Source organism: Acinetobacter proteolyticus, assembly GCF_000367945.1.
Lineage (GTDB): Bacteria > Pseudomonadota > Gammaproteobacteria > Pseudomonadales > Moraxellaceae > Acinetobacter > Acinetobacter proteolyticus.
In genome coordinates this window covers 1,679,134-1,885,354 of sequence record NZ_KB849179.1, presented here as the reverse complement: position 1 = coordinate 1,885,354, position 206,221 = coordinate 1,679,134, and the positions used below count along the sequence as shown (strand labels likewise).

Here is a 206,221-nt window from a genome sequence, read left to right as displayed (position 1 = left end):
TCTCTATCTCTATCTCTATCTCTATCTCTATCTCTATCTCTATCTCTATCTCTATCTCTATCTCTATCTTATTTTTATCGCCATGCATCCATTTTGCATAATCTTTAATCATCTCCCAAACAAATAGATGAGTAGAGCAAAGCCATAGGGTTTTATTAGGAAGCTTTTGATCATGTAGCTCGACAAGGCTATGGCAATGCCAGCTTTGAGATGGGAGAAAGGGGCTGGATATTGTTGAAGAGTTTTACACAGATGAATCAAAATCAAATTCGCATCAACAAATCTCTGATTTAACTCATGTGCAACATATTCAAAAAGGATTGCATTAGTTGGTTCACGCTTTGAAATTGAGAGATGAAAATGGCGTGTAATCGTTCTTAAATAACACTTAATTTTAAAAAAATTAATCCAAAAAGATTATTTTGTCGCTAAATGCGACCTTTTACCTGCAAAATGTCAGCTACAACCTCTTATCTTCAAAAAAAGATTATTTATAGTGAAGGACATGCCAATAATGAAATGTTAGGAGGACATATGTATAAGGCATTTAATTTTATCGCAAGCCTTTGTTTAATTACGGTTGGTCTATCAGCATGTGGAGATAACTCTAATGATGACATGGTAACTATCACGCCACCAGTTGAAACCAGTGATTGTTTTTGGCAGGGGCCCTATGTAAGAGAAAATCCAGCTACGAACTTTGCCTTTCCAGACACTGGCAGTACCTATTGGAGTGCAAAATATACCTTACCAGAAGGGGCTGTACTTAGATTAAAAGGTGATTTCCCTTATGCTCGATATATGTCAATTAATAGTTATAAATCCGATACATCCCCAGCAGATGCGATTAGTGATAGCAGTATTATTCCAGATGCAAACGGAATAAATCCTTTTGTTGATGGCAATGTCAGAAATAACCCAAATCGCTCATATACGTTAAATATTGCTGCGGGTGAGGCTGTACAAGGCCGACCAGCTAATACCATGTATGATTATGCAAAAGATGGCGCTGCAGCAGTATTGTTATATCGTGTGTATGTGCCAAATAAAGGTAAGAATCAACTTGGTGGAGTTAAATTACCAAAAGTAGAACTTACAACAAGACAAGGACAAGTCTTAACAGGACAAGAAGCATGTAAAGCATTAAATAGTGAAAATAAAATACTGAGTATCCCTGTTATTCCAGCAGAGACTTATGCTAAAGCTCGACAAAATAATCCGGCTAAAGAAATTCCTGTGTGGCGGGCAAGTTATACAAGTGCCTTTACACTTCAATGTGAGTTCTATGGAATATGCGATACCAATCCTGTTCGTAGTGTGGCTTACTATGCAAATTTAGACAATCAGTATATATCCACTTTCTTGGATCGTAGTATCAAGCCCATTGTTGTGATTCGAGGAAAAATTCCTAAAGTGCCAAAAACATGGGATGGGGAAGATCTTTTGGATAGTAAGAACGCACAGCTTCGTTACTGGTCAATATGTCAAAATGAATACTACTCACAGAAAGTGACAGATTGTTTATTCGATGAAAATACGTCGATTAATCCTGATGGGAAATACACAATTGTGACTGGTTTAGAGAGTGACCGTCCAAGTAATGCAACAAAAGAGTGTGGTGTTGACTTCTTAAAATGGCCTGAAAATGGAGATGGGTTCTCACTTGCTGAGGGACGTCAAGATAATAAAAATGACGCAAGGATTATTATCCGTAATATGTTGCCTGCAAGCAATTTCCAAAATGCGATTCAAAATACCAAAACTCCTGGTGATGAAAGTGCTGTAATGGGCGAATACTTGCCACAAGCTCGCTACTATACAAAAGCCGAGTTCGAAGCTTTAGGGTGTAATGCTTACCAAAAGTTAAACTTCTAGAGATAGAAGGATATATTACAAGACGGGATTTAAAAATCTCGTCTTGTATTCTTTTGGAGTCATACCAAACCAAGTCTGGAAAGCTTTTAGGAACTGACTTTTAGCTTTATAACCTAGTAGTGTACTCATGTGTTGAGAAGTAAATTGCTGAGTCTTTAGATATTCAATTACTCTTTTTTTTCTTTCTTCCAAAAGAATTTCATTAAAGCTCGTATCTTCATCCTTCAATCTTCTTTGAAGTGTCTTGACACTAAGATTCATGGACATGGCTATATGTTTAATATTAGGCGTAAGCACACCCAGTGTCGTACACAGAATTAAACTGATTTTTTCCTTGTAGGAAACTTCAGGAAACTGATTTTCTATAGAGTTTATAAAAGGGTTGATAAATATGGATACATTCATAGCAGTATAAGCAGTCGCATTGTAAATGAGTTTATTATCCTGTTTTTCAAATAGTGGATATCCTCTAAAGGTTTTGAGATAGATATTTAAATTGACAGGTTGAGGTTTGTGTTGGAACTCAATTTGATGAGGCCAATATTTTTGCAATTTGGCTATAAGTCTCGCTACGCCGAACATGGCGCCTTCAATTTGATGATAACTAAAGATTTCAGGTAAATTGGGCTTAAATATAAGACTGATTTTATCTTGATTTTCTTGCAACTCAATTGAGACAACTTCTGTCAATATTTTGAAATAGTGTACGACTAAACGGATAATAAAAATAAAAGGTAAGCTAATGTTCCTATTCAAAATTGGCCCGAGTGAGATACTCATAATTTTATATAATGGTGACTGTGTAACGTCCCCACTTGCGATAACTTCTAGGCCTAAATTGGGCTCATTGGCTAAAGTGGCCATTTTATTTATTTCATTGCTTACTATCTCTAGTGGAATACGATCACCAGGAAAACTGTCCAGTGAGGCCCATTCTTTTGAAATTGATTCGAATAGCTCATGCTTGCCACTTTTAATTGTCCATAAATAGAATCCTTTTCTATTATTTGAAACGACGTACTTATGAACACTAAATCCTTTTTTCATATTTAGAATATGTATTTGTGAAAGTAATAGATTATCTATTAATCAATACAAAAAACAGATCCCAATAAAAATAATTTAAATTAAATAAAAATAATTTATATCAATGACTTATTTGATTTTAATATTTGGCTTAGCATTCGGGTTGATGAGTAGAGCAGCAACGTTTTATAGGGATGTTTTTTTATCATCATAGTGTGAAAGGACCTACAAAATAAGCTTTAAGTGGAGGTTAGAAATAGGGATGGATTATATTTGAGAATTTTTATAAGGATAAATTCGGCTCTTAATCCAGAGGTATCTTGGCAAAGTCAGTGATTGATGGGTTTTCATAATCTCAACAAAGAAGCAGAGCAACCACTGAAAATGAGAACTTACTAAAATTCTGAATTCCTTTTAAATTCCAGTTTTTCTTAAAAAAATGCTTTTTTCATAATGATTGACCTTTGTATATTTTTTAATTAACATCAATTAGTCCATTTGGATTAATTTCTGAATTTAAGGAAAAAGAGGAAATAAGGGATGATTTTAAAAACAAAAAAATTGAATATACTGCTGTTCACGGTGATGAGTGGCTTTGCCTTATCAGCATGTAATGATAATTCAGATGGTTCGAAAACTGTGGTTGAGAATCCGAAAGCAGAATTAACAGATTGTATGTGGCAAGATTCAGCAACAAGCCAAGATGGAACAGGAGGGGCCAATCCAATGAATTATGCCTTTCCTGACTCTAATGTAACTTATTGGTCAAGTGAGTTTACGGTACCTGAAGGAGCAAAAATCTTAATTGAAGGTGACTATCCATATGCCCGTCATACTTCACTTGTCAGTTATACATCCAAAGGTGAGCGTGTTAACTCTTTGCTAGATGCCCAGATTAAGCCAAATGCTGGATCGGTTAATCCTTTTATTCCGGGTAATAATCGTCTCAGTAAGGATCGTGGATATAAAGCAGAACTGGTTTTAGGTGATCTGCCTGCCACTCCTCAAGAAAATACTTTGTATGCCCCAAAAACAGATACAAATGACGTTGCATTGATTTATCGTATATATGTTCCAAATAAAGGCTTTAATGCCAAAGCAGGGGTGTCATTCCCACGATTTAAGGTGCAGTTAGCCAATGGTGAAACAAAAACAGGATCTGAGGTATGTAACGTCTTAAAGGTCAAGAAAAAAGCCTTGGATAAAGTTTTATCGGTGCCACTTGAAACCTCATTGGCTTTGTACAATAAACAACCTTATGTCGGTTTCCCAGCCCAGCAAGTACCAACATGGTATACGGCGTATAATGGCCCTGCAAATATTAGTTGTATCTATAAATACAAGATTGATCAATGTGAGGGCTTTAAAACTGAGCGCAAGGTAAATCAATGGGCAACACCTGACAATGAATATACCTATTCGGTGATTAGCCGAAAATTAGGTAAGGTTGTTGTACTTAAAGGTAAGCTTCCTCAAATTGCTCCTACTACTAATAATGAACCTATTCTGGCTAAAGGTGATCTGCGCTATCTATCTATTTGTACCAATGAGTTGATCAGCACAGCTACAAACTTCTGTATATATGATGAGCAGATTAAACATAAGGATAAAGATGGGTATTACACCATTGTTGTATCCAGACCAGAAGATCGACCTGCAAATGCAAAAGATGAATGTGGTATTTCTTACCTGCCATTGAGTGAGCGTGGCGATGGCTACACCGGGGCTGATGCTGAAGAGAAGGGTCATACTGATTTAGGCTTCCTTATCATGAGAAACCTTCTACCTTATCCTCACTTTGATCAAGCAATTCAGAATACAAAAGTTTGGGGGGATGAAAAGTCTATTATGGGTGATTATTTACCAGACATAACCTATACTTCAAAAGAAGATGTTGAAGCATTAGGCTGTCAAACTCTAAATTAAACAGTGAGCAAGTTAGAAGCCAGTTATAGGATTGGCTTCTAACTTTAATTTTTTATGTGTTGTAAATATGAACTCAACTAAACTTAAGTTAATTAAAGCAGCTATCCAACTCTATTCTGAAAATAATATCGAGAGTCTGTCTGTACAAAAAATTAATGAAATGGCAAAAGTTTCTAATAAATCTGCACTGTACTATCACTTTAAATCAAAGTCTGGTCTTGTTGAGGCTGCACTTGATCATATTCTTGACTCTTATGTTCATGAAGTTGAATACCTTATTCAACAAATTGATGAGGATACTGTACAAGTTAGCGAGGTTATCGATGCTTTAATGACGCCAATGATTAAAATGCTTTTAGAAGAAAATGGTGTCATGAAATTAAAGTTCTTTTCAAAAGTGATTAGTGCTGGCGATGAAGGACGTATTTGGGTATCCAAAAAGGTAGGACCTGCTTCAATTATTGCTGTAGATCTGATTTGTAAGGCCTTACCACAAGCCAATCCAGACGAAATTTCCTTAAAAATCTTATTCACTTTTAATACGCTTATCAATATTGTCAGTGATGTTGGGATCGAGAATTTCTGGCCGACAAAAATCAAAGATCGCAAAGAAATAGGGAAATATTTGAAGAACTTTATTGAAGGTGGGTTGATCCATAGCTTACATCAAAAATAGATTGCTAAAATTAAGATAATTTAAAGTAAATTAAACCGTCTAAGGAAAATGGACTGATATTGAGTTAAAAGAGAGCTTTGGGTCATTTTCCTTGAGCTATAACTTGTCACAGCCAGTTCATCAATAACTTTAAATAGCACTTATATATGAGCTATTGTCACGCTTACGATTACAACTCACTCTAAGAGGGAAAAGCACTACACAAATTTTAGTACAGTTTAAGGCTCATCACTGTATTGTAATTGCAATGCCTATGCACAATTTTAATATCACTGCAAAATGAAAAGATTATATGGATAATATTTTAATAGCTCGGGAAACTTTTCGATACACTGAAAATGGTTCCATTGGCTTGATGACGGATGACCAAGATCTTTCTATTACAATCCAGTGGGGGCATCTATGTGGAAAATGAACGTTATACTCACCTAGAATTTAGCCAAATGTATTTAAGAGAGATGTTTACTAATATTATGGGTTTTGACAACTTCTATATCGCTAGAGCTCAGGGAACTGCACTTTGTCCAGAAAGTGATGTGTTAACGGAAGGGTTTGAACGTATTGATTCTCAGCTGGTTAATTTCTGCCAATAATCAATAATGATGCCATTACTTCGGCAAAACATATTAACGAGCAAAGCAAAGCGGCAGGTTTTTATCAGAAAGCTTAAGATTATGTATCACGACAGGGGGGGAATGTTCACTTTATGATAGAATTGATATTGTTGAGTAGCTCTATATAGATGAAAGAAGATCAGAGCATAATTGAGGCACCCTCGACTTTCCCCATGTTCAGGATACTCAGAAAGCCAAAGGGACAAGATTGGGTGAATTTGAGTTTTGTAAAAATAAAATTGAAATAAAACAGTTGGTTATTGATTTTATTCAACAGACGCCATTTCCACCAAAATATGATTCTGGATTGTTCTGTCTGGTAAAAAACTCCTTTAATTTCAATATTTAAAGGGGTTTTTGTTTATCTGTTTGTCCACTATGATCTGACTTAATTTTTGCTTTTTAAGGCGCAGAATTGGAAATTTTGCCTTTTAGTATGTATATCTTGAAGAAGGAATAAACCCAAATCCACTAGAATTTGAGTTTATTGACAATACCATCTGATCAATCTGCAGACAGAGTGATATCTAAAGATCATTAAAACAGACTAGAAGGAATCAATCGTAATGAGGTTGTCATAAGGCAATTTTCCAACTCTTGGGTAAGGTTGCGATGCTGATTTTCCCACAGCAATCATTAAACACACTACATGATCTTCAGGTAAGTTAATGAGCTTTGCCATTGCATCAAAGTCAAAACCATCCATAGGGCAACTGTCTAAATCATGTTCTTGAGCAAGTAACATCAATGTTTGAGCAAAAATACCAGCACTACGCATGACTTCGTCACGTTGGGTTTGCGGGCGGTCACGATAATATTGGTCAATTGCGCCAACCATAATATTTTGAACTTCTGGAGAAGCCCCATCCCATACATGCTTTGCATCAACTTCCCAAGTACTGACTTTTGCACATAAAACAATTAATAATGATGATTCTGTAACTTGTGGCTGATCCCAGGCAATTGCTCTTATCTGCTTTCTTAATTCAACATTCTCAACCAACACAGGTCGCCAGTGCTGAAGGTTAAAGGCACTCGGCGCATTTTCCATAACACTGCTTAATAAGTTCTTTTTATCTGTATCCGAGATTTTGAAGTCTGGGTCAAAGCGTTTAATAGCACGGCGTTGTTGAATTGCATCGATTACATTCATACATGATATCCTTGAATCTTTTTTGGAAAAATTATTGGGATTGATAGCGAAGTGCGACTTCGCTTGAGGAAAAATTAGGTAAAAGTTTTAAACGTGAATCTTGATAAGTTTTCCACAATTTTTCATCTTTTAAAACAGGGATTGTTATTGTTTCGCGTTGATCAAAGCCAATCAACGCTGCATCCACAAGTTGATCAACATCCATCATTGGAGGCATTTGACTGATATCTGCACCTGAACGTTCCCATATTGCGGTTTTTGTCGCAGAGGGGAGCACAGCCTGAATATAAACATTGGTTTCTTTGAGTTCCAAGCTGAGGCTTTGACTAAAAAATTCAACAAATGATTTACTTGCACCGTAGACAGTCAGACCAAACTCTGGGGCAAGACCAACCACTGATCCAAGATTAATAATAGCACCCGTGTTTTGAGGGATTAATCTTTGTAGAATTGCGTGAGATAAGCGGACTAACGCTGAGATATTTAAAGAAATCAGTTTCTCAATTTGTTCTAAATCCTGTTCTAAAAACTGACCACTAACGCTAATTCCTGCGTTATTGACCAGTAGATTAATTTGAGGATCAGATTTGAGTCGGTTTTCAATTGATATTACATCTTCATTTTTAGATAAATCGACGGTCATCACTTCAACTTGGACGCCATATTGTTGTTGGATTTTTTGCGCGATTTGTTCTAATCGGCTTTGATCTCTTGCTACTAGAATTAAATCATATCCTCGTTTTGCCAAACGATCTGCATAGACTGCACCAATACCTGAAGAGGCGCCTGTCACCAGTGCTTTAGGATGTATACTCATTATGATATCTCTTTAGATTATGGTTATAATCTAAACCTGTATTTTTTTGATGTCAATCATAATCAATGTATAATTGAATTATTGCTATCCATGTTGAGCATTGCCAATGAAAGTGACCAAGACTCAGGTTAAAGAAAATCGTGAGAAGATTGTGACTAAGGCGACTGAGCTATTTAAAAGCAAAGGTTATGATGGTATTGGAATTGCTGAATTGATGTCCAGCGCAGGTTTCACGCATGGCGGTTTTTATAAGCATTTCAGTTCTAAACTAGACCTGATTCAAATTAGTGTAAAAAATGGTGTTGAACAAGTTTTAAAACAAATTGATGGGCTAAGCTTGAAACAATTTATTCAACTATATGTTTCTAAGCAGCATCGAGATCATGCTGATCAGGGCTGTACTTTGGCCGCTTTATCCTGTGATGCGGCAAGGCAACCTGAGCAAGTCAAACAAGAGTTTGAAAGTGGTATCGAACATTTACTACAATTTATTATGGCTGGACTTGCTAAACATTCTACAGATGAAAATGCTGAGCTCCGGAAAAAAGCGATTGGTATCTTATCTACGTCGGTTGGGGCAGTAATATTGTCTCGGGCATGTCCAGATAATGCGAGTTTGTCAGATGAAATATTGCTAAACTGTGAAGAGGAATTAATAAAATTTATAGCTGAATAATATGAAAAAACTAATATTTGTATGTTTAATGGGGCTTGCGGTAACCAATGCTTTTGCTCATTCAGGTGGTACTGATTCTTCAGGCTGCCATACAAATAGCAAGACAGGGGATCGTCATTGCCACGAATAAAGTAAAAAGGAAGCTTGGCTTCCTTTTTTAATAAACGCTGAAACACCGAGCTTAGGCACCTATATACAAAATCAAGCCACAGAATGCTGAAGCAAAAATCACATACATGACTTTAACTTCAAAATGGAATAAGGCAATGAATGCTGCGATTGCAATGCATGCAGCTTCATAGTTGAAGGGATGATTGAATCCATTCGGCCATAAAACGTGATAGCTGAAGAAAAGTGCGAGATTTAAAATTACACCCACTACAGCAGCAGTGATTGCTGTTAATGGTGCAGTGAATTTTAACTCATTATGAGTTGATTCAATCACTGGAGCGCCAGCGAGAATAAATATGAAAGAAAAAAGGAAGGTAAACCAAGTAACAATGACGGCACCTAATGCACCAGCTAAAAATGTATGATCACTTCCTAATAATGCATGATTGAAGCCACCTAGAAATCCGACAAAGGCAACCACCATAATCAGTGGGCCGGGTGTACTTTCACCTAGTGCTAAACCATCGATCATTTGTGTTGGACTCAACCAACCATAAAAATTTACAGCACCTTGATATACATAAGGTAATACTGCATAAGCTCCACCAAATGTTAACAGTGCAGCTTTGGTAAAGAACCAAGCCATTTGTGTATAGGCATGATCCCATCCCAAGGTAAGAGTTAAACCTATAATGGGTGTAAACCATAAAATTGCACCGATAAATAATATTTTTCCTAAGTGCTTCCAACTAAATATGGCATGTTTTGGGGGTGGGGTATCATCATCGATCAATGCAGGACCAAAATCTTTTTTACCTTGCTGATGTGAACCTCCACCCGTAAAGAAGTCTGGATATTTTTTACTTGCCAAGTATCCAATGATCGCAGCGCTTAAAACGATTAAGGGGAAAGGAAGGTTAAAGAAAAAGATAGCAATGAATGCAAGTGCAGCGATTGCCCATAAGAACTTATTTTTTAATGATCGGCTGCCAATTCGATATGTTGCATGAAAGACAATAGCAACAACAGCAGGTTTGATGCCATAAAAGAGTCCAGCAATGATAGGCACATCACCAAACTTTACATAGACCCATGAGAGTGCGATCAGGATAAATAACGAGGGTAAAACGAATAAGACCCCTGCGACGATACCACCTATAGTCCTGTGCATTAACCAACCGATATAGGTTGCTAATTGTTGTGCTTCAGGTCCAGGCAATAACATGCAGTAGTTGAGAGCATGTAAAAAACGTTTTTCAGAGATCCATCGTTTTTGTTCAACCAGTTCTTGGTGCATGACAGCAATTTGTCCTGCTGGTCCACCAAAACTAATAAACCCCAATTTAAGCCAGAATAGAAATGCTTGCCAAAATGAAACTGACTGTATCTCTTGTTCTGGTTGTATAACAAGTTCTTGTTCCATGATTATTCTCTTGATAGGTTGGCATATAAGCCATCAAAAATGTGATTCGATAATGCAAATAGTTGATCATCATCATTTATCTGACTTCGAATACCTTGAATAACTTTTTCAATACCGATTGCTTCAGGAGGCTCAATTCCCCCTACATCTAGGTAATGAACAATTTCAGCGATTCTCTTTAATGCAGGTGTTTCTAAATTAAAACTATGTAAAAGAACTTCGAAAGTCACCCAGTGATTAATGTGGCTGAACGTTGCTCCATCAAAATCGAATCCTAATGCTGCTTTTGGGCAGTCACTTGGTGTTTCTAACCAAACGAATGTGGGTGAAGTATCAATAAAAGTCTTGATTAGCCATGCAGAGGCTAGACGATCAATCCAAGGTCTTTTACGAGTTGCCCAAGTTCTGTTTTGATAATTACCTTTATCAAGAGTTTGAATATGAGCTTGTATTGCTTGAGGTTCATTCACTTCACCGAGACGTGCAATTGAAAGTTCTAAAGAGGAAAGCTCATTTAAAACTTGTGCTTGAGTTTCATCTGGGTAATAGTCAATTTCTACCAATGCATCGATGCTTTTTCTTAATTTCCGGATTTGCTTAAGCAGCTCTTTCTTTTCATCTTTAGTCTGTCGATCCCTTAACTCAGAGAGTTGTTTATAGAGAGCGTCGTATTCTTCTTTTCGATTGAAGAAAGGAGCTAATTCAAGATTTATAGGTAGCTCTGCATGAAAGATATAAGCAGTTCCTTGTTCTGTAATGACATCATTAGCAATAGGTTCAAACTTTGCATTATGGGAAATAGGGAGCAAATACACACCATCTCTTAGAATTGCTGCACCGCTTGCTTTGAGAGATCGCCACACTCTCATACGAGTGGTTGTATTCTGTGTCGGCAGTGAGGATATGAGTAAGGATATTTTCATGTAATATACTCAACTTATTTGTTTAATATGTTACACATAAAAACTTAAGACATATATATAAAGAATAGATTTCTAATTTTAAAAAATGATTAAGCCAAGTCATTTTTTTGGGTGTTGTGAAAACAACACTGATTTAAAAAATCATGCAATATAAACAATAACTTGATTACTATTTTTATTAAGATTTTGAAAATTATAAATAATTAATTTTTGTATAAAAGCTGCTGAATACAAGTGATATAAAATTGGAAATATCCTGAGAAATACCTATGTCACTTGTTGTTGATAAAAAAGAAAATTCTAAAGAATTTGTAAACAGTACTTTATCTGAAATCTAGGTCACTCAATGTCCAGTCCCCACAGCAACAGGGATCTCGCTAAAACGCGGGACACTGATTGAAAAGTTTGAGCAGTATAGTATTGATGTTGCTGAGACAAGACTACATCATAAAAAGAATGTTGCGGTGTAGCGTGTTAAATTTTATATTCTAAGTGCTAGAATTAAAGAGGGTATGGGTGTTCCCTCTAAAGCTTTATTTATAACTAGCATGATTAACGTAGCCAAATTAGACCTATAAAACCAGCGATTTTTTAAAAATTGTGTCTTGGTCGTATGAGTATGTTGCATTGAATATAAGGAGTTTATACTCACCTTATATTCAATTCATGCTGATTTATGAGTTTGTCTTTCTCTCTTCAATTGCAAATTTCAATAACGAGGCACTGCGATAAAAACCATGTGCGAATTTTCCAAATGGCATGGTAATAAAGAAGGTCATAACCGTGGCTAAATGGAAAATCAGTAAAAGTGCCATGTAAGGCGTATCACGCAATGCCATGAGTGCTAGCCCTGAAGCGCTAACGATAACTAGAAGGAAGATAAAGCCTCGATCTACAGGTTTTTGCTCAAGGTCACCATGTAATGGGTGGCGTTTAAGATTTAAATAGAGCAAACCAGAAGGCCCAATGACTAAGCCAATTCCACCCAAAGTACCTAAAATAACAGGCAAGCTAAAAAAAGCATAAGGTGCATGTAGGTCAAGGAAATAGTGATATAAAGTCGCTACACCTGTGGCAGCAAAACAAAGCATAAAGCCATAAAAAGTTAGGTGATGGAACACACGGCGGATGTGTGTGTAACGGTCATCTTGCTCATTACAGCCTTTGCCATGTCCACCATCTAAATATTTAAGCGTTAATACATTTTGGGTGGCTTGAACTAGGTCGGGTTTCTCAACTTTGCCATGAATAACTTTAGAGGTCTGTCGCCAGAATTTGCTAATTCCGATGCCGAGCAGAACGATCGAAATGGTAAAGGTCGCTCCAAACAGTAGCGCTAGAAAGTTATGTGGGAAAATCGCATAGAAATTACCTTGATAGCCTGCAAACAGGTCAGTGCCTTTGTACCATACCACAGCTAACATGCATAAAAAGAAAATGAGTGTTAACGCCGAGACAAAAGGAATACCTACAGATTTATAAAGTCGACCTAAAGGTTGAGGCGTCGCAAATTCTTGATAAGTTTCTAAACGAACTTGCGCCATCGCTTTTGGAATATTTACACCAAACTCGTGTGGTGGGGCATATTGGCAAGCATGTAAGCAGGCACCACAGTTATGGCACAGATTCGCGAGGTAATGAATGTCGGCTTGATTAAACTCAAGGCGTTTGGTCATAGCTGCAAAAACAGCACAAAATGACTCACAGTAACGACAAGCATTACAAATCTGTAGGGCTCTTTGAACTTCCTGCTCATGGTCAGAGAGCTGTACAACTGGAATGAGGGTTTTAGTACGAGCATTCATGTTCAAATCCTTTTGAAAGTGCATAGTGGGCTGCATTTTTTCCGGCAATGCGTCCAAAGGTTGTGCCGATCGACATGCCAACGCCTGCGGTATAACCCTGTCCGAGTACGTTACCTGCCATCATTTCACCTGCGACAAACAGGTTGCGGCTTGGCTTATTGTTAAAACGTACCGCAGCATCATCTTCGACTTTTAAGCCTAAATAGGTAAAGGTAATGCCGGGTTTAAGCGCATAGGCATAGAAGGGTGGCTGATCGAGAGGAACGGCCCAATGGGTCTTGTTGGGAACAATATTTTCGGTGCTGCAGTCATCTAAAACCGTGTGGTTAAAGGTGCCTTGCACACAGGCTTGATTAAATTCTTCTACGGTGTGGCATAAGGTTTTTGCATCCAGCCCGATTTTTTCAGCTAACTCTTGAATGCTATTTGCTTTTACACCAGCAAATACAGGTGGCATAAAGCGACCAATGGCTTTTGAGTCAATAATGGAATAGGCAATTTGCTGGGGTTGTTTAGCAACAAGACGTCCCCAAATTGCATAACGTTTTGGCCAAAAGTCTTCGCCTTCATCGTAAAAACGTTCGGCTTTGTTGTTGACCACAATCCCCAATGAAACGCAGTCAATACGAGTGCAGATGCCGCCATCATATAACGGTGCTCTTGCATCTACAGCGACGCAATGCGATTGCGATGGGTCACCAATAATATCGGCACCTTGATCTATCATAAATTTGAGTAAGTTGCCTTGATTAAAGCGGGTTCCGCGAATAATGAAATTATCGGCAGGCCATTCGCCGTTTTCATTTTGTCCCCATGCTTCTCTTAACCATTCCAGATTTGACTCAAAACCACCTGCGGCCAGTACACAGCTTTTTGCTTTAAATACACGTCCATCCTCAGCAACTGCGGCTTCAAAATGTCTTTGGTCTAACTTTAGATCTTTAATTTTTGTGTTGTATAAAATCTCAATGCCAAGTTCTTGGGCACTTCGGTAATACGCATTAATGAGGGCTTTACCACCCCCCATAAAAAAGGCATTGGTACGTGCAACGTGTAAAGCACCCGATAGTGGTGGCTGAAAATTCACGCCATGTTTACGCATCCAATCACGACAGGTCGCCGTGCTACGAATCACCAGACGAGCTAAGTGTTCATTGGTTTTGCCAGCGGTGACTTTCAGTAAGTCTTGCCAATATTCTTCTTCGGGGTAGGCATCGACCAATACATCTTGAGGCGCATCATGCATGCAGCGAAGGTTACGAGTGTGCTGTGAGTTACCACCACGCCATTCTTTAGGTGCTGCTTCTATGACAAGCACAGAAGCGCCACTTTCTTTTGCTGTGAGTGCGGCACACAGTGCGGCATTCCCACCCCCAATTACAATCACATCATGCATGGATTTCTCCCTTTCTCAGCTAAGGCTAATGTAGCTTTAAAAGGGAAGATGAAGTGAGAGGCTAAGCTTGAATGGGTATTTAGTAAAAATAAAGACTAAAGGCTTAAGTATTTATGATTTCCGCACCAGGCCAACGTTTTTCATTTATTAGGTTGCTCACACAGGCACGAATCACCACTTTCGTGGCTAAGGCGGCAGGCGAGAGCTCTTCTTCAGAGAGACTAATCAAATAGTTAATGCGTTCAATAGCAGGTTCTACAATGCGCAATAAACATAAGTCTTGCCGTGAGTTTAATGAGGCACCCGCAGGCTGAATGGTCGCCATTTCCAGTTGGCTAATGCTTTGCATTAACAAATGCAGTCCATCAATTTCATAGGCCACTTTAAGTTGATGAATTTTCTGTTCGAGCAACAAGCGCAGTCCATGTCGTTGACTTGGTAAAATCAGGGGGAGTTGTTTAAGCTGTGAATGAATAATGGTCTGAGTGTCGATACAGCTTTCAAGCTGGTACCGACTCAGCACTTCTTTAGGTGAGATTAAAAACATCTGCTCTTTGACTAAAGGCTGTATGGCCCACTGCGGGTCGACATCATCACTAAAGATGATGGCGACATCGAGCTGTCTGGCATTGACCAAGGCTTTGAGGTCACCCGATAAGCCTTCAATCAAACGGACTTTAATGTCGGGGTAACGGTTTCGCATCAGTTTTAAAAAGTGTGTCCCCATAACCGCTGCGACACTTGGCGAAAAACCCACGGTGACATGACCGCTTAAACGCGAAGAGTGTGCAGAATCTACAGCATGGTCCAAGTGTCTCAGTGCCAGTTGCACTTGTTGAAAAAAAGCTAAACCCGCAGGGGTGGGAACCGTACCCAAAGCAGTACGTTGTAACAGGCGAATAGAAAGCTCACTTTCTAATTTTGAGATTTGCTGACTTAATGCAGAAGTTCCAATATCGAGATTTTTTGCAGCTTTACCCAAGCTTCCTGACTCGATCACCGCAATAAAATACTTGAGTTGTTTGAGTTCCACGGCAAATACTACATTGTCCTTTATGGATGAATTCTACACTGCTTTATCGCTATAGATTTTGTTCTATTGAACTGAGTACCCCAAAAAGCGTAAAGGCAACATCAGCTCAAGACGCTGCCTGTTAGCGCTTTTATTGTTTGACCTGCTCAAGACCCTGTTGTTCAATAATTTGTGTGGCTTGTGGTGATTTCACAAATTTAATGAGCTCTTTTGCGACTTTTTCATGTTCAGAGTTTTTACCAATGCCCGCCGCAAACACAGTGACTTTTTGATAAGGCGCAGGAATTGGGCCGACTAAATCAACTTGACCATATTGGCCAGTAAAAGGTTTGATTTCACTGATTTGCTGGAACCCAATATCAAACTGTCCTTCAGCAATACGTTTGGCAACGCGATCACCGACCACTTTTTCTGCTTTACCAGCAATCACTTTGTACTCGACAGGTGGGAAGCTTGGGAAAACATCTTTTTCAAGATGGGTGCCGCTTGCACTTGCTGAATAGCCGATATGCTTAGCATTGAGTAAAACTTTTTCAAATTTTTCAGCAGAGCTAATATCTGGCTTTGGGGCGCCTTTAGGCACAGCCATTCCAATGCTTGAATTGACTAAAGCACGTTGTGAATCTGGGTCTACATACCCCTTTTCTGCGAGCTTATTGAGTTCAGGAGCCGCCAACACCACCACATCAAAACGTTCACCGCGATCGAGTCGATTGGGAATTGCGGTTGGCGACGCACCCATGGATGAACCAGACGAAAGATGTACGGTATGGCCTGTCTGCTTTTCAAATATTGGAATGAGTTTTTCCATAGATGAATAGAAACCGCCTGAGCTAATCACTTCGAGGGTATCTGCGTGAGTAAGCGTTGAGCCTAAGCCTGCACCAGCCAGACAAATGGTCATCAAGATAGGGGACGTTTTCATAGTGCCTCACTTTAAGTACAAACAAGAAAAGTACGGAGATTCATGGGCTGCCGTACCGTTCATTAAAATTTCAGGTTAAGTCGTTGTTTTAAGCGCTAACCTTGGCTGGTTCAGCAATTGAATCCGTATTTTTCTGTTGAGAACCACGGCATAAATACAAGCTTGAGACTAAGCTACATACCGCAGCGAGCATCAGCCAGAACGCAGGGGTACTTGCGTTACCTGTGTTTTCGACTAGGAAGGTACAGGCCATTGGGGTCATGCCACCAAAAATCGCGGCTGCAAGGCTGAATGCCAAAGAGAAGCCAACGGTACGAACACGTTTTGGCATCACTTCGGCAAGTGTTGCGACCATGGTGCCGTTGTACATACCAAAGAAGAACGAGAAGTAAGCAAGCGTAATCAGTAGGTTTGAGAAACTGATGTCACTGACCAACCAGCTCAAAACTGGATAAGTGGTCAAGATGGCAAGGGAAGTAATGCCGACGAGAACTGGACGACGACCAATTTTGTCTGAAAGCAAGCCCCCCATAGGTAACCAGAAGAAATTTGATAATCCCACAAATACGGTAGCTAACAGGCTATCTGTTACCGACATTTCTAAAGTACGTTTTGCATAGACCGTGGTGTAAACGGTAATGAAATAGAACGTGGTTGTGGTCATGGCACTCATCATCATACCTGCCAGTACGATGCGCCAGTTGCTCGCAAGCGTGCTGAAAATTTCTTTTGAAGAGGGATGAGTTTTTTGTGCTTTAAAGTCCTCCGTTTCCTCTAAAGTACGGCGGAATAAGAAGATTAGAGGAATAATCAAGCAACCAATCAGGAATGGAATACGCCAACCCCATTCGCCAACCTGAGCGTGAGTTAAGACGGTATTTAGCCAATAACCCAGTAATGCTGCGAATACAACCGCAATTTGTTGGCTACCAGACTGCCAGCTGGTAATAAATCCACGGTTTTTATCGGTTGCGATTTCAGCCAGATAAATTGATACACCGCCTGATTCCACACCTGCCGAGAAACCTTGTAACAGACGCCCAATGACCACCAAAATTGGTGCAATAATACCAATAGTTTCATAACCTGGTACGAAAGTAATCAGAATGGTGCCAATGGCCATCAGACTTAAAGTCACAATAAGACCTTTACGTCGTCCCACTCTATCGACATAAGCGCCCAAGAAAATAGCGCCAAGAGGTCGCATTAGAAAACCCGCAGCAAACACGGTAAATGTCATCATTAAAGAGACATATTCGTTCTCAGAGTGGAAAAACTTTGCTGCAATATAAGTAGCGTAGAAGCCAAAAAGAAAAAAATCATATTGTTCTAAAAAATTGCCACTGGTTACATTTAATATTTTTTTAAAAGTAGCTGTGCGATTATTTGCGACATCCATTAAAGACCTCCTTGGCCTGACAAAATGGAAACGTTCACAATTTTCAATTTTGGGATATAAATTGATCTACCCCATAGACCCTAATATTAAATGGGTGAGAGATGAGATATTGAACTATCCTTTGTAGAAAATGTGCTGCCTTGTTTCCAGTTCAAACTACACGTCAATATTCTGATAAACAGAAATCTACTTATCATTCGAAAAGAAATGTAATCCTAAAAAGGGAAAAGGAGTGAGAGGGCGAAATTAATGAGGTATTTAATAAAATTAATGACCCTTTATAAAATAATCTCTGAACATGGCCAAATTTGATTTTGGATCAACTCTTTGACACAAGCTTTGATTGCGGCTTTGGCGGCGAGTGCAGCAGGTGATAATTCTTCTTCAGCAAGGCTGACCAAGTAATTGATTCGTTCTACTTCAGGATCAATCAATTTTAGTAATTTTATCTTGTGCTTATACTCTTGTAGGCAGGCGCTTCCAGGACGAATACTTGCGAGGTCAAGGTGAATAAGACTATCCATAAGCAAATGTAAGCCATCAATTTCATAGACGACATTGAGCTGTCCAATCTTGTGCTCAAGGAATTTTCTTAAACTGTGACGCTGACGTGGCAGTACCAATGGAATGTTACCAATTTGTTGGGATTTGATGATGCCGTTAGTAATGCATTCAGAAAGGCCATATTTTTCGAATACTTCTTTACGCGCCATTAAATACATTTGCTCACGTACCAACGGTTGTATTGACCATTGTTTATCAACTTCATTGGTAAAAATTATGGCGATATCAAGTTGGCGCGAATTAATCGACTGAATTAAGTTTCCTGAAAGTGTTTCCACAATTTCCAAACGAATGTCTGGATAACGTTCAGACATTAACTTCATCAAAGGTATACCAATCAAAGCAGTAATAGTCGGTGGAAAACCTAAACTAACATGGCCTGAAAGTCGGGCTGAATGAGCAGCGTCCACAGCAAAGTTTATTTGACGCAAAATAAGTTGAGAGTGCTTTAGAAATGCAAGACCAGCAGGAGTAGGCGTGACCCCAAAGGCATTACGCTGTAATAGGCGAATACTTAATTCCTGTTCGAGCTTACTCATTTGTTGGCTAATTGCAGAAGCACCGACATCAAGTTTCTGAGCTGCTTTACCTATGCTGCCGGCTTCAACCACAGCCAGAAAATACTTTATTTGCTTGATTTCCATTAGAATGTATTCTTTTCTTCCTATGCCTTAGATGGTGCTATAAAGCAAATTAATCAATACAGTAGATGTTATCAGTGTTGCTCGAAAAATGTTGAAGTGGTGTTGAAAATTTTCTACAGACTTTAACCGAAATATTAAGCAGGTTTCGGTTAAATTTTTTTCTTTGAAGTAAAATGAATAGGATAAATTTATTTTAAGACAATAATTTTTAATTTTGTTCTAATAATAGACCTATTGTGAATTTAAATATATTTTTAGCTGTGCAATATATTCATAATGTTTTGGATATATTTAGCTTGCTTTAAATAGTATCAGAGTACAACCTATATATTTATAGGATACTAAGAGCAAACTAGCTTAGCATCAGGTTACTCCTCACCCGCCACATAAACCGGCGACATCTGTCTCGCATCAAGAGGCTGCTTACAACAATCACAAGTTAGGCTTGGGCTGGTCACATGTCCACAGCTTTTATGCAGATAACGCAGCTCAGGAAATTGCTTATTTTCATTCTGCCAGATATTGCCCCACGTACTCATGGTGACAATAATCGGGTACAGCGCTAAACCCTTTTCAGTCAGCTTATATTCATAACGTTTTGGTGCTTCGTGATAAAGCACTTTCTCAAAAATCTTGTGTTCCACCAAACGGTTAATACGCTCAGTGAGCAAATGACGGGTGATGCCCAACTGCTTTTGAAAATCATCAAAACGACGGGTTTTCATAAAAGCATTACGAATAATCAACAGAGTCCAACGGTCGCCAAAAATCGACAAAGTCCGTGCAATTGGACAATTCATTTCACCGAGTTCATGCCATTTCATCGCAATACCATCTATATGTCTTTACAGGAAGCAGGCTGTCATTTTAGGACAACTTGAACGATTAAGATATCCGCTTTATTGACAACTTATCAAGCCAGCTATATTTTTTAATTAAGTTCTTTTTTAGAACTTAATATTTTGAGATCTATTCTTGAGGTGATTTATGTCTGCGTCAGCGTTAAAAGAAAAATCAAAGCAAAAGATACCTGCATCATTTCCAGTCCGCCGTATGGATTATGAATTTCAGGATATGCCCAAATACTGGTGTAATGATGAGCCCAGTTTTACCCATTATTTCACGGGACTGTCCACCCTATTTCCAGAAGGAGAGTCATACTTCGTCCGTTCTGTCAGAGCTTTACGGGACCAAGTCAAAAGCAACCCACAACTGGATCGTGATATTGGCGCATTTATTGGTCAGGAAGCCATGCATTCCAAAGAGCACCATGCTTTTCATGTCAGTGCACAACAATATGGACTAGACCCTGAATCACTGGAAAAAGTCACAGGCATCATCCTTAAAGCGATTGAACGAACTTTTCCAAAAAAGTGGAATCTCTTGGTGACAGTTGGCTTAGAACATTACACCGCGGTACTGGTGGTGGAGATGATGAAAAACGTCAATGAATTAATGACTGATAGCACCATTCGCAATTTATGGTTATGGCACAGTGTCGAAGAAACCGAACACAAGGCAGTTGCTTATGACATGTATGAATATCTCTATGGCAAAGGACTCGATGCTTATATCCCACGGGTTGCGATTTTTAGCTTGAGTTTGGTCCTCATCACAAGCTTCTCAAATGTTTACCAAGTGGTGTTGATGTCCAGAGATAAGCAATTACTGAATTTAAAATCGTGGGCTAAATTTGCAGGCTTTACCGTGCAGGCCTATCGAAAACTGGTACCACAATTTTTCTCTTATTATCGTCGTGACTTTCATCCCAATGATACCGATGAATCTGACATCGTGGCAAAAACCAAAATCAAAATTGATTTGTCTCCAGAGCAGTCGACTTTTGTGCATTAATACATTGTAGAAAAAATCATCTGCACAGATGCATCGCCAAAGGGATAAATATCTGTAAGATAAGTGCAGTGAGCGCCAAGCTGCTCGCTCATCGCCGAGATGAATTTAATAAGAAATGGGTAAATAACAATGAGTACAGTGGTCTTACATCAATGGGAAATTTCACCGTTCTGCAAAAAAGTTGCGCGGATGTTGCAGTTTAAAGGCATTCCATTTGAAACCGTGAATTATAACGGGGTATTGGGGGCCAAAGTCCCAATGCTGAGTAAAGTCGGTAAAGTTCCTGTGTTGGATATCAATGGACAACGTATTCAGGACAGTACTCGCATTGCCCGTTATCTGGATGAAGCATATCCAGATTTGCCACTTTTATATCCTGTAGATCCACTACAAAAAGCTTATGTCGAATTGTGGGAAGACTGGTCTGACGAGTTGTTATATTTCTATGAAGTGTATTTTCGGGTCAGTGATGCCGATGCCTTGAATCATGCGGTAGCGATTAGTGCGGAAGGTCGTCCTAAGCATGAGGTTGTACTAATGAAACCTTTGCTCAAAGCCGCGTTGAATCTGCAAGTGAAGATGCAAGGTACAGGGCGGATGGCAAAGGTTGATATCGAAGCAGAATTTACACGGCACTTAGAACGCATTGAATTGGTATTAGGTCAAACGGGGTGGTTGGTCGGCGAAGCCAAAACCATTGCGGATATTGCAGTCGGTTCTCAACTGTTAGAAGTGGTACGTACCAGTAAAATCTGGGGACCAAAAATTAACAGCTATCCGCATATACAGCATTGGATACAACAATTATGAATCAGGTCAATCAAGATCCGACCCAGCCAACAGGTATTGTGGTGGTGATTGGTGTTGGGGCAGAACAAGGCATTGGTGCAGCGGTGTGTCGCCGTTTTGCCCATGAGCAATTTAAAGTCTATGTGGTGGGGCGAACATCCAATAAAGTTGAAAAGGTGGCTGCAACAATTAATGCCCAAGGTGGGCAGGCTATTGCCTATGCACTGGATGCTGAAAATGAGCAGCAGCTGCAGACCTTGTTTGAGCATTTAAATGACCAGCCAGAAGCATTGGCCGCCGTGATCCATAATGTGGGTGGTAATATTCCTTCGATCTTTTTACAGAGCAGCCTAAAGTTCTTCAGCCAAATGTGGCGTTCGACATTTTTATCTGCGGTATTGGTGGCGCAGCATAGTTTGGCGATTTTTCAAAAACAGCGGCAGGGCACCTTGATTTTTACCGGTGCCAGTGCCTCATTACGCGGGAAACCTTTTTTTGCTGCATTTACGATGGGCAAGTCTGCGTTGAGAAGCTATGCCTTAAATTTGGCAGCGTTGTATCGCCCTCAAAATATCCATGTGGCGCATGTGGTGGTGGATGGCATGGTCGATGGTGATCGTGTCAATAAAGCCTTATGGGGTTTGGGTCGGTTGGCAAGGCTAACCCGTGGCACAGGTGGTTTAAATATTGAGGCAATTGCCGAAAACTATTGGATGCTCTATCAGCAAAATGTTGATTTATGGACGCATGAACTGGATTTACGTCCTTATCAGGAGAAATTCTAAGATGGCTAAGTTGTTACCACAATGGTTTAAATCCAAACAAAAAAACAAGGGCTGTATTGTGATTGTGGGCAATGATGTCCAGCAGCTCAGCCAACTTTTTGTTGGGCAAGTTCATTGCGATGCTATGCCAGTTTATCAACTGCAGCATGATCCGATACAAACACAGCCACAGATCGAAGCTCAAGCGGAAGGGCTGATTGCTGTTCGCCTGAATTTGCTTGATGCTACTGCAGTTAAAAGCGTTATACAGCAGATTCAGAAAGCAGGGCATTTTGTCGATTTATGCATTTTTCAGCCTGACTTTGTGTTGCCTGAAAATAGCCAGCCGTTGTCTGCTGAACAGCTTGAGAACTATTGGCAAAATACGGGCTTAACCGCGGTGAGTATTGCCCAAGCCGTGATTCGGCAGATGCTGTCTAAACAGCATGGGACTTTGATTTTTTTAGGTACTCAGCAGCCCGTCGAATCGGAGCGAGATTTATTTAGTCAAAGCCTATCTGCCAGTATTCGAGCTTTAGCACAGTCCTTAGCCAGAGAGTTCCACCCCAAGGGCATTCATGTAGTCTATTGTGCGCTGTCACATTGGCAAAGTGCCAACCATGCGTTGATGCAATCGCTGCAACAGACCTGTTGGCACTTATATCAACAACCTAAATCGACATGGAGTCAGGAGTTACGCTTAGGATTATAAAATCACGCGTATTCAATCTTTGTGCTGAAATGCATCATGGAGCAAGTGGATGATGTTTGAAATTTCAGTTTCATTAATGGCGGCATACCCAAAACGGATATGAAAATGGTCATTGGATTGCTGACTTTGCTCGGCAAAATGCGCTTCAGCATCAATATGCAATTGATTCAGTAGCTCGGCATATTCAGCACGATAAGGAAATTTAAATTTGACCCATAGCGCCATTCCTCCTAACGGAGGATTGATGTCTACTCGATCGTTAAATACCGCTTGGAATTGGTTCAGGGCAAAGTCACGCCGTTGTTGATAAACCTTGCGCATCTTACGGATATGCCGTTTGATTTCTCCCTGTTGCATCAGTTCCGCCATCGCCAGTTCAGTGATGATATTGCCTTGTTTATCGATTAATAAAATATCCTGATTCATGGCATGGATGATGTCTCGATTGGCGACCACATAACCAATTCTTAGGCTTGGGGCAAAGACCTTGGACAGCGAACCAATATGAATCACCTTTTCCGCATGCGGTAAACTGATCAGCGGTGGAATTGGGCGACTGTCATAATGAAATTCGTGATCATAGTCATCTTCAATAATATAAAAATCAAACGCTTTCGACAGTTCCAATAGCTTTAGGCGTCGATCCATGGCCATGGTCACAGTGCTGGGATATTGATGATGCGGCGTGGTGTAGACTGCAGCCACAGCATGCTTTTCTAATATTTCTTCCAGATGCTGAATATCAAGACCGTGCTGATCCAACCGAACCCGAACGATGTGATAATGATGCGATAAAAAGGTTTCAATCGCAGGTGGGTAAGACCATTGCTCCACCACAATCACCTTGCGGGGTGAGGGGTGTTTGGCCAAGACACGAGCGGCTAAAAAAATCCCCATTTGGCTGCCGCGAACCACACAGATATTGTCGACGCTGGTTTTAATAAAGCGTTCCATCGACAGCATTTGCAGCAATGCCTGACGTAACTCAATACTGCCTTGTGGATCGCCATAACCCATGATTTGAGAACGGGTCACTTGAATCAGGGCATGTCGATAGGCACGGGAGAATAACTCATAAGGGATCAGACGGGTATCTGGAATGCCATCATTTTTGATGGGTACTGGACTGCTTGTACTGGGTAAAGCATCGGGTTCTAGCACCGCTTTGATCTTTTTATGTTTTAACTCAGGCAGGTTCTCCGCCACAAAGGTGCCTTGACGTGGTTTTGAGATGAGCCAGCCTTGTGCTTCTAAATCCTCATAAACCGACTGTACGGTTTTACGGTTAATCCTTAATTCATCGGCAAGCGAGCGCGAGCCAGATAGGCGCGAACCTGAACTGAGCCGTCCAGACAGAATTTCTTCAATAATCTGATTGGCTAGCTTGAGAAAGATGGTTTTTTCTTCTCGATCTTCAAGATGAAGACGAATCTTCCATGGTTGCTGCATGCTGATCTGGACCATATAAGTTTTAAAAACTGGATATTTTAACTCATCCACTGACTTCGTATTCTGCATCTGTCCCATCCACAAATCAACCGTAGCGAGGTGGTCTTATGCAAACCGCATTACTCAGCAAACAGCAATTGATGCAAACTGCGCAGCAGAATATGAATTTGATCCAAGAGGTCAATTACAGTGATCGACAGAAGTTAGCTTTGACCTGTCGTATTTTATTTGATCATGGTCATGATGCAGGCTTGGCAGGGCAAATTACCTGTCGTGCCGAGCAAGAAAATACCTTTATCACGCAACGTTTTGGTTTGGGTTTTGACGAAATTACTGCTGCCAATTTATTGTTGGTGGATCAAGACCTTAAACCTTTAGATCAGCAAGGCATGGCCAATCCAGCCAATCGTTTTCATACTTGGATTTATCAGCAACATCCAGAAGTGAATTGCATTATTCACACTCATCCCACTCATATTGCAGCCTTGTCAATGCTACGTGTGCCACTGGCCATCTCGCAAATGGATACCTGTGCCTTGTATGAGGATTGCTCCTTTGTCGGTGAATGGCCGGGAGTGCCAGTTGGTAATGAAGAAGGCATTTTTATTTCCGAAGCTTTGGGAAAAAATCGGGCGGTGTTGCTGTCTCATCATGGTCAATTGGTGGCCGGCAAGACGATTGAAGAAGCCTGTAATTTGGCACTGCTGATTGAACGTGCTGCACGTTTGCAATTATTAGCCATGTCGGCTGGGCAGATTCAACCGATTCCGCATGAACTGGCAAAAGAAGCGCATGACTGGCTGTCTACCGATAAGCGCAACAAAGTCAATTTTGCCTATTACGCACGTAAGGCGTTGAAAAACCATCAAGATTGTATCGAGGAGTAAACCACATGAAAATTGAAGGCATTATTGCTTATCCCGTTACGCCATTTAAAGCGGACAGCCAACAGCTTGACCTAGAGGCATTGGCAATCAGCCTAAATGCATTGCTTGAATCACAGTGTGATGCGATTGCACCTTTAGGCAGTGCAGGGGAAAGTGCCTATTTAACTTGGCAAGAATGGCAGCAGGTGGCGCAAACCACAATTGCAGTGGTGAATCAGCGTGTTCCCGTAATTGTTGGAATTTCTGAATTGACCACCGCAATGGCGATTCAAAAAGCCAAGAAAGCAGAGGAATTGGGTGCAGATGTGATTATGGTGATTCCAGTCTCTTACTGGAAACTCACTGATCAGGAAATCTATGATTATTATCATCAGATTGCAGCATCGGTAAAGTTACCGATCATGGTCTATAACAATCCTGCCACCAGCGGTATTGATATGTCACCTGAGTTGATCGTGAAAATGTTTAATGAGATCGACAATATTTGTATGGTCAAAGACAGCACTGGTGATATTCAGCGTATGCATAAGTTTCATGCATTGAGCCGAGGAAAGTTGCCATTTTATAACGGTTCCAATCCATTGGCGCTAGAAGCTTTTTGTGCAGGGGCAACAGGTTGGTGTACTGCTGCACCGAATTTACTCGGTGATCTGCCAAAGCAATTATATCAAGCGATTCAACAAGGTGATCTGACAAAAGCGCAGGCGATATTTTATCAGCAATTACCTGTGCTGAGCTTTATTGTCAAAGGTGGCTTACCGAAAACAGTAAAATCGGGACTCAACTTATTGGGCTTCTCGGTTGGTTCGCCAAGATCGCCTTTGCAAGCTGCGACAGGGGCTGAAATTGAGCAGTTAAAAGGCTTGATACACGCGGCTGTAAAATAACTATGTTCAAGTCAGGCCGAGATTGATCGACCTGACTTCAATATATGCTGAGCCGTTTAAATCTGGATTTGACGAAACTGACTGGGGGTAAGCCCACTCCATTTTTTAAAGGCGCGGGCAAAGTTGGCCGGTTGTAGATAGCCTAAGTACAGTGCAATATCCTGTACCTCCATCTCTGGATTGAGCAAAAGCTGTTTGGCTTGTTGGTATCTGACCTCGTCTAATAAGCCCAGATAGGAATAACCTGCTTCATCTAACTTTCGTCTTAAGGTTCTGCTTGAAGTATGTAAGCGCTCGGCAACCGTATCTAAGCTTGGATAGCCTTTTTGTGGCGTGAGCTGTAACTCGGTTTTGACTCTGAGTCCAATATCTTGAATGGTCTCGGAAAAGCGGATTTGTTCAGCTTCACATTGGGTCAAAGCTTGTTGGAAAGCCGTTGGATCTGCCATTTTGGTGGCATGATTGAGCACTGAGCTTGGATAGCGCACTTGATTTTGCGCCTGATTAAAGTGGATCGGGGGAAGTTGCGCTTGAAATCTGGCATGATAGGGTGGTTCAGGCCAATCTACCCGCAGTTCAACATCGGCAAAACGATGATCGGTTAAGCTTCGACCTGTTTGAATAATACCAATCATCAAACATTCATAAAAAAAACGTCTTAAGATGTCTGCCTGTTCAGGGTGCTGACTGACCACGGGATGGGTCTGCTGAATTTCAATAATCGACTGCTGGGCTTGTTCATAACAATCAATACGATAATCTTTGAGCCGCATATTGAAAAACTGAGTGGCTAGGCTAATGGCATGGCCCAAGGTCGGGCTACTCATTAGTGCAAAGCCCATGGCACCATGCGCGGTCAGGCGGAGTTTGAGACCATATTCATATCCAAGCCCACAATCCTGAGCCAAACTCAAACTGACCCATGCCAATTTTGACCACTGAATCGGGGTGATACGGGCATCGACTTGATGCAGAAGTGCAGCCGGGATTTTGCTTTGATGCAATATTTCCGATGCAGAACAGCCTTTTTCGACCATGATTTCTAATAATAAATGCGCATAAGAAATCGGGATCGTCGCTTTGGACAAACCATACGGATCTTTCATTTTTTATTTTATGCTGGCCGAAAATGATTAGCAGTATGTCTGAATTACCGCTCACGCTCAAGTTTTAGCTCTTTGATACTAGGGTTATTCCGTAGATTTGAGGATTGATGATGAGCTTAGCGCCCCCTTTAAAGAATTCCCCCGTTGTGATTACTGGCGCATCGTCTGGTATTGGTGAAGCACTGGCAAAACAATTTGCTGCACTTGGCTATTCTTTGATTTTGGTGGCACGACGAGTCGATAAACTTGAGGCTTTGGCGCTGCATTTAGGTCAAAAATATCAAGTAGAGGTACTGCTACGTCCGTGTGATCTCGCGGATCGTGAGGCAAGAACTCAATTCCGTCAAGAACTCGAGCAACTGGATGTCGCGATTTTATGTAATAACGCAGGCTTTGCCACCTTTGGCCGATTGCAGGACTTAGATGCAGATCGTGAACGTGAACAGACCGAGCTAAATGTGGTGGCGGTGCAGGATCTGACATTGGCGGTATTGCCCAACATGATTCAGAAACGACGGGGTGCCATCCTGATAGTGGGTTCTACTTCGGGTCATCAACCGACGCCCGCCAATGCCACTTATGCGGCAAGCAAAGCCTTTGCCAATTCTTTTGCTGAATCACTGCACAGTGAGCTGAGTGGTACTGGGGTGAGTTGCACCTTATTGGCACCGGGTCCCACCATCACTGGTTTTAATGCAGTGGCAGGAATCAGCAAGATAGATGGAATTGGGGGGCGTTTGGTCTGGGTATCGGCAGAACGGGTCGCCAAAGAAACCATTCAAGGCATGGCCTGCAATCGCCGTATTGTGATTCCAGGTTTAATCGCTCAGGTACAAACGCTGGGGGGACGCTACACCCCGCGCATCATTTTATTACCGATATTAAAGCAGGTCTTTTCGAGGTTAAAAGCATGAGACAGTTGATGAATGACCTACGCACGCCCATAGGTCTCGCCAATTTGGGCAATAAGCTCTATCACAATGCCCAATATTTAACTGCGGTGGTTGAAGTCGATGAGAAGCGAATGGCCCGTTGGCTGCCTACTGGAATGAAGCTGACGAAACCAGCCATAGCCGATTTGTTTTGTGCCTATTTCCCTGAAAATGTGTATACCGGCGCTTATCACGAAGCGGGACTATTTGTACATATTCAGGTCGGCAATAAAACAGGCATCTTTTGTCCGTGGATGATTCTGGATGATGATCGCGCCATGATTATCGGCCGTGAGTTGCTGGGTTATCCCAAAAAAATCGGGGAAATCTGTTGGGACAATGATGGTTCACGCATCATCAGCCAAGCATCGCGCCGCGGTACGCTGCTGATTGAAATGGACGCTAAATTGGGAGAGGTGTTACAGGATGCACCGCCCATTTTAGGTTTGCCGCATCGCAATATCACAGGTGGATTGGGGTTGGGTTTACCTCGAGAAGTGCGATTCACGCCGAAAGAGTATGTTGTTGAAGTGCGTCGTGTGGAGATGGAATTACGCTTTAGGGGAACGGTAAATGATCCTTTGCATGAAATGGGCTTGGGTAAAGTGGTGGATGCGCGCTTACATCGGGTGGATTTATCGGGTGGCTTGATTCCGCCAATTCAGATTCCTCGATTACGCACCCCATTATTTTTACTACGCCAATTTAATCCACGGGTTTTATAGCAGATAAATCCTAGATTGAATTAAAGATTTACTTAGAAAAATGAATAAAACAGATGACATCGATCTATATCGATCAGAGTTTGAGGAACAGTAAAAATGAGACAATCAAATGTGAGCCATTCACCCTTACAACAACCATTAGCTTTGGCATGTGGCATCACGATCCCGAACCGAATTGCAAAATCTGCCATGAGTGAACAATTGGCTGATCGACATGGCTCGCCCACCACAGATTTACAGCAACTCTATGCAGCATGGGCCAGAGGGGGTACAGGTTTGTTAATCACTGGCAATGTCATGGTTGACCATCGTGCCTTTGTTGAGCCACGCAATGTAGTGCTGGAAGATGAACAATTCTTGCAAGCGCATAAACTTTGGGCCCAAGCAGCGCAGGCCAATGGCAGTAAGATTATTATGCAAATTAATCATCCGGGTCGGGTTGCGGTATTACCTTTATTTAAAAAGCCAATTGCACCCGCAGCAGTAGGCTTAGATTTACCCGCAATGAATCTGATTCGTGTCCCACGAGCCATGTCTGAAACAGAAATCTTAGAACAAATCCAGCGGTTTGCCAGCACAGCGGCATTGGCGGTGCAGGCAGGCTTTGACGGGGTACAAGTCCATGCAGCACATGGCTATTTGTTATCCCAATTTTTATCGCCTTTGGCCAATATCCGTACCGATCAATGGGGGGGAAACCCAGAAAATCGTCGTCGAATCTTGATTGAAACGGTTCGAGCTGTGCGTCAGGCCATTGGCAAAAATAAAATCCTCAGTGTCAAACTGAATTCTGCCGATTTTCAGAAAGGGGGGCTGAGTCAGGAGGAGTCACTGCACATTGCTTTGGCATTAGCAGCGGAGGGCATAGATTTATTGGAAGTGTCTGGGGGCAATTATGAATCTCCCGCGCAATTGGGCTATGCTCCTGATCGTCAGGTTCAGCGCGATGCTTATTTTCTGGATTATGCCAGCGCATTGCGCCAACAAAGTCAATTGCCACTGATGTTGACCGGTGGGCTACGCGATGTCGAGGTGATGAATCGATTGGTGAGCAATGGCACGGTGGATGTCGTTGGTTTAGCCCGTCCTTTTGCTTTACAGCCTGATCTAGCCAAACAGCTCTTGGCAGGAAAATCAGTTACAGCATCTGCAAAAATTCCTGCAGTTGGCTATAAGCCTATCGATGCTTATTTGCAATTGGCTTGGCACGCAGCTCAATTCCGCCGTATCAGTAGTGGACAGAAGCCAAAAGCAATCAAAGGGCTGATGAGAACACTTGTGGCATTTGGACCACGGATGGGTTTTAACATTTTGACGCAGGATTAATGCTTAAGGTTTTGTTGATACAAGGAGTTCTTATGAAGGGTTTAATCAAGCAGAGTCATCGCATTATTCCTCGACGGCCCGTATTTGATTTTACAGAAACACCGAGCCATTGGATTTATGATGATCCTTTGGCATCGCAGATCCTCAATGTCATCAACCCGATTACCCCTGCACCTGAACGCTGGTTCTGTCAGACCTTTCGAGATGCATTGCCATTGATTCAAGATGAACAATTAAAAGCAGCGGTCATGGCTTTTATTAAACAGGAAGGGGCGCACAGTCATGGACATACCTTGGGCACGCGACATATTGAGGCCTTGGGGATTGATCTGAGTCAATATAGTCAGCTGATGAACTGGATATTTCATGACATGCTGGGGCAGAAGCCATTTGGTTATGAGCTGCGTCACTCTGCTTTGAAATCGACATGGTTACATACCCGTCTTGCCATGGTGGCCGCTGCGGAACACCTCACCGGGGTATTAGGGCATTGGGTACTCAATGCAGACGGTTTACAGCAAGCGCCTGTCGATGAGGAAATGCTACGCTTGTTGCAATGGCATGGTGCTGAAGAGGTGGAGCATCGTGAAGTCGCCGATGCCATGTTTCGACATTTAAGCAATAACATATTACTACGAACCGCAACGGCTGCTGTTACCTTTCCTTTATTTATTGTATTGGCTTATGTGGCTGTGGAAATCTTGGTCGCAAAAGATTCACAATTACCACAGCGTTTTCGCTTTAAAGATTATTTGCGTGCTGCCCGACAAGATCGCGTGCCTCGGGTGAGTTATGTCTTGACTGCTTGCTTACGCTATTTTAATCCCAAACACAGCCCATTACATGAAGGGTCAACAGAACAGGCACTGGCCTATTTAAATCAAATGCCAACGTTTAAGCTGGCATAAATCACAAGCCCAAGTTGAGTTTTAAGCGATGCCTGCCATCATCATTTGAATTGCAGCATCGCTATATTTTTTTAACAGATCAGCATCTTCAGGTGCAGATAGGAACTTAAATGCACCTGCGATAATCATGCCGACAATGGCATGTCCGGTCATTTCAGTATCCAGATCCGCTTTTAAATAACCGCATTTCACACCATTTTTTAAATAATCTGCGGTGAGTAGCCCCCCGAGGTGCAGCAAGTTATGCACTTGTGCGGTCATTTCTTTATCAATCGAGGTCGCTTCAAGCAAAATCAAACGTACTGCACGTGGATTGTCCTTGGCAAATTCCTGAAATTTACTGGAAATCCGTTCGCATTGGATGCGATAAGCCTCAAGTGTGGATACCGCATCTGGTGCATTTTCATCGGCCAATAAGGCGGTGATTTTGAACATGGTATCGACAATGACTTTATCCAGAATGTCTCTTTTATTCTCAAAATGACGATAGAAAGTACCATGACCAATACCCAGTCTTTTGGCAATGTCAGAGATCGCAGTTTGATGATAACCGCGTTCAGAAAATTCCAAAAAAGCAGCTTCAATAATTTCTGCTTGTAATTGAATACGTTGGCGTTCAGCACGCGAGAGAGTTGTTTGATCATTCATACCAAAAATTTTATCAGAACTTTATCGGAAATACGATAAAACAAAATTAACTAAAATTGACACTTCATTCCGTGAATGACATTATGTTCCGGATTGGTGATTTTTTGACTAGTAAAAGGAATTGAACATGGGAAAAAAATACAGTTTTTTAAACAAAGTGGTGTTGATCACAGGCGGAGGGCGAGGGATTGGTTTAGCCACCGCCGTTGCCTTTAGAAAACTCGGCGCCAAAGTGGCAATTGGCGATATTGATCTGGAGCTGGCTCAGCAAGCCGCAACTAAAGTGCAAGGCTTTGGCGGTTATTTGGATGTGCGCTCACAGAACTCATTTCATGACCTCATTGTGCAGATTGAAAAGCAATGGGGTCCCATCGATATCTTGGTCAATAACGCTGGCATTATGCCAATGGGGGCGATGGTCGAGGAAAGCCAAGCCATCACCGATGCGCAAATTGATATCAATTTGCGTGGGGTGATTCATGGCATGAAAGCGGTATTGCCCAAAATGCTGGCGCGACAAACAGGGGCATATCGTCAATGTCGCTTCTCTGGCAGGTAAATATCCGATTCCCGGTGCCAGTATTTATTGTGCGACCAAATTTGCTGTGGTGGGTTTAACCGCATCGATGCAGCAAGAGCTTAGAGACACGCCGATTGGCTTATCGGCAGTATTACCGTCCAAAGTTTTGACTGAATTGTCATCTGGAACGGGGGACAGTTTACCGATTCCGACGGTAGAACCACAAGATGTGGCGAATGCGATTATTCAAGCCGTCGCGCATAATCTGGCTGAAATTGCGGTGCCGAATTATTTAACCCATACCCCGAAAGCCTATGGATTGGTCCCGCATTGGCTGAATACCGGCTTCCGAAAATTGATCGGAGATGACCGTATTTTAAAAGGCTTGGATCAGAATGATCGTAAAGCATATAGCCAACGTTTAAGCCAATTGGCACAGACAAAATAAGGATTACAACTCATGGCGAAGATCGAAAAATTTCATGTGGTGATTATTGGGGCTGGCTTTGCAGGGATTGGAGCCGCCATCAAACTACAACAAGCGGGTTTCACGGATTTTGTGGTCTTGGAAAAAGCCGATGAAATTGGCGGTGTCTGGCGTGCCAACACCTATCCGGGGTGTGCTTGTGATGTGCCATCGGCGTTATATTCCTATTCTTTTGCACCGAATCCACAATGGAGTCGGGTGTTTGCGCAGCAACAAGAAATTAAGACCTACATACAAAATGTTGCACAGCAATTCGATGTGCAAAAGTATGTACGCTTTGGCTATGAAATGCTGGAAAGTGCTTGGGATGACCAGGCCAAGCATTGGGTAGTGAAAACCAATCAAGGTTTCATCCACGCCCATTTTGCAATTATGGCAGGTGGGCCAATGCATCAACCTGTATTGCCTAGGATTAAAGGTTTAGAGACATTTAAAGGGGCCCAGTTCCACTCGGCAGAATGGAATCATGATTTTGACTTAAACGGAAAAAAAGTTGCCGTTGTCGGTGCAGGCGCGTCTGCAATTCAATTTGTACCTGAGCTTCAAGCTCAAGTGGAGAAACTTACTTTACTGCAGCGTACCCCACAATGGGTATTGCCAAAAATGGATCAAAGCCTGCCGAAACTTGCTCAGGCACTGTTTAAAGTGCTTCCCATCACACAGCGTTTAACACGTTATGGCGTTTATGGCGTATTCGAATCCTTAAATTCCAGTATGCATCATCCAAAACTGGTCAGCCAGATTGAACGCTTAGCAAAATTGAATATTCGTTTAGGGGTGAAAGATCCCGAGCTACGAGCAAAACTTCTGCCTGATTTTACCATTGGCTGCAAACGCGTCTTACAATCGAATCAATGGTATCCGGCATTGGCAAAGCCGAATGTCGAGGTGTTGCGCTGTGGAGTAGAAGAAGTACGTGGCAATACTTTGATTGCCAGTGATGGATCGGAGCACGAAGTCGATGCGATTATTTTTGGCACAGGCTTTGAAGTCAGTAATCCACCGATTGCCAAACAGATCCGCAATAAACATGGCAAAAGCATGGACGAAGTATGGCAAGGCAGTGCCCGAGGCTACCTCGGTACAGTGGTCGAAGGTTGCCCGAATGCCTTTGTCATGTTTGGTCCCAATATTGCAGTCAGCTCTTCGGCATTGATTATCATTGAAGCACAATTGGCATATATCTTGGACATGCTGAAAAAAGTACAGGCACAAGAGATTGAAACCGTTGAAATTCGTGCTGAGGTATTGCAGCAATACAATGATGAAATCCAAGCGGCCTTAAAAAATACGGTCTGGAATACCGGTGGATGCAGCAGCTATTTTATTGATCGCAATGGACGTAATAGTACCTTATGGCCGTGGACGACTTTTGAGATGCGTACTCGCTTGGCACAATGTGATCTTAATGATTACCAGCTTGGTTTTACTGAGTCTGAAACGGATAAAAAAGCCAGTTGAATGATGACTCGGTGATGCCATCAACAGGAGTACATGATGCAGCAAAAGATGATTGAAACAGGCGTGAAACTGGGCTTGCGACTGAGTTTTAAGCTGGCCAGTGGTCTGGCTTTACCTTTTCCGATCTTGCGTGGCGCAATGGAGATTGGATCACGCATTTTTAAAGCCAGAGCTGATGTTTGCATTCAGCAGATTAAATTAAGAGATGCACGGGATCAACGTATTGTTCCTGTCGAAGTGGCAATGCCTACGGGTGTGGTGCAAGGGGTATTGTTGCATTGTCATGGTGGTGCATTTTTTGCCGGTTCATCACGAACCCATCGGGCACTGGCTACCGAATTGGCTGCGCGAGCCAAGGTCAACGTGTATATGCTGGATTATCGACGTGCGCCTGAACATCCTTATCCAGCAGCATTGGAGGATGTGAAGTCGGTCTATCAACATTTACTGAGTGATGGCTGGAAACCTGAGCAAATTATTTTGGGCGGAGATTCTGGTGGATGTGCCTTGGCCTTAGCATTTGCGGTGGAATTAAGAGAGGCAGGGCAGATTTTACCTGCTGGGATGATCATGATCTCACCTTATGTGGATATTACTTTGAGTTCAGCATCGGTATTTAAAAATGCCAAACGAGATCCGATGATTCGCGCCTATGCCTTAAAACGGGGTGGGAATGGATATCGCGGACAATTACGATCCAATGATCCACGTATTTCTCCTATTTTTGCTGATTTGAGCGCTCTTCCACCGCTATTGATTCAAGCAGGCAGTGAAGAGATTTTAGTGGATGATGCGATCAATCTGGCTGAACGTGCCCAACAAGCGGGTGTGCAGGTTCATCTGCATGTCTATGAAAATATGTGGCATAACTTTCAGATGTTTAATCGCTTTGTGCAAAAATCTGAACAGGCATTAGATGAGATTGGTGGCTTTATTCAAGCGACATTGGCTAAGACTTAAGCTTCACGTTCTAGACTTTTTAAACGGTTCATTTTAATTTTTAACATTTACATAAATAGTCGATTGATCTTAAAAATTGGCAGTGATCCAATCATAATAAATAAAACATCGGCTTAATTGGTTTATATGCTGCTCTTTTGGTTCTGGTTCTTTGTAAAGCTCATCTTTGCTTGAATGAGGTTTTAATAACAGCAGCAGCCATTCTTAAAACCCCTGTGATGATTATTGTGTTAAGCCTCCGCCCAATACTTTGTAGAGCTCAATCTGATTATTCAGTCGTGCCTGTTCCAGCAATAACAAGCTTTGCTCAGCAGCATAATGAGAACGTTGCGCATCCAAGACACTTAAGTAGCTATCAATCCCTGCACGAAAGCGCGTATTAGACAGTTTATAGTTCCGATCGGTTGCATCGACTAAGCGCCGTTGTGCGCTAATCCGTTCATCCATATAAGCACGTGTGGCAAGGCTGTCATTGACTTCTCTAAAGGCAGATTGAATGGATTTTTCATAATTCGACAGCGCGATTTGCTGCTCGATTTTTGAAATCTTGAGATTGGCCTGACGGGTGCCCCAGTCAAAGATCGGCAGATCCAGACTCGGGCCAATCGACCAGACCGCATGACCTGATTTAAATAGATCACTGAGTTGAGTCGATGCATAACCTGCTGAACCCGTTAAACGAATGCTGGGAAATAAGGCTGCTTTGGCAACCGCAATATTGGCACCTGCTTCGTGCAATTGATATTCAGCCAGTTTGAGATCAGGGCGATGATTCAGTAAATCACTGCTTAAACCTGTGCTTAAAACTACGTTGGTACTGATGTTTTTAACGGGTTGTTGTGGCAAGAGATCTACTGGAAGCTGTTGCCCCACCAACAGATTAAGTAAATTCTGCGCCTGCAGCACCTGCGTTTGATAGTTGGCCGCATCGTGACGTGCAGTTTCGACCGAGATCTGTGCCTGACGCAGAGGAATTTCACTGTCAGTGCCCGCATCGAAACGTTTTTGATTGAGCTGATAGGCATTCAATTGTGTCGCAAGGGTTTGTTGGGCAAGTTTTAACTGTGCATGGGCAAAGGCATAATCCAACCAAGCTTGGCTGACCTGACTAACCAAACTGATTTGCAGGGCATCACGCGCACTTTGGGTCGCCAGATAGCGATCCAGTGCCGCATCTTTCAGATTGCGAACCCGTCCCCAAAAGTCCAGTTCATAAGCCGTCAAACCGAGGCCGACTTGCAAGCTTGAACTGGGATTGTGGGGATCAAGGGGCGGAGAAACTTGGCGAAGCAGCTCTGCACGGCCAGCAATCATCGGGAACTGATCATTGTTCCTAATCTGATAGTATTGCTGTGCGCGCTGAATATTCAGGCTGGCGCTGCGTAAATCACGGTTATGACTGAGGGCTAGTTCAATCACTTGCACTAAACGTGGATCAGCAAGAAACTGCTGATAGCCTTGGGATGCAATGGAACGGCCTTGAGTCGAATGGTCATAACTGTTCGGAATATCAGCACTGACGATAGGAGGTGGTGGTTTAACATTTTGGCAGCCACTGACTGACAAACTCAAAGCTGCCATGATGAGTCCAGTGCTTATCATCGGCTTGTATGAATGATGCTGGGAGCTTTTGGCGAAGACTAGATCGTTATTCATGCTTGAGACTCCATTGCGTCAATTTTCTGTAGTTCCTGTACACGCGCCGAACTTTGGTTATGTTGACGTGCCAGCAGACTATAAATGGTGGGCAATACAAACAGGGTAAAGAAGGTGCCAATCAACATACCGCACACAATCACCAGCCCAAGACCAAAACGGCTATGTGCGCCCGCACCTGTTGCAAACAGTAGTGGAATAAGACCAAACACCATCGCTGCCGTGGTCATTAGAATCGGACGTAAGCGAATTTGCGCTGCTTTAAGGATGGCGGCCTGTTTATTCAGCCCTTCATGTAGTTGTAACTCATTGGCAAATTCAACCATGAGGATGCCATGTTTGCTAATCAGACCGATCAGAGTGACCAGACCAATTTGGGTATAGATATTGACGGTGGCATAACCGAGTGCCAGAGGAATCAAGGCACCACAAATCGATAGGGGCACAGTAATTAAGATAATGAACGGGTCAACCAGACTTTCATATTGCGCGGCCAAGACCAGATAAATCACCACCAATGCTGCCAAAAATGCAAACAACAGGGTATTGCCTTCCTGCATATACTGACGCGCATCGGCTTGCCAGTCATGGCTGAAACCTGTCGGTAACTCAGCCGTGACTTGTTCAAGGAACGCTAAAGCTTGGCCGAGAGAAACACCAGGCGCAGGAATGGCTTGGAAAGTTGCGGCGTTCTGTTGGTTAAACTGCGTGAGTTTATTTGGCTCGACCTGTTCATTCAGACGGACCACAGTAGACAATGGAATCAATGTTCCCTGATCGGTGCGTACAAATTGCTGGGTCAACGCTTGTGGGGTCAGACGCTGGCTTTTGATACTTTGTGGAATAACATCATAAGCGCGGCCTAACATACTAAAACGATTGACATAGTTTTCACCTACGAGGGTCGCCAGTGCTTCGCCGATGTCCTGCATACGGATACCCAAGCTATTGGCTTTGGCACGATCGACTTCAATTTTCAGCATTGGATTATTGAAATCCAGATCACTGTCTACCACCACAAACAAGCCACTCTCACGGGCTTTTTGTTTGATATTTTCCATGGTTTGATAAATGGTGGCGTAGTCTTGCGCACTACGCAGTACCATTTGTACCGGTAAGCCACCTGTCGAACCGGGCAAAGCTGGATTTTGGAATACAAAAATACTGCTACCTTCTACAGCACCGACCTTGGCTTGTAGTTCCTGCTGTAGATCATCGGCAGAGCGAGTACGTTCGGCCCATGTGGATAAGGTGGTGCCACCAAAACTGGCTGCTGGGCCGTCCGTACCATTAATAATCCAAGTGGTGCTGGTTTCAGGTAGGGTCCAGAACACTTTATCCAGCTCATAGTTAAAGTGTTCGGCATAGTTTAAGTTGGCATGCTGTGGTGCCTTAATCGCAGTCAGCACACTGGCTTGGTCTTCCAGTGGTGCTAATTCTTTTTGTGGGAGTTGATACAGAAAAGGTAGGCTGGCAAAAACAGCAACGGCAAAGACCACGGTAATCCAGCGATGCTGCAAGGAAAATTGCAATAGCTTATGGTAAGCGTGGGTTAAACGTTCAAAAAACCATTCAGCAGCTTTGGCCATTCGGCCTTCTTCCTGCTTGGATTGCAGTAGATAAGAACTCATCACAGGGGATAGGGTAAGGGCAATAATGCCTGAGACCAAAACTGCACCTGCCAAGGTCAGTGCAAACTCCTTAAATAATGAACCCGTTAATCCGCCCATAAGACCAATCGGCGCATAGACCGCAGCAAGGGTAATGGTCATGGCGATTACGGGACCTGCCACTTCGCGCGCGCCCACTAATGCCGCAGCGATGGGTGACAAGCCTTCTTCAATATGCCGGTGTACATTCTCCACCACCACAATGGCATCATCCACCACCAGTCCAATGGCCAGTACCATCGCCAATAAGGTCAGTAAGTTAATACTAAAGCCAAAAATCAGCATCAAGCCTAAAGCACCTAGCATTGACAGTGGAATTGTCACCACAGGAATCAAGACACTACGCAGCGAACCAAGACAGAGATAGATCACAGCAATGACAATGATCAGGGCTTCGATAAAGGTATGTAGTACTTCATCAATCGAAGCATCAATAAAGCGTGCCGTTTCATAAGCCAGATTGGCTTTGACACTGGGTGGTAAGGTTTTCTGTATCTCAGGCAATTTATCCTTGATGCCTTGAACAATCACCAGTGGATTACCTGTTGGCGTGGCCTGTAAACCAATAAAAATTGCGGGTTGTCCGTCCATCAAGGCACTGGTTTCGGTAGATGCTGCACCGAGTTCAACCGTGGCGACATCCTGCAAACGAATCAGGTTCTGCCCATTATTGCGAATGACCAGATTTTTAAAGTCCTGAATATTGGTTAGCTCGGTTGACACATTGACATTGGAAACCACCAATTCACCTTTGATTTGGCCGGGCGCGGCTTGGTAGTTGTTTTGACGAATGGCACTGGCGACATCGGCAGCGGTCACACCCCGACTGGCCAAACGATCTGCATCCAGCCAGATTCGCATCGCAAGGCGTTGGCTACCATAGGTTTGAACTTTTGCCACGCCTTCAATGGTGGATAGCATGGGTTCGACTACCCGCGATAGATAGTCGGTTAGCTCAGGCATAGACAGCTGTTCACTGGAAAAGCCGATATAGGCCACGTCGGTCGATTCGCCCGAGGAGCGTTCAATCACAGGATCAAATGCCTGTTCTGGCAGTTTGTAGCGAACTTGATTGACCTTGGCCATGACTTCGGTCAGGGCTTGCGTGGAGTCTCGGTTGAGTTGCATACGCAAGGTGATGACACTGCGGCCTTGTACTGAGGACGAACTGAGATAATCAATGCCTTCAACCGAAGAGACTGCTTGGGCAATTGGTTGCGTGACAAAACCTTGCATCAGTTCAGCCGATGCACCTGGATATTCGGTACTGATACTGATGGTTGAACTTTCTAATAAGGGATACTGGCGAATTGGCAGTTTATTCAGTGAGAATAGACCCGCTAATAAAATCAGGGCGCTGACCACCAATGCCAGCACAGGGCGTTTCACAAAAAGATCGGTAAATTTCATCTGAGTGTCTCCCTAAAGCTTTGCTTTGGCTTGGGAAGATGAAGCTTGCTCTAGGCTATTCGCCGTTGGCTCGATTTGCACGCCATCACTAAGTCGGACTTGTCCTGAAACCACCACTTGGTCACCAGCTTTAACACCCGATTGTACTTCGACCCAACCTTGATGACGTTCGCCAAGTTCGACCGCAACACGTTGAACTGTCAAAGTATTATGGTCTTTTTTGACCAGAAACACGGTATTGCCATAGGCGGTATAAGTAATTGCCGTTTCAGGAACGACCAGACTGGGTAGATTGGCTTCCTGTATTTCTATTTTTGCGTACATGCCTGGTTTTAACTGTTGATGTTGATTATTGAGCAGTGCCTGTCCGGTCATGGTTCTAGATTTACTCACCATTGGATCAATCGCATTCACCACCGCAGAAAAGCTTTGTTCAGGAAAGGCATCTATTTTTAATTGAACGGCTTGGCCGGTTTTTAAGCGTGCCGCCAGTTGTTCATCCAGTGTGAAATTGGCAAGCAGTTGCTGTGTATCGACCAGATTGGCAATATTGGTGCCTGCTTCAAGATATTGCCCTTGATGCACCTGGCGAATCCCGATCACCCCAGAGAAGGGGGCGCGAATGGATTTCTGATCAATCAGCGCTTGCAGTTGCTGGATTTCAGCACGGGTCATATCTCGGTCGGCCAAGGCTGTATCCAGTTCCGCACGTGAAATCGCATTGCTATCAATCAGTTGTTTGGTGCGGTGATAGGCCATTTCTGCCTGTTTTAACTTGGCTTGTAGCCGCCCTAAATTGCCTTGCTCGACATTGGTTTTTAGTTGAACCAGTAATTGTCCCTTTTTGACGGATTGTCCTGACTGGAAATAAATTTGTTCAATCACGCCTGTGGTTTCCGCAGAGACTTGAACTTGCCGTACTGCTTCCAACTCGCCAATACTGGATAGAATACGCGGTGTGATTTGTTGCTTGACTGTTGTCAGCGCGACTTTTACGGGTGGATAACTGTAGCTAGAAGCATGCTCTGCGGAGCGGGATTTAAAATAAACATAAGCGGCTACAGCAATCACAATTAAAATACTGATAATCAGCAAAATACGCAGTTTGGTTTTCATGCGATCACTCCAACCTCTTGCAGCTGTTGACGAAAATGGCTGGCAATTGCAGTACCGATTAAGCCGCCAATCACCGAAATATGTTCAAGTGCAAAATACAGCGAGATTTGTGCTTGTCCCCCAGACATGTTCCAAAAGGTATGTACCAGTACAATCGTAACCCCTAAAAAAACAGAGAGCAGCGCAGCACCTAACCAAAGGAAGCGATCAAACAAAATACTGTATGCACCCACAAGTAAAACCAGTGCCGAGGCATAATTAAACAGCCATGCAGGCTCTAAACCTGCAGCTCGCATTTCCTGAAAGCCAGTATCGACATCCAGTACTTTGCTGAGGCCTGAGCTAAAAAATAACAGTGCCAGACAACACCGGCCAATGATCCATAACCATTGACTTTCCAAACTTGATTTAATGAAGTACGGCATAGGCGTATTTCCTGAGTAGATTCAGACTGACTGCTGAAAAACATTAAAAATGAATTGCTTAATTGCATTTGATAATGCAGTGCCAAGCAGTCTAAAACCTCAAGTTATATTGAGGTCAATGGGGTGAGCTAGAAAATTAAAGTGCGTAAAAAGGCATTTTCAATAGGATCGTCAGCACAATTCCTGTCGATGCTTCTGCATTTTTTTTATGAGGTTGAGCTTAAGCAAATGGCTTGTTTTTGACTCATGATGTGCGGCTTTAAATTGACAAATTACGTTGCCATAAACTATAAAACCTAAAGTAATCTTGAGATATTGAGTCATGACACTCGAACGAAAAATTGATATCAATCGAATGCTGACGGTTGGGGAAGTGGCCAAACGCAGTGGCGTCGCTGTTTCCACCCTACATTTTTATGAAGCCAAAGGACTGATTAAAAGTATTCGAACCAATGGCAATCAACGTCGTTATCCTTTGGCTGTGCTGCGCTATATCGGCATTATTAAAGTCGCGCAAAAAGTTGGCATTTCATTGGAGGAGATTAAAAAAGCGTTGAGTGTTTACCCGATAGGTAGCAAGTTAACGGCTGAGCAGTGGGCAGAATTATCCACCTGTTGGCGTAAGGACTTGGATGAGCGAATCCAGAAGCTGACTCGTTTAAGAGATGAAATGGACTGGTGCATAGGCTGTGGATGTCTATCTTTGGAACAATGCCGTTTGCGTAATCCAGAAGATATTCTGGCAGAGCAGGGCTCAGGTCCGCGTATTCTAGAGCGCGAGGATGATTCAATAATCGAATTTTAAGTAATTGAAAAATAATAATTATAAATAGTATTTAAGCTTAGCTCCATTTAAGACTTTCAAGCTGCTTTTGTGTTGCGCGTTGTCGTGCTTGAAAAAATGCAAGTACGCTGTTTATGCATATTTGTTGATCTATCAATCAAATGATTAATGACAGCCATCGAAGCTTGAGCCAGTTTGTACCTGAAAGCAAATAAATATTAAGCATTTGTGAATTCTGCATTTATTTTTGTATTGATATTGATAATAATAATGATTCTTATTTAATTAATTGCAGCATTATGAACAATCAGCTTAAACAATCTGCTTTAAATATTGCGATAAAATCGATTCTGATTTTCGGGGCATTTTCACATCACGCTTGGGCGCAAGAACAGGGTGCAAGCGTACTCCCAACCATTAAAGTTGCAGCCGAGGATGAAAAAACTGAAGGTAGCGAAAGCTTTCAAGCGAAATCATCTCGCACATCATCCAAGCTAAAACTGTCCTTAAAAGAAACACCACAATCCGTCAGTGTCATTACGCGTGAACAGATTGAGCAACGTAATCTCAATATTATTGATGATGTACTTGCAGCCACGCCAGGTGTCACGGTCACTAAAAATGATAGTGAACGCTCAAATTATTCTGCACGAGGTTATGCGATTAGCAACCGTCAAATTGATGGCATGCCAATTGGCGAGAATAGCCCACGGGTCGATAGTTTTTTCTTTGACCGTATTGAAGTCGTGAAGGGGGCAACAGGTTTAACAGGATCTACGGGAAATCCATCTGCCACCATTAATATGATTCGGAAACGTCCTGCAAAGGAACTGACAGGCTCGGTTGCCACCTCATTTAGTCGCTGGAATACCATTCGTAATGAAGCTGATGTTTCAATTCCTTTGACGGCTGATGGTAGTGTACGCAGCCGTGTGATGGCCGCACGTCGAGAGGGGGAATCCTATATGGATTATTACTCTCTGGAAACCTTGGCGGCGATGGCGATGGTTGAAGCCGACATCACGGACAAATTAACAGGCAGTATTGGTTTTCAATATCAAGACAACCAACCACGGGGTTCAACGTGGGGAACTGTACCGTACTGGAATCAAGATGGTTCGCTGGCCAATTTACCGCGCAATTTTAGCTTGGCCAATCGCTGGAATACCATTAGCCAAAGTGACAAAACTGTATTTGCTGATTTGACCTATAAATTTGAGAATGACTGGATGATCAAGGCGGCTGCTTCACATTCATTGTCCAAAAGTTTCTGGCTGATGTCTTATGGCGGCTCTGGTTTTCCTAACCAAAATGATGGAACGGGCGTTGGGGTTTGGTCAACAGTATATCCAACATCTGAATCTAAAAAGACCAGCTTAGAGTTGTTCGCCAGTGGGCCGTTTAAATTATTTAATCGTGAGCATGAATTGGTGATTGGTGGAAATGGCTTTGATCGTTCTACAGATAGTCCGGGTGGATTCATTGACGGTATTGCCAGTAATCAATTGACCTGTACAAAAAAAGATAAAAATGGAGTAACCGTCCCATCAAATAATATTGGTGATACCTGTGTGATCAATGATTGGCGTACATGGAATGGTAATGCAACGCCAAAACCAGGCTACACGGTTATTCCTTCGACTAAAGATGCAAAACAACGTAATTATGGTGCATACAGTACCTTAAAGCTAAACCTAACAGATGATCTAAAATTGATTGTCGGGGGACGTTATAGTGATTATTCGGCAACGAATGGTACCAAGAGTGATGTGAAAACCGATGCTTTCACACCTTACTTTGGTACCACTTACGCGATTAATGATATTGTCACTGCCTATGCCAGTTATACCGATATGTTTAATCCAAGTAGCCAAAAAGACCGCAATAACAGTTTCCTAGATCCTGAAACAGGTAAAAGTTATGAGGCGGGTTTAAAAGCCAGTTTATTGGATGATCAACTTTTGGCAACCGCTGCTGCGTTCTGGTCGAAAAAGGAGAATGTTGCAGTTCGTGATGAAGAGGCGATTATAGCGGGTATTAAAACCGATGACGGCGGTGATCCAATGAAAGCTTCGGGTGAGGGGCTGAAAATTGAAGGTTTTGAGCTGGAAGCCATTGGACGGATTACACCGACGTGGAACATTACCGCGGGTTATACCTATGTGAACAGTATTAGTTCAGAAACCGTAAAGGCTTCGACCACGCTTCCTCAGAATCAAGTCAAAATCTATACCAATTTCAAACTCCCTGAACAGCTATGGGAGGGTGCCAATAAATTCAATATTGGTTTTGGTGTGAATTGGCAAAGTGAGGTGGTGAGTAAATCGACCAGTGCACCTAAAAACTCTGATGGCTTTGTACGACAAGATGCTTACTTCTTGGCAAGCGCCAATATGGGCTATACCTTCAACGAGTCATTCAGTGCAAACTTACAAGTGAATAACTTATTTGATGAAAAATACTATCAACAGGTCGGTTTCTATAATGGTGTTTATTGGGGTGAACCACGTAATGTAACTTTATCGCTACGTGCCAAATTCTAAACAGCAGAAAATAAATTTTTAATCGTGAATAAAGGCCTAACCATCAGAATAGGCCTTTATTCTATAGATTTTTTAGATGCTATAGGTGCAAGTTGCAGCAACGCTTATTATAAAGTGAATCAAAGTATTTTAAGTAAAAAACAATCTAACTCAAAAGTATAAATTTAATCGTCCTGATTCGGTAATATAAAGCGAACAAAAAATGTGACGCAAATTGTCATAAATAGACGGTTCTGTATGGACAGTAAAACGATATTTTGAGTAAAATGCGCTAAATTTAAGCAGATAATCTATAAAAAAAGATGGCGAATAATATCTTTCAAGCTTTAGAAAGCTTGGGCCTGACAGCACAAAAACGTGCGATTCACGCCCAATTTTCCAACACATCTTTAAATAACCAAGTTTTCTTACAACGTATTGAGGGTCTGCATCAGCTCAATCATGGTCTTGACCTACAATTACTTTGTCTTTCGACCAATGCAGTCATTCCTTTAAAAAGCTTTATTGGCAGTCAGGTAGCTATTGATATCGTGACCGATAAAGCAGAGTTGACGCGTATCTCAGGGATTATTACCCAAGCTGATATTGGGGCCAGTGATGGTTCGCTGACTATTTACCGTTTAGGTGTACAAGACCCTACCGCCTTGTGGAAGCACCGTCGCAACAGCCGTGTTTTTATGGCGAAATCTGTCGTGGATGTCATCCAGACCATTTTTAAAGAATGGCAGGCTAAAAGTCCGCTATTTGCGGCCAGTTTAAGTCTGGATTTAAGTGGCTTAAGCAAACAATATGACATTCGTCCATTTATTATGCAGGCCAATGAACTTGATTACGACTTTTTAACCCGTTTGATGCGAGCAGAGTCGATTAACTGGTTGATTGATGAAGCACAGCTGAAAGTATCCAGTTCAAGTGAACAGATTCAGCCGCAGAAACTCAGACTCATTGATGACAATAATCAATATAAAGCCCTAGAGCGCCGTCATATCCGCTTTCATCGCAGTAGTGCAACAGAAACACAGGACAGCATCACGGCATTTGTGGCACAGCGTTCTCTGCAACCAAGTGCGGTACATGTACAGCGTTGGCAAGCCGATGCCTTAGAACAAGAAGAAGGGGCAGGCAGTGTTCAGAGTAAACATCAGCATAGCGATCTACATGATAACCAACAGCTTGCTTTAGAACAGGCGTGGCATTTTTCTCCTGCTTGGATTCAGGATTTAAAGGGGGAGGATGGCGCCACCAAATCGGGCAATGCTCAAATTGAAAAAATAAATCAGAACCTGAGCCAGTATTATGATTCACAGGCCAAGCAGTTTATTGCGACATCGACTGTTCGCGATACCCCAGTGGGCTATTGGTTTGAACTGAATGAACATCCTGAAATTGATCAGCATGATGGTGCAGACAAAGAGTTTCTGATCAGCTCAAAAACGTTCTATAACCAAAATAACCTACCTAAAGATTTAACGGATCAAGTCGCAGCTTTGCTTCAACAAAGCAATTGGCAAAGTAGTCCTTTTCAGCATGTGGTTTCTGATGAGCGTCAAGCCAATCAACTGACACTGCAACGACGCAATATTGGTCTGGTTCCTGAGTATAACCCGCTACAACATCGACCTGCGACACATCCACAACGCGCCAAAGTGGTGGGGCCAAGCGGTGACGAAATTTATGTGGATGAATGGGGGCGGATTAAAGTTCGCTTCCTGTTTACCCGAGCAGATGACCACAGTCATGATAGTGGGGCAGGTGCCAATGACAATGATACCGACTCTGCATGGGTGGATGTATTAACGCCGTGGGCAGGTGAAGGCTACGGTGCACGATTCTTGCCGCGGATTGGTGAAATCGTGGTGATTGATTTCTTTGATGGCGATATTGATCGACCTTTTGTGGTTGGGCGGATTCATGAAGCACAGCGTAGTCCGACCAAGTTTGACCATGTGGGCAAGTTGCCTGATACCAAGAAACTGGCAGGCATCAAATCCAAAGAATACCAAGGTGAAGGGTTTAACCAACTGCGTTTTGATGACACCACGGGACAAATCAGTGCGCAACTACAAAGCAGTCATGCCGCCACTCAACTGAATCTAGGTAAACTCAGCCATCCAAAAGATAAAGCTGAAAGCGAAGATCGTGGTGAGGGTTTTGAACTACGGACCGATCAATGGGGTGCAGTGCGTGCAGGCAAAGGTTTACTACTTAGTACCCAAAAGCAGGATCAGGCCCAAGGGGAGCATCTTGATGCCGAACCTGCCAAGCAACAGCTAGAAGGCAATCAAAACAATGCTAAGGCTTTAAGTGAAGTCGCCAAAAATCAGCAAACTGATGAAATTGAGTCTTTAGAACAGTTAAAAGAATTTGCAGAACAGATTGAAGCAAAGATTGCCAAATTTAATAAAGCGTTGTTGTTGCTTCATTCGCCAGCAGGTATTGGTCTAAGCAGCAATGAAGATATTCATGTGTCTGCAGATGGGCAAATCAATCAGATTGCAGGCGATAGTATTAACCTGAGTACGCAAAAAAATCTGATTGGTCATGCTCAAAATCGAATTAGTCTGTTTGCTGCTCAGAATGGGATTAAGCAGGTGGCTGCTAAAGGTAAGTTTGAGGTTCAGGCACAGTCAGATGGACTGGATTTGCTCGCCAAGCAAGGCATCCAGATCATTTCCACTGAAAGTCAAATTCAGATTAGCAGTCCGAAAGAAATTGTGATTACCGCAGGCGGTTCTCAAATCAAGCTGAATGGCTCAGGTATTTTTCCTGTGACGGGTGGCAAGTTTGAGGTGAAGGCGGGGCAGCATTTGTTTATGAGCGGCTCAAGTGTTAGTACTCAATCCAGTTTGCCACCACCACCAAAACGTGGACAAGGGGTACTGGAGTTGCTTCACGATTACAAACATGGCGAGTTTGTGAAACAGGGTGGCTATCAGGTTATTGATTCACTGGGGCAGCAGTTTTCTGGTCAGTTGGATGATAAAGGTTTTGTACGGGTTTCTGGACTGGCAACGGGTGCAGCAAAAGTTGTATTTGAAGATGATAAACGTGATCCGTGGGCGGAATCCAGTGACTTTAAACGCCCGCCAATGTGGCCAAATGAAAATGACCCTGATGCACAAACCTTATTGGGCAAAGCAGAAACAGGTCTAAAAAATGCGGTTAGCAGCGCCAAGAATGCTTTAGGTCAATCCTTTACCAGTCCTTCTTCAGTGTTAAAAACGCTTGAGACTGCAAAGCAGTTGAAGGAGGGTGGAGCAAAGGCTTTATTGCCAATGCTTCAGCAGGGGGTTCAGTCTAACCTGACAGAACAAGCAAATAAGCTATTGGCTGATCAGATCAAGGACAATCCATTGGCACAAAAAGTGATGAAAAATATGGGCAGTCCTTTGGACAGTCTATCCCAGTTCAAAAATCCATTGCGTGCGCAACAGAACATAATGGCAAGCGATAAAAAGACCAAAGATCCGTTCGATCTAACGCGTTTTGATTTTAAAAATTAAGCTTTGAGAATGATGAAAGATGGCGACACCACCTAAGAAGACCAACAATCAGCAAAATAAACAGAGTGTAAGAACCAATACTGGACAAGTTGCGGTTGTGCCTTTAAACAAAATGTATGCTGCTGATGTCAAAGCAGGTATGAATAAAATCAATTCATGGTTGAAGAAGAACACCAAGGACTATGTCGACTTAAATACCATTAAAAGTGTAGCAGGCTCGCTTCCAGTGATTGGTAATGCGATTGCTTTGGTGGATGCCGTTTACGATGTTATTGATATCAGTAAAAAACCAAACCCGGGTTTTGGGGATTGGCTGAATCTTGGTTTAGATGTGATTGGGATTATTCCTGTACCGCCAACCATGGCAACAATGCGCATGAGCTTGAGACCGACTTTGAATCTGGTTCGTCAAAAAGCAGGTGGGGTCATTTCCGATACCATTTTGGTGATTTTAAGTGATCACTTAAATGAACGTATTGCAGGTGAACTCGATCAGTTTGCGGCAAAAGCTCAACCGCTTGTCAAAGATATGATGCAGCACTGTGGAACAAAAATCACCAGCATCAGTAATGATTTTGCCAACGGCATACAAAAAATATTAAATGGTCACGTCTTTAGTTCAGCAGGTAATGTCAAACAAGCACAGAAACAACTTAATAAAGTCAATCTAGATAATTTACAGCGTAATCCGAAAGCTACTTTTAATAATGCTGTAGATGGTTTGACGAACTTATGGAAAGCGAGCGTTAAGGAAAATATTAACACGGTTGCCAAAGGTGTTTCATCGGTTGTGCCAGCCAGTGCGAAACAGCCGATTCAGCTGGTTATTACAGGGATTCGTGGTTTTGGTAAAAAAGCGCCGCAGTTCTTGATGACTTTAGCCGATCCAGGCAAAGCAATGAGTATTGCTTGGTTATTGAATGTCTTATTAAAAGCTGTACAAAAATTCAAATTAAAGAAAAAAGCCACAGCCAATATTACTCAGAAACAGGTTGCTAAAAAAGAGAAGAGTCGACCGAGTGGGGAACTGGAAAAAACCAATCACCAAGCCAAAGCTAAAAACAATCCAAATGAAGTATCATGTCCACTGAATTTAGGTGGTGGAAAGACCAAAACAGGTACTAAAAAACATATTACTTATGCATTGGGAACTGAGTTTTTAACTCATCAGGATGCATATGTGTCTGCGATTGAAAGTTTTATTTTAAATCGAACCTATGCATCGAATTTGTATCAATTAGATCAAGGAGAGTTCGGGGCAAGATGGTTGACCTCTTTTACCACCCGAATTGTGCCGCAAAGTGAATATATTGAGGAAACGGAACAACAGGCTGCATATATCAAACCGTTGGCAGGGCTGGAATATATTGGTCCAGATGCACGCCCTGTCAAATTACCTCAATTAAAAGTGGGCGAAAGCTTTCATAATCAAACAGAAGATTTTTACTATAGTGTGATCTCTGAACATATTCAGATGATTTCCTATCAAAAAGAAGAAAAGCATATTTTTGAAAAGTATCAAGATTATTATCGCTTATCTGCAATTGAATATAAAAATGGGGTGACCTTAGCGGTTCGTTATGACCATCAATCGGGTGATCATTCATTTATTTCGGATGTGTTGATTAAAGAGAAGCAAAAATTATTGGCGCATGTCGCTTTCCAAGTCGATGCACAAGGCCGTATTGACGATGCATGGTTGGTGGAAAATGGGCAATTGCTTCGTCCGCTTGCGAGTTATAACTATAACCATAAGGGCGATTTAATCGAGGCCATTACTGAAAATGGCGCAAGCTATCATTATCAATATGAGCATCACTTATTAAGCCGTTATACCGATCTGACTGGTCGTGGTATTAATCTGGAATATGACGGGATTGAACCCACATCGAAGGCCTTTCACGAATGGGCTGATGATGGCAGCTCTGAGAGCAGACTGGCATGGGATGAAAATATCCGTTTAACCTATGTAACGGATGCCTATGGGGCAGAAACTTGGTATTACTATGATATTGATGGCTATACCTATCGCATCATTTATCCTGATGGATTGGAAGAATGGTTCTTCCGTGATGATTTTGCCCGTGTTACCAAGCATGTTGATCGAGACGCCGTGGTAACTATTTATGAATATGATGAAAGTGGCAATATTGTCAGTGTTACCCAACCTGACGGTTCAAATTTATATTATGCCTATGATGACAAGCGTCAATTAACAGGTATGGTCGATGCTGAGCAAGGGCGTTGGTTTAAGGAATATGATGCTCAGGGCAATATCAGCAAGGAAATCGATCCGCTAAAACGTGTAACAGAATATAGTTACAATGCTTTAGGTTTACTCACTTCGATAAAAGATGCCAAAGGGGGTTCCAAGCAGTTAAAGTATGATGATCAGGGTAATCTGATCAGTTATACCGACTGTTCGGGCAAAACCACCACATGGCAGTATGATGAACGTGGGCGAGTAAAATCAGTTGAAAATGCCTTAAAACAAAAGGTTGAATACTTCTATAGTGACCTAACCACAGAACAACGTGAACCGATCATTCAAGGTTTGCCACTGAATGCTTTTGGTCAGCTTGAAAAAATCAAACATGCCGATGCCACAGAAGAACAGTTTGTCCATGATGCCGAAGGGCGTTTATTGGCGCATGTCGATGCCAAAGGACAACTCACACAATATCAATATGACGCAGCAGGACTGATTTCATCTCGTACGGATGCCTTGAAGCACACGTTGAAATATCAATGGGACAAGCTGAATCGTCTGAAACGTTTGACCAATGAAAATGGGGCAAGCTATGAATTTTTCTATGATGTTGCCAGTCGCCTGATTAAAGAAATTGATTTTGATGGTAAAGAAACCCTGTACAAATATGATGAAACAGATGGTAATTTATCCAGCAGTATTGAGGTGGCCTCTGCATTTGGGCAGGACTTAAAAGATCGGGCTGCACCGAAAGATCGTATTCAACAATTCCTATTTGACAGCATGGGACGACTGGAACAGCGTCAGGCAGGCTATGGCTATACCGAGCAGGAATTAGAACAAAAACAGATTGAAGAATTTGCCTATAACAATAATGGCCAATTGATTCAGGCTAAAAATAATGAGAGCAATCTCCAGTGGTATTACGATGTTGTCGGCAATCTGGTGAGAGAGCATCATCAAGATCATCAAACGCATAAAACTGCGGTGTGGAAACACAGTTATGATGAAATTAATGATCGAATTAAAACCATACGTCCAGACGGGCAACAAGTCGACTGGTTAACCTATGGCAGTGGACATGTTCATGGTTTGGTCCTGAATGGTGAAGATACTGTCAGTTTTGAACGAGACGATTTGCATCGTGAAACTGTTCGCCACTATGCCAACGGGATTAGCCAAGAGCAGCATTATGATGAGCTGGGGCGTTTGACGCAGCAGCGCGTGCTGAATGGACATGAATTTGCATATACATCGCCGCAGCAGGCAATACAGAACAATGCCATTCAAGAAACTGAACAGTTGATTCAGCGTTTATATCAGTACGATAAAACGGGGCAATTGCTCAATATTGCAGATACTCGCCGTGGCAATATTCAGTATAAATACGATCCTGTCGGTCGTTTACTGGAAGCCAATAGTAAGTTGGGTAAAGAAACCTTTAGTTTTGACCCTGCAAGTAACATTATTGACCGAAATCTTCATCAAGAACCGAATGCAGCCCCAACAGCAAATAATGCTCATGGTTATAACCGTTTGGTGAATAATGTTGTTAAAGCATATTTAGATCAGCAATATCAGTACGATGCTTATGGTCAATTGGTGCGCCAAAAGTCATCTAAAGGGGACTTGTACCTTGAGTGGGATGCTTGTGGGCGGTTAATCAAGAGTCGTAATACAGAATACACTGCGGAGTATCGTTATGATGCTTTAGGACGACGTATTCAGAAACGTAGTAAACACCATCATACAGGTGAAGAGCAGAATGTGATTTATGGCTGGGAGGGTGATACTTTGGCATTCGAATCTAATGATCAGATCACCAAGCATTATGTGTATGAGAAGGATAGTTTTGTCCCTCTATTGCAAGCGATCTATCGTGAACCGATTGAGCTTGTACAAACACCCGATTGGACAGATCAGCCTTATCATATTGCCAAAGATCCTTTATGGCGTAAGACCGCCCCAGCAAAATCTTTAAATGATATTTGTTTCTATCATTGTGATCATTTGGGTACACCTCAGGAGATGAGCGATGCTCAAGGTCAAATGGTCTGGAAAGCTGAATATAAGGCGTGGGGTGAGCGTGTATCAGCAAAGTCCGCATCTAACTTTTTTGAAAATTCAGAAATCGTCACCAATAATATCCGCTTCCAAGGGCAATATTTTGATGAAGAAACAGGTTTACATTACAACCGTTATCGATATTATTCGCCTTATGTAGGGCGTTTCATTTCTAAAGATCCGATTGGGTTGTTGGGTGGGTTTAATGTCTATGCTTATGGATTAAATACAACAGGGTGGACTGATCCACTTGGATTGAGTAGTAACTGTCCATTGAATTGCCCTACTGGAACTATAGATCCTTCAAGCGTTCATTTTATGCAAAGTAGTGCTAAGAATCAGACAGGTGATTATACTGTTTTAGGAAATGCTGAATCCCTTAAGAATGGAACGTTAGATGCAAATGTATTGAGAGCTAAAGTATGGAAAGATAATTCAGGTAAAATTTGGACATTAGATCATAGGCGCCTTGCTGCTTTTAAATTGGCGAAGAAATGTATGCCAATTACTTGGGCTTCTGCTCAAGAAGTAGACCAGCAAATGTGGAAAATGTCTACTAAAAACGGTGGGACTTCAATGAAATTAAAATTAGGTAATGGTCAATCTACGGTGGTGAAATAATGAATAAGCTGAATGAAACAGTTGAAAAAATCAATACTAAAGAGGATTTTTTAGAATTTACACAAATATTAATAGAGGACTTTTCATTAAATAAATGGGAGAATAATAATTTAGCAGATTATCTTGAAGGTATTAATAGTTGGGTGGATGATATGGAAGGGTATTTTGAGAATATGAAAGATTTTGATGCGTTAGAAAAAATTAAAAAAAATCAACTTGATTGGAAAATTTTAGCTAAAATTTTATTAGCAGCTACTATGTATGAATAATTAAACTATTATAGATAAGTATTTGGAGTTATCTGTATTTTAATTGTGGGTAACTTTAAATTCTTATTTGTATTGATATTTTTATCTTGTGATTTAATTATTAAAATAGATAATCAAAAAAATAGAGTTATTTGGGAAGTAAATTATCTTTCTAGGGAGGAGTATAAACCTGAAAAGCCAAGTCTAATTTATTTAAAACTCAGAAATCGTCACCAATAATATCCGCTTCCAAGGGCAGTATTTTGATGAAGAAACAGGTTTACATTACAACCGTTATCGATATTATTTGCCTTATGTAGGATGTTTTATCTCTAAAGATCCGATTGGGTTGTTGGGCGGTAATAATATATATCAATATGCTCCTAACCCCATAATTTGGGTCGACCCATTAGGTTTAACAAATAATAATTGTGCGCCTACAGAGCAACAATATCTGTATCGAGGAGTTCATGCGGAACATCCAGAGTTGGAGAATGCTAAAAAAGGTATTGTTAACCCTGGAAAATTAGATGGAACAGCTAGTGCAGATGCACATAATGCTGGTGGTGTACAATCAAATAGCCCATATACTTCTTGGTCAAGATCTAAGGAAGTAGCTGAAGGTTTTGGTAAGAGTAAAGGTGAAGGTGGGGTCTTACTTAGAGTACCAGTTGGCGCTCCGAAAGAAAATGACAAATGGAAATGGGAATACTCACCAGATATCTGGGGAGAACAAGAGGTTTTAATGAAAGGAACTCGAAAAGGTGTTGAGGTGTTTAATTTATGAGTTTAAAAAATGAGATTTATGAATATATTGAAAGCAATAGAATTTTAATGAAAAATATTCCTGAATTTTCGCAAATTAATTTAAATGAAGTCCATTCTTTTGAATATTATGATTTGTTGGATTGTGAATATTTGGAGAATATTTTAATAATGAGGAAGAAGAATTTTGATGAGAAAGAAATTGAATATTTTCATTTGAAAGAGTGTATTAATGATCTCAAGGAGCGGGAGGGTGTAAAAGTAAAATGGATACCAATAAAGTTTAATGAAACTTATGTGGTATTTGTTTTTAATCAAAAAAAAGAGATTTTAACTTTTTTTGGATTTAAGCCATAAGTTTAGACGAATGTAGATAATTTGTTATTGTAATCAAGGTTAGTCAACTATATTGAGATGTTGATTTAGATAATATTATCCTAAAAAGTATACTTTTCGGGAGGGCAGGACGAGAGCTATGCTCGAAGTAGCAAAGTACAAAAGGAGCAATCTAAATATTTTGAAAATAGTGAACTCATTACAAAATATTTTCTTGCAAAGGTAATATTATGATGAGGAAACTGGTCTCCACTACAATCGACATCATTACTATTCGCCTTATATAGGCCGTTTTATCTCTAAAGATCCGATTGGGTTGTTGGGTGGTAACAACGTTTATGCTTACGCGCCGAATCCAGTGGGTTGGATTGATCCATTAGGTTTAGATAAAGAACAAAAAGAAGTAATAACTCCATCTGGGTCGAAAGAAATATATACAAGAAGAAATGCGACAGGTAATGATAAAACATTAACAACTTCAAGGGCAGCTAGAAGAGAAGCAATGCGTTCACAGAATATACCAACGTCACAAACATATCAAAGTCAAATACATAAAGATTCGACCCAATCGGCTTTATCTTTAAAGCAGTCGGGGCGTTTACATGTTGAAGAAATATATAGAGATGGTCAAAAGGTTGGTACAATTGGGGTTCATAAAGATGGACATGAGTTTCATGATGATAAGACATTTGAAAAACCACATTATCATGGTAAAAATGGGGAGCATTTTTCATACGAGAATGGAAACCCTAGAAATACTAATAAATACGTAGGTGGTTGCCCAACATGATTATATCTAACATAGAAAAATCAAGTTTATTTAAAGTCATTTCTGGTGAGGAAATTCAGTCAAAATATTTCTTTTATATAAAGTCTGATAGTGAAAAATATGAAGATTGTTTTTTGTTGTTGCAAGAAATTATTGAAAAATATGGGGCTTTAAGTGTTGTAGGTTTTGGCTTTGAAAATAATATTTATAATAGAAGTAAACTTATTATGAATAAGATTGGTTACTTCGGGCAAAATGATTTTAAAGGTTTTTCCTTGAAAAATAGTTTAAATCTGAGAGGTGATATAGGTGGTAGAAATGTTTATCTGTCTCATTATGTAGGTCCTTTTAGTGATTTGGAAACTTTTTATAAGGTAATTCACAATAAGGATAGAAGAATTTATCTGGAAATTATTGATTTTAAATATGATAGTGAAAGTAAGCTATTACTAAAAGGAAATTATGTTGGGGTTGATTCTTTTTCATGTATAAGATTGTTATTCGGTTTTGATGTAAAAGAAAATCTGTATTTATTTTTTTTAGGTGATAAGGTATTTTTAGATTTGCTAGTTGAAGATTTAAATTTTTGTGTTGAAAATTCCTTTGAAAAAGTTGTTGTAGACCGTATTACTTTTTTGGAAAAAAATACAGATGAAATGTTAGAGATATTAAATGTTTTTAAGGGTGAACTGAATGTTTGATTTTTATTTAATTTTAATTCGTGAGTTTTAAATATAAATACCTTTGAAGGCCGAGTGTAAGGTGGGCAACTCCCGAAGAGATACAAAAAGAAGCAACTTTACGTAGGCTTTCAACAACAGACCCAGGTAAATCTATATGTCCGAATTAACATTCTTACCCATACAAACAAAATTTGGAATTTTATGTTCAAGAACAGATTTTTGGTTAAATAACTTTGTTTTTGATGTGAATGGAAATAGTCTAGAGATTAATATTAACTTTAGTATGGTTAAAAAAAATGAAGATGGGAGTAGTTTTAGAATGTCAGAACCTTTTTTAATAAGGTTTAATAATGTAAATAGTTTTAATTTGATTCAATATGATGATTTTGAAAGAAAATTTTCAAATGTTTCTGGTTCTAATTTTGATCAGTCTAATAGTGATAGTAGTGGATTAAATATATATCTTTTGTGGACATATGATCATTGTTTTGAAGTGCATGCAAAGGGATATTCATTTAAATAGTTTAATTTTATGGCAAGTAAAAATTCAATAATTTTTGATGAAAACCTATATCCAATAGTATGGCGTTTTAACTCTGATGATTGCTCTTTATCAGATAAAGAAAAGAAAGAAATTTTTTTTATAATGAGTGAAGAATCAAAAAAACTTTGGGATTCATTATTTCCTTTTAATAATCTAATGGATATTGGGAGAGATTCTTTTTTCTTAAAAGAAAAAAAGAACTTGATTTTGATGATGAGAATGAGGTTTTAAGTTTTTTCGAAGAAAAGCTAAAAGGGGTTTCATATTTAATATTCTTTTGGGGGAGGTGTAATTGTGCAATTGTTCCATCATATATATTTTTAAAATCATGGAGTGATTTTTTTTACCCTAGTGATGAAAATTGTATTGCCTATTTAGTTAATAAAAGTGAGGTTATTTTTTCTTACGAAGAAACATTCTTTTATGGGAGTATTGTTAATGACTAATAATTGGTTGATGTTGATTAATTGACGTGTTGTATTTTCTGTCGATATGAAGAGTAGAGCTAGTCTAGGTATGGTTAAGTTTTTTATGAAGCTAGAACAAACTGAAACAGCAGATATGGATGTAAAAAGTACAAAGATTTTTATCAAGTTTCAGGTCGTAATCACAGAGATTAAATGATGTCAGCCGAGTTATTTATAAAATTCAATGATAAAGAATGGCTTGAGAAAAACAAGTTAAAAGTAATTGATAAACTTAAAGAATTAAAAAGTTTTTCTGTGTTTGATACGGAAAAGAAAGTAGTTTATTTGAAAGATGAAAGTGGAGATAATAGTTGGGTTTATGATGTTAGATTCTTCTTTCATGAGAATTATATTTTTTTTGAAGTGTCATCACATGGAGAAACTGTAAATTCAGATTTAATTAGTTTTTTTGGCTGGTTACGTAATAATACAACTATTTCTATACAAGATGAGGATGGAGAACTTTCAAGCTGGTGAAATAGGGGGGATGAATAGCTATCCATTTAAGTAGCTTTATTGTTTAGTATATTTTTATGGTGAATAGAATCCGATGATTGTTGAAATAGAAATTCCCTTTTGGCAAGATCCCCAATGTCATGTTTTTACTCAACATTATCGGGGTGATTTAATTACCTATTTTACATGCTGGGATGATAATGCTGAGCTGATAAAAAATAAACTCGGAGTGATTTTTTTTAATGATGTTTTAAGTGTCAAAATTGAAAGTAAAATTAGAAGTTACCTAATAGATGAGCCCGAGTATAGGTCATCTATATATGAGGTTTTAGATTCTAAAGTGATAAGAAAATACTTAAAGAAAAGAGAGAAATGGGAATATTCTAAAGTTAATATTAAAGATTATAGGTGCTTTGTTGTTAACAGTCATGATTATCAAATTGTAATTATAGCAAAACAATATACATTTAAATTAATTTCAGTTGATACGCATACAGAGGTGATATATAAGAAAATTTTAGAGCTAAATTAAAAGTGAATTGGTGGAGTAAAAAAATATAATGCAAGTTAATTATTTTTTATTTTTAAAGTTAAGTCTTTTATTCGGGTTGTTTTCTGAAAATTATACTTTTTATGAAACATAAATAAGGTTTTTTTAAGAGGGGTATAGCTTTAAATTCTAATGTTGATTAGGTGGTGTAAATATTTGTTGGGTTTTTATTATGTGCTTGGAAGTGTTTGATAAGTGAGGGATAGCTTGAAATTATTAAATATTTATGCAGGAAAAACTAGCTCTGGTAATACTAAAGCAGAGGAAGTTCTTGTAGAAGATATAGATGTAAACACTTATAAGCTACTATCTGCCCCAGCTTAGCTCTAAATTTAGCAAAAGGTGATATTTTAAATTTTTTAATAGCGAAGAACCCGTAAAGGTTATACATCGAGGTGGGAATTTTAATATACATATTTATGAGGCGAATTTAACTCTTGAGGATTATGAAGATTTTAAGAATGAACTTTTAGACTATTTAGAAGGAACTATAGATTGTTTGAGTGGGAATAATATGGCTATTACTGTTTCCTCAACTCAAGGTATCCAAAGAATAAATAGTTTTTTTGTAAAATTCAGTGAAATATCAGGTAATAACTAGGCTTTTACTAATATTTATAAAAAATTATGAAGATTTTGATGGTGAAACATTACTGGATTGGTGGGATAAAAAGTGTTAGTTATAAATTTTTAATCAGTGAATTTTTTGAATAATTAGCTTTTTGTAGTTTAATGGTAAGTGATGAGGAGCTGTAACTTAAATTTGATAAACTGGCTTGGAGTATTTTTAAAAATAAATAACTTTATAGTTTTGGATTAATTTTTGATATGAATGTGAATGCTAAAATTTTATTTTGATACTGTTCCAGATTTTATCGATATACCCGATAATTTTAGAAGTAACTCTGGAGTTATTATTATTGGTGAGAAGGATGATTTGTTTAATTTTTTTGATTTAGAAATTAATGAATATTTTTTGAAAGAAAATTTTTTAGTTAATTATTCTGTAAAAATTAGTGATTTTGATTTTTTGGAAAAAATTTTGGATTTTAAAGGTGCTTTTGGTCAAAATAAATTTTTGAATTACAATAAAAGTAAATTTTACAGTGAAAAGTTTTATATTGATAAGAGTCTTTATTATTATGATGTTTCAAAGTATAAAGATTTTTTTGATGAAAACCTAAATTTATTCAGAAGTGGTTTTTCTGGTTTTTGTTTTTTTCAGATAAAATGGTTGGTGATAAGGTTAAATATGTTTTTCCTTTGGATTTTGTAAATAATTATTACGGAAATATATATCTTAATTTCCCTGAGAATTTCTTGGATAATTGTAACCTAGTTAAAAGGGTTGATGATTTTCTAATTAAAAAGGAATATTTGAATGGAACAGGAAAGGTGCTAGGGATTGATTTTTATGCAAAGTATTTGATGGTCGATCGAAATGAGGTGATGGTGGTTAAAAGTTTAAGTTGATTTTTATACAATTTTTTATAAACACGGCTATTTAATTGTCGGTTAATTAAAAAATAAATTCTTTTTTTATTTTAAGGAGGGTTGTAGTGGAGGTCGACGAGAAGGGGATTCTGCATTTAATTGATAAAAATATATGTGAATACAGTGAGCTTCAATATGCAATTTTAAATAGTGATGATAATATTCTTTCTGAAGGTTATTCTATATTTTTGCATAGAATAGGAAAGTATTATGGAAATTCTAAAATATTAGCTAATAGATTAACTTGTGATAATTATCTTTCTCTTTTAAATGATAAAAGTAAAGATGTAAGGTGTTCTATTTTAACCCTTATTAGGGATAGTTTTACATTGTATGATTCTAATGTAAGTTTGATGGAGTGTATTTTAAATATTTCTGTTGATGGTAGTGATGAGGAAAGAGTGATAGTTAATACGATACTAACTAAAGAAGTAGTGAATTTTTATAAAAAAGAAGTTGATCGTATTTTGGTTGGTTTTGTTGAAAACTCTGGAGGTAAATGTTTTCTTGACTACTATACATTTAATTATTTGTATGAGTTGTTGGTTAGATTTGAGAGGAAGGATTTAATAGAGAGACTGCTCATGATAGGGAAGGATAGTAATATAAGTAGTATCAAAGAAGCATGCGAAGAAATAATTGAGAATTTAATAATAAAAAATATATGAAAATGATGTTTTTTAATTTTAAAGGTTTTTATTTATGATTGATTTTTTTGAAATGAATGCTAATAACCTAAAGTTGGTCGTGTTTACAAGCTTTCTAGGTGCTATTGCAAATAATGTAAGAGCAGTAGCATTCGACTTTAATAATGAAACTATATTTATTTATGGCTATTTAGATGTAGAACCCAAAGATGAAGATTATGAAATAATTGATATTGCTGTTACAGAAATAATGGCAGCTTATCCACAGTTTTTAAAACAAAAAATTTCTTTAGAAAAGTCAGAAACGCCAATAGGCAAGTTGCTTTCATATAAAGGTTGGGTTTTTTGCCGATATGAAGAGTAGAACTTTCTTTAAAGGAGGTATTATGTTGGAAGTTAATAAAACCTTAACTTATTCAGGTGATGAAATGGTGGAGGTCTTAAAAGAGATAGAGTATATACTAATTTCACTGCATAAGATGGGGTCCCATTATGCTGAAACCTTACCTGACTCTTATGTTGAGTATGCAAATGAAACTACTAAATTTATAGATGATAATAATATTTGTGAAAGACTATCAGGTATTAGAAAAATTTTGTCTAGCAAATTTGATACTAGTTTAGGAGAAGATGATATGGATGATTTAGAAAGAGCTTGTGAAGATATAGAGTATTGGATTCCGAAGAATGAACTTTAAGATCAAAAAATATATAGAAAGTTATTTGAAAAGTTTGAACGAATACGAAGATATAACGCTTTTTTTTATTTTTTTAATAGAAGTAAAAGATGATAATTTTTTAGATAAAAATGGTTTGTACAATATTCTTTTAGGATTGTCTAAAGAGATAGAGCAAGAATCCATTTTTTATGCAATATTAACAGATACGATGGACTATTTTGTTGGTTTTCATCCAGAATTGTTGGAGGGTAGTGATGAATACTGTTTTGTTAAAAGTTTAAACGCTTAAAAAATTGGTAAGCTATGTTGAAAGGCGAAGCAAGGCTATTGACGATGAGTTTAGGTCAAGCGATTGAAGAAAATTTGGAAAAAAGAAATCAAATCATAAAAAGAATGAATCATGTCTTAACGCTCGATAAAGACTATATTGAGTTTTTGGAGAAGTTTAAAAACAATGAAATTATTCCCGATATTATCATTTGGGGATATGAAGAATCTTTAAAAGAGAATCACCATCTCCAAGAAAAATATCCAAAAATTGCCCAACAGGTGTGGGGGATAGGTTGCACCGGTCAAGGTGACAAGTGGTTCTTAGATCAAGAAGAAAGTCCAACAGTATTGTTTTATGATCACAATCAAGGGGAGTATCAGAGTATTGATCAATTTTTAAGTTTGAATATCAACTTTAAAGATTTTTTGACAATGGCGTTTCACTATCAAGCACTTGAACAAGAACTAGATAAAAATGAAAATTTAAGCAAAGATCAACAAGAAAAATTTACGCAAACAATGAGTATGATATCTAAAGATTTATATGCTTTGTATCCATTCAAATATTTCTAACAGATCATTTTGTTGAGTAGATGCGGATTGAGGAAGGTTGAGATAAAATTTAACTTGCCCAATATAACCGAGAAAATCTACATCCTTGTATATTTTCCCAATTTAAGCTTTATTGCCGTACCAACTCCACTTGGCCAGTATGCCAACCACCACCTAAAGCCCGAATAAGATCTACACTGGCAATCATTCGACTGCCATGAAGCTGAGCAGCCAATTGCTCTTGCTGCAAAATGCTCCGATCAGAGTCAATCACATCCAGATAACTAATGCTGCCTTCACGATAACGCAAATGTGAAAGCTGATTGGCATGTCGGGATGATGCAAGTGCTTGACCTTGTGCCTGAATTTGCTGATCCAGAATACGCTGATCGGACAAACCATTTTCAACTTCACGGAACGCATTCAGCACAGTCTGCCGATAATTGGCGACACTCTGCTCATAGCCTGCACGTGCCTGAGCAACGCCCGCCTTGCGTTGCCCGCCATCAAATAACGGTAAAGACAAAATTGTGCCCGCGACAGGGCCGAGTAAAAAAGTTCGACTCGACCATTTACCTAAATCTCCTAAACTTGCTGATTCATAACCCAGCGCACCTGTGAGATCAAGTTTGGGAAAAAAGGCAGCACGGGCAATACCAATGCGTGCATTATCGGCGGCCATTGCGCGTTCTGCAGCAGCGATATCGGGACGACGTTCAAGCAAGCTCGAAGGTAAACCCGCAGGTAGACGAATCGCAGTAGCAGACAAGGGTTGAATCGCTAAGCTAAATTCGGCAGGCGCTTTACCGAGTAATACTGCCAATGCATGTTCGGTACTGGCGCGATTCCGTGTAATGCTGAGTGCAGTACTTTGGGCAGTCGAGAGTTCCGTTTGCGCACGAGAAACATCCAGATCACTGACGAGACCATTGCGATAACGTGCTTGAATCAAATTTTGATTCTCTGTCAGTAACTTGATGTTTTGCGTATAGATGGCTTGTTCAGCATCGAATTGACGAATCAGAAAGTATGCCTGTGCCACATCTGCTTGCAGTGCTAACAGTGCAGAATGATAAAGTGCTTCCTGTTGCTGCACATCTGCGGTTGCTGCATTGACACTGCTAGCAATCCGTCCAAATAGGTCCAGTTCATAAGAGGCATTGGCTTGTGCCCGCCATAAGGTACGTGCAGATGTGGATGCATCCGAATCAAGTCCTAAAGAAGCGGGTGAGGGCTTCTGACGGGTTGGCCCAAAACCTGCACCAATACTGGGTAAACGTTCAGCTTGTGCAGCAGACCTTAAAGCTCTTGAGGCCTGAATATTGGCTGCTACCGCCTTTAGATTTTGGTTACCCGCAATGGCCTGCTGTTCCAGATCATTCAGTTGCGGATCATTAAAAACCCGCCACCATTCACCGCGAGACTGCGCATCGGCAGGTTGTGCGATGGTCCAGTTGGGATTATCCAGTTTGGCATCCGCTTCCTTGAATTGCAGTGGAATAACCAGGTTGGCAGGCTGATATTCAGGTGCCAATGAGCAGCCTGCAAGCAGCAGGCTTCCCATCAGTGAGGAGAGTATCCAGTGTGGTTTGAATCCTGTCATATTCTGCTCCTTAATGATCGTGTGAACTGTGCAGTGGTGCTTCATGCACAGCTGCCGAATGCAGTTTATGTTTGCTGTTCAGGGTACGAATCAATACATAGAAGGCAGGGGTCAGGAACAAACCAAAGACGGTCACTCCGATCATACCAAAGAACACCGCAACGCCCATGGCATGGCGCATTTCAGCACCAGCACCTGTAGATGTGACCAGTGGAACCACACCCATAATGAAGGCGATTGAAGTCATCAAGATCGGACGCAAACGTAAACGGCTGGCTTCAACCGCAGCATTGAATGCGGTCGCGCCTTGCATTTCCAGTTCTCGAGCAAATTCGACGATCAAGATGGCATTCTTACAGGCCAGCCCGACCAGTACCATCAAGCCGATTTGGGTAAAGATGTTGTTATCACCGCCTGTGAGCCAAACCCCGGTCAGTGCCGCCAAGATACCCATTGGCACAATCAGAATCACGGCTAATGGCAAGGTCAGGCTTTCATATTGCGCCGCCAAGACCAAGAACACCAACAGCACACTGATCGGGAACACCCACAATCCGGCATTACCTGCCAAGATCTTTTGATAGGTCAGATCGGTCCATTCAAATTTTACCCCACGTGGCAAGGTTTCAGCGGCAATACGCTCAACCGCAGCTTCGGCTTGGCTGGATGAATAACCCGGTGCAGGACCACCATTAATATCGGCAGCGGTATAGCCGTTATAGCGCACCACCATTTCTGGGCCATAGGTTTGAGTGACATTGACCAGAGAAGACAGCGGCACCATTTGCCCTGCATTGTTACGGGTTTTAAGCTGTAAAATATCTTCAGGATTGGCACGGAACGGCGCATCGGCTTGGGCACGTACCTGATAGACACGACCAAAACGGTTAAAGTCATTCACGTATTGCGAACCGAGGTAAATCTGCATGGTATTAAATACATCGGTCACGGCAACGCCTTGTTGCTTGGCTTTAACCCGATCCAGATCAACATTCAATTGCGGTACATTGATTTGATAACTGGAGAACATTGGCCCCAATTCAGGTGCAGATTGTGCTGCCTTCATAAAGGATTGCGCTGCGTTGTTTAACTCGGCATAACCCAAAGCACCACGATCTTCCAGCTGGAGTTTAAAGCCGCCCATTGTGCCGAGACCCATCACCGGTGGTGGTGGGAATACTGCAATATAAGCATCTTGAATCGCGGCGTATTTCTGATTTAAAGCACCTGCAATGGCATTGGCAGAAAGATCGGCTGCTTTACGTTCCGCAAATGGTTTTAAGGTGACAAAGACAATCCCTGCGCTAGAGCTGTTGGTAAAGCCATTAATGGATAAGCCAGGGAAGGCCACCGCACTTTCTACACCGGGTTGTTTCAGTGCCGCATCACTCATTTTACGAATCACGGTTTCGGTTCGATCCAGTGAGGCACCATTCGGTAATTGGGCAAAGCTGATCAGGTATTGCTTATCTTGTGCAGGGACAAAGCCACCCGGAACGATATAAGAAATCCCAATGGTCAGACCGAGTAGTACTGCATAGACACCCATCGCTGAGGTTTTATGCGAAATCACCCGACTGACGCCACGACCATATTGATCCGATGCGCGTGAGAATACGCGGTTAAACAGGGCAAAGAAGCGTCCGAAGACACGGTTCATCACGCGGGTCAGGAAGTCAGGTTTGGCATCATGACCTTTGAGTAACATGGCGGCCAAAGCTGGAGACAGGGTGAGTGAGTTGAAGGCCGAAATCACGGTGGAGATGGCAATGGTCATGGCAAATTGTTTATAGAATTGCCCCGTTAATCCTGTCATAAAGGCCAACGGGACGAACACAGCAACCAAGGTTAATGCGATGGCAATAATTGGCCCACTGACTTCGCGCATGGCGCGGTAGGTGGCATCTCTTGGACTGAGTCCTGCTTCAATATTCCGCTCGACATTCTCCACCACCACGATGGCATCATCGACCACGATCCCGATGGCGAGCACCATCCCGAACAGTGACAGGGCATTGATGGAATAACCGAAAGCCAGCATTAAGGCGAAGGTACCAATGATGGAAACAGGTACTGACAGTAACGGAATAATTGAAGCGCGCCATGTTTGTAAGAACAGAATCACCACCACAACCACCAGTGCAATCGCTTCAAGCAGGGTATGAATCACCGCTTTGATACTTGAACGCACGAATTGGGTTGGGTCGTAAACAATGTCGTATTTAATTGAGGCTGGAAAATCTTTGGACAGTTCAGCCATGGTGCTACGTACTTGGTCAGAGACCTGTAAGGCGTTGGCACCCGGTGCTTGGAAAATTGGAATCGCCACGGCCTGTTTATTGTCCAGTAATGAACGCAAGCCATATTGTGAAGCGGCCAGTTCAACGCGGGCCACATCACCGAGTCGCGTCACGGCACCATCTGCTGCCGTTTTTAAAATAATATCGGCAAATTCCTGTTCGGTACTTAAACGCCCTTGTGCATTCACCGAGAGTTGTAAAGGAGAATTATTGGGTGCAGCACCAATCGTTCCTGCGGCAACTTGAATATTCTGTTCACGAATGGCATTGACGATTTCGGTCGCAGTGAGATTGCGTTGAGCCACCTTTTGTGGATCTAACCATACGCGCATGGCGTAATCGCCTGAACCAAATAGACCGACTTCACCCACACCTTGTAGGCGTGCTAAACGGTCTTTGACATTGAGTACGGCATAGTTACGCAAGTAGGTCATGTCATAGCGATTATCGGGTGAGGTCAGATGCACCACCATCGTCAAGGTCGGTGAGCTTTTTAGCGTGGTCACACCGAGACGTTGTACATCTTCTGGCAAACGCGGCAGGGCTTGAGAAACCCGATTCTGGACCAGTTGCTGGGCTTTATCGGGATCAATTCCAAGCTTGAAATTGACGGTAATGGTCAGGTTGCCATCGCTGTTGGCCTGAGACTGCATATACAGCATGTTCTCAACACCGTTGATGGATTCTTCCAACGGAGAAGCAACCGTTTCAGCAATCACTTTAGGGTTGGCACCCGGATATTGGGCACGCACCACCACAGAGGGTGGCACCACTTCTGGATATTCAGAAATCGGCAGTTGGAAAAGGGAGAGTAGACCCGCCAGTAAAATCAGGACGGACAGCACCCCAGCAAAGATCGGACGATCAATAAAAAATTTAGAAATATTCATGCGGATTAACCTTTTGCCGAAGTTGGGGTTTTTTCTGTAGGCTGAGGTTGTTGTGCTGTGTTATCGGCGATGATTTGAGGATTCGGCATAGCGACCAGATGTGGACTCACAGGATCGCCCGGACGAATACGTTGTAAACCATTCACCACGATACGGTCGCCAACTTGCAGACCGCTATTGATGATTTGCAGACCATCTTGTTGTGCGCCGAGTTTTACTTCACGGTATGCAGTTTGATTTTTCGCATCGACCACCACCACAAAACGTTTGTCCTGATCGACACCAATCGCAGTCGGGCTAATCAGAATCGCTGCGCGGGGTTGTCCTCCGCCCAGACGAATGCGGGCATACAGTCCAGGGAGCATCACCCCTTTGGGATTATCGAAAGTGGCACGAACCCGAATGGTGCCTGATGTGGTATTTAAATTATTGTCGATGGAACTGATAAAACCTTCACGGCTAAAACCAGACTCATTGGCGAGACCTAAATAGACAGGAACTTGAGCCGAATTGCGTTGATTGCTGATGTATTTTAGATAAGTCTGTTCATCGACATCGAAAGAAGCATACAGACGCGACACAGAAACCAAACTGGTGAGAACTTGGGCACCATTGCCTGCTGAAACCACGTTACCTACCGTGACTTCGGCACGGGAAATACGCCCACTGACAGGGGCAGTAATACGGGTATATTCCAGATTTAAACGGGCAGTTTCCACTGCGGCTTTGGCTGCTTGCAAGTTGGCATTGGCTGAGCGGGCTTCATTTTCCGCTTGATCAAGCTCTTGATGGGCAATCGCGTTACTTTGGATTAAACGCTGGTTGCGGCCTAAGTTAGCTGAAGAGTATGTCACTTGCGCTTCAGCCGAAGCCAGTTGCGCTTTGGCTCGATTCAGCTCTGCTTCAAATGGGCGAGGGTCAATGGTAAACAGCAGGTCGCCTTTGTTAACCAAGCTGCCATCTTTAAAATGCACGGCAATCAGTTTGCCTGAGACCTGAGGGCGGACATCGACTTGATCGATGGCTTCCAGACGTCCCGAATATTCTTGCCAGTCGGTAATGGTCTGACTGACCACACTGGCCACATCCACGGTCGCAGCAGGAGGTGAGCTGGCTGTTGGAGTGGCTTTGGCATCTGCTTTTTCTTGGAAGAGAATAAAGCTGCCACCCGTTGCAAAAATAGCAACAATGACGGCAGACAGCGTCAGCTGTTTGCGAGAAATTGACATGGGATGCTCCTGGTTATTTGAATCCCTGTTTTCAGACTTTTTGTTGTGGTCTGTATGGGAGAAACAGGTTTATGGAATGAAAGGAGCATAAAAGTTTGTCAATTACGAATAAATATACTAAATTTGATAACACTATTCGTATTTTTATAATAATTGTTGTGTGAAACTGGAAAAATGCAACAATGGGAGTGGGCCTGTGGATCTATTTCATGCAATGAGAGTCTTTAATAAAGTGGTTGAAACCAACAGCTTTAGTCTGGCTGCAGATAGTCTTGGGCTACCGCGCGCTTCGGTGACCACGACCATTCAGGGTTTAGAAAAACATTTACAGGTTCGCCTACTCAATCGCACCACGCGTAAACTGAGCCTAACACCTGATGGTGCAGTGTATTATGACCGCAGCCTGCGAATTTTGGCGGATGTTGAAGATATTGAGGCGTCGTTCCATGACGAGGAACGAGGGCCGCGAGGACGTTTACGGATTGATGTGCCTGTCTCGATTGGTCGTTTGATTTTAATTCCACGATTGAGAGAATTTCATCATCGCTATCCCGATATTGATTTGGTGATCGGTATGAATGATCGGCCAGTGGACTTGGTTGGCGAGGCGGTGGATTGTGCGATTCGAGTGGGAGAGCTACAAGACTCGAGTTTGATTGCCCGCCGTATTGGGACGTTTCAGTGTGCAACAGCAGCATCGGCATGCTATTTAGAAAAATATGGTGAACCGAAGACACTGGAAGATTTACAAAAAAATCATCAAGCCATTCATTTTTTCTCCAGTCGTACAGGACGTAATTTTGACTGGGATTTTGTGGTTGATGACTTAATCCAAAGTGTCAGTGTTAATGGGCAGGTGTCTGTCAATGATGGTGATGCCTATATCGATTTGGCGCTGCAAGGCTTTGGCCTGATTCAAGGTCCCCGCTATATGTTGACCAACCATTTTGAGGCGGGAACTTTAAAGGAAGTGTTACCACAATGGACGCCTGCACCGATGCCAATTTCGGTGGTGTATTTGCAAAGTCGGCATCTATCCCACAAAGTTAGAGTCTTTGTCGACTGGGTGGCTGAACTGTTTGCAGGATGTCCATTATTAGGCGGTAGTGCTTTGCCGTTGGATCAGAAATGTGAGTTTGCCTGTGACCAAAAAACCAATCATGAATATACCATTCGGACTTTGGTGGAGCAGCATAATATTGCTGAGGCACGTGCTTTAAAGACTTAAAGTTCAGTGATGCAGTTACGAATTTAGTCATCACTCAATCTATAAAATTGCGTAAAAAGGAGATCAAAATGCGACGATCTTTTGCATGCGCTTTATCCGAAAAATGATAAAAGATAATCAAAAAAATAAAATATATGGTAAAAAAAACGCTCAACAAAAAGTTGAAATAATATTAAAAATCAAAGGGGAAATATAAGTGAATAAAATTTATAGAATTGTTTGGAATGCAACACATCTTTGCTGGCAAGCCGTGAGTGAGAAGGCCAAAGGTGGCGTTGTTGCAACCCAATCAACAACAAAAATCAAATCTAAAAGCTCAGTTGCTCATAAAGCAAAACTAGCAGCATTGTTTGCAGTGAATGTACTGAGTGCAAGTATTGTTTTTGCAGGACCAACTGGTGGGGTGGTGAGTTCAGGAACAGCAAGCATTTCAACCGCAGGTACCACCACCACGATTAACCAGTCCACCGCAAAAGCTGCAATTGACTGGAGCAGCTTTTCGACTAATAGCAATGAAATTGTGAATTTCGTGCAACCAAATAGCAGCTCGATTACCTTAAACCGCGTCACGGGTACCAGTGCATCCAACTTAAATGGTCAGCTAAATGCCAATGGACAAGTGTTTATTATTAACCCGAATGGGGTGCTATTTGGCAGTACCTCACAGGTCAATACCGCGGGTTTGGTGGCATCAACCTTAAACCTGAGTAATGCTGATTTTAATAACAATCTATTTAATTTTAACAATCCTACCAATAACAAAACCGTTGAGAACCGCGGCAAAATCACTGTACCGACAGGTGGTACGGTTGCTTTAATTGCCCCGACCGTAAAACAGACAGGTACCATTAAAGCACCACAGGGCAATGTCTTATTGGCTGCAGGTGGAGATATCACCCTGAATCTAAATAATGGCAGTTTGCTGGGTTACACCATTAACCAAGGTAAGGCACAGGCCTTGATTAACTCAGGCGGAATGATTCAAGCCGATGGCGGTAAAGTGATCCTTACCGCAAAAGGCATTGATGAATTAAGTAATGCAGTGGTGAATAGTGTTGGGGTGATCCAAGCGCAAACGGTAAATAATGTTCGTGGTGTGATTGAGCTTGGCAGTGATTTAAGCAGTGGTACCGTGAATGTGAGCGGTACCTTAGATGCATCAGCCCCAAATGGTGGTAATGGTGGGCAGATTAAAACTTCTGCGGCAGAAGTACATGTCAGTTCAGGAACCAATATCACGACACAGCGAAATAGTACCAGCAGCTTACCGCCGACCACCAGTGGCTGGGAACTGAAAGCTAAAAATATCGATGTCGATTTCTTTGGTGGTAGTGTCAGCAGTACCACTTTGGGTGATGCTTTAAATAAAGGCAATGTCACTTTGAATGCGATGGGTACAGCAGAAGGTCAAGGCAATATTAATATCAATGACGCAACCAGTTGGAATACCAATACTGCACTGACACTAACCGCAAACAAAGATATTAACTTTAATAGTGATTTGGACTTAAGTGGGGATAAAGCCAAACTTGCCATGAACTATGGGGCAGGTTCAGATTACAACTTAAATAATGGTGCCAAAATTAATATTAGTGGTACGTCATCCAATTTAGTGATCAATGATATATCGTATATTGTGATTAATGAGTTAGGGGTGGAAGGAGATACAAGTAGTAATACCTTACAGGGCATGCAAAATAATCTCACCGGTAATTATGTTCTTGGCAGTAATATTGACGCCTCAGATACCGTAAACTGGGATAATGGTAAGGGGTTCAACCCTATCGGTGATTATATTGAAACAGTAACGATAAACAAAGATCCCAATGCGCCTGGTGGAATGAGCATTTCTCAAGGTGTTATCGATCAACCATTTACTGGAAATTTTCATGGTTTAGGACATTCTGTTACGGGGCTTCATATCAATCGGCCTGATCAGTTACTCCTGACATTGCCGACAGAATTACCTGCAAGTTTTAGCTATCATTCGGTAGGGTTATTTGGTGCCACAACCAATATGATCCGAGATATTGGAACCATCAATGGTTCAATCAAGGGCACCAGTAATGTCGGAGGTCTGATCGGTTTCCAAAAATCGGGAGTGGTTAAAAATGTCTTTAGTTCGAATTCTATAGAGGGATTATCAAAAGTAGGAGGGCTCATTGGTAAGAGTGGTGACAGGAATACCAGTAACCAGCAAACTGCAGCATCAGTTTTAAATTCTTATGCGACTGGAAACATTAAAGTTTCTAATGTTGCACCTTCAGTTAATGGGGCCAATATCGGGGGTCTAATTGGTCAAAGTTTCAGTCTGATCAAAGATAGCTATGCTACCGGTAGTATTGATTCACAAAGTGTCGGTTCATATGGAGTAGGCGGTTTAGTTGGTGAGCAGGTCAATAATGACATTATTCGCAGCTATGCAACAGGAAATATATGGGGCAATGTTGAACATTTGGGAGGACTGGTTGGCTCATTAAGATATGCACAGGGAAATACTAAAATTTATCAAAGTTATGCAACAGGCAATCTGGACGGCAAAGCTCAAGTAGGTGGATTAATTGGATTTGCTGGTCTTGAGGCTTCTTATAATAATCCTAGCCGTGATATAGATTCTATTGCAACCATTGAGCAAAGTTACGCCACGGGTAATGTAAATGCTTATGATAGTACTTATCTAGCCTCCACAGGTGGACTTATTGCTTCTATTAACGGTGCGGTTAAGGTTAAAAACAGCCATGCGACTGGAACTGTGAATGGTACTTCCAAGACGGGGGGGTTGGTTGGTTCAATCAGTAATAGTTTCCCTAGCACGCAGCATAAAACTGAAATTGAAAATAGTTATGCATCGGGTCATGTCACTGGAACCGAGTATACAGGTGGTCTAGTCGGCAATAATTTATCAGAAAGTATTATTAGAGGAAGTTCAGCTCAGGGCCAAGTGAATGGAACAAACTATGTAGGTGGCCTAGTGGGTTTTAATGGGACTGAAATTACCACCAGCTCAGCTACAGGTCTTGTAAACGGTATAAATTATGTTGGAGGACTGGTTGGAAAAAATAGCCAGACAATCAAAGACAGTTATGCGATAGGAGACGTAAAAGGACAAGAGAATGTTGGTGGTCTAGCGGGTTCTAATGAAAAATGGGTTACTGGGGGGGAGATACGTGATACTTATGCGTTAGGAAAAGTTGAAGGCAATAAAAATGTAGGTGGATTGATTGGTTTAAATTTTTCGGGCGAGGTCGCTTCCAGTTATGCCAGTGGAGCAGTCACAGGATATCAATATACTGGAGGTTTGGCTGGAAACATGCAAGGGGGAAGCCTTGTAAATACTTATGCGCTGGGTAATGTAACAGGAGGGTATTCGACTGGTGGATTATTAGGTGGCACAACTTCAAATTATCTAGCAAGTGTTGAGAATAGTTTTTCTTCGGGTTTGGTGAGTGGGACAACCGCTACAGGTGGGCTGATTGGCAATAGTAATGGAATCTCTATTGCTAAAAATAGTTATTGGAATAAAGAGACCTCTGGACAAAGCCAAAGTGCTGGAGGATATGGAAAAACCACGGCTGAACTGCAACAAATCCAGACCTTTGCAGGCTGGGACATTACTGATGTTTCAGATCCAAATTCAACCTCTGTTTGGGTGATTGATGAAAATAATAGTACCCCATGGTTGCGTTATAATCACTAATATTCAAAATTAGAATGCATAGATAAAACAAGAGGTTCCGACCTCTTGTTTTGATTGATCATTATCGAATTCATTTAGAATAACAATAAAGCAGGACGATATTATGATAATGAAAAACGCGATTATTCGGGTTAGAGCTTCTAGTAATATTTTAATGATAGCTGACTTCTAATGGGTTTGAATCTTAAAGTTCACAAAGCAAATGAATATCTTCAGGCTCCAATTGCCATAATTGTTGATCTGGATGGTCTAAAAGTTGAGCGCCGTGCTTTAAATAAAAATCGACGGTTCTTTTGCTCGGTGTAGCTGAAATATACAGAGATTTTGCCCCTAATCTGCTCGCAGATATTTTGGCTGCTTGCATGAGCTTTGTACCAATCCCTTGACCTTGATGATCGGCATCGACATAAAAATAATGCAAAAGTTTAGCATCAGGATAATCTTGAATGATTTGACTTGACACTACAGAGATCCCCAGTAGTTTTTCCTTTGAATCAAAGGCACCAGTAAACTCAGCTTTCTGCTGATATAGCTGTTTTAATTTGGGCGGGTCATCGTGTAGATGGTCATCATCCCATTGCTGTACATCATAGAAACAGTCTTCTAATTGTAAGGACTGTTTTACATAGTTTTGCGTGATGAGTTCACGTCGACTAATCTGTTGCCAGATCAGGTCGATTTCTGCATATTGCAATGGTCTTAAAATAATATTGATATTTTTTCCTCTATCATCTGATGATGATAAATTAAGGGGGAGTAGTGAAGCTACATCTCACTGTTGATTTACATTAGAGACAATCTGTTAATTAAATGCGCTATTTCTCTATCATACATCGAATTATTCTGGTGAGAGTGATAAAAATAAACAGGAAGATTCATTATGTTGATTCGATTTATCTATTCTATTCTTGGTTCCAGTATTGTGCTGATGATCTCAGGTTGTACAACCTCATCTCAATATCCGATTACCGCCAGTTATGGTTCTCAACCGATATTGCCGAAACCGCAGTCGAGTTTAATCCCTACCGTTAATATTGCCCCAGCAAAAGGCTGGCCTAAAGGTAGGATGCCTACGCCTGCACAAGGTTTAAAAGTTCAGCCTTTTGCCCAAGGACTTGATCATCCACGTTGGCTTTATGTGTTACCAAATGGCGATGTGTTAGTGGCTGAAACCGATGCACCTCCTAAGCCAGAGGATACTAAAGGTATCCGTGGAAGGATTATGAAAATGGTGATGCAACGCGCAGGGGCATCATTTCCGAGTGCCAATCGGATACGTTTATTGCGTGATACCAATGGCGATGGGATTGCAGATAAAAATAGCATTTTTTTGGAAAATCTAAATTCGCCCTTTGGTATGGCTTTGGTTGGTAATACGCTTTACGTGGCTAATACGGATGCACTCATGCGTTATCCTTATCAAGAAGGAGCAACGAAAATTACGGCACAGGGCAGCAAAGTTTTGGACCTACCTGCGGGCAGACTCAATCATCATTGGACCAAGAATGTAATTGCAAACCCTGCAGGGACAAAGCTCTACATTACGGTCGGCTCCAATAGTAATGCGGCTGAAAATGGCTTAGATCAAGAAACTGGTCGAGCGCAAATTATGGAGTTTGATATTGTCTCAGGCAAAGCACGGCCTTTTGCGACAGGGCTCAGAAACCCGAATGGCATGGGCTGGCAGCCTCAAGGTGGTCAACTTTGGACAGTGGTGAATGAGCGTGATGAATTAGGCAGTGATTTAGTGCCTGACTATATGACCTCGGTGAAAGATGGCGCATTTTATGGTTGGCCGTATAGTTATTATGGTCAACATCTCGACACACGGGTAAAACCACAAAATCCCGAGATGGTCGCTCGTGCGCTTAAACCTGATTATGCCTTGGGAAATCATACTGCATCTTTAGGTTTGGCTTTTTATGCAACGGAATTAATGCCGCAATATCGAGGTGGTGCATTCATTGGTCAGCATGGTTCATGGAATCGTAAACCGCATAGTGGCTATAAGGTGATTTTTGTACCGTTTAGAAGTGGTCAACCTGCTGGAGAACCACAAGATGTGTTGACGGGCTTTTTAAGTGATAAAGACCAAGCCTATGGCCGACCTGTTGGGGTTGCCATAGATTTTTCAGGTGCGCTATTGGTGGCTGACGATGTTGGGGATGTGATTTGGCGAGTGTCACCGATTGCTCAAACCACCTATGAAAGTCCCATGCAAGTGCCAAAGGGAAGCGGAATACAGTAATCCTGCATTTGCTGATGGATGATGGACCTCAGGTTTATTTTCATTCTTTAAACAGATTGAGAGGGCATGAATGATTTCTTAACTTTTATCAATGGCTTTGATTCAGCTTGACAGTCTTTGAGCAACTACTTGATACTTTACGCCACACTAAAACGACAAGAGATGCAGGGATTGGCGAAGCCATTACATCGAAGAATGATTCCAGAAACTTATGTTCAATTATTATTTGAATATCTGGAAGCACAAGGACATGATCCTGAGCAGATATTGGGTGAAGCTTGGCCTGTACCTGATCCGAATGCATTCGCTGGAGTGGCGATTGAACATTGGGAATCCCTGCTTAATATTGCTAAAAGCTATCTTAATGATCCTTTAATTGGTTTGCATGTCGGGCAAACCATTAGCGCAAGGCATCTCGGAATTTTAGGTGCAGTATTGTCTGCCTGTGACAATTTCTTTTCTGCGATACAGCGCTTCGAGCGCTATCAGCGACTTATTTTTGATGTGGTGCCTGCCCAAATTCAAATATTATCAGACTGTGTTGAGTTGAGCTGGGATATTGAAGAATATCAAGCAGGTGGACTGGTGGATGAAACGGGCCGTACTGTAATGGTGCAGTTTGGCCGTAGTTTGATTCGTGGTAAAGATACCTTACAAGCGGTACATTTTATCCATGAGCAGCCTGCAGACATTACACCTTATGAAGCCTATTTTGGTTGCCCAGTTCTGTTTGAGCAGCCAGTTCCACTGATCCGTTTTGATCTGGAGATGTTAAAGCTGCCTTTAAAAAGCCCTGATGTGGCTTTAGTGGCAATTCTGGATAAACATGCTGATCAGCAACTGGCCAATTTACCTCAGGTTGAAGAAATTGTAGAACTGGTGCGCAAACAAATCGCTTATTTACTTCATCAAGGTGAACCAGATATTGCGCAACTGTCACAGCGACTGTATCTATCACGTCGTACATTACAACGCCGTTTAATTGAAGTCGGCACCAATTTTCGAAAAGAACTAAATCTGGTGCGTTATGAGTTGGCTAAATCCTATCTAAGAGACCCAAGACTGCACGTTATCGACATTGCATTGCTACTCGGTTATTCAGAGCATAGTCCTTTTACCCGCGCATTCAAACAGTGGTCCGGTCAGTCGCCCCAACAATATCGGGACGACTTACAGATTCAGACTATCATTTAATATTTATTCTTTTTTCCGTTCGGACAATTGCATGGTCTGTTCAAGCCCTTTGCGATTGAATCCGATCCACTCAACCAACTGACGCAATAAACCTGGTGCCAATGCAACCAGCTTATTATTCTTTGGAACGATAATCAGGCTTTTGCGTTGTTCAATGCCTGTGACCAAGTCTGCCACAACGGTCTCAATCGGCACGTATTTCCAGATCCCCCTATTGCCATTCCATACCGCTTTACCGGCTGGATTGGCTTGAACCGCATCCATCAGCGGGGTCTGAAAGAACGTTGGATGAAAGCTCCCTACGCCAATCTTGTCAGCTTTTAATTCCAGACGCAGGCTATCACATAAGGCCCAGACCCCAGCTTTGCTTGACGTGTAATGCGTATTTAAAGGCGAATGGACAAATGCAGCCATTGAGGAAATCGCCAATAAATATCCTTGAGTTTGTTTAACGTAAGGAATTGCAGCACGAAACGTGCGGAATACTCCAACCAGATTGATATCAACGGTCCGTTCAAAAGTCTCAGGAGCCATATGTTGCAGAGATTCGGGCGAACCGATGCCCGCATTGGCAATCACCACATCAATTTTACCAAAGTGCTCAACCACATGACGCATGGCCTGCTCCAGACTTGCCAGTGAACGGACATCGACAGACCAGCCTGCGGCTAACTTAGACCCACCTAAGGCATTGGCTTGTTGTTCGGTGAGTTCTGCATTTAAATCGAGCAAGGCGAGTTTTGCACCTTTAAGACTTAAGGCTTTGGCTACGGCGCTTCCTAGACCACCTGTTGAACCTGTGATCACCACAACTTTATCTTTTAAATTATATTTCGCCATTATTATTGCTCCTATCCTAGGGTTGAGTGGGGAACTGGAACGATGCGTTTAAGGAAGTCAATTTGATCCTGAATAACATGTTCAAAGGCGGCACCGAGATAAATGTCGAAATGGCCATAGTCATAGCGTTTAATTTCTTTGTGCGGGGTTCGATTGGCGTGGCGTAAGGTGGCTTTTGACGGCGCAACACTATCATCCTCGCAGACACAGAAAAGAACGGGTGCTTGGATTTTGGGTGTTTGGTGACCGGGGAAATAACGGATAATATCCAGTGCAAAGCGAGCCGCTACATAATTCTTATAATCTGGATCATATTGACTCAATGCTGAGGAGCCCGAATGGGCGTCATGAGCATTCATTAAAGCTGTTTCGCCTGGAGCAGCAGAGAGGGCAACCATGAGGGGAGCATGCCCGAAGGCTGCACCGATACGGTCGCGCAGTGCCAAAGTCGTGAGTTTGAATGAAGTCAGCGGACGCATAACCAGACTAGACGCGAGGCCATCGGTGAAGGGGCATTGCGAAATCACAGCACGGATATTTGGATTGTTGGCTGCTGTGGCGAGTACATGCCCTCCAGAAAAAGAAGAACCCCAAAGAATAATTTTGCTTGGATCGATATTGGATAATTGCTGAGCGAAGTTGATCGCTGCCTGCCAGTCCTCTAGTTGAAGGTCAATATCCAACAATTGTCTAGGATAGCCTTCACTGTCACCAAAATGGCGATAATCAAAAACCAGACAGGCATATCCAGCAGCCACAAAACGTTCAGCAAAGGCGGTCAAACGCATTTTACGTGTGCCACCCAGACCATGTGCCATAACGATAATCGGTGAAGGGATTTGGTTATCAGGACGATATAGATAAGCACTGCATTGGATACCACCTGAATCAAACTGAATATCAAGCGGAAGTGCTGGCGGGTTGATTTTTTTATTCATGACGAATTCCTTGCTTTGGGAATCGTTCTATCTTCAAGAAAAATTGCTGGGTCGGCTTGATCTAAACCGCCATGTTACTTGATATTTTGCGCCAAAATAAAAGGATAATTTTTAAGAACTAAAGAATATAAGGGTGGGTAGACAGTTATGTATTATTTTTGTGACTCAGTATGTGTTTTTATATTAAGGTTGTGATATAAATAGCATTATTAGCGATAGTTGATATCGTAGTCCCATTCTCTTCCCCAAGAGTCTGGGATTTTTTTTGATCTCATAAATAGTTGCTCAATCGATTTTGTATATTTGAAGCGATTCTGATGAAGGAAAATGATGTATTGAGATTTTGAGAAAGGATCTGAAAAAACGTATTTTCCAGACCTGATTTTGAAAAGGGTTAGGTTTATTTCTTTTGTTTAAAACGATATTTGCATTTCAGACAGCGATAGTCCTGAAAAATATTCTTGTCGACCATGATACCCGCTTTTTTCCCAAATATATTGCCAACTACACCACCCGTGATTCCTGCACTAATTGCACCGACAAAAGTGCCTACCGTACCACCGACAATCACACCTAAAGGGCCAGCAACCGTACCAATTGCTGCACCAATGGATGCACCACCTGCAGCACCACCGACTGTGCCCGCAGTCGTACCTGCGGCTGTCAGTAATACACCGCCTGTAGTTCTCAATAATTTGTCATGATTACGGGTTTCAATTTCTGTTGAACCACATTTAGGGCATTCGATAGGTTTTTCCATAAAACGATTTATCCTGTCTTTCTTTATTGAGTGACTAAGTTAATTTTGCTTAATCTGAGCAGCGAGTCTATATCATAGTTGAGGAGAAAATATGTTTTTGATGGGAGTAATCCGAAACATCACTTTACAGTTTTGATTTTAGCGGAATAATGCCTTAAGTATTTATAGTTCATGTAAATCATCTGAGTGTATATCCATTCGCGTTTTGTAGATGTGAAATTAGAGCGCTGACTGTACGATACAGAGAGATATGCAATTGAAATTTTGGAGATTAAAAAAGGAATGATCGTTGCTGAATGAGAGGTCTTGAATCAGCAATAAAGCTCCTGTTGTTACAAGAGCTTTGATGTGGTTTGCTCAATCTTTAAGGTAAAAATGTTTCTTGCAAATAACTCCAGACCATTTTTCCGTTAATTTCTTCAATTAAAGCGCATGAACGTCGAATCAAAATACCTGTATCTTTGGTATGCTTTTCGGTATAGGTCAGAACAATTGCATCTTCTTTTTGCATCAAGATTTGTTCATCATAAATTTCAATCTGGATATCTGGCATTTTGCCTTGATTATTGGCAAATAGACCTTTCACTTGTTCGAGTGAAATACGTTTTCCAGCCGCACCGACCATTTCAAAATGATCTGCAAAATAGTCGATCAGCAGGGCAAGGTCTTGTTCTGCATGTTTGCCACTAAAAATTTTTTCAATCAAGACATGCATGCTATGAATGCTTTCGATTGCGTGTTCTTTGATAAGTGCCATATTCATTTCCATTGAAAATTGAGTATCTCGCTTTATTTTAAACCAAAAATAAATGTAAAATTCAATATAATTTTAAAATAAAGAGAGGATCCGTATTTTTCACGATTTAGGAAACTTTGATGTCATATTTTAAAAAGTTTATCATATCAAATATTTAAATCATAAAAGTGAGTCTTTAATCATTTATCCAAACGTTTAAGTCGCGAAGATCGCAAAAAAGGTATAACTTTATACCTGAAATATTATGGAAAATTCCATGTAAAAATAATAAATATAGAGAAGGATGATTTACCTTATTGAAGACAGCGCAGAAACGGATTCTGGTCACACTGTCTCCAATAAGAAGACGCATTAGAAAAATGGCATGGACAAGGAAGCAAAATGGATACGCAATCTACTGAGCCGAAACAAGCTCAATCAAATCTCTATGCATGGTATGTGGTACTACTGTGCATGTTGGCTTATATCTTTTCATTTATTGATCGGCAAATACTGGCACTGATGATCGAGCCGATTAAAGCTGATCTCGGGCTTTCAGATACGCAATTTAGTTTATTACATGGTTTAGCCTTTTCCCTGTTTTATGCCTTTATGGGCCTACCATTGGCATATCTGGCAGATCGTTTTTCCCGTCCAAAAATTATTGCCATCGGGGTGGTATTTTGGAGTATTGCAACGGCATTTTGTGGTCTGAGTAAGAACTTTGTTCAGCTATTTTTGAGTCGTATGGGGGTGGGTGTCGGTGAGGCCGCTTTGTCTCCAGCAGCCTATTCAATGTTCAGCGATATGTTTAGCAAGGATAAGCTTGGACGCGCTGTTGCGGTGTATTCAATTGGTTCTTTTGTCGGTGGCGGGATCGCTTTTTTGGTCGGTGGCTATGTGATTGGTTTGCTCAAAAATATGGATACCATTATGGTTCCGGTTTTTGGTGCACTTAAGGCATGGCAAGCAGCATTTATTATTGTCGGGTTACCTGGTGTCTTTATTGGTCTATTGGTTTTACTCACTGTGAGAGAACCACAACGTAAAGGTCAGCGTCTAAATGCACAGGGGCAAGTAGAAAAGACCAGTATGAAGGATGCATTCAAGTTTATTAAAAAGCATGGTCGCACCTTCAAATGTCATTATTTAGGTTTTACTTTTTACGCGATGGCGTTGTATTGCCTGATCAGTTGGTCGCCTGCTTTCTATATGCGCAAGTTTGGTCTCACGCCAACTGAAGCAGGCTATATGCTAGGTAGTGTGTTACTGGTGGCGAATATTCTAGGCGTATTTTGTGCGGGTTGGCTTAATGATTGGTTTATTCAAAAGGGCCGTAAAGATGCGCCGATGATTACAGGCGTGATTGGGATTGTAGGCTTAATTATTCCAATCATGATCTTTACTCAAGTGAATGAGTTATGGCTATCAGTGGTTTTTCTCGTACCTGCGATGTTCTTTGCTTCATTCCCGATGCCGATTTCAACGACTGCTATGCAAATGTTGGCACCGAACCAGTTACGCGCACAAATCTCAGCGGTATTCTTGTTGATCAGTAATCTGGTTGCTGTTGGAATTGGCACTACATTGGTGGCTTTGATTACCGATAAGGTGTTTGAAAATCCATTGATGGTCGGTATGTCACTGTCGATTGTGGGTACGATTTCTTGTGTATTGGCCTTTATCTTATTGAAAAAAGGCTGTCAGGCATTTAGTGACAGTATGCAGCAGGAGCATGCATCTTGAGTTGATGTTACACGGACGATGTAAGGCCCATTCATTGTAATGGGCTTTGTGCTTTGCCAGTGCAATCCATCGCAAAGGAGTGAAATGATGCAAACAGGGTTGAAAGTTGATCATCTGCATTATCTGGATGATTTGTTGTTATTTAAATCCGATGATTATCAGACCATTAAAGATCGAATCAGTCACTATCTCTGCCCACATCGTTTTGATGTCGAGACACATCAAGCTTTAAACACTCGATTAAATGGTTTTAGTTTTGGCCGTGGTGCACTGTACGATCTGAAATATAGTGCACCTGTGATGATTAGTATTGAAGATAGTGCTGACTTTTATTTATTTCGAATCACGCTGGAAGGGCAATGTCAGGTGGGAATCGATCAGCAACAAATCGTACAATCTGTGGGGATTATGTCAGTCACTCATCCACATACGCGACAGCAGATCGTCACCAACCAGCATTGTCGTAATATTATTTTAAAACTGGCGCAACAAGATATCGAAACCCAATTGTTTAACATGTTGGGATATCGCAGCCAGCACCCCCTGCATTTTGATCCTTCTTTATCATGTAGTGCTGAAGGGATGGATGCGATCATTGAAACACTGAATTATCTGTGTCATGCCTATTATCATATTAAAAACTGGAGCTTTATTTCAGCCAGTTTTAGCCAGTATTTGATTGAGCTCATTTTACTGAAAATTCCGAATAATTATACTGAACGCTTGAATGCCCAACGGCAACAACTGCTGCCAAGCTATATTAAAAGAGCACAGCAATATATTCAGGAACATGTACAGCAGGCCATTTCACTCGCTGATTTAAGTCAGTATTGCGATGTGTCGGTACGAACTTTGCAAAAGGGCTTTAGCCAGTATTTACAGCAAACTCCAGTGGAATATATTCGTGAGCAACGATTGGAACGGGTACATTTGGCTTTGCAGTCCGCGCAGACAGATGAAACCGTCACCGATATTTTATTGGAGCATGGCATCCAAAGTTTTGGACATTTCTCGACGCTGTATAAAAAGCGCTTCGGCTGTCTGCCTTCACACACCTTAAAAATGAATCCTGTACAACTGGGTGAAACACTGTCGTAAATGGAATAATCTCTGCGCATTTGGATAAGCCCGTTTATGCTGACCGTTCTATGCTGAATGACAAATCAATCAGCAGGAGCGCACATGAAAATTACAGTACTCGGCGGTGGACACGGATGTTATGCAGCAGCGGTGGAAATGGCAGAAAAAGGCCACGAGGTGGTGTTATGGCGTCGTGATCGAGAAGCGTTGCAGCAGCTTGCCGCAATGGGCGAGCTTAAAATCAAAGATTTTCAGGGTGAGCGCGCAGTGAGTGTTGGCTTTGAAAATAGCCAGATTAATCTATCGGATCATTTAGAACATGCCATTCAGCATGCGGAGTTGGTCATTATTCCTTTGCCTGCAACCACGCATCAGGATTTGGCTCAGCAGGCAGCAGCGTTTTTTCAAGCAGGACAAGTGGTGTATTTACCACCAGCGACCTTTGGTAGCTATATCTTTGCCAAAGCCATGCGAGAAGCAGGTAACACCGCTCAAGTGGCATTTGCGGAAACAGGAACCTTACCGTATTTGGTTCGTAAGCATGGGATCAATCAGATTGTGGTCAGTGGTTATGCGACTCGTTTACCGACGGGTGTCTTTCCAAGTGTTTTGTCTGAACAGGCATTTCAAGTTCTCAAACAGGCGTACCCAAGTGTTGAGCCAATTGAAGACAGCTTGAGTGGTGCATTAATGAATGCTGGACCGATTATTCATCCACCGTTGATTTTGATGAACGCAGGGCCACTGGAACATTTTGAGGCTTGGGATATTCATAATGAAGGGACACAACCGTCGATTCGTCGTGTCACCAATCAGTTGGACGCAGAGCGTATGCGTGTACGGGAAGCATTGGGTTATTCTGCACCGCATTTTCCACTGGCAGATCACTACAATAAAGATGGTGAAGGCGATGAATGGATGTATGGACGTGGGGCGCATGGCAAATTAACAGATAGTGGTGACTGGCGTGAGGACATCAACTTACAGACCCATCGTTATATGCTGGAAGATACGCGTCTGGGGCTATCCTTTCTGGTATCAGTGGGACGTTGGGCGGGTGTCGCGACACCTGTAGCGGAAGGACTACTGAATATTGCTTCTGCGGTGACAGGCAAGGATTTGTATCAGAATGGGCGGACTTTTGAGAATCTGGGGCTGGCAAATAAAAGCAAAGCTGAGTTGCAAGCGACTTTGCAGCAAGGAGTCTAGGATGAACCCAATTCAACAGGTTGCCGTACTCGGCGCTGGGCGAATGGGCAAAGCCATTGCAATTGCCTTTGCCTATGCGGGATTAAACGTGGCTTTAATCGATGCCAGACAACGTTCGGAGTCTGAGTTTGCTCAATATCAGACCCAGCTCCAAACCGACTTAAAACAAGAATTGCAGTTGCTGGAAAGTATCCAGTTTATTCAATCTGAACAAACCGTATTTATTCTGGATCAGATTAAGATTTTAAGTCGCACCGCTGCAATCTCGGTCTTAGCACACTGTGATCTTGTTATGGAAGCTGTACCCGAGCTCAGGCTAGCCAAAGAAGATATTTTTACTTGGCTGGATCAATATATTACCCCCACCAGTATTGTCGCTTCGACCACGTCAACCTTTCTGGTCACTGATATTGCGCACATGATTTCTCATCCAGAACGGGTGGTGAATGCACACTGGCTCAATCCTGCCTATCTGATTCCGCTGGTTGAGTTAAGTCGTTCCGAGCAAACTTCAGATGAGGCCGTAAATATCTTGAAAAGCTTCTTGCAGGCAATTGGCAAAGTACCTGTGGTGTGTCATGCCAAAGCAGGCTATATCGTGCCACGGATTCAAGCCTTGGCAATGAACGAAGCGGCACGGATGGTGGAAGAAGGTGTGGCTTCAGCAGAAGATATCGATATCGCGATTCGGACGGGTTTTGGTTTGCGTTTTTCGGTATTGGGTTTATTAGAATTTATTGACTGGGGCGGTGGTGATATTTTGTATTACGCCTCGCAATATTTACAAAAGGAGCTAGGTGAACGCTATCGAACGCCTGAAATTATTGCTGAGAATATGCGACAGCAGCGCAATGGCCTACGTGAGCAGCAGGGTTTTTATGATTATCAGCAGATCGATATTCCGGCCTATAAACAGCAAGTGTTGCAGACCTTTTCAGATCGGATTGCCGCAAATCAGCTTAAACCGCCGTTTAATATTTTAAATCAGTAATCAGCTTGTTCCTCACTTTTGCCCATCTCTGTATAGACATGGGCTTTTGCCGTTGCTTTAGCTTGAGGGCATTAAGTCAAACAGTTTTTTTAATTGACCGTTGAGCTGGTGCAGTTCAGCATCATCAAAGGCATTTAGAATCCCGGAGAGGGTGACCTGACTGATCTGGTTAATTTGTTCAACCATTTCTTTACCCTTATCGGTCAGTTTCACCATTGAAATACGTTCATCTGATTCAGATGAAAAGACTTGCACAATATCATCTTCTACCAGTCGGTAAACGGCTTTGGTTGCCGTGGTCAGCTTGAGGGTAGAGAGGTTGGCAATCTCAGTGATACTGGCTTGTTCGAGCACATTGGTACTTAAAATAATTTTACGACGGGTATTGTCGATTCCTAATTTTTTAATTGATTTTTCAATAAGTTGTGTATATTTACCATTCACCTGCGAGATCCAGAAAAAAGGATAGCTTTGTAAGCTGCTCGGTTCATTGTTGGGTAGAAATTGTTCTAAATGCGTAAGCATAGCCAAGTCATTACTTTTATAAAAATGGACATTCAGCATTATACAAAAATTAGAAACATTTTCTTGATTCTTCGTATCGAAAAATACTTGACAATTACATTACTTTTTCCGATATTTGTATTAAGTATAAAAATACATGGAAAAGTGAATGAATATTGTTGTACAAGAGGTACAAAAAGGTACAGGTGCTTTGAAAGTGATGGTCAAGGATTCCATCGATATTCAAGGCATGCGGACCATGGCAGGCAGTCAAGCGTTAATGCAAAGCCAAGCTGCACCCACCAATGCCGAAGTGGTGGAGCGTATTCTGGCTGCAGATTGTCAAATTACCGCGAAAACCAATCTGCACGAACTGGCGTTTGGCATCACAGGGATTAACCATACCTTTGGTACAGCCATAAATTCGAAATATCCTGAACTGATTCCGGGTGGTTCTTCGAGTGGCTCTGCGGCAGCGATTGCGGCTGGTCTGGCAGATTTCACTTTAGGCACCGATACCGGCGGTTCGATTCGTATGCCTGCAGCATGTTGTGGCGTTTATGGTTTAAAACCGACCTTTGGCCGTGTCAGCCGTGCAGGCGTACATCCAGCAACAAGTTCATTAGATTGTGTTGGTCCTTTTGCAAATTCAGTCGACATGATAGAAAGCGCCATGCAAATCATTGATCCCACTTTTCATCAACCCACTGAATTAACTCAGGCACCGAAACTGGCGTGGCTCAATGTCGCTGCTGATTCAGTCGTCATTGATACGATCCAGCATTATCTGACCCAAGCCAATCTGACAGCATCAGCTGTGACTTTGAAAGGCTTTGAAGCTGCCTTCGATGCGGGCATGCAGATCATTAATTATGAAAACTGGCAGGCTTACGGTGAGTTGACCCAAACAGGCTTGCTCGGTGCAGACGTCAATGGGCGTTTATTGAAAGCCGCCGATACCACCTTGACCCAGGTCAAACAGGCGGAGCAGGTGAGAGCAGATTTTACCGCCGAGCTTGATGCCTTACTGACGCAATACGATGCCTTGATTTTACCGACTTTACCGCAGCTGCCACCTAAGCTGGCTGATGCTGAAAATACCGTGGCTTTTTTAAATCTCACCGCTTTGGTTCGACCATTTAACCTGTCTGGACATCCTGCAATTTCAGTACCGCTGCAAACAGAACAAGGTCAGCCCGTGGGGTTGCAGATCGTGGCAAAACGCAATGCCGATGAATATTTGTGTGCGGTTGCGAAATATATCGTCAACGCTGCGCAATAAATCACAAGGAATAAGGGAATGAATCATTTAGCGACAAGGGAATTTGTAATGGATAGCAATACAACGCAATTAGATGCCTTATGTCAGGAAATTCGTGAACGTGCCTGTAGCGGAGAGTTTGATAATCAGGCCTATGTCAGTCAGGACATTATCGAGAAACTCAAGCAGATTGGCGTTTACCGTGCTTTGGTTCCAAAACGTTTTGGCGGCAATGAATGGTCACCAAAACAGTTTTGTGAATTGATCGAGCAACTCTCCAAAGCCGATGGCTCCGTGGGTTGGGTCGCAAGTTTTGGTATGAGTCCAGCCTATTTGGGCAGTTTGCCAGAAGCAACGCTTGAGCAGTTGTATAAAGACAGTCCTGACATCGTGTTTGCTGGTGGAATTTTCCCACCACAGCCCGCTGAGATAACTGATGAGGGTGTCGTGGTGAGCGGACGCTGGAAGTTTTCCAGTGGCTGTATGGGCGCTGACATTGTTGGTGTCGGCATTTCTCCACAAAAGGACAATGAAGCACAAGGTTTACCGCGAATGGCGGTGATGCCAGCCAATAAAGCACAAATCGATATGACGTGGGATACTGTCGGCCTGAAAGGCACAGGTAGCCATGATCTGGTCGTCAAAGATGTGCTGGTGGCGAAGGAATGGACCTTTGTCCGTGGCGAACCTTCAAAACTTCCTGAACCATTTTTTAAATATCCATCTTTATCTCTAGCCACTCAGGTCTTAACGGTAGTCGGGATTGGTGTAGCAGCTGCAGCGATCGAAGAATTTCAAAAACTTGCGCCAGGCAAGTCTTCAATTACTGGTGGTACTGAAATTGCCAGCCGACCTGTAACCCAATATGAATTTGCCCAAGTCGAAGCAGAATTTAAGGCTGCACGCGTGTGGTTCTACGACACCATGCAGATCGTCTGGAATGAAGTGCTGGCAGGACGTACCCCAAGCGCAGAACAAATTAGTGATATGCGTTTGTCCTGCACCCATGTGGCCCGTGTCTGTGCCCGTGTGACCCGCAAAATCCAGATGCTGGCAGGGATGACCGCCATTTATACCCATAACCCATTTAGCCGCTTTGTCAACGACACCAATGTGGTGACGCAGCATGCCTTTATGGGCGATGCCACTTTGCAAAATGCAGGTTTGGTCAGCTTCGGTATGAAGCCAGCACCCGGTTATTTATAAGCCAGATTTTATCAACTCGTGCGGCAACAAGGATGAATGATATGAATACGCAAGTGGATTTAACGGTTTTGTTACAACGGCTACAACAGCTTGAAGCCCAAAATGCGATTCGTAACTGCATCAATCGTTATATGGAAATTTGTGATGCCTTGAATGCCGATACCGACCTGAATGAATTGATGGATTTATTTGATCAGGACAGCATTTGGGAAGGGATTGGTGAGAAATATGCCCAGTCTTTTGGTCGTTATGCCTCTTGGCAAGCCATTTATGACATGTTCAAAAGCTATACCCAGCAACAGTCGCATTTTGTCATGAATGCGCATTTTGTCAGTTCAGAGCAAATTTATATCGAAGCAGATCAGGCCAATGCCAGCTGGTTGATGTTGCAGACCTCAACTTTCCGTGATGGGCGTAGCCATTTAAATGCCGCCAAACTCACGGTGCAGTTTAAACAGCAACAGGATGGACGTTGGAAGATCAAACATTTTCAGACTGAAAATATTTTCAGTCGCCCCGTATCTCACTGGGACAGCACAGCCACATTGCCAGTGCCGTCTCAGTAACTAATGGATAGACCGAAAAGGATCGTGGATATGAACAGTAATATTATTCCAATGCAGAATATTGAGATGGATTACAGTAGCTTAGTGCAAAGTGATCGTGCCCATACCTCATTGTATAAAGATGAAAAAATCTTTGAAGATGAGATGGAAAAGATTTATTACAGCACCTGGGTCTGGGTGGCACATGCCAGTGAAATCCCAGATGCAGGCAGCTATAAAACCATTAATATTGGTAAGCAACCTGTGGTGGTGGTACGTGATCGTAAGAAGAAAGTGCATGTGTTGCTGAACCGCTGTCGCCATCGTGCTGCAACCGTGTGTGAACATAAAAAAGGCAAAACCAACAGTTTTGTGTGTCCATATCATGGCTGGAGCTATGCGCTAGACGGTTCATTACGTGGCGTGCCTTCTCCTGAAAGCTATGGCGAATGTCTGGATAAATCTGAATTTCCATTAATCAGCCTGCGTGTTGAAGAATACAACGGCATGATTTTCGCCACCTTTAAACAGGATATTGAACCTTTAGAAGATTTCCTTGGCGCTGCGAAAAAATGGATCGACTTATTCATGAAACAAGGCGCAGGTTATCCAATTAAGGTCTTGGGTGAACACCGTTTCCGCTTTCCGGGGAACTGGAAAATTCAGCTGGAAAATACCACCGATGCTTATCATTTCCCATTGGTACACAAGTCATTCCTCAGTTCAGTTGATGAAAAAACTGAAGAACTGTTTAACTTTGAAAATCAGCCGGGCTATGTCGAAGACCTCGGTAATGGTCACAGTGTCATGGTGATGATTCCTGAACTGGTTGATCTGGATGAAGAGTTAATGGAGCGTCCAATTCAGGAACGTTTTGAAGACTTGGCGCAAGCCTTACGTGATGAAGGGCATGAAGAGCTGGAAGTGCGTCGTATTGTGCGTGCGGTGGGTGGTTCTGGTTTCAACTTGAACCTATTCCCGAACATTGCTTGTTCGATGGCGTTCTTCCGCGTGATGCAACCGATTTCCGTCAATGAAACTGAGATTCACCACTCTGTGATTACCATGGATGGCGGTCCACAAATTGCCAACCAATATCGTTTACGTCTGCATGAACATTTCCAGGGTCCATTTGGTTTTGGTACACCCGATGATTCGGAAGCATGGGAGCGTGTACAACATGGTGCCAATGCGGGGAATGATTTATGGATCATGCTGAATCGCGGTCTGCCAGGCGAAGTTAAAACTGAAGATGGCTTAAAGAGCGATGTCAGTGCTGAAACAGGGATGCGCGCTGCCTATCAGCAGTGGAAAAAGATGATGACGGCTTAAGGAGAGCGCCATGAAAATCGATCTAAATTTACTCAATGAAGTGACCGCTTTTATCTGGGCAGAAGCCGATATGCTGGACCATTCTGAACATGATACTTGGCTGGACCTGTGGAATGAAAAAGGCGTCTATATCATCCCGATTGATCCGAAACTGACCGATTATGAAAATAATCTGAACTATGCCTATGACGATCATCACATGCGTAAATTACGCGTTGCTCGTTTGGAAAATGGTGAGGCAATTTCAGCTTCGCCAAAAGCAAATACGGTACGTAGTGTGTCACGTGTTCGTATTCTCAAACATGAAGATGGTGAAATCATTTTGCGTTGCGCACAAAACTTGCGTGAGTTTCGCAAAGAAAATCTCAAACATTATACCGCTGACGTGACTTTTCATCTGGTTCGTGATGCAGAACAAGGTTTTAAGATCAACCGCAAAATTATCAATTTAGTGAACTCGACCGATAGCTTGGCGGGTATCAGCTACATTCTCTAGGAGCAAAAAATGAAACAGGTTGTTTTAGTCACAGGTGCCGCTTCAGGTTTAGGGAATGTCATTGCCGAATATTTTGCAGCGCAAGGGCATCAGGTAATCCTGTCTGCCAGTACCTTGGAGAAGGCTGAACAGGCCAAGGCACGCAGTCCGCATGCAGAGAATCTGTTCCCGTTGAAACTGGATATCTCGGTTGAAGCCGATTTTCATGCCGCCGTACAGTGGATTCAGCAAAAATTCTCGAAGCTGGATGTGTTAATCAACAATGCCACCATGACCAAGGCAACGCCTGTTTTAGACATTAGCGCGGCGGATTTTGACATGATCACGCAAGTGAATCAGCGTGGCACGTTCCAGTCTTGCCAGATCATTGGCAAATATATGGCAGCGCAAGGTTATGGTCGTATCGTCAATATGGCGTCTTTGGCTGGACAAAATGGTGGGACTGCGACGGGTGCACATTATGCCTCTACTAAAGGCGCAATCATTACCCTGACCAAAATCTTTGCCAAAGAGTTTGCCGCCAAAGGGGTGACCGTGAATGCAATTGCCCCTGGACCGATGGAATCACCGATTGTGCATAGCGTGGTCTCTGACGAGAAAATGGCGCAGTTTATTCAAAATATCCCCGTTAAAGCTTTGGGCAGCATGGAATTTATTGCCGAAACCTGTGCGCTATTGGCCAGTCCAAGTGCAGCCTTTGTCACTGGGGCGACATGGGATATTAACGGTGGATTATTTATGCGTTAAGCCTTGGGCAAGATGCATATCAGGGAGAGAAATCATGACGATACTGTATAACGTGGTGGTAAAAAACCGTCATGTCGAAGGTGGGAATGTTGCAGTCATGGAATTTGAATCTGCAAATTCGACCGTATTACCCAAAATTGAAGCGGGTGCACATATTGATGTGCATCTCCCGAATGGCATGGTGCGTCAGTACTCATTGTGTCAAAACCCGAATGATGTCGGTAAGTTTCGACTTGGGATTTTGCGTGATCCAGAATCACGTGGTGGTTCGGTGTCGGCCTTTGATGATTTAAAAGATGGTATGCAGATTCAGGTCAGTGAACCGAAGAACCTGTTTCCTTTAGTGAAATCCAAACATGCTGTGCTGGTGGGTGGCGGTATTGGGATTACCCCACTGATTACCATGGCCTATCAATTGGCACAGGAAGGCAGTTCTTTTGAACTGCATTACTGCGGCGCAAGTCCAGAGCGCTGTGCTTTTGTCGATGAAATTAAACATGGCATCTTGGCGCCTTTCACGACCTTTCATTTTAAATCGGAAGGGGCGAGTCACCGAGAGTTTTTCCAATCCGCTATTCAAGACATTGATCAAGACAGCCATATCTACACCTGTGGACCAAACGGCTTTATGGACTGGGTCATCAATTTAGCCCTGACACAAAACTTTCCTGAACAGCAGATTCATAAGGAATATTTTCAGGTTGAAGTTGAAACAGGTGGTGATGCATTTGAAGTGGTGGCACAGCAAAGTGGCAAGATCATTATGGTCAATGCCGAAGAAACCATTTTGCAGGCCTTGGCACGAGAAGGCATTGAGATTGAAATGTCATGTGAACAAGGCGTTTGCGGGACCTGTATGTGCGATGTGATCGAAGGCGAACCTGATCATCGCGACGTGTATTTTACCGATGAAGAAAAGGCCAGTAATGAGCAGATTTTGGTGTGCTGTTCACGTTCCAAGTCTGCGCGGTTGGTGCTTGATATTTAATTGATTCGAGCAGCAGGCCAGTCTGGTGATTGGCCTCAATAGGATAAAAGATTCAGGAGAGAATAATGAATTCACTAAAATCAATGGATGAAATCACAATAGATCCAATGCAGTTCAGACGTGCTTTGGGCAATTTTGCCACGGGTGTCACCATTGTGACTGCGCAGAATGCTCAAGGCGAAAAGGTGGGTGTCACCGCCAATAGCTTTAATTCAGTGTCGCTAGATCCACCCTTGATTTTATGGAGCATTGATAAGAACTCATCCAGTTTTCCTGTATTTGAGCAAGCGACTCATTTTGCTGTGAATATTTTATCGGGCTCACAGATTGAGTTATCCAATAAATTTTCACGCCGTAATATCGATAAGTATGACGGCACCAGTTATCAGACGGGTTCGGGTCAAGCACCCATTTTAGACCATTGTTCTGCGGTGTTTGAATGTGAACGCCATGAGATTATTGAAGGTGGAGATCACTGGATTATTATTGGTAAAGTGGTACGTTTTCGTGATGAAGGACGTAGTCCGCTGGTGTATCACCAAGGGGCTTATTCGGGCGTGATTCCACATCCGTTATTGCAGTTAAAAGACACCGTTGAAGCTGAAGATATTGGTGAAATGCATCAAGGGCATTTATATAGCAATGTCTGTTATTTGATGAGTCGGGCTTTTAAATTCTATCAAACTGATTATATTCCCAAGCAGCTAGTGACAGGATTCCGCACCAGTGAAGCACGTTTATTATTGGTACTGGGCAGTGGTACTGCGTCGAATAAAGCAGATTTGCCGCGTGATATTGCCATGCCGATGCGTGAAGTGGAGCAGGCAGCGACCATTCTGAAAAAAGATGGTTTACTGATTGAGAGTGATGGCTTTTTCAAACTCACCGAAAAAGGTAAGAAAACTGCGCATTATCTATTTGATATCGCCGATAGCCATCAAAATGAGGTGTTTGAAAAATATTCTGATGAGCAAAAGGAGACCTTTATCACCATGCTGAGAGACTTTGCTGGTGTAGCATAAGCGGAGTGAAGCTGATAAATTGAGTTCCATTTATCAGCTTTGGACCGAGCTGATTCTAATCAAAAAAGAATTCCAAGGATGAGGAATTTTTGGCACACAATTTGTTTATTGATCAAACAGGATTGCATACAAGCCAAAACAGAGCACCAGCGCTAAACAACAACCTTTAGCAATTGTGCAGCACAGGGGAGCGAAGGGATGAACCAATATGTGAGTGATGCACTGTTAACCTGGACGCATCATATCAAGAATGTGTGCGGCAATTTTGAAACAGATTTTGATGGGACACGGAATTTATTTATTGGTGAAGTGCAATGTTTTTTACTGGGTGATACCGAGATTGCCTTTATTAAAAATAATGCCAATAAAATTGTCCGAAAGGCGGATGAAATTGATCGAGTCAATAATCGTTTCTGTTTTTTGATTTTGCAGAATTCGGGCAAGATGTTGCTGCAATATAAAAATGAAACTTTGACCTTAAATGAGGGTGATATTGTCTTGGTCGATCCCGTCGAAACCATTTCGATGTTTCCACAAGGTTTAGTCAGTCAAATTTCAGTGCATCTGTCGCGGGAAAAGTTGCTAAAAGAGCATATTAGTTCTGAATATTTTGGTAAGTTAATCACCCAAAATATGAGTGGTTTTCTGCTTAAGAATATTCTGAAAAATATGTCGCCTGAAAATATCAAACTCTGGTATGCATCGGAAGACGGTAATGCCTTTGAAGATGCGTTGATTGCCTTAATCAAACCGACCATTAATTATAAAAACATCAATAATAATCAGAATCATCTTTTGGAAAAAGCCGAGCGCTATATTATTGAAAATCTGACAAAACCCGATCTTTCCCCTAAATTGATTGCCGCACATATCGGGGTGTCGTTACGGCATCTATATCGATTATTTGTGCAAGAAAATTTATCGATTAATAAATACATACAGATCAAACGACTCGAGAAGGTTAAAACAGATCTGCTGGATAAAAGAAACAAGCAGAGTTCGATCACTCAAATCGCGCTGAAATGGGGCTTTTGGGATGGTGCTCATTTTTCAAAGATCTTCAAAAAAACCTATGGCATCTCTCCGAAAGAATTTAGAGAAACGATGTTGGCTTAAACATTTTAGATGTCATTTTTAGACAAGTTCCGCGTCATTCTTGGACAAGCTAGACCCATGCAACTGTGTTGAAATTAAACCAATAAGGGAAGATTAAAGCGCTTCAATCGACTTGAAATATGACGTTGATTTTAGCTGCTGCACACAGAGCAAAGAGCATTTTAACGATCTGATACAGATCGCTCAGGGATAGATGAAAAAAGGATCAACGTGATGCGTAAACAACGATTATTGAAAGAGATACAAAAAATACTGGCACTTAACTTATCCATCGCTGCTGGCTTGTGGGGTGTTCATACTACCGCTTATGCGCATGGTGAGGCTGCCGAATTGGTACCCCTGTATCAAAACATGAGTGAGCAGGGTGCCAAAGTCGTCAAAGATGATTTCACCAATAGCTATACCATTTCCAAAGGTTCTATTGTGGTCAGAGCCAAACCCAATTCAGATCAGGTCTTGGTGAATGGAAAACCCTTAAAGCTGAGTGTTCCAGTATTAATTAAAGAAGGTAAACCTGTTATTGGGAAAGACTTTTTCAATGAGGTGTTTCAGTCGGGTTTAGATCAAACTTTTAAAGTTGAAAATACCTTTCATCCGCTCAATAGCCTCAATACAGATGAAATCAAAAAGACTTTTGATGTGATTAACCGCTCAAAATATGCCTATAAAAATATGCGTTTTGCCGAGTTGAAGCTGAAAGAGCCAGAAAAGGCCAAAGTCTGGGATTTCTTTATCAACCATAAAGAATATAAAGATGATCGGGTGGCATCGTTCATTTTATTGAAAGGCAATCAGGCGATCGAAGGTGAAGTGAACCTGAATAAGCAACAGGTTAGCAAATGGAATGTATTGAAAGATACGCATGGCATGGTGTTACTGGATAACTTCGAGACCGTACAGCGTGTGATTGAGGCCAGCAAAGAATATCAGGACGCTTTGCGTAAACGTGGCATCACCGATGTGAAGAAAGTGATTACTAATCCATTAACGGTGGGCTATTTTGGTGGCAAAGATGGCTTGGATAAACAGCTAAATGTTTTAAAAGTGGTGTCTTATCTGGATACGGGCGACGGTAACTATTGGGCGCACCCGATTGAAAATCTGGTCGCTGTGGTGGATCTGGATAAAGAAAAAATTATTAAAATCGAAGAAGGGGCGATGATTCCTGTTCCAATGGTAGACCGTCCTTATGCCACCAAGAATACCCAGCCACCAAAAATCAAACCGCTGAATATTAGTGAACCTGAAGGCAAGAACTTTACCATTACAGGACAAACCGTACATTGGGGTAATTGGTGTTTCCATGTCGCGCTCGACTCACGTGTCGGCCTGCAACTTTCAACGGTCACCTATAAGGATAAAGGGGTAAAACGCAAGGTCATGTATGAAGGGAACTTGGGCGGTATGGTAGTTCCGTATGGTGACCCAGATATGGGCTGGTACTTCAAATCTTATCTGGATTCTGGCGAGTATGGCATGGGAACACTCACATCAGCCATTCAACTTGGAACTGATGCACCAGAAAATGCGGTGTTACTGGATGCGGTCATTGCCGACTATAAGGGCCAGCCGCAGATTATTCCCAATGCCATTGCCATTTTTGAACGATATGCAGGACCTGAGTATAAACATCAAGAAATTTTTGGTGATCAGGATGCCAGTGAAGCGCGTCGTGAACTTGTCGTGCGCTGGATTAGTACTGTTGGAAATTATGATTACATGTTTGACTGGGTATTTGCCCAAAATGGCGTGATTGGCATTAATGCGGGTGCGACAGGAATTGAAGCGGTGAAAGGCGTTAAATCACGCACCATGCATGACAGTACCGCTAAAGAAGACACCAAATATGGCACTTTGATTGACCATAATATTGTCGGAACCACGCATCAACACATCTATAACTTCCGCTTAGATCTGGATGTCGATGGAGAAAATAATAGCTTTATGCATATGGACCCTGTGGTGAAGGCCAATGATCGAGGTGGTGTTCGTACCAGTTCGATGCAAATTGACAGTAAAGTGATTAGCAATGAGCAAAATGCGGCTGAAAAATTTGATCCATCCACTATTCGTTTACTCACCAATTTCAATAAGGAAAATAAACTAGGCAATCCTGTTTCTTACCAATTGATTCCGTTTGCGGGCGGAACTCACCCAGTAGCGAAGGGGGCCAATTTTGCCCCAGATGAATGGCTATTTAAACGCCTTAACTTTATGGATAAACAAATTTGGGTGACGCAGTACAATCCAGATGAACGCTATCCAGAAGGGAAATATTCGAATCGTTCAACCCATGATACGGGTTTAGGTCAATTTATTCAGAACAATGAAAATATTGAGAATAAAGACCTTGTGGTGTGGATGACCACAGGAACGACCCATGTGGCACGTGCTGAAGAATGGCCAATCATGCCGACAGAATGGGTTTATACCTTGATCAAACCTTGGAATTTCTTCGACAACACCCCGACGTTGAATTTGGGTGATGAACAGGACCATACCCAGCACGAGCATCACTAACAACGCAGATCAAGTTATATGGGTAATCTACGATTACCCAAAATTGAGCGCTGAGTAGTTCGCTGACAAAAAAGGAATTTTGTATGAAAACTTTACTTTCTCAAGTCGTGAGAGGGACGTTGTTTGTCTCATGTTTTTCAACCGCATATGCAGGTGAGTTTGAAATTAAACCGATTTTTGAAGCTACTTTTGGTGCTTTTAGCAGTGCTAAAGGCTATAGCGGTGAAAACATCGAGGACCAGCGGATCAATTGGCAAGAAGGGCATCTTAAATATGGCGCCAAAGGGCAGCAAACATTTCAAAACCATCAGCTCTATGCCAGTTTAAGTGGGATCAGCTCAGCGACATGGGGAGATGGTGATGCTGGTCAAAATAGTAATGGTCAAGAACGTAAAACTGACGTGAATGAATGGGTCATTGGCTTTAAAGATGGTACCCATAAAGATGAATTGACGACTTACAATTTCAGTATTGGTCGGCAAAATATCATGATCGGTGATGGATTTTTCATTGCGGGTGATGCATTAAATCTGGGTAAAGTACCTGCGGATGGGGCACTGGATCGAGGAGGGGCCTATTATCTGGCAGCACGACGCAGCTTCGATTTTAGCAGTCTGCTGCAATATAAACCGCAACAAGATACAACGCTAAAACTGGCATATTTAAAGTCGAATAACAAAGCACAATTTTCATCAGAACTGTTTGTGACTGATCTGATCTATCAACTCAAAGATAAAGGCATCGGTTTTACTTATTTAAATGTTTTGGACCTTGAAGATGCAGAACACATTTCAGGACGTCAGGACCTTAAGAATTATGCCTTACGCTTGAATTATCAAGTCTTGCCTGAACTGCAACTGAAGTCTGAATGGGTAGTTCAGGATAAACAGGACAGCACGGAAAATGCAGGCTATCTGGGGCTGAATTATAACTTCTTATCTACAAAATATACGCCGTCACTAGGTTATCGTTTCAGCCATTTTTCCGATCAGTATGACCCCATGTTTTACGGCAATACGGTTGGATTTGGAACATGGTTTCAGGGTGAAGTCGCCGGAAACTACGCGGGACCCTTCAATAAAAATGCCGATATTCATCAAGTCTCTTACATGATGAATTTAAAAGAAAATTTTATGCTGGGTGCTTTGGCTTATAAGTTTCAAACCGTAAATAAGTCTTTAGGCAATGTCGATGGGCATGAGCTGGATGTGTTTTCAGTTTGGTTAGTCAATAACAATTTCACCGTTATTCCGCTGATCGGACTGTATCAGCCAAAGCATGATATCCGCAGTGGTGGCACGCAAAATTATGATGACAAAACCAACCTGTATGCACAGTTGATTCTGCAATACATCTATTAAAACAGCTTGTGTTATCGCTGGTAAAACCCAGAGAAATGAATTGAGGATGAGATCAGATGGATAAACGATATGACTATATCATTGTTGGGGCTGGTTCAGCAGGCTGTGTGGTTGCAGCACGTTTATTACAAGCCAATGCAGGACGAGTACTGGTTCTAGAAGCGGGGACGAAAGATAGCAGTCTGTTTCATACCATTCCTGCGACAGTGATCAAAGTCTTTCAACAGAAATCGTGGCCGTATATGACGGTTCCACAACAACACTGTAATCACCGTGAAATGATCCTTGCACAAGGCAAAGTCTTGGGCGGTGGCAGTTCAGTCAATGGTATGGTGTACTGCCGTGGACAGCGTCAGGATTATGATTTATGGGCATCGGAATGGGGATGCAGCAATTGGTCTTACCAAGATGTGCTGCCATTCTTTAAAAAAGCAGAAAAAAATGAAAGCCTTGCTGGCGAATATCATGGACAGGATGGCATTTTACCTGTCAGTGAAAATCGCTATCGTCATCCTTTAACCCTTGCTTGTATTAAAGCAGGTCAGCAAATGGGGATGAACTATGTCAATGATATCAATGGTTGGGACCAGGCCGGTGTTGGGTTTTATCAGACGACAACACAAAAGGGTGAAAGAGCCAGTACCTCAAAAACCTATTTAAAATCAGTTGAGCATCATCCAGATCTCACCGTCATTACCGATGCACTGGTGCATAAAATTGAAACTCAAGGTAATCAAGCAACAGGCGTGACATTCAGCATCGCTGGCAAACCAACCGTGACGGTTGCTGCAGGTCGAGAAGTGATTGTGAGTGCAGGTGCAATTGGTAGCCCAAAAGTTTTATTACTTTCAGGGATTGGTCCAAAACAGCATCTAGATGAACTTGGAATCAAATGCGTTCGTGATTTACCTGTGGGTGAAAATTTTCACGACCATTTGCATACGTCGGTCAATGCAACAGTAACGACTCAAAACAGTTTACTTGGGGAAGATCAGGGCTTAAAAGCGGTGCGGCATTTTTTACAATGGCGTTTTACCCGCTCAGGCCTATTGACCTCAAATATTTTAGAGGGTGGTGGGTTTATCGATACCAATCACAACGGTCGACCAGATGTACAGTTTCATTTTTTACCCGTGCTGGATAATTTTGATAATACCCCTGGTGAAAAAGGCACGGCACAAGCACATGGGCTGACCATTAAAGTTGGTCATATACAGCCAAAAGCTCGAGGAACTTTACGATTAAGCAGTAAAGACCCGAATGCATTACCGATTATTGATCCCAACTATTTAGGTCATCAAGAGGATATTGATGCCAATATTCGTGCGGTGCAGGCTGGACTACGTTTATTACAGCAACCCGCTTTAAAAGCGATTGTAAAAGAGGTCATTGAACCTGCAAATCTCGATCCTGACAATATTGAAGCCATTGATACATGGATGCGGCAGAACATTAAAACGGTTTATCACCCAGCGGGCAGCTGCAAAATGGGCAATTCGGCAAAAGATTCAGTCACAGACCAGACGCTTAAAGTCCATGGTTTCCAAAATTTACGTGTGATTGATTGTTCCATTTGCCCGCAAGTTCCAAGCGGAAATACCAACGCCATTGCGATCATGATTGGTGAACGTGGTGCCGATTTTATTCTCAATCACTGAACTGAATATGGATTGGGTAAGGCCTAAATCAGCAATCTTTCCAAATAGAACAGAGGACAATAAGATGAGTGAAGTACAAATTTTAGCGAGCGTTGAAACTTTTTTACAGCGCCAACATGGTCATTTTATTCATGGCCAACATTTAGAGGTAGACCGTCGTCGAATTGAATTGATTAATCCTGCAACGGAACAGGTTGTTTCAAGTATTGCAGTTGGTAATCAACAGGATGTGGATGCAGCAGTGCATAGTGCCCATGATGCTTTTCTAAATGCGTGGGCCAATACATCGCCCTACGAACGTGGGCAAAAACTGAATAAATTAGCCGATTTGGTCGAGCTGCATGCTGAGGAATTAGCTCAACTTGAAACACTCACCACGGGTAAACTGATTCATCTGGCTCGACATCTGGAAGTCGCACAAACTGCTGTATTTTTAAGATACTTTGCAGGATGGGCCACTAAAATCCATGGTCAAACCATGCAACCCTCTCTTCCATCCATGAATGGCGAAAAATATACTGCCTATAGCATACGTCAACCTGTTGGCGTGGTGGCCGGGATTGTGCCATGGAATTTTTCTTTAATGATCGGATGTTGGAAGATTGGTTCGGCTTTGACTACAGGTTGCACTATTGTACTGAAACCGAGTGAATTTACGACCCTGTCATTATTACGTTTGGCTGAACTTGCAATTGAAGCGGGGATTCCCGCAGGTGTAATCAATGTGGTAACGGGAACAGGGGAAACAGGTCAATATTTAATAAATGCCAATCATATTAAAAAAGTCTCGTTTACGGGTTCGGTTCCTACAGGCATTGCGATTGGTCAACAAGCGATGAAGAATGATCTTACTCGGGTCAGTCTGGAGCTAGGTGGAAAAAATGCCGCAGCCATTTTAGCGGATGCCAATCTGGATGAAATCCTACCAACCTTGTTACAGGCAACCTTCGTCCATCAGGGGCAGGTCTGTGCAGCACCAGAGCGTTTCTTTGTGCATCAGTCCAAATATGATGAGTTTGTAGAAAAGGTAACAGGAGCAATTCAACAGATAAAAATTGGTTCACCTTTAGATGAATCTAGCATGTTTGGACCACTTTCCAATCAACCACACTTTGAAAAGGTCAAGCATTATCTCGATATTGCCAATCAAAATGATCAAGTGATTTGTGGTGGTCAAGTCATTCAGGGAACGGGTTATTTTGTTGAACCAACGCTACTCAAAGTGCAGGGGATTGATGATCCCTTATTTATTGAGGAAACCTTTGGTCCAGTGGTGGATGTTATTCCATTTGAAAGTGATGACGAACTCATTCGGATGATGAATCACTCTCGTTTTGGTTTGACAGCCAGTATTTGGACCAATGATCTTGCTAAAGCATTGCGGCTGATCCCGCAAATTGAAGCAGGCTCAGTTTGGGTCAATATGCATACCTTTCTTGATCCTTCTGTTCCTTTTGGCGGTGTCAAGGCATCAGGACTAGGTCGTGAATTTTCTGATGCATTTATCGAAGATTATACGGAGCTTAAATCAGTGATGATTCGATACTAACTTTATGAAGAACATAAAAAAATGGCCGTTTCAGGCCATTTTTTAATGATTGACTTTATCAGCTAGTCAATCAAAAAGTCCTTTAAAATCTGATTGAAGCTTTCGGCTTGCTCAATATTTGAAATATGCGAAGCCTCTATTTCGACCAGTTTCGACTGTGGTATCTGTTGTTGCATAAATTGACCATCTGCCACTGTGGTGACAGGGTCTTGTGTTCCTGCAATCACCAAAACTGGAATATGGATGTCCTTGAGTTGATCACGGACATCCGCTTTAGCCAAAGCCTCACAACAATTGGCATAACCATTTGCGCTGCCAGCACTTAAGTCGTTACACAGATTATTGACGATTGCAGGATGACTTTGGATAAAGGGATCTGTAAACCAGCGTGAAGCTGCTGTGGTGGCGATTGGAACTAAACCTTGCTTTCGAACCAGTTGGGCACGATCCAGCCATGCTTGTTCCTGTCCAATTTTTGCAGCAGTACTACTCACAACCACCCGCAAAAAACGTTCTGGAGAATGGATCGCTAGCCATTGGCCAGTCAATCCACCCATGGAAATACCACAGAAATTAGCTTTTTCAATCTTTAAATGATCAAGTAGGCGAATCACATCTTCACCGAGTTGTTGCAGGGTATATGGGCCTGTTGGTGTTGAAGATGAACCATGACCGCGTGTGTCATAACAAATCACATAAAAGCGTTCTTTAAAATAATTGAACTGCTTTTGCCACATGCCATAGTTGGTGCCTAAAGAGTTAGAAAACACCAGTGCAGGTGAGTTCGGATTTCCAAAGGTTTGATAATTAATTTGAGCATCGGCGGATTGAAAAGTGGGCATGAGGTCTTCCTTAATTTTGTTCGATACGTTCAATAATCAATGCAATGCCCTGACCAACACCGATACACATCGAACACAGGGCGTACTGACCTTTGATCTGTTCAAGTTGATTCAAGGCTGTTGTCACCAGACGCGCACCAGAGGCACCTAAGGGATGACCCAAGGCAATTGCACCGCCATTCGGATTAACCCGTGCATCATCATCTGCCAAGCCTAAATCACGGGTCACAGCCAAAGCCTGTGCTGCAAAAGCTTCATTCAATTCAATCACATCCATTTGTTCTAGCGTGAGATTGGCCTGTTTCAGCAGTTTCTTGATTGCAGGCGCAGGTGCAAAGCCCATAATCCGTGGTTCAACCCCAACTGTGGTGGCTGCAATGATTTTGGCGCGTGGCTTGAGTTGGTATTTTTCCACGGCTTCGTCCGACGCAATCAACACCGCAGCTGCGCCGTCATTAATTCCAGAAGCGTTACCTGCTGTCACTGTGCCTTCGGCTTTGACCACACCTTTGAGTTTGGTTAAGACTTCCAAAGTGGTTGATGCACGTGGATGCTCATCACGATCCACCACAAGTGCATCACCTTTACGCTGTGGAATGCTAACGGGCACGATTTCATTGGCAAAGAAGCCATTCGCTTGTGCGGTTGCAGTACGTTGTTGGCTGTTAAGTGCAAACTGGTCCTGATCGGCACGGTTAATATTGAACTGTTCCGCCACGTTTTCCGCGGTTTGCGGCATGCTGTCCACGCCATACATTTCTTTCAGCTTAGGATTGATGAAACGCCAGCCCATGGTGGTGTCTTCAATCTTTTGGCTACGGCCAAAGGCGCTGTCGGATTTACCCATCACATAGGGCGCACGGCTCATGCTTTCTACGCCACCTGCAATAATCAAATCAGCTTCATTAGCTTTAATGGCACGTGCTGCTATCGCAATCGCATCCAGTGATGAACCACACAAACGGTTCACTGTGGTGGCTGGCACTTGATAAGGTAAGCCTGCTAATAGTGCTGACATACGTCCCACATTACGGTTGTCTTCACCCGCTTGGTTGGCACAGCCATAGATCACATCATCTACCTGTTGCCAATCCACAGTTGGGTTACGTTGCATCAAGGCCTGAATCGGAATGGCTCCCAAGTCATCAGCACGTACAGGTGCAAGACCGCCTGCATAACGACCAAATGGGGTGCGGATGGCATCGATGATATAAGCGTTTTTCATAGTCTTACATTTCCATTTCTAAATCTGTTGTGAGCACTGCCATATCGTTAAAGTCTTTTTGAGCATTTATCGATAGTTGATTGTCATTACTCCGTTATGAGTGAACACGACGGAGTCTTATCGTCTTAAATCAAATGCCAGTAGCTCATTCTTGTCACTTTTTTAAAAAAGTGACCAAAAACCTTTGTTACTCAGACACAACTTCCTTGTTGTGCTGAGTAACGGGGCGACATCCTTGTCGCCAATCACGATAGCAACTCTCAATTTATATTCGACTATGGGAAAATCTCGATCTGAGACTTTCCCATAAGCATTTCGCGGCGGCGGCATGGATGCCGCCCGTTGGACTGTGGTATATGGATATACCATCAGTCCAACAAAGATTTTTGTTACTTTTCATCTTTGAAAAGTAATATCTCGCCTATACAAAAAGTTTTTGAGCATGACCATAATTTGTGGCAGTGCTGGTTTTATGGATCAGTCGCATCAATCAGTTTTGCACCCGTCAACGCCTGCAACTCGTCAAAGCTCAAACCATCCACTTTCTCAATCACTTTTAAACCTTCAGCAGTCACATCAATCACACACAGGTCGGTATAAATACGATCGACACATTTCAAGCCTGTTGCTGGATATGAAAGAGTTTCAACAATCTTCGGCTCACCTTGCTTGGTGTTGTGATCGGTGGTGATAAACACTTTCTTGGCACCGACAGCGAGATCCATGGCACCGCCTACCGCAGGAATGGCATCTGCTGCACCGGTATGCCAGTTGGCGAGATCACCATTGGCTGCGACTTGGAAAGCACCCAATACTGCGATATCTAAATGCCCACCACGCATCATGGCAAAAGAATCACCATGATGGAAAAAGCTACCACCTGTCAGCATGGTCACATATTCTTTACCTGCATTGATCAACTCAGGATCTTCTTCACCTTTGGCAGGCGGTGGACCGAATGCCAACAAGCCATTTTCAGAATGCAGAAATACATCTTTATCGGCAGGAAGATAATTGGAAATCTTGGTGGGCAGGCCAATGCCTAAATTGACATAAGCGCCATCGGGAATATCTTGCGCCACACGTTCAGCAATCTGATCACGGCTTAGTTTTTGATAGCTCATTATTCTGCTCCTGTGCCATTGGCTGCATCAACAGCGACCACATGCTGTACAAAAATCCCAGGGGTAATGATATGTTCAGGATCAAGCTGACCGAGTTCGACCAGTTCAGAGACTTGAGCAATGGTAATATCCGCGGCCATCGCCATGATCGGGCCGAAGTTACGTGCAGATTTGTTATAGACCAGATTGCCCCAACGGTCGCCTTGATGAGCTTTGATTAAGGCAAAGTCAGCTTTGATGGGGTACTCAAGTACATAGTCTTTACCCTCGATATGACGGGTTTCTTTGCCTTCCGCCAATAAGGTACCAAAGCCTGTTGGTGTAAAGACTGCACCGAGGCCCATGCCTGCGGCTTGAATACGGCAGGCCAGATTACCTTGTGGGACCAATTCCAGTTCGATCTTGCCCGCACGGTACAGTTCATCGAACACCCATGAATCAGACTGACGAGGGAAGGAACAGATGATTTTACGTACCGCACTTGTTTTAAGCAGTTTGGCCAAGCCATAATCGCCATTGCCTGCATTATTATTGACGATGACAAGGTCTTTAATACCAAGTTCGATCAATCCATCAATCAGTTCAGCGGGTTGTCCTGCGGTGCCAAAGCCACCAATCATGATGGTTGCGCCATCCTTGATCTGTGACAGTGCCTCAGTCAATGTGAGCGTACTTTTATCAATCATAAGGCCAACCTTTTATCCATGTTTTCAAATTTCTATACATACGAATTGCTGTATAAGCGGGTATGCATAGAAATTTAAAAACTGTGAGCTAAGGTCTAGCTCACAGTAAATTTGTGGTGTTAAGCACCGACACGACGACGGTCAACTTCAGTGCTTGGCGCACCTGTTTTTTCTGCCACTAATTCAACATTAAAGGTAATGTGTTTGAATGGCTTATTCACACCACGACGAGCAAGTTCAGCTTCATCAGTCACATCAACAGCAGTTGCGACCAATCCCTCACGTGTTGCAAATGCAAAGTCATCCCACAGGTATTGATCACCTTCAATATTGAACTGCGTGGTTAATTTGCGATAACCCGGTGCAGAAACAAAATAATGCACATGAGAAGGGCGGTTACCATGACGGCCGAGCAAGTTCAGCACTGCTTGAGTAGTCCCTTCAGGTGGGCAGCCATAGCCCACAGGCATGGTGGTTTGTGCCACATAGTGACCATTCGCATCAGATAAAATGGTACGGCGTAAGTTAAAGTCAGATTGTGACTTATCAAAGAACGAATAGTTACCGAGGCTGTTGGCATGCCAAACTTCGACTTTAGCACCTTCGATAAGATTACCTTCAGGATCAGTGACAGTTCCTTCGATGAATAAGGTATCGACTTTGTCCGATTCAGAACCATCATCCATACGAGCAAAACCGACAGATTCTGGGGCACCAGCCACATACAGTGGACCTTCAATGGTACGTGGTGTACCACCCGTTATACCTGCTTTGGCATCAGCTTCATCAGCACGTAAATCTAGATAATGTTCAAGACCTAAACCTGCCGCCAATAAGCCGAGTTCATTGGCTTGGCCTGCATCGGTAAAGTATTCCAAACCTTTCCACAGTTCGCTTTGCGAGATGTCTAAATCTTCAATCGCCTGAAAAAGATCACCGAGCAGACGAACTACGATTTGTTGTACACGTGGATTGACTTCACCTGTCGCGGTATCCACATTCATTTTTTTAACCAGTGCATCGATTTCTTGACGGTTCATACATAATCTCCTGAAGTATGATAGTTTTTAGTGGCTCGCGAACTTGCTGTTTTGCTGCTTGCTTGGCTTGCCACATTCCTTGTTCAAATTCTGTTGTGATCTTTAGCTGTCGTCTTCGCGGATAGCTGATGGGTGACGATTCATCGCCATCACTTCAATATTCATGTAGGGATACAATGGCAGACCCTGTAAAATATTGTGCAGTTCTTCATTACTGTCGACATCAAAGATACTGATGTTTGAATATTGTCCAGTGATGCGCCAGATATGACGCCATTTGCCTTGACGCTGTAAATCTTGTGAATAGGCCTTTTCAACAGCTTTAATTTGATTGGCTTGTTCAACTGGCATATCGAGCGGGATATTTACATCCATTCGTACATGAAAAAGCATGGCAACTCCTTGAATTATTGACGACGTAAGTTGTCGATTTTGTCTTCATCCAGTTCAATACCGAGACCTGGGCCAGTTGGAATTTTGAGTTCAAAATTGCCATATTGAAGCGGTGTTTTTAAAATTTCTTCCGTGAGCAACAGTGGACCAAACAGTTCCGTGCCTGCGGCTAAATTGCTAAAAGTAGAGAAGGCATGTGCAGAAGCAATGGTGCCAACTGGACCTTCCAACATGGTGCCACCGTAAAGATCGATCCCTGCCAGATTGGCAATTTTCCCGACTTCACAGGCTTCAATCAGACCACCAGATTGGGCAATTTTCACTGCAAATACTGAGGCGGCATTGCTTTTTGCCAGCTGGTAAGCACTTTGTGGACCAGTTAAAGATTCATCCGCCATAATGGCAATATCAAATTTACGGGTCAGACGTTGCATGGCATCAATATTGTGAATCGCACACGGTTGCTCGATCAGATCGACTCCACCATCTTGAAGCATTTGAATCCCTTTAATCGCATTCAACTCAGACCATGCACGGTTAACGTCAACACGAATCGAAACCTCTGCGCCCAATGCTTGTTTAATCGCCAGTACATGTTCAACATCCTGCTCAACTGGGCGGGAGCCAATCTTGAGCTTGAACACATTGTGGCGTTTTAACGCAACCATTTTTTCTGCTTCAGCAATGTCTTTTTCAGTATCGCCAGAGGCTAATACCCAAAGTACAGGGACACTATCACGTAGGCGTCCACCTAAAACTTCACTGAGCGGTAAACCTAAACGTTGTGCCTGAATATCCAGTAGTGCAGTTTGAATGGCGCATTTGGCAAAACGGTTCCCATTGATGCTATGTTGAATGGTCTGAAGTGTCTGAGCCACATTAAAACTGTCCAAAGTTTTTAACAATGGCGAAAAGTAATGCTCGATATTGGTTTTGACACTTTCAGGACTTTCATCTCCATAACCCAAGCCACCAATGGTCGTTGCTTCACCCCAACCAATCAAACCATCCTCTGTTGTCACTTTAATGAGGACTAAGGTTTGGGTTTGCATGGTTGCAACCGCCATCTTATGCGGGCGGATAGTTGGGATCTCGACAAGTAGGGTTTCTATGGATTTATACATCTTGGGTATTTCTTTCGTCCTGAGCTATTTACATACCCTAAATTAATGTAATATTTAGAACTAGGCTGAATTTGGTATTTTTAGATACTTAAAAGGTATATTAAATGGAATTAAGACATCTTCGTTATTTCGTGACGGTGGTAGAAGAACAGAGCATTACCAAAGCTGCAGAAAAGTTATGCATTGCACAACCGCCGTTAAGCCGTCAGATCCAAAAGCTGGAAGAGGAACTTGGAATCCTGTTGTTTGAACGTGGTTCGCGACCTGTAAAAACCACAGAGGCGGGGCAGTTCTTTTATCAACATGCAGTGCAGATTTTGACCCATACTGCTCAAGCGGCTTCCATGGCAAAACGCATTAGCACAGTGAATAAGATTGTGCGTATTGGCTATGTCAGTTCATTGCTCTATGCTTTATTACCGCAAGTGATTTATTTATTCCGTCAAAATCATCCTGATATTCAGGTGGAGTTGATTGAACATGGCACTAAAGATCAGATCGAAGCGTTAAAGCTGGGTAAAATCGATCTAGGCTTTGGACGTTTAAGAATTAGTGATCCTGCAATTAAACGGATTTTATTGCGCAAAGAAAAACTCAAATTAGCCATTCATAAAAACCATCATTTAACTCGCTTTATCGATCAGGGGATTTATCTGTCCCAGATTATTGATGAACCTATTTTTTCTTATCCCGCGACCCAAAAACCGAATTTTTCCACCTTAATTCAATCGATTTTTACCGACTTGGGTTTGGTGCCTAAAGATATGGTCGAGGTACGTGAAATTCATATGGCGCTTGGTTTGGTGTCATCAGGTGAGGGGATTTGCCTGATTCCAGAAAGTGCCAGTGATATTGGCATGAAAAATCTGGTGTATATCCCCATTCTGGATTTGGAGGCCTATACTCCGATTTCATTGGCGGTGCGTAATATGGATCAGAGTCCATATCTACCGCAGATTTTAGAATGCATTAAGCAAGTATTTGAAGAAGAAGGCATTCCGATCCAACTAGAGGGTGATTAAGCCACTCTAGGCACCAAGTTTATTTATCAGCGGTCATCATGATCGCTTTTATTAATTGTGATGAAAATGACCTAAAACTAGACTTAAAAGGTATAACTATATACTTCATTATCTATGGAAAATTACATTAATAATTCAAATAATAAGGTATGGCCAATATTTACTCAAATATATCTTTCTGAATTTATGTCAGTTTTAAAGGTATCGGCAAGTATGGTCTCAGTTGTGAGAACGGTCTTAACTCTCAGCGTGAATGAATAAGAATTTCAAATACTCAGGAAAGGATTTCCCATGTTAAAACCAGATACGCTGTATAAAGCACAGCGCGTAGCACTGTACACACTCTTTGGCTGTCTAAATATCAATGTGGCTTATGCAGATTTTTTTGAAGACAGTGAAAAAAGCATTTACCTGCGTAATTTTTATTTAGAACGCGATTTTGAAAACACCAATAAAGATCTGGGCAGTTGGTCTCAGGCGATGACAGGACGTTTTGAATCTGGCTATACCGATACACCGATTCAAGTTGGTTTGGATTTGGGGTTTCAATATGCATTGCGTTTAACCGATCGCTATGACGAACGTCTGGATACCGTATTTAAATACGATCAGCACGAAGGTCGGCAGGAGCGTGATTATTTAAAATTAGGCGCGACTTTAAAATTTAAATATCACAATACTGAACTGAAAGTCGGTGAGCTTTTCCCAAAAACACCGGTACTGTTTATTGATGATTCTCGGCAATTGGTCACCACTTATGCAGGTGTAATGCTAGAAAGTAAAGACATCAAAAACTTAAAAGTGTCAGCAGGGCGATTTACCCATGTGAATGCTCGAGATGATGATGAGTATCGAAAATTTACCTTAGGCAACTCGACAGACCCAAACAAAAGAAGTGACGGGCTGAATTTTCTGGGTCTCGATTATAATTTTACTCCTCAGTTGACGGGTTCTTATTGGTTTGGGCAGCTTGAAGATATTTATCAACAACAATATTTGAGTGCGGCCTTTACGGAAACGGTCAACAAAAGCAAGCTTAAAGTGGACGCCCGCTACTTTAACTATAAAGAAGATGGTGATGCTTATTTCGGCGATATTGATGTCCAGTCTATCGGTCTACAAGCCAGTGTGCAAAATGGACCACATACTATTTTGACCGGTCTGCAAAAGCATATGGGTGAGGACAATATTCCCTTATTGAATGGTTATGTGCCACAAGCCTATTTACAGAGTTGGTCTGCAATTGCTTTCTACAAAGCCAAAGAGTTCACTTGGCATGTTTTATATAGTTATGACTTTAAAGAGCAGGGTATCCCTGGGCTAAAACTGACTTTACGTTATTTAAATGGCAGTGAAATCTATCGGGAAGGCTTTAAGGATAATAAAGAAACCGAGAAGAATGTGATCGTCAATTACACCGTACCAGAAGGTAAACTGAAAGGTTTGGGCTTTGAATGGCGACATATCCGAGCTGATATTAAATATGGTGCAGGCAATAACCCCGGCACAGATTTTGTCGAAAATCGAATCATGACGACGTATACACATAAGTTTTAATTGTCGACTCACTACAAGAATTGAACAGCCCATCTTATTCAAATTCTCGAATAAGATGGTTTTCTAATCAGAATCCTTAAATATAAAAAAAACTTTCATTATTTTTAGATTTATCGTGTGAATAATCACAATTTCTTTGTTCAGTAATATTGCGGAGGCAAGAAATTAAGTTTCGGTGTCATCTGAATGACTTTGTGTAAATTTTAGTAGTTAATCAAGCAAATAGCGCTTTGATATGTAGAATAAAAAATAGCCATTTTGTTTATTAAAGAATGACGTTAAATCAAAAATTAATTTAGATATTTCTTATTTCATCTTCATCCCAATCTGAGATAACGGAGCAAATATGATTGTATTATTGATATTGCTTGGCCTATTGATTCAGTTAGTTGTGGTATGGGCTGTTTTTTATTTCGAAGCCAATCGAACGGTTGGCTGTCTTATTTCCATAGTCACCGCCATCCTCTGTAGTGTGTTGATTACACCATGGAGTCTGTTACTGGGCGTGCCGATCATCCTTGCCAGTATTGTTATTCTAATCAAACCTTTACGCGATGCATTGATTAGCAGACCTGCGTTTAAGTTACTTTCCAATGCCATGCCAAGCATGAGTATCACCGAAAGAGAAGCTTTAGAAGCGGGGACCAGTTGGTGGGAAAAAGAACTGTTTATGGGCGCACCGGATTGGCAAAAGTTTGATCAATATCCTTATCCAACCTTATCAACAGAAGAACAGGCATTTTTAGATCATGAAGTACAACAGCTCTGTTCAATGTTAGATGAATGGCAGATTCATCATCAAGAAAAAGATTTGCCGCCAGAGGTCTGGCAATTTATCAAAGACAAAGGCTTCTTAGGTCTGATTATTCCAAAATCATTTGGCGGTAAACAATTTACGCCGTTTGCGCAAAGTCGAATCATGAGCAAGATTGCGTCTCGTTCCTTAACTGCTGCCGTCAGTTGTATGGTGCCGAACTCGCTTGGGCCAGGTGAGTTACTGCTGCACTATGGGACCGAAGAGCAAAAACAACGCTATTTACCCGGATTGGCAAAAGGGACAGAAGTACCTTGTTTTGGTTTGACCAGTCCAGAAGCAGGTTCAGATGCAGGTGCGATTCCTGATACTGGTGTGGTCTGCTATGGACAATACCAAGGCCAAGAGGTACTGGGTTTAAAAATGAACTTCTCCAAGCGCTGGATTACCCTTGCACCGATCGCCACCGTGATTGGTTTGGCGTTTAAGTTATACGATCCAGACGGTTTGCTGGGAGATAAAAACAAAGTGGAATATGGCATTACTTGTGCCTTGATTCCAGCTGATCATGAGGGGATCCATATTGGACCTCGCCATAATCCGGGTGCGCCGTTTATGAATGGTACGGTGGAGGGCAGCGATGTCTTTATTCCGCTAGATTGGATTATTGGCGGGCAGAAAAATGCAGGTAAAGGTTGGCGTATGCTGATGGAATGTCTCGGTGTGGGGCGTGGTATTTCATTACCCGCTTTGGCTACTGCGGCAGGGGAAATGAGCTATCTGTTGGTGGGTGCATTTGCCAGTGTCCGTCAACAATTCAAAATTTCGGTTGGGCATTTTGAAGGCGTACAAGAGGCGACCAGTGATATCGCTAGCGATGCCTATATGTTGGAATCATTCCGTTATTTGGTGACCTGTGGTTTAAACCAAGGCGGAACGCCAGCAGTGATGACCGCCATGGCCAAATACTATGCCACCGAAACCATGCGCAAAGTTGTGAATCATGGCATGGACGTGGTTGGTGGGCGAGCGATTCAATTAGGTCCACGTAACTTCCTTGCACTGACTTATCAATCTATTCCTGTGGCAATTACGGTAGAAGGGGCCAATATTCTGACTCGTTCATTGATGATTTTCGGTCAAGGTTCAATGCGCTGCCATCCTTATTTGTTTGAAGAACTGCAACTGTTGCAATCGGAAGATAAGACTGCAGCTTTTAAGGAATTTTCACCATTATTGTTTAAACATTTAGCCTATACCTTCAATCGTGCAGCCAAAGCGCTTGCATACTCGATTACAGGTGGTTCAGATGATGGCTCTCAACAAGCCGATGATTTTTCAAAAAGCTATTACAGTAAGATCAACCGTTTTAGCGCTGATTTTGCATTAACGGCAGATATGGCGCTTGGGATTTTGGCGGGTGATTTAAAACGTAAAGAAATGCTGTCTGGTCGGTTGGCTGATATCCATGCGAATTTATTTATCGCTACGGCAATTTTGAAATACTATGAGCATGGTCAAAGAACCGAGGCTGAACAGAAACATGCAGAATTAGCCCTCAATAAAGCCTTGTATCAAGTACAAGAAGCATTCTTTACTTTCTATGATAACTTCCCGATGAAACTTGCTGCCTGCATGGTGAAATTGATCTGTTTTCCATTTGGACGTCCAATTGCAGCACCATCGGATCAGTTGAAACAAGAGGTGGCGCAATTGATGATGCAAGAACATGCGTTCCGAGATCAGTTAAAACAGCACGTCTATTACACTACTAATAGCAACGATGTGATGGGGCGTATGGAATCGACCTTCCAAAGCCTATTACAGTTACAACCGTTGTGGAATAAGTTTAAAAAGGCAGAATCGAAAGATCAGTTTAGTGGTCTCACTTTCGAGGAGCATATTGCCAATGCGATTGAAATTGGATTTATCACTGCAGCAGAAGCCGAGTCACTTTCGCAATACAACGCCAAACGTTATGACAGTATGCTGACGGATATCTTTGATGCGCATTTAGACAAGGAACTGCCATTGGATAATCCGCATCTTAAAACTTGATCATTTTTAGCATATTAAAATAAGATAGAGCAGCCCTGAATAGATTGATGATCATGCTGTGATGCATGTAGCAATTATATTTGGGGTTGTTTTCATAACAGTTTCTGTTTTTTGCAGCGATCTGTTATATTTTTTTTGGAAAATTCTGTGTCTTTTTTTATTCTGTATCTTATTGCACTATAACTACATGAATTGAGCAAAGCCAAAGGTGCTGATATGAGTTTTTTGAAAAAAAAGAATAATGCCAGTTTTGTATTCTTCATTATTACTTTGTATGCATTTCTTGGATTCGGTCTAGGCTACATTATCTGGGAATACTTACTATAAACTGAGTCTTCTTGGTTTTGTCGAAGTTGAGTGGAATGAAAAGAGGATATAGGGAATCAAATTATTCCCTATATCACAGTCTGCTTTACTTACTCAGAAATGACACAGCTTCAGTAATTAAGGCAGTCACTTCTTTTGGCTGTGATGCCAATGAAGCATGGCTGGCGTTTAAGGAGATCACTTTTTTGGCGTTTAAACGATCAGACATGACAGCTTGGTTTTCTGGACTGATCATTCGGTCCTGTGTTGAGATTTGATACCAAGAGGGTTTGGTTTTCCACGCTGGGTTGCTAATGTTATCGCCAAAAGTACTGGCTAAAGGTGCTTTTTGAGTGACACCCATGGCAAAACCTTCATCTTGAGTGAGATCCTGACAGAAACTTTCGTGAAATTTATCGACTTTTAACCAGAGATAACCATCACTATCAGGTTCTAGATTCGGTGCGGCAACAGGTAAATGTTGTTGGGTAATTACCCCTGGGCTTTCATTACTGTCTGGTGCAAAGGCGGCAATATAAACCAAACCCACAACATTCGGATGATTCCCTGCTTCGGTAATCACTGCGCCGCCGTAAGAATGACCGACTAACAGCACATCCCCATCAGCTTGGGCAATCATTTTTTGAGTTCGTTCAACGTCATCTGCCAGTGAGGTTAATGGAAGTTCCACGGCACGCAAGGTCTTATAACCTTGATGGGACAATTCATTGATCACTTTGGTCCAATGGGCTGCACCGCCCCAAAAACCGTGTACGAGAATAATGGTCGGTTGAGTACTCATATTTATCTCCTAGCTGAACGCTATTGTATTGAATTTTATAAGCTTAAAAAGGGAAGGTTGACTGTATAAGAATGAGAAAGGAGTTGATCGATTTTTATACTATCGAAATCTTCTGAAAAAGATTATTGGTGATTTGTTCGGCTTGTACAATAACTGAAACGCCAATGTTTTTGCAGAAACACTTTTAAGGACAAATGCGCAAAATGAGTGATGAGCATGTTTTAACAGATATCTTTTTTGATATTTATCGCTTCGCTAATATCTCGGGTGAAATCTATGCTGTTGAACATCTTTCAGCACAAGACAAACTGTGCTTTCCTGCCCGATATGCTTATATCCATATTATTCAGCTGGCGAGCTGTCGATTGAGAATCAAACGAATGCAAGTCGATTTGATTTTGCAGCAAGGCGATATTGTTGTATTGCCTACCAAGTTGGAACATTCGATCGAAGCATGTAAAGGACAGGATTCCGTTGCTGATGTAATTAGCTGTACTTTTCAATTGAATGGTGTTTATGGCGAGGCGATTGCAGAAGGATTGCCGAGTTACATTCATGTACCGTCACACCATAATGCTGAAAAAGTCGCGGAATGGGTACCCATGACAGTTGCTGCAATCAAGCTTGAGCTGGAACACCCAGCACTGGGTAGTCGAGTCATGTTGTCTCGAATCATTGATTTATTGTTGGTCTGGTCGATACGGTTTTGGTTAGCAACGGAGATGATTGAACATCAAAGTTGGATTTCTGCATTACGCGATCCGATGATGAGTAAGGCATTATCATTGATGCATGCACACCCCGCCTATGAATGGGATGTGAATTCGCTTGCCCAACTGACCAAACAATCTCGCTCCAGTTTTTCCAAAAAATTTGTTGAATGGGTTGGCGTACCCCCGATGCTGTATTTAAAAAATTGGCGGATGAAGTTAGCCAGCCAATTGCTCAAAGAAACAGATAAAAATATTGCACAAGTTGCTGAATGCGTCGGCTATTCCTCTCAAGCCGCCTTTAGTCGTGCTTTTGCACAGCGCTTTGGTTGTGCACCTAAAAACTTTAGGGCAACGATGAGTCTGGAAGTATTTTAGAGCATTCAAGCAAAGGTCGTAGTAAGAATTTAAACTGACGCATCATGAAATACATCAGTTCATTGAAATCTAAGCTTGGATTTTATTTGTTCAATGACCATTGAATCGCGGCATCAAACAGTTTCAAGCCGTCCTCAGACAGATTGCTAAAAGTTTCGTTATTGAGAAAAAACATTAGTCGTTTTGCTGGTGCTAGCGACTCATAATCCATAGTTGCACCTTTTTCATAGCCCCAGATTGCGACTTTTTCAGGTTGTCCATAAATGGTTGCAATGATGGTTGCACCTAATCCTGGTTTGCCCCAACTCATTGGCGCCTGTGCTTGATAGACATTATGAGTTCCTGCTGCTAATTGAGCGGATAGAGGATGAGGTGCATTGACCAGCCACAAATAACGTTCTTTCTCCACTTCGCCAAAATCAGTATCAATTCGTTTACCGGTCATCGCTAGATCATCGAGATAATCATTTTCCCATGTCATCAGCGGAATCGGGAGTTGTCGCCAACCTGATTGAAGATTTTTGGATGCCACCGTTGATGAGATAATCACGAGATCGGTGTTTTTTAAACTGTTGGGGGAAACAGATTGATCGAGTAGCTCAACCTGATAGCCCTTGCGTTGCAAGTAATTTTGAATCGCAACATCGGTGGCAAAGGAAGCCCCTTTAAGCTGTGAAATCAGCGCAATTCGGGTTTGGGCATACGCAGACGATGTCCATGTACTAAAGGCAAGGATCATCGTCATGATCGTAAGAATTTTTTTCATATTGATCTCAAAAGCGCAGTAATGAACTTACTGCGCTGATCCTCTATTAGAATTTAAACGTGGCACGTAATACCGCTTGACGAGAATCCCCTTGAGACACCGCCAGATTATTAACGCTGGCCGTATAGTAGGTTTTATCAAAGATATTATTTAAATTAAATTGGAAGTTCACTGCTTGTTTGGCAATCGTGGTGTCATAACTGACAAAGGCATTGGCCAATGCATACTCTGGCAGCTCAAAGCTATTTTCCGAGTCTCCCGCACGTTTACCGACATAATTGCCACTGAGCCCTAAACGTAATTTGCCATGATAAAGTTCGCCATAATTATAGGCCAAGGCTAATGAGGCTGTATCTCGTGCGACATTGCTCAAGCGATTACCTTGCAGACCAAGCTCATCTTCAGTGACTTTGGCATCGGTATAGGCGTAGGTCAGGGTTGCATCAAGTTGATCAGTCAGACGGCCTGTCAGGTCGAGTTCAGCGCCTTTGGAACGGACTGCGCCTGTGGTATGCAGTTCGACTTCATTACTGGATGGATTGGTTACTTTGGCTAAAACATTACGCTTTTTAATATCGTAGAGTGCAAAGTTAGCTTTAATACGCTCATTGAATTCGTATTTGGCACCGACTTCATAAGATTTGGCTTGTTCAGGTTTAACGTGCGCATCAATGACTGCATCGCCGCCTAAAGGTGCGATTGAAGACGAGGGTTTTAGGGATTCGGTATAGCTGCCATAGAAAGACAGTTGATCATTCCATTGATAGACTAAGCCTGCATGTGGAAGCCATGCATCATCCTTTGTATTGGTATTTTCCTTAAATGGTCTGCCACGTCCAGCAGTCTGTTGATAATTCAGGTAACGTCCACCGAGCACGGCAATCCAGTTTTCATTTAAGTGGATGGCATCTTGCATATAAAAACCGTAAGTATGCAATTTATCGGTTTGGTCGCTATCGGATGCAACGATATTTTGAGAAGCTTCAACCGTTCCGAACTTTGGATTTAAGTAATCTAAAGTTGAAGTATCACCACGGACCATATCTGGACGGAAATATTTACGGTATTCGATGTCTGAACCAATTTGCAGATCATGTTTTAAACCCAGTAAATTGACTGAACCATTGAGATAAGCTTGAGCATTGCTGTCCACGCTTTCAGCATTTAGAGTGGCATCGGTACGGCGTGTCACCGTATGGTTGGCCGTATTTAGCTTGGTCACACGGAGTTGATTGGCATCGTAAGTTTCGTAATTATAGCTATAGCCCAGGTGAGCTGACCAGTTATCATTAAGCTGATGATCAACTAAGAGTTGCGCCAAATGAGCTTCACCTTTCATTTGGTTAAAGGCTTCATCTAAGCGTTGATATTTCGAGATTGGTAAGGCTTGCTTGGTCTTTGGATCAAAAATAGTGGAACGATCAAAAGGGACGTCAAAGTCACGATATTGATAACTTAAATTGACTTTGGTTTGACCATTATCCCAACCTAATGAGGGTGCAATTAAAGTCTGTTTGAGATTACCGAAATTACGCCAATAGTCTGCATCGGAATGATCGGCAATAAAACGATAGGCAAAGTTACTGTCGCTGATTGAACCCGTGGTATCCAGACTCGCACCTAGACCATTTTTACCTGCGGCGAAGCTTGAGCCATAAACTGAAAATTCAGTTTTTTGCGTCGTTTCAGGTTTTTTTGTAATGACATTGACCACACCACCTGGGTCCATAATGCCGTAGAGTAAAGACGCAGGCCCTTTTAAAACTTCAACCTGCTCAACCGCAGCATTCATGGTGCGACCTTGCACAATTGGCATGCCATTCACGGTAATCGAGCCATCACGATTATCACCAAAACCCCGTTTCATGACGGTATCTTGAGTACCACCCAACGTATTGCCCTGCGTAATACCACTGACTTGGGTCAGTGCATTGTCCAAGTTTGCTGGCAAATAATCTTTCATATATTGTTTAGACACTACATTTACGGTTTGTGGGCTTTCTAGATTGTTTTGATTGCCGCGTAATGTTGATGCTGTTGGTGCGGCGATATAACTGGAGGATTGCTCAGCTTGCACATTAATGGTTGCGAGTTGTGTGGGGTGTTCTGAGGTCATTTCTGCCCACGACAGCACAGGTATTAAAGATAAAAGGAATGGGCTGCTTTGTTTTAAAATTTCAATAGTAATAAGATTTTTGCGTGGGGAGAAAGCAGACATAAGGATACCAGTGCGATACAGAAAATGAGGTTGATGCAGGAGCGTCATAAACTTATTGGGCTTAAAAGGGCGGTTGAGCATGCAATAAGCGGCTTAAGTATAGTTAAATAGGAATCATTTACAATAATGGCAGAGTTTATAAAAATTAAAGTATTGATAATGCATTTATTATTCTTACTAATGAATGAATGCTATTCATAGTTAAATATTTAAATAAATCATTTTATTCATAGTACTTTGTTCAGTAGGCTAAAACCACGAACACTGTATTTAGAAATATTAGAGATGTCATGGATGAGCATCATTTCAAATTTTATGCGCTGAGCTTATATCGAGTACAACAATGACAAGATTAGATTTTGCAATCATAGACCCGCATATTCATCAGTGGGATCCTTATCACACACCGCATTCAGCAGCCTTATTGGTCAAAGCTTTGGGGAAATATCCGAGGGTGATGGATCGAGTGGTCAGGTTAGTCAAGCCTAAGCCGTTATTGGATAGTTTAGGCTTAACAGAATACGCATTACGTCCTTATTTACCTGAGCATTATCAGGCCGACACTTCGCTATTTTTAGTCGAGAGTGTGGTTCATGTCGAAGCCAACTGGCATCACCACAAAGGCTTGGGTGTGGTTGAAGAAACGGATTGGATTCAGCAATTAGATTTTAAAGCACAAGGTCTAAAATTAGGTGCCATTGTTGCGACAGCTGATCCAAGAGATCGAAAATTTAAGGATATTCTTAAAGCCCATCAGCAGGCGAGCCCACGCTTTCGCGGTATCCGTAAAATGGGGGCTTGGCATCAAGATAAGGGTGTTTACCGTTGGTGTGATCAGCCACATTTATACCAGAACAAGAAATTCCTTACAGGTTTTGAACAACTGGCAAAACTGGATTTATCTTTTGATGCATGGGGCTATTCCACCCAATTAAATGAGATTACTGCCTTAGCTCAACAATTTCCTGAAACGCGTATTGTGGTTGACCATCTGGCGACACCTGTTGGTTTATTTGGAGCCGTAGGCAAGAAAACGGGAATGACACAATCGCAGCGTGATGCCATTTTTAAACAATGGCAACAGGATTTGGCACGACTGGCGGAACAGAAAAATGTCCATGCCAAAATCTCAGGTTTGATGATGCCCGTATTGGGGCATCGCTTTTATCAGCAAGATCGAACGGCAAGTGTAAGTGAGATGGTGAGTTTACTCACGCCAATGATTCAACATGCAATCGCGGTATTTGGTACAGAGCGGATCATGTTTGCATCCAATTTTCCCATGGATAAGCCGAATGCCCGTTTAAATGACCTAATCCACGCCTATATTCAAATGCTGAGTCCTTATGGTGATCAGGCTTTGCATACCATGTTTAGACAAAACGCTGCCAATTTTTATCAACTTCAAATAGAGTCATGATATGAAAAGTTTTAATCAAAAAGTCGCTGCAATTACGGGCGCGGGATCTGGTATTGGGCAACAGCTCGCAATTTTATTGGCACAGCAGGGTGCTGATTTAGCGCTGAGTGATGTCAATCAAAAAGGCTTGGTAGAAACACAGGCATTGCTACAACAGTATCCAGTCAAAGTCACGGTGACTAAACTGGATGTATCTGATCAGCAGGCTGTTCGTGACTGGGCAGAAGACAGCTTTAAGGCACATGGCAAAATCAATCTGATTTTTAATAATGCAGGTGTAGCCCTCGCCAGTACTGTTGAAGGTATGAGTTATGAAGAATTGGAATGGATTTTCAAGATCAACTTCTGGGGCGTGGTCTATGGCACCAAAGAGTTTTTACCTTATCTCAAGCAAAGTGGTGAAGGGCATATTATTAATATTTCCAGTCTGTTTGGCCTAACTGCGCAACCCACTCAAAGTGCCTATAACGCGACGAAATTTGCAGTTCGTGGTTTTACTGAAGCCTTAAGACAAGAATTAAAACTTCAAAATGATGGCGTGAGTTCAACTTGTGTACATCCGGGAGGAATCCGTACCAATATTGCCAATAGCGCACGGATGAGTGACAGTATTCGGAGCCTAGGTATGAATCCAGCTAAGGCCAGTCAGGCATTTAATAAGGTCTTAAAAACACCACCAGAGCAGGCGGCCAAAGTTATTCTAGATGCGGTGAAAGCGGATAAAGCACGGATCTTGATTGGTAATGATGCCAAAGTACTGGATCTGATTCAGCGCATTACCCCAACGCATTATTCACATGCGCTAAGCTTTTTCACTAAGAAGTCCAAGAAAAAGAAAGCTTAAAAACGCGGAATGGTAGCGAAATATTTGAGTTCACCTTCAGTTTGAATCAGGTGGCTTTGTTATTCAAATAGATGAAGGCATTGCTCATTGTTAAACAAGGAGCGTTATAGGGTGAGCAATGCTTTCACATAGATCATATAAAACTGGCGATCATTTGCAATAGAGCGAGCAAAATTGTCCCATCTTGTTAGTTTTAAAGGGTTTAATGGTGGTGTAGAGCGCGATAGAAGAGAAAGAGTTGAATAACTAAAGTCAGATGATGCATGTCATATGATTTTAAAACAGCAAAGATTGACTACTTCGAACCAAGACAATATCTGATCGCCAAGCACAATGTCAGAGAGGAATGCCTATTAAAAAGCAGCTAGAACGATATCACTACAATTCTAAAGTATCCTGAATGCAAAAATAATTCAAAATGTTGCATGAAAGCTTAAAAAACGATCCAAAATAGGGACTACTATTTATTTACTAAATATTGAATCGGTTTACATACAGTTAGATTATTCGGTTTCGAGCTCTGATTAGTGTAAATTATTGCCCATGCCAAAGCGCTTTTTTAAAGTACTTCAGCGAATCCATTTTTTGTACATTCGAGAGAGAGTCTAAAGAGTAAAGTATGTCTGTGAGCCTTAGTAAAATCAAAAAACCTTTATATATTCACTATGCTGGAAACGCTCTTTTAGAACTACCTCTGTTAAATAAAGGCTCTGCTTTTTCTGAAGAAGAACGAGAGAATTTTAACTTACATGGGCTAGTTCCATACAATATCGAGAATATTGAAGAGCAGACGCAACGTTCATATCAGCAGTACCTTTCATTTGATAGTGACTTGAATAAGCATATTTATTTGCGAAATATTCAAGATACCAATGAAACCTTGTTCTATAACTTGTTGAGTCAGCATTTAGATGAAATGCTACCGATTATTTATACTCCAACGGTTGGGGAAGCTTGTCAGCGCTTCTCAGACATCTATCGTCGACATCGCGGTATTTTTATTTCCTATCCAGAGCGTCAGTACATTGATCAAATTATCCATAACGTGAATAAGAAAAACGTTAAGGTGATTGTGATTACCGATGGTGAACGCATTTTGGGTCTGGGCGATCAGGGAATTGGTGGTATGGGTATTCCAATTGGTAAGTTGTCGCTCTATACCGCATGTGGTGGGATTAGTCCTGCGTATACCTTGCCGATTACCATTGATGTCGGCACCAATAACCAAGAATTGCTGGATGACCCAATTTATATGGGTTGGAAACAGCCACGTATTCGTGGTGAGCAATATTATGAATTTGTTGAGCAGATTATTAAGGCAGTGCGCCAGCGTTGGCCAGATGTGCTGATTCAATTTGAAGATTTTGCGCAAACCAATGCCATGCCATTATTGACTCAGTACCGCGATAAAATTTGCTGTTTTAATGATGATATTCAAGGTACGGCAGCAGTCACTGTTGCGACCCTAATTGCTGCCTCAAGAGCACAAGGCAAACAACTGAAAGACCAAACCGTTACCTTTGTGGGTGCAGGTTCAGCAGGATGTGGTATCGCTGAACAGATCGTTAGACAGATGATGGATGAAGGTCTGAGTGACCATGAAGCGCGTTCACGCATCTTTATGGTGGATCGTTTCGGCTTGATGACCGATCAACAACCAAACTTACTCGATTTTCAGCAAAAACTTGCCACGCCAGTCACTGCAATTAGCACTTGGGAATATACAGGTGACAACGTCGCTTTGTTGGACGTGGTCAAGAATGCCAAACCAAGTATCTTGATTGGGGTCTCGGGGCAGGCAGGTTTGTTTAGTGAAGAGGTCATCAAAACCTTAGCTAAATATTATAAGCATCCGATTGTGTTGCCGTTGTCGAACCCGACCTCACAAGTGGAAGCGCAACCGAAAGATATTATTGAATGGACGCAAGGTGCTGCAATTGTGGCAACAGGGAGTCCTTTTGCACCAGTTTATTTCCAAGGCAAGGTGTATAGCATTGCACAGTGCAATAACTCGTATATCTTCCCAGGTATTGGCCTTGGGGTGATTGCATGTGGCGCAACGCATATCAGTGATTCGATGTTGATGGCTGCAAGTACTGCTTTGGCAGATTGTTCACCGCGTTTGAAAAATGCCGCAGCGGATTTATTGCCAAATATCAATGATATTCAACAGGTATCTAAGTTTATTGCCTTTAAAGTGGCAAAAGCTGCTATGGCGGATGGCTTGGCCGTACCGTTGAGTAATGATGTGTTGAAACAAGCGATTGAAGATAATTTCTGGACACCAGAATATCGTAACTATCGCCGTGTCAGTTATTAAGCCATTTAATTTAAAAAGGGACTCTTGATAGAGTCTCTTTTTTTAGGTCTTATAGGTGGAAAGCAAAATACTGGTTTCACTATTGTAAATTCCTGAAATATTTCGGATTCGCTCTAGGGCTTTATCAAAGTTTTCCAAACTATCAGATTGCAACTCAACCAGAATATCCCATTTACCATTGGTGGTATGCAGTCGCTCAACGGCTGATTCTAAGCGTAACTCCCGAATCACGGCCTGCGCTCGTGTGCCTTCGACCATGATATTCATCCATGCCCGAATGATATTTTTTTCAGCATTGGGACGGAAACGCACGGTATAGCCCGTGATGATCCCCGTTGATTCCATATATTCAATTCGTTTCTGCACTGTGGCTCGAGACACGCGTGTTTTCGCTGCCAAGTCGGTAATTGACATCCGTGCATTGTCTTTGAGTAAGCCTAATATAATATGATCGATATTGTTCATTTTGATTCTTTCTATTAGCAAATTGATAAAAAATAATTCATTTTAATCATTATAACGAATTTTGTGAATCAATTTGATTCTTAATAATAATAACAATACAACACCCCAAGCATTTTCACTTCGGCACGAAAGAAGCTGAATGCACATCAGGGAGGATGGGGGTAGGACGCCCTTACACAAAGGGAATCTGTGAATAACAGGGACAATTGATTAATTAAGGAATAGACGATGTCTTTATCATATGCGGCTCAAAATGGCAGTGCTTGGCAAACTTTTCTCACTCAAGTTGATCGTGTGGCACCTTATTTGGATGCTGACCTCAGTAACTTTGTCAATACACTGAAAACGCCAAAACGTACTCTGATTGTCGATGTACCAATCGTGATGGACGATGGTTCAATTCGCCATTTTGAAGGTTACCGTGTACAGCACAATTTATCACGTGGTCCAGGTAAAGGCGGTATCCGCTACCACCAAGATGTTGAACTGAATGAAGTCATGGCTTTATCTGCATGGATGACCATTAAAACTGCAGTATTGAACCTGCCGTTTGGTGGTGCCAAAGGCGGTATTCGCGTCAATCCAAAAGAACTTTCACCGCGTGAATTAGAACGCTTAACTCGTCGTTTCACCAGTGAAATTAGCCCAATCATTGGCCCTCAAATTGACATTCCTGCGCCAGATGTTGGCACCAATGCCAATATTATGGGCTGGATGATGGATACCTATTCAAGTATCAAAGGTCATACCGTAACAGGTGTGGTGACAGGTAAGCCAGTTCATTTAGGTGGTTCACTAGGCCGAGTTCGTGCAACAGGCCGTGGGGTATTCGTAACGGGTATGCAGGTTGCGGAACGTATTAAATTACCAGTCGAAGGCAGTAAAGTGGCGGTACAAGGCTTCGGTAACGTCGGGAATGAAGCCGCTTATTTGTTTAGCCACGCAGGCGCAAAAATCGTTGCCGTACAAGACCATACTGGTACCATTTTCAATGCAGAAGGCTTGGATGTTAAAGCATTGCAAAAGCATGTCGTTGAAACAGGTGGCGTGATGGGCTTTGTTGATTCAACTGTGATCTCAGACGAAGAATTCTGGACGGTTGATATGGACATTCTCATTCCTGCGGCATTGGAAGGCCAGATTACGGTTGAACGTGCACAAAAACTGAAAGCGAAAATCGTACTTGAAGGTGCGAACGGCCCAACTTATCCAGAAGCAGATGATGTATTTGTAAGCCGCGACATTACTGTTGTTCCTGATGTGATCTGTAACGCAGGTGGTGTAACCGTCAGTTATTTTGAATGGGTTCAAGATATGGCGAGCTACTTTTGGAGCGAAGACGAAATCAATGAACGTCTTGATAAGTTGATGATCCAAGCCATTGCTGATGTTTGGAACACGGCAGCACAGAAGGAATGTAGCTTACGTACCGCAGCGTATATTTTGGCATGTGAACGTATTCTGAAAGCGCGTAAAGAACGCGGTATTTTCCCAGGTTAAGTCATTTATAAAATTAAAGTGAAAGGGCTTGTTGAGCATTTAACAAGCCTGAAGATTAAACAGGAAGTGAGTAAATAAAATGAGCGAAGTCGCAATTACACGTAGCAATTTTAATGATTGGATGGTTCCAGTTTTTGCCCCAGCAAATTTCATTTTAGTACGCGGCGAAGGGTCACGTCTTTGGGACCAGAACGATAAAGAATATATTGATTTTGCAGGTGGGATCGCGGTAAATGCCTTGGGTCATGCACATCCTGTTGCAGTCAATGCCTTAACTGAACAAGCGCAAAAGCTGTGGCACATTGGGAATGGTTATACCAACGAGCCAGTATTACGCCTTGCGAAACAATTGGTGGATAGTACTTTTGCGGACAAAGTCTTTTTCTGTAACTCGGGTGCAGAAGCCAACGAAGCTGCATTAAAACTGGCGCGTAAAGTTGGTTTGCTCAGTGGCAATGCAAATAAGAACCAGATTGTTGCATTTAAGAATGCCTTCCACGGTCGTACTTTGTTTACCGTAACGGCAGGTGGTCAGCCAAAATATTCTCAAGACTTTGCACCATTACCGGGTGGCATTGAACATACTGCATTTAATGACCTTGAAGCAGCAAAAGCAGCGATCACTGAAAATACTTGTGCCGTGATTGTTGAACCGATCCAAGGTGAAGGTGGTGTTCTGCCAGCGGACATCGAATTCTTAAAAGGCTTACGTGCACTGTGTGATGAAAAAGGTGCGGTATTGATTTTTGATGAAGTACAAACGGGTGTCGGTCGTACAGGTTCACTGTATGCCTATATGAATACAGGGGTAACACCTGACATTCTCACCACGGCAAAAGCATTGGGTGGTGGTTTCCCGATTGGTGCAATGATTACGACAGATCATTATGCCAACATGTATGCAGTCGGCGATCACGGTACCACTTATGGTGGTAACCCATTGGCTTGTGCAGTTGCTGGCGCGGTGTTTGAATTTATCAATACACCAGAAGTGTTAGATGGCGTTAAACAACGTCATCAATATTTCATCGATGCCTTAAATAAAATCAATGCTGAGTACGGATTGTTCAAAGAAATCCGTGGTCAAGGTTTGTTAATCGGTTGTGTATTGAAAGATGAACATGCTGGCAAAGCGAAGAATATCGTGACTTTAGCGGGTGAAGAAGGGTTATTGGCCTTGGTTGCAGGGGCTGATGTGGTTCGTTTCACACCTTCATTGATCATTCCTCAACACGATATTGATGAAGGTCTAAACCGTTTTGTTCGTGCATTAGCACGCCTCTAAGTCTGCTGTGAGCATCTACCCATGATGATTGTTCGACATGCAGCGCATCGGGACTTAGATGATATTTATCGTTTAGCGCAACGAGCGGGGGAGTCTGGCATTGGCCTGACTTCCTTACCACAAAATAAAGACATCTTGGCTGAACGTATTACACGTACCACTCGCACTTTAGACGGCTTATCCGAAAAGTGCGAGGCAAGTTATCTATTTGTATTGGAAGACACCAGCATTCACAAAATTGTGGGTGTGAGTGCAATTGAAGTTGCGGTCGGGTTGAATGAACCGTTCTACAACTTTCGTGTGGCAAAACAGGTGCATGCCTCTAAAGCCTTAAATGTGTATAAGACTTTAGACACCTTATTTTTAAGTAATGACCATACCGGTTGTAGCGAACTCTGCACCTTGTTCCTTGATCCTGAATATCGTAAAAACCAAAACGGCAAATTTTTATCCAAAGTTCGTTTTCTGTTTATTGCAGCGTTCCGCTCGTTTTTCGAAGAAAGATTGATTGCTGAAATGCGTGGTTTCTCGGATCAAAATGGACAATCGCCGTTTTGGGATTCCTTGGGCTATTTATTCTTCAATATGGATTTTGCAGCCGCAGATTATCTCAGTGGTGTGGGGCAAAAAGCCTTTATTGCAGAGCTAATGCCGAGATTTCCAGTCTATGTGGACTTGCTGAGTTCAGAGGCACGTGAGGTGATTGCAGAAGTACACCCACAGACCCTGCCTGCGGCAAAAGTGTTGATGTCAGAAGGTCTTAAATATCAAGGTTATGTTGATATTTTTGATGCGGGGCCAACACTGGAAGCCAATACTGCTGAGTTACGGGCGGTGAAAGAGAGCCGCTTGCTTAAAGTCAAACTCACTGAGCAAGTCGAAAGTACTGAGACACACTTTTTGGTTGCTAATGACCAATACCAAGATTACGCCGTGTTGTTGATCAATAACAAAGTTGATGAAAGTGAGACTTTGCATTTAACGGCAGCACAAGCACAGGCACTGAATATTGCTGAACACGATCAAGTCCGTGTTTTAGCATTAGAAAAAATGGAGAACAACTAATGTCACAAGGTGCATTATTAATTGATGGTGCTTGGGTTCAAGGACAAGGAACCGTATTTGAAAAAACCAATCCTGTCAGCAATCAGCAAATTTGGGCGGGGCATGAAGCAAGCCCAGCCGATGTTGCACAGGCTTGCGATGCAGCGCGTCAGGCATTTCCTGCATGGGCACGTTTGCCGATAGAAGACCGTATCTCGACAATTGAACGTTTTGCTGGATTATTAGAACAGCATAAAACCCAATTGGCTGAAGTAATTAGCCAAGAAACCAGTAAACCGCTATGGGAAACATTGACTGAAGTACAATCGATGATTGGCAAAGTGGCGATTTCGATTCGTGCTTATCATCAACGTACTGGTTTTAGTGAAACTGAAATGCCTGATGGCGTTGCTTCACTACGTCATCGTCCACATGGTGTTTTGGCTGTATTCGGCCCGTATAACTTCCCAGGTCACTTACCGAATGGTCATATTGTTCCTGCCTTGATTGCAGGCAATACCGTGGTGTTTAAACCAAGTGAACTCACCCCTTGGACGGCTGAAGAAACTGCAAAATTATGGCAGCAAGCAGGTCTACCAAACGGTGTGTTGAATATCGTACAAGGTGGACGCAGCACGGGTGAAGCACTTGCTGCGGCTGAGCAGATTGATGGTTTACTGTTTACGGGCAGTGCCAATACCGGTTATCACTTGCATAAACAAATGGCAGGTGCCCCTGAAAAAATCCTGGCGCTGGAAATGGGCGGCAATAATGCCCTGATCATTGATGAAGCCAGTGATATTGATGCCGTAGTGAATTTAGCGATTCAATCGGCCTTCGTTTCCGCGGGACAACGTTGTACTTGTGCACGCCGTATTATTGTCAAGCAGGGTGCCAATGGTGATGCCTTCATTCAGCGTTTTGTTGAAGTCGCTAAAAACTTAGTGGTTGGTGCTTGGAATGCTGAACCGCAACCCTTTATGGGTGGGGTGATTTCTGCGCATGCAGCAGAACAAATGTTGGTAGCGCAAAGTAAACTGATTGCTTTGGGTGCAAAACCATTGTTAGAAATGACCCGTCCACAAGCCGATAGTTCATTGCTGACCGCAGGTATTTTAGATGTCACTCTGGTGACCGATATTCCTGATGATGAATACTTTGGTCCACTCACCACGATTTATCGCTATAACAGTTTCGATGAAGCCTTGAACATTGCCAATAACACTCGCTTTGGTTTAGCAGTGGGCTTGGTTTCACCTGAGCGTGATTTATTTGATCGTGTACTGATTGAAGCGCGTGCAGGCATTGTGAACTGGAATAAACCATTAACAGGTGCTTCAAGTGCCGCACCATTTGGTGGTGTTGGGGCATCGGGTAATCATCGTGCCAGTGCCTTCTATGCCGCAGACTATAGCGCATGGCCAATGGCTTCACTGGAAAGTGACAGCGTTACTTTACCTTCAAAATTATCACCGGGCATTGTGCTGTAAGTCGGCTCGTATAGGGACACAGGGAGAAAAAAATGTCAGGTTATGAAATTAATTTTGATGGTTTAGTGGGGCCGACCCATCATTATGCGGGTTTATCGTATGGCAATGTCGCATCAACCAAGAACCGTAATAATGCGTCTAATCCTAAGCTAGCGGCAAAGCAAGGCTTAAAGAAAATGAAAGCGCTTGCGGATTTGGGACTCAAGCAGGGGGTATTCGCCCCACAAGAGCGTCCGCATGTGCCAACGCTGCGCCGTTTGGGTTTTACGGGCAGTGATATTGACGTGATTACCCAAGCGATGCGTACTGCACCAGCCTTATTATCATCGTTGAGTTCTGCTTCTTCGATGTGGACAGCCAACTCGTGTACGGTGTCGCCATCGGCAGATAGTGCTGACAAACGTATGCATTTTACCGCTGCAAACTTAAATAATAAGTTCCATCGATCAATTGAGCATCATACGACCACGCGTATTCTTCAAGCGATGTTCAATAATGATGTATATTTCGCGCATCACGAAGCACTGCCTGAAGCTGCTTTGTTTGGTGATGAAGGGGCAGCCAATCATAATCGCCTTGGTGGTGGATATGATCAGGCAGGTGTACAGGTTTTTGTTTATGGTCAGCAACAACTGGGTGGAACGGTAGCACCGCAGAAATTCCCTGCGCGTCAAACTCGCGAGGCAAGTGAAGCGATTGCCCGTTTGCATCGTCTGGATGCGAAACGAACCGTGTTCATTCAGCAGAATCCAGATGTGATTGATCAAGGTGTATTTCATAACGATGTCATCGCTGTCAGCAACCAACAGGTCTTGTTCCATCATCAACAGGCTTTTTTAAATCAGGCCGATGCCTTGAACGAAATTCGTCACAAGATGGCGGCGATCGAGCAAGATTTTATCTCGATTGAAGTTCCTGACAATCGTGTCAGCGTTGAAGATGCGGTGTCGACTTATTTGTTCAATAGTCAGATTTTGACTCGCGCAGATGGCGGCATGAGTATTGTGGTGCCTGAAGAATCACGTCACAACAAGGCAGTATGGAGCTACTTGAATGACATGATTCAAATGGGTACGCCAATTGATGACATTAAGGTATTTGATTTGCGTGAAAGTATGCGTAATGGCGGTGGACCTGCATGTTTGAGATTGCGTGTTGCAGTAAATGAAGCTGAACTAGCTGCTGTGAATCCAAACTTATTCATGAATGATGCACTGTTCAAAACGCTGAATCAGTGGGTAGATCAGCATTATCGTGATGAGTTAACACAAGACGATTTGGCCGATCCTAGTTTATTGATTGAGAGCCGTACAGCGCTAGATGAGTTAACCAAAATTTTAGCTTTAGGTTCGGTTTATCACTTCCAAAGATAAACAGTAAACAACGGCTTTTAAGGATGAAAGTACATGGTTGATCTATTAACGTTGACTTTAGAACAACGAATGCCTGTGCAGATGCAAGGTGAGGCAGCGGGATTTACATGGCAGTGGTTAGGTGAAGGGCTGTTGCAATGTACACCCAAGACAAGCTATGCAAAAACTATCGTACTTTCTGCTGGGATTCATGGCAATGAAACCGCACCGATCGAGCTATTAAACCAGATTATTCATGATCTATTTGCCGAAGGTTTAACGCTTGCAGTACGCGTACTGTTTGTGTTGGGTAACCCAGAGGCCATTCGTCACGGTGTCCGTTATCTTGAAAATGATATGAACCGTATGTTCTGTGGAGCGTATCAAGATTTAGTTCAAGATCAGGAAACCGAGCGGGCGGCTCACTTAGAGCAAGTGACGGCACAATTCTTTGAACAAAGTCAGCCTAAAGCACAACGCTATCATTATGACTTGCATACGGCAATTCGTACGTCGTTACTGCCTGTTTTTGCCTTATTTCCGTATCAAAACACGCCTTATGATGAGTTCCTTATTCAAAGTCTAAAGGCTGCTGATCTGGATGCTTTGGTCTATCACAATGCAGCAGGCAAAACCTTTACCCACTTTACGGCTGAAAAATTTCAGGCAGCGAGTAGTACTTTGGAGTTAGGCAAGGCCAAACCTTTTGGAGCCAATGATTTAGCTCAGTTTGCCAGTACCGACCAGATGCTACGCGCAGTTCTTGCAGATCAAGCATTGCCCGCTCGACAGAAGCACACAATTCGCCAATTCAAGGTAGTGGATTCAATCTTAAAACAAAGTGAAGATTTTCAGCTCAAATTGAGTGCTGACGCACCGAATTTTTCTACTTTTCAGAAAGGCGAGTTGATTGCCACACAACAGGCTGGGGATTATGTCGCGCATGATCAGCAAGTCTGGATTTTATTCCCAAACCCAAAGGTGAAAACAGGGCTTCGGGCGGGACTGATTTTAAAAGAAATTGAATAAGCGGTCGCCGACTTCACAGCTTAACTGTCGGCAAGGCATGGATGAAATGGAGTTTGAATATGGATGTTCAATAGAACAAGACGTGTCAAAGAATATCGTTTAGATATTCGTTTTTATGAATGTAAAACAGCAAGGACAGGTTGTCATAAGAATACAGTTGGAGTGACCGTGTATGAGTAACAATAACCAAAAGACATTCCCATCAGGTGAAGGCCTGAGTGGGCAATATGTACCACAGCAAGATGTAGCCAATTTATCAGGAGTTTCTAGCTCTGAGATTGAAATCGGTAAACCATTGAAACGTGCCATGACTAAACGTCATTTGGTCATGATTTCATTGGGGGGTGCAATTGGAACAGGGCTATTTTTAGGCTCAGGTGATGTCATTTCTCAGGCCGGTCCAGTCGGTGCAATTATCTCTTACTTTTTGGGTGGGATAATTGCCTACATGGTGATGCTGTGTCTAGGCGAGTTGGCTGTGCAGATGCCGGTTTCAGGTTCTTTTGGAGAATATGCCAGAACCTATATCGGACCAGGTACAGGCTATATGATCACATGGTTGTATTGGTTGACGTGGACTGCAACCTTAGGCACTGAATTTACCGCTGCAGCATTATTGATGCAGGAATGGTTTCCATCGATTTCCATGTGGACTTGGACTTTATTGTTTGCGGGTTTGATCTTTAGTTTGAATGTCAGTTCAACACGGTTATTTGCCGAGTCAGAATTCTGGTTATCGTTGGTCAAAGTATTGACCATTATTTGTTTTATTGGTTTAGGACTAGCGGCTATTTTTGGCATGATTTCTTATCATGGGCACGAGTCAGCACCGTTGTTTAGTAAACTCACCGAACATGGTTGGTTCCCAAATGGGATCTTTCCTATTTTTGCAACCATGCTGATTGTGAATTTTGCCTTTTCAGGTACAGAGTTGATTGGGGTCGCGGCAGGTGAAGCAGAAGAACCTGCGAAAACCGTTCCAAAAGCAATCAATGCAGCAATCTGGCGCCTATTGATTTTCTTTGTCGGTACCATTGTGGTGATCTGTGCCTTGCTTCCGTATGAAATGGCAGGTCTTAATTCCAACAGTGTCAGCAATAGCCCATTCGTTACCGTATTTAATTATATTGGTATCCCGTATGCGGAAGACATTATTCGTTTTGTGATTATTACCGCGCTATTATCTGCAGCGAACTCAGGTTTGTTTGCTGCATCACGTATGATGTGGTCATTGTCAGAGAAGAAGCAGTTGCCAAAAGTGTTTTCAAAGTTGACCCGTTCAGGCACACCGATTATTGCCATTATCGTGACCATGTTTGGCGCAATTCCAGGTTTATTGTCAGAACATTTTGCACCTGAAACGATTTTTAAAAATTTATTGGGTGTAGCTGCCTTTACCATGGTAGTGGTGTGGATTTCAATTTGTGTCTCTCAATTTAATTTCCGTAGACAATGGATTAAATCAGGTAAAACGGTGAAAGACCTAAAATTTGCTGCTCCATTATTCCCACTGACTCCGATTTTAGGTGGGGTATTCTGTGTCATTACCTGTATCAGTATGGTGACTGATCCATCGATGCAAGTGGGTTTTGTCTGTTGTGTATTATTTATTATTGCTTGTTATGTGAGCTACAACCTCTTCTATAAAGATAAAGCGATTCAAAATTAAAAAAACAATACACTGGGTGGCTAAGTTGCGGGCGTGTAATGCAACTTAGCCCCCTTTTTTTGGAAAATGGTGTGATTAATTTCCTATATAAATGGACGCTCTTTTCTTTGATTTAGTGGGAGAGCTTTGATTTTTACTGAAAATGATGAGCTAAGGATATTCATCAGCCTTTTAAATTCTGATTTGTTTATATATTGTGTAAGATTGGCAGTGATGCGTTGTGCTGATCAAAAATAACGGTATAACAGAAGCTAATTCGATTATTTAAACGAAACAGAATCTTGGTAATAGGCATGACTATATGGCGAATAAAAATAATCAGCCTTTAGCAATAGCTCAGCAAACCAACCTAAGTGAATTGGCGGGTTGTGAAGAATGTGACGCGATTTACCGTAAGGTCGATTTGGCGTTGGGCGAACGCGCTTATTGTACCTGTTGTGGTGCTGAACTTTATCGCCGCAGCCGTTCGTTTTCATCCCTATTGGCACTGGTTATTACTGCGTTGATTATTTTTGTGATTGCCAATAGTTTTCCCATTGTGATTGTGGAGCTTCAAGGCAATACCTCGCAAACCACCTTGATTGGTGCAGCATGGACTATGTTTCATATTGATCGTGCCTTGGTTGGGGTACTGATTCTGATTACAACTTTTATTGTGCCATTGATTGAATTGCTATTACTCAGCTATGTTCTTGCTTATATCAGTCTCTGGAAACGTAGACCTCCATATTTAATTCCCGCACTGCGGGCATTGTTCCTGTTTCGGACATGGGGAATGGTGGAAGTGTTTTTAATTGGTGTACTGGTGACATTGGTCAAACTGGTTGGCATGGTTACCGTGATCCCAGGCGTTGCTCTCTGGGCCTTTACCTTGCTCAGTGTACTTTTGGTTTATATTGCCTCACTCAAGATTAAAGATCTCTGGAATGAAGTAGATAGGAGTTTGGGATGAAGCAAGGTCAAGGTCAGAACTCCGAAATTTCTTCAATTGTAGAACAGCTTTCAGAGGTTGATCTGCAGGTTAAAAATTATATTCGGGCAAGAGATATTGGGCTCATTCAATGCCATTGTTGTGGATTACTCAACCAAGTTGATGCTCAGGTCGATCCACATGAGCATGCACATTGCTCCCGATGTAAAAGTGCATTGCATTCACGTAAGCCAGAAAGTTTAAATCGTACGTTTGCCTTGGTAGTGGCTGCTGCGATTTTATATATACCAGCCAATGTACTACCCATGACGGTAACAGATTCTTTGTTGGGGCGTCAGCAAGATACCATTATCAGTGGGGTCATTTATTTTTGGCAAAATAGTGATTATCTGGTCGCTGTGGTGATTTTTATGGCCAGTATCTTTATTCCGATTTTGAAATTACTGATTCTGATTTTTTTATTGGTTTCGGTCTATATGCAGTCTTCCTCAAAATGGCATTTTACCCCTGAACAATGTGCGCTGATGTATCGTATTGTTGAGTTTATTGGGCGGTGGTCCATGATCGATGTTTTTGTGGTTGCGTTGCTGACCGCATTGATTCAAATTCAGTCATTGGCCACTATTTTGGCAGGACCTGGCGCAGTCGCTTTTGGCGCCGTTGTGGTATTAACTATGTTTGCATCACTCAGTTTCGACCCCAGAATTATTTGGGACAATTATTTCAAGGCGCAGCGGGTAGATAGTCAGGCATCCAAGCAGTTGAAAGGAAGCGTTGTTCATCCATTGAAAAGTTAAGATGAATTGTCCCGTTTTTGACCAATAAAAGAATGATCACTATGTCAGAAAATACACCCAATAGCCAAAATACTGAAGAGAACTCAACCGAGTTAACTCAGAACGATGCAGTGTTTGCCGAACCCGAGAAAAAGAAAGGGCGTTGGCGACCAGCGTTGATTTGGCTGGTTCCCTTTGTTGCGCTTTTAATCGCGATTTCACTGGCGGCCAAAGCTGTCCTCGATACGGGCCCGACCATTGAAGTTTCTTTTCGTACTGCGGAGGGCTTGGTGGCAGGTAAAACCACTGTGCGTTATAAGCAGGTCGATATTGGTTTGGTTCGCCAGATTGATCTTTCAGATGATCGTTCACATGTTATTGCCAAAATCGAACTACGCAAAGATGCCAGTAATTTTGCAGCCAAAGATTCACGCTTCTGGGTAGTGAGACCCAGAGTAGGAACAGGGGGGATTTCGGGTATCGATACTTTATTGTCTGGGGCCTATATTGAAGTCGATGGTGGAAAGGCCGAGAAAAAGCAAGAGAATTTTACCGGACTGGAAGTGCCACCTGTGGTGTCTTCAGATATTCCCGGTAAGGTTTTTTTCCTCAAAGCACAAGATTTAGGTTCATTAGATATTGGCGCACCGATTTATTATCGTCGGATTAATGTCGGGCAGATTACCGCGTATAAATTAGCAGCAGATGGTAAAAGTGTCGAATTACAAACTTTTATCCAATCGCCCTACGATAAATTCGTGACCACAGATGCCCGTTTTTGGCAGGCCAGTGGGGTCGATGTGACATTAAATGCATCTGGATTTAATCTGGATACCCAATCGCTGGCCAGTATTGTAGCGGGCGGGATTGCTTTTGGTTATCCTGAAAATTCTGCTGGAGCCATCGCACCGGACAACAGCTATTTTACTTTGTCTGATTCCCGCAAAGAGGCAATGAAGGAACCGGATGGTAAGCCACGTCCAATTATTATGTACTTTGATCATTCGCTGCGTGGTTTAACTGCAGGTGCACCAATTGACTTTATGGGCATTGAGATTGGTAATGTCAAATCAATCAATGTCGAGTTTGATCGGTCTTATACCCATTTAAGAATGCGTGTGGATGCAGTGATTTATCCATCACGTTTGGCCCACGGTAAAGAGCTTGATCCAGATGGTGAAATTTTTAAATACTTTATTGAAAAAGGTTGGCGTGCGCAGATGCGGACGGGTAATTTATTAACGGGTCAGAACTATATTGCCTTTGATAAATTTCCAAAAGCCAAAGCTGCATCTTTAATAATGCGTGCAGATGGACGCGCCGAAGTGCCAACCACTGCAACAGAGTTGAGCGGTTTACAGGCGCAAGTTTCTCAAATTGCCGATAAAGTCAGTAAATTCCCACTCGAAGAAATTGGGCAAGATGTCCGTAAGACACTCAATAATATGAATACCACCATTGAGTCGACAGACAAGTTGGTGAAACAGTTGGATGGCAAAGTTGCACCAGGCTTGCAAGCGACACTGAATGATGTACGTAAAACTATGCAATCCAGTGAGTCGATTCTATCCAGTGATGCGCCGATGCAGCAAGATGTCCGTAAAGCTTTACAACAAATGACCCGAGCAGCTGCATCCTTACAATTAATGGCGGATTATATTGAACAACATCCTGAATCATTGATTCGTGGTAAAAAAACAGAGGCAGATAAGAAATGATCAGCAGTACAGTCAAACCGCTATTCAAGGTTTCATCGAAAATCAGTCTCTTGTCCATGGCTTTGTTGTTGGGGGCATGTTCAAGTACACCTACGCCGAATTATTATACTTTGGCAACTAAAGTCTCGCCTTTGGCAAACTCGAAGGTGCGGGTGATTGAGGTTCTGCCTGTGGGTTTACCCGATCGGATCAATCGTGCGCCGATCGTGGTGCAGGATGCAGCAGGTAAATCTCGAATTTTAGAGAACGAACGCTGGACCTCAACGTTGGGTGCGGAGTTAAGAGACAATCTGTCGGCAGGTTTGCAGCAAAAACTTGGTGCGGTCGATCGTTATAATAGTGGTATGGCGGGGGGGAAGGTGTCTTATCGGGTTGCAACCGATTTTTCCCATTTCGATGTCGTCACTGCTGATGCTGCCAAGAAAAATGTAGAGGTCTCAGTGGCTTGGATTATCAAGAGGAATGATCCAAATATCACTTTGGATCAAAATTCAAACCAAAATCAGCAGTTGGCGTGTCGGATGAGCTTTAGCCAACCGATACAAGAGTATAATGATTCAATCCAAAATGTTGTGAGTGCTGCCAGTGCTTCATTGAGCCGAGTTGTTGATGCCATTGCACTGTCGATTGTGGCATCAGACACAAAAACTCAAATCAACATCAATGGGGTGGTTTGTTCATAATTTGACTGAAAAGTGGTCAGATTGATCACTTTTGTTCTGTTCAGGTTTTATTGTTTATTCAGACATCACACTTTAATGTTGTTTTAAGTTGCTCTCTTTAATTTACCAACCAATACGAACACCTCATTTCGTCTTTGGCTAAATCAAAACATTAAAGAGAGCATAAAAATGAATCAATGTGTGATGAGCGCAAAAAATATTATTCGTGGTAAGCCCCACCCAGAATTTTTACAAGATGAGGTCCTCGCTGATATTTTTATTGAAACGGCACAAAAAATTCCTGAAAAAATAGCCCTGATTGAAGCTGAACGAACGTTGAGCTATGGCGAGTTATATCAACAAGCTTTATTAATGGCGAAGCATTTGGCCCTGAAAGGAGTCAAAGCGGGCGATATTATTGGTTTATGGCTACCTCGTGGTATCGAACTATTAAAATCACAATTAGCGATTTGTTTAAGTGGTGCGGCTTGGTTACCATTTGATATGGATACTCCCGCCGATCGAATCGCCGTTTGTCTTGAAGATGCGACGGCAGTGGGGATGATTACCAGTGATGAATGGTATGAACATCTACAAGACGTCCCACAGAGCAAATGGACCAATACTGAATTGCAGCGACCGCTGCATGAGACTGTGGAACTAGCCAAAACCTCACCTGAACAGCCTGCCTATATTATTTATACTTCGGGTTCGACAGGAAAGCCGAAAGGCATTGTGATCACCCAGAAGAATATTTGTCATTTTCTGCGCAGTGAAAACAGTATCTTAGGGATTCAGGAGCAGGACAAGGTCTATCAAGGTTTCTCCGTTGCTTTTGATATGTCCTTTGAAGAAATCTGGTTGTCTTATCTCGTTGGTGCAAGCTTGTGGATTGCACCAAAATCCTTAGTCAGTGATCCCGAGCGACTCTGTCAAACATTGAAACAGCAACAGATAACTGTATTACATGCTGTGCCGACTTTACTTGCCTTATTTCCTGAAGATGTTCCAAATCTACGCATCATTAATCTGGGTGGGGAAATGTGCCCTGATTCATTGGTGGAACGTTGGGCATTACCCCATCATCAAATGTTTAATACCTATGGTCCGACTGAAACCACGGTATCTGCCAGTTTAGAGTTATTACAACAGGGTAAGCCTGTGACCATTGGTAAGCCTTTGCCGAATTATGGCATGTTGGTGATCAATGCAGAAAGAGAATTATTGGCACAAGGTGAAACAGGGGAACTGTGTATCTTTGGCCCCAGTGTAGCTCCAGGCTATCTTGGACGCCCTGATCTGACTGCAGATAAATTTATTGAGAATCCTTGGGCAAATAATGAGGATGAAATCAGCTTGTACCGCACAGGCGACTTGGCCAAAATTGATGAATTTGGTCAGGTGCATTGTTTAGGTCGTGCCGATGATCAAATCAAAATTCGGGGTTTCCGAGTCGAACTCGGTGAAATCGAAGCAGCGCTATGTGATCTGGGGGGAATTGGTACGGCAGCAGTCATTCTAAGAGCTGAAGATGGTATTGATCAGCTGATTGCGTTTATTGCACCTGAGTTGGAGGCAAAACAAGCGATTGAAGTTAAGCAGCTCAGATACCAGCTTAGTCAGCGTTTACCGCCGTATATGGTGCCAAATCGCTTTGAAATTATTGAAGAAGTACCACGGTTGTTGTCTGGGAAAATTGACCGTAAGGCATTGAAGGCTCGCCCATTGACCAGTGTAATTGATCGTAGTGAATCTGACCAGCCACAGAATGAAGCTGAACAGATTTTATTTGAGATTCTAGGTCGTTTATTTCCGAATATCCCAATGAAGTTAGACTCAGATTTCTTTGATGATTTGGGTGGTCATTCGCTCTTGGCCGCCGTCTTAGTCTCAAATCTGCGTGAACATTCAGCATATAGTCATCTCACCATTCAAAGTTTATATCAGGCCAGAAAAGTCGGGGCGATTGCAGCTTTAATGTTAGAACAGCCTGAACCTTCCTTATTTGATCGGCAGATTGGACAAGACAATCCGCGCAATCACAGCTACAAATGGCTGTGTGGGATTGCACAGGCGGTGATGATTCCTGTATTGATCTCGATCAATATTCTGCAATGGTTGGCACCATTCTTTACTTATCACTATTTCACAGGCGGCACACGAGACAGTATTCCTTATGCGATCGCGTTGTCGTTGCTGGTGTATATTAGTGTGATTATTGCCAGTTTTGCAGTTTCAATTACAGTAAAACGTTTACTGATGTTAGGAGTTGGCGCAGGTCGTTACCCATTATGGGGAATGACCTATTTTCGTTGGTGGCTAGCGGATCGGATCAGCAGTATTTCACCTGTATATCTACTCTCTGGTTCAACCTTACTGAATTTATATCTCAAAGCACTTGGGGCGAAGATTGGGCATGATGTCACCATTAGCTCAGTGCATATCCGTATGCCATCTTTGTTAAAGATTGAAGATGGGGTCAGTATTGGTTCCAATGTCAATCTGGAAAATGCCAAGGTTGAGCACGGACACCTAGTATTGGGTTCAATCCAACTCAAACAAGACAGCTATGTGGGATCTTATGCAGTATTGGAAGAAAATACCGTGTTAGAACCGCAAGCGCATGTCAATGCTTTAACCTCAATTGAATATGGGTCGACGGTACCCACAGGTGAAATTTGGGATGGAACACCCGCTAAAAAAATAGGTCACATTAATGAGCTTGAATCATTAGCTGCACGTCCAAAATTATCCTTAGTGCGTAAATTTGCTGAATATGGCTACTATAGTGTCAGTGCTTTAATCATTGCGTGTTTGTTCTTTATTCCGATTTTTCCAAGCTTTTTACTGGTCGATTGGTTAGATGTCAATGTGTTTAATATTGATCCGAATAACCATATTCAAACCGCACTGTATTATTTCATCCTTGCGATTCCTGCCAGTGCCATGATGATCGTCATTACTGCATTAATTTCATCGGCTATCCGTAAAGTGGCATTGCCGCATTTAGAGACGGGCACTTATGCGGTACATGGTGCTACTTATTATCGTAAATGGTTTGCAGCTCAGATTTTAGAAACCAGTTTACAGACTTTACATGGCTTGTTTGCAACCTTATATGCTCCGACATGGTTCCGAATGTTGGGTGCAAAGGTAGGTAAAAACACAGAAATTTCGACGGCTACAGGTGTAATTCCTGAAATGCTGACCTTAGGAGAAGAAAGTTTTATTGCCGATGCGGTAATGCTCGGTGATGAAGAGATTAAAGGCGGCTGGATGTCGTTGAAATCTACTCAAATTGGGAATCGTAGCTTTGTTGGGAATAGTGCCTATATCGCGGATGGTACGGTATTGCCAGATAATGTTTTGATTGGTGTGCAATCGAAAACGCCAGATAACCGAGAAATGTATTCAGGCCAAACTTGGTTCGGTTCTCCGCCATTATTGTTACCTGCACGTGAAGCAGCAGCGCAATATCCAGATCATCTGACCTTTAAACCAAGTATCAAACGCCGTTTCATGCGAGGCTTGATTGAGGGTTTACGTATTGTATTACCGACAGCACTTGCCATTGGTGTGGGGTATATGATTGTGCTCGAAGTGATCGATGTCATTAATGAACATAGTATTGCCTTGGGATTATTGGCTTTAACCTTGGCAGGGCTGTTATATGGCGTCGGCTGTTTTGTCATCGTGACCATATTGAAATGGGTTTTAATTGGACGTTATCAACCACGTTCAGCACCCATGTGGACCATGTTCGTTTGGCTCAGTGAAGGCATTACCAGTCTCTATGAATCTGTTGCGATTCCGAACTTTTTGAATTATTTAAGAGGGACACCGATGTTGCCATTCTTTTTACGCCTATTAGGAGTGAAAATTGGTAAAGATGTCTATCTGGATACGGCTGATATTACTGAATTCGACTGCGTGAAAATAGGTGACCGTGCTGAGTTTAATAGCTTCTCTGGGCCACAAACCCATCTATTTGAAGATCGCATCATGAAAATTGGTCAAGTGAATGTGGGCAGTGATGTGGTGGTGAATTCGCGGAGTATTATTTTATACAATGCCAATGTGGCTGATTATGCGGTATTAGGTCCACTGACCTTGGTGATGAAAGGAGAGAATATTCCTGCAAAATCAGCATGGATTGGTTCACCTGCTGTACCTTGGAAGCGTGTTTAAGTTTTGATAACGGGTCAACAAAGGAAAGGGATAAGAATATGATTTTCTTATCCCTTTTTTTATAAGTCTGTGAAATTTGTTGATTCACTATTTAATTTAATGTGCGGTTGAGGCAGGTTTGGATTTAAAAAACACTAAGCAAACAAGGATAAAAGCCAATAGCACAAAAGAAGCACCGAATCGGCTTAAATCTAGCCCACCGTGATCAAGTGGTTTATCTAAAAAGTCACCTAGCACAGCACCGAGTGGTCTGGTTAAAACAAAAGCTGACCAGAATAAAAATGTTCTGGAGATCTTGGTCCAATAGTAAAGGGCAATCAGAATAAGCAGTAGACTTCCAAAGATCAGAGCTGCTCCTGTATAACCTAAACCTTGGGTATCTGCTGTCCAATCACCAAGCGCTGTTCCTAGGGTTTGAGAGAACATAATGGTGATCCAGTAAAAGGCTTCAGTCTTTGCAGACTGGACACTGTTCACTGCAATATCGCCACAGCTCCAATACCAGATCACAAGCGAGCTAAGCAGTAGGGTGAGTAAAATAATACTCCCCCCGAGATAACCTATACCTAGAGAGCGATCGACATAATCAGCAATGGTGGTTCCCAGTGTTGTGGTTGAGATAATGGTTGCCCAATATAAAAAGGGTTTGTATTCTTTGGCTTTCATTTGCAGTGAAACAAAGCCAATAAAAATAATAGAAAAAATACATGTACTTAAGATATAGCCCAGATTGAGTGACATTGATAAAGCATCACCAGCGGTTTCACCGAGTGTTGTGGCAGCAATTTTTATAATCCAGAATAGCAAGGTCACTTCGGGTACTTTGCTTAATACTTCGGGCAGCTTATTTTTGTTATCCATAATTCACTCCAATTTGAGGGTAGATCAAATTTAGAGTTTTTTTATTAATAGCGACTTAAATTTAAATTGTACTTTTGTTTAGTTTTTTAGAAGCTTTAATTTTATTTTAAGCTGATGTTTTTATATTCTCATCGTTAAATAATCATGGAACGATTGGCGATGTCAATTGAAACTATAGATGTTAGTTTGTTTAATTGGATTAACTCAGCGGCAACGCAAAACCCGATTTTAGATAAAGCTGCCTTATTCGCCTCACATAACTTAATTGCAGTATTATTTGTATTTTTAATTGCCTCATTGTTTTTTAAGGATAAAAAATATCGAGTGCAGTTTATCAAAATGCTTATCACTATCGTTGCTTCATTATTAGTGACACAGTTCATTCATGCGGTCTATTATCACCCAAGACCATTTGATCTGGGTATTGGACATATCCTGACGGGGCATGGTTCATCTTCTTCATTTCCAAGTCAGCATACTTTGACTGTGGCAACCATCGCTTTTTCATATTTACTTTCAGGCTATCGAAAAATAGGCAGTGCAGCATTGTTATTGGCTTTAATTGTAGGTTGGTCAAGGATTTATATTGGTGTTCATTTTCCTTTTGATGTACTGGGATCATTTGTCATTGCTTTTATACTTGTATTAGGAATGACTGTCATATTTAAAGAATTTATATTTAAAGCTAAAAAAACTGTCCCAATATCTGTTGTCGATTAAGGTTTTTAATTTAACTATAGTTAAAATAAACCCTATTTGATATAGATAGGGTTTATTCGGTTTAACTACATTTTAGCTATATTTAAGATTCGTCTGTTCTTGCAGTTAATTGCCCTTCAGCAGTAAGTTGTTCCGCCATTTCCTTAGTTTTTCTTAGACCCGGCATACGGTATTCAGTATGGCCATAATCTTGAATAGATTTCCAACGACCGCCCCAAGTTAGACCAACGGATTCAGCCACTTGCCCATAGAGCTGATAACCACGCATTGCCCAAGGGTCGCGTTCTGAGATGACCACTTTGCCGTTACGTTTAAATGCAACATCGGCAGCTAAACCGAATTGGTGATAGCTTTGATAGCCCTTGGCGCGGGTTGTATTTGGATTCCCTGCAAGCATATTTTGGCGGCTTGGACTACGGTAACCTTCAAGTAAGACCAGCTCATAACCATGTTGTTCTTTCATGATTTTGAAGACCATCAGTAGACGTTGCTTATAGCGAGGATTAATTTTGTCCCATTTTCGATCAACCATGGATACATCAAAACTACCATGAGAATGACTCATTGGAATCTCAATTTGCGATGCATTAATACTTGGATCTGTCGGATGTTGGGCTTGATAGGCTTGTTCAAGACGAGTCGCTTCGACAATAGCATCTTCAATCAAGTTGGCATCGACTTCAGGTGGTGGACTCAGCATTTCACCATTGAGTAGCGTATAAATTTGTGGATCAGTTTCTTTTAAATATTCAGCTTCAATACGTGTGGAATTGATCGGGCGAGTAAACGCAAAAATAAGGATACTGGCAAATAAAAAGAAACCTGCGATTAAAATCCACCATTGTTGTAAGTGCCAATGCGATTGTAATTTTTCTGGCGAGGCTGCTTGATGCATATTCTCTGCGAACTGCATTGCATTGGCGATTTTCTTTTTTCCACTTGGAAGCAATGATTGCAACAACTGCTTGCATTTATAACGCAGCTCATATGACATGAGCAGGGTTAATCCGATTGCGACAGCGACAAAGCAGAAGAAGATGATAAAAATCATTGTTTACTTGAGTTCATTCACAGCAAAAGGCTTTTGTGTCACTTTAATTTGTACAGTTGCTTCGGGTGCTTCCGCTTCAACTTCTGCTGCTTTCGCTGGTGCAGCCTTGGTCGCAGGAGGAGCAGGTTTAGCGACTACTTTATTCGTTGCCGGAGCAGTGATTTCATTTTTGCTATGTGGCACTTTTGCTGGTGTTGCTGTTGCTGGTTTCGCATTTGGTTCGTTTGCAAATGGAGAAACATGCTGTCCGGTTGGAGCGGGTGCAGCAGGTGGTGGTGTCCGTTGGAAAAATTTGTTTAAATCATTGCTCCCAGGCTGAGCAAAATTATTGTCTTCCACGGATTCACTTGTTTCATGATGATTTGGATTAGTGACTTCCACATCATTGCTTTGAGTTGTTGCTTTATTGGCTGTTTGAACCGTCTCAGTTTCTTCAAGCGTTTGTGGCACAGTAGGCGCTAGATTGCTGGAGTCATTTGCAAAGATGAAAAAAAACAGTGCAGCAAAGATTATTCCTGAAAGAAATCCGATCAGTAAATAAATTACAGGAGATAAGGTTTTTTTCTTATTGGTCTGTAATATGCGTAAAGAAGTTGTTCTTTCCTGAGTCATACGTTATCAACTAAGGCAAATGGATGGTGATATGTGCTTCTTCGGCAGGTGCTGAAATCACATTCTGATAAGGGGCTAAAGCACCCTGATTTTGTTTGGAGAGCATGAACTTTAAGCCTGCAAAAGTGAGCGCAGCAAACATGAGCAAGAAAATCAGAATCCAGAAAAAAGGTAATTCGTGATGAATGATGTGTTTGATGTGGTCAGGAATTGCGGCAAAAGGAGAAAATGCTGCTTTTTTCCCTTTGAGATAATCAATTTCATCTCCGACACGAGCCACGAGGTGATTTAAGCTTTCTACCGATTCCAGACGATATTTACCTTGAAAACCGAGCAACAGACAGTAGTGGAAAACCTCAAGCGATGCAAGACGCTCTTTGCCACGACTGCGCAGTTGTTCCAAGATTTCAAAAAAACGATAGCCAGCCAGTTGAGAGCCAAACAGGCTCAATTGCAATGGGCTGATCAGCCATGAATTCTGTAAGTTAAAATAGGCTGCATCCTGTTGTGTCGCAATGGTTTCATCAATCAAGGCACAAAATGCATATTTGGCGTCGTGGATATCGTCAGCAGAAAACTGCAAACGTTTGGCTTGTTGCTCGAAACGGTTCAATAAATCGACGATTTTTTCACGAAAATCAGCTGGATTTGCAGGTATATAGCGGTTGCGAAGTAAAAAAACCAGATAGAACCCATCATGTAATAGGTCAATCAAGTTGGTCGCTTGCGCTTTATTTTGTGGCTGATCAGAAGCAGGTAAACCTGAACCAATTTTTCCATCATCAAATAAAGAGGGGATGCCTGTGGGTTGAGTCATTGTGATTCTCTTAACTATTCATTACAGCAATGAGTTCAATACTAATATCTTGGAAACCAGCGGGTACATAGACACAGATGGTTTCTGACTCAAGCATACGTTGATAGAGTTCATGATGTGGTTCAATTTCAAAATAGCTGACACCAGAGCGTACTGGAATCGCTGTCGGAACTTGCATTAAATGATGGAGTGGAACAGCAGGAAGTGCCGCAATGACACGCTGTTCTACGTCTATCGTACTGCCCACTTTGAAACGTAAAGGTACAATTTGGATGAGTTCATGGGTTTGCATCATGCTGCTGGAAACAGCAATGTAAAGACGCGTATCACGGGTAATTTTGTCTGACTCAAGACTACCCACCCAATAAGATGGTCGCGTTTCTTTCAAGGCGATACTGAAATAACGGCTCGAAATAATGGTATCCAATAAATCTCTTAAGATCAGATCAAGCTGCTGAAAACTGTCTTGTAACTGATGATGTTTATAGTGTGGTAAATGATCTACATCATAAGCCGTAGAGAAGGTGAGTAATGACCCTGTTAAACGCAATAATTCTGAGAACAAGCGTTCTGGGTGAATTAAAGGATATTGGAGTAAGTGATTCAATCCAGCGTAGGCGGTATTTAAGGCATTGATTAACCAGAAGGAAACAATGTCACCTGAACGGAATTCAATTAGTTTTTGTTCATTTTCACGGTTATTGCTTTGAATGGTTTTAATTTTGGCCTTAATGACGTTGAGTGTACGTTTCAGGTTATTAATCAGAGATTCAGACGCTGCAATATGTAAAATCGGTGGGATAAACTTATTGTCTAACTCAAAGTGACCTGAGCTTTGACGTTTAATTTTACCGACTGGAATATATAAGAAGCCATCTAAATGCTGACTTGGCTGAATATGCTGCTCTAACAACTTAAATTCCGCACGACGGCGCAAGAGATTCAGTTCAGCAGGACTAGCATCGGTAAACAGATCATGGGTTTCTGTCAAATAGTTATGATAGCGACTAGACACTGAGCGTGTTTCATCCGCGATATTCTTCTTGTTGGCTTGTAAGATCGGAAGCGCCAGATAAACCGTCATTTCACCTTGTAGATTAAGATCATCCAGCAATAATGGTTCTGGCAATAAATCCTGAGCAGGTGCGTGATAAATCTCACCATCTTGCCAAATGATTTCCACTTCTTGGAGTGCCAGAATATGGGTCGAAAGTTGAACCTCATCAAATTTCAACTTTTGTACGCCATAGGCATGTGGAATCATCGCACGAATCGTATGATTCAAACGTTGTTCATGATAGGTATCTTGGATCTGAAAATGCTGAGGACGTAAAAATAAGCCTTCACCCCAAAGAATCTTTTCTGCTTTAAACATATGTATTTACCAATAATTATTCATATTCATTCTTTGGCTGAACACCAAGGGTGTCCTGTAGCATTTGTAAAGGATGTTCATCCTTAATCACCTGAGTTAACCACTCATGCAGTGGCATTTGGCTCCATTTGATGGTTTTTTGCAACATATAGCTGACAGGACTATGCGGTTCATTTTGCTGAAAATAAGTGGCAATTTCTTGCAGCACACGCATCGCCTGTTCACGGTTTTCAACATGCGATTGAACTTGTGGCTGAAAGGACAACTGATTTTGAGGTGCAGCAGATTGTGTCGTCACGTGTTGTACCATCGGCGTGGTCGATGTTTCGATTTCAGTAATGACCGTTTGAGTGCTTTGATCAAACTGGTCGCTTTTATAAATCTTTTTCAGTGTAATATGAATATTATTTAAGCTAGAGTCGATTGCAGCAAAACTAGGAGAGTCTAAACCAAGCAAATCATCCAGCACTTGTTTCAGCGTTGCCCATTGTTGCAAGATTTCATTGAAATGTTGGTAATTTTGACGCTGAAAGTTTTTATCGGTATTCGATAAGGCTTGTTCAAACTGCTCTAATTCGGTTGGACTACTTGAGCCTTCATAATCATCACTTTGTTTACGACGAATGTTCTCATGATAAAGAAAGTTGTCATAATCAAGTAGATGATAAAAAGGTGAATGGTTAATTAATGACACCTTTTTGATCAGCAAAGGGAGCTGATTAATTAAACCTTGTAATAAGCCAATACGTTGATCTAAATCATCATCTTCTATTTCTGGATGTAAGGTTAACCAATATTGTTCCAAGAGGCGATGACTGAGTTCCAGACTTTTGCTAATGCCTTCAAAGCCATACAGATTTGCCCAAGCTTCAGACAGCCAGGTAAGCAAACGGATATCTTTACTTTTTGATTGCAGTAAATCTATAGACGTGCTGGCGACAAAGTCCCAATCCGCCTGTTTGGGTTCAGTCACCCAATCCCCTTGATCAAGTAATATATCATCTTGGGTTTTTGCTTTTTTAATGGCGTGGAACTCATTTGAAAATGAGTAATCCTCACCGCACGGTGACTGCTCATTAATTGGCGTTAGTAAAGATAAAATATCCATATGCATCACAAATTTAGCTCAATTTTTAAATTTTAAACTTCAGCTTTGGCTTTTTTACTCGAACGTTTCTTGGTTGCTTTTTCGACTGGATCTAATTGATAGGTAATTTCATCGTCTTGGGTATCAATCACAATCAACTTCGGCAATTTGTGCTCAGCTAAAGCGACCAAAATTTCAGTTGCTAAAGCTGGCAAGACGGTAGAGTTGAGGATATTGTCCACATTTCGTGCGCCACTATCCACTTCAGTACAACGGTTTAGGAGTAATTCGATTAAATCATCAGAATACTGAACCTTGGTTGCATATTGTTTTTCAATACGATCAACAATTTTTCCAAGTTTGTGTTTAATGATGCGAATGAGCAACTCATCATGCAGTGGGAAGTAAGGCACGATTCGCATACGTCCAATAAAGGCTGGTTTAAACTGCTTATATAGACTAGGTTTCAAATGCTCAATCAAATCTTCAGCATGTGGCCAGTTTTCTACAGGCTGATTTAAACAGGCCTGCATGATGGCACTTGAACCTGTATTCGACGTCAGCAAAATAGTCGTATTTTTAAAGTCGATCACACGACCTTCACCATCTTCAAGCATCCCTTTATCGAAGACTTGATAGAATAATTCTTGTACATCGCTGTGGGCTTTTTCAACTTCGTCTAACAGGACAACACTGTATGGGTTGCGACGAACGGCCTCAGTGAGAACGCCACCTTGACCATAACCGACATAACCGGGAGGGGCACCTTTTAACGATGAGACCGTATGTGCTTCCTGATATTCAGACATATTGATGGTGATGAGGTGATTTTCGCCGCCATACAGCTCATTGGCTAGGGCAAGAGCCGTTTCAGTCTTACCCACTCCGCTTGGGCCAACCAGCAGGAATACACCTTGTGGTTTGTTCGGATCTTCTAATTTGGCTTTAGAGGTTTTAATGCCTTGAACCAGCTGGGAGAGGGCATAATCTTGCCCCATCACGCGTTCCCCAAGTTTATCTTCAAGACTTAGAATTTGTTTGATTTCATCATTGACCATTTTGCCAACTGGAATACCAGTCCAATCAGAAATAATTTCATTGATGATCTGTGCATTGACACGCTCAAATACTAATGGTGTTTGGCCTTGCAATTGGGCTAAATCGGCTCTTAATGTCGCGATTTGTGCTTTATGGTCTTGTTCTGTTTGTGCATTCAGCGCTTGAATCTGTTTAACCAATGCAAGTTCTTGTTGCCATTTACTTTCGGTTGCTTGAATCTCTTTTTCTAAGCTTGTCAGTTGTTGATTGAGCTCATCTAAACGTTCGTGATGCACAGGGAACTGCTGATGTTCGTTACTGATAATTTGATGTTCTAACTTGAGGTTGTGCTGTTGTGCTTTGAGTTGATCCAGAATGACGGGTTGAGCGTTTTGTGTCAAAGCAACACGTGCCGAAGCGGTATCAAGTACGCTCACTGCCTTGTCTGGGAGTTGACGTCCACTGATATAGCGATGCGATGCTTGAACAGCGGTAATGATGGCTTGATCATCAATCTGTAGGTTAAAGTGACTTTGCATGACGGGAATCATGGCACGTAACATATCGATCGCCACATCTTCGGTCGGTTCTTCAACTTTTACCACCTGAAAACGACGGCTGAGTGCCGCATCTTTTTCAAAGTACTGTTTGTATTCAGCCCAAGTGGTTGCCGCAATGGTTCTTAACTCCCCACGTGCTAAAGCTGGTTTGAGTAAGTTTGCAGCATCATTTTGTCCGGCTTGACCACCAGCGCCAATCATGGTGTGTGCTTCATCAATAAATAAGATAATTGGATGTGCAGAAGCTTGAACTTCTTGAATCACTTGTTTTAAGCGATTTTCGAATTCACCTTTAACACTCGCGCCAGCTTGTAATAAGCCCATGTCTAAGACATGCAGGTGAACATTTTTTAATGCCTCTGGAACAAGACCTTGTGCAATTTTTAAGGCCAAGCCTTCAACAACAGCGGTTTTACCCACACCAGGTTCGCCAGTTAAAATCGGATTGTTTTGGCGACGGCGCATTAAGATATCAAGCATAAGGCGAATTTCAAATTCGCGACCAATAACAGGATCGATGCCGCCTTGTTTGGCTTTTTCAGTGAGATTAATTGTGTATTGATCTAGGGCAGGGGTTTTTGCTGCTGTCACCGTCGATTCGGTAGCTGTTGTTTGTTCCGTGGTTGGACTTGAATCTTCAGCCTGTGGTTGTTCACTGCTTTTCCCGCAAATATCGAGAAACTTGTGTTTCATGGTATCGATCGGGAAGCGTTCAAATAAACTGGATGCCCTAAAAGCAATTTGTTGCAAATCGGGAGCTGTTAATAAAGCAATTAATAAATGACTACTACGGATTATCGGTGTCTGTTCAGCGGAAGCGAGCAACCAAGCCTGCTCAAATAATCGAACAATTGATTTTGCAAAGATGGGGGTACGAGTATTACCTTTAGGCAAAGAGGCAATGGTTTCTTTTAAATCAGTCAGTAAGGCATCTGGAGAGATATTATTTTTTTTTAATAAAATATGTAAATCATTGACTATATTTTGATTTAGTAATTCAACAAATAGATGTTCAATCTCAATTTCATAATTCAATTGGTTAATACAGTAATTTGCAGACTTTTCTAATGCAGTACGAGTAGGAGGTGATAGTTTTGTAATTAAAACCTTTAAGTTACTCATTTATTACTCACAATAATTTTTAAATACCAAGTTCTATTTGCTGAGTTCTAACTTGGTATCGTTGTTTTTGCTAGAAATATTTTTTGAATAAAATCAAAAACTTAACATAACTCTATACGAGTATACAGATTATTCTACAACAAAAAATGTCACTTTTAAACAAAAAATGCACTCGATTAAAGTTTTTTTTTACATGAATGTCTGTCATGAAAATTTAATAATGTTAATAAACGTAACTAGTATTGACTTTGTATGTGTTTTTTTTGTTAAATTCGCGGAAATGATGTAAATGTACAAAAATTGACGAGTAAGAGGGTTTTTTAACAATAATTGTCAGCTCTTCAATTATAAGTTAAATAATGACGAGGCATATTTTGAAAAAAGGTATTGTAATATCAATTCTTTGTATAACAGCAGGTTTAATCGGTAATTCAGCTTATGCTGATGATAAAGAAATAAAACCAATTAAATTAAAAAGTAAATGTCTAAAACAGAATCCGTTGGCAGTAAATCAAACGGATCATGCTTTATTAGATATTTATCAACAAGTTTGTGACAAAGATAATGCTTCGCGTGTAAACGATTTATTGGCTCAGGCAGCGATGCGTATGTATGAATTAAAGCAACCGATGAATGCTTTAAAACTAGCAACGCAGTTACAAGAGCAAAATGTGCGCGGTACGACTTTAACGGATGTTACTTTTTTAGCCAGTGTTCAAATTGCCAATGAAGCATTGCAACACATGCGCTCAAGTGAAATGCGTTATTTGAGTAATGAACTCACTTATCCACCAGCAAAACAGTTGAGTGACAGTATTCGTGTTGCCTTACCTGCTCCAGATACCTCTACGAGCAAGGCGATTACAGATGAGTCAATCAAGAAAGAAATACGAAATACGTCGACCAATAACACAACGCGACGTACAACGAACAGAAAAGTACGTACAACTCAACCAACACGTAGTAATGTAACTCAATCTGTTGCGCCGGTAAAACGTCAAACGGCTGTAACACCAACAGTTAGCAAACAACCAAATACTGTTCAAAAGACAGGTTCGAATCCATTCGATTCGTTGAAATAATAATCAAGGGTGAAAAGTTATGGCAAAGAGAGAAAGCGTACAGAAGAAACTGCAACGCATACGTCCCCCTCGTGTACAACTGACATATGATGTCGAAGTTGGTGATGGTAAAGAGTCAAAAGAACTCCCTTTTGTTGTGGGTGTGATGGGGGATTTCTCCGCTGCATCAGAGCTAGAAAAGACCAAGTTAAAAGATAAAAAATTTATCAATGTCGATTTAGATAATATTGATGAAGTAATGGAATCTTTAGCGCCACGTGCGGCTTTCCAAGTTGAAAATACTTTGACGGAAGAAGGTGGTCGCATGTCAGTGGACCTCACTTTTAACTCAATGGAAGATTTCCGTCCAGAACAAGTGGTTCAACAGGTTGACCCGTTGCGTAAGTTGGTTGCAGCACGTGAACGTTTAACTGATTTACGTAATAAGATTTCAAACAGTGAGCGTTTGGAAGACTTGCTAGATGAAGTGTTGAAAAATACAGATCAGATCCGTCAGTTAAGTGCGGAGGCTGAAAATGAGTAATTTACAAGCAGCTGCAGCAGCGAGTGTTGAAGCAGAATCGGTTAATTTACTGGATTCAATTGTTGAACAAAGCCGCATTGCCCGTAATGATGATGAACATGTTCGTGCAAAAAGCTTAATTGGTGAATTGGCCAAAGAAGTCATGGCAGGAACAATTACGGTTTCTGAAAATATGACCTTGTCGATTGATAAGCGTATTGCTGAAATTGATGCCTTAATTTCGAATCAATTGAGCGAGATTATGCATCATGAGCAATTCCAAACCATCGAATCGACGTGGCGTGGTCTTTACTATTTTTGCCAAGAAACTCCGTCTAACTCGATGATTAAAATTCGTATGTTGAATACGACGAAAAAAGAGTTGGTGAAAGACTTCCAAGGTGCAACAGATTTCGATCAAAGTACCTTGTTTAAAAAGATTTATGAAGAAGAATATGGCTCATTTGGTGGTGCGCCTTATGCAGCGTTGATCGGCGATTTCGAATTTGATCGTACACCGTCAGACATGTATTTATTGGAACAAATTTCTCATGTTGCAGCGGCAGCGCATGCGCCATTTGTTTCGGCAGCAAGCCCAAGCATTCTTGGTCTTGAATCATTCACCGATATTGATCGTCCACGTGATGTTTCAAAAATCTTTGAAACAGCTGAATACGTACAATGGCGTTCTTTCCGTGACAGCGAAGATTCTCGTTATGTCGCATTGACCATGCCTCACGTCTTAGGTCGCCTGCCATATCATCCGAAAGAAGGTACTGCAACTGAAGGGTTTAACTTCGTTGAAGATGTTTCTGGTGAAAACCATGATGATTATTTATGGATGAATGCGGCTTATGCATTCGGTACACGTTTAACCAATGCCTTTGATATGCATGGTTGGTGTGCTGCGATTCGTGGTGTTGAGGGTGGTGGTTTAGTTGAAGGCTTGCCAGTACACACCTTTAAAACCTCAGATGGTGAAGTGGTGTTTAAATGTCCAACTGAAATTGCCATTACAGACCGTCGTGAAAAAGAACTCAGCGACCTAGGCTTTATTCCATTGGTTCACTGCAAAAACACAGATTATGCAGCCTTTTTTGGTGCGCAGTCTGCTCAAAAACCAAAGAAATATGACAGTGATACGGCGAATGCAAACTCTGCACTTTCTAGCCAAATCCAATACATCATGGCGGTATCGCGCATTGCACATTACTTAAAAGCAATGATGCGTGACAAAGTGGGAAGTTTTGCATCTGCAGGCAATGTCGAAGCGTTTTTAAATGAATGGCTTTCGCAATATGTCTTGCTAGATGATGGTGCATCTCAAGAGGCAAAAGCACAATATCCGCTTCGTGAGGCATCTGTAAAAGTTGTAGAAGATCCAGCTCAACCGGGTCACTACAAGTCTGTGGTTTTCTTAAGACCACATTTCCAGCTGGATGAGTTGTCTGTTTCTTTACGACTCGTGACTGAACTACCTCAGTCCTCAAATTAACAATGAGATCAGCTAGATAATAACTTTAAATAAAATAGAGGTAATTTTTAAATGAAAGATATATATGTTGAGTTTCGTGGTAAGTACAAGGTAGACGGAGAATCTCGCGATTCTGAACACAAAGGTTGGCTAGAAGTTAACTCTTGGTCTCATAACATTCGTCAACCTAAATCTGCGACTTCTAGTAGCGTAGGTGGCCATACAGCTGAACGTGTTGAGCACTCAGACATGATCTTCGTTAAAGATTTGGATGCAACTAGTCCTAAACTTTGGGAAGCTTGTTCTGCAGGTTATACATTTGATGAAGTACAGATCGATTACTATCGTGCAAATGGTGATAAGCGCATCAAGTACTTACAAATCAAATTGAAACATGTTCTTGTTTCTAGCGTAACACCGACTGTAAACGAAGAAGGTGTTCCAACAGAAACATTTGGTTTGAAATACGCTGCTGTTGAGTGGACTTATAACCAACAAGACATTAACGGTACTGCGAAAGGTGCTGTTACTAAGAAATGGTCACTTTCTAATAACACAGCTTCATATGCTGCGTAATTAGTATCGTGATTTTCTAATAGAGGTTAATAGTTGCCTATTAGCCTCTATTTTTCCAATATTCTGTTCTTATAAAAATGAATTTAGATCATTTATATCCTTACGGATTCAGATCAACATTATTTGATCGTTTAGTACCAGAGCAAGAAGATTATTTAAGAGGGATGTCGATTCAGCAGTTACGAGAGTCTGTTGCTCGTGATTTGGAAGATTTGTTGAATAGTCGGATCGCACAATTTGATCGAGATATGGATGAATTTCCGCTGGCAAAAAAATCAATTTTGCAGTTTGGAATTATCGATTTCGTAGGCTTATCGACGGCGAATCCATTGGATCGAGATAAAATTTGTCAATCGATTGAGCAGTCTATAGCAGCACATGAGCCGAGATTGAGGCAGATCAAAGTTGAGATGCTATTAGATGGGCATAACATGGGATCGCTGTGTTTAAGTATTCAGGCTTACTTAAATATCCACCCCTTATATGAACCTGTTTTTTTCGATGCTTTACTCAAACCAACAACACAACAATATGTTATTTCTGCCAGAACTTAGTGTGAGCGAACAGTGATAGAGCAACTTTTACCGTATTATGAAAAACAACTACAAGAATTCGGTCAACAATCTCGAGAGTTTGCGCAGAAATATCCGAAGATTGCGCAACGTCTATCGCTCAACCAAGAACAAATTGATGACCCACATATTGAACGTTTAATTCAAGCATTTTCACTGATTGCTGCACGGATTGATAAAAAGTTAGCTGATAGCTATGAGCTGTTTACCCATTCTTTATTTGAGGTGATGTTTCCTCAATATCTACGACATTTCCCAGCATGTACAGTGGTCAGTTTTGAAGATACCAATAAACTTAAACAATTAACTGAAGCACATTTGATTCCGCAAAAAACAGCGCTGAAGTCACGTAGCTTTAAAGGCGTGCAATGCGAGTTTAATACCAGTAATGAGGTTCGATTATTACCGATTGCATTGACCCATTTGGAGTTTCAAACTTCACCTAGCACGCATATGCATTTGAATCAAAATGCGACCTTGAATTTGAAATTTGAAATCTTTAATGATGCTCAACAATGGATTTTGGATGAAAAATTACCGATCTATTTAGATGCGATTTCAAATTTTCCATTGCAAGTTTTGGATAGTATTTTTCGTAAAGATACGGGTTTTGCAATTCGGGTGGGGCCGCGCGTCATTGAGGTCAGTAACCCTTTTGAAGTGATGGGCTTTAGTGAGCAAGAAAGTTTATTGCCGATTGATCAGCATACCCATCATGCCTATCGTTTATTGATGGAATATTTTTGTTTCCCTGAGAAGTTTAATTACTTAAATTTGGATTTGAGTGTCCTTAAGGGATTATTACAGCAGCAGAACAGCTTTGAAATTTTGATTCATCTCAAACTCAATTTGAATGATCAAGCCGTGGTCCGTAATTATTCAGAACTCAATATAGCTAACTTTAAATTATTTACCACACCGGCAATTAATCTGTTTGAAAAGCAGGCCGAGCCGCAAAAGATTTCACATACCCAATTACAATATCCATTGGTCACGGATGCGCATCATCCTGAGTTGTATCAAGTCTATTCTATCCTTGAGATGAATATGGTGCGTGAAAAGACCAATCAAGAGCAAACGCATCTCCCTGTATTGCCTTTTTTTGCAATGAGTCATTATCACAATGATAAGGTTCAATTTTTCTATTCTTTAAATTATCTACCTTCGCAGACGAAAATCATGCAAATGGGGTATTCGATTGTTTCCAAGCATTTGAAACCTTATGAAATCAAATCCGATTTTATTAGTACGCGTTTGCTGTGCTCCAATGGTGATTTGCCGCATGAAGCATTAAGTCAGAGCAATAATATTCTGAATTTAAATGACAGTAGTTTGGCAAGACGTGCCTTGATTTTAAAGCGTCCGACATCACCTTATCATTTTGATAAAAACAGCAATGAGCAATGGCGCATTATTTCGCATCTTTCGTTGAATACCTTGGCATTAATGAAAGGGGATGCATTGAGCCATGTGAAGGAGCTTTTGGCTTTATATAACTTACCGCATTCCAAAGAAAATATTTTATTGATTGACGCATTGAAACAGCTCAACTTCTCAACCACCAATAAATTGATGAATGCAAAACCTTTCCCGATGTTCATTCGTGGAGTTAAGGCTGAGCTCTCGGTGAATAAGAGCGTTTTCCGTGGACATAGTCTCTATATTTTCAGCCAGTTATTAAGCCATATTTTTAATTTAAAGGTTCAAATTAATAGTTTTGTTGATGTGGTCGTCAAAGACAGTCTTAACCAGCAGGAGATATACCAATGCGTGCAGAACGTTGGTGGCAAGACTCTTCTGTAGTCGACCAAGTTTTTAAAAAGTCAGGTTCATTTGAGTTTATTCAATCCACACGCTTGTTGCGCCATTACCCACAGGCCTCTCAAGTACAGGGGTGGTCTGAAGATTTTAAATTTGGCACCTCATTTAGTTTAAGTTTCCCTGCGACTGAAATTGAAGAACTCAGTTATCAAGATCAGCGTGTCCATTTAACCAATTTGGTGGTAGGACTCACGGGGACACAAGGGGCACTGCCTTATACCTATACCAATAAATTAAAACAAAGTAGCCGACAGCAACGATTGGAGATTAAAGAATTTTTAGGTCTGTTCAATCATAAGCTGACAGCCAAATATGTCGATGCCAGCTTGGCCTATAACTTGGCAGTGCGTTATGAGATTGAACAAGACAATCATTATCTGGACATTCTGCATGCCTTAAATGGCTATATTCGCTCTCAGCATCAACAACAAGATCTAGATGAGTATTTTGCCGAATTTTCTGGTTTGATGCAGGGGCAAAACAATACTGCACATGCGTTAAAAACAGTATTGTCATGTGTGTTTAATCAACAGGTTCAGATCCAAGAATTTGTCAAAGAAACCTTTCATCTGGCTGATGAGCAGAAGACCAGCTTAGGTGGTAGCAATCCAAGCCTACTCGGTGTGAATACCTTTTGTGGCGATACGGTTCAGCAAATTGATGGCAAAATCGAGATTCAAATTGGGCCATTATCTCGAGAGCAGTATTTAGCTTTTCTGCCTGAGCAGCCTTTGAATAAAAAGTTAAAACACCTGATCCAGACATGGTGTAGCCCAACATTGTTTATTGATGTACGTTTGATTTTAGATAAACGTGAAATCAATCCAATCTGTTTAAATTCTGGGCATCAGGTAGGTCTGGGCCAAGGGGCATTTTTAATGCCATCCGAACAATTACAACATAACACGGAAACACGTTATGCACTTTTAGGAGCCGCATAATGGTGAAGAAAATTTTAGCCACACTCATCAGTTGCTTTATCTTGGTCGGCTTGGTGGTGGTTTATTATTGGCGTGATATTCAATATCAGCCAGAATCTGCCGATTTAATTAATTATTTCCTGATCTTGCCAGTCGTGATGACCTTGGTATTACTGTCACCTTGGTTAATCTATAAGGCTTATCAACATCATAAAGACAAAAAGCAACACGCTTTACAGGCCGAACAAAACGCAGAGCAGAACACAACTGAGTCACAGCCGATTGTGCTGGAGAGTAAGTGGTTAGAACTGAATCTGTATGCGGCAGGCGCATATAGTGCACTGGGTGAAAATAATTCGATTCTGGATGGAATCAAGCAGTTTACCAGTCCCCAGTTAGATCAGGATCTGGTGAATTTTCATGGCATCCCCATTCTTTCTTATCGCATTGCAGACTTAGACCAACAGGTCCAAAGTGAAGATGATGAGGAATTGCAGTTCTTGTCGGTTCGACAGCAGCGCATCATGGCTTTGATCCATCATCAAATTGAACAGCACACGGAACTTTTGGCTTCGATTTCAGACCACTTAAAGCGGTCTAGTTTGTTTTATGAAAGCCAAAATCTGCATGAATACCGGATGCACCCTGCATGGATTGATCCAGGCTTTTCGGATGATGAAGCGCATGAATCGATTCAGGTGGAACAAGTGTATCGTTTAGATAAATTAAATCTGCACATTTTATTGTCTGAAGATGTAGTGCATACCTGGAATGACTTGAGTAGCAATGAAAGTATTCAGGCCATTTTTTACGATCTTGGCATCATTCCACAAAAATTCCATATCGAATATCACTATCTCAGCGCGGCATCGACTGAGCAACATTTGCTGGAGTTGCTTGAGCGGATTCAAAACCAAGCCCATGAAATTTCATTGATCATTGCGGCAGATTCAGAAATTGATCAAGAAATTATTGATGAAAAATCTTGGGGAGCAAGTGCTTATATCCCTGCAGAATTTGTGAGCAGCAGTTGTCTGGCAAATCCTGCGGTGCAGCTAGAGCAGTTGCAACCTGAAAAGACTTTTAAGTTGGTTAGCAACCAAAATAATATCGATCAAATTTTCAAAGAGCTGGGGATTGATGATTTACCCCAGTATCAGGCTGAAGAACCGTTTGTATTGGTGGTTGAGGATGGTGCTGATGTCAAGGTGGCCAAAAAGTTGGAACAGTTTTTTAAGCAAAGTCCAGTCGAGGCACACCATTATTTGTACTGCAAACCTATTTTTGGACATACCCAGAACGTGGCAAAATTTTTTGGATTAATGTTGGGGGCACATTTTTCTGAGTCACAGGTTGCCTTTGTTTATGGACAAAATTTACAAGCATTTATCCAAGCTGTTCCTGAGATCACACAAGATCAGGAAAGTGTAGCAATTGCTGATTAATTAACTTTATTAAGAATTCGAGAACTCAATGTATATCATTTTAGGTTATCTGTGGCAGTACATCACGAATCCTAAAGCTATTATTGCTTTATCCTTATTCGTGGCACTGATTTCTTCATACTCGTCTATTCCTCGGCATATCTTTTGGGCATTGGCAGCGACCTATGCATTGGGTTTAATCGTCTATGGTATCTATTGGCTGATTCAAAGAAAACGCCATGCTTCACAAGGTGAAGAACTGGCCAATGCGATTGAGAAAGACAGCCAAGCTGAATATGGTCAACCCAAAGACAAAGCAGAGCTACAGTTAATTCAGCAGCAGATGAAAGAATCCATTCAATTGATTCGTAAATCTAAATTGGGTGATAAAAAGGGCAATGCTGCATTATACGAATTACCTTGGTATATGGTGATTGGTAATCCTGCTGCGGGTAAAAGTTCTGCGATCTATAATTCTGGTTTGAAGTTTCCCTTTGAAGAAACACATCAGAAAATGGTTTCAGCGGGTTTAAGTGGAACACGGAACTGTGATTGGTTCTTTTCTACAGAAGGGATTTTACTGGATACCGCAGGCCGTTATTCGGTTTATTCCGAAGATCATTCTGAATGGTTGGGCTTTTTAAATATTCTAAAGAAAAACCGTTCCAAAGCCCCTGTCAATGGTTTGGTCCTGATTGTCAGTATTGCCGAATTGATCAGCCAGAGTCCTGAGAACTCAATAAAATTAGCCAAAAACCTGCGCGCTCGAATTCAAGACTTAACAGAAAAACTCGAGGTCGTGGTTCCTGTTTATCTGGTCTTTTCTAAAATGGACTTGATTGCAGGCTTTACGGAGTTTTTTGATTGCTATGAATCACAAGAATATAATCAGGCGTGGGGTGCAACCTTACCTTATGAGCAGAACTCGTCTCAGAATGCAGTGGAATTATTCGAAAAACATTACAGCATTCTTTATGACGGTTTGAAAAGTGTCAGTACTACGCATTTAAGTCGTCGCCATTCGCAAAATATTTCACCGAGTGTCATGACCTTCCCATTGGAATTTAAAACACTCAAACCCGCGCTAAAAAGTTTTGTCGGCACATTATTTGAAGATAATCCATATCAGTTCCAACCGATTTTCCGTGGTTTCTATTTTACCAGTGCCTTACAAGAAGGTGTGATTGAAAGCCCAATGACCGAGAATATTGCGCAAGAGTTTCAATTGCAGCAAGTTCAAGGCAATGATCAAGACAGCGTAAATGCTTCGCTTGCACCCAACCATGGCTATTTCTTACAAGGTCTTTTCTCTAATGTGATTTTGCGAGATAAAGATCTGGTGAAACAGCACATCAATCCTGCAAAAAAACGTCAGCGCTATATTGGCTTTATTGCAGCATTGGTTGGGGTTTCTTTGGTCTTGGGCGTATGGGTTTGGTCATATCGCAATAATCAGCAATTGATTGCGGATGTACAGGCTGACTTAGATAAAGTGGTGCATCTGGAAAAAACTTCTGGGCAGCAATTATCAACTCAACTCGAAGCCTTATTGATTCTGCAAGAACGCTTGCAACAGCTCGATGAATTTGATGAGCATCGTCCGCTTAAATTCAGCTTTGGTCTCTATCAAGGTAATCAATTACGCGAGAGCTTAAAAGCCGAGTATTTGAAAGGGATCAAGCAAATTGTTCTGACTCCAACACAGCAAAATATTGCGCAATATTTACAGCGTGTTAAAAATAATGAGGCAACTTTAAAAGCCAATCACGTCAATGTCGAAATCAAGCAAGTTGCGAAAACACAGCAGTATTTAGAGCCTTCGGATAGCAATCCACAAGATGCTTATAACGCATTAAAAGCCTATTTGATGATGAGTAACCATGAATATATGGATACCAGTCATTTAAGTGACCAAGTGTCTCGTTTCTGGCGTTCTTGGTTGGATGCCAATCGTGGGCAAATGCCACGTGGTGAAATGATTCAGGATGCAGAGAAGATCCTTTCTTATGCCATGACCTTGGCCAATCAAGACGGCTTCCCTGTACTTGAAACCGATGCACAAGTGGTCGACCAAACCCGTCAAGTTTTATTGTCTGTGATTCGTGGGATGCCAGCACGTGACCGTGTCTATAACGAGATTAAGATGCGTGCTGCGGTACGTTTCCCTGCAGTCACAGTTGGGCAAATTGTAGGTGAACAAAACCGTGCCATTGTCTTGGGTAGTTATGCATTACCGGGCGTGTTCACGCAAAAAGCATGGGATGAGTATGTTGAAAAGGCAATTGATGAAGCTGCGAATAAGCCAACAGATAGCAAAGACTGGGTGCTGAATAGCCGCCAATCAGACGATTTAACTTTCTCAGGTAGCCCAGAACAAATCCGTAAACAATTGGTCGCGCTGTATAAGCAAGAATATGTGATGGAATGGAAAAAATTCCTGAACGGTATTTATTATGCCAAAAATGATCAATTCGCTCAGCAAGTGAAAAGTATTGATGTTTTAGGTGAACCACAAAATTCACCAATTCGTACTTTATTACAACGTATTGCAATTGAAACCAACTGGGATAATCCAATTGTCCAGGCTGAACTTGCCGTTCCTGAAAAAGGCTTTGTCGCTTGGTTTAAACGCAAAGTTTTGAAAAATTCAGATGATAGAGCCGCAGCTCAGGCCATGGACCGTGCACAAGGTGCAATTTCGCAAGAATATCAAATGTTCTATCAATTGGTACGTAAACGTGATGATTTACAAGATAAGTCATTATTTGATGAGTACATGAACAATCTTGCCCAAGTACGTAGCAAGTTCAATGACCTGAAAACAGCAGGTGAGATTGGTCCAAGTGCGATGGCTTTGGTGAAACAAACGATCAATGATCAAACTTCAGTCTTTAATACCACACAGAAATATGTGGATGAAAAGATGATGGTGGGGTTAAAAGACACTGATCAACAGTTATTACAAAAATTGTTGATGACGCCACTGACACAATCTTTTTCTAGCTTGATTGTGCCGACTCAAGATGAATTGAATAAATTGTGGGGTATCCAAGCATATCAACCATTTAAAACCAATTTGAGCCAGAAATATCCATTTAATTCTGGTGTGACCTTACAAGCCACCAGTAATGAAATTGGTCAAATCTTTGGTGAGACGGGTAGCATTGCACGCTTTGTAAAAGAAGCTTTAGATCCATTTGTGATCCGCCGTGGTTATGTCTTGACCTCGAAAACATGGAAAGACTTAGGCATTAGCCTAAATCCACAATTTGTGGTGGCATTCCAGCAATATGTCGCACCGATCAATGGCATGGCGACAGGTAGCCTCGATCAACCTGCAGCTGCACCTGTATCTAATCAATCGAACTTCCAGTTCTACCCATTACCGAATCCACAATACCTGTCGTATACCATTGATATTGATGGTCAACGTATGGTGTTTGAAAACGGAATCCAGCAATGGGTGAACTTCGTATGGCCGAACCAAGGTGCAATACCAGGCGCACGAATTACTGCAGTCGATTTGGAAGGCAAAACCCATACGATTTTTGAAGAGCCGGGTGAATACGGGATTAACCGTTTGATCGATGCAGCACAGCGTAAAGAGCAAAATGGTAGTTTTGAAATGACATGGACCAGCAAAACGGAACCATCTTTAACACTGAAAGTAAACTTCCGCCTCATTAGTGGCAATAGCTCGGGCAGTATTGGCTCTAGCCGTGGTTATGCAGGCTTGCAACTGGTGGATAAAGTGGTGACAGAGAAAGCGGTACGTGTGGTCTCTGCGCAAGCGACACCTGCGGGGGCTGCTGCAACTGTTGCACCAAAGCCACAAACCACTGCACCTGCCCAGTCAGGAGTAACGCCGTAATGTTAGGGATGATCAGGGAACAGCAGGAGGTGCTTGGATGCAACAAGTAAAAACGACAGCTTTGTACTATGGAAAGACACCGGCTCGTGGTGACTTTCTGAAATCCAAAGGGCAATACGCATTAATTCAAGTGCTAGATCAGTGGATTACAGAAGCGCTTGAGCATGCTATGCGTGCACCAGATTTTAAGCAGCGTTATGAATCTTTACCTGCATTGGATTTCTTTATTGCCAATCCTGCTGAGCCAATGTTTTTGGCTGCCAATTTAATTGCCAGCCAAGACAGCTCAGGACGTGCATTTCCGATGGTACTGAGTCAATTACTTGAAGTTGAGCAGCCTTATCAGAATCTCTTGCTAGCGCCGTTTTACTACAAGTCAGTCTTGGTCGATTTATTCCAGCGCAATCGGGTATTACGCAGTATTCGTGATACCAATATTATGTTGGAGAAGCTCAACAACCTACCGAATGTGGTTCAGATTTTCACTGTAGAAGAATGTAATGGTTTTTATGAAAACCATACTATGCATTCCTTTGCCCAATTGATGAAAATCAATGTCTATGAACTGGCACAGAGCATGATCGGATTGGGACTTTTGCTGCAACCAATCTTAAAAAATGGTACCAGTCGTTTAAATAAGGTGCTGATCCTACCCATCAATAATGCGATGTATTGCTATGAAATCGCAGCATTTTGGGTTGGGATGATTGGACGCTTCTTAGGTATCAATAATACTGAAATCCTGATTGGCATCTTGCATCGTGAAGAACCAATTTTATTCATTGGCTTCCAAGGTGCCGATATCATGGCGCTCAGCGATATTTTTACCCAAAACATGCAGAGCGAGCACTGGGTATCCTTAATCCAAGCACAATGGATTGATGCCTATCTGGAGCAGAATGCCGGCCTTGCCACACTCGAACAATCACTTTGTCAGCGTCAGTTGAGCCTTAACCAAGGTTTGAAGCTGTTCAGACAAACTTTTTTAGATGAATGAATATGAGAAATAATCCGAAATCTATCTGGGCAAGTTTACTGTTTGGCTTATGTGTTCTAGGTCAAAGCCATCTGCTCCATGCTGCACCAATTGTGGTAGAGGGGGTGGTGCCCAATGAGGAGAGCAAGCAGGCAATCTTGGTCAAAATGCAGTCTGTTTATGGTGCAGATCAAGTCGTGGACAAAATTCAGGTGCGCCCAGTTTCAGCGCCGAGTGGCTGGAGTGATTCAGTGACCCGCGTCATCACTCCTGATCTGAAGAAGATTTCACAAGGTCAGTTACGTGTTAGAGGAACTCAGGTTGATTTAACCGGTAAAATGACCGACCCAAATCAGATTCAACCGACTGCCAGCAGTTTTCAGGCTTTGGTCCAACAACCGTATCGATTCAATGCCCAACTTTCAGTGAATCAGGCTGAGCAAAAAATCATTGATGATGCTTTGAAGAACCGAATCATTGAATTTGAATCAGGGAGTGCCATTCTGACTGCAGCGGGACAACAGATTCTGGATGAAATGGCCGTGGCGTTAAATAAGGTTGGTGGCAAAAAAGTCAAAATTATTGGGCATACCGATAGCACTGGTGATGCCAATAAGAATACGGTATTAAGTCAGCAACGTGCTGCAGCGGTACAAAGTTATCTGGTGGGTAAAAGTATTGCTGCGGATCGTTTAAGTACCGAAGGTAAAGGTTCTAGTCAACCAGTTGCGGATAATGCAACTGCAGACGGTCGTAAGAAAAACCGCCGCATTGAATTTGAAGTACTTTAATCATTCATAAATCCAAATGTGAGGGATGGGATTATGGCAACACCCTATATCGTTGTTGGTTGTCCAACCACAGGTGGTGGGCAGGTCATCAGTGGAAATAGCAGCTTTCTCATTGAAGGCATTCCGATTGCTTGTGTTGGGGATAAGGCAACCTGTCCAAAACATAAAACTGTGGCGACGATAGTCGCTGGTGATCCGAATATGCAAGTCATGGGTAAAGCTGCTGCTAGAGTGAATGACCCACTATCTTGCGGCTGTAAATTATTGCCTAAACAGAATTTAGCCGTTAGAGGGTAAAGACTTTTAACGCCCTTTGATTTAGCAAAGGGCTCAAATTGTTCTTATTCCTGAGTTAGAAAATTGCCCGAAAGAACAGATTTTTGATCAAATAACAGATAGAGCATGAATAGATCGAAGGAGGTTCCGCATTTCATTTTGGGATGAGATTGTGGTGGTGTTAAAACAAATTTTTATCATCTTATTGCTTGTTTTTCTTTTAGGTTGTAAAGAAAAGCGGGTTGAAGATTTTAAGTATAAGTTTTCGGGTCATCGGCTTTGTGCAGTCAAAACAAATGACATTAATGCCGCGAGTGAGTTTGGTTTATTTGATAGCTCATTTAACGATGAGGGAAATTCATTTGACGAACAAATGTCTATTGAAATCTATAAAGAAAGTTTAGAGAACTTGTCGAATAAGAATAGTCCGTATATTTTTTGCTTTGACAGTTCAAAATTAAAAGATGGAACTTTAGAGACACAAATTAGATTAGAAATTAAAAAGGGGAAATATCTACGACAATATGAGTTCATCAATCATTCATGTTTATCTAGGTCTGGTTCAGCGCTTAATCTATCAAAAGATCAAGCCGTTCAAGTGTGTAGTTCAAAAGGAAGAAGATTCACAAACGATAGCGGTTAATTCTGCGTGAGTGATGAAGAGTTTTATATGAATTTTTAAGGTATGTAATTTATTTATAAATATTTTATTTCTGCGGGATAGCGTAAAAGAGTGATACTTATAGGGGTGAGTCCAGAGACGTATTTATATAAGTATCAAGGACTAAAGGGATCTGAAAAATGGAAAAAAGTATTTTATGGTTTTCTCTTGCTTTTGTGATACTAATTAGCCAAGCCTGTACAAAGCACACTCTATATTTCACGCCTGAAATTGTAGGGTATATTTATGATCGTAGGACTAAATTGCCTTTAGCCAACCAAACTGGTGAAATGGGTTTTAATGGGCAAACCAGTGACAAAGATGCACAAGTAAAATTAAAAGCTGATGGTCATTTTACAATTCCTTCTGTTAGAAAAACCTATTATTTTATAAAACCGAATACACGGAAACATAGTTATTTTCCATCAGAGATTTTCATAAGTTTCAAAGGTTATGAGTTTAGATCTTTTGATTATTCATCGGCTTATGTGGAACAGGTTCCTGAAGGTAAATCTAATTTTAACCACTACAAGAAAATTGATTTAGGCGTTATTTATTTGGATCCTGAAAAATAGCCTATTTGTCTTCACTTAGATTAATAGAAGATTAAAAAGAGATAATGGTAAAACCTTATATATTTTGTTGCCTTAATCTTAAAATAACAACTCCTGCTATTCACTCAAGATAGACTACGTCTATTCAGCATCATTAACTTGATGTACGAATAGGCGTGTTTTTGTTTTTGCATCCAAAAATACTAATTACAACACATACGGTTCAATACTTGATAGCGTTACAAACTGGTGAATGAATAATAAGAACAACACTGGCGAATTGTTATTTTTAGTGTATCTTTATTAAGCGATATATTTTTAAAAACATATCGAAAATCGAGGACAAAACAATGCCAACAATGATGAAAAAAACCTATCTCTGTGCTGTCGCTTTCGGGGCGAGTTTATTGATGCAGACCCATGCAATAGCCGCGGACGCAATTACAGTGTACGCAGCTGCAAGCTTAACAAATGCAGTGAATGAACTCGATGCAATCTATGAGCAAAAAAATAACATTGAGGTCAAAACCTCTTATGCAGGGTCTTCAACCTTAGCCAAGCAAATTGAGGCAGGTGCACCCGCTGATGTGTTTATCTCAGCTGATGTACAATGGATGGACTATTTACAGAATAAACAGCTGGTTACAGCAGCAGATCGGATTAATTTATTGGGCAACCGCTTGGTTGTGATTACCCCCAAAGATCACCCACTAAAATTAAAAATAGATAAAAGTTTTGATCCAAGTAAAGTCATCCAAGGCAAGCTATGTACAGGGGATACCAAAAGTGTGCCAGTCGGGAAATATGCTAAACAGGCGTTGAGCTCACTAGGGTGGTGGGACAAAGTTCAACCACGATTGGTTGAAACAGAAGATGTACGTGCCGCCTTAAACTTTGTAGCGCGTGGTGAGTGTCAAATCGGTATTGTGTATGCGACGGATGCTGCCATCAGCAAAGATGTGGTTGTGGCGGGTATCTTTCCCGAAAATACGCATCCACCAATTATTTATCCCGTGGGTTTAACCAAGAAGAATGCGGAATCGGTCAAATTCTATAAATTTCTACAAAGCGGACAGGCAAAAACGATATTTAAAAAATATGGGTTTAGCGTGTTGCAGTAACTAAATGATGATCTTAAGCCCTGAAGAAATTGAAGTTCTCAAGCTGTCCTGCAAAGTGGCAGCAGCGTGTCTGGTGTTTAGCTTAATTCCTGCAACTTTAGTGGCTTGGGTATTGGCCCGCAAAGAGTTTTGGGGAAAGTCACTATTTGAGACCTTGGTGTTCTTACCTTTGGTTTTGCCACCTGTCGTGCCCGGCTACTTATTGCTGCAATTGTTTGGTAATCGGGGACTGTTGGGGCAATATCTTGCACCGCTGGGTTTAGAGTTTGCTTTTAACTGGAAAGGCGCGGTATTGGCATCCGCGGTGATGGGCTTTCCTTTATTGGTACAATCGATTCGGCTGGCGATTGAACTGGTCGATCAACGCTTGGAGCTGGCAGCGAAAACCTTGGGTGCATCTTCCTTTGGGGCGTTTATGCAGGTGACATTACCGCTCGCCAGTAGTGGTATTTTAGTTGGTGCTATTTTATGTTTTTGCCGAAGTTTAGGTGAGTTTGGTGCAACGATTACCTTTGTTGGCAATATTGCTGGCGAAACCCGCACTTTACCGTTGGCAATGTATAGTTTGATGCAGCAACCCGATACCGAAGCCGCAGTATGGCGATTGATTATCCTGTCTTTATCGGTGGCATTCTTTGCCTTATGGTTTGCACAGTGGTTCAATCGTTATCAGAAAAATAAGCGTGGATATTCAACATGATTGATTGTCATATACAGCTACAGCAAGGGCAATTTTGTCTGGATCAACGCTTTCAGTCTGATCAGACGGTAATTGGGTTATTTGGGGCTTCTGGTTCGGGGAAAACCACCATATTACACAGCATTGCAGGCTTAATCCGACCTCAATCGGGCTGGATTAAAATTCAGCATCAGACTTGGTTCGATCAAGGTCAGAATATTCATCTCAGTACGCAACAGCGTCGCGTAGGCTTGGTGTTTCAGGATGCGCAATTGTTCCCACATAAAAACGTCAAACAGAATTTACTGTTTGGTTTTAAGCATATTGCACCACAACAACGTCAGTTCGAAGTGGACTATATTGTAGAGTTGCTGAAATTGGCGCATTTGCTGGAACGTATGCCGATTAAGCTGTCTGGGGGAGAAAAACAGCGAGTGGCTTTGGGAAGAGCCTTACTGTACTCGCCACAATTGCTGCTTTTAGATGAGCCACTGTCTGCACTGGATACCGCGCATAAAGCCGAGATCATTCCCTTTTTTCAACGCGTTAAACAGGAAATCAAGATCCCAATGCTGTATGTGAGTCATGATCATGCCGAGATCGAGCAACTGAGTGACACCATTTGGTATTTATAAATAGCGTTGTAATAAGGTGAAAAACTTTTCGACTTCTTCCTCATCGACATGATCAGCACCTTTTAATACATGTTCTTTTAAGTGTTGTTCGATCAACTGGTTCATTAAACCATTCACCGCACCTTTGACTGCTGCAACCTGTTGTAGAACTTCTATGCAAGAACTTTCAGGATTTGTGATTGATTTCTCGACTGCTGCGAACTGTCCTTGAATCCGCTTAAGACGATTTAAAATTTTCTTATCTTGATGGAGGTGAGACATACTTTTTTTCCTAAAAAATATATACTAGGGCGAGTATATTGGAAGACTAAAATAAATGCAGCATAGTAACCTAGAACGACGTCATTCTCATCAGTTTGATCAAGGAAATCCTTTAGCGCAAAAAAGAATTTTAATTGCCACCCTTTTAACTGCGGTGATGATGGTGCTGGAAATTCTGGGCGGCTGGTTTTTTAATTCGATGGCTTTACTTGCCGATGGCTGGCATATGAGCTCGCATATGCTGGCCTTGGGACTGGCTTATTTTGCCTATCGTATGGCGCGACATTATGCGCAGGATCAACGCTTTAGTTTTGGTACATGGAAAATTGAAATTCTGGCGGGATATAGCAGTGCGATTTTATTGATGGTGGTCGCGCTGTTGATGGGGATTCAGTCACTCGAGCGTTTATTTAATCCTGTCACCATTCATTTTAATGAAGCGATTCCGATTGCGATTATTGGCCTGATGGTCAATCTGATCTGTGCTTGGCTATTACATGAAGGTGGTCATGATGATCACCATCACCATTCGCATAGCCACCATCATGAAGAACATCATCATGCTCATGACCATCACCATTCGCATAGCCACCATCATGAAGAACATCATCATGCTCATGACCATCATGATTTAAATCAAAAAGCAGCTTTTTTACATGTGGTTGCTGATGCTGTCACTTCAGTGCTCGCGATTATTGCCTTATTTGCGGCCAAATATTTTGGCTGGAATTTTCTGGATGCTTTGCTTGGAATTGTGGGTGCATTGCTGGTGGCGAAATGGTCTTGGGGGCTAATGCAGGAAACCGGTAAAACCTTACTGGATGCCGAAATGGGTCATCCTGTGGTTGAGGAAATACGTGAGGTGATTGCCGGGTTTTCACAGGTTGACATTACCGATCTGCATGTGTGGAAAGTGGGGAGAGGCAAGTTCTCATGTATTGTAGGTCTGGAAACGACATTGACCGATCTTAATCCTGATCAGGTCAAAGCCGCGCTGGCGATTCATGAGGAAATTGTGCATGCCTCAGTAGAAATTCATCATATTTAACTTAGAACGTCATCGAGTGGCATTTTGATCTACTCGATGAACTTTATATTTTGATTGCAATAAAATAGGGAAGATCACAATTTAGATGATCTATTCTATTTGCCTCATAATTCAAAATGATTAGTTTTAACAATAGAGCTTATCATTTTGAATCTTCTTTATTGACTCAGTTCTTTTAAAAAAGTCCAAGGAAAAATCCCTTGTTCATGCCCATCATCAAAGCAGATTTGAATCCCATAACCTTGAGAATAGATTGCTGTAATAGAGACATGATCTGGAGTTGGAATTTCCTTTTGGCGCAGACGCTTTGCTCGACAAAATCCACAAGGGCAACTGGCTCTCAGATGAGCATGGCTAAAATCTTTTTCAGTTCCATCCTCCCACGAGAGAAAAAGGCGTTGCCGTTCGATATCGACATTAAGCTGATAAGGTTCAACTGACATATTGTTTCTCCTGAATGAGTGCTAGTCCAATTCGAATTGATTTACGTACTTCCGGATCAGGATCTTCGGCATGCTGTAATAAAACATGCTGAGCGGATTCCCCACCAATTTCTCCCAAGGCAATCGCAACTTCTTTACGGAGGTTACTGATGTCATGCTGGAAATTTTCTTGGAGTTTGGCGATTGCCGCTTTGGATTTGAGTAAACCCAAACTGCGCGCAACTGCAATGCGAACCTGCCAATAAGGGTCATCTAGTTGTTGCAAAAGTGGTTGTTCTAAGTCAAGGACCTTTAATTTTCCAATGGTCAAGGCAGCTTCGACCCTGAGTTGCCATGCCTCGGCTGTGAGAGAACTGTGTAAAGCTGATAAAATTTTGGGTGTTGAAACTTGAATTGCTGCCAAGCCACCTGTGGCGGTACGGCGGATTTCAGTATCAACATCATGCTGTGCGATATGTGCTAAGGTTGCTAAGCCTTCCTGTTTCTGCAACCAACACAATGTACTGACTGCTTCTTTACGGACCAAGGCATTGCGATGCTGAACATGTTCGAGGATGGTTTCGAATAACGGTTCAGCCCGTAATTCCCTGATTGCTCTCAAAATCGAAGCAATCACAAAGTCATTTTGATGCTGCAAATATGTTGCCAGATGATCAGCAGATTCAGCATGTTTAATTTCACTTAAACTTTGCGCTGCAGCGGTACGCACATTCTCATGAGGATCACTCAAAGCTTGAGCCAAAGTATGTAAAGACGTCGCATCCTCCCAACCTTCTAAACGAGTGGCGGCCAACTCACGAACTTTGCTTGCAGAATCATGTAACACTGCGTGCTGTAACCAAGCCAATAATTCTGTTTGTTCTTCATCGGCAATATTCATAATCGCCACAAAGCGGATATTTTCATCGTCCTGATTCAGTTGAAGGAGATAATCAGCATAATCCTCATCAATATCAGCAAGGATTGGGTAATTTAGACTCATATTTTATGCTTCCTAAACAGCGGCTTTCTGATTTAAGCCGAGTGGATTTAACCGACTCAGTTCGGCTTGGGTGGCCTGTTTTAATACTTGAATGCAATGTTTTTTAATTTGGGTAAATTCAGTCGAAGTCACCAGATCAACATGACGTGGACGTGCAAAATCCAGTTTGATTTCTTCGATAATACGTCCCGGACGATGGCTCATGATCAAGACTCGATCCGCCAGAAATAAAGCTTCATCAATATCGTGGGTAATGAACAACACCGACGTTTGTATGCTTTGCCAGATTTCAAGCAATAGTTCCTGCATCTTTAAACGAGTCTGAGCATCCAGCGCGCCAAAGGGTTCATCCATCAGCAATACACGAGGCTGATTAATCAACACGCGTGCAATTTCAACCCGTTGTTGCATACCACCAGACAGTTCGGCAGGGTATTTATGTTCAAAACCTTTTAAGCCGACCAGTTCAATCATTTGTGCTGCTTGTTCTTGTCTTTTAGCCTTGGAAATTCCTTTCATTTTTAAGCCGAAGCACACATTCTCTAGCACACTTTTCCATGGAAATAGGGTGTGTTGCTGAAATACCAAACCACGATCCGAAGAAGGTTTTTCTATAGCTTTTTGATCCAGCAACATGCTGCCTGAGCTGATCGGTAAATGACCTGCCAGTGCACCGAGCAATGTTGATTTGCCACAACCCGAAGGACCCAGTAAACAGACAAATTCACCTGCCTGAACGTCAAAAGAGACATGATCCAGTGCCTGAAAGCGTTGTTTATCCTGACCCAGATGAAGATTGATATTGTTTAAATGAATATGACCGTACTGATGCATGTTATGCCTTCCTTAACTGATACCAAGGGGTAAGTTTTTTACCGAAATAGCGCAGAAAAGCACTGCTGAACATACCTAATGCACCGATCAAGAGCATGCCAACAATAATGTCTGCATAGTTTTGCAAGGTAAAAGACTCCCATGTGAAATAGCCGATACCGAGCTGACCTGAAATCATTTCAGCCGTAACCAGACAGAACCAGCAGGTGCCCATGCCAATCGCAAGGCCAGTGGTGATACTGGGTAACGAGCCTGGAATAATCACTTCGCGCAAAATGGCAAACTGACCTGCACCTAGACTTTTTGCGGATGCAATGAGACGTTGGTCAACGGCTTCAACGCCATGAATGGTATTGAGCAATATTGGAAATAGTGCACCTAAAAAGGTAATGAAAATCATCGAAGCTTCTGATGATGGAAACATTAAAATTGCTAAAGGAATCCATGCAACGGCCGGAATCGGACGCAAGATTTCTAGGGGTGGCATCAATAGTGCAGCCAAGGTTTTGGAATAACCAATCAATAATCCTAAAATAACCCCAATTACTGATGCGAGTAAGAAGCCAATCAGAACTCGAGTAATACTGGCTTTGACATGTGCAAGCGCGGTATCTAATTCGGCAAAAGCAAGTAGAGACTGAATCACCTCTCGTGGCGAAGGTACATTGGAAAAATTGATTAGCCCTAAATTTAAATGATGCTGTGAAGCCAGTTGCCAAAATACCAGACTGAACACCAGTGACACGGCACCTAAGCTGTATGAAATGATACGACTTTTTGAAAATTTCAGCACAGGGCGGATTGCCTTAGACTGAATCGGTTGGGTATCCGCTAAACTATTCATATTGTTTTCTCCTGAATCTCAAAATCCCCCTAAATCCCCCCTTTAAAAGGGGGACTTTTCACGAGTCTAAAGACTGACTAAGATTCGTGAGGCTCCTCCCTTTCTAAAGGGAGGTCGGGAGGAATTTGATCACTTCACCAACTTTTGGGCATTATTAAAGTCATAGACTTTGCCACCATGTGTTTTGGCCCAATTGTTGGCATCTCCACGCAGTAAGAAGGCACTGATCTGACCGTTTTTATCGGTGGCATACCATGCCAGATTCGCCAGTAATTTGATTTTTAAATTACGGTCTTGGTTGTAGACCACACGGATGTTTTTACCGCTCTGCTTAAATTTATTTAAATCTGCAAAGGCAGTTTCAGGTGTAGCATAACTACGTACTTGGGCTTCGCCTTTCACCCAAATTTGTGTAACGCGATCAAAACTTTGAATCGGTTTTTGCGTCAGGGCATCTTTGGCAACGAGAGGGGATTGAGCGTAATTTTTGAGTTGTTGCGCGTAATTCAAGCCTGCACTCTGGAAGGCTTTTTTAATGTATTGATCATCAATGAATTGATTGACATTGATATCAACATCATCACGACCCAGATATTTCAAAGTATCGACTGCGGTTTGAGTGGCTTGTTTGTATTCTGGTTTCCAAGTCAGGTCACGGGTTTGTACACCGAGAGGTCCATGAAATAAATATACCACTTCGGCTGGGATCCCTGTTTTGGCTGCGATCAGTTCACTGTATTTTTCTGGTTGTTTACGGATCAGTTGATCGGCTTCAATTGTTGCGCGTAAATAGGCCTGAATAATTTCTGGATATTGTTGTGCATAGGATTTGCTGGCTAAAGAACCATGAAAGGTTGGGGTTTTAGCCTGCGCACCGTCATAAATCTTGCGGGCAAAACCTTGGTAGGGAAATAATTCGGCAAAAGGAACGAAGTCAGCATGAGCATCAATCTTATTGCTTTTGAGTGCTGGGCCTGCAACCTCAGGTGCTTGGGCAATAATTTTGACATCCTTTTTTGGGTCCCAACCTTGGGCTGCAACGGCACGCAGTAACAGGCCATGTGCGGTTGAGGCAAAAGGTACAGAAATGGTTTTTCCTTTTAAATCTTGGATCGAGTTAACCTCAGAATCCAGCGGAACCACGATGCCATTACCACTGCCAGTGGTACTGCCAGAGAGCACACTCAGGAAAATACTTTCTTTACCTGTCTTTTTAAACGCGACATTGTTATTAACCGCAGGAAAGTCTGCCATTGCGCCAATATCTAAACGACCAGCCACCATTTCACTGGTCAATGGCGCGCCAGAGGTAAAGTTTTTCCAGACAATATCGTATTTGGCATCTTTGTATTTACCTGTTTTGGGCAAATATTTAGGGAGTAGATTTAATTCACGAATCAGCAAGCCCCCAGTGGCACAGTTAATGGTGGTATCTTGAGTACCAATCGCAATCCGAATATTTTCTGCATGTGCTGAGTTAAGGACCGTCAGTAAACTACTGCTTAGAATCAGGCTTTTGGCTAAGTGGTTGAGTCTCATGTTGTTCCCCTCATTTAAGTAAATATGGAATGTTGACTTGAATGGCATCGGTCGGGCAGTCTTTCTCGCATGGCATGCAATACCAGCATTCATCAAACTGCATATAGGCTTTTTTACTTTCTGGATGAATCGCCAATAAGTCCATTGGGCAAACATCAACACAGACGGTACAACCTTTATCCGCAATACATTTATCTTCATCCACCAACACAGGTGCGGCAGTACGGTGGGCAATTTCTTTAAAAATAAAAGCCATGTGATGTTCCTTATTCGACTGTTTCAGCCACTAATTTTTTATTAATCCGTAATAGGTTGTACGAATTGGCCTCATCTTGCTCAATTGGTATCAGATAGGGCTCTACCGCTTGTTTGAAGCTGACCATATTGCCGTATTGATCTTTTTTCAGATGGGTATGACAGAACCAGTCCCGATCATTTTTTTCTGGACAATCTGCACGGTAGTGATACAGCCCCCAACGACTTTCTTCACGGAACAGCGAGGCACGTGCTGCCATTTCGGCGCAGTCCCGAATCACAGCGACTTCAGCGGCACGCATTAATTCGTGTGGGTGACTGGCATTGATCTGTTCAATATCAGCTTTGATTTCCTCAAAGCGTTTCAGTGCAATTTCAATTTTTTGTCGGGTTTTGGGTGGCTGTAAGTAGTCATTAACCATTCGACGTAACTTGTATTCCACTTGTTCCGATGACAGTCCTTCTGGGCGGTGCAAGGGTGCAAAAACACGGGCCTTTTCAGCTTCAATTTCATCAGTATTCAATTCTGAATCGGCTCGTTCTACGACATATTCAGCAGCATTGACCCCAGCAAACCAGCCATAGGTAAAGGCACCGAGCATGTAGTTATGCGGAACGGCTGCCATATCACCCGCGCTATACAGACCTTTGACGGAGGTCTCGGCTTTTTCATTGATCCACACTCCAGAAGCACTGTGTCCACTACAGAAACCAATTTCTGAAATCTGCATTTCCACCATATCTTGTCGGTAATCGGTGCCACGTCCTTCATGGAAACGTCCACGACTTGGGCGTTCATTGGTATGTAGAATTTCTTCAATGGTTTGAATGGTTTCTTCGGCTAGATGATCCATTTTCAGGAACACTGGGCCATTGCCACTTTGTAGTTCCTGATAGAACTCCCACATCATTTGGCCTGACCAGTAGTCACATTCAATAAAACGTTCGCCTTTGCTGTTGGCGGTATAGCCACCTAACGGACCGGTCACGTAGGCACAGGCCGGGCCGTTATAATCTTTGATCAGCGGATTGATCTGGAAGCATTCCAGATTGGAGAGTTCAGCTCCTGCATGGTAAGCCATGGCATAGCCATCACCTGCATTGGTCGGGTTTTCATAGGTTCCCATTAGATAGCCAGATGCAGGCAAGCCCAAACGTCCTGCTGCACCGCAACATAAAATCGCAGCCTTGGTTTTGATCACATAGAAATCACCATTGCGGCAGTCAAAGCCCAGTACGCCGTTGATGGCTCCCTCAGCATTTTTTAATAGGCGGGTAGTGACAATGCGGTTATTGATTTTGACCTGAGCACGTTTCAGTTGGCGATACAGTACTTTTTTAATGTCATGACCTTCAGGCATAGGCAGCACATAAGCACCCATGTGATGGACTTTTTTGACCGCATATTCACCGGTTTCATCTTTTTCAAATTTCACGCCCCATTGATCCAGTTGCTGAATGGTGGTGAAACTGTGTTTGGCATAGGCATAGACCGTGGCTTGATTGACAATGCCATCATTGGCAATGGTAATTTCCTTGGTATATTGCTCAGGCGTGGCATAACCTGGAATGACGGCATTATTCAGGCCGTCCATGCCCATTGAAATTGCGCCACTGCGCTTCACATTGGCTTTTTCAATCAGTAAAACTTTCAGGTTGGGGTTGGCTGTTTTGGCTTTGATGGCTGCCATTGGGCCAGCCGTCCCCCCACCGATGACGACAATGTCATAGTCCAGTGTAATCGTATTCATGTTGTGCCTTTTTGAGTGCGTTTTAATTCACAAGGTTGGTGACGTTAGGTATTTCTTTTTCGATCTACCCTTAAACGGTATTGGAAGGTCTCTCCTGAGAAGTAGAGATATTCGAAGTCAATCGGATGTCCAGCATGATCGTGAGTCAGTCGCTCCACTCTTAATAGTGGTGCGTTGATATCGACTTGCAGCAGTTCACTGAGTTCTTCGTCAGCAAGGGTGGCATCAATGTTTAAATCTGCATGTCCCAAGGCAATCGATAAATCTTCTTCAATCGCTAAAAATACATCACGCGTGGAGAGGTTGATCTCTTGCAAAGCTAGTCCAATCGCTTCCGGTAAATAGGTGAGTTCAAATGAAACGGGTTTACGGTTAAGTAAGCGAATGCGTTTGATTTCCACCACAGTACTGTTCACTGAAACTTTTAATTTCGATGCAATTTGTGGCGTAGCGGGAATAAAGCGAAACTCTTTGACCACGTTAAAGACCTCATGTCCCATATTGGTCATGGCTTCTGCAAAGCCTTGTAATTGGGAAATGTTCTGAAAGGTTTTCGGTGCGCTAACGAAAGTACCTTTACCTTGAATCTTGTAAACCAAGTGTTCGAGCTGAAGTTGATTGAGTGCCTGACGAATGGTGATACGGCTGACATTAAATAATTCACTCAGTTCTTTTTCAGATGGCAATTGCTGATGAATCTGATAGCTGCCCTCGACGATCTGCTGAAGCAGGGCCTGATAGACTTGATCATACAATGGGCGTTCGCCACTTACTTTATTCACAATCGGTTGGTTCATTGAACTTAAACTTGTTATAACAACTTGGTTGTTAGATTATCGATTATGCAAAATGAAGAAAAATAACTTATGCAGCAAAAAATATCTGTTTTTGTGCATTGCCTATTGCACAGGATGAAAATAAAGATGCTTTTTATTGTTTTAAGAATGGATGATTTTTATTGATATATAAATGAAAATCAATATTTTAAGATATATTGATTTTCATTTGGTTTGCTATTATCGCCAGATTTATAAATGAAAGTGATCGTTTTAACTTGAGGTGTTTTGCGGAAATAAGACCGGTTCTGCGGCTAATTTTTCTGCCAAATATTGAATGAACACACTCAATTTAGGTGGAACATGACGGGTAGGCGGATAGAGCAACCATGCGCCACCACTGTAATGGGTCTTAAAATGCCAATCAGGTAAAACCTGAACCAAACTCCCTTGTTCTAAGGCATGGCGTGCCACGAAGTAAGGCAAACTGGCAATGCCTAAGTGTTGTAAAGCGGCACTGAGACGCACGCCAGTGTGATTGGCTGCATAACGACCACGGACTGGCACCGTAATCGATTTCTGTTCCTGCTGGAATTTCCACTTCGAATCATTGGGCTGTTCACCCAAATAAATACATTGATGCTGCTTTAAATCATGTGGATGTTGCGGTGTGCCATGTCGCTGTAAATATTCTGGCGTAGCACAAATTAAATGATCAATATCAATCAGTTTTCGTCCCATCAAGCCACCTGGCGGCTGTTCGGTAATACGAATCGCCAGATCGACACCATCATCAATCAAGTCAATGTAACGGTCTTCCAATAGCAATTGAATATCAATTTTTGGATATAGTGCCAGGAATTCAGGCAAATGTGGGTGCAGCATAAAATGCCCAACGGCTTTGGGCACACTGATCCGAATAATGCCCTGTGGTTCAATATGAAACTGACCTGAGCTTTCCATTACTGCCTGTGCCGCATTGACCATGTCGACACAGCGTTCATACACCTGTTGACCGCTTTCACTTAAGCGCAGTTTACGTGTGGTGCGATGCAATAAGCGTGTACCTAAAGCTCGTTCTAAACGGGCAATGGCGCGGCTCACGGCAGACGGGGTTGAACCGAGCTGACGTGCAGTTTCAGAAAAGCTTTCCGTTTCGACAACTTTGACAAAAGTTGCCATTTCATTTAACAGAATCAGACTTTGATTTGTGCTCATGAAGCAAAAGTTATTTGGATTTTGATTGGATTATCGCGCTTTAAAAATCGCAATACAATCTTTTTTCCTGTAGTCATGATGGAGATAAATCAAATGTGGCAGTTGTATGGACATGAGTTTCTGGCCTTGGCATTGATCCATTTTATGGCAGTCGTTTTACCGGGTCCTGATTTTATTATTACAGTACGACAAAGTGTACGATATGGTTATTTAATTGGCTGTATCACTGCAATCGGCATTGGTGTCGGCATTTCGGTACATGTGTTTTATACCTTGGTGGGGGTTGGCGTGCTGATCCAGCAAAGTGTCTGGTTAATGTCGTTATTACGTGTTGCAGGCGCGGCTTATTTGATTTATTTGGGCTGGCAATGTTTACGTAGTCAACCGAATGCCAATCTGGATATTTTGGCAGGGGAAGCGCTGGGCAAACCGAGCTTGATCCAAGCCTTTAATATGGGCTTTTTGACCAACGCGTTAAATCCGAAAGCGACCGTTTTCTTTTTGGCAATTTTTACCACCATTGTCAGTCCGACCACACCGTTAAAAGTTCAAATTGGTTATGGCGTCTGGATGTGTCTAGTCAATGCTGTGTGGTTTATTTTGGTCAGCATTATGTTTGCTCAGCCTGTTGTACGGAAACGCTTTTTAGAGTTTGGCGTGTATTTCGAACGAGTGATGGGGGTTATCTTGAGTGCAGTTGCAATACGGTTGATCTGGAGCGTTGCCTTTGCCTGAACATAAAAAAGACTGCACTCAGGCAGTCTTTTTTATTGGAGAGGGGTTAAGCACTGCGTTTGTTTCTGGTCAGTTGATGTAAGACTGACACCAGCAAATCAATTTCTTCCGTGGTGTTATAAAACGCTAAAGAAGGACGCACAGTTTGTTCTACACCAAAACGACGCAAGATCGGCTGAGCACAATGATGTCCTGAACGCACCGCAATGCCATGTTGATTCAGTGCCTTACCTACTTGCTCGGTCGAATAACCTGCAAGAGTAAAGGACATCACACTGGCTTTATTTCTGGCTGTACCAATTGGTCTCAAACCTGAAACAGTACTCAATGCATGTTGACCATATTCCAGTAAGTCATGTTCATAACGGGCAATATTATGAATGCCGAGGCGTTCCACATACTCCAGCGCAGCACCTAAACCGACTGCATCAGCAATATTACCCGTGCCAGCTTCAAACTTATTTGGAGCAGGTTGATAAACCACTTGTTCAAAAGTCACGTCTTGAATCATATTGCCACCGCCTTCCCAGACTGGCATCGTCTCTAGAATTTCAGGCTTGGCATAGACTGCACCAATGCCTGTCGGTCCAAACACTTTATGCCCTGAGAATACAAAGAAGTCGGCATCAATCGCTTGAACATCGGTTGGCATATGCGAAACCGATTGAGCACCATCGACCAAGACCCGCACACCTTTAGCATGCGCGATTTTGATGACCTCAGCGACAGGTGTTACCGTACCTAAGGCGTTGGACACTTGGGTAATAGAGATCAGTTTGGTGCGTTCATTGATCAGTTTTGGCAGTTCTTCCAAAATGATTTGGCCAGTATCATCCACTGGAATGACACGGAGTTTGGCACCGATTTTTTTGGTGAGTTGAAACCAAGGTACGATGTTGGCGTGATGCTCCAGATGAGACACGATGATTTCATCACCTTCAGCAATATTTTGTTCGCCCCACGTCTTGGCAATCAGATTAATGCCTTCAGTGGTGCCACGAACAAAAATGATTTCCTTGGATGATTTTGCCCCAATAAAACGAGCCACCACATTACGTGCATGTTCATAGGCATCGGTTGCACGTGCTGCTAATTCATGTGCAGCACGATGAATATTGGAATTTTCATGCTGATAAAAATAGGCAATACGATCAATCACGCTTTGTGGTTTCTGTGTCGTTGCTGCATTATCAAACCAAACCAGAGGTCGACCATTGACGCGTTCTTGCAGAATGGGGAAGTCACGACGGATCGCTTGAATATCCAAGGGCTGAGCGGCATTGGCAACAAACTGTGGCTGTGAAGGTTGATAATTGCCATAACTCTCATTACTTTGTGGCAAATCCAAAAAATAGAAACCTGTGGAAGCGGTACTTTTAGGTTGAGCTAAACTTGGTTGGTCTTGCTGCAACAAGCTTTTTAGCGCATCGCCGTGTGGTAATTGAAATGATTGTGCTGTTGCAAAACTGGCAGCATCAAATTCAGAACTTGAAGTGTTGGGGGCTGCAAAATCATTTAAAAAATAAAATGGTGATGCCTCACTTGCTGATGGGCTAGAAGGTTCAACCAAAGGCACATTCGGTGCACTATGAATCGCCTGTGGAAAATTCGGTTCAATCGGTGGTCGAGGTAAGTTCGCTCCACCGACCACGGGTGCAGAGGCAATGGCACGACGTTCAGGATAATCGGGATAGTTTGGGATATGCTCAGGATATTCTGGATTCAAACTTTTTTCATAAGCAATATTGGGCGCACGACCACTTAACGCTGCTAAAGGTTCAGCAGGTTGGGGTTGATGGGGTGGTGTACCCACATTCGGCAAGTCTAAATTCAAACCAGAAGAATGACCACCGCCTGAGCTTGGCAGCGCTGCAAAAAATTCAGAGGCGAGTCTTGAAAGTGTTGCTTCATCCGGGAAGTTGGACGGTGGGTTAACACCGACCACTTCAGAACCCGTTGGACCACCTTGCCCAGTAGCTGTAGAAGATAGCTTACTTGTAGTTAACTGGGTAGTCATGATATTTGTCCACCTCCACATCTTCGAGCACAGCCAACGCATCCTCAGTCAATACTGCCAATGAGCAGTACAGTGAGATCAGATAAGACGCAATTGCATTGCGATTGATGCCCATAAAGCGTACGGAAAGCCCTGGGGACTGCTCGCCAGCCAAGCCCGGTTGGAACAAGCCCACAACACCTTGGCGTTTTTCACCCACACGGAGTAGCAAGATTTTGGTTTTACCATCTTCCACTGGAATCTTATTTGATGGAATCAATGGGACACCACGCCATGTGATGAACTGCGAACCGAATAAACTGACGGTTGGTGGTGGCACGCCACGACGGGTACATTCACGACCGAATGCAGCAATCGCATCTGGATGTGCCAAGAAGAACCCCGGTTCTTTCCAGACTTTACGGAGTAAATCATCAAAGTCATCTGGGGTTGGTGGACCATTTAAAGTTGAAATACGCTGTTCATCTGCGACACTGGCCAATAAACCATATTCAGGGTTATTGATCAGCTCGCTTTCTTGGCGTTCTTTTATGGTTTCAATGGTTAAGCGTAATTGTTCTTTGATTTGATCATGTGGGCTGCTGTAAAGATCAGCAACACGGGTATGGATATCCAAAACAGTAGAAACACCATTGAGGAAATATTCACGCGGTTGCGCATCATAATCAACAAAGGTTTGCGGCAATGTGGCCTCATCACGTTGTGTACAGGCCACTTGGATGTCATCAGTATTGCTGACACGGTTAACGCGATAAATACCTGCTTCCACAGGAATCCATTGCAATAAATGTGTGAGCCAACGCGGGGTAATGGTCGAAAGTTGTGGAACGGTCTTGGTGGCATTGGCAAGCTGTCTAGCTGCATGATCACCAAGTGCAAGTTGGACTTTATCTGTAGTTTTTGCCATGAATCAATTTTCCTGTTGTCTTTGGCTTTGTTAATAAAAATTGGTTTTATTGCAATAATATTTAATGATTTATTTCGCTAGACTAGAGGCTATTTAGTTTTTTTAAAAATATTATTATGAGATAAATAATCGTGAATTATTCGCTTATTACTCATAAGAATATAATTATGAAAAATAAATATAAGTATTGAATATACGTTGTTTATTCTTACACCATTTTATTTACGTCGTTAAATACTTCATTAAATTAAACTTTACTATTGTGTAATGATTCACTTGGTGACTGTAAAATTTGACTGCCTGCTGCAACACTATGGGTGAGCCAGACATTGCCGCCAATAATGGAGCCTTTACCAATGGTGATACAGCCTAAAATGGTTGCACCTGCATAAATCACCACATGGTCTTCCACAATGGGATGACGAGCGTAATCTTTTTTCAGTGCCCCATCTTCATTCAGCTCGAACCGTTTTGCACCGAGCGTCACTGCCTGATAGATACGGACATATTCACCAATCACTGACGTTTCACCAATCACTACACCTGTGCCGTGATCGATAAAGAAGCCTTTCCCAATTTGCGCACCTGGATGAATATCAATACCCGTTGCAGAATGGGCCAATTCAGAAATAATCCGTGAGAGCAACGGTACACTGTGATAAAGCTGATGTGCCACGCGATGATGAATAATCGCTAAAATACCTGGATAGCAGAGCAGGACTTCATCAACGCTATGCGCTGCGGGATCACCTTCATATGCTGCACAGACATCTGCATCCAATACTCGGCGAATGTCAGGCAAGGTATTGGCAAAGTCCTGTACGATGGTCTGTGCCAAAGCGACTTGCTGTTCATACAGTAGACGTTCATTGCTTGAAACAGGAATCGGTTTGACTCGACTTTTGGCTTCGTAATTTAAAGCCAACTTGACCTGTGAAAATAGTTCATTCAAGACACGGTCAAGCGTGTAGGCAATATAGTAATCCTCAGTTTCTTGGCGTAGATCGCTCGGCCCGAGTCGCATTGGAAATAAGATTCCACACAGATCATCTAAAATTGACTTCAGCGCATCCTTAGATGGGAGTTCACGTCCACCAAACTCTTTGATGCGATGTTGACGCTCCCGCCATTCATGTCGTGCTTGTTGTAGGCCTTCGACGACAGGCTGTATTTTCCATTGGCTCACACGAGTTCCTTGCAAAACGAGATCTTAAATAAATCGTAAAATAATTGCTTAAAAAAGCAGCATTAGTCTTGTAACCAAGGTAACTGATGTGTACGCCAGCCATTGCTTTGATTACGTTGTTGTTGCTCGTTTAAGTCACCTTCAAAACCTTCCAGCACGTTATAAACCTGAGCAAAACCCGCACTAAATGCTGCCGTTGCCGCTAAAGCAGAGCGTTTACCACTACGGCAGAGCAGCAGAATGGTTTTATCTTTGCCAACTTTGCTATCCAGTTCTTTCAGAAAGCGTGGGTTTCGGTTAAATGATGTGCCAGTTGCCCAAGCGACGTGGATACTTTCAGGGACATAGCCAACAAATTTACGTTCTTCATTGGTACGGACATCGACCAATACCGCATGGCCTTGTTCAACTAAATACCAAGCTTCAGTAGGAGGGACGCTGCCAGTGAAATCGAGTTCATTTTCTTCAGCGTAATGTTGCGCACGTACTAAGATATCTTGTGGATTTTTAGATAAACCGTGAATCGTAGATGTCGATTCTGCTATATCAGTAGAATCAAATTGAGCATTCATTTTTATAACCTTTCATACATCAGCGGGATGATGTTTTTATCTTAGGGCTGTTTTTATATTCAGGAAAATAAGCAAAATTTATTTATATATCTATTTTTGATAAATAATAGGTTTTTATTAACTTATTAGGAATATAGTTTGAAACTGTATTTTAAAATGAATGTGCTTATTTGATTTAAAGATGAAATTATCAGGATTAAATATTTTACTTTTCAATTAATCAAAGGGATAAATATTTAAAAGGCTTGGTTGGGAAATTAAATGCAACAACACTAAAAGTAAATCAATTGAATATAAAAACAGCAAAAATTGCCTAAGTCTTATTCTTATCTCATAAAAGAATAAGCAACTCACTTTTTCTTATTTTTAATCATAAAGCATGCCGCATACCATAAGCCTATATTGTTGAAAGATCATCTAATTATGGGCATCAAGAACGCTAAGCCGCTAATTGTTACAGCGATCGTCCTTGTGGCGATTGTTGCTTTTATTATCTATCAAAATCAAAAAGATGCTGCACCAGCTCAGTCTAAAAACAACAAGGCAGTGGTGATTGCCTATCAGACTGGTGTGGATCCAACCAAGGTTGCACAAGCCAATGGTGATTATGAACGTGATAGTAATCAAGCAATTCAATGGCGTAAATTTGATGCAGGTTCAGATGTGGTCAATGCATTGGCTTCGGGTGATGTGGTGATCGGCAATATCGGTTCTAGCCCTCTAGCTGCTGCTGCAAGTCGTGATTTACCGATTGAAGTCTTTCTAGTGACAGCTAAATTAGGCGGTTCAGAGGCATTGGTGGTGAGTAACAAATCAGGTATTCAAAATCCGCAAGATTTGATTGGCAAAACCATTGCCGTACCATTCGTTTCAACCACGCATTACAGCTTATTGTCAGCGCTCAAGCATTGGAATATTGCGGATAATCAAGTCAAGATTATTAACTTACGTCCACCAGAAATCACAGCAGCTTGGGAACGTGGTGATATCGATGCAACTTATGTTTGGGAACCTGCATTAAGTAAAGTCAAAGCCAGTGGTCATGTCTTAACCGATTCGAAACAAGTCGGCGAGTGGGGCGCACCAACCTATGATTTATGGGTAGTTCGTAAAGATTTCGCTGAAAAAAATCCAGAGTTCTTAAAAGCATTCGTAAAAACCAGCTTGAAACAAGTTGAAGCGTATCAGCAAGATCCGAAAGCATTTGAACAAAATGCGGACAATATCCAGAAAATTGCTCAGCTGACAGGCTCTGATGTGAAAGATATTCCTTTACTGTTGTCAGGCAATATTTATCTGAATGGTCAGCAACAACACGCGACTTTAGCGGGTGAGTTCGCCAAAAATATTTTCGATACCGCAACCTTCCTCAAAAGCCAAGGCAAGGTGGATCAAGTCAAACCTGATTATCAAGCGAATGTCACCACCCAATTCTTACAGCCATAGGAGATCTAAATGAGCGTATTAGCTGCCGAGCATCTTCATTTAACTTTTCCAAAACAGACAGTGCCTGTATTACAAGATATCAATCTGAAGATTGAAGAAGGCACTTTGACTGTGATTTTGGGTGAGTCTGGTTGTGGTAAAACAACATTACTGAATATTTTGGCGGGTTTTCAAAAGCCAAGTTCGGGGCAGATTACACTGGATCATGAAGTGGTGACTGCGCCAGATGCACGCCGTGCGGTGGTATTTCAGGATCATGCGCTATTACCTTGGTTAAATGTCTCTGAAAATATCGGTTTTGCTTTGCAGCTCAAAGGTTTAAAAGCGCAAGAAATTCAACAGCAAGTCGATGCAATTCTTAAAATTGTCGGCTTGAGTCATGTGGCTAAAGCCAATATTTGGGAATTGTCAGGTGGTATGAAACAACGGGTTGGGATCGCACGTGCTTTGATCAGCCATGCTGCATTCATTTTATTGGATGAGCCTTTTGCTGCACTTGATGCTTTTACTCGTGAAACCATGCAGCAGTTGGTGCTGGACTTATGGATTGAACAAAATAAATCGTTCTTCCTGATTACCCATGACATTGAAGAAGCACTATTGCTGAGTAATCAATTGGTGTTGATGACAGCTCGCCCAGGAAAAATCGTCGAAACTTTAAAGCTGGATTTTGCAGCGCGTTATAAGCAAGGTGAATCGATTCGTGTGATTAAGTCTGATCCGAAATTTATCCAATTACGCGAGCAATTGTTTGAACGTCTGCGTGTGCAGAAACAAGCAGGGCATGAGGTGGCTGTATGACAGGGCAAGCAAAAAATACAGCTTATGAAGTGAGTAAGGCCGAGGAACTGCAATCGACGAATCAAGCACAATCTGGTTCGATTTTGAATACATTAGGTGCATTGATTGCTCGCCATCGTAGTTTAGCGCTCAGCCTTTCCAGTGTCTTGACTGTATTGGTGATCTGGTATTTGATCACGGCATTAAAAATTGTCCCAAGTCTATTTTTGCCGAGCCCTCAAGCAGTATGGCAGAAGTTCCTTGAAGTCAGTCAGCAAGGTTTTATGAAAGCCACCTTATGGCAGCATTTGGCAGCAAGTATTTCCCGTGTCTTATTCGCCTTAGTTGCCGCGATTGCGATTGGTGTGCCTTTAGGTTTGTGGATGGGGCTGAATAAATGGGTGCGTGCAGTGCTTGATCCATTGGTTGAGTTATTGCGTCCGATTCCACCTTTGGCTTATTTGCCACTATTGGTGATCTGGTTCGGGATTGGTGAAACCACCAAAGTCCTTTTGATTTTCTTTTCGATCCTTGCACCTGTGATTATCAGTAGTACCCATGGTGTACTCAGCCATCAGCTCAATCGTGAACGTGCGGCTTTATCTTTAGGAGCAAGCCAATCACAAGTGTTTTGGCATGTGATTCTGCCGACAGCCTTACCGCATATTTTAACGGGTATTCGTATTGGTTTAGGTGTGGGCTGGTCAACTTTGGTGGCGTCGGAATTAGTTGCAGCAGATCGTGGCATTGGTTTTATGGTGCAGTCGGCGGCACAATTCCTGATTACCGATACCGTGGTTCTCGGCATTATTGTCATTGCGATTGTCGCCATTAGTTTTGAATTGTTTTTGCGTTGGTTACAGAAGCAATTATCTCCTTGGTATGGCCAACAGTTATAAGTGTGAGTAGTAGAAGATGACCTTAAATATTGAAGTTATTAAACCAACAATCGGTGCAATTATTCACGATGTTGACTTAAACACGGCTGATGAAAATACCACTCAACAAATTCAACAGGCTTTGCTGGATCATCATGTGATCTTCTTCCGCAATCAGCAGCTTGCACCTCAGGCACAAGCCGAGCTTGCGCGTGGTTTTGGTTCTTTGCATATTCATCCGATCTATCCATCGGTAGACAATGTACCTGAAATCATTGTGCTCGATAGCTGGAAACAGGATTTGCGTGACAATGAGCTTTGGCACACTGATGTGACTTTCAGTCAGAAACCGCCATTGGGTTGTGTATTGCAAGCGATTAAGATTCCACCTGTCGGTGGTGATACCCTTTGGTCGAGTGGGGCAGCGGCATTTGCTGCCTTGGATCAAGGCTTGCAGCAAAAGTTAAAAGGTTTAACCGCAACACATGACATTCGTCAGTCTTTCCCGATTGAGCGTTTCGCGCATAATGATGTTGAGCGTAAAAAACTGGAAGAAACCTTTAAGCGCAATCCACCTGTTGTTCATCCTGTGGTGAGAACGCATCCGGTAACGGGTCAACCGATTTTGTTTGTGAGTGAAGGTTTTACTACGCGTATTAATGAGCTGGATGAAACTGAAAGCGCTGAATTGCTACAGTATTTATTTGCGCATGCCACCAATGAGCAGTTCCATTTGCGTTGGCAGTGGCAGGCCGGTGATGTAGCGATTTGGGACAATCGTTGTACGCAGCATAAGGCTTTATTTGATTATGGTGATGCGCATCGAATTATGCATCGTGCCACGATTAATGGTGATGTACCGTTTTATCAAGCGGCAAGTTAAGGCTTTATTTAGATTTGAAAGCTTGGGTAAATCCTGAGCTTTTTTATTTTACGGTTCGATAGTTTCTGTGGAATCTTACTGAGATATTACCTTATTTCGGAATTTGCCTTGGCTTCCTCTCTTACTTTTCAGGGATGAAAAGTAACAAAAATCCTTTGTTTGGCTGATGATACTTCCTTGTATCACAGCCAAACTGGCGGCATCCATGCCGCCGAGCGCGGTAGTGAATTTTTGCGAGAATTTAAAATTACAAGAAAAAGCATTTACGGTCCGGTTTTATCTGCATCTGTGCTTGGAAATTTCTAGACCGTTTGATTCCTAGGCATTAAGTAAAATGATCTCTTGTTTATAAACCGAAGGTGCTTGCCCAGTCCAACGTTTAAAGGCACGTCGGAATTCACGTAATTCGCTAAAGCCTAGTTGCAGGCTAATCTCACTCATGGATAGGTTCTGTTCAATAAGTTGCTTGGCCTTGCGTTCCAGTACATTTTGACGGATTTGTTGAAAACTTAAGCCCTCTGATAATAATTGCCGCCTTAAATGGCGTTCGCTGATGTGTAGTTGTTCGGCAGCGTGTTGCATCTCAAAGCGTTCAGGTAAGTGCTGTTCAATCAAATGATCGAGTAAATGTACATAGCCGACTTGATTGAGCTGGTCGATTTCTTTTAAGGACTGTTCACAGATTTGGATAGCAGTTGCGTAGTTGGCAGGGCTATAATTTTTTAAGCTGCGTTGTAACAGGCTGCTGCTAAAGTGCATGATATTTTTATCACGGTTAAACTGGATCGGGCAGCCAAAAAGTTCGCTATATTGTTGTTGATATTCGCTTGGTAGATAGCTGAGCTCAAGACTGATCACATCATCATGATCGCCCAACATGGCGTTTAAACAGGTGATGATGCTGCTGAATAATTCATCATAGAAAAAGGCTTTGAGTTCATTGCAGGGATAAGGTTCGGTGACTTCCAATTCACAAAGATCAGCGTGGATAGAAAAGTCGATATTCAAGACACTGCCAGAAATCCGATGGTAGCGCAGTGCAATGTCTAAAGCATCTGCAACCGTTTTACACGATTGCATGGCAAAGCCCAAAATCCCCATCGAAATCAGACCTTCGCTACTGCCAAGCTTTAAGCCTAGGTTAGGTTGTTGATAGGTGGTCATGGCTTGACGAACAACATCACAGAGTTGGCTAAAACGAACCACACCTTGGGTTTGCTGTATTTGTGCAGTGTCTAAACCTGAATTCTCAAACCATGCAGCATAATCCCACTGTTGCTGCTCTGCATAATGGATCAGGCTCGCCAGAATGGTGGGTGGAATAAATTGCTGTTGTTCATTTTTATCGCCGCTACGTATAGGCATAAGTCCGTTTTGCCCCCCAAAGAAAAGTGTCTTTAACCCTGTTGGGTATCGCATAATTTTGATTAACTTTCAACATGCTTTAACACAGTTAGAAAAAGAATTGAAAGGAAATCGTGATGTATCAGGTGGGTTGGGACAAGCAGCAAATCAAAATCACACCGAAAGGCTATGCCATGTTTGGTTATGGGCAATGGTCACATCGGGCCTATGAACAGCGCACAGCTTTATTTGCACGTAGCGTGAGTATTGTCGATCAACAACATAACCGATTAGTCATCTGTTGTCTGGACGTAGGCTGTATTACCCATGCCATACGTAGTCAAACAGTAGCGCGACTCACACAAATTCTAGATTCACAATTTGATGAAAATCAATTGGTCCTCATGGCAACCCATACCCACTCTGGGCCTGGTGGTTGTGGTTATGAAGCTTTGTATAATATGCCAACCCCTGGTTTTGTGCCTGAACATTTAAAGGCGATTGTTGAGGCGATTGTACTGAGTATTCAAAATGCGATTGCGTCTGAACAAGACACCGAGATTTTCTTGGGGGTTCAACATTTTCCAGAACAGACACCTGTCGCATGGAATCGTTCAATCAAAGCCTATAATCGTAATCCAGAGGTTCTGCCACGTACCGAAGCTGAAACGCATTTAGCCTTGAACCGAGAAATGCAGTTGATCGGTTTCTATCGTGAGCAAAAACTACAGTCCTTTATTTCCTTATTTGGGGTACATGCAACCTGTTTGGGAAATTCTTTAAACGCCTATGATGGTGATAATAAAGGCTATGCAGCCGCATTCTCTGAGCAGGCTTTAACTGAGCAAGGGATTCAAAATCCAGTCACGATTTTTGCTCAAGCAACTGCAGGGGACGTATCACCGCATTTTCATGGCAAAGATCAGCTGAAGATTCGCAATAAGATTAAAGGCGAGCAGGAATATCAATACGCGCAACAAAATGGACGCTATCAAAGTGAACTGGCTTTGACGGCTTTACAGTCAAATATTCCTAAAAAATTACATAAAGTCGAAGGCAAGATCGATGCAGTTTTGTCCTATGTTGATCTGAGTAATATTGAGATTCCAGATGAGTTCGCAGCTGGGCAAAAGCATGCCAAGACCAGTCAGCCTTGTCATGGCACCGCATTTTTTGCAGGCACGCCTGTCGATGGTTTAGGTGCACCCAAACCCTTAATTATGGGGATGCAATTTTTAGCGGATCAATTTCGCAAACAAAAAAACAAGCACCCAAAAGCAGCTGATTTTGCAGACTATCAGCAGTTGTATGCCTCTCAAGGGCCGAAACAGATTTTACTGGAAGCGGGTGCTAAAAAGATTTTAGGCCAACCGATTGGTTTTCCACCGAGTTTTCTTGATCCGTTGATTGCAGAAATGAACCGACAAGTGAAAGCTGGGGCGATTCAGCAGAGTCCTTTAGTCCCGAGTGTGGTTCCCTTACAAATTGTGCGATTAGGTCAATTGGCTTTGATTTGCTGTCCAGGAGAATTTACTTCCATCGCAGGACAGCGTGTGGTTGATACGGTTAAACAGACGCTTGCCGCACAAGCTTCGATTGAAAGCGTTTGGTTAGCATCGTACTGCAATGATTATATGGGTTATGTCACCACCTATGAAGAATATCAAGTACAGGCGTATGAAGGTGGGCATACCTTATTCGGTCAATGGACATTGGCAGCCTGTCAGAGCAAATTCAAAGGCTTAGCAGAACAATTGTTATTAGAGAAAAATAAACGTCATTACGATGAAATGACACGACCACAGCCGATTCCAGAAAACGAACTCGCAAAACGCACTAATCATGGCAATTTAAAAACGGCCGTTAGCTAAGGAGAGGCAGTATGAGTGATTTAACACAAGGCATCTGGTCGAACTGGTCTGGCTTTCAACAATCCAAACCGCAACAGGTTTTACAGCCTGCTAATATTCAAGAACTACAGGCTATGGTTCAAGCGCAGCAAAAAATACGGGTGGTGGGTGCAGGGCATTCCTTTACGCCGTTGGTGTGTACTGATGCCACCTTATTGTCTTTGGATCATATTGCAGGAATTGCATCGACTGATCTTGATCGATGTCAGAGCAGTATTTATGCAGGCACACGTTTATATGACCTAGATCAACATTTACAACAGCAATCGATTAATCAGGCGTTGATGAATCAAGGCGATATTGATCAGCAAAGTTTGGCGGGTGCTGTCTCTACGGGCACACATGGGACAGGAGCAGATTTGCATTGTATTTCGGCCTATGTTGACGCTTTTGAGTTGTTGACGGCTTCGGGTGAAATCCTAAAATGCAGCCGCACAGAACATCCTGAAATCTTTGCCGCAGGGCGAGTTTCTTTGGGTAGTTTAGGCATCTTGACTCAGATCACCATGCAGAATCGCCCGCGCTATAAACTCAAAGAACACATTGAACTTTGTCCAGTCGAAGACATGATGCAGCATATTCAGCAATGGAAACATCAGCATCGACATATTGAGTGCTTTGTGTTTTCCCATGAAAAGCAGTTGATGCTGAAAACCTTGGATGAGACCGATGAAGCGGTTTTGCCGCGTAAGGAAAATTTTCCATCGGATGATATTTTACTGACCTTATGCTCTGAACTGACCAAAAACTTTCCTTCGTTGAATCCTTATTTACAGAAGCTGTTAGGTATCTTTGTCAAACCAACCACCTATGTTGATTGGTCAAGTAAGATATTTCCAACGCCGCGTAATACCAAATTCAATGAAATGGAATATCAGATTGCTGTGGATCGTGGAGTTGAATGTTTGGATGAAGTGTTGCATGCCTTAAGAAAGTATAAAGTTGCCACCTTTTTTCCGCTCGAATTTCGCTTTGTGAAGGGGGATGATATTTGGCTCAGTCCGTTTTATCAGCAGGATTCCATTTCGATCTCGGTGCATCAATACCATAAACAAGATCCACGTTTGATTTTTGATGTGGTTGAGCCCATTTTGCAGAAATATCGAGGGCGTCCGCATTGGGGTAAAATGCATCATATGACCAGCACACAGCTTCGGGCTTTATATCCAAAGTGGGATGATTTTATGGTTTTACGTCAGCAGCTTGACCCAGAAGCTAAGTTTTTAAATCCCTATCTGGAAAAGCTGTTTTTAGGTTAGTTTTAACTTGGGTTCGACTTAAATGTTTATTTAATTTATTGAGAAAGGTATAGCCATGTTGGATCATTATTTTAAACAACTCAATCTCGACCTAAAAAAGCAGGGGATTGCGACTCCGCAACTGATCATCGATGAAGCAGCGTTAACACAAAATATTCAACATGTTCAGATTCGTCTTGCTCATGCCAAACATTTAAAAGCACGCTTGGTGGTGAAATCATTAGCAAGCCTAGACCTACTTAAGTTGTTATCTGAACAGATCAATACGCAACGCTTTATGGTATTTCATCAACCGCATATTGTTTCGATCCTAGAAAATTTTGCCGAAGCGGATATTCTGTTGGGTAAGCCGATGCCTGCCCAAGCAGTACGTCATTTTTTTGATCAGTATGCAGAATGGTCGAATGCCAAAATTCAGTGGCTGATTGATGCCAAGCAACGCTTGCAACAATATCTGGAGATTGCCCAGACCTATTCGCTCTGTCTAAAGGTGAATATTGAGATTGATGTGGGTTTACACCGTGGTGGAGTACAATCAACACAACAGCTGACCGAAATCTTAAAGCTGATTCAGCAATATCCACAGTATTTAAAACTCTCTGGTTTGATGGGCTATGATGCACATGTCACCAAAATTCCAGCCATCATTAAAAAACCTGAACTGGCTTATCAAAGCTCGCAACAGACTTATGCTCATTATCAACAGTTAATTCAAAAACAGTTCCCAACGCTGTGGCATGATGCGCTGTGTTTTAATGGTGGCGGCAGCCCAACCTTTAGCTTTCATACCACTGAAAGTGTCTGCAACGATTTGTCTTTTGGTTCAATGCTCTTAAAACCAAGTGATTTTGACAGTGATTTTTTAAGAGCCTTACAACCTGCGTTATGGATTGCTGCGCCTGTATTAAAAATATTGCCATTTACTCAACTGCCATCTATGTCCTTATTGGATAAATTGCCACATAAATGTAAGGCCCTATTTATTTATGGTGGCTATTGGTTGGCTGATTATGTCTATCCTGAACAGGCGCATACCCATATTTTATATGGGCGTAGCAGTAATCAAGAGTTGGTCAACGTACCGAAGGATTGTGATATTCAGGTCGATGATTTTGTATTTTTAAGACCAACCCAGAGTGAAGCGATTATTCCTCAATTCTCCAAGTTGAAGCTGTATCACGCACATGCTTTTGAGACATGGCAAACGTTTAGTGAATAACGGTATTGCGATTACCAATATTCGAGCTAAAAGCTTGCCGTGTATAGCGAGCCTTAAAATAAATCGGCCAAATGACAGCTTTTCGCTTCAGTCAGATTTTCAATGGAATCAACCAATAGAATGTTGATATCTTTTTCGTTTTTATACGCTGCGATGACTTCTGCATAAATTGGCTGTTTTAGTTTTGTCGCTTTGGATAGAAAACCTGATACGGCCTTTTGCTTAGACCAATCTGCATCTTTCAACACATATTCATTCTGCGCAATATCGCAGCGCGTTAAAATGGCTTTGTTATCCTGAATGGTTAGGGTGCCAATAAAAATATCCATGCTTTCTTTGGGATCAGGTGAATTGGCAAAAGTAGTAAAAGGAAAAACGAAGCTAGATATAAATATTGAAAAGACAAGAGCGATTTTTTTCATTGGATTTTTCCTAGAGATGACATTCATTATTAAAATAATGCTTTGAGATTCTAAGCTAATCCGCTGATTGAATGCCAGAAAAGAGCCAAGTAGGAGCAAGACTAGAGGTAGATCTGTTCCTACTTAGCATGATGAGTTTTTGTGACTAAAAACGGTAGCCCATTTTCAAACCATAAGCGATTGCACTGTTATCTTTAAAATCGGCCTGTTCAGCAATGGGTTTAATTCCTGCTACAGGAATGTAATAGGTGCCGTCTTCGGCAATCACATCACCTAACCAGAAGTATTTAACGCCAGCGGCAATAAAGTAGTTCGGGGCAGGATTAAACTGAGCACCTAGACCAATCCCCCAAGACCCTTTGGTCGGATTCAATGTGGATGCAGGGTCGCCTGTACCAGAGTCCCAACTGACTTCAGTCGATGCACTCCATTTTTCAGTGAACTGATGTCCAAGTCCGACATTGACCGTCCATTGATCTTTTTGATAGCTGTCTAAATCAAAACCACCTGTATAGGTTCCTTCGCTGATTACGCCAGTGAGATACTCCGTCACTGCGCCAAATTGCGTCGGTCGAATATGAAAATCTTTCCAGTTGACCCAACGTAGATTGGTATAGAGCAATGTGTCTTTGTACACACCTGTTTGAAAATCAACATTCACCGATTGTGGTGTCGAAATTTTGGTTTTACTTGGGGTAGTCACTTCCAAAGGTTGACCAAACATGGTCTCAGTTACCTGCATATCGTGGTCGATCTTGGAGCGATAGGTCAGCGCAGCTTTCAAGGCAATATCTGGGATTTGATAACTCAGACCTGCCAGCCAACCGACTGCATGATCCTGTTTAAATTTTGCATCATAGCCATTAAAGGCTTCACTATATGAATTACCACGTAGCGCAACATCACCTTTGACCGATTGATAGACAGCACCGCCATAGAGTTGAAAATTGCTAAAAGGACTGACACCCAAAATCATGCTAATGCTTTCAGTATCAACATTGACCGATGTGCCTTGCTGGGTAAATTCATTGTCCGAGAAGGTGTTATTCGATTGCATCGGGTAGCTAATATCAGCACCAAAAGGCTGATCATAGAGCAGACCAAAGCTGATTCGATCAGTCAGTTGAAGTTTGAGCGCGGCACTATAATATTGAAAGCTATTGCCCATATTGCCTGAGTTCAGGTTCTGTGGATCATTGACCAGTTCAGGACGATTACGGATTTTCCCCGAAATATCAGCATCAACGGCTGTGGCATTGACTTCAACATAGTTACCATTTTCCAGAAAAGGGAGAATGGATTGTCCTGATTGGTCCAGTGCTGCTGCGTGATTCAATGTACTGATACATATCCCACAGAGGCCAATCACCATTGGATTGAGTTTCATATTGATCATCCTTGTAAAACCGTGTCTTATTCTTAAACATGCTGTTTTTATTGACGGTCATTTTTTCTGGCGATAGTAAGCTGATTCGACTCACTATTTTGACTTGAAAATAAATGTCCAATTGCTAGTGAAGCATCTTTTCAAATCATGGAACAGGGTTATAAATGATCAATATGGGGGGCGAATCGGTCATCTCTGCAACTTTGAGACAATAAAAAAAACCTTGTATCGAGACACAAGGTTTTTTTAATTAAAGCAAACTGTTATTGCTTCACAATCAGCACAGGAATGTGTGATTCGGTTAAAACGGCACGCGCCACACTACCGAGCAATAAACGTTTTACACCTGTACGGCCATGCGAACCCATAATAATCAGATCAGCGCCAACTTCATCTGCGACAAAGATAATGCCTTCACTGGCTGAGCCATGATGAATTTTGGTATTCACCTGAATACCATCACGGACAAAGGATTGAGAAATGTCTTGTAGTTGTGTTTTGGCTTGTGCTTCGGCTTGCATAAAGTAATCGGTCACCGCAGGGGCAACTTGATAAAAATCCACACCGACAAATGGGTCAACCGCAACCACACTCAGAATGGTGACTTGTGCCCCAGAGAGTTTTGCTAAAGAAAGCGCATGTTCGACTGCGGCATAGGAAATTGGAGAGTCATCAACAGGAACTAAAATATTTTGATAAGACATATTTACTCCTTATAGTTTATCGTTGTAAAAAATAGAAAACATAATAAGGTGATAACATATTGAGTCTGGGCTAGCAAATCAGCACGGCCTAAAAATATATGATAAAACTGAAAATAATGTAGAAAAACAGCGTATTCCGCAGCAAAATAGAGACATAAGAAAATCACTGTATTTTTGTAAGTCAGTTAAAGATTAGGTGGAAAGTTAACCATGCAATTCAAGCACAATTTAAATCAGAAGGACGCTTTGTGTTACTCAGTTTAGAGGCATTTAAACAACAAAAATTTGACCAGATGGCAGCTAAAATTATGGCTGATCCAGCGCTTTATCTGGATTTTGATTCGGTTTCAGACTTTTATAAAGCGGCATGGTTAGATGAATTCCCGCAAGGCACCACATGGTCAGCCACAGGTTTGGATGATGGTGCAGAGCAGTTTTATGCAGTGATTGAATATGGGGATCATTATCTGTATATCAGCCGTATGGAACGGGTTACGGTCAAATTAGGCATACGGCATCATTACAATAGGAATAACTAATCCATGCAGTCATCCTTTTTTGTCTGATCAGATTTAGAGATGTAAATGAGAATGCTATACTTTTGCGCAATGATGACATCCTAATAAAACGAAATGGACATTTAAAAATGGCACATCAATTTACGGTTAATGAAACAATTCATGGTGTTTCAATTGAGGACTTTTCAAGACTGGTGGCGGATACTTCATTGCATGAAGCAGTGTGTAAACGCATTCCGGGTGAGAACTTGGAAATTATTGAATCGAATATTCAGGGTGATATTTATACACTACGCCGTGAATATAATCTGGATGTCAATATTCCAGAGGTGGCGAAAAAATTATTAAAAAATGCGTTCCGTTTAAAACGTGCTGATATTACCCATTTGAAAAACTTAACTTCGACAGTTGAATTGGGTGCAAATCTTCCTTTGGAAGCGAAGGGTGAGCGCAGTGTGACTGGTGACAGTGAGAAGGTGAATATCTCTTTAACATGGACAGTGAAAGTCAAAGTGCCTTTGATTGGTGGCATGTTAGAGAAGCATGCAGAAGGTGAAATTCGTAAATTCAGCACGCTTGAAATCGAGATTGTAGCTGATGAATTAAAGAAACACCTTTAATTTTCGTAGAAAAGAAAGCTCTCCATTTGGGGAGTTTTTTTGTTTTAGAATCGCAGGAAATAGGGGAGGATGGAAAGAACCACGCCAATGATACTGATCATGGCTGTGCTATCAATAAAATAGGTAAAGAGCATCAAGACCAAACCACAGACCAAAGGCACGGTCATTTTCTGCTTTTTGCCATACATAAAATAGCCTAAGCCAATCGAGCTAAAGATGACACCAAGAAACAGTTGGGTTGCATTCATGTGCTTTGCCATGCGTTATTTTTATCGCGAATATATTATGACAAGATTCTTAAATGAAAATTATGGTAACTCGATAAAATATCCAATACGATAATATTCACTATTTGGTCAAAACAATTATAAGGGCGTGGGATGAGTGTAATTCTACCTGTAGCACAACGCGGTGAAGAAGTTTTAAAAATTAAAGCGGCAACGGTCGCGAACGGGGAATTTAACAGTGAGTGGTTATTGCAATTGGCTTCCGCTATGCATGCGACCATGTTGGAGCGGAATGGGGTTGGGATTGCCGCACCACAAGTCTATATTTCTAAACGCTTAATTATTGTGGCATCTCGTCCGAATCCCCGTTATCCCGATGCACCAGAAATGGATGCGGTGGTGATGGTTAATCCTGAGATTTTGGCATTTTCTCAAGAATCTTGTTTGGGCGAGGAAGGTTGTTTAAGTGTGCCAGATGAGCGTGGGCAGGTTGAACGGGCGCAAGCAATCAAAGTACGTTATTACACTTTACAAGGTGAAGTGGTTGAAACCGCTTTTGAGGGTTTCCCTGCACGGATTGTTCAGCATGAAGTGGATCATTTGGATGGGATATTATTTGTTGAGCGTCTCAGTTAGTTGTGTTGGTAAGCTTATAAAATCATTACAAAAGCTATCATTTTAATATGATCCATCCTCTGTACTATAGGATCTGATCTAAATTAAAACTTGAAACATTTAAAGGCTAGATGACCATGAAAACTCCACTTCCTGATTATTTGGCACATGTGATTGATGCCTGTGATATCGACAACAGTGGGCATCTCGCCGATTATATTCCAGAGTTAGCCAATGCCAATCCAGATCGTTTGGCGCTGGCTTTGTCGACTGTCGATGGTGAAATCTATTCCGTTGGCGATGATGAGGTTGAATTCACCATTCAATCGATGTCTAAACCGTTTACTTATGCTTATGTGCTGCAACAGCTTGGCATTGACGCCGTATTAGAAAAAGTCGGGGTTGAACCTTCGGGCGAAGCCTTTAATGAAATTTCACTCGGTAAAGATCGCCGTCCTAAAAATCCGATGATTAATTCGGGTGCAATCACCACGCATTCATTGATTCCAAGCAAAGAAGACTTATCAGGCGCAGAAATTTTACGTCGATTTATGAGTGAGCTGGCTGGACGTGAACTGCAATTTGATAATGCGGTGTATGAATCTGAGGTGAAAACAGCCTATCGCAATCTCTCGATTGGTTATATGTTGCGAACCGTGGGGATCTTGGAAACTGATCCTGTCGATATTGTGAATGATTATATTCGTCAATGTGCGATCTTGGTGACGGTCAAAGATTTAGTACGGATGGGCAGTGTTTTTGCCAATGGCGGGGTTGATCCTAAAACGGGTAAACGCTTATTGAATCGTGCTGTGGTACGCCAAGTCCTGAGCGTGATGATGAGCTGTGGTATGTATGATGCCGCGGGGGATTGGCTGACGACAGTCGGTATTCCTGCCAAAAGTGGTGTTGCAGGTGGAATCTTGGGCGTGTTGCCAGGGCAGGTCAGTATTGCTGCCTTTTCACCTCGGCTTGATGAACATGGCAATAGTGTACGTGGCATCGATATCATGGAACGACTCTCCCGTGATATGGGGTTGCATTTAATGGAAGGCACACCTTCCGCACAAACCATTGTACAGAGCCATTACCGAACGGGAAAAGATGCTTCTTTAAGTGTGTATGTACTTCGCGGTGTATTGAAATTTACTGAAGCAGAAATGTTGTTAAGGACTTTACAGTGTGAGCCTGTTGATAAAAGTTCAATTGTGATTGATTTAACTCAGATTTCATTGATTCATGATGTCGGAAAACGGATGTTTTTGGAAGGCATTGATCGTTTGATTGATGATGGTCATAGCTTGCTTCTGGTTGATCCTGAGCAGCGTTTGGATCATGCGCGAACGCATAAAGATCGGATCTTGCATGTTTATCAGAATCTTGAGGATTTGATTGAGAAGCATAAAGAGCTTTAGGAGTAGAGAGCCTATATTGAAATGATATAGGTTCTAAAGAGAGTTTATGTATTGTGCTCAATATACTCGGATGGATTTTATTTTATGGGGAGAGAATTTAATTTAAATTGTATTTATAATGAGCCTATTAGTTTTTGAAGAATATCTAAAATGAAAAATAAAATATTGGGTTTTGTATTGATGTTTATGGCTTCACAGTCATTGTTTGCAGCTCCATTTGTGCAGCCTGTTATTCAGGGTAAAACTTACAATAATTGGGAAGTACCAATACGCTCATTAGCTAAGCCGAAAAGCATCATTAAAGGAAAACCAGATGAGTGTAATGGTGGTTATTTCCCTGATGAATATGATTATGGCAGTTTTAAACTTTTAGACACAGGCGTCATTAAAGAGGTTTATTTAAGTCAGAACAATGCGCTAGTGTTTCATGGACAAAAAATTCGTGGTGGGATAGATCAAAAGACTTTTATGCAACAATTTAAAAAATATGAATTGTGGATGGATGCTGAAAACAAGAATGTTGTTTATAGTGGGCTTGCCGAAAGTGGAAATGATTCAATAGAGTTCTTCTTTAAGAATGGAAAACTTTTAAAATATAAATTGTTCTTTGATGATTGTTAGTTTTGATAAGAGTAAGTATAAAAATAAACCAGTCGCTGAAATGTAGCAGTTTAGCCAATTTAAAATGTATTTTAGGGGCTGGAAAAGTAAGTTAGAGAGAGTTAAATTTTCTTAAAATAAATTGATAAATATGGCCCCAAAAGATCATAAAAAGCCCTCCAAAACTCAACAATAAGAAGACAGCTATAGCTACATAGGAGACATTGCTTTTAGCTTCATATAATTTCATGAGCTGGTGGTCTGCCAATGTATGTTGAAATTGCTTTTTATTTACAGCGTTGACCCAAGTCATATGTTTGATCATAAATCTATCGTTTATTTTTATAATATCTGCCGTTTTGATTTGATAGTTGAAAACCTGGTCTTGATCATGGGTGCAGATAGTTTCCAAATAATTTGAACAGTCAAAAAGATAAATTCTTTTTTGATTTTCAGTGATAAATATCGTATCTAACTTATTAAATTTTTTAATGCTGAATTCATAATTCATGTGTTTATCTGTTTCCAGATGCTGATACGGTGTTACTTTAATTATCTTCTTTGGTGTGAGAAGTTCATAAACACTTAAAGCTAATATAAGAAGAAGGAATGCTGTAAAGATTAAAGCGATGATTGTTGCTAAATTCCTTTTCTTTTTTTCATTTAATCTAAAACCTATAGTCATTTGAAATTTGATGCTGGTCAATTCTATTTATATTAAATTTTACTACAACTTTTTGAAATCTAGAAATTAAGCATTGATAGGATTAATTTCAAAAAGTAGTTTTATTAGCGAGCAAGATCTATGTAGAAACTGATGTCTTTGATACACAATCTTTACTTTTGGATCATATAAAAATCCCCTCAATTGAGGGGATTCTTTTGGTCACTTAAGCAATCGAATCATCTAAATTCGGCGCTAACCAACGCTTTGCTTCATCTAGTGTCCAGCCTTTACGCTTTGCATAATCCTCAAGCTGATCTTGAGAAATTTTGCCCACATTAAAGTATTCACTTTCAGGATGCGAATAATAGAAACCACTAACAGAAGAAGGCGGCATCATGGCAAAGTGTTCAGTCAACTTGGTACCGATCTTCGCTTCCGAACCTAACCAGTCAAATAACACCGCTTTTTCTGAATGCTCTGGGCAAGCAGGGTAACCCGGTGCAGGACGAATACCGACATACTTCTCTTTGATCAATTCTTCATTGCCCAAAGTCTCATCGGCTTTATAGCCCCAGAACTCTTTACGGATACGCTCATGCAAATGCTCAGCAAAAGCTTCGGCAAAACGGTCGGCCAAAGACTGAACCAAGATTGCTGAGTAATCATCACCTTTGGCTTTATATTCATTTGCCAACTCTTCCGCACCAAAGATCGATACGGTGAAACCACCGAGATAATCAGTCTTGTCTTTAGAAGTGCTAATAAAGTCCGCGAGAGATAAATTCGGTTTGCCTGTCACTTTGTCAGATTGCTGACGAATATGCTCAAAGGTATGGGTAACATTTTGACCAGATTCATCAAACACGCTCACTGTATCCGCACCTGTACGTTGTGCAGGGTATAAACCAAATACAGCACGCGCATCAAAACGATGATTCTCGATAATGTCTTTCAGCATCGCTTGTGCTTGGTTATACAAATCAGTGGCCGCTTCACCGACCACTTCATCTGTCAGGATTTTCGGGAATTTACCCGCCAAGCTCCAAGAGATAAAGAATGGTGTCCAGTCAAAATATTCAACCAGTGTTGCCAATGGATAGTTGGTAATGACTTGCGTACCTAAAGTATTTGGAATTGGTGGTACATAGTTGTCATCCACTTTGAAACCATTTTCAATCGATTCGGCATAGCTGAGTTTGGCTGCTTTCGGTTGTTTATTGGCTAAGCGTTCACGAATCTTGGCATACTCAGCACGATGCTCGGCAATAAAATTGCCACGCATTTCAGGAGAAAGTAGGGTCGTTGCCACACCAACTGCACGCGAGGCATCGGCAACATAAATCACTGCATCGTTTTGATACTGCGGATCAATCTTCACCGCAGTATGTGCTTTCGATGTGGTTGCGCCACCAATTAATAATGGAATGTTAAAGCCTTTGCGTTGCATTTCTTTGGCAACAAACACCATTTCATCTAAAGACGGGGTGATTAAACCCGACAAACCGATGATGTCACATTTCTCATCAATCGCAGTTTGCAGGATTTTTTCTGCTGGTACCATCACGCCAAGGTCAACGATGTCATAACCATTACAACCCAAGACCACGCCCACGATATTTTTACCAATATCGTGTACGTCACCTTTTACGGTTGCCATTAACACTTTACCTTTAGACTGGCTACCTGTTTTTTCAGCTTCAATGTATGGGTTCAGCCAAGCGACAGCTTGTTTCATTACACGCGCAGATTTCACCACTTGCGGCAGGAACATTTTACCTGAACCGAACAGATCACCGACCACGTTCATGCCATCCATCAATGCGCCTTCAATCACATCGAGTGGACGTTTAGCTTTTAAACGGGCTTCTTCAGTATCTTCGTCAATATACGTGGTGATGCCTTTAACCAGCGCATATTCAAGACGCTTTTCTACTGATTCATTGCGCCATTCAAGGTTTTCAGCTTCACGTTGAGCCCCACTATGACCACGAAATTTTTCTGCGACTTCAAGCAATTTCTCTGTGGCGTTTTGGCCCGATTCACCTTGATTTTGATTCAGAACAACATCTTCAACTGCATCTTTTAATTCTTTTGGAATATCATCGTAAATCGCCATTTGACCTGCATTCACGATACCCATAGTCATGCCTTGTTTGATGGCATGGTACAGGAATACCGAGTGAATTGCTTCACGCACAGGTTCATTACCACGGAAAGAGAACGAAACGTTCGATACACCGCCTGAAATCATGGCATGTGGCAAGTTCTGTTTGATCCAGCCCGTAGCTTCAATAAAGTCGACGCCATAGTTGTTGTGTTCTTCGATTCCTGTTGCCACGGCAAACACGTTCGGGTCAAAAATAATATCTTCAGCAGGGAAGCCCACGTCATTGACTAACACATCATAAGAGCGTTTACAGATTTCACGTTTACGTGCAGCGGTATCAGCCTGACCTGTTTCATCAAAGGCCATCACAATAATCGCAGCACCGTACTGACGGCATAAGCGGGCTTTTTCGACAAACTCGTCATAACCTTCTTTTAAGGAAATCGAGTTAACAACAGGTTTACCTTGCACACATTTTAAGCCTGCTTCAATGATTTCCCATTTCGATGAGTCAATCATGATCGGCACACGAGAGATATCTGGCTCAGATGCAACTAGATTGAGGAAATGCACCATCGCATTTTGCGAATCGAGCATGCCTTCATCCATGTTGATGTCGATGATCTGTGCACCAGCTTCAACTTGTTGCTGAGCTACTTCCAAAGCTTCGGCAAACTTTTCTTCACGGATTAAGCGCAGGAACTTTTTTGAACCCGTGACGTTGGTACGTTCACCGACGTTAACGAACAAAGAGTTTTCATCAATATTAAATGGTTCTAAACCACTTAAACGGCAAGCAGGAATGGTTTCAGGCACTTGGCGTGGTTGAATATCTTTGACTGCATTATAGATGGCGCGAATATGATCTGGTGTGGTACCACAGCAACCACCGGTAATATTAATTAAACCACTTTCAGCAAATTCTTTGATGAATGCTGCGGTTTGTTCAGGTGTTTCATCATATTCACCGAAGGCATTAGGCAAACCAGCGTTTGGATGTGCAGAGACAAAAGTATCAGCAACATCAGCAATGGTTTTGATGTGTGGACGCATCGCATCTGCACCCAAGGCACAGTTAAAACCAATTGAGAGTAAATCACCGTGACGTACTGAGTTCCAGAACGCTTCTGCGGTTTGGCCGGTTAAGGTACGGCCGGATGCATCAGTAATGGTGCCTGAAATCATCAACGGCAGTTCATGACCAATTTGCTTGAATACTTCTTTGACTGCGAAGATCGCAGCCTTACAGTTTAAGGTATCGAACACAGTTTCGATCAGAAGGATGTCTGCTCCACCTTCGATCAGGGCATGAGCAGCTTCAATATAGTTTTCTTTTAATTCATCAAATGTAATATTACGGAAGGCTGGGTCGTTAACATTTGGTGAAATCGAACAGGTACGTGATGTTGGGCCGAGGACACCTGCAACAAAACGTGGTTTCTCTGGGGTTGAGTATTTTTCACATGCTGCTTTGGCTAAGCGTGCCGCTTCACGGTTAATCTCTGGGACCAGATCTTCCATATGGTAATCCGACATGGAAACACGGGTGCCGTTAAAGCTGTTGGTTTCAATAATGTCCGCACCTGCATCCAAGTAGGCTTCATGGATACCTTGAATAATCTGTGGCTGTGTGAGAACCAATAAATCGTTATTGCCTTTCAGGTCTGATGCCCAATCTGCAAAACGTTCACCACGATAATCTTCTTCTTCTAGTTTATGGCGTTGAATCATGGTTCCCATTGCGCCATCAATAATCAGGATGCGTTGGGCAAGAAGTGATTGTAGGGTGGTAAGCGTGGACATTCAGAAACCCCAGTCGATGATGAAGATAAAAAGCAGGGGCATTGTAACAGAAGCTAGGTCAAAGCGCGTATTTTCAGCAAGCCTGAACAGTGATTCATCGGGTCACTTAGAAAATGTCATAAAATGTTCATGAAGTTGTCACAATTGAATTGAATAATGCTTAAAAAGAAAACATCCAGTTCGAAATATGACAGTTTAATGTCATATTTCGTAGCGTTTGTTGCAAAATCAGACAAACAGTTCTATCGCTGTTTTTGTTTTTGTAATGCATTGTTTTTTATTAATTAAAGTAAATATTGGGATGAATTTATCGCAAGAAAATACAAAAAAATGTGATGAAAACATGAAATTTTGGCTTTATGTGACAGTCCTTTGTCATATAATTGTCATAATTTAATTAAACAATACAGGGGATTTTATTATCCTCTAACCGTCTACATGAATTCTAATCTTCCTCCTGTTTCGGATTCACCGCTTGCCAGTTCTCAGGCAAAATCGACGAATGTACATGTACCAACACCGAAATTTTTTATGCCGGTGTTCTTAACAGTTATTGTTGCTACACTGATTTATATTGGTTTTCAGCTCAGCGCTGACTTGGCACATGTACCGCCTTTAAGTTTATATTCAGTTATTCTTTTATCGACGGCACTTTTCATTGCTTTAGGCTTTGAATTTGTAAATGGTTTTCACGATACGGCAAATGCTGTAGCGACGGTTATTTATACCAATGCATTACCTGCTCCAGCAGCGGTGATGTGGGCTGGTTTCTGTAACTTCCTTGGAGTTATGGTGGCAAGTGGCGCAGTAGCGTACGGTATTATTGCATTGCTCCCAGTAGAAATGATCATGAATGTCGGCAGTGGTGCTGGCTTTGCGATGGTTTTTGCACTCTTGATCGCGGCAATTCTATGGAATTTAGGGACGTGGTTTTTGGGGATACCTGCATCAAGTTCACATACCTTAATCGGTTCGATTTTGGGGGTGGGCATCATGAACCATATTTTGAATGCTTCAGCTGGTGCGACCAGTAGTGGTATTGATATAGATCAGGTGATTAAGGTCGGTAAGGCTTTATTGTTCTCACCATTGATTGGTTTTGCCTTTGCCGCAATCCTATTCTTATTGGTGAAGAAAGTCTTTAAACGCCAAATGGAGCTGTTTCAGCCACCAGAAGGTAATAAACCACCACCACCACTGATTCGTGCAATCTTGATTTTTACCTGTACAGGTGTGAGTTTTGCGCACGGTTCAAACGATGGTCAAAAAGGCATGGGCCTGATCATGTTGATCTTGATCGGTTTGGTTCCATTGGCTTATTCATTGAATAAAAACTTGGATGCTCAGCATTTACAGTCTTTTGAACAACTTTCTTCACAAACAGCGACGGTTTTAAATGTTAATCAAAACGAGCTGACAGATGAAAAAGCGCGTGATGTATTAACCAAGTATATCCAAACCAAAGAACAGACTGCTGAAGTTGTACCTGCACTTGCAAGTATGACAGCTCATTTAGGTACACGTGTTGCAGGTTATGGCGATCTTAAAGCGATTCCTGAAGCTGCTGTCAGTGAAATTCGTAATGACATGTATTTAAGCACTACGACCTTTAAACGCTTAGATAAAGCAGAAGCTTTACCAGAAATGGATAATGATCAAGCGAAAGTTGTTAAAGAATACCGTAGTAGCTTGGATTCATTCCTTCAATATATTCCGAACTGGGTGAAAGTTGCCGTTGCATTGGCACTTGGTCTTGGTACGATGGTGGGTTGGAAGCGTATTGTAGTGACTGTTGGTGAGCGTATTGGTAAGAACCATATGACTTATGGTCAGGGGATGTCTGCTGAACTTGTGGCGATGAGTACCATTGCAGCAGCAGATGGCTTAGGTATGCCAGTATCAACCACACACGTGTTAAACAGTGCGGTTGCAGGTACCATGGTTGCGAATCGATCTGGTTTGAATTTCGCAACAGTGAAAACCATTCTTTCGGCGTGGATTTTTACCTTACCAGCAACGATTGCTTTATCTGGCGGTTTATACTGGTTGTTCTTACAGTTCGTTTCATAATGTTGAATCTTTAAGTTTAAGACAAAATTTAAAAGCTTTGCTTCGGCAAAGCTTTTTTTATGCCTATTACTTTCGCTTTTCTTCAAGATTGTCTGATTTTAGCTATGAATTGTCCTTTTAACGTGGGTCAGCATACTCCTGTCAATTTATGATGCGCTGAATGGCTGAATGGCTGAATGGCTGAATGGCTGAATGGCTGAATGGCTGAATGGCTGAATGGCTGAATGGCTGAATGGCTGAATGGCT

Annotated in this window: 176 protein-coding genes and 6 pseudogenes; 115 read left to right on the top strand and 67 right to left on the bottom strand. The window is 41.8% G+C overall.

Features of this window, described 5'->3' with window-relative positions:
* Positions 1 to 111 precede the first annotated feature (111 nt).
* Together F993_RS20765 and F993_RS08055 are read left to right on the top strand one after the other, a co-directional pair.
* Positions 112 to 329 (top strand): annotated as a pseudogene (locus F993_RS20765) (hydrolase or metal-binding protein); the annotation flags it as partial.
* A 205-nt stretch (positions 330 to 534) separates the two neighbouring features.
* On the top strand, positions 535 to 1,875 hold the full coding sequence (locus tag F993_RS08055) for a hypothetical protein (protein ID WP_032812733.1): 1,341 nt from the start codon (positions 535 to 537) through the stop codon (positions 1,873 to 1,875).
* 15 nt (positions 1,876 to 1,890) lie between these two features.
* Here the strand turns inward: F993_RS08055 and F993_RS08060 are convergent, their stop codons facing one another.
* A complete protein-coding gene (locus F993_RS08060) occupies positions 1,891 to 2,922 on the bottom strand; it encodes a helix-turn-helix transcriptional regulator (protein WP_004655009.1) in 1,032 nt (343 codons plus the stop codon).
* Positions 2,923 to 3,441: 519 nt separating this feature from the next.
* Between F993_RS08060 and F993_RS08065 the strand changes: the two genes are divergently transcribed.
* The 3 genes from F993_RS08065 to F993_RS20630 all read left to right on the top strand — a co-directional run bounded on the left by F993_RS08065 (position 3,442) and on the right by F993_RS20630 (position 6,096).
* Complete coding sequence (locus F993_RS08065; RefSeq protein ID WP_004655008.1) at positions 3,442 to 4,827, top strand: hypothetical protein; 1,386 nt, start codon at positions 3,442 to 3,444, stop codon at positions 4,825 to 4,827.
* 67 nt (positions 4,828 to 4,894) lie between these two features.
* Positions 4,895 to 5,503 (top strand): TetR/AcrR family transcriptional regulator, encoded by a 609-nt coding sequence (locus F993_RS08070; protein WP_004655006.1) that lies wholly within the window; start codon positions 4,895 to 4,897, stop codon positions 5,501 to 5,503.
* A gap of 404 nt (positions 5,504 to 5,907) precedes the next feature.
* Positions 5,908 to 6,096, top strand: coding sequence for a hypothetical protein (locus F993_RS20630; protein ID WP_212749786.1), 189 nt, complete (start codon positions 5,908 to 5,910; stop codon positions 6,094 to 6,096).
* Positions 6,097 to 6,664: 568 nt separating this feature from the next.
* On the opposite strand, the gene F993_RS08075 is transcribed toward F993_RS20630, so the two are convergent.
* The gene (locus F993_RS08075) at positions 6,665 to 7,270 is read right to left on the bottom strand and encodes a nitroreductase family protein (protein ID WP_004655001.1); all 606 of its coding nucleotides are present in this window, start codon (positions 7,268 to 7,270) and stop codon (positions 6,665 to 6,667) included.
* Between the two features lie 31 nt (positions 7,271 to 7,301).
* Complete coding sequence (locus F993_RS08080; RefSeq protein WP_004654999.1) at positions 7,302 to 8,087, bottom strand: SDR family NAD(P)-dependent oxidoreductase; 786 nt, start codon at positions 8,085 to 8,087, stop codon at positions 7,302 to 7,304.
* 106 nt (positions 8,088 to 8,193) lie between these two features.
* Here F993_RS08080 and F993_RS08085 point away from each other — a divergent pair, with 106 nt between their 5' ends.
* On the top strand, positions 8,194 to 8,763 hold the full coding sequence (locus tag F993_RS08085) for a TetR/AcrR family transcriptional regulator (RefSeq protein WP_004654997.1): 570 nt from the start codon (positions 8,194 to 8,196) through the stop codon (positions 8,761 to 8,763).
* 1 nt (position 8,764) lies between these two features.
* Positions 8,765 to 8,893 (top strand): YHYH domain-containing protein, encoded by a 129-nt coding sequence (locus F993_RS20860; RefSeq protein ID WP_157407272.1) that lies wholly within the window; start codon positions 8,765 to 8,767, stop codon positions 8,891 to 8,893.
* 51 nt (positions 8,894 to 8,944) lie between these two features.
* On the opposite strand, the gene chrA is transcribed toward F993_RS20860, so the two are convergent.
* Positions 8,945 to 10,297, bottom strand: a complete 1,353-nt coding sequence (gene chrA / locus F993_RS08090; protein ID WP_004654995.1) for a chromate efflux transporter — start codon at positions 10,295 to 10,297, stop codon at positions 8,945 to 8,947.
* Between the two features lie 2 nt (positions 10,298 to 10,299).
* The gene (locus F993_RS08095) at positions 10,300 to 11,220 is read right to left on the bottom strand and encodes a chromate resistance protein ChrB domain-containing protein (protein WP_004654993.1); all 921 of its coding nucleotides are present in this window, start codon (positions 11,218 to 11,220) and stop codon (positions 10,300 to 10,302) included.
* Between the two features lie 269 nt (positions 11,221 to 11,489).
* Here F993_RS08095 and F993_RS20400 point away from each other — a divergent pair.
* Positions 11,490 to 11,651 (top strand): annotated as a pseudogene (locus F993_RS20400) (ABC transporter substrate-binding protein); the annotation flags it as partial.
* 243 nt (positions 11,652 to 11,894) lie between these two features.
* On the opposite strand, the gene tcuB reads toward F993_RS20400, so the two are convergent.
* From tcuB to F993_RS08130, 7 genes are all read right to left on the bottom strand, one after another.
* Positions 11,895 to 13,025, bottom strand: coding sequence for a tricarballylate utilization 4Fe-4S protein TcuB (gene tcuB, locus F993_RS08100; protein WP_004654992.1), 1,131 nt, complete (start codon positions 13,023 to 13,025; stop codon positions 11,895 to 11,897).
* Positions 13,009 to 14,421, bottom strand: coding sequence for an FAD-dependent tricarballylate dehydrogenase TcuA (gene tcuA / locus F993_RS08105; protein WP_004654990.1), 1,413 nt, complete (start codon positions 14,419 to 14,421; stop codon positions 13,009 to 13,011). The genes tcuB and tcuA overlap by 17 nt, the downstream gene beginning before the upstream one ends.
* 103 nt (positions 14,422 to 14,524) lie before the next feature.
* A complete protein-coding gene (locus F993_RS08110) occupies positions 14,525 to 15,454 on the bottom strand; it encodes a LysR family transcriptional regulator (RefSeq protein WP_004654989.1) in 930 nt (309 codons plus the stop codon).
* Positions 15,455 to 15,584: 130 nt separating this feature from the next.
* Positions 15,585 to 16,379 carry a substrate-binding domain-containing protein gene (locus F993_RS08115; RefSeq protein WP_004654985.1) on the bottom strand — a complete coding sequence of 265 codons (795 nt, stop codon included), beginning with the start codon at positions 16,377 to 16,379 and terminating at the stop codon, positions 15,585 to 15,587.
* 88 nt (positions 16,380 to 16,467) lie between these two features.
* Complete coding sequence (tcuC, locus tag F993_RS08120; RefSeq protein ID WP_004654982.1) at positions 16,468 to 17,778, bottom strand: MFS transporter; 1,311 nt, start codon at positions 17,776 to 17,778, stop codon at positions 16,468 to 16,470.
* A 278-nt stretch (positions 17,779 to 18,056) separates the two neighbouring features.
* The gene (locus F993_RS08125) at positions 18,057 to 18,986 is read right to left on the bottom strand and encodes a LysR family transcriptional regulator (protein ID WP_004654981.1); all 930 of its coding nucleotides are present in this window, start codon (positions 18,984 to 18,986) and stop codon (positions 18,057 to 18,059) included.
* Positions 18,987 to 19,354: 368 nt separating this feature from the next.
* Entirely contained in the window at positions 19,355 to 19,810 is a 456-nt protein-coding gene (locus tag F993_RS08130) for a winged helix-turn-helix transcriptional regulator (protein WP_004654979.1), read from the bottom strand.
* 163 nt (positions 19,811 to 19,973) lie between these two features.
* Between F993_RS08130 and F993_RS08135 the strand changes: the two genes are divergently transcribed.
* From F993_RS08135 to F993_RS08150, 4 genes are all read left to right on the top strand, one after another.
* Positions 19,974 to 20,840, top strand: coding sequence for a metal-dependent hydrolase (locus F993_RS08135; RefSeq protein WP_004654977.1), 867 nt, complete (start codon positions 19,974 to 19,976; stop codon positions 20,838 to 20,840).
* Positions 20,841 to 20,969: 129 nt separating this feature from the next.
* Positions 20,970 to 21,650, top strand: a complete 681-nt coding sequence (locus tag F993_RS08140; protein ID WP_004654976.1) for a glutathione S-transferase family protein — start codon at positions 20,970 to 20,972, stop codon at positions 21,648 to 21,650.
* Positions 21,647 to 22,414 (top strand): SDR family NAD(P)-dependent oxidoreductase, encoded by a 768-nt coding sequence (locus F993_RS08145; RefSeq protein WP_004654974.1) that lies wholly within the window; start codon positions 21,647 to 21,649, stop codon positions 22,412 to 22,414. Before F993_RS08140 ends, F993_RS08145 begins: the two co-directional genes overlap by 4 nt.
* A gap of 1 nt (position 22,415) precedes the next feature.
* Complete coding sequence (locus F993_RS08150) at positions 22,416 to 23,105, top strand: SDR family NAD(P)-dependent oxidoreductase (protein WP_004654973.1); 690 nt, start codon at positions 22,416 to 22,418, stop codon at positions 23,103 to 23,105.
* Positions 23,106 to 23,117: 12 nt separating this feature from the next.
* Here the strand turns inward: F993_RS08150 and pdxR are convergent, their stop codons facing one another.
* Positions 23,118 to 24,623 carry a MocR-like pyridoxine biosynthesis transcription factor PdxR gene (gene pdxR / locus F993_RS08155; RefSeq protein ID WP_004654971.1) on the bottom strand — a complete coding sequence of 502 codons (1,506 nt, stop codon included), beginning with the start codon at positions 24,621 to 24,623 and terminating at the stop codon, positions 23,118 to 23,120.
* A 38-nt stretch (positions 24,624 to 24,661) separates the two neighbouring features.
* On the opposite strand from pdxR, the gene F993_RS08160 reads away from it, so the two are divergent.
* Entirely contained in the window at positions 24,662 to 25,441 is a 780-nt protein-coding gene (locus tag F993_RS08160) for an aldolase (RefSeq protein WP_004654969.1), read from the top strand.
* Between the two features lie 5 nt (positions 25,442 to 25,446).
* Positions 25,447 to 26,328, top strand: coding sequence for a dihydrodipicolinate synthase family protein (locus F993_RS08165; RefSeq protein WP_004654966.1), 882 nt, complete (start codon positions 25,447 to 25,449; stop codon positions 26,326 to 26,328).
* Between the two features lie 56 nt (positions 26,329 to 26,384).
* Here F993_RS08165 and F993_RS08170 read toward each other — a convergent pair whose 3' ends face one another.
* The gene (locus F993_RS08170; protein ID WP_004654964.1) at positions 26,385 to 27,434 is read right to left on the bottom strand and encodes an AraC family transcriptional regulator; all 1,050 of its coding nucleotides are present in this window, start codon (positions 27,432 to 27,434) and stop codon (positions 26,385 to 26,387) included.
* Positions 27,435 to 27,544: 110 nt separating this feature from the next.
* Between F993_RS08170 and F993_RS08175 the strand changes: the two genes are divergently transcribed.
* From F993_RS08175 to F993_RS08190, 4 genes are all read left to right on the top strand, one after another.
* Positions 27,545 to 28,348, top strand: a complete 804-nt coding sequence (locus F993_RS08175) for an SDR family NAD(P)-dependent oxidoreductase (protein ID WP_004654963.1) — start codon at positions 27,545 to 27,547, stop codon at positions 28,346 to 28,348.
* Positions 28,345 to 29,091, top strand: coding sequence for an acetoacetate decarboxylase family protein (locus tag F993_RS08180; protein WP_004654961.1), 747 nt, complete (start codon positions 28,345 to 28,347; stop codon positions 29,089 to 29,091). Before F993_RS08175 ends, F993_RS08180 begins: the two co-directional genes overlap by 4 nt.
* Positions 29,092 to 29,187: 96 nt before the next feature.
* A complete protein-coding gene (locus F993_RS08185; protein WP_004654959.1) occupies positions 29,188 to 30,417 on the top strand; it encodes an NADH:flavin oxidoreductase/NADH oxidase family protein in 1,230 nt (409 codons plus the stop codon).
* Between the two features lie 32 nt (positions 30,418 to 30,449).
* Entirely contained in the window at positions 30,450 to 31,325 is an 876-nt protein-coding gene (locus F993_RS08190) for a metal-dependent hydrolase (RefSeq protein WP_004654957.1), read from the top strand.
* Positions 31,326 to 31,346: 21 nt separating this feature from the next.
* Here F993_RS08190 and F993_RS08195 read toward each other — a convergent pair whose 3' ends face one another.
* Entirely contained in the window at positions 31,347 to 31,973 is a 627-nt protein-coding gene (locus F993_RS08195) for a TetR/AcrR family transcriptional regulator (protein ID WP_004654956.1), read from the bottom strand.
* Between the two features lie 127 nt (positions 31,974 to 32,100).
* Between F993_RS08195 and F993_RS0119740 the strand changes: the two are divergent.
* From F993_RS0119740 to F993_RS08205, 3 genes and pseudogenes are all read left to right on the top strand, one after another.
* Positions 32,101 to 32,941: pseudogene (locus F993_RS0119740) on the top strand (SDR family oxidoreductase).
* Positions 32,942 to 32,953: 12 nt separating this feature from the next.
* Positions 32,954 to 34,441 (top strand): flavin-containing monooxygenase, encoded by a 1,488-nt coding sequence (locus tag F993_RS08200; protein ID WP_004654951.1) that lies wholly within the window; start codon positions 32,954 to 32,956, stop codon positions 34,439 to 34,441.
* Between the two features lie 36 nt (positions 34,442 to 34,477).
* Positions 34,478 to 35,401, top strand: coding sequence for an alpha/beta hydrolase (locus tag F993_RS08205; RefSeq protein WP_004654949.1), 924 nt, complete (start codon positions 34,478 to 34,480; stop codon positions 35,399 to 35,401).
* A 222-nt stretch (positions 35,402 to 35,623) separates the two neighbouring features.
* Here the strand turns inward: F993_RS08205 and adeC are convergent, their stop codons facing one another.
* From adeC to F993_RS08225, 4 genes are read right to left on the bottom strand one after another with little or no spacing between them, the layout of a single operon-like run.
* Positions 35,624 to 37,057, bottom strand: a complete 1,434-nt coding sequence (adeC, locus tag F993_RS08210) for an AdeC/AdeK/OprM family multidrug efflux complex outer membrane factor (RefSeq protein ID WP_004654946.1) — start codon at positions 37,055 to 37,057, stop codon at positions 35,624 to 35,626.
* Entirely contained in the window at positions 37,054 to 40,137 is a 3,084-nt protein-coding gene (locus F993_RS08215) for a MexW/MexI family multidrug efflux RND transporter permease subunit (RefSeq protein ID WP_004654944.1), read from the bottom strand. Before F993_RS08215 ends, adeC begins: the two co-directional genes overlap by 4 nt.
* A gap of 12 nt (positions 40,138 to 40,149) precedes the next feature.
* A complete protein-coding gene (locus F993_RS08220) occupies positions 40,150 to 41,253 on the bottom strand; it encodes an efflux RND transporter periplasmic adaptor subunit (protein ID WP_004654942.1) in 1,104 nt (367 codons plus the stop codon).
* Entirely contained in the window at positions 41,250 to 41,678 is a 429-nt protein-coding gene (locus tag F993_RS08225; protein WP_004654940.1) for a DoxX family protein, read from the bottom strand. The genes F993_RS08220 and F993_RS08225 overlap by 4 nt, the downstream gene beginning before the upstream one ends.
* 322 nt (positions 41,679 to 42,000) lie before the next feature.
* Between F993_RS08225 and soxR the strand changes: the two genes are divergently transcribed.
* The 20 genes and pseudogenes from soxR to F993_RS08310 all read left to right on the top strand — a co-directional run bounded on the left by soxR (position 42,001) and on the right by F993_RS08310 (position 61,884).
* A complete protein-coding gene (gene soxR / locus F993_RS08230) occupies positions 42,001 to 42,483 on the top strand; it encodes a redox-sensitive transcriptional activator SoxR (protein WP_004654938.1) in 483 nt (160 codons plus the stop codon).
* 278 nt (positions 42,484 to 42,761) lie between these two features.
* Positions 42,762 to 45,005, top strand: coding sequence for a TonB-dependent siderophore receptor (locus F993_RS08235; protein WP_004654936.1), 2,244 nt, complete (start codon positions 42,762 to 42,764; stop codon positions 45,003 to 45,005).
* Positions 45,006 to 45,307: 302 nt separating this feature from the next.
* On the top strand, positions 45,308 to 48,508 hold the full coding sequence (locus tag F993_RS08240) for a type VI secretion system Vgr family protein (protein WP_004654934.1): 3,201 nt from the start codon (positions 45,308 to 45,310) through the stop codon (positions 48,506 to 48,508).
* A 19-nt stretch (positions 48,509 to 48,527) separates the two neighbouring features.
* Positions 48,528 to 53,402: an RHS repeat-associated core domain-containing protein gene (locus F993_RS08245; RefSeq protein WP_004654932.1), complete on the top strand. Its 4,875-nt coding sequence runs from the start codon at positions 48,528 to 48,530 to the stop codon at positions 53,400 to 53,402.
* Positions 53,402 to 53,671 (top strand): DUF7660 family protein, encoded by a 270-nt coding sequence (locus tag F993_RS08250; RefSeq protein WP_004654931.1) that lies wholly within the window; start codon positions 53,402 to 53,404, stop codon positions 53,669 to 53,671. The genes F993_RS08245 and F993_RS08250 overlap by 1 nt, the downstream gene beginning before the upstream one ends.
* 199 nt (positions 53,672 to 53,870) lie before the next feature.
* Positions 53,871 to 54,068, top strand: a pseudogene (locus F993_RS20920) (RHS repeat-associated core domain-containing protein); the annotation flags it as partial.
* A gap of 365 nt (positions 54,069 to 54,433) precedes the next feature.
* Positions 54,434 to 54,772, top strand: a complete 339-nt coding sequence (locus F993_RS08255) for a hypothetical protein (RefSeq protein ID WP_004654926.1) — start codon at positions 54,434 to 54,436, stop codon at positions 54,770 to 54,772.
* A 132-nt stretch (positions 54,773 to 54,904) separates the two neighbouring features.
* Positions 54,905 to 55,142, top strand: a pseudogene (locus tag F993_RS20915) (RHS repeat-associated core domain-containing protein); the annotation flags it as partial.
* Positions 55,143 to 55,537: 395 nt separating this feature from the next.
* Positions 55,538 to 56,221 carry a hypothetical protein gene (locus F993_RS08260; protein ID WP_004654921.1) on the top strand — a complete coding sequence of 228 codons (684 nt, stop codon included), beginning with the start codon at positions 55,538 to 55,540 and terminating at the stop codon, positions 56,219 to 56,221.
* 136 nt (positions 56,222 to 56,357) lie between these two features.
* Positions 56,358 to 56,726, top strand: coding sequence for a hypothetical protein (locus tag F993_RS08265; protein ID WP_004654920.1), 369 nt, complete (start codon positions 56,358 to 56,360; stop codon positions 56,724 to 56,726).
* Between the two features lie 9 nt (positions 56,727 to 56,735).
* The gene (locus tag F993_RS20760) at positions 56,736 to 56,978 is read left to right on the top strand and encodes a hypothetical protein (protein ID WP_228254116.1); all 243 of its coding nucleotides are present in this window, start codon (positions 56,736 to 56,738) and stop codon (positions 56,976 to 56,978) included.
* A 389-nt stretch (positions 56,979 to 57,367) separates the two neighbouring features.
* Complete coding sequence (locus F993_RS08270; RefSeq protein WP_004654916.1) at positions 57,368 to 57,691, top strand: hypothetical protein; 324 nt, start codon at positions 57,368 to 57,370, stop codon at positions 57,689 to 57,691.
* Between the two features lie 73 nt (positions 57,692 to 57,764).
* A complete protein-coding gene (locus F993_RS08275; protein WP_004654914.1) occupies positions 57,765 to 58,202 on the top strand; it encodes a hypothetical protein in 438 nt (145 codons plus the stop codon).
* A 213-nt stretch (positions 58,203 to 58,415) separates the two neighbouring features.
* Positions 58,416 to 58,900: pseudogene (locus tag F993_RS20755) on the top strand (DUF4265 domain-containing protein).
* A 158-nt stretch (positions 58,901 to 59,058) separates the two neighbouring features.
* Positions 59,059 to 59,496 carry a hypothetical protein gene (locus F993_RS08280; protein ID WP_004654912.1) on the top strand — a complete coding sequence of 146 codons (438 nt, stop codon included), beginning with the start codon at positions 59,059 to 59,061 and terminating at the stop codon, positions 59,494 to 59,496.
* A gap of 283 nt (positions 59,497 to 59,779) precedes the next feature.
* Positions 59,780 to 60,382, top strand: a complete 603-nt coding sequence (locus F993_RS08290; RefSeq protein ID WP_004654908.1) for a hypothetical protein — start codon at positions 59,780 to 59,782, stop codon at positions 60,380 to 60,382.
* A 34-nt stretch (positions 60,383 to 60,416) separates the two neighbouring features.
* Entirely contained in the window at positions 60,417 to 60,725 is a 309-nt protein-coding gene (locus tag F993_RS08295; RefSeq protein WP_004654905.1) for a MafI2 family immunity protein, read from the top strand.
* 22 nt (positions 60,726 to 60,747) lie between these two features.
* Positions 60,748 to 61,059 (top strand): hypothetical protein, encoded by a 312-nt coding sequence (locus F993_RS08300; protein WP_004654903.1) that lies wholly within the window; start codon positions 60,748 to 60,750, stop codon positions 61,057 to 61,059.
* Positions 61,049 to 61,330, top strand: a complete 282-nt coding sequence (locus F993_RS08305) for a hypothetical protein (protein ID WP_004654901.1) — start codon at positions 61,049 to 61,051, stop codon at positions 61,328 to 61,330. Before F993_RS08300 ends, F993_RS08305 begins: the two co-directional genes overlap by 11 nt.
* Positions 61,331 to 61,374: 44 nt before the next feature.
* Positions 61,375 to 61,884 (top strand): hypothetical protein, encoded by a 510-nt coding sequence (locus tag F993_RS08310; protein WP_004654899.1) that lies wholly within the window; start codon positions 61,375 to 61,377, stop codon positions 61,882 to 61,884.
* A 109-nt stretch (positions 61,885 to 61,993) separates the two neighbouring features.
* Here F993_RS08310 and F993_RS08315 read toward each other — a convergent pair whose 3' ends face one another.
* The 3 genes from F993_RS08315 to F993_RS08325 are packed head-to-tail and all read right to left on the bottom strand — an operon-like array spanning position 61,994 to position 67,885.
* Complete coding sequence (locus tag F993_RS08315) at positions 61,994 to 63,466, bottom strand: efflux transporter outer membrane subunit (protein ID WP_004654898.1); 1,473 nt, start codon at positions 63,464 to 63,466, stop codon at positions 61,994 to 61,996.
* 10 nt (positions 63,467 to 63,476) lie between these two features.
* Positions 63,477 to 66,656: a multidrug efflux RND transporter permease subunit AdeG gene (gene adeG, locus F993_RS08320; RefSeq protein ID WP_004654895.1), complete on the bottom strand. Its 3,180-nt coding sequence runs from the start codon at positions 66,654 to 66,656 to the stop codon at positions 63,477 to 63,479.
* 5 nt (positions 66,657 to 66,661) lie between these two features.
* Positions 66,662 to 67,885 carry an efflux RND transporter periplasmic adaptor subunit gene (locus F993_RS08325; protein ID WP_004654893.1) on the bottom strand — a complete coding sequence of 408 codons (1,224 nt, stop codon included), beginning with the start codon at positions 67,883 to 67,885 and terminating at the stop codon, positions 66,662 to 66,664.
* Positions 67,886 to 68,081: 196 nt separating this feature from the next.
* On the opposite strand from F993_RS08325, the gene F993_RS08330 reads away from it, so the two are divergent.
* Entirely contained in the window at positions 68,082 to 69,113 is a 1,032-nt protein-coding gene (locus tag F993_RS08330) for a LysR family transcriptional regulator (RefSeq protein ID WP_004654891.1), read from the top strand.
* Positions 69,114 to 69,309: 196 nt separating this feature from the next.
* A complete protein-coding gene (locus F993_RS08335; RefSeq protein ID WP_004654889.1) occupies positions 69,310 to 72,810 on the top strand; it encodes a two-partner secretion domain-containing protein in 3,501 nt (1,166 codons plus the stop codon).
* 184 nt (positions 72,811 to 72,994) lie between these two features.
* Here F993_RS08335 and F993_RS08340 read toward each other — a convergent pair whose 3' ends face one another.
* Positions 72,995 to 73,519, bottom strand: a complete 525-nt coding sequence (locus tag F993_RS08340; RefSeq protein ID WP_032812493.1) for a GNAT family N-acetyltransferase — start codon at positions 73,517 to 73,519, stop codon at positions 72,995 to 72,997.
* A gap of 171 nt (positions 73,520 to 73,690) precedes the next feature.
* Here F993_RS08340 and F993_RS08345 point away from each other — a divergent pair, with 171 nt between their 5' ends.
* Positions 73,691 to 75,058, top strand: a complete 1,368-nt coding sequence (locus tag F993_RS08345) for a PQQ-dependent sugar dehydrogenase (RefSeq protein WP_004654885.1) — start codon at positions 73,691 to 73,693, stop codon at positions 75,056 to 75,058.
* Between the two features lie 162 nt (positions 75,059 to 75,220).
* Positions 75,221 to 76,252, top strand: a complete 1,032-nt coding sequence (locus tag F993_RS08350) for an AraC family transcriptional regulator (protein ID WP_004654883.1) — start codon at positions 75,221 to 75,223, stop codon at positions 76,250 to 76,252.
* Between the two features lie 3 nt (positions 76,253 to 76,255).
* On the opposite strand, the gene F993_RS08355 is transcribed toward F993_RS08350, so the two are convergent.
* The 4 genes from F993_RS08355 to F993_RS08370 all read right to left on the bottom strand — a co-directional run bounded on the left by F993_RS08355 (position 76,256) and on the right by F993_RS08370 (position 79,547).
* The gene (locus F993_RS08355; RefSeq protein ID WP_004654881.1) at positions 76,256 to 77,092 is read right to left on the bottom strand and encodes an SDR family NAD(P)-dependent oxidoreductase; all 837 of its coding nucleotides are present in this window, start codon (positions 77,090 to 77,092) and stop codon (positions 76,256 to 76,258) included.
* Positions 77,093 to 77,103: 11 nt separating this feature from the next.
* The gene (locus F993_RS08360) at positions 77,104 to 78,030 is read right to left on the bottom strand and encodes an alpha/beta hydrolase (protein WP_004654879.1); all 927 of its coding nucleotides are present in this window, start codon (positions 78,028 to 78,030) and stop codon (positions 77,104 to 77,106) included.
* Between the two features lie 400 nt (positions 78,031 to 78,430).
* Positions 78,431 to 78,790 carry a hypothetical protein gene (locus F993_RS08365; RefSeq protein WP_004654877.1) on the bottom strand — a complete coding sequence of 120 codons (360 nt, stop codon included), beginning with the start codon at positions 78,788 to 78,790 and terminating at the stop codon, positions 78,431 to 78,433.
* A 364-nt stretch (positions 78,791 to 79,154) separates the two neighbouring features.
* Entirely contained in the window at positions 79,155 to 79,547 is a 393-nt protein-coding gene (locus F993_RS08370; protein ID WP_004654875.1) for a hypothetical protein, read from the bottom strand.
* Between the two features lie 381 nt (positions 79,548 to 79,928).
* On the opposite strand from F993_RS08370, the gene F993_RS08375 reads away from it, so the two are divergent.
* The 4 genes from F993_RS08375 to F993_RS08390 all read left to right on the top strand — a co-directional run bounded on the left by F993_RS08375 (position 79,929) and on the right by F993_RS08390 (position 84,552).
* Entirely contained in the window at positions 79,929 to 81,272 is a 1,344-nt protein-coding gene (locus F993_RS08375) for a spinster family MFS transporter (protein WP_004654873.1), read from the top strand.
* A gap of 87 nt (positions 81,273 to 81,359) precedes the next feature.
* Positions 81,360 to 82,370 (top strand): AraC-like ligand-binding domain-containing protein, encoded by a 1,011-nt coding sequence (locus F993_RS08380; protein WP_004654871.1) that lies wholly within the window; start codon positions 81,360 to 81,362, stop codon positions 82,368 to 82,370.
* An 84-nt stretch (positions 82,371 to 82,454) separates the two neighbouring features.
* A complete protein-coding gene (locus F993_RS08385) occupies positions 82,455 to 83,561 on the top strand; it encodes an NAD/NADP-dependent octopine/nopaline dehydrogenase family protein (RefSeq protein WP_004654869.1) in 1,107 nt (368 codons plus the stop codon).
* Position 83,562: 1 nt separating this feature from the next.
* Positions 83,563 to 84,552: a 3-hydroxybutyryl-CoA dehydrogenase gene (locus F993_RS08390; protein WP_004654867.1), complete on the top strand. Its 990-nt coding sequence runs from the start codon at positions 83,563 to 83,565 to the stop codon at positions 84,550 to 84,552.
* Positions 84,553 to 84,609: 57 nt separating this feature from the next.
* Here F993_RS08390 and F993_RS08395 read toward each other — a convergent pair whose 3' ends face one another.
* Positions 84,610 to 85,077: a MarR family winged helix-turn-helix transcriptional regulator gene (locus tag F993_RS08395; protein ID WP_032812725.1), complete on the bottom strand. Its 468-nt coding sequence runs from the start codon at positions 85,075 to 85,077 to the stop codon at positions 84,610 to 84,612.
* A gap of 148 nt (positions 85,078 to 85,225) precedes the next feature.
* On the opposite strand from F993_RS08395, the gene F993_RS08400 reads away from it, so the two are divergent.
* The 13 genes from F993_RS08400 (at position 85,226) to F993_RS08460 (ending at position 100,857) form a co-directional block, all read left to right on the top strand.
* A complete protein-coding gene (locus F993_RS08400) occupies positions 85,226 to 86,338 on the top strand; it encodes an amidase (RefSeq protein ID WP_004654862.1) in 1,113 nt (370 codons plus the stop codon).
* An 18-nt stretch (positions 86,339 to 86,356) separates the two neighbouring features.
* Positions 86,357 to 87,523: an acyl-CoA dehydrogenase family protein gene (locus F993_RS08405; RefSeq protein WP_004654860.1), complete on the top strand. Its 1,167-nt coding sequence runs from the start codon at positions 86,357 to 86,359 to the stop codon at positions 87,521 to 87,523.
* Between the two features lie 41 nt (positions 87,524 to 87,564).
* Positions 87,565 to 88,089, top strand: coding sequence for a nuclear transport factor 2 family protein (locus F993_RS08410; protein ID WP_004654859.1), 525 nt, complete (start codon positions 87,565 to 87,567; stop codon positions 88,087 to 88,089).
* A gap of 30 nt (positions 88,090 to 88,119) precedes the next feature.
* Complete coding sequence (locus tag F993_RS08415; protein ID WP_004654857.1) at positions 88,120 to 89,400, top strand: aromatic ring-hydroxylating oxygenase subunit alpha; 1,281 nt, start codon at positions 88,120 to 88,122, stop codon at positions 89,398 to 89,400.
* Between the two features lie 10 nt (positions 89,401 to 89,410).
* Positions 89,411 to 89,896: an aromatic-ring-hydroxylating dioxygenase subunit beta gene (locus F993_RS08420; RefSeq protein WP_004654855.1), complete on the top strand. Its 486-nt coding sequence runs from the start codon at positions 89,411 to 89,413 to the stop codon at positions 89,894 to 89,896.
* A gap of 9 nt (positions 89,897 to 89,905) precedes the next feature.
* A complete protein-coding gene (locus F993_RS08425; protein WP_004654853.1) occupies positions 89,906 to 90,643 on the top strand; it encodes an SDR family NAD(P)-dependent oxidoreductase in 738 nt (245 codons plus the stop codon).
* A 34-nt stretch (positions 90,644 to 90,677) separates the two neighbouring features.
* Positions 90,678 to 91,631 (top strand): PDR/VanB family oxidoreductase, encoded by a 954-nt coding sequence (locus F993_RS08430; protein WP_004654852.1) that lies wholly within the window; start codon positions 90,678 to 90,680, stop codon positions 91,629 to 91,631.
* A 62-nt stretch (positions 91,632 to 91,693) separates the two neighbouring features.
* On the top strand, positions 91,694 to 92,653 hold the full coding sequence (locus F993_RS08435) for a p-hydroxyphenylacetate 3-hydroxylase reductase component (protein WP_171066057.1): 960 nt from the start codon (positions 91,694 to 91,696) through the stop codon (positions 92,651 to 92,653).
* A gap of 198 nt (positions 92,654 to 92,851) precedes the next feature.
* Positions 92,852 to 93,769: a transcriptional regulator FeaR gene (gene feaR, locus F993_RS08440; RefSeq protein WP_004654848.1), complete on the top strand. Its 918-nt coding sequence runs from the start codon at positions 92,852 to 92,854 to the stop codon at positions 93,767 to 93,769.
* A 204-nt stretch (positions 93,770 to 93,973) separates the two neighbouring features.
* Positions 93,974 to 96,289, top strand: coding sequence for a primary-amine oxidase (tynA, locus tag F993_RS08445; protein ID WP_171066056.1), 2,316 nt, complete (start codon positions 93,974 to 93,976; stop codon positions 96,287 to 96,289).
* A gap of 83 nt (positions 96,290 to 96,372) precedes the next feature.
* Complete coding sequence (locus F993_RS08450) at positions 96,373 to 97,650, top strand: hypothetical protein (RefSeq protein ID WP_004654843.1); 1,278 nt, start codon at positions 96,373 to 96,375, stop codon at positions 97,648 to 97,650.
* Positions 97,651 to 97,706: 56 nt separating this feature from the next.
* Positions 97,707 to 99,308, top strand: a complete 1,602-nt coding sequence (locus F993_RS08455) for a GMC family oxidoreductase (protein ID WP_004654841.1) — start codon at positions 97,707 to 97,709, stop codon at positions 99,306 to 99,308.
* 64 nt (positions 99,309 to 99,372) lie between these two features.
* Positions 99,373 to 100,857, top strand: coding sequence for an aldehyde dehydrogenase family protein (locus tag F993_RS08460; protein WP_004654840.1), 1,485 nt, complete (start codon positions 99,373 to 99,375; stop codon positions 100,855 to 100,857).
* Between the two features lie 62 nt (positions 100,858 to 100,919).
* Here F993_RS08460 and pcaD read toward each other — a convergent pair whose 3' ends face one another.
* The 7 genes from pcaD to F993_RS08495 all read right to left on the bottom strand — a co-directional run bounded on the left by pcaD (position 100,920) and on the right by F993_RS08495 (position 107,291).
* Complete coding sequence (pcaD, locus tag F993_RS08465) at positions 100,920 to 101,699, bottom strand: 3-oxoadipate enol-lactonase (RefSeq protein ID WP_004654838.1); 780 nt, start codon at positions 101,697 to 101,699, stop codon at positions 100,920 to 100,922.
* 10 nt (positions 101,700 to 101,709) lie between these two features.
* The gene (gene pcaF / locus F993_RS08470; protein WP_004654836.1) at positions 101,710 to 102,924 is read right to left on the bottom strand and encodes a 3-oxoadipyl-CoA thiolase; all 1,215 of its coding nucleotides are present in this window, start codon (positions 102,922 to 102,924) and stop codon (positions 101,710 to 101,712) included.
* 470 nt (positions 102,925 to 103,394) lie between these two features.
* Complete coding sequence (locus F993_RS08475) at positions 103,395 to 104,048, bottom strand: 3-oxoacid CoA-transferase subunit B (RefSeq protein ID WP_004654833.1); 654 nt, start codon at positions 104,046 to 104,048, stop codon at positions 103,395 to 103,397.
* On the bottom strand, positions 104,048 to 104,734 hold the full coding sequence (locus F993_RS08480) for a 3-oxoacid CoA-transferase subunit A (RefSeq protein WP_004654832.1): 687 nt from the start codon (positions 104,732 to 104,734) through the stop codon (positions 104,048 to 104,050). Before F993_RS08480 ends, F993_RS08475 begins: the two co-directional genes overlap by 1 nt.
* A 119-nt stretch (positions 104,735 to 104,853) precedes the next feature.
* Positions 104,854 to 105,774, bottom strand: coding sequence for a catechol 1,2-dioxygenase (catA, locus tag F993_RS08485; RefSeq protein WP_004654830.1), 921 nt, complete (start codon positions 105,772 to 105,774; stop codon positions 104,854 to 104,856).
* A 102-nt stretch (positions 105,775 to 105,876) separates the two neighbouring features.
* Entirely contained in the window at positions 105,877 to 106,167 is a 291-nt protein-coding gene (gene catC / locus F993_RS08490) for a muconolactone Delta-isomerase (protein WP_004654828.1), read from the bottom strand.
* Positions 106,168 to 106,181: 14 nt separating this feature from the next.
* Complete coding sequence (locus tag F993_RS08495) at positions 106,182 to 107,291, bottom strand: muconate/chloromuconate family cycloisomerase (protein ID WP_004654827.1); 1,110 nt, start codon at positions 107,289 to 107,291, stop codon at positions 106,182 to 106,184.
* Between the two features lie 104 nt (positions 107,292 to 107,395).
* Here F993_RS08495 and catM point away from each other — a divergent pair, with 104 nt between their 5' ends.
* From catM to F993_RS20530, 4 genes are all read left to right on the top strand, one after another.
* A complete protein-coding gene (gene catM / locus F993_RS08500) occupies positions 107,396 to 108,313 on the top strand; it encodes a cis,cis-muconate-binding transcription regulator CatM (RefSeq protein ID WP_004654826.1) in 918 nt (305 codons plus the stop codon).
* A 291-nt stretch (positions 108,314 to 108,604) separates the two neighbouring features.
* A complete protein-coding gene (locus F993_RS08505) occupies positions 108,605 to 109,870 on the top strand; it encodes an OprD family outer membrane porin (RefSeq protein WP_004654824.1) in 1,266 nt (421 codons plus the stop codon).
* Between the two features lie 346 nt (positions 109,871 to 110,216).
* A complete protein-coding gene (locus F993_RS08510) occupies positions 110,217 to 112,682 on the top strand; it encodes an acyl-CoA dehydrogenase (protein WP_004654822.1) in 2,466 nt (821 codons plus the stop codon).
* A gap of 216 nt (positions 112,683 to 112,898) precedes the next feature.
* Complete coding sequence (locus F993_RS20530) at positions 112,899 to 113,009, top strand: hypothetical protein (RefSeq protein WP_005151495.1); 111 nt, start codon at positions 112,899 to 112,901, stop codon at positions 113,007 to 113,009.
* A gap of 85 nt (positions 113,010 to 113,094) precedes the next feature.
* On the opposite strand, the gene F993_RS08515 is transcribed toward F993_RS20530, so the two are convergent.
* Complete coding sequence (locus F993_RS08515) at positions 113,095 to 113,790, bottom strand: alpha/beta hydrolase (protein ID WP_004654821.1); 696 nt, start codon at positions 113,788 to 113,790, stop codon at positions 113,095 to 113,097.
* A gap of 203 nt (positions 113,791 to 113,993) precedes the next feature.
* Between F993_RS08515 and F993_RS08520 the strand changes: the two genes are divergently transcribed.
* Positions 113,994 to 114,878: a helix-turn-helix transcriptional regulator gene (locus F993_RS08520; RefSeq protein ID WP_004654820.1), complete on the top strand. Its 885-nt coding sequence runs from the start codon at positions 113,994 to 113,996 to the stop codon at positions 114,876 to 114,878.
* Between the two features lie 82 nt (positions 114,879 to 114,960).
* On the opposite strand, the gene F993_RS08525 is transcribed toward F993_RS08520, so the two are convergent.
* Both F993_RS08525 and F993_RS08530 read right to left on the bottom strand, forming a co-directional pair.
* The gene (locus F993_RS08525; RefSeq protein ID WP_004654818.1) at positions 114,961 to 115,644 is read right to left on the bottom strand and encodes a hypothetical protein; all 684 of its coding nucleotides are present in this window, start codon (positions 115,642 to 115,644) and stop codon (positions 114,961 to 114,963) included.
* Positions 115,645 to 115,690: 46 nt separating this feature from the next.
* Positions 115,691 to 117,862 carry a TonB-dependent siderophore receptor gene (locus F993_RS08530; protein WP_032812724.1) on the bottom strand — a complete coding sequence of 724 codons (2,172 nt, stop codon included), beginning with the start codon at positions 117,860 to 117,862 and terminating at the stop codon, positions 115,691 to 115,693.
* A gap of 343 nt (positions 117,863 to 118,205) precedes the next feature.
* Here F993_RS08530 and F993_RS08535 point away from each other — a divergent pair, with 343 nt between their 5' ends.
* From F993_RS08535 to F993_RS08545, 3 genes are all read left to right on the top strand, one after another.
* Positions 118,206 to 119,282, top strand: coding sequence for an amidohydrolase family protein (locus F993_RS08535; protein ID WP_004654814.1), 1,077 nt, complete (start codon positions 118,206 to 118,208; stop codon positions 119,280 to 119,282).
* A gap of 1 nt (position 119,283) precedes the next feature.
* Entirely contained in the window at positions 119,284 to 120,126 is an 843-nt protein-coding gene (locus F993_RS08540) for an SDR family NAD(P)-dependent oxidoreductase (protein ID WP_004654812.1), read from the top strand.
* Between the two features lie 619 nt (positions 120,127 to 120,745).
* A complete protein-coding gene (locus F993_RS08545; RefSeq protein ID WP_004654810.1) occupies positions 120,746 to 122,446 on the top strand; it encodes an NAD-dependent malic enzyme in 1,701 nt (566 codons plus the stop codon).
* A gap of 42 nt (positions 122,447 to 122,488) precedes the next feature.
* Here F993_RS08545 and F993_RS08550 read toward each other — a convergent pair whose 3' ends face one another.
* Positions 122,489 to 122,911 (bottom strand): Lrp/AsnC family transcriptional regulator, encoded by a 423-nt coding sequence (locus F993_RS08550; protein WP_004654809.1) that lies wholly within the window; start codon positions 122,909 to 122,911, stop codon positions 122,489 to 122,491.
* Between the two features lie 228 nt (positions 122,912 to 123,139).
* On the opposite strand from F993_RS08550, the gene F993_RS08555 reads away from it, so the two are divergent.
* The 12 genes from F993_RS08555 to posA all read left to right on the top strand — a co-directional run bounded on the left by F993_RS08555 (position 123,140) and on the right by posA (position 140,555).
* Positions 123,140 to 124,411 (top strand): Glu/Leu/Phe/Val family dehydrogenase, encoded by a 1,272-nt coding sequence (locus F993_RS08555; protein WP_004654808.1) that lies wholly within the window; start codon positions 123,140 to 123,142, stop codon positions 124,409 to 124,411.
* A 79-nt stretch (positions 124,412 to 124,490) separates the two neighbouring features.
* Positions 124,491 to 125,696, top strand: coding sequence for an aspartate aminotransferase family protein (locus F993_RS08560; RefSeq protein WP_004654806.1), 1,206 nt, complete (start codon positions 124,491 to 124,493; stop codon positions 125,694 to 125,696).
* 21 nt (positions 125,697 to 125,717) lie between these two features.
* The gene (gene astA, locus F993_RS08565) at positions 125,718 to 126,761 is read left to right on the top strand and encodes an arginine N-succinyltransferase (RefSeq protein WP_004654804.1); all 1,044 of its coding nucleotides are present in this window, start codon (positions 125,718 to 125,720) and stop codon (positions 126,759 to 126,761) included.
* Entirely contained in the window at positions 126,761 to 128,230 is a 1,470-nt protein-coding gene (astD, locus tag F993_RS08570; RefSeq protein WP_004654802.1) for a succinylglutamate-semialdehyde dehydrogenase, read from the top strand. Before astA ends, astD begins: the two co-directional genes overlap by 1 nt.
* A 32-nt stretch (positions 128,231 to 128,262) precedes the next feature.
* Positions 128,263 to 129,603 (top strand): N-succinylarginine dihydrolase, encoded by a 1,341-nt coding sequence (gene astB, locus F993_RS08575; RefSeq protein WP_004654800.1) that lies wholly within the window; start codon positions 128,263 to 128,265, stop codon positions 129,601 to 129,603.
* A gap of 33 nt (positions 129,604 to 129,636) precedes the next feature.
* On the top strand, positions 129,637 to 130,611 hold the full coding sequence (astE, locus tag F993_RS08580; protein WP_004654798.1) for a succinylglutamate desuccinylase: 975 nt from the start codon (positions 129,637 to 129,639) through the stop codon (positions 130,609 to 130,611).
* A gap of 172 nt (positions 130,612 to 130,783) precedes the next feature.
* Complete coding sequence (locus tag F993_RS08585) at positions 130,784 to 132,280, top strand: amino acid permease (protein WP_004654795.1); 1,497 nt, start codon at positions 130,784 to 130,786, stop codon at positions 132,278 to 132,280.
* A gap of 301 nt (positions 132,281 to 132,581) precedes the next feature.
* Complete coding sequence (locus tag F993_RS08590; RefSeq protein WP_004654793.1) at positions 132,582 to 133,232, top strand: paraquat-inducible protein A; 651 nt, start codon at positions 132,582 to 132,584, stop codon at positions 133,230 to 133,232.
* Positions 133,229 to 134,008 (top strand): paraquat-inducible protein A, encoded by a 780-nt coding sequence (locus F993_RS08595; protein ID WP_004654790.1) that lies wholly within the window; start codon positions 133,229 to 133,231, stop codon positions 134,006 to 134,008. The genes F993_RS08590 and F993_RS08595 overlap by 4 nt, the downstream gene beginning before the upstream one ends.
* 41 nt (positions 134,009 to 134,049) lie before the next feature.
* Entirely contained in the window at positions 134,050 to 135,705 is a 1,656-nt protein-coding gene (locus F993_RS08600; RefSeq protein ID WP_004654788.1) for a PqiB family protein, read from the top strand.
* Positions 135,702 to 136,388, top strand: a complete 687-nt coding sequence (locus F993_RS08605) for a PqiC family protein (protein WP_004654787.1) — start codon at positions 135,702 to 135,704, stop codon at positions 136,386 to 136,388. The genes F993_RS08600 and F993_RS08605 overlap by 4 nt, the downstream gene beginning before the upstream one ends.
* A gap of 168 nt (positions 136,389 to 136,556) precedes the next feature.
* On the top strand, positions 136,557 to 140,555 hold the full coding sequence (posA, locus tag F993_RS08610; RefSeq protein ID WP_004654785.1) for a delta-poly-L-ornithine synthetase PosA: 3,999 nt from the start codon (positions 136,557 to 136,559) through the stop codon (positions 140,553 to 140,555).
* Positions 140,556 to 140,651: 96 nt separating this feature from the next.
* Here the strand turns inward: posA and F993_RS08615 are convergent, their stop codons facing one another.
* Complete coding sequence (locus F993_RS08615; RefSeq protein ID WP_004654784.1) at positions 140,652 to 141,416, bottom strand: COG4705 family protein; 765 nt, start codon at positions 141,414 to 141,416, stop codon at positions 140,652 to 140,654.
* Positions 141,417 to 141,575: 159 nt separating this feature from the next.
* On the opposite strand from F993_RS08615, the gene F993_RS08620 reads away from it, so the two are divergent.
* Positions 141,576 to 142,136: an undecaprenyl-diphosphatase gene (locus tag F993_RS08620; protein WP_004654782.1), complete on the top strand. Its 561-nt coding sequence runs from the start codon at positions 141,576 to 141,578 to the stop codon at positions 142,134 to 142,136.
* An 82-nt stretch (positions 142,137 to 142,218) separates the two neighbouring features.
* On the opposite strand, the gene F993_RS08625 is transcribed toward F993_RS08620, so the two are convergent.
* From F993_RS08625 to tssH, 6 genes are read right to left on the bottom strand one after another with little or no spacing between them, the layout of a single operon-like run.
* Positions 142,219 to 143,187, bottom strand: a complete 969-nt coding sequence (locus F993_RS08625) for a M15 family metallopeptidase (protein WP_171066007.1) — start codon at positions 143,185 to 143,187, stop codon at positions 142,219 to 142,221.
* Positions 143,188 to 143,190: 3 nt separating this feature from the next.
* Positions 143,191 to 143,799: a hypothetical protein gene (locus F993_RS08630; RefSeq protein ID WP_004654777.1), complete on the bottom strand. Its 609-nt coding sequence runs from the start codon at positions 143,797 to 143,799 to the stop codon at positions 143,191 to 143,193.
* 10 nt (positions 143,800 to 143,809) lie between these two features.
* Positions 143,810 to 144,616 carry a type IVB secretion system protein IcmH/DotU gene (icmH, locus tag F993_RS08635; protein WP_004654775.1) on the bottom strand — a complete coding sequence of 269 codons (807 nt, stop codon included), beginning with the start codon at positions 144,614 to 144,616 and terminating at the stop codon, positions 143,810 to 143,812.
* A 10-nt stretch (positions 144,617 to 144,626) separates the two neighbouring features.
* Positions 144,627 to 145,991 carry a type VI secretion system baseplate subunit TssK gene (gene tssK / locus F993_RS08640; protein WP_004654774.1) on the bottom strand — a complete coding sequence of 455 codons (1,365 nt, stop codon included), beginning with the start codon at positions 145,989 to 145,991 and terminating at the stop codon, positions 144,627 to 144,629.
* Positions 145,992 to 146,007: 16 nt separating this feature from the next.
* Entirely contained in the window at positions 146,008 to 147,105 is a 1,098-nt protein-coding gene (gene tssA, locus F993_RS08645) for a type VI secretion system protein TssA (protein WP_004654771.1), read from the bottom strand.
* Between the two features lie 26 nt (positions 147,106 to 147,131).
* Positions 147,132 to 149,798, bottom strand: a complete 2,667-nt coding sequence (gene tssH, locus F993_RS08650; protein ID WP_004654769.1) for a type VI secretion system ATPase TssH — start codon at positions 149,796 to 149,798, stop codon at positions 147,132 to 147,134.
* Positions 149,799 to 150,172: 374 nt separating this feature from the next.
* Here tssH and F993_RS08655 point away from each other — a divergent pair, with 374 nt between their 5' ends.
* The 17 genes from F993_RS08655 to F993_RS08735 all read left to right on the top strand — a co-directional run bounded on the left by F993_RS08655 (position 150,173) and on the right by F993_RS08735 (position 167,733).
* Positions 150,173 to 150,880 carry a hypothetical protein gene (locus F993_RS08655; protein WP_032812491.1) on the top strand — a complete coding sequence of 236 codons (708 nt, stop codon included), beginning with the start codon at positions 150,173 to 150,175 and terminating at the stop codon, positions 150,878 to 150,880.
* A 19-nt stretch (positions 150,881 to 150,899) separates the two neighbouring features.
* Positions 150,900 to 151,403, top strand: coding sequence for a type VI secretion system contractile sheath small subunit (tssB, locus tag F993_RS08660; protein ID WP_004654766.1), 504 nt, complete (start codon positions 150,900 to 150,902; stop codon positions 151,401 to 151,403).
* Positions 151,396 to 152,877, top strand: a complete 1,482-nt coding sequence (tssC, locus tag F993_RS08665; RefSeq protein ID WP_004654763.1) for a type VI secretion system contractile sheath large subunit — start codon at positions 151,396 to 151,398, stop codon at positions 152,875 to 152,877. The genes tssB and tssC overlap by 8 nt, the downstream gene beginning before the upstream one ends.
* A gap of 51 nt (positions 152,878 to 152,928) precedes the next feature.
* A complete protein-coding gene (locus F993_RS08670) occupies positions 152,929 to 153,432 on the top strand; it encodes an Hcp family type VI secretion system effector (protein WP_004654761.1) in 504 nt (167 codons plus the stop codon).
* A 77-nt stretch (positions 153,433 to 153,509) separates the two neighbouring features.
* Complete coding sequence (gene tssE / locus F993_RS08675) at positions 153,510 to 153,986, top strand: type VI secretion system baseplate subunit TssE (protein ID WP_004654759.1); 477 nt, start codon at positions 153,510 to 153,512, stop codon at positions 153,984 to 153,986.
* A gap of 12 nt (positions 153,987 to 153,998) precedes the next feature.
* Entirely contained in the window at positions 153,999 to 155,807 is a 1,809-nt protein-coding gene (gene tssF / locus F993_RS08680; RefSeq protein ID WP_004654757.1) for a type VI secretion system baseplate subunit TssF, read from the top strand.
* Entirely contained in the window at positions 155,771 to 156,766 is a 996-nt protein-coding gene (gene tssG / locus F993_RS08685; RefSeq protein ID WP_004654755.1) for a type VI secretion system baseplate subunit TssG, read from the top strand. Before tssF ends, tssG begins: the two co-directional genes overlap by 37 nt.
* Positions 156,766 to 158,190, top strand: coding sequence for a hypothetical protein (locus F993_RS08690; RefSeq protein WP_004654753.1), 1,425 nt, complete (start codon positions 156,766 to 156,768; stop codon positions 158,188 to 158,190). Before tssG ends, F993_RS08690 begins: the two co-directional genes overlap by 1 nt.
* Before the next feature lie 28 nt (positions 158,191 to 158,218).
* Entirely contained in the window at positions 158,219 to 162,040 is a 3,822-nt protein-coding gene (gene tssM, locus F993_RS08695) for a type VI secretion system membrane subunit TssM (RefSeq protein ID WP_004654751.1), read from the top strand.
* A 37-nt stretch (positions 162,041 to 162,077) separates the two neighbouring features.
* Positions 162,078 to 163,037, top strand: coding sequence for a type VI secretion system-associated protein TagF (tagF, locus tag F993_RS08700; protein ID WP_004654749.1), 960 nt, complete (start codon positions 162,078 to 162,080; stop codon positions 163,035 to 163,037).
* On the top strand, positions 163,034 to 163,807 hold the full coding sequence (locus F993_RS08705; protein WP_004654748.1) for an OmpA family protein: 774 nt from the start codon (positions 163,034 to 163,036) through the stop codon (positions 163,805 to 163,807). Before tagF ends, F993_RS08705 begins: the two co-directional genes overlap by 4 nt.
* 33 nt (positions 163,808 to 163,840) lie before the next feature.
* Positions 163,841 to 164,104, top strand: a complete 264-nt coding sequence (locus F993_RS08710; protein WP_004654745.1) for a PAAR domain-containing protein — start codon at positions 163,841 to 163,843, stop codon at positions 164,102 to 164,104.
* Between the two features lie 151 nt (positions 164,105 to 164,255).
* Positions 164,256 to 164,726 (top strand): hypothetical protein, encoded by a 471-nt coding sequence (locus tag F993_RS08715; protein WP_004654743.1) that lies wholly within the window; start codon positions 164,256 to 164,258, stop codon positions 164,724 to 164,726.
* A 158-nt stretch (positions 164,727 to 164,884) separates the two neighbouring features.
* Complete coding sequence (locus tag F993_RS08720) at positions 164,885 to 165,319, top strand: hypothetical protein (protein ID WP_004654741.1); 435 nt, start codon at positions 164,885 to 164,887, stop codon at positions 165,317 to 165,319.
* A 329-nt stretch (positions 165,320 to 165,648) separates the two neighbouring features.
* The gene (modA, locus tag F993_RS08725) at positions 165,649 to 166,419 is read left to right on the top strand and encodes a molybdate ABC transporter substrate-binding protein (RefSeq protein WP_004654739.1); all 771 of its coding nucleotides are present in this window, start codon (positions 165,649 to 165,651) and stop codon (positions 166,417 to 166,419) included.
* A 4-nt stretch (positions 166,420 to 166,423) separates the two neighbouring features.
* Complete coding sequence (modB, locus tag F993_RS08730) at positions 166,424 to 167,119, top strand: molybdate ABC transporter permease subunit (protein WP_004654738.1); 696 nt, start codon at positions 166,424 to 166,426, stop codon at positions 167,117 to 167,119.
* Entirely contained in the window at positions 167,116 to 167,733 is a 618-nt protein-coding gene (locus F993_RS08735) for an ATP-binding cassette domain-containing protein (protein ID WP_004654735.1), read from the top strand. The genes modB and F993_RS08735 overlap by 4 nt, the downstream gene beginning before the upstream one ends.
* On the opposite strand, the gene F993_RS08740 is transcribed toward F993_RS08735, so the two are convergent.
* The gene (locus F993_RS08740) at positions 167,728 to 167,994 is read right to left on the bottom strand and encodes a metal/formaldehyde-sensitive transcriptional repressor (protein WP_004654733.1); all 267 of its coding nucleotides are present in this window, start codon (positions 167,992 to 167,994) and stop codon (positions 167,728 to 167,730) included. The genes F993_RS08735 and F993_RS08740 overlap by 6 nt on opposite strands.
* A gap of 55 nt (positions 167,995 to 168,049) precedes the next feature.
* Here F993_RS08740 and dmeF point away from each other — a divergent pair, with 55 nt between their 5' ends.
* Positions 168,050 to 169,042 (top strand): CDF family Co(II)/Ni(II) efflux transporter DmeF, encoded by a 993-nt coding sequence (gene dmeF / locus F993_RS08745; RefSeq protein ID WP_004654732.1) that lies wholly within the window; start codon positions 168,050 to 168,052, stop codon positions 169,040 to 169,042.
* Between the two features lie 158 nt (positions 169,043 to 169,200).
* On the opposite strand, the gene F993_RS08750 is transcribed toward dmeF, so the two are convergent.
* From F993_RS08750 to F993_RS08790, 9 genes are all read right to left on the bottom strand, one after another.
* Positions 169,201 to 169,485, bottom strand: a complete 285-nt coding sequence (locus F993_RS08750; protein WP_004654730.1) for a gamma-butyrobetaine hydroxylase-like domain-containing protein — start codon at positions 169,483 to 169,485, stop codon at positions 169,201 to 169,203.
* Positions 169,475 to 170,467, bottom strand: a complete 993-nt coding sequence (locus F993_RS08755) for a HEAT repeat domain-containing protein (protein WP_004654728.1) — start codon at positions 170,465 to 170,467, stop codon at positions 169,475 to 169,477. Before F993_RS08755 ends, F993_RS08750 begins: the two co-directional genes overlap by 11 nt.
* 12 nt (positions 170,468 to 170,479) lie before the next feature.
* Positions 170,480 to 171,301, bottom strand: coding sequence for an ABC transporter ATP-binding protein (locus F993_RS08760; protein WP_004654727.1), 822 nt, complete (start codon positions 171,299 to 171,301; stop codon positions 170,480 to 170,482).
* A 1-nt stretch (position 171,302) separates the two neighbouring features.
* Entirely contained in the window at positions 171,303 to 172,145 is an 843-nt protein-coding gene (locus tag F993_RS08765; RefSeq protein ID WP_004654725.1) for an ABC transporter permease, read from the bottom strand.
* Positions 172,146 to 172,274: 129 nt separating this feature from the next.
* Entirely contained in the window at positions 172,275 to 173,684 is a 1,410-nt protein-coding gene (locus tag F993_RS08770) for an ABC transporter substrate-binding protein (RefSeq protein ID WP_004654723.1), read from the bottom strand.
* A gap of 10 nt (positions 173,685 to 173,694) precedes the next feature.
* Positions 173,695 to 173,940 carry a 4Fe-4S dicluster domain-containing protein gene (locus F993_RS08775; protein WP_004654721.1) on the bottom strand — a complete coding sequence of 82 codons (246 nt, stop codon included), beginning with the start codon at positions 173,938 to 173,940 and terminating at the stop codon, positions 173,695 to 173,697.
* Between the two features lie 10 nt (positions 173,941 to 173,950).
* A complete protein-coding gene (locus F993_RS08780; protein ID WP_004654719.1) occupies positions 173,951 to 175,690 on the bottom strand; it encodes a fumarate reductase/succinate dehydrogenase flavoprotein subunit in 1,740 nt (579 codons plus the stop codon).
* Between the two features lie 44 nt (positions 175,691 to 175,734).
* On the bottom strand, positions 175,735 to 176,487 hold the full coding sequence (locus F993_RS08785; protein WP_004654718.1) for a GntR family transcriptional regulator: 753 nt from the start codon (positions 176,485 to 176,487) through the stop codon (positions 175,735 to 175,737).
* A 252-nt stretch (positions 176,488 to 176,739) separates the two neighbouring features.
* The gene (locus F993_RS08790; RefSeq protein ID WP_004654717.1) at positions 176,740 to 177,684 is read right to left on the bottom strand and encodes a LysR family transcriptional regulator; all 945 of its coding nucleotides are present in this window, start codon (positions 177,682 to 177,684) and stop codon (positions 176,740 to 176,742) included.
* 93 nt (positions 177,685 to 177,777) lie between these two features.
* Between F993_RS08790 and F993_RS08795 the strand changes: the two genes are divergently transcribed.
* A complete protein-coding gene (locus F993_RS08795; protein ID WP_004654716.1) occupies positions 177,778 to 178,419 on the top strand; it encodes a LysE family translocator in 642 nt (213 codons plus the stop codon).
* A gap of 46 nt (positions 178,420 to 178,465) precedes the next feature.
* Here the strand turns inward: F993_RS08795 and F993_RS08800 are convergent, their stop codons facing one another.
* The 4 genes from F993_RS08800 to F993_RS08815 all read right to left on the bottom strand — a co-directional run bounded on the left by F993_RS08800 (position 178,466) and on the right by F993_RS08815 (position 183,101).
* The gene (locus tag F993_RS08800; RefSeq protein WP_004654715.1) at positions 178,466 to 180,436 is read right to left on the bottom strand and encodes a family 2A encapsulin nanocompartment cargo protein cysteine desulfurase; all 1,971 of its coding nucleotides are present in this window, start codon (positions 180,434 to 180,436) and stop codon (positions 178,466 to 178,468) included.
* Positions 180,411 to 181,343 (bottom strand): family 2A encapsulin nanocompartment shell protein, encoded by a 933-nt coding sequence (locus F993_RS08805; RefSeq protein WP_004654714.1) that lies wholly within the window; start codon positions 181,341 to 181,343, stop codon positions 180,411 to 180,413. The genes F993_RS08800 and F993_RS08805 overlap by 26 nt, the downstream gene beginning before the upstream one ends.
* Positions 181,344 to 181,590: 247 nt before the next feature.
* On the bottom strand, positions 181,591 to 182,529 hold the full coding sequence (epsC, locus tag F993_RS08810; protein ID WP_004654713.1) for a serine O-acetyltransferase EpsC: 939 nt from the start codon (positions 182,527 to 182,529) through the stop codon (positions 181,591 to 181,593).
* Positions 182,530 to 182,591: 62 nt separating this feature from the next.
* The gene (locus F993_RS08815) at positions 182,592 to 183,101 is read right to left on the bottom strand and encodes a rhodanese-like domain-containing protein (protein ID WP_004654712.1); all 510 of its coding nucleotides are present in this window, start codon (positions 183,099 to 183,101) and stop codon (positions 182,592 to 182,594) included.
* Between the two features lie 405 nt (positions 183,102 to 183,506).
* Between F993_RS08815 and tauA the strand changes: the two genes are divergently transcribed.
* Genes tauA through tauD form a run of 4 tightly spaced genes read left to right on the top strand, consistent with a single transcriptional unit; the run spans position 183,507 to position 187,088 of the window.
* Positions 183,507 to 184,547, top strand: coding sequence for a taurine ABC transporter substrate-binding protein (gene tauA / locus F993_RS08820; RefSeq protein WP_171066006.1), 1,041 nt, complete (start codon positions 183,507 to 183,509; stop codon positions 184,545 to 184,547).
* Between the two features lie 9 nt (positions 184,548 to 184,556).
* Positions 184,557 to 185,348: a taurine ABC transporter ATP-binding protein gene (locus F993_RS08825; protein ID WP_004654710.1), complete on the top strand. Its 792-nt coding sequence runs from the start codon at positions 184,557 to 184,559 to the stop codon at positions 185,346 to 185,348.
* Positions 185,345 to 186,226: a taurine ABC transporter permease TauC gene (gene tauC / locus F993_RS08830; protein ID WP_004654709.1), complete on the top strand. Its 882-nt coding sequence runs from the start codon at positions 185,345 to 185,347 to the stop codon at positions 186,224 to 186,226. Before F993_RS08825 ends, tauC begins: the two co-directional genes overlap by 4 nt.
* 16 nt (positions 186,227 to 186,242) lie before the next feature.
* The gene (gene tauD, locus F993_RS08835; RefSeq protein ID WP_004654708.1) at positions 186,243 to 187,088 is read left to right on the top strand and encodes a taurine dioxygenase; all 846 of its coding nucleotides are present in this window, start codon (positions 186,243 to 186,245) and stop codon (positions 187,086 to 187,088) included.
* A gap of 318 nt (positions 187,089 to 187,406) precedes the next feature.
* Here the strand turns inward: tauD and F993_RS08840 are convergent, their stop codons facing one another.
* Positions 187,407 to 188,507 (bottom strand): AraC family transcriptional regulator, encoded by a 1,101-nt coding sequence (locus F993_RS08840; RefSeq protein ID WP_004654707.1) that lies wholly within the window; start codon positions 188,505 to 188,507, stop codon positions 187,407 to 187,409.
* A 62-nt stretch (positions 188,508 to 188,569) separates the two neighbouring features.
* On the opposite strand from F993_RS08840, the gene F993_RS08845 reads away from it, so the two are divergent.
* The 3 genes from F993_RS08845 to F993_RS08855 are packed head-to-tail and all read left to right on the top strand — an operon-like array spanning position 188,570 to position 192,820.
* The gene (locus tag F993_RS08845) at positions 188,570 to 190,303 is read left to right on the top strand and encodes a neutral/alkaline non-lysosomal ceramidase N-terminal domain-containing protein (RefSeq protein WP_004654706.1); all 1,734 of its coding nucleotides are present in this window, start codon (positions 188,570 to 188,572) and stop codon (positions 190,301 to 190,303) included.
* Positions 190,304 to 190,314: 11 nt separating this feature from the next.
* Positions 190,315 to 191,601: a D-arabinono-1,4-lactone oxidase gene (locus tag F993_RS08850; RefSeq protein ID WP_004654705.1), complete on the top strand. Its 1,287-nt coding sequence runs from the start codon at positions 190,315 to 190,317 to the stop codon at positions 191,599 to 191,601.
* Positions 191,602 to 191,656: 55 nt separating this feature from the next.
* The gene (locus F993_RS08855; protein ID WP_004654704.1) at positions 191,657 to 192,820 is read left to right on the top strand and encodes an alanine racemase; all 1,164 of its coding nucleotides are present in this window, start codon (positions 191,657 to 191,659) and stop codon (positions 192,818 to 192,820) included.
* 53 nt (positions 192,821 to 192,873) lie between these two features.
* On the opposite strand, the gene F993_RS08860 is transcribed toward F993_RS08855, so the two are convergent.
* The 3 genes from F993_RS08860 to F993_RS08870 form a co-directional block, all read right to left on the bottom strand.
* Entirely contained in the window at positions 192,874 to 193,242 is a 369-nt protein-coding gene (locus F993_RS08860) for a hypothetical protein (RefSeq protein ID WP_004654703.1), read from the bottom strand.
* Positions 193,243 to 193,387: 145 nt separating this feature from the next.
* Positions 193,388 to 194,629, bottom strand: a complete 1,242-nt coding sequence (locus F993_RS08865) for an OmpP1/FadL family transporter (protein WP_004654702.1) — start codon at positions 194,627 to 194,629, stop codon at positions 193,388 to 193,390.
* A gap of 263 nt (positions 194,630 to 194,892) precedes the next feature.
* A complete protein-coding gene (locus F993_RS08870) occupies positions 194,893 to 195,333 on the bottom strand; it encodes a universal stress protein (protein ID WP_004654701.1) in 441 nt (146 codons plus the stop codon).
* A gap of 248 nt (positions 195,334 to 195,581) precedes the next feature.
* On the opposite strand from F993_RS08870, the gene F993_RS08875 reads away from it, so the two are divergent.
* Positions 195,582 to 195,872 carry a hypothetical protein gene (locus tag F993_RS08875; RefSeq protein WP_004654700.1) on the top strand — a complete coding sequence of 97 codons (291 nt, stop codon included), beginning with the start codon at positions 195,582 to 195,584 and terminating at the stop codon, positions 195,870 to 195,872.
* Positions 195,873 to 195,979: 107 nt separating this feature from the next.
* The gene (locus tag F993_RS08880; RefSeq protein ID WP_004654699.1) at positions 195,980 to 196,471 is read left to right on the top strand and encodes a DUF2505 family protein; all 492 of its coding nucleotides are present in this window, start codon (positions 195,980 to 195,982) and stop codon (positions 196,469 to 196,471) included.
* Between the two features lie 44 nt (positions 196,472 to 196,515).
* Here F993_RS08880 and F993_RS08885 read toward each other — a convergent pair whose 3' ends face one another.
* On the bottom strand, positions 196,516 to 196,719 hold the full coding sequence (locus F993_RS08885) for a hypothetical protein (protein WP_032812489.1): 204 nt from the start codon (positions 196,717 to 196,719) through the stop codon (positions 196,516 to 196,518).
* A gap of 132 nt (positions 196,720 to 196,851) precedes the next feature.
* Here F993_RS08885 and def point away from each other — a divergent pair, with 132 nt between their 5' ends.
* The 3 genes from def to F993_RS08900 all read left to right on the top strand — a co-directional run bounded on the left by def (position 196,852) and on the right by F993_RS08900 (position 199,349).
* Complete coding sequence (def, locus tag F993_RS08890; RefSeq protein WP_004654697.1) at positions 196,852 to 197,334, top strand: peptide deformylase; 483 nt, start codon at positions 196,852 to 196,854, stop codon at positions 197,332 to 197,334.
* Between the two features lie 116 nt (positions 197,335 to 197,450).
* Positions 197,451 to 198,728, top strand: coding sequence for a glutaminase (locus F993_RS08895; RefSeq protein WP_004654696.1), 1,278 nt, complete (start codon positions 197,451 to 197,453; stop codon positions 198,726 to 198,728).
* Positions 198,729 to 198,878: 150 nt separating this feature from the next.
* Positions 198,879 to 199,349 carry a hypothetical protein gene (locus F993_RS08900; RefSeq protein ID WP_004654695.1) on the top strand — a complete coding sequence of 157 codons (471 nt, stop codon included), beginning with the start codon at positions 198,879 to 198,881 and terminating at the stop codon, positions 199,347 to 199,349.
* 91 nt (positions 199,350 to 199,440) lie between these two features.
* Here the strand turns inward: F993_RS08900 and F993_RS08905 are convergent, their stop codons facing one another.
* Both F993_RS08905 and metH read right to left on the bottom strand, forming a co-directional pair.
* Positions 199,441 to 200,013: a hypothetical protein gene (locus F993_RS08905; RefSeq protein ID WP_004654694.1), complete on the bottom strand. Its 573-nt coding sequence runs from the start codon at positions 200,011 to 200,013 to the stop codon at positions 199,441 to 199,443.
* Positions 200,014 to 200,218: 205 nt separating this feature from the next.
* Positions 200,219 to 203,905 carry a methionine synthase gene (metH, locus tag F993_RS08910; RefSeq protein ID WP_004654692.1) on the bottom strand — a complete coding sequence of 1,229 codons (3,687 nt, stop codon included), beginning with the start codon at positions 203,903 to 203,905 and terminating at the stop codon, positions 200,219 to 200,221.
* Between the two features lie 438 nt (positions 203,906 to 204,343).
* Between metH and F993_RS08915 the strand changes: the two genes are divergently transcribed.
* Entirely contained in the window at positions 204,344 to 205,975 is a 1,632-nt protein-coding gene (locus F993_RS08915) for an inorganic phosphate transporter (RefSeq protein WP_004654690.1), read from the top strand.
* The last annotated feature ends 246 nt before the right edge of the window (positions 205,976 to 206,221 follow it).

Bases quoted from the DNA above. Each gene is read 5' to 3' on its own strand.
- F993_RS08355 (WP_004654881.1), bottom strand. From the start codon at position 77,092: ATGGCGAAATATAATTTAAAAGATAAAGTTGTGGTGATCACAGGTTCA.
- feaR (WP_004654848.1), top strand. From the start codon at position 92,852: ATGAACCAATATGTGAGTGATGCACTGTTAACCTGGACGCATCATATC.
- F993_RS08395 (WP_032812725.1), bottom strand. From the start codon at position 85,077: ATGCTTACGCATTTAGAACAATTTCTACCCAACAATGAACCGAGCAGC.
- modA (WP_004654739.1), top strand. From the start codon at position 165,649: ATGCCAACAATGATGAAAAAAACCTATCTCTGTGCTGTCGCTTTCGGG.
- F993_RS08240 (WP_004654934.1), top strand. From the start codon at position 45,308: ATGGCGAATAATATCTTTCAAGCTTTAGAAAGCTTGGGCCTGACAGCA.
- F993_RS08845 (WP_004654706.1), top strand. From the start codon at position 188,570: ATGTATCAGGTGGGTTGGGACAAGCAGCAAATCAAAATCACACCGAAA.
- F993_RS08415 (WP_004654857.1), top strand. From the start codon at position 88,120: ATGAACAGTAATATTATTCCAATGCAGAATATTGAGATGGATTACAGT.
- F993_RS08520 (WP_004654820.1), top strand. From the start codon at position 113,994: ATGAGTGATGAGCATGTTTTAACAGATATCTTTTTTGATATTTATCGC.
- F993_RS08300 (WP_004654903.1), top strand. From the start codon at position 60,748: ATGTTGGAAGTTAATAAAACCTTAACTTATTCAGGTGATGAAATGGTG.
- F993_RS08135 (WP_004654977.1), top strand. From the start codon at position 19,974: ATGTCTGCGTCAGCGTTAAAAGAAAAATCAAAGCAAAAGATACCTGCA.
- F993_RS08805 (WP_004654714.1), bottom strand. From the start codon at position 181,343: ATGGCAAAAACTACAGATAAAGTCCAACTTGCACTTGGTGATCATGCA.
- tauC (WP_004654709.1), top strand. From the start codon at position 185,345: ATGACAGGGCAAGCAAAAAATACAGCTTATGAAGTGAGTAAGGCCGAG.
- F993_RS08755 (WP_004654728.1), bottom strand. From the start codon at position 170,467: ATGAGTCTAAATTACCCAATCCTTGCTGATATTGATGAGGATTATGCT.
- F993_RS08250 (WP_004654931.1), top strand. From the start codon at position 53,402: ATGAATAAGCTGAATGAAACAGTTGAAAAAATCAATACTAAAGAGGAT.
- F993_RS08525 (WP_004654818.1), bottom strand. From the start codon at position 115,644: ATGAAAAAAATTCTTACGATCATGACGATGATCCTTGCCTTTAGTACA.
- F993_RS08850 (WP_004654705.1), top strand. From the start codon at position 190,315: ATGAGTGATTTAACACAAGGCATCTGGTCGAACTGGTCTGGCTTTCAA.
- F993_RS08260 (WP_004654921.1), top strand. From the start codon at position 55,538: ATGATTATATCTAACATAGAAAAATCAAGTTTATTTAAAGTCATTTCT.
- F993_RS08190 (WP_004654957.1), top strand. From the start codon at position 30,450: ATGAAGGGTTTAATCAAGCAGAGTCATCGCATTATTCCTCGACGGCCC.
- F993_RS08180 (WP_004654961.1), top strand. From the start codon at position 28,345: ATGAGACAGTTGATGAATGACCTACGCACGCCCATAGGTCTCGCCAAT.
- F993_RS08720 (WP_004654741.1), top strand. From the start codon at position 164,885: ATGGAAAAAAGTATTTTATGGTTTTCTCTTGCTTTTGTGATACTAATT.
- F993_RS08885 (WP_032812489.1), bottom strand. From the start codon at position 196,719: ATGAATGCAACCCAACTGTTTCTTGGTGTCATCTTTAGCTCGATTGGC.
- F993_RS08225 (WP_004654940.1), bottom strand. From the start codon at position 41,678: ATGCCGTACTTCATTAAATCAAGTTTGGAAAGTCAATGGTTATGGATC.
- F993_RS20760 (WP_228254116.1), top strand. From the start codon at position 56,736: ATGGCAAGTAAAAATTCAATAATTTTTGATGAAAACCTATATCCAATA.
- astB (WP_004654800.1), top strand. From the start codon at position 128,263: ATGTCAGGTTATGAAATTAATTTTGATGGTTTAGTGGGGCCGACCCAT.
- F993_RS08740 (WP_004654733.1), bottom strand. From the start codon at position 167,994: ATGTCTCACCTCCATCAAGATAAGAAAATTTTAAATCGTCTTAAGCGG.
- F993_RS08535 (WP_004654814.1), top strand. From the start codon at position 118,206: ATGACAAGATTAGATTTTGCAATCATAGACCCGCATATTCATCAGTGG.
- F993_RS08865 (WP_004654702.1), bottom strand. From the start codon at position 194,629: ATGAAACTCAATCCAATGGTGATTGGCCTCTGTGGGATATGTATCAGT.
- F993_RS08365 (WP_004654877.1), bottom strand. From the start codon at position 78,790: ATGGAAAAACCTATCGAATGCCCTAAATGTGGTTCAACAGAAATTGAA.
- F993_RS08785 (WP_004654718.1), bottom strand. From the start codon at position 176,487: ATGAACCAACCGATTGTGAATAAAGTAAGTGGCGAACGCCCATTGTAT.
- tssB (WP_004654766.1), top strand. From the start codon at position 150,900: ATGGCAAAGAGAGAAAGCGTACAGAAGAAACTGCAACGCATACGTCCC.
- F993_RS08620 (WP_004654782.1), top strand. From the start codon at position 141,576: ATGTCAATTGAAACTATAGATGTTAGTTTGTTTAATTGGATTAACTCA.
- pdxR (WP_004654971.1), bottom strand. From the start codon at position 24,623: ATGCAGAATACGAAGTCAGTGGATGAGTTAAAATATCCAGTTTTTAAA.
- F993_RS08515 (WP_004654821.1), bottom strand. From the start codon at position 113,790: ATGAGTACTCAACCGACCATTATTCTCGTACACGGTTTTTGGGGCGGT.
- tssM (WP_004654751.1), top strand. From the start codon at position 158,219: ATGTATATCATTTTAGGTTATCTGTGGCAGTACATCACGAATCCTAAA.
- F993_RS08310 (WP_004654899.1), top strand. From the start codon at position 61,375: ATGAGTTTAGGTCAAGCGATTGAAGAAAATTTGGAAAAAAGAAATCAA.
- F993_RS08075 (WP_004655001.1), bottom strand. From the start codon at position 7,270: ATGAATGTAATCGATGCAATTCAACAACGCCGTGCTATTAAACGCTTT.
- adeC (WP_004654946.1), bottom strand. From the start codon at position 37,057: ATGAATAACGATCTAGTCTTCGCCAAAAGCTCCCAGCATCATTCATAC.
- F993_RS08770 (WP_004654723.1), bottom strand. From the start codon at position 173,684: ATGAGACTCAACCACTTAGCCAAAAGCCTGATTCTAAGCAGTAGTTTA.
- metH (WP_004654692.1), bottom strand. From the start codon at position 203,905: ATGTCCACGCTTACCACCCTACAATCACTTCTTGCCCAACGCATCCTG.
- astE (WP_004654798.1), top strand. From the start codon at position 129,637: ATGGTTGATCTATTAACGTTGACTTTAGAACAACGAATGCCTGTGCAG.
- F993_RS08630 (WP_004654777.1), bottom strand. From the start codon at position 143,799: ATGACTCAGGAAAGAACAACTTCTTTACGCATATTACAGACCAATAAG.
- F993_RS08150 (WP_004654973.1), top strand. From the start codon at position 22,416: ATGGCTAAGTTGTTACCACAATGGTTTAAATCCAAACAAAAAAACAAG.
- F993_RS08065 (WP_004655008.1), top strand. From the start codon at position 3,442: ATGATTTTAAAAACAAAAAAATTGAATATACTGCTGTTCACGGTGATG.
- F993_RS08430 (WP_004654852.1), top strand. From the start codon at position 90,678: ATGACGATACTGTATAACGTGGTGGTAAAAAACCGTCATGTCGAAGGT.
- F993_RS08085 (WP_004654997.1), top strand. From the start codon at position 8,194: ATGAAAGTGACCAAGACTCAGGTTAAAGAAAATCGTGAGAAGATTGTG.
- F993_RS08670 (WP_004654761.1), top strand. From the start codon at position 152,929: ATGAAAGATATATATGTTGAGTTTCGTGGTAAGTACAAGGTAGACGGA.
- F993_RS08130 (WP_004654979.1), bottom strand. From the start codon at position 19,810: ATGAAATGGCATGAACTCGGTGAAATGAATTGTCCAATTGCACGGACT.
- F993_RS08735 (WP_004654735.1), top strand. From the start codon at position 167,116: ATGATTGATTGTCATATACAGCTACAGCAAGGGCAATTTTGTCTGGAT.
- tcuB (WP_004654992.1), bottom strand. From the start codon at position 13,025: ATGAATGCTCGTACTAAAACCCTCATTCCAGTTGTACAGCTCTCTGAC.
- F993_RS08305 (WP_004654901.1), top strand. From the start codon at position 61,049: ATGAACTTTAAGATCAAAAAATATATAGAAAGTTATTTGAAAAGTTTG.
- pcaD (WP_004654838.1), bottom strand. From the start codon at position 101,699: ATGCCCACTTTTCAATCCGCCGATGCTCAAATTAATTATCAAACCTTT.
- catA (WP_004654830.1), bottom strand. From the start codon at position 105,774: ATGAACCGTCAAGAAATCGATGCACTGGTTAAAAAAATGAATGTGGAT.
- F993_RS08780 (WP_004654719.1), bottom strand. From the start codon at position 175,690: ATGAATACGATTACACTGGACTATGACATTGTCGTCATCGGTGGGGGG.
- F993_RS08345 (WP_004654885.1), top strand. From the start codon at position 73,691: ATGTTGATTCGATTTATCTATTCTATTCTTGGTTCCAGTATTGTGCTG.
- adeG (WP_004654895.1), bottom strand. From the start codon at position 66,656: ATGAATATTTCTAAATTTTTTATTGATCGTCCGATCTTTGCTGGGGTG.
- F993_RS08555 (WP_004654808.1), top strand. From the start codon at position 123,140: ATGTCTTTATCATATGCGGCTCAAAATGGCAGTGCTTGGCAAACTTTT.
- F993_RS08200 (WP_004654951.1), top strand. From the start codon at position 32,954: ATGGCGAAGATCGAAAAATTTCATGTGGTGATTATTGGGGCTGGCTTT.
- chrA (WP_004654995.1), bottom strand. From the start codon at position 10,297: ATGGAACAAGAACTTGTTATACAACCAGAACAAGAGATACAGTCAGTT.
- F993_RS08860 (WP_004654703.1), bottom strand. From the start codon at position 193,242: ATGAAAAAAATCGCTCTTGTCTTTTCAATATTTATATCTAGCTTCGTT.
- F993_RS08765 (WP_004654725.1), bottom strand. From the start codon at position 172,145: ATGAATAGTTTAGCGGATACCCAACCGATTCAGTCTAAGGCAATCCGC.
- F993_RS08590 (WP_004654793.1), top strand. From the start codon at position 132,582: ATGGCGAATAAAAATAATCAGCCTTTAGCAATAGCTCAGCAAACCAAC.
- F993_RS08205 (WP_004654949.1), top strand. From the start codon at position 34,478: ATGCAGCAAAAGATGATTGAAACAGGCGTGAAACTGGGCTTGCGACTG.
- F993_RS08795 (WP_004654716.1), top strand. From the start codon at position 177,778: ATGTGGCAGTTGTATGGACATGAGTTTCTGGCCTTGGCATTGATCCAT.
- tssC (WP_004654763.1), top strand. From the start codon at position 151,396: ATGAGTAATTTACAAGCAGCTGCAGCAGCGAGTGTTGAAGCAGAATCG.
- F993_RS08815 (WP_004654712.1), bottom strand. From the start codon at position 183,101: ATGAATGCTCAATTTGATTCTACTGATATAGCAGAATCGACATCTACG.
- F993_RS08825 (WP_004654710.1), top strand. From the start codon at position 184,557: ATGAGCGTATTAGCTGCCGAGCATCTTCATTTAACTTTTCCAAAACAG.
- F993_RS08270 (WP_004654916.1), top strand. From the start codon at position 57,368: ATGATGTCAGCCGAGTTATTTATAAAATTCAATGATAAAGAATGGCTT.
- tssG (WP_004654755.1), top strand. From the start codon at position 155,771: ATGCGTGCAGAACGTTGGTGGCAAGACTCTTCTGTAGTCGACCAAGTT.
- F993_RS08115 (WP_004654985.1), bottom strand. From the start codon at position 16,379: ATGAAAACGTCCCCTATCTTGATGACCATTTGTCTGGCTGGTGCAGGC.
- F993_RS08595 (WP_004654790.1), top strand. From the start codon at position 133,229: ATGAAGCAAGGTCAAGGTCAGAACTCCGAAATTTCTTCAATTGTAGAA.
- catC (WP_004654828.1), bottom strand. From the start codon at position 106,167: ATGCTTTTTCATGTACGAATGGATGTAAATATCCCGCTCGATATGCCA.
- F993_RS08510 (WP_004654822.1), top strand. From the start codon at position 110,217: ATGATTGTATTATTGATATTGCTTGGCCTATTGATTCAGTTAGTTGTG.
- F993_RS08790 (WP_004654717.1), bottom strand. From the start codon at position 177,684: ATGAGCACAAATCAAAGTCTGATTCTGTTAAATGAAATGGCAACTTTT.
- F993_RS08195 (WP_004654956.1), bottom strand. From the start codon at position 31,973: ATGAATGATCAAACAACTCTCTCGCGTGCTGAACGCCAACGTATTCAA.
- F993_RS08380 (WP_004654871.1), top strand. From the start codon at position 81,360: ATGCAAACAGGGTTGAAAGTTGATCATCTGCATTATCTGGATGATTTG.
- tcuA (WP_004654990.1), bottom strand. From the start codon at position 14,421: ATGCATGATGTGATTGTAATTGGGGGTGGGAATGCCGCACTGTGTGCC.
- F993_RS08900 (WP_004654695.1), top strand. From the start codon at position 198,879: ATGAAAAATAAAATATTGGGTTTTGTATTGATGTTTATGGCTTCACAG.
- F993_RS08185 (WP_004654959.1), top strand. From the start codon at position 29,188: ATGAGACAATCAAATGTGAGCCATTCACCCTTACAACAACCATTAGCT.
- F993_RS08215 (WP_004654944.1), bottom strand. From the start codon at position 40,137: ATGAAATTTACCGATCTTTTTGTGAAACGCCCTGTGCTGGCATTGGTG.
- F993_RS08315 (WP_004654898.1), bottom strand. From the start codon at position 63,466: ATGACAGGATTCAAACCACACTGGATACTCTCCTCACTGATGGGAAGC.
- F993_RS08245 (WP_004654932.1), top strand. From the start codon at position 48,528: ATGGCGACACCACCTAAGAAGACCAACAATCAGCAAAATAAACAGAGT.
- F993_RS08495 (WP_004654827.1), bottom strand. From the start codon at position 107,291: ATGTATAAATCCATAGAAACCCTACTTGTCGAGATCCCAACTATCCGC.
- F993_RS08800 (WP_004654715.1), bottom strand. From the start codon at position 180,436: ATGACTACCCAGTTAACTACAAGTAAGCTATCTTCTACAGCTACTGGG.
- F993_RS08275 (WP_004654914.1), top strand. From the start codon at position 57,765: ATGATTGTTGAAATAGAAATTCCCTTTTGGCAAGATCCCCAATGTCAT.
- F993_RS08080 (WP_004654999.1), bottom strand. From the start codon at position 8,087: ATGAGTATACATCCTAAAGCACTGGTGACAGGCGCCTCTTCAGGTATT.
- tagF (WP_004654749.1), top strand. From the start codon at position 162,078: ATGCAACAAGTAAAAACGACAGCTTTGTACTATGGAAAGACACCGGCT.
- F993_RS08125 (WP_004654981.1), bottom strand. From the start codon at position 18,986: ATGGAAATCAAGCAAATAAAGTATTTTCTGGCTGTGGTTGAAGCCGGC.
- F993_RS08165 (WP_004654966.1), top strand. From the start codon at position 25,447: ATGAAAATTGAAGGCATTATTGCTTATCCCGTTACGCCATTTAAAGCG.
- F993_RS08775 (WP_004654721.1), bottom strand. From the start codon at position 173,940: ATGGCTTTTATTTTTAAAGAAATTGCCCACCGTACTGCCGCACCTGTG.
- F993_RS08385 (WP_004654869.1), top strand. From the start codon at position 82,455: ATGAAAATTACAGTACTCGGCGGTGGACACGGATGTTATGCAGCAGCG.
- F993_RS08460 (WP_004654840.1), top strand. From the start codon at position 99,373: ATGAGTGAAGTACAAATTTTAGCGAGCGTTGAAACTTTTTTACAGCGC.
- F993_RS08605 (WP_004654787.1), top strand. From the start codon at position 135,702: ATGATCAGCAGTACAGTCAAACCGCTATTCAAGGTTTCATCGAAAATC.
- F993_RS08145 (WP_004654974.1), top strand. From the start codon at position 21,647: ATGAATCAGGTCAATCAAGATCCGACCCAGCCAACAGGTATTGTGGTG.
- F993_RS08400 (WP_004654862.1), top strand. From the start codon at position 85,226: ATGAATATTGTTGTACAAGAGGTACAAAAAGGTACAGGTGCTTTGAAA.
- F993_RS08055 (WP_032812733.1), top strand. From the start codon at position 535: ATGTATAAGGCATTTAATTTTATCGCAAGCCTTTGTTTAATTACGGTT.
- F993_RS08475 (WP_004654833.1), bottom strand. From the start codon at position 104,048: ATGAGCTATCAAAAACTAAGCCGTGATCAGATTGCTGAACGTGTGGCG.
- F993_RS08530 (WP_032812724.1), bottom strand. From the start codon at position 117,862: ATGTCTGCTTTCTCCCCACGCAAAAATCTTATTACTATTGAAATTTTA.
- F993_RS08255 (WP_004654926.1), top strand. From the start codon at position 54,434: ATGAGTTTAAAAAATGAGATTTATGAATATATTGAAAGCAATAGAATT.
- F993_RS08360 (WP_004654879.1), bottom strand. From the start codon at position 78,030: ATGAATAAAAAAATCAACCCGCCAGCACTTCCGCTTGATATTCAGTTT.
- F993_RS08390 (WP_004654867.1), top strand. From the start codon at position 83,563: ATGAACCCAATTCAACAGGTTGCCGTACTCGGCGCTGGGCGAATGGGC.
- F993_RS08160 (WP_004654969.1), top strand. From the start codon at position 24,662: ATGCAAACCGCATTACTCAGCAAACAGCAATTGATGCAAACTGCGCAG.
- F993_RS08690 (WP_004654753.1), top strand. From the start codon at position 156,766: ATGGTGAAGAAAATTTTAGCCACACTCATCAGTTGCTTTATCTTGGTC.
- F993_RS08295 (WP_004654905.1), top strand. From the start codon at position 60,417: ATGATTGATTTTTTTGAAATGAATGCTAATAACCTAAAGTTGGTCGTG.
- catM (WP_004654826.1), top strand. From the start codon at position 107,396: ATGGAATTAAGACATCTTCGTTATTTCGTGACGGTGGTAGAAGAACAG.
- dmeF (WP_004654732.1), top strand. From the start codon at position 168,050: ATGCAGCATAGTAACCTAGAACGACGTCATTCTCATCAGTTTGATCAA.
- F993_RS08280 (WP_004654912.1), top strand. From the start codon at position 59,059: ATGCTAAAATTTTATTTTGATACTGTTCCAGATTTTATCGATATACCC.
- F993_RS08855 (WP_004654704.1), top strand. From the start codon at position 191,657: ATGTTGGATCATTATTTTAAACAACTCAATCTCGACCTAAAAAAGCAG.
- F993_RS20530 (WP_005151495.1), top strand. From the start codon at position 112,899: ATGAGTTTTTTGAAAAAAAAGAATAATGCCAGTTTTGTATTCTTCATT.
- F993_RS08915 (WP_004654690.1), top strand. From the start codon at position 204,344: ATGAATTCTAATCTTCCTCCTGTTTCGGATTCACCGCTTGCCAGTTCT.
- F993_RS08750 (WP_004654730.1), bottom strand. From the start codon at position 169,485: ATGTCAGTTGAACCTTATCAGCTTAATGTCGATATCGAACGGCAACGC.
- F993_RS08540 (WP_004654812.1), top strand. From the start codon at position 119,284: ATGAAAAGTTTTAATCAAAAAGTCGCTGCAATTACGGGCGCGGGATCT.
- pcaF (WP_004654836.1), bottom strand. From the start codon at position 102,924: ATGAAAAACGCTTATATCATCGATGCCATCCGCACCCCATTTGGTCGT.
- F993_RS08425 (WP_004654853.1), top strand. From the start codon at position 89,906: ATGAAACAGGTTGTTTTAGTCACAGGTGCCGCTTCAGGTTTAGGGAAT.
- F993_RS08710 (WP_004654745.1), top strand. From the start codon at position 163,841: ATGGCAACACCCTATATCGTTGTTGGTTGTCCAACCACAGGTGGTGGG.
- F993_RS08420 (WP_004654855.1), top strand. From the start codon at position 89,411: ATGAAAATCGATCTAAATTTACTCAATGAAGTGACCGCTTTTATCTGG.
- F993_RS08870 (WP_004654701.1), bottom strand. From the start codon at position 195,333: ATGTCTTATCAAAATATTTTAGTTCCTGTTGATGACTCTCCAATTTCC.
- F993_RS08905 (WP_004654694.1), bottom strand. From the start codon at position 200,013: ATGACTATAGGTTTTAGATTAAATGAAAAAAAGAAAAGGAATTTAGCA.
- F993_RS08545 (WP_004654810.1), top strand. From the start codon at position 120,746: ATGTCTGTGAGCCTTAGTAAAATCAAAAAACCTTTATATATTCACTAT.
- F993_RS08505 (WP_004654824.1), top strand. From the start codon at position 108,605: ATGTTAAAACCAGATACGCTGTATAAAGCACAGCGCGTAGCACTGTAC.
- F993_RS08560 (WP_004654806.1), top strand. From the start codon at position 124,491: ATGAGCGAAGTCGCAATTACACGTAGCAATTTTAATGATTGGATGGTT.
- F993_RS08265 (WP_004654920.1), top strand. From the start codon at position 56,358: ATGTCCGAATTAACATTCTTACCCATACAAACAAAATTTGGAATTTTA.
- F993_RS08140 (WP_004654976.1), top strand. From the start codon at position 20,970: ATGAGTACAGTGGTCTTACATCAATGGGAAATTTCACCGTTCTGCAAA.
- F993_RS08625 (WP_171066007.1), bottom strand. From the start codon at position 143,187: ATGATTTTTATCATCTTCTTCTGCTTTGTCGCTGTCGCAATCGGATTA.
- F993_RS08325 (WP_004654893.1), bottom strand. From the start codon at position 67,885: ATGTCAATTTCTCGCAAACAGCTGACGCTGTCTGCCGTCATTGTTGCT.
- F993_RS08450 (WP_004654843.1), top strand. From the start codon at position 96,373: ATGAAAACTTTACTTTCTCAAGTCGTGAGAGGGACGTTGTTTGTCTCA.
- tcuC (WP_004654982.1), bottom strand. From the start codon at position 17,778: ATGGATGTCGCAAATAATCGCACAGCTACTTTTAAAAAAATATTAAAT.
- tssE (WP_004654759.1), top strand. From the start codon at position 153,510: ATGAATTTAGATCATTTATATCCTTACGGATTCAGATCAACATTATTT.
- F993_RS08350 (WP_004654883.1), top strand. From the start codon at position 75,221: ATGCAGGGATTGGCGAAGCCATTACATCGAAGAATGATTCCAGAAACT.
- F993_RS08585 (WP_004654795.1), top strand. From the start codon at position 130,784: ATGAGTAACAATAACCAAAAGACATTCCCATCAGGTGAAGGCCTGAGT.
- F993_RS08455 (WP_004654841.1), top strand. From the start codon at position 97,707: ATGGATAAACGATATGACTATATCATTGTTGGGGCTGGTTCAGCAGGC.
- astA (WP_004654804.1), top strand. From the start codon at position 125,718: ATGATGATTGTTCGACATGCAGCGCATCGGGACTTAGATGATATTTAT.
- tssH (WP_004654769.1), bottom strand. From the start codon at position 149,798: ATGAGTAACTTAAAGGTTTTAATTACAAAACTATCACCTCCTACTCGT.
- F993_RS08170 (WP_004654964.1), bottom strand. From the start codon at position 27,434: ATGAAAGATCCGTATGGTTTGTCCAAAGCGACGATCCCGATTTCTTAT.
- F993_RS08175 (WP_004654963.1), top strand. From the start codon at position 27,545: ATGAGCTTAGCGCCCCCTTTAAAGAATTCCCCCGTTGTGATTACTGGC.
- astD (WP_004654802.1), top strand. From the start codon at position 126,761: ATGTCACAAGGTGCATTATTAATTGATGGTGCTTGGGTTCAAGGACAA.
- tssA (WP_004654771.1), bottom strand. From the start codon at position 147,105: ATGCATATGGATATTTTATCTTTACTAACGCCAATTAATGAGCAGTCA.
- tssK (WP_004654774.1), bottom strand. From the start codon at position 145,991: ATGTTTAAAGCAGAAAAGATTCTTTGGGGTGAAGGCTTATTTTTACGT.
- F993_RS08600 (WP_004654788.1), top strand. From the start codon at position 134,050: ATGTCAGAAAATACACCCAATAGCCAAAATACTGAAGAGAACTCAACC.
- def (WP_004654697.1), top strand. From the start codon at position 196,852: ATGAGTGTAATTCTACCTGTAGCACAACGCGGTGAAGAAGTTTTAAAA.
- F993_RS08370 (WP_004654875.1), bottom strand. From the start codon at position 79,547: ATGGCACTTATCAAAGAACACGCAATCGAAAGCATTCATAGCATGCAT.
- F993_RS08060 (WP_004655009.1), bottom strand. From the start codon at position 2,922: ATGAAAAAAGGATTTAGTGTTCATAAGTACGTCGTTTCAAATAATAGA.
- F993_RS08480 (WP_004654832.1), bottom strand. From the start codon at position 104,734: ATGATTGATAAAAGTACGCTCACATTGACTGAGGCACTGTCACAGATC.
- F993_RS08220 (WP_004654942.1), bottom strand. From the start codon at position 41,253: ATGAAAACCAAACTGCGTATTTTGCTGATTATCAGTATTTTAATTGTG.
- F993_RS08895 (WP_004654696.1), top strand. From the start codon at position 197,451: ATGAAAACTCCACTTCCTGATTATTTGGCACATGTGATTGATGCCTGT.
- tauD (WP_004654708.1), top strand. From the start codon at position 186,243: ATGACCTTAAATATTGAAGTTATTAAACCAACAATCGGTGCAATTATT.
- F993_RS08760 (WP_004654727.1), bottom strand. From the start codon at position 171,301: ATGCATCAGTACGGTCATATTCATTTAAACAATATCAATCTTCATCTG.
- F993_RS08405 (WP_004654860.1), top strand. From the start codon at position 86,357: ATGAATCATTTAGCGACAAGGGAATTTGTAATGGATAGCAATACAACG.
- F993_RS08615 (WP_004654784.1), bottom strand. From the start codon at position 141,416: ATGGATAACAAAAATAAGCTGCCCGAAGTATTAAGCAAAGTACCCGAA.
- F993_RS08705 (WP_004654748.1), top strand. From the start codon at position 163,034: ATGAATATGAGAAATAATCCGAAATCTATCTGGGCAAGTTTACTGTTT.
- icmH (WP_004654775.1), bottom strand. From the start codon at position 144,616: ATGACTCAACCCACAGGCATCCCCTCTTTATTTGATGATGGAAAAATT.
- F993_RS08840 (WP_004654707.1), bottom strand. From the start codon at position 188,507: ATGCGATACCCAACAGGGTTAAAGACACTTTTCTTTGGGGGGCAAAAC.
- F993_RS20860 (WP_157407272.1), top strand. From the start codon at position 8,765: ATGAAAAAACTAATATTTGTATGTTTAATGGGGCTTGCGGTAACCAAT.
- F993_RS08410 (WP_004654859.1), top strand. From the start codon at position 87,565: ATGAATACGCAAGTGGATTTAACGGTTTTGTTACAACGGCTACAACAG.
- F993_RS08880 (WP_004654699.1), top strand. From the start codon at position 195,980: ATGGCACATCAATTTACGGTTAATGAAACAATTCATGGTGTTTCAATT.
- modB (WP_004654738.1), top strand. From the start codon at position 166,424: ATGATGATCTTAAGCCCTGAAGAAATTGAAGTTCTCAAGCTGTCCTGC.
- F993_RS08375 (WP_004654873.1), top strand. From the start codon at position 79,929: ATGGATACGCAATCTACTGAGCCGAAACAAGCTCAATCAAATCTCTAT.
- F993_RS08550 (WP_004654809.1), bottom strand. From the start codon at position 122,911: ATGAACAATATCGATCATATTATATTAGGCTTACTCAAAGACAATGCA.
- F993_RS08070 (WP_004655006.1), top strand. From the start codon at position 4,895: ATGAACTCAACTAAACTTAAGTTAATTAAAGCAGCTATCCAACTCTAT.
- soxR (WP_004654938.1), top strand. From the start codon at position 42,001: ATGACACTCGAACGAAAAATTGATATCAATCGAATGCTGACGGTTGGG.
- F993_RS08235 (WP_004654936.1), top strand. From the start codon at position 42,762: ATGAACAATCAGCTTAAACAATCTGCTTTAAATATTGCGATAAAATCG.
- F993_RS08095 (WP_004654993.1), bottom strand. From the start codon at position 11,220: ATGAAAATATCCTTACTCATATCCTCACTGCCGACACAGAATACAACC.
- posA (WP_004654785.1), top strand. From the start codon at position 136,557: ATGAATCAATGTGTGATGAGCGCAAAAAATATTATTCGTGGTAAGCCC.